Raw genomic sequence first — 230,686 nt, forward strand, 5'->3', positions numbered from 1 at the left:
CCACCTGCACTCCGCGATCGGCTTCGCCCTCGGCTTCGGTACGCGCTTCGGGATCAAAGTCGTCCGTTGATCACGCCACCTCACCCCACCACGCTCTCCCGCCACGCCCGATGCAGATCCGCGAAGGACCCGGTGCCGTCGATGAGTTCGGCCGGGGTGCCGTCCTCCACGACGCGGCCCCGCTCCATCACCAGCACCCGGTCGGCGATCTCCACCGTGGAGAGGCGGTGGGCGATCACCACCGCTGTGCGGCCGCGCAGCACCGTGTGCATGGCGCGCTGCACGGCCCGCTCGCCTGGGATGTCCAGGGAGCTGGTCGCCTCGTCGAGGATCAGCACCGCCGGGTCGGCGAGCAGCGCACGCGCGAAGGCCACCAACTGCCGCTGGCCCGCCGAGATCCGGCCGCCGCGCTTGCGGACGTCCGTGTCGTAGCCGTCGGGGAGCGCCGTGATGAAGTCATGCGCGCCGATGGCCTTGGCGGCGTGCTCGATCTCCTCACGGGTGGCGTCGGGGCGGCCGATCGCGATGTTCTCGGCGACGGTGCCGGAGAACAGGAACGCCTCCTGCGTCACCATGACCACCCCGCGCCGCAGCTCCGTGACGGGCAGGTCCCGCAGGTCGACGCCGTCCAGGAGGACGCGGCCTTCCGTCGGGTCGTAGAAGCGGGCGAGCAGCTTCGCCAGCGTCGACTTGCCCGCGCCGGTCGAGCCGACCACGGCGACGGTCTGCCCGGCGGGCAGCGTCAGGTCGAAGCGGGGCAGCACCTCGCCGCCCGTGCGGTAGGCGAACCGCACGCCGTCGAAGCGCACCTCGCGGCCCGGGTGCTCGGACTGTGAAGCGGGCAGCTCACGCGCGGCGGAGGCGTCCGGCTCCGGCACGGTCGGGGTCTGGGCGAGCAGGCCCGCGACCTTCTCCAGGGAGGCCGCCGCCGACTGGTAGGAGTTGAGGAACATGCCGAGCCGGTCGATGGGGTCGTACAGCCGCCGCAGGTACAGCACGGCGGCGGCGAGCACACCGAGGGCCAGCCCGCCGTCCGCGACGCGGTGCGCGCCCCACAGGACGATCCCGGCGACGGCGATGTTGGCGACCAGGCGGGAGCCGACGACGTAGCGGGCCATCTCCAGGATGGCGTCGCCGTTGCTGCGCTCGTGGCGGCGGTTGAGCACGGCGAACTCCGCGTCGTTGACCCGCTCCCTGCGGAAGGCCCGCACCGGCCGGATGCCGTTCATGGTCTCCGCGAACTTCACGATGACGGCGGCGATCGCGGTCGACCGGTTGCGGTACATCACCCCGGCGCGCCGCTGGTAGAGGCGTACGAGGAGGTAGAGCGGCACGAAGGACGCCACCGCGAGCGCGCCCAGGCCCAGGTCGAGCCAGAGCAGCATCACCGAGATGTAGACGAAGGAGAGCAGGACGGTGATGAGTTCCTGGAGGCCTTCGCTGAGCAGTTCGCGCAGCGACTCCACGTCGGTCGTCGAGCGGGAGATCAGCCGCCCCGAGGTGTACCGCTCGTGGAAGTCGACGCTGAGCGCCTGCGCGTGCCGGAAGATGCGGCCCCGCAGGTCGAGCAGGACGTCCTGGTTGACGCGCGCGGAGGCGACGATGAAGGCGTACTGGAGGGCGCCCGACGCGCCCGCGCACAGCAGATAGCCCACGGCGACCGCGGTCAGCGGGCCGTAGTCGTCGGCGCGCACGGCCGGCACGCCCCGGTCGATGGCGTACGCGACCAGCAGCGGCCCGGCCTGCACGACGGCCTGCTGCACGAGCAGCAGGACCGCGGCGAGGACGACGCGCCCGCGCAGCGGCGACAGCAGCGAGCGCAGAAGCGCGCGGGTGGCGCCGGGCGGTGCGGGCAGGTCGTCCTTGTCGAAGGGGTCCTCGTGCACGGCCGCGGCCTCCACCGGGGCCGGGTCGGCCGTGGGTAGCGGCCGCCTCGGCTCCGCGGTCCGTGACGTGGACGTCGACGACGTGGTCATCGGGTGGCCTCCTCGGCGGCGGCGTCAGTGGTCTCGGTGGCCTCGGCGCCAGACATCAGCCAGGCGTACTCCGCGTTCTCCCGCAGCAGTTCCTGGTGGGTGCCGACGGCGGCGACGCGACCGCCGGACAGCAGGGCGACCCGGTCGGCGAGCTGCACCGTGGAGGGGCGGTGCGCGACGACCAGCGCGGTCGTGTCCGCGAGGACCCGCCGCAGCGCCGCCTCCACCAGCGCCTCCGTGTGGACGTCGAGCGCGGAGAGCGGGTCGTCCAGGACGAGGAAGCGGGGGCGGCCCACCACCGCGCGCGCCAGGGCCAGCCGCTGGCGCTGACCACCGGACAGGCTCAGGCCCTGCTCACCGACCTGGGTGTCGGTGCCCTGCGGCAGGGCGTGCACGAAGTCGGCCTGTGCCACGTCGAGCGCCCGCGCCAACTCGGCCTCCCCGGCGCCGTCCTCGGCGCCCATCAGGACGTTCTCGCCGACCGTCGCGGAGAACAGCGTGGGCTCCTCGAAGGCGACGGCCACCAGCGCGCGCAGCCGCTCGCGCTCCATCGCCGTGATGTCCTCGCCGTCCAGGGTGATGCGCCCACCGCTCACCTCGTGCAGGCGCGGCACCAACGCGGTGAGAGTCGTCTTGCCACTGCCGGTCGCACCGACCAGGGCCATCGTCTCGCCGGGGCGGATGTGCAGGTCGACGTGGCTGAGGACGGGCGGCGCGTCCGGCGGGGCGTCGGGGTACCTGAACTCCACGCCGTGGAAGCGCAGTCCGCCGACTTCCGAGGGGGCGGCACCACCGGGGGCCGCACTGGTGCCGTCGGCGAGGCCGAGGGCGGGTTTGGTCTGGTCGGCGGTCGGTGCCTCGTCCTGGGGTGCGACGGCGGCCTTGGTCCCGCCGACGGCCTCCGCCCCGCCTCCAGGCGTGACGGCGGCGCTGGTCTCGCCAGCGGTCGGCGCCCCCGTGGCCTCGGCCCCTCCGACGGCAGGCGCCCCGCCCCCAGGCACCCCCGCGGCTTCGGTCCCTCCGGCGGCCTCCGCCCCGCCCCCAGGCGCGACGGCGGCCTTGGTCCCCCCGGCGCCCGGAACCCCCGCAGCCTCGGTCCCTCCGACGGCCGGCGCCCCGCCCCCAGGGGCGACGGCGGCCTTGGTCCCCCCGGCGCCCGGGACCCCCGCAGCCTCGGCCCCTCCGACGGCAGGCGCCCCGCCCCCAGGCACCCCCGCAGCCTTGGCCCCGCCAACAACCGACGCCCCGCCCTCCGGCTCCGCGTCCATCACCTCGAAATACCTCTCCGTGGCCGTCGCCGACTCCTGTGTCATCGCGAGGAGGAAGCCGATCGACTCCACCGGCCAGCGCAGCGCCAGCGCCGTCGACAGGAAGGCGACCAGCGTGCCCGCCGACAGGCCGCCGTCGGCGACCCGCACCGTGCCGAGCACGAGCGCCGCGCCGATCGCGGCCTCCGGCAGCGACATGATCACCGCGTAGATCGCCGCGAGGATGCGCGCCTTGGCCAGTTCCGTGCCGCGCAGCGTGTGCGACAGCTCGCGGAAGGCCCGCGCCTGGCTGCGGTGGCGGCCGAAGCCCTTGATGATGCGGATGCCGAGCACGCTCTCCTCGACGACCGTCGTCAGATCGCCGACCTGGTCCTGCGCGCGCCGCGCCACCGCGGTGTAACGCCCCTCGTAGTACGCGCAGACGATCACCATCGGGGCCACGGGCGCGAGCAGCACCAGGCCGAGCATGAAGTCCTGGCCCAGCAGGATGATCACGCCGACCACGATCGTCGCGCCGTTGACCAGGAGGAACGTCAGCGGGAAGGCGAGGAACATGCGCAGCAGCATCAGATCCGTCGTGCCGCGCGAGAGCAACTGCCCCGACGCCCACCGGTCGTGGAAGGCCACCGGCAGCCGCTGGAGGTGGCGGAAGAGGTCCGCCCGCATGGCGGCCTCCACGCTCGCCAGCGGCCGGGCGACGAGCCACCGCCGCAGCCCGAAGAGCAACGCCTCCGTCACGCCGAGCAGAAGCAGCAGGAGCGCCCCGAGCCACACGCCCGCCTCGTCCCCGTCGGCCACCGGGCCGTCCACCATCCACTTCAGTACGAGGGGGAAGAGCAGCCCCGTACAGGAGGCGATGACGGCGACAACGGCCGCGGCGATCAGGCGAGTTCTGACCGGCCGCACGTACGGCCACAGGCGCAGCAGCGACCGGACGGTGGACCGCCCTTTGGCGGGCACCTCTGAAGCGGCAGCTTCCGAAGCGGGCACCTCTGAAGCGGGCGTCTCCGAAGCGGCGGCGTCTGAAGGAGCGGCATCTGATTTCGGCATCATGAGCGAGCCTACGGATCGCCACTGACAGCGCCCACCGAGTTTTGGCCCGGGCGGGGTACTCCGCAGGTCCTAGGTCCGGGCGACCGCCAGGCGCCACGGCCCCCGTGGTCGTACGCCCCCATCGACCGATCGGCCGATGCCTCTTCGAACGCGATGGGCGATACCCGCACACCCGCCCCGACGCCACGTTCCCGTCGCCGCCCGTCGCCTCCCGGCTCGTCGCACGCGTGCGTGCCCCCGGTGACGAGCCGCTGAGCACCCGTGAGAGGGAGGTGCTCGCGCTCGTCGCCAAGGGCACGTCGAACCGCGCCATCGCGGCGGAGCTGTTCATCAGTGAGGCCACGGTCAAGACGCATCTGAGCCACATCTACGGCAAGTTGCGCGTCAAGGACCGGGCCGCCGCGGTGGCCACGGCGTACAGCAGGGGCATCCTCGGCCGAGCGGCCGGGCGGCGGCCGGTCAGGCGGCTTCCCACAGCGCGGGGGTGCTCGGCGGCTCCCAGCCCTGCTGCGCCTGATGCGGCTGCAGGCACCGGTACGTGGCGCCGCCGTACGTCACCGAGTCGCCCGCCGCGTACACCTTGCCGGCAGCCCACGTGCCGCCCGGCTCGGGCTGGCCGGGGCCGGGTCCGGGGTCGCCGCCCCCCGTGGTCCGCAGCGTCAGCCCGAACTGCTGGAGCAGCGGGTTGATCGGCTGGTGGAAGGTCGTGCCGCCGCTGCGGCAGTTGCCCGAGCCGCCCGAGGTGACGCCCTGCGCCTGGCTGCCGGAGATGTACGAGCCGCCCGAGTCACCGGGCTCGGCGCAGACCGTCGTCCTGGTCACGCCGCTGATGGTGCCCTCGGGGTAGGTGACGCTGGTGTTGTGCTGCGAGATCGTGCCGCAGTGCCACCCCGTAGTGGAGCCGGACCGGCAGATCGACGCACCCACCGGGGACTGCGTGGAGCCCCCGACGCCGACCCGCTGGCCCCCCGGGCCCTTCACGTACGGGGTGGCGGTCCACTGCGCGTTCGTGGCGACCCAGGCCATGTCCCTGCCGGGGAATATGGACCCCTGGAAGGTGCCCTGCGCCACGCGGTTGTAGCCGGTGGTCGCCGTGCCCACGCGTCCGCAGTGCCCCGCCGTGGCGAAGCCCTGCTGGGCGCCCTTGGTGACGGAGAAGCCGACGGAGCAGCGCCCGCCCCCCATGTAGTACGGGTCGCCGCCCACCAGGTCGTACAGCGGACGCGGCCGCTCCGCGGTCTCCTCCACGCGTACGAGGCCGGGGTCGACCCCCGCGGCGGAGACGAGGGAGGTGGCGGCGGCGGCCCTGACGGCGCGCACCACGACCGCGTTGGAGCGCACGTCGACGTACCAGACAGGCGCGTCGCGCGTCGCCGTCTTCCGCGCCGCCCGGTCGAGACGGGCTTTCGCGGCGTCGAGGCGTGCCACGGAGTGCCGCACGACCTCGGCGGTCGCGCCGCGCGCCTCGATGGCGGGCACCTCGGCGGCGTCGGTGGTGGCCACGGTGAGCTTCTGGGAGGTGGCGCCGTGCACCCAGGCGCCCGCGAAGGAGCGGCCGAGCGCGTTGCGCAGAGCTCCCGCGTCGGCGCCGGCCTCGGCCTCGTTGACCAGACGAGCCCTGGCCTGCGCCGGCGTCAGGCCGAGGTCGCGCTGCATCGCCTTCAGGACCCCGGGGGAGGTCGTGCCGACGGCGGCGCTCTCGGCGGGGGAGGGCGAGGGGGAGGCGGCGGCCGGGTCGCTCTGGGCGGAGGCGCTGCCGGGCAGCCCAGCGAGGACCAGAGCACTGGCCGCGGCGAACGCGGCACACGCCGCCGTGAGGCGTCTGTGAGCGGTGGGGAGCATGCGGGGGTCTCCTCGGTTCGCGAGGGGGAGGGGGGAATGAGCGGGGAACGAGCGGAAAACTCGCGTGGATCGCCCCACACCGTAGAAGCCTCAACTGCCGCCCAGAAGCTGTCAGTCGACCCCCGTCCCCGGCGTTATGGAAGGCGCCGCGAGCCACGCCGTGTAGCTCTCGCTGCGGGCCGCGGCCTCGGCGTGCGCCGCGCGGGCCTGCGCGAAGACCGCGGCCGCGGTGTCGTGGGCGGGGGCCGCCGGATGCCAGCCGAGCACGTGCCGCCAGTACAGCGGCGTCCCCGCGAGCGCCCGCGTCACCAGGCCCGGCGTCGGCGGGAACGTCGCCCGGCACAGCCCCACCGCCCGCCCCACCTGCACCAGATGGACGCAGGACGCCACATCCGTCTCGTACACCCGCGCGGGGGTGAACCCGGCGCGCGCGCACGCAGCGGTGAAGCAGTCCGCGAAACAGCCGTCGCCCGGCACGTCCGTCCACGCCTCCTCTGCGAGCCACCCCAGCTCGATCTCCTGGTGCCCGGCGAGCGGATGGCCGGTCGGCAGCATGACGAAGACGGGGTCGCGGCCCACCTCCCGCCACACCAGCACCTCGCTCTCCGGCGGCGCGCTCGCCCCGCACGTGCCCACCAGCGCGAAGTCGAGGCTCCCGGCCGCGGTGAGCGCCGCGATCTCCCGCTCCGACCAGGAGGTGTGCGTCGACACCGGCACCCCCGGGTGCGCGGTGGCGAGCCGGTCCACCAGGGCGCCGAGCAGCGGCCCGTGCGTCCCGCCGAGCCGGAACCCGCCGCCGCCCTCCCAGGCCCGCGCGAACCGCCGCGCCTCCTCCCGCAGCCCGTTCACCGCGGGCAGCACGACCCGCGCCCGCGCCAGGACGAACTCGCCGAGCGCGGTGGCCCGCACCCCGTGCCGCCCCCGCTCGAACAGCTCCCCGCCGAGGGCGCGCTCGATCCGCTTCAGCTGCGCGCTCAGCGCGGGCTGCGCCAGCCCGAGCACGGTGGCGGCCTTGGTCAGGCTGCCCGCGTCGGCGATCGCCCGAATCGTCCTCAGGTGCCGCAACTCGAGGTCCATGGGCCGAGCTTGGCGCCCGTCGGGGGGTGCGGCAATACTCCGGTCTGGACCAAGTCCCGGAGGGCAAGCGGAGCGGTGGCTTCCGAAGGTAGGGATCGCATAAGGTCACCGTCGCGAACCAGCCATGATCCACGCGAGGCATGGCCACCGCGGATCGCATCCGGAACCAGAACCAGGGGGATCACATGCGTCGACTCGTACAGGGACTGATGGTGGCGGGCGCGGCCACGGCGGCCGCGCTCTTCGCGGCGGGCCCGGCCACCGCCGCGCCCATCTGGCAGTCCTTCACGCCCAACGCGAACTGGGTCGACTGCTCGACCTCGGTCAACCACCGCGTCTCGGCCAACATCGCCATGCAGACCTGCCTCGTCCGCACGCCGGACCGCACCAAGCAGCAGGCCGTGCTCGTGCTCGCGAACCGGGGCACCAAGGGTGCGAACGTCACCCGCAACAACATCCTGACCTCGTTCGGCGGGAACGCCTCCTGCAACGAGACCCGCCTCGACCCCGGCGAGCAGATCGGCTGCTTCGGCCCGACGGTGGGCACCAAGTGCGACAACAGCAACTCCGCCGAGGCCCTCGTCACCATCAACGGCCTGGAGGACCGCACCAACAGCGCCTCCGCCTACGTCAGGTGTGGCTGACCCGCAGCAGCAGCACCGTCCGCCCCGGCACCGTCACCGCGCCCCCCGCCCGGTGCACGGTGCCCGGCGCCGCCGCCTGCTCCTCCAGCGCCGTGTCCACGACGACCTCGTAGGACCGCGCCCACGGCGGCCCCGGCAGCACGAACTCCAGCGGCCGGTCCGCCGCGTGCAGGACCGCCAGGAAACTGTCGTCGACCACCGGCGCCCCCCGCGCGTCCCGGCCCGGTATGTCCCGCCCGGAGAGATACATCCCGAGCGTCGCGGCGGGCGCGTACCAGTCGGCCTCCGTCATCTCCGTGCCCCGCGGCGTGAACCACGCCAGGTCCCGCAGCCCGTCCGCCGAGTGCGCCCGCCCGGAGAAGAACGCCCGGCGCCGCAGCACCGGATGCCGGTGCCGCAGCTCCATCAGGCGGGCTGTCAGCGCGAACAGCTCACGCCAGCCCGGCTCCTCCCGCAGACTCCAGTCGACCCAGCTGACCTCGTTGTCCTGGCAGTACGCGTTGTTCGAGCCACGCTGCGTACGCCCCATCTCGTCGCCCGCCACGAACATCGGCACGCCGGTGGAGAGCAGCAGCGTCGTCATGAGGTTCCGCAGCTGCCGCCGCCGCAGCGCCGTGACGCCCTCGTCGTCGGTCTCGCCCTCCGCGCCGCAGTTCCAGGAGCGGTTGTCGTCGGAGCCGTCCCGGTTCCCCTCCCCGTTGGCCTCGTTGTGCTTGCGCTCGTAGGTCACCAGGTCCCGCAGGGTGAAGCCGTCGTGCGCGGTCACGAAGTTCACCGACGCGTACGGTCTGCGCCCGCCCCACGCGTACAGGTCGCTCGACCCCGACAGCCGGTACCCCAGATCCCGTACGTCCGGCAGCGCGCCCCGCCAGAAGTCCCGCACCGCCCCCCGGTAGCGGTCGTTCCACTCCGTCCACAGCGGCGGGAAGGCGCCCACCTGGTAGCCCCCCGACCCCACGTCCCACGGCTCGGCGATCAGCTTCACCCGCCGCAGGACCGGGTCCTGCGCGATCACCGCGAGGAACGGCGAGAGCATGTCGACGTCGTGGAAGGACCGCGCCAGCGCCGCCGCCAGATCGAAGCGGAAGCCGTCCACCCCCATCTCCGTCACCCAGTACCGCAGCGAGTCCGTGATCAGGCGCAGTACGTGCGGCTGGACGACCTGGAGCGTGTTGCCGCAGCCCGTGTAGTCCGCGTACCGCCGCGCGTCGTTCGGCTGGAGCCGGTAGTAGCCGCGGTTGTCGATGCCCTTGAGCGACAGCATCGGGCCCAGCTCACCCGCCTCCGCCGTGTGGTTGTAGACCACGTCGAGGATGACCTCGATCCCCGCCTCGTGCAGCGCGCGCACCATCCGTTTGAACTCGCCGACCTGCTGCCCCGCCGTCCCCGACGCCGCGTACGCCGCGTGCGGCGCGAAGTAGCCGATGGAGTTGTACCCCCAGTAGTTCCTCAGCCCCCGCCGCAGCAGATGGTCCTCGTGCGCGAACTGGTGCACCGGCAGCAGCTCGACCGCCGTCACCCCCAGGCGTACGAGATGCTCCAGCGCCGCCGGATGCGCAAGCCCCGCGTACGTGCCCCGCAGCTTCTCGGGCACCCCCGGGTGCAGCTTGGTGAAGCCGCGCACATGCAGTTCGTAGATGACCGAGTCCGCCCACGGCGTCTTCGGCCGCCGGTCGTCGGCCCACTCGTCGTCCGGCGCGTCGTCGTGCACGACCACGCCCTTGGGGACGTACGGCGCCGAGTCCCGGTCGTCGCGCACGGTGTCCGCCACGTGCTGCTGCGGCCAGTCGCGGACATGCCCGTACACCTCCGCCGGCAGCGTGAAGTCACCGTCCACCGCACGCGCGTACGGATCGAGCAGCAGCTTCGCCGGGTTCCAGCGGGCGCCCGTCCACGGGTCCCACCGGCCGTGCACGCGGTAGCCGTACCGCTGCCCGGGGCGCACGCCCGGCACGAAGCCGTGCCAGATCTCGTGCGTCAGCTCGGTCAGCGGACAGCGCGTCTCACCGCCCTCCGAGTCGAACAGGCACAGCTCCACCGATTCCGCCCCGCCCGCCCACAGCGCGAAGTTGGTCCCCGCCACCCCGTCGGGCCCCACCCGGAAGCGCGCCCCGAGCGGCGTCGGCGCCCCCGGCCACACCGGCCGCGTCGGCACCACGCGCCCCGCGGGCCGCCTGCTCCCGTTCACCGCGGGGGCCGGCACCTCGGGCGCGGCGCGCCCCTTCGCCCGTGCCTCCCGCACTGTCCCTTGCTCGGATGCGCTCGACACCTGTCAGCCTCCCGCGGCTCTGTCGGCCGACGCGCGAAGAAGGGCATACGGCGTCCCGGCCGCGGCTCCCCCTACGTCGTCCTCCCCACTGTTCTGCCCAGCGCGCGCGTCGCACTCACGTTTCCCCGGGGGACGACGGTCGTTGGGTCCCACGTGAGACAGGTTGCGAGGCGCGCACGGCGCGCAGGAACCGCGCTGGCCGCGGTGGTGGCATGGGCAGGCCTGCTGGCGGGGGCGGCGGGCTGTACCGCTGGTGGACTGGACACGGTCCTCGGCAAATCGCGCTCGCCCGCGGACACGATCCGGGTGTCGCCCGACGACGGGAGCAAGGGGGTCAAGCCGGACCAACGGCTGACGGTGAAGGTCCCGGGCGGCCGGCTTGAGTCCGTCAGGGTGGTCCGGACGCAGGACGCGCAGAAGTTCGAGGTGCCCGGCCGCATCAGCGTGGACGGCATGAGCTGGCGGCCGGTGGACAAGGGCCCGCTCGCGGTCGCCGCCACGTACGCCGTCGACGCCGTCGCCCTGGACAGCCACGGCCGCCGCTCGGCCCGGCACACCACCTTCCGCACCGCCGTCCCCGACGAGCGCTTCGTCGCCTACGTGGCGCCCGAGAACCGCGCCACGGTCGGCACCGGAATGATCGTCTCCCTGGAGTTCAACGAGGAGGTCCGCGACCGCGAGGCCGTCCAGCGCGCCATCAAGGTGAGCGCGCGCCCCGCCGTCGACATCCGCCCCCACTGGTTCGGCCGCACCCGGGTGGACTTCCGCCCCGAGAAGTACTGGAAGCCCGGCACCGAGGTCACCGTCGCCCTGCGCCTGCGGGACGTCGAGGCCGCCCCCGGCATCTACGGCCTCCAGGACAAGACCTTCGCCTTCACCATCGGCCGCCACCAGGAATCCCTGGTCGACGCCGCCGAGCACACCATGAAGGTACGCCGCGACGGCGAGCTGATCTCCACCGTGCCGATCACCGCGGGCGCCTCCAAGACCCCCACGTACAACGGGAAGATGGTGGTGACGGAGATGCTGGAGGTGACCCGCATGAACAGCCGCACCGTCGGCTTCGGCGGCGAGTACGACATCCCCGACGTGCCGCACGCCATCCGCCTGACGACCTCCGGCACCTTCCTGCACGGCAACTACTGGGCGCCCGACGCCCCCGGAGAGACCAATGTCAGCCACGGCTGCGTCGGCCTGCGCGACGTGAAGGGCGGCAGCCCGAAGACGCCCGCGGGCTGGTTCTTCGACCGGACCCTCATCGGCGACATCGTCGAAGTGGTGAACAGCAAGGACAAGAAAGTCGCTCCCGACAACGGCCTCGGCGGCTGGAACATGGAGTGGAAGGACTGGGTGAAGTCGGGGTGACGGGCGGCTGACCAAGATCCATCCGCACCCCACGGGCAGTTGGAACGGAACGGTGACATTGGCGGGGAGTCGGTGCCCGGGTCCGTGTGGTTATCTAGCGCTGGCGCGTGGCTGAAACGCGCAGGTGCACTGGGGTGCGGGCCTGGATTCAGGCCGTGCGAGGGGAGACACATCGTGAACGGGCGACCTATATCGGGGGCTTCGGTGGACGCGCGCGGGCGCGTGCGGCGAAGGGGCGCCAGAGGGCTGACGGCGGTACTGTCGGGAGCGGCATTGCTGGCGGTCGCGGCATGCGGCGGCGGCTCGGACGCGGGCGACGGCGGCAAGGACGAGGCGGACAAGAACGCCCCCTCGGTGGCCGTCGTGACGATAGCCCCCAAGGACGGGGCCAAGTCGGTGGCCACCAGCGGCGCCCTGAAGATATCCGCCGACAAGGGCAAGCTCGCCGAGGTCGAGGTCGAGGACAGCAAGGGCAACCCGGTCCCCGGCAAGATAACCGCCGGCGGCACCGGCTGGGCCCCCGCGCACCACCTCGCGGCGGCCACCACGTACAAGGTCCACGCGGTCGCCAAGGACTCCGAGGGCCGCGCGTCCGCCAAGGACACCACCTTCACCACCCTGACCCCGCAGAACACCTTCATCGGCCAGTTCACCCCGGAGGACGGCTCGAAGGTCGGCGTCGGGATGCCGTTCTCGGTGCGCTTCACCCGGGGCATCACCGACCCGGAGGCCGTCGAGAAGGCCATCCGGATCAAGACCGAACCGTCGGTGCCCGTCGAGGGCCACTGGTTCGGCAACGACCGCCTCGACTTCCGCCCGGAGAAGTACTGGAAGGCCGGCACCAAGGTCACCGTCAAGCTCAACCTCGACGGCGTCGAGGGCCGCCCCGGCGTCTACGGCAAGCAGTCCAAGACCCTGAAGTTCACCATCGGTCGCAGCCAGGTCTCCACCGTCGACGCCAAGACCCACCAGATGACGGTCGTCCGCGACGGCAAGCAGATCAAGAAGATCCCGATCACCGCGGGCGCGCCCGGCACGACCACCTACAACGGCCAGATGGTCATCAGCGAGAAGCTGCAGGTGACCCGGATGAACGGCGAGACCGTCGGCTTCGGCGGCGAGTACGACATCAAGGACGTCCCGCACGCCATGCGCCTGTCGACCTCCGGCACGTTCATCCACGGCAACTACTGGTCGGGCGGCGCCTTCGGCAACACCAACGCCAGCCACGGCTGCATAGGCCTGAGCGACGTGCGCGGCGGCTACAGCAAGAAGACGCCCGGCGGATGGTTCTTCAACAACTCGATGATCGGTGACGTCGTCGTGGTGAAGAACTCCGCGGACAAGAACATCCAGCCCGACAACGGCTTCAACGGCTGGAACATGCCGTGGGAGAAGTGGAAGGCCTGACGCCTGCCCGCGAGTGCTCCTCGCGGTGGAGTGACCCGGGGCCCGGCGCACTGTGGACCAGTGTGCCGGGCCCCTCTCCTCTTCCGCGTTAGCCCCCGTTAACCTGCTGCGCATGACTGCAACCCTCGAAGTCGCCGAAGGCGTCGGCACGATCCGCCTCGACCGCCCCCCGATGAACGCCCTGGACATCGCCACCCAGGACCGCCTCAAGGAACTCGCCGCCGAGGCCACGCGCCGCGACGACGTGCGCGCCGTCGTCCTCCACGGCGGCGAGAAGGTGTTCGCGGCCGGAGCGGACATCAAGGAGATGCAGGCCATGGACCACGCGGCCATGATCGCGCGCTCCGGGGCCCTCCAGGAGTCCTTCACCGCCGTGGCCCGCATCCCCAAGCCCGTCGTCGCCGCCGTCAACGGCTACGCCCTCGGCGGCGGCTGCGAGCTGGCGCTCTGCGCGGACTTCCGCATCGCCGCGGAGAACGCCAAGCTCGGCCAGCCCGAGATCCTGCTCGGCCTCATCCCCGGCGCGGGCGGCACCCAGCGCCTGGCCCGCCTGGTCGGCCCGGCCAAGGCCAAGGACCTCATCTTCACCGGGCGCCAGGTGAAGGCCCCCGAGGCGCTCGCCATCGGCCTGGTGGACCGCGTCGTGCCCGCCGCCGAGGTGTACGAGCAGGCGCACGCCTGGGCCGCACGCCTCGCGCGGGGCCCGGCCATCGCGCTGCGCGCCGCCAAGGAGTCCATCGACGCGGGCCTGGAGGCGGACCTCGACACGGGGCTGGCCATCGAGCGCACCTGGTTCGCAAGTCTGTTCGCCACCGAGGACCGGGAGCGGGGCATGCGCAGCTTCGTCGAGGAGGGCCCGGGCAAGGCGAAGTTCCTCTGAACTCCCGCCGTCCGTCCTCCAGTTGGGAGCCGTCAGCCGGGCCCGTCCCCCGAAGGGGCGGTTTACGGCAGGCTTAACGCAAGCTTAAGCGTGCTCCGCGCCTTCTGCCCTGCAAACGTCTGAGCGCGGAAGGAATCCGCAGGTCAGAAGCGTTTTTTCGGCGCTGATCTGCCCTTGGCATATGCCGGTGCCACCCCCCGGAATGGTTGGTTCCGGGGGGCTCATTCCGTCGGAACGGCCCCGGAGGGCCTTCCGGGCGGCCATGATGGGGGGCATGGCGGGGCTGGAGGGTTACGAACGCCCGCGGCGGCACGCGAGTGCGACCGCGGCACGCTGGTCGCCGGCGGTAGAGGACGAACACGCGCTGAAAGCGCTGGAGTTGTTCGGCAATCCGACGGAGGGGGAGGTGCCGCTGCCGTCGCGCCCGGAGTCCGCCGCCATCGCGCGCCGCCTCGCCCAGGTCGTCGTCCTGCGCACCTGGCGGCTCTCCCCGAAGCTCACCGAGGACGTGGTCCTGCTCGTCTCCGAGCTGGTCGGGAACGCCGTACGGCACACCGGCGCCCGCGTCTTCGGGCTGCGCATGGAGAGGCGGCGCGGCTGGATTCGCATCGAGGTCCGCGACCCCTCGCGGGGCCTGCCGTGTCTGATGCCGGTCCATGAGCTGGACCTGAGCGGCCGCGGCCTCTTCCTCGTCGACAAGCTCTCCGACCGGTGGGGCGTGGACCTGCTGCCGCGCGGCAAGACGACCTGGTTCGAGATGCGGGCCTGCGACCGCTGAGACGGGGGCGGGGGCGGGTACACGAAAGCCCCCGGCGGCCGCGGTCGGGCTCGGTGGGGGCTTTCGGGAAGCGCCGTGGACGTATGGGGTGTGTTCCACGGTGCCGTGACGACCTGGGCCCGGGTCAATGGGGGTCGTGTCCCCGACTATGGCAGACGGGCGTCATCGATCCAAAACTGCCTATCGGGTGATAGCGGGACAAACCATGACAGTTTAGAGGTGAATCCTTGGTGAGATGGGACACCTGCCTGGTAAACGCTGGTTAAGCGCACCCTGTGGCAGGCGATACGCAAGCGACCAGGAGCAGGGTCCGTCCCTCCGGCCCTCGACCCGCAAGGAGACTGAAGCGGGCAATCAGCATCTTTTCCCCGCTTACCCCATTAAATGGTCGCGTGATCGAGACCGACCGCCGCAGAGCCCTGCGCGCGGGCGCCGGCCTAGTCGCCGCGAGCGCGCTCACCGCCGGGTGCACCGCGACCGGCGGTGCCCCCGCCCGCGACCACCCGCCCGCGTCCGGGACGGCTCCCGGCCCGTCCACGGCCAAAGCCCCCCGCCCGGCCCCGGCGGCCGCCCCCGCCCCCCGCCGCTTCCCCGGCCGGCCCGTCCAGATCGCCCACGGCCCCCGCACCCGGCCCGAGGTCGCGCTCACCTTCCACGGCCACGGCGACCCCGCCATCGCGAAGGCCCTGCTCACCGAGGCGGAGCGAGCGGGCGCCCGCGTCACCGTGCTCGCCGTCGGCAGCTGGCTCGACGAACACCCCGCCCTCGCCCGCCGCGTCCTCGACGGCGGCCACGACCTCGGCAACCACACCCAGCGCCACCTCGACATCAACCACATGTCCGAGGCCGACGCCCACGCCGAGATCACCGGCTGCGCGGACCGGCTGCGCCGCCTCACCGGCTCCATCGGCACCTGGTTCCGCCCCTCGCGCACCCGCACGGCGACCCCCCTCGTCGAACGCCTCGCCCGCCGCGCCGGCTACCCGCACGTCCTCTCGTACGACGTCGACTCCCTCGACCACACCTCGCCGGGCGCCCCGGCCATCACCCGCACGATCGCCGCCGAGGTCCGGGCGGGATCGGTGGTGAGCCTGCACTTCGGGTACGCGGACACGGTCGCCGCGCTCCCCGACGTCCTGCAAGAACTGGAACGCCGCGGCCTGCACGCGGTGACGACCACGGAGCTGCTGACCTGATGCCCCCCACCAGACTCGACCTGACCACCCGCACCGCCGCGCTGCTCGCCGCGGGCGCGGTACTCGCCGCCCTCGCCGGCTGCGGCACCGACCAACGGGCCGACGAAGCCCTCGGCACCCGGGGCGCCCGCGAACCCGCCAAGCCCAAGACGGTTCCCGGCCTGCCCGGCATGCCGCCGGTCCTCGACCCCAAGGACGCCTACGCCGCCGACCGGCCGAACGCCCTGGCACCCGTGGCGAAGAAGTTCCTGTCGCGCGTCTACGTCCCCAACACCGAGTCCGACACCATCTCCGTCATCGACCCCAAGAAGTTCAAGGTGGTCAAGACCATCAAGGTCGGCGACCAGCCGCAGCACGTCGTCCCCTCCTGGGACATGAAGACCCTCTGGGTCAACAACGACCTCGGCGACACCCTCACCGCCATCAACCCGGTGACCGGCAAGACCGGCCGCACCGTCGAGGTCTCCGACCCGTACAACCTCTACTTCACGCCGAACGGCAAGTACGCCGTCGTCATGGCCTCCATGGACCGCGAACTCGTCTTCCGCGACCCCAAGACCATGAACCGCGTCAAGACGGTCCCCGTCAGCTGCGCCGGCGTCAACCACGCCGACTTCTCCATGGACGGCCGCTACTTCATCGTCTCCTGCGAGTTCTCCGGCGAACTCCTCAAGGTCGACACGGAGAAGATGCGCGTCGTCGGCCAGCAGAAGCTTCCCCTCAAGGGCGCCATGCCGCAGGACGTGAAGATGTCCCCCGACGGCAGGAAGTTCTACGTCGCCGACATGATGGCCCACGGCATGTGGGTCCTCGACGGGAAGAAGTTCACGAAGCCGAAGCTGCTGCGCACCGGCAAGGGCTGCCACGGCCTGTACGTCAGCCGCGACTCCAAGGAGATGTACATCTCCAACCGCGGCGAGGGCTCCATCTCCGTCTTCGACTTCCCGAAGAACAGGCTCACGAAGAAGTGGAAGCTCCCGCAGGGCGGCAGCCCCGACATGGGCGGCGTCTCGGCGGACGGCAACACGCTCTGGCTGTCCGGCCGTTACGACGACGAGGTGTACGCCGTCGACACCCGCACCGGCGTCCAGCTCGCCCGCATCCCCGTGGGCAGCGGCCCGCACGGCCTGGCCGTCTACCCGCAGCCCGGCCGGTACTCACTCGGACACACCGGCATCTTCCGTTGACGGAGTGACAGGTTGACGGATTGACGGTTGTAGGTTCGGTTGATGGTTCATCGATGCCAACACCGGGCACCAAATGGGCAGTTCGTAAACCCCCCCACGGTACTGCCCCTCCCGGAGGACGCCCATGCTGCGTGGCATCGATGTCAGTTCCTACCAGTCGACGTTCGACACCGACGGCCTTGCCTTCGTCATCATCAAGGCGACGGAGGGGCGTTCGTACGTCAACCCGAGACTCTCCGCCCAGACGAAGCTGGCCCGCGACGGCGGCTGCGTCGTCGGCTACTACCACTTCCTGTGGCCGGGGAACATCGCGGACCAGGCCAAGTACTTCGTGAGCAAGGCCCCCGAGAGGGCGGGGGACTTGCTCGCGGTGGACTGGGAGTGGACGGGGGATCACACGCGGGCGACCAACGGCGAGAAGGACCGCTTCATCCGCGAGGTGAAGCGGCTCCGTCCCGCTCACCGGGTGCTGCTCTATTGCAACCGCGACTTCTGGCTGACCCACGACTCGACCTCCTACGCGGGCGACGGCCTGTGGATCGCCGACTACGTGAGCGCGGGCAAGCCCCGCATCAAGGCGAAGTGGACGTTCCACCAGTACACGTCGACGCCACTGGACAAGAACGTCGCCCGCTTCGAGAGCGAGGCCGCGCTGCGGGAGTGGGCGGCGCCCTAGCCGGCCGTGTCAGGGGTCGGTGTCAGGCGCGCCACTCGGCCGTGCGTTCCGGGGAGGCCGCTTCGAGGGCCTTGCGGATCTCCTCGACGCCGCCCCGGTTGCCGTACACGGGTGTTCCGGGCTGCTGGCGCCAGGAGTTGTCCTGGCCGCCGTTGTCGACGGTGTCAAAGCCGAGTTCGTCGAGGAGTTCGCGTACGACCTTCTTGGCGGCCTCGTCGTCGCCGGACACCGGCAGGGCGACGCGGTCCGGGGCGCCCTTGGGGCGGGGCTTGTCGAGGATGTCATCGGCGTATGTGCCGTTGAAGGCCTTGATGACGGGGTGGCCGATCTGCCGTTCCGTCCAGCGGCTCTCGGGCAGGCCCTCCTCGATCTCGGCGATCCTGCCGTCGCGCTGCTGCGGGTAGTAGTTGCCGGTGTCGATGACGGCGACGTTCTCCGCCGCGCCGTCGAGGAAGCCGGCCGGCAGCGCGGGCACGGCCTTGAGCGGGATCGTCACGACGACGACCTGCGCGCCGCGCGCGGCCTCCTCGACGCGGACGGGCGTCGCGCCGGTCTCCTCGGCGAGGGCGGTCAGAGTGTGCGGGCCGCGCGAGTTGGCGACGGAGACGTCGTGGCCGAGGGCGGTGAGGCGACGGGTGAGGTTGCCGCCGATGTTGCCCGCGCCGATGATGCCGATCTTCATGACTGCTCCTCCGGTGGACCGCTGTGGTAACGGAGGTAACCTCCGGATTCGGCGGGCTATTCCGTGGCGGCGGCACGGCATCCGGAACAGCGCGCCGCTCGGCCCCCGCGCGCGCCGCTCAGTCCTCCTGCGCGAGCAGCAGCCGCAACGTCGCCTGCAGTTCGGCCTGCGCCACCCGCGCCGCCCCTTCCGCGTCCATCGACTCCACGGCACGCACCAGGTCCGCGTGCGCGGCGTCGCCGTGGTCCGCCTCCTCGCGGCGTACGTCGATGAGTTCGAGCAGGTCGATGAGGCCTTGCCGCAGCGCGGGCATGAACTCCGCGAACAGGTCGGTCAGCACGGGGTTGCGCGCCGCCGCCACGACCGCCGCGTGCAGGGCGATGTCGGCGTCGACGAACGCCGCGTCGCCCCCGGCCGCCGCGGCCCTGCGACCGTCCAGCGCGGCCCGCATCGCCGTGATGTCCTCGTCGGTGCGCCGCAGCGCCGCGAGCCGGGCCGCCTGCACCTCCACCAGCATCCGCACCTCGTACACGTCGGTGACCGCCGCCCGCCGCAGCCGGGCCGGCCAGTCCGCGACGGGTTCCGTGGCGACGACGAAGACGCCGGCGCCCTGCCGCGCCCGCACCAGCCCGGCCCCGGCGAGCGCGCGCAGGGCCTCCCGCAGGGTGGAGCGGCCCACGCCGAGCTCCTTGGCGAGCGTCGTCTCACCCGGCAGCTTCGTGCCGACGGGCCAGTGGCCGCCGGTGATCTGCTCGCGCAGCCGGGCGGCGGCCTGCTCGACGAGGGGGCTGGGGCGTACGGAGTCGAGGGGCATGGAGGGACCTTTTCCGGCGGGAGGAGTTGAGGGAGGGGGGAGTGGTTGTCGGAGGAGTAGTTGTCCGACGAGTACTTGTCCGACGAGTACTTGTCCGACGAGTACTTGTCTGAGGACCTGAGGTGTCGCTACTCTAGCGCCATGATCTTCCGCGGTCACCTCCTTCTCGGCTGCCGCGGCGGGGCCTGAAGCGACCGGCACCCCGCCGCGGGGTGCCGTGCTGCCGGTCAACCCGACCGAGCCCAGCCAGGAGCAGACCTCCCGTGATCCGGCCTCCCGCGCCCACACCGCCCACCACCGCGCCCACCTACGACTGGAACCCGCAGCGCCCCGGCCCCATGCCGTACCACCGCTACCGCCCCTACCAGGAGCGGGTGCACGTCCCCGTACCCGCCGATCAGCGGCGGAGTTGGCCGGAGGCGCGCATCGAGCGCGCGCCCCTGTGGGTGCCCGTCGATCTGCGCGACGGCAACCAGGCGCTCGCCGAGCCGATGGACACAGGCCGCAAGCGGCGGTTCTTCGATCTGCTCGTCTCGATGGGGTTCAAGGAGATCGAGGTCGGCTATCCGTCGGCCAGCAGGACCGACTTCGACTTCGTCCGCCACCTCGCACGGCACGCTGGCGGAAGCGGTGGCGGCGCCCTGCCCGACGACGTGACCGTCGTCGTCTTCACACCCGCCAAGCCCGAGCTGATCGACCGTACCTTCGAGTCGATCGAGGGGCTGCCGCGCGCCGTCGTCCACCTCTACATCCCCACCTCGCCCGTCTGGCGTGACGTGGTCCTCGGGCGGTCGCGCGCCGAGGTGTACGAGGTCGTGAAGGAGGCCGCGGCCCACATGGCGCGGCTCGCCGACGCACGGCCGGGCGCCGACATCCGCTTCCAGTTCGCGCCGGAGACCTTCAACCTCACCGAGCCCGACTTCGTCCTCGAAGTCTGCGACGGCCTGACCGAACTGTGGGACGCGAGCCCCGACCGGCCCGTGACGCACAACCTGCCGGCGACCGTCGAGATCGCCACCCCGAACGTGTACGCGGACCAGATCGAGTACATGCACCGCAATCTCGCCCGGCGCGACTCCGTCATCCTCTCCGTCCACCCGCACAACGACCGCGGCACCGGCGTCGCCTGCGCCGAACTCGCCGTCCTCGCCGGGGCCCAGCGCGTCGAGGGCTGCCTCTTCGGCAACGGCGAGCGCACCGGCAACGTCGACCTGGTCACCCTCGCCCTCAACCTCTACGCCCAGGGCGTCGACCCGATGATCGACTTCTCCGACATCGACTCCGTGCGCGAGGTCGTCGAGCACTGCAACCGCCTGCCCGTGCACCCCCGCCACCCCTACGCCGGTGACCTCGTCCACACCGCGTTCTCCGGCACCCACCAGGACGCCATCGGCAAGGGCTTCGCCCAGCACGCCCGGCGCGCGGCGGAGCTGGGGGTGCCGGAGCGCGAGGCGCCGTGGGACGTCCCGTATCTGCCCGTCGACCCCGCCGACATCGGCCGCACCTACGAGGCGGTCATCCGCGTCAACTCCCAGTCGGGCAAGGGCGGCATGGCGTACCTGCTCCGGACCCGGCACGGCCTCGACCTGCCGCAGGGCATGCGCCCGGACTTCTCGCGCGTGGTGCAGGAGGCCACCGACGACAGCGGTCAGGAGGCGACGGCGAAGGAGTTGTACGAGCTGTTCCGCGCGACGTACGTCGCGCCCGGGCAGGACGGCGAGGTCGCCCTCTGCGCCTGGACCACCGACCGCGCCCCGGACGGCGCGCACCGCTTCGTCTGCACCCTGCGCGTGGGGGAGCGGACCGGTGACTTCGAGGGGGCGGGCAACGGCCCGCTCTCCGCCTTCGCCGACGCGCTCGCCGCCGCGGGGATCGGCGTCGACATCCTCGACTACGCCGAGCACGCGGTGGGGGAGGGCGGCGGCAGCGAGGCCGCCGCGTACGCGCGGTGCCGGGTCGGCGACGTCGTCCGCTGGGGCGCGGGCCTGGACACCTCCGTGCTGACCGCGTCCGTACAGGCCGTCCTCGCCGCCGTGAACCGGGCGGGGGCGGCAGGATGACCCGCCGGACCCCGCCGGCCGCCGGGGCCGCGGAGGCGGGCCCGCCCGTCCTGCACGCCGACGCCGTCACCGTCGTCCGCGACGGCCGCACCATCCTCGACGACGTCACCCTCACCGTCCGCCCCGGAGAGCACTGGGCGCTGCTCGGCCCCAACGGCGCGGGCAAGTCGACCCTGCTCGGCCTCTGCGGCGCCGTCGCCCACCCCACGCGCGGCACGGTCGAGGTGCTCGGCCGCCGCCTGGGCAGCGTCGACCTGCGCGACCTGCGGGCGTACGTCGGTCATGTGAACCCGCGCCATCCGCTGCGCTCCCCGCTGCCGGTCCGTGACGTCGTCCTCACCGGGGTGACCAACAGCGTCGAACCGGTGCCCCGTTGGCGCCCGACGCCCGAGCAGGAGGAGCGGGCCGGCCGGCTGATCGCCCTGCTCGGCCTCGCGCACCGCGCCGACGCGCGCTGGCCGACGCTCTCCCAGGGCGAACGCGGCCGCACCCTGATCGCGCGTTCCCTGATGCCGAGCCCGCGCCTCGTCCTGCTCGACGAACCCGCCACCGGCCTGGACCTCGCCGGACGCGAACGCCTGCTCGACAGCCTGGACGCCCTGCGCGCGACCCACCCGGAGCTGGCCACGGTCCTGGTCACGCACCACCTGGAGGAACTGCCCGCCGGCACCACCCACGCCCTGCTCCTGCGCGACGGCGCCACGCTCGCCTCCGGCGCCGTGGACGACGTACTCACCGGCGACTGGATCAGCAAGTGCTTCGACCACCCCGTGCGCCTGGAGCGCACGGAGGGGCGCTGGAGCGTGCGTACGCACCGCTGAGCGGCAGAACGGAGGGGCCCGGCGCGATCCACGCGCCGGGTCCCTCCGCCACCCGTGAACGACTACTTGTTCAGGCTCGCCCAGAACTCGTCGAACGACAGCCGCTTGTCCGCGTCGCTGTCCTTCGTGCCGATGACGGCCTCGGCCACCGTCTCCGTCATGTAGAAGTCGCCCATCTTGGCCATGGCGCTCTTCCACTCGGCCGCCGTGATGAAGCCGTCGCCGTCCGCGTCGAACTGGTCGAACGTCTTGCGCGCTTCCTCGATGTCCGCCACCGGATCATCCACCCCTTCTTGGTGCACTACTGACGGGGGTCAGGGTATCCGCCGCCCCCCGCTGGGATCACAAGGAGTACACCCATGGCCATGGCCATGGCCTCTGCCGCAGGCGGAGTGATCCGCCGCGGCTCACGGCGCCGGCGCCCTCAGCACTCGATGATGTTCACCGCGAGGCCGCCCCGCGCCGTCTCCTTGTACTTGACGCTCATGTCGGCGCCCGTCTCCTTCATGGTCTTGATGACCTTGTCGAGGGAGACCTTGTGGGAGCCGTCGCCCCGCATCGCCATCTTCGCGGCGGTCACGGCCTTCACGGCCGCCATGCCGTTGCGCTCGATGCACGGGATCTGGACGAGGCCGCCGACCGGGTCGCAGGTCAGGCCGAGGTTGTGCTCCATGCCGATCTCCGCGGCGTTCTCGACCTGCTCCGGGGAGCCGCCGAGGACCTCGGCGAGCGCGCCCGCCGCCATCGAGCAGGCGGAGCCGACCTCGCCCTGGCAGCCGACCTCGGCGCCGGAGATCGAGGCGTTCTCCTTGAAGAGCATGCCGATGGCGCCCGCGGCGAGCAGGAAGCGGACCACGGCGTCGTCCTTCTCCTCCTGGGAGGCGCCGCCGGGCACGAAGTTCATGTAGTAGTGCAGGACGGCCGGGATGATGCCCGCGGCGCCGTTGGTCGGGGCGGTCACGACGCGGCCGCCCGCGGCGTTCTCCTCGTTCACGGCCATGGCGTAGAGGGTGATCCACTCCATGGCGCGGGCCTGCGGGTCGCCCTCGGCGCGCAGCTGGCGGGCCGAGTTCGCGGCGCGGCGGCGGACCTTGAGGCCGCCCGGCAGGATGCCCTCGCGGGACATGCCGCGCGCGACGCAGGCCTGCATGACGCGCCAGATGTCGAGGAGGCCCTCACGGATCTCCTCCTCCGTGCGCCAGGCCTTCTCGTTCTCCAGCATCAGCGCGGAGATGGACAGGCCGGTCTCCTGGGCGAGGCGCAGCAGCTCGTCACCGGTGCGGAAGGGGTACTTCAGCACGGTGTCGTCGGGCACGATCGGGTTCTCGCCCTCCGCGCCCTCCTGCTCCAGCACGGTCTCGTCGACGACGAAGCCGCCGCCCACCGAGTAGTACGTCTTCTCCAGGAGGAGGGCGCCCTCATGGTCGTACGCGAAGATCGTCATGCCGTTGGCGTGGTACGGCAGGGCCTTGCGGCGGTGCAGGATCAGGTCCGCGTCGAAGTCGAAGCCGATCTCGTGCATGCCGAGGAGGCTGAGGCGGCCGCTGCTCTTGATCGCCTCGACCCGGGCGTCGGCACTCTCCACGTTCACCGTGCGCGGCGACTCGCCCTCCAGGCCGAGCAGCACGGCCTTCGGGGTGCCGTGGCCGTGGCCGGTGGCGCCGAGCGAGCCGAACAGCTCGGCCCGTATGGCGGTGGTGTGGGCCATGAGGCCCTCGTTCTTGAGGCGGCTCGCGAACATGCGGGCCGCGCGCATCGGACCGACCGTGTGGGAGCTGGACGGGCCGATGCCGATCGAGAACAGGTCGAAGACCGAGATGGCCACGGGGAGACTCCAAAGACGAAAAGATCAAGAGGCGGACGTGGTGCGGGGCACCCTGCTCACTGTCCAGTGTGCGGGGTGCCCCGACCTTTCGTACGTACGAACAAAAGCGTACGAAACTGCTCCGGCCTGAAGTGTACGAAAAAGCGTACGAAACTACTTCAGGCCGGGGTACAACGGGTGCTTGTCGGCCAGGGCCGTCACGCGGGCCTTGAGGGCGTCCGCGTCGAAGCCCGGCTTGAGGGCCTCGGCGATGACGTCGGCGACCTCGCGGAAGTCCTCCGCCTGGAAGCCGCGCGTGGCGAGCGCCGGGGTGCCGATCCGCAGGCCCGAGGTGACCATCGGGGGGCGCGGGTCGTTCGGGATCGCGTTGCGGTTGACCGTGATGCCGACCTCGTGGAGGCGGTCCTCGGCCTGCTGCCCGTCCAGCTCGGAGTTGCGCAGGTCCACCAGGACCAGGTGCACGTCCGTGCCGCCGGACAGGACGTCGACGCCGACGGCCTTCGCGTCGTTCTGGACGAGGCGCTCGGCCAGGATGCGGGCGCCGTCCAGGGTGCGCTGCTGGCGCTCCTTGAACTCCTCGCTCGCCGCGACCTTGAAGGAGACGGCCTTGGCCGCGATCACGTGCTCCAGCGGGCCGCCCTGGAAGCCGGGGAAGACCGCGGAGTTCAGCTTCTTCGCGAACTCCTTGCTGCGGGCCAGGATGACACCGCCGCGCGGGCCGCCCAGAGTCTTGTGCGTGGTGGAGGTCACCACGTCCGCGTACGGCACCGGGTTCGGGTGCAGACCGGCGGCGACCAGACCGGCGAAGTGCGCCATGTCGACCCACAGGTACGCGCCGACCTCGTCGGCGATGCGGCGGAACTCGGCGAAGTCCAGGTGGCGCGGGTAGGCGGACCAGCCCGCGATGATCACCTTCGGGCTGTTCTCCTTCGCCAGGCGCTCGACCTCGGCCATGTCGACCAGGCCGGCGTCGTCCACGTGGTAGGGGACCACGTTGAACTGCTTGCCGGAGAAGTTCAGGCGCATGCCGTGGGTGAGGTGACCGCCGTGCGCCAGGTCCAGGCCGAGGATCGTGTCGCCGGGCTGGGCGATCGCGAAGAGGGCGGCCTGGTTGGCGGAGGCGCCGGAGTGCGGCTGGACGTTGGCGTACTCGGCGCCGAACAGCTCCTTGATCCGGTCGATGGCGATCTGCTCGGCGACGTCGACGTGCTCGCAGCCGCCGTAGTAGCGGCGGCCGGGGTAGCCCTCCGCGTACTTGTTGGTGAGGACCGTGCCCTGGGCCTCCATGACGGCGACCGGAGCGAAGTTCTCCGAGGCGATCATTTCCAGGGTGGACTGCTGACGGTGGAGCTCGGCGTCGACGGCGGCGGCGACCTCCGGGTCCAGCTCGTGCAGAGGGGTGTTCAGAAGCGACATCGGGAGATCCTTAGCTGCCGGAGAACTCGGTGTACTCGTCCGCGGAGAGCAGGTCCTTCGGCTCCTCCGTGGTCCGGACCTTGAAGAGCCAACCGCCCTCGAACGGCGCGGAGTTCACCAGCGACGGGTCGTCCACGACGTCCTGGTTGGCCTCGACGACCTCGCCGGTCACCGGGGAGTACAGATCGCTGACGGACTTGGTCGACTCCAGCTCGCCGCAGGTCTCGCCCGCGGTCACCGTGTCGCCGACCTCCGGAAGCTGCACGAAGACGACGTCACCGAGCGCGTTGGCCGCGTGCTCCGTGATGCCGACCGTCGAGACGCCCTCCTGGGCGTCCGACAGCCACTCGTGCTCCTTGCTGTAACGCAGCTGCTGGGGGTTGCTCATGACCTGAATTCTCCTGTACGCGGGTGGGTGCTGCGGAACGGGAAAGATGTGCGGGGGATCACGTCCGCCGTGCGGGAGACGAGCGCCGCCGGGGGTGTCACTTCTGGCGCTTGTAGAAGGGCAGCGCCACGACCTCGTACGGCTCGTGCGTACCACGGATGTCCACGCCCACACCCGGCGTGCCCGGGGCGGCGTGCTCCGCGTCGACGTACGCCATCGCGATCGGCTTGCCCAGCGTCGGGGAGGGGGCGCCGGAGGTGACCTCGCCGATGACCTTGCCGTCGGCGACCACGGAGAAGCCCGCGCGCGGGACGCGGCGGCCCTCGGCGATCAGGCCGACGAGCTTGCGCGGCGGGGCGGACTCGGCGCGCTCGGCGGCGGCCGCGAGCGCCTCGCGCCCCACGAAGGAGTCCGCCCGCGACGTCTTCTCGAACTTCACGACCCGGCCGAGCCCGGCGTCGAACGGTGTCAGCTCGGCGGTCAGCTCGTGCCCGTACAGCGGCATGCCCGCCTCCAGGCGCAGCGTGTCGCGGCAGGAGAGGCCGGCCGGGACCATGCCGACGGGGGTGCCGGCCTCCATCAGCGCGTTCCACAGCTTCTCGGCGTCGCCGGGGGAGACGAACAGCTCGAAGCCGTCCTCGCCGGTGTAGCCCGTCCGGGCGATCAGCGCGGGGACGCCCGCGACGGTGCCGGGCAGACCCGCGTAGTACTTCAGGTTGTCCAGATCGGCGTCCGTGAGGGACTTCAGGATGCCGGGGGACTCGGGGCCCTGGACGGCGAGCAGCGCGTAGGCGTCGCGGTCGTCGCGGACCTCGGCGTCGAAGCCCTCGGCGCGGGCGGTGAGGGTGTCCAGGACGACCTGCGCGTTGGAGGCGTTGGCGACGACCATGTACTCGGGGGCCTCGGCCTCCCCGAGCCGGTAGACGATCAGGTCGTCCAGGATGCCGCCGTCCTCGGCGACGATCATCGTGTAGCGGGCGCGGCCGACCCCGATGGAGCCGATGTTGCCGACCAGCGAGAAGTTCAGGAAGTCGACGGCCTCGGGGCCGGTGACGGTGATCTCGCCCATGTGGGAGAGGTCGAAGAGGCCGGCCTTGGTGCGCACGGCGTTGTGCTCGTCGCGCTCACTGCCGTACCGCAGCGGCATGTCCCAGCCCGCGAAGTCGGTCATGGTCGCGCCGAGCGCACGATGCACGGCTTGAAGAGGGCTGTGGCGCGCAGCGCCTTCGCTTGGGGTGGTGGTGGGAGACGGGTGGGAGGTCAGACGGGGGGCAGTGCTCATGAAGAAAACTCCCAGGGCATGACGGGCGAGGTCGATCCTCCCCATCTGTCATCGGAACCTGAGAGGTTCGCCGCGAGCGTCCCGGCATGCGGGACACGCGGCTTGCACCTTGGGTGGGGCCGACGGCTGCCGGCCCGCTTTTCAGATGTGCCTCGCCCGCGCGGTACGGGGCCTGAGAGATTCAAGGGAGGGACTTGCTCCTTCGGCGCCCCGGACCCATACGTGCTGGTCCGGGAACTCTCCCGCGCGGATTCAAACGGCCGGTATGGAGTTGGCGCGCACATCATTGCACGCGGCCCCGGCCGAGGGGACCTGTGGTCGCGTAATCCTCTTGTGCCGCATTACCTTCTCTTTACACTTGCCGGGGAAAGCAGTACGTGACAGCTATGGGGAGGCCGATCACGGTGCGCAGCAGGACGAGTGTCTACGCCACTACCACGGGGGTGGCGCTGCCGAAGCAGGCCGCCGCCCCGCTCCGGGAGGACTGCGGCCGACTCCCCGTGGCCGTCGTCCGTGACCTGCGCCGGCGCGCCGGGCACAGCCCGCACCGCCTCACCTTCGCCGAAGGCGACCTGGTCGTCGTCTCCGGCCTGCCCGGCGGCGGAAAGTCGACGCTCATGCGGCAGGCCGTCAGCGGCCCCCGCATCGACTCCCAGGACACCCGCGACCGCTGGGCGGCCCGCATGCCGGGATGGCTGCCGTACGCGGTCTACCGCCCCGTGGTCCGCCTCGCGCACTACGCGGGCCTGCGCCGCGCCCTGCGGTCGGGGACGAGCGTCGTCGTGCACGACTGCGGCACCCAGGCGTGGGTGCGCCGCTGGCTCGCCCGGGAGGCCGCGCGGCGCGGCAGGACGCTGCACCTGCTCCTCCTCGACGTCCCGGCGGACACCGCGCTCCAGGGCCAGCGCGAGCGCGGCCGCGGCGTCTCGCGGTACGCCTTCGCCCGGCACCGCGGAATGATCGCGCGGCTCGTGGCCGCCGCCGAGCGGGGCGACCTGCCGCGCGGCTGCGGCTCCGCGGTGCTGCTGGACCGCGCGGCGGCGCAGGTCCTGCGGGGGATCGCCTTCGACCGCTGAGGACCGGCGGCGTTAGGGTGCGAGCCGCAGGCAGAGCGGTCGCGAGCAGGGGTTGGGACAGATGGACTTTCCGGCGCAGGCACACGCCCATCCGTACATGGGATGGCCGGGCAACGAACTGGAGGAGGTCCTCGCGGCCTCCCTCGGCGCCCCCTCCTCGGCGGGTGCCCGCATCGTCGAGGTGCTGGGCCGCAGCCGCGTCTGGGTCCCGCTGCCCAACGGCGGCGGCCCCGACAGCGGCACCCTCGACCTGCCCACCCTGGAGATCGACGGACAGGCGTACGTCCCCGTCTTCACCTCCGAGCAGCAGTTCCGCCAGGCCCTCGGCGACGCGGCGGACCGCATGGGGTGCACGGTGGCGCCCGCCGTCGAGTTCGCCCGCGGCCTCCCGCCGCAGCTGGGCATCGCGCTGAACCCCGACGGCACCGTCGGCGTCCCGCTGCCGCCGCCCGCCGTGGCCGAACTGTGCCGGGCCGGCCGCACCCCGCTGGACGGGCCGGCCACCGGCGGCCGGGTCCGCCTCTTCGAGCCGGACTGGCAGGAGGACCCGGTGGACTTCCTGGCCGCCGCGGGCCGGGAGTTCGAGGCGGCGGGCGTCGTGCTCACCGCGCGCCGCTGCCTGGCCGCCATCGAGACGGACGACCCGACGCTCTTCGTCGGCGTCGAACTGACCACCTGGGAGGGCGACGCCCGCGACCTCCCCATGCAGGCCCTCTCCCGCGCCCTCACCCACACCCCGGTGCCCTGGCCGGTCAACCTGGTCCTGCTGGACGTGGCCCAGGACCCGGTGGGCGAATGGCTGCGGGCGAAGGTGCGGCCGTTCTACCTGCGCGGAGCCTGAGGAGCCGCCCCCCTGCCCCCGGCGGCGGAGGCGGCGCGTCCGCGCGGATCGACGTGACATACGTCAAGTCCGGGCCGGGATCGACGCTTAAGCTGGTTCCATGACCCGGCCGGGGCACCGCCATGCCGTCCGGTGGGGTCACGGGTTCATCGAGTCGTCGGGTTCGGCGTGAAGGGGCGGTTACGGGTGAGTGCGTCGGGCACGGCCGCGGGCGATGGAGTCTCCGCCGGTCGAGCGCAGCCGAGACCTGGGGGACAGGTCGAGCAGCTGCTGCGCCAAGTGACGCCGGGGCGTTACGACGCGTACGAGGCACTGCTGCGCGCGCTCGCCGCCGACCAGCTGTGGATGCTGCTCTGGCACGGCCAGGCCGGCTCCCCCGACGCCCAGTACGGGAACATGGAGGTCGACGGCCTCGGCTACGCCCCCTGCGTGACCTCCGCCCAGGAGCTCTCCGCCAGCGGCTGGAACCGCAGCTACGAAGTCGTGCGCGGCATCGACGTCGCCCGCACCCTGTACCCCGACCACTACGGCCTGTGGCTCAATCCGCACGCTCCCGGCGGCGGCGTCGGCATCCCCTGGCCGGACCTGCGACGGATCGCCGCCGGCCTCGACCTGCTGCCCGCGGGACCGCTCAGGCTGACCGAGCCGAGCATCGAAATCCCCCAGTTCTACGCCCTGTTGACGCAGAACGCGCACCGCACCCCCGCCGTGCGCTCGCTGCGCCGCGCCTGGGTGCAGCCCGCGCTCGGGGCGCCCTATCTGGCCATCGGCCTCGACGTGTACGACACCTCGCCGCCGTCGGTCGGCTCGGTGCGCACGATGATGCAGCAGTCCATCTCCGCCGTCCCGGACGGCCTGCCCGTGTCGACGGTCGCGATGGCCGACGACCACGACCCGGTCGCGATGTGGCTGCGTGCCAACGCCCGGCCGTTCTACGACCGCGAGGCCCAGGCCGCCCCCGCCCCGGCGGGCGGGTACGGCTACCCGGCGCAGTACTGAGCGGCGATGAGCAGGCAGAACGGACACGATGTCCGTTCTGATGGGGGTGGGGCCCTATGGGCTCCGGTGGCGTCTTGCGCCCCAACTGCCCCGTGTTCGGCCCTCGTTCAGCCACGTCCGCATAACGGAACACCTCGATCAGCATCACGGTTGCGCATCCTTTCCCAGCCAAGTCTGGTAACAGATCGCAACGTGGATGAAGACTCCCGCACCAGGGGTCTTCGCCCCTGCGTACGACGGACTGATCACGTCGCTACAGCGGCAAGTGCGGGCCGGTCACCACCGGTTGAGAGGGGTCCCTGCCACGATGACGGCACCATTGCATGACACACCTGCGGACGCGGACCCGACCGAGGACGTCGCTCCCGCAGTTGATGCAGGGGTGAAGAAGGTCGAGGGGCGGTCCCTCAAGCAGATCGCCTGGAATCGCCTGAAGCGGGACAAGGTCGCCCTAGCGGGCGGCATCACGGTGGTCCTCCTGATCCTGGTCGCGGTCTTCGCGCCCCTGATCGTGAGCCTTCTTGGCCACCCACCCAACGACTTCCACCAGGAGGAGCTCGACGAGCTGACCAACCTCCCCAAGGGGGCGCTCGGCGGTGTGAGCAGTGACTTCCTCTTCGGGGTCGAGCCCAACAAGGGCCGTGACGTCTTCAGCCGCATCGTCTACGGCGCGCGGATCTCACTCCTGGTGGCGTTCCTCGCCGCGGTCGTCGCCGTGGTGCTCGGCACGCTCTTCGGGATCATCGCCGGTTACTTCGGCGGCTGGGTCGACGCGCTGATCAGCCGGGTGATGGACGTGCTGCTCTCCTTCCCGCAGCTGCTCTTCATCATCTCCCTCGTCTCCGTGCTCCCCGACGACCTGCTCGGCCTGACCGGCTCCAGCGTGCGCGTAGCGATCCTCGTCCTGGTCATCGGCTTCTTCGGCTGGCCCTACGTCGGACGCATCGTCAGAGGCCAGACACTCTCGCTCCGCGAGCGCGAGTACGTGGAAGCGGCCCGCAGCCTCGGCGGCGGCAAGCGCCACATCCTCTTCCGGGAGCTGCTGCCCAACCTGGTCGCCCCGATCACCGTCTACGCGACGCTGATGATCCCGACCAACATCCTCACGGAGGCGGCCCTCAGCTTCCTCGGCGCCGGTGTCCGGCCGCCGACGGCCTCCTGGGGCGGCATGCTGCGCGACGCGCTGGCGACGTACGAGCACGACCCGATGTTCATGGTCTTCCCCGGGGTGACGATCTTCATCACGGTCATGGCCTTCAACCTCTTCGGTGACGGGCTGCGCGACGCGCTCGATCCGAAGGGGACGCGCTAGCAGCCCGCAACTGACTTGCCCCTGCCGCATGTCAGGCGGCTCCCACCATGGTTCTCCGGCACTCAAGGCCAAGGACCGCGAATCTCGGAGGTTACGAGAAAATGCCCACAGTTTCCTCGAAACGACGGCTCACCGCTGGTGCCGCCCTCGTGGTCGCGGCGCTGGTGACCACCACGGCGTGCGGCGGCGGTGACGGCGACGGCGACGAGTCGAAGGGTGCCGGCTACAACGCGGCGCTCAACAAGGTCGCCAACCCGTCGAAGAAGAAGGGGGGCACGCTGAGGATGGTCGGCAAGCAGGACCTCGACTCGGCCGACCCCCAGCGCACCTACTACGGCATGTCGTGGGACTTCGTGCGCTTCTACACCCGCCAGCTCGTGTCCTATGACACCAAGCCGGGGAAGGCGGGCACGAAGCTGGTCCCGGACCTCGCCACCTCCACGGCGAAGATCTCCGACGACGGCAAGACCTACACGTACAAGCTGCGCTCCGGCCTCACCTGGGAGGACGGCTCCAAGCTGACCTCCAAGGACATCAAGTACGGCATCGAGCGCTCCTGGGCGACGGACACCATCACCGGTGGTCCGGGGTACCTCCGCCACGCCCTCGACCCCGACTCGAAGTACAAGGGCCCCTACAAGGACGAGGGTGGCCTGAAGGCGATCCAGACGCCCGACGACCAGACCATCGTCTTCAAACTGCCCAAGCGCAACGGTGACTTCGAGCAGTTCCTCGCCATGCCCACCGGTTCGCCGGTGAAGAAGTCCAAGGACACCAAGGCGAAGTACACGACGCGTCCGTTCTCCTCGGGACCGTACAAGTTCCAGTCGTACAAGCCCGGCAAGAAGATCGTGCTGGTCCGCAACACGGCCTGGAAGAAGTCCTCGGACCCGATCCGTGCGGCACTGCCCGACAAGATCGACGTGACGATCTCCGCCAACCTGGAGGAGAACGACAAGAAGCTGATGGCGGGCGACTACGACGTCGACCTCAACGGCACGGGCATGACCCAGTCCGGCCGCGTCACCGCCATACAGAAGCACCGCGAGAGCGTCGACAACATGCACACGTCCTTCGTGCGCTACGTCGCCCTGGTCCACACCGCCAAGCCTTTCAACAACGTGCACTGCCGCAAGGCCGTCTTCTACGGCACGGACTTCGAGGGCCTCCAGCGGACCCGCGGCGGCAAGATCGCGGCCGGTGACATCGCCAACAGCACGTTCCCCGTGGCGATCCCCGGCCACAGCGACTATGACCCGTACGGCGTCCTGAAGCGCAAGGGCAAGCCGGACGCAGCCAAGGCCAAGGAAGAACTGAAGAAGTGCGGCAAGCCGAACGGCTTCTCGGCCAAGCTGAGCGCCCGCAGCAACAACCCGGGTGAGGTCGACGCCGCCGAGGCGCTCCAGGCCCAGCTCAAGAAGGTCGGCATCAGCGTCGAGGTCGAGTCCCTCGACGGCGCCGACAACGCCAGCATCACCGGCTCGCCGTCCGTCGTGAAGAAGCGCGGCTACAGCATGCAGATGGCCGGCTGGGGCCCCGACTTCCCGTCCGGCCAGGGCTACGCGCAGCCGCTGTTCGACAGCCGCTTCCTGATCGACAACGGCAATTACAACGAGTCGCAGATCAAGGACAAGAAGATCGACGCGCTCTTCGACAAGGCGATCGCGGAGACCGACCCGGTCAAGGCCGGCGAGATCTACAAGCAGCTCGACAAGCGGATCCTCGACAACGCCGACTGGATGCCCTTCCTCTACGAGAAGAACATCACCTGGCGCGGGCCGCGGCTGACCAACGCCTACATGTCCGACGCCTACAACGGCCGTTACGACTACGTCTCGCTCGGCGTCGTCAAGTAACCACGCCCACCGACCCGTAGTCGACCCACCGTCACTCCGCCGCCGCATTCCGCCAGTCCGAAGGGCAGGTGATGGCCCCGGGCGGCGACCGGGACTCCTCACAAGGGGGTCCCGGCCGCCGCCGGGCCGCGCACAGTGCTTGCTTATCTCATCCGGCGCCTGATCGCCGTAGTCATCATGGTGCTGGTCGTACTGCTCGCGACCTTCACCGTCTTCTTCATGCTGCCCAAGTGGGCGGGCCAGGACATCGCCGTCCTCTTCGCCGGAAAGCAGGCCGGAGCCGAGCAGCTCGCGGGCATCCGGACCAAGCTGGGCCTCGACGACCCGCTGATCGTCCAGTTCTGGGACTTCATCAAGGGCATCCCGATGGGCCGTGACTACGTCAACGGAAGCGACGTCACGCACTGCCCGGCCCCCTGCTTCGGCTACTCCTTCCGCACCGAGGCCCCGGTCTGGGAGACCCTGAAGGACGCCCTGCCCGTCACCGGCGCGCTCGCCGCGGGCGCCTGTGTGCTCTGGCTGGCCGGTGGCGTCATCACCGGCGTGATCTCCGCTCTGCGCCGGGGCACCGTCTGGGACCGCGCCGCGATGACCACCGCCCTTGCCGGTGTCTCCCTGCCCGTCTTCTTCACCGGCATGATCGCGATGGGCATCTTCGTCCACCAGCTGGGCTGGGTGAAGATCGCGGACAGCCTCAGCACCGACGACTCGGCCGGCGTCTGGCTCCAGACGCTGATCCTGCCGTGGATCGTGCTCGCCTTCCTCAACGCCGCGATGTACGCCAGGCTGACCCGCGCCACCATGCTGGAAGTACTCGGCGAGGACTACATCCGCACCGCCCGCGCCAAGGGCCTCGCCGAGTCCGCCGTCATCCGCAAGCACGCCCTGCGTTCCGCGATGACGCCGATCCTCACCGTCTTCGGCCTCGACCTCGGTGTCCTGATGGGCGGCGCCGTGCTCACCGAGTCCACGTTCAACCTGCCGGGCCTCGGCCTGGAGGCGGTCAGGGCCATCAGCAGCAAGGACCTGCCCGTCATCCTCGGCGTGACCCTGTGCGCCGCGCTCGCGATCGCCCTGGCCAACCTCGTCGTCGACCTTCTGTACGCCGTCATCGACCCGCGAGTGAGGCTGGGATGACCGAACTGTCCAAGACCGGGGCCGCGGTGGGCGAGCCCGTCGCCGGCTCCCCGGCTCCCTCCGCCTTCCTGGAGGTGCGCGACCTCAAGGTGCACTTCCCGACCGACGACGGCCTGGTCAAGTCCGTCGACGGGCTCAGCTTCTCGCTGGAGAAGGGCAAGACCCTCGGCATCGTGGGCGAGTCCGGCTCCGGCAAGTCGGTCACCTCGCTCGGCATCCTCGGCCTGCACACCGCCGGCCAGTACGGCGCCCGCAGGGCGCGGATCTCCGGCGAGATCTGGCTGGGCGGCAAGGAACTGCTGGGCGCCGACCCCACCGACGTACGCAAGATGCGCGGCCGGGAGATGGCGATGATCTTCCAGGACCCGCTCTCCGCGCTGCACCCGTACTACTCCATCGGCAAGCAGATCACCGAGGCGTACCGGGTCCACAACGACGTCGACAAGAAGACCGCCCGCAAGCGCGCGATCGAGATGCTCGACCGGGTCGGCATCCCGCAGCCCGACAAGCGCGTGGACAGCTACCCGCACGAGTTCTCCGGCGGCATGCGCCAGCGCGCGATGATCGCCATGGCGCTGGTGAACAACCCCGAGCTGCTCATCGCGGACGAGCCGACCACCGCCCTGGACGTCACCGTCCAGGCGCAGATCCTCGACCTGATCCGGGACCTGCAGAAGGAGTTCGGCTCCGCCGTCATCATGATCACGCACGACCTCGGCGTGGTCGCCGAGATGGCGGACGAACTCCTCGTCATGTACGGCGGCCGGTGCGTGGAGCGCGGCACCGCCGAGAAGGTCTTCTACGAGCCCCAGCACCCCTACACCTGGGGCCTGCTCGGTTCGATGCCCCGCATCGACCGCGAGGAGACCGAGCGGCTCATCCCGGTCAAGGGCTCACCGCCCAGCCTGATCAACCTGCCGAGCGGCTGCGCCTTCAACCCGCGCTGCCCCTACGCGGACATCCCCAAGGATCAGATCACCCGCCGCGAACGCCCCGAGCTGCGCCTTGTGGCCGACGGGCACTACTCGGCCTGCCACATGGCGCAGGACGAGCGCACCCGGATCTGGACCGAAGAGATTGCGCCGAAGCTGTGAACGATGACGTGAAGGGCCAGGAGATGACGACCCCGGCGCAGACCCCGGCCCAGACGAAGGGCGCGTCCGAGCCGCTGCTCAAGGTCGAGGGCCTGGTGAAGCACTTCCCCATCAAGAAGGGGCTGCTCCAGCGCCAGGTGGCGGCCGTCCAGGCGGTCGACGGGCTGACCTTGGACGTCCGTCCCGGGGAGACGCTCGGCGTGGTCGGCGAGTCCGGCTGCGGCAAGTCGACGATGGGCCGCCTCATCACCCGGCTCCTCGAACCGACCGGCGGCCGCATCGAGTTCGAGGGCACGGACATCACGCACCTGAACACCGGCAGGATGCGGCCGCTCCGCCGCGACGTGCAGATGATCTTCCAGGACCCGTACTCGTCGCTGAACCCGCGGCACACCATCGGCACGATCGTCGGCGCGCCCTTCAAGCTCCAGGGCGTCAAGCCCGAGGGCGGCGTGAAGAAGACCGTGCAGGAGATGCTGGAGCGCGTCGGGCTCAGCCCCGAGCACTACAACCGCTACCCGCACGAGTTCTCCGGCGGCCAGCGCCAGCGCATCGGCATCGCGCGGGCTCTCGCCCTGCGCCCCAAACTGGTCGTGGCGGACGAGCCGGTGTCGGCCCTGGACGTCTCGATCCAGGCCCAGGTGGTCAACCTCCTGGACGACCTCCAGGACGAGCTCGGTCTGACGTACGTGATCATCGCGCACGACCTGTCGGTCATCCGGCACGTCTCGGACCGCATCGCGGTGATGTACCTCGGCAAGATCGTCGAGCTGGCGGACCGCAAGGACCTCTACTCCACGCCGATGCACCCGTACACCAAGGCGCTGCTCTCCGCCGTGCCGGTGCCCGACCCCAAGCGGCGCGGCGTCAAGAGCGAGCGCATCCTGCTCCGCGGCGACGTGCCCTCGCCGATCGACCCGCCCGCCGGCTGCCGCTTCCACACGCGGTGCTGGAAGGCGACACAGATCTGCACGACGAAGGAGCCGCCGCTGATCCCGCTCGCCACGGGGCATCAGGTGGCGTGCCACCACCCGGAGAACGCGGCGGACCAGGCGCCCGAGGACACCACGCTGCTCTCGGCCGCCAAGGAGGCGGTCGAGGTGGTGACGCTGGTCGCCAAGGCGGAGGAGAAGCCGGCTCCGGAGCCGCCTGCGAAGCCGGTGGAGAAGTAACTCCGCGGCAGGACCGCCGACGACGGGAGGGTGCGAGGACATCGCACCCTCCCGTCGCGCGTCCGCGTCACCGCTCCACGACGCTCCAGCGGCCCACTTCCCGGTACGCCGAGTCGTGGACGGCCTCACCGTCACCGGGCGTCAGGGCGTAATGGCGGAGGTTGCCGCCCCAGTACCGCAGGATGCGGCCCAGTTCCTCCGCGGCCTTCCCCTCGAAGGCGTCCTCGCCCATGTCGACCTCCAGCAGGAACTTCATGGCTGCGGTGCTCCTCTCGTCGCTCTTACCGCTTTCGTCGCCTCGCGGCCCGGTGCTTCAACTTTCTCATTGAAGTCCTTTGTGAGACTTTTCGGACGCAGATTGCGGCGTGGACTGGGCTCCTGGTCCCGAAACCCTCAAATCAGGGTGAGGCCCGCGCGGAGGCCGGGCCGGGCGCGGGTAAGAATGGCGCGTGCTCCAGGACCTGTTCACCCCCTCCGTCCAGCATGCGCTGGACATCGTGGGGATCTTCGTCTTCGCGATCTCCGGCGCGCTGCTCGCCGTGCGCAAGAACTTCGACGTCTTCGGCATCGCCGTCCTCGCCGAGGTCACCGCGCTGGGCGGAGGCCTCTTCCGCGACCTGGTCATCGGGGCGGTCCCGCCGGCCGCCTTCACCGACCTCGGGTACTTCATCACCCCCCTCTTCGCGGCGGCGCTGGTCTTCTTCCTGCACCCGGAGGTGGAGCGCACCCAGCTCGCGGTGAACGTCTTCGACGCCGCCGGGCTCGGCCTCTTCTGCGTGGCGGGCACGACCAAGGCGTACGACTACGGCCTCGGCCTCACCGCGTCGGCCGCCCTCGGCCTGATGACCGCGGTGGGCGGCGGCGTGCTGCGGGACATCGTCGCCAACGAAGTGCCCTCGCTGGTCCGCTGGGACCGCGACCTGTACGCCGTGCCCGCCATCGTGGGCGCGACGATGGTCGCCCTGTGCATCCGCTACGAAGCGCTGACGGCGTTCACCAGCGGTCTCGCCGTCGTGACGACGTTCGTCCTGCGGCTGCTGGCGCTGCGCTACCACTGGCGGGCACCGCGCGCCTGGAACCGGCGCTCCACGGCCGTGGAGGCGGAGGCCCAGGAGACGCCGTAACCCGAAAAGCTACCGCTCAGTAATTGGATGTTGTACGTTGCTGCCATGGCAACGGCAGCATCGGCACCCTCACCCTCGGCGGCGTCACTCCCGGCATCGGCGCCCGCGCGCATCGGCGACAGCGAGTTCGACCGCGACACCGCGGTCACCCGCCGCGAGCCCGGCGTCTACGACACCGAGCTGTCCGCCGGGTGGACGATCATCAACGCCGTCAACGGCGGCTACCTCCTGGCCGTCCTCGGCCGCGCCCTCGCCGACGCCCTGCCGCACGCCGACCCCTTCACCATCTCCGCGCACTACCTCACCGCCTCCGCGCCCGGCCCCGCCGTGATCCGCACCGACGTGGTGCGCGCCGGCCGGACCCTCTCCACCGGGCAGGCCTCGCTCTTCCAGTACGACGAGGAGGGGCGCGAGGTCGAGCGCATCCGCGTCCTCGCCTCGTACGGAGACCTCGACGCGCTCCCCGACGACGTCCGCACCACCGCCGAGCCGCCCGCGATCCCGCCGCTCGACCAGTGCTTCGGCGCGCAGGACGCTCCCGACCACCGCCCGGTGCCCGGCAGTTCCGCCATCGCCGACCGCCTCTTCCTGAAGCTCGACCCCGCCACGCTCGGCTGGGCGCTCGGACAGCCCTCCGGCAAGGGCGAGATGCGCGCCTGGTTCGGCCTCGCCGACGGCCGCGACGCCGACCCGCTGTCGCTGCTGCTCGCGGTGGACGCGCTGCCGCCGACCGCCTTCGAGATGGGGCTGACCGGCTGGGTGCCCACAGTTGAACTCACGGTGCACGTCCGCCACCGCCCCGCCCCCGGCCCGCTGCGCGTCGCGATCACCACGCGGAACCTCGCGGGCGGCTTCCTGGAGGAGGACGCGGAGGTCTGGGACAGCGAGGACCGCCTGGTGGCCCAGTCCCGCCAGCTCGCGCGGGCCCGGCTGAGCTAGTCCCGCGCCGGCCCGGCTGAGCTGGTCCCGCCCGGCCTCCGGGGGGCCGTATCCGTACGCGATCCTGGTCCGCGTGAAATCCGACCGGCTGCTCTCGATCCTGCTCCTGCTCCAAACGCGCGGCCGGGTGCCCGCGCACGAGCTGGCGGCCCGGCTCGACGTCTCCGTCCGCACCATCTACCGGGACATCGAGGCCCTGTCCGCCTCCGGTGTCCCGGTGTACGCCGAGCGCGGGCGGCACGGCGGCATCGAACTGCTCGCCGGGTTCCGCACCGACGTGACGGGGCTGACCGCCGATGAGTCGCGGGCCTTGTTCGTCCTCGCCGCGCAGGGCGCGCACACCGCGCTCGGCCTGGACCAAGCGCTCGGCAGCGCGCTGCGCAAGGTCATGGCCGCGCTGCCCGAACCGCACCGCCCGGGCGCGGAGTTGGCGAGCCGCCGCATCCTCGTGGACGCCTCCCGCTGGATGAAGGGACCCCTCCCTGTCGACCTGGAGGTGCTCCAGGACGCGGTCTTCGCCGACCGCCGGCTGCGGCTGCGCTACCGGCACAGCGGCGCCGCGCAGGCGCGTACGTACACCGTCGACCCGTACGGCCTGGTGTGCAAGGCCGGCATCTGGTACCTCGTCGCCGACCGGCGCGGCACGCCGCGCCTCTTCCGGGCCGACCGTATCCGCTCGGCGGCCGTCACCGACGCCCCGGTGCGACGGCGCCCGGGCGTCGAACTGGCGGACGTGTGGGCGGTGTTGAAGCACGCGGTGGAGAACCGGCCGGGCGGCCTCAAGGTGACGGTCCGGGTGCGGCGCGCCCGCTACGACCTGTTCCTGCGCGTCATCGGCAAGTCGGTCACCCGTCTGCCGGAGGACCACGACGGCGAGAGCGAGTGGCTCACGGTCCGCCTCGCCTTCGAAGCCGTGGGCGAGGCGCGGACCCTGCTGCCGTTCGCCGACGAGGTCGAGGTGGTCTCACCGCCCGAGGTGCGCGCCGAACTCGCCCGTGCGGCCGCCGCCGTCACCCGGCTGTACGCAGGAAACGAGCCAGCTCCGCGGTGAGTTCGGCGGGCGCGTCCTCCTGTACGAGGTGGCCCGCGCCCTCGATCAGGCGCAGCTCGGCGCCGGGGATCGCCGCGGCCAGTTCATGGCCGCGCTCCACCGGAATCCAGGTGTCGTCGGTGCCCCAGCAGATCAGCACCGGAAGGTCCAACTCCCCGTACCTGCCCTGGATCTCGTCGGTGTACCGCTGGTCGTTCTGCTCGATCTGCCGGTAGAAGGCGGGCTGCCCCTCGGCCGTGCACCAGGGTGCCACCAGCCGGTCGAGCACCGCGGGGTGCAGCCCGCGCTGGCTCGCCGAGCCGACGTACTCGCGTACGAGCGCCTCGTGCAGGTTGGCCGGCAGCTGTCCGAAGACCTCGGCGTGCGCGCCGAGGAGCCGGTAGGCGGGGGAGCCCCAGGGGGCGAGGGCCACGGGGTCGACGAGGGCGAGGCGCGCGTAGCGGGCGCCGTGCAGCAGGTGCGCGCGCAGGGCGACGCAGCCGCCGAAGTCGTGGGCGAGGACGGCGGGCCGCTCGAGCCCCCAGTGGCCGAGCAGCTCGGTGAGGACCCGGCCCTGCGCGGCGAGCGAGACGTCCTGCCCCTGCCGCATCTCGGAGGCGCCGTATCCGGCCAGGTCCCAGACATGCACGCGGTGTTCGCGCGCGAGGGCACGGGCGACGCCGCGCCAGACGTACGACGAGAAGGGGGTGCCGTGGACCAGGACGACGGGCGGGGCGTCGGCGGGGCCGAGCGCGGCCCAGCGGACGGTGCCCGAGGAGCTGGGGAAGGTGTGGTCGAGGGCCCACGGGTCGGGGTTCGGGGTCTCCTGTGCGGTGGCCATGACCGAAGAGGCTAGTTGCCCCTTACGTAGGAGTCGAGGGCCCGCAGCGGATCAGGGTGGGGTGGATTCAGTGTTCGTCCAGCCAGTGGCGGCGGCCGAGGCTGATCAGGCGCAGCTGCCGGCGCGCTCTGGACGCCACCCGTTCCGCCGCCCCGGGACCGGCGCCCGCCTCGCCCGCTTCCAGGAGTGCCGACGCGGTCATCACCATGTGGTCGACGTACATCCCGGCGAGCATCAGCAGATCGTCCTCGGCCCAGCCCGCCGCCTCCGGCTCGCGCGCGAACTGGTCCTTCACCTCCTGGGCGAACAGGGCGAGTTGGCCGCCTATCGCGGCGCGCACCGCCTGCACACCGCCGTGCTGCTCGCGGGCGATGAACCGGACGTGGGCGGGATGGGTGCGGACGTACGCGGCGATCAGCTCGACGGTGGCCGCGATGCGCTCCTCCCCGTCGTCCTCGCCCGCGCGGTCGCCGGTCGCCGAGAGCAGGGCGGTGAGGGCCGTGTGCAGGCTGCCGAGCGCCTCCTCGACGAGCGCCACGCCCAGGTCGGCCATGTCGCGGAAGTGCCGGTAGAAGGCCGTGGGGGCGACCCCCGCGGCGCGGGTGACCTCGCGCAGGCCCAGGCTGCTCAGGCTCTGCTCCTCCAGCAGCCGGAGTGCCGCGTCGAGGAGTGCCTGCCGGGTCTTCTGCTTCTGGGCCTGCCGGACGCCGAGGGTGTGACTCATGCCATGCAGTTAACAACTGTTCTCCGAGTTTTGAAAGCGCGGAGACGGCTACTCTGCAAGTCAGTGAACAGTTGTTACCACAAGCGTTCACCGAACGGTTCCCGGCCGCCCGGGCCCGTTCACCGATTGGAGAGGGATCTCATGCTCTTCCTTGTCGCCGCCCTGCTCCTGCTGGGTGTCGCCATGGGTTCCGTGGCCCACCTCCCGCCGCCGGTCACGCTGGCCGCCGCCGTGGTCATCGGCGTCTGGCTCGCGGTCTTCGCGATCCGTGAGCGCCACACGCGTCACCACCACTGACCGACCGAGCCGGAAGGAGCCCGACCATGACACTCACCGCCGAACGCACTGCCGGAAGTACTGCTGACCGCACCGCTCAACGCGCGGGTGAGCGCACCGCCGAGCGCGGCACGGGCCGTGTCCCGGAGCGCCCCACCGGCCGCCGTGACACCGACGGCATGGCTGTCGCCTCCTTCGTCTGCGGCCTGCTCGGCCTGCTCGTCCTGAACGTCTTCCTCGGCCCCGTCGCGATCGTCCTCGCGGGCCTCGCCCTGTGGCGCGGTACCGCCCGAAGGGGCCGTGCGCTGCTCGGACTCGGGCTCGGCGTGGCCGACCTCGTCGTCCTCGGTGTGCTCGTCTCGATGGACAACACCGTGTCCTGGGGTCTCGCGGGCTGATACCGCGGGGTCGTACGGCGCCGTGCGACTCGTAGAATCGTGCGCACCATGGCCTACCTCGATCACGCAGCGACCACACCGATGCTCCCGGAGGCGATCGCGGCGATGACCGCGCAGATCGCCGTCACCGGCAACGCCTCCTCGCTGCACGCGGCGGGCCGCCGGGCGCGCCGCACCGTCGAGGAGGCCCGCGAGACCCTCGCCGAGTCGCTCGGCGCCCGCCCCAGCGAGGTCGTCTTCACCTCGGGGGGCACCGAGGCCGACAACCTCGCGGTGAAGGGCCTGTACTGGGCCCGCCGCGACGCGGACCCGGCCCGCACCCGCGTCCTCGCCAGCCCCGTCGAACACCACGCCGTCCTCGACGCCGTCCACTGGCTCGGGGAGCACGAGGGCGCCACCGTCGAGTACCTCCCCGTCGATACCCACGGCCGCGTCCACCCCGAAGCGCTGCGCGAGGCGATCGCACGCGACCCCGCCGACGTCGCCCTGGCCACCGTCATGTGGGCCAACAACGAGATCGGCACGATCCAGCCGGTCCGCGAACTGGCCGACGTCGCCGCGGAGTTCGACGTCCCGCTGCACGCCGACGCCGTGCAGGCCTACGGCCAGCTCCCCGTCGACTTCGGCGCCTCCGGGCTCGCCGCGATGACCGTCTCCGGCCACAAGATCGGCGGGCCGTACGGCATCGGGGCGCTCCTGCTCGGCCGTGAGTACAGCCCCGTGCCCGTGCTGCACGGCGGCGGCCAGGAGCGGCATGTGCGCTCCGGGACGCTCGACGTGCCCGCCGTCGCGGCCTTCGCCGTCGCGGGGGAGTACGCCGCCGAGCACCGCGAGCGCTTCGCCGCCGAGATCGGCGCTCTCCGCGACGACCTGGTGGCCGTGGTCCGCGCGGCGGTCCCCGAGGCGGTCCTCGGCGGCGACCCGTCCCCGGCCGGCCGCCTGCCCGCCAACGCGCACTTCTCCTTCCCCGGCTGCGAGGGCGACTCCCTGCTGCTGCTGCTCGACGCGCAGGGCATCGCGTGCTCCACCGGATCGGCGTGCACGGCGGGCGTCGCCCAGCCCAGCCACGTCGTGCTCGCCACGGGCACCGACCCCGACCTGGCACGCGGCACGCTCCGCTTCTCCCTCGGCCACACGTCGACGAAGGCGGACGTGGACGCGGTGGCCGCGGCGATCGGCCCGGCGGTGGAGCGGGCGCGCACGGCGGGCCTGAGCTAGGCCTTCTCTGCCCTCTCCGCTTTCTTCGCCGGTCCGTCGCGCGCGGTGCGCACCAGGCGTATGTACCGGTCCCAGTCCCAGTGCGGGCCCGGGTCCGTGTGGTCCGTGCCCGGCACCTCCACGTGACCGATGATGTGCTCCCGGTCGACCGGGATGTCGTACCGCTCGCAGATCCCGGCCGTCAGCCGCGCCGAGGAGGCGTACATCGCGTCCGTGAACGACGACTTGTCGTCGACGAAGCCCTCGTGCTCGATGCCGACGCTGCGTTCGTTGTAACGCCTGTTGCCCGCGTGGAACGCCACGTCCAGCTCGCGGATCATCTGGGCGACGTGGCCGTCCTTGCGGACCACGTAGTGCGTGGCGGCGCCGTGGCTCGGGTCCTTGAAGACGCGCAGCGCCGTGGCGTAACCACCCTGGACGACGTGGATGATGACGCGGTCGATGCCGTAGTCGTCGGGGCGGTCCGCTCGGCGCCAGTTGTAGTCCGAGGCGGCGGTCCACTGCGCGCCCTTGGCGTCGACCTCGCCCTCCTTGCGCCTCTTGACGACACCGGGCATGCGCCACCACAGCCGCCCCAGGTCGTCCCGGGCGAGCACGGCCGTGCCGGCGGCGGCGACGCCACCGCCGATCAGCAGGGCGCGCCGGCTGACTCCGCGGCTCCCCGGCTTCTGCCCCTCTGATTCCCCCATGTGATCGTCAACGCTTGGTCACGGGCTCACGGTTCCCGCGTGCCCGTACTCTGTTAGAGCTATGACTTTGACCGAGACCCCGCAGCCCGCCCAGCGCCCCCTCCGTGTCCTGGCCGCCATGTCCGGCGGTGTGGACTCCGCCGTCGCCGCCGCCCGCGCCGCCGAAGCCGGACACGACGTGACGGGAGTGCACCTCGCGCTCTCCGCGAACCCGCAGTCGTTCCGCACGGGCGCGCGGGGCTGCTGCACCATCGAGGACTCGCGCGACGCCCGCCGCGCCGCGGACGTCATCGGCATCCCGTTCTACGTGTGGGACCTCGCCGAGCGGTTCCGCGAGGACGTGGTCGAGGACTTCGTCGCCGAGTACGAGGCGGGGCGTACCCCCAACCCGTGCCTGCGCTGCAACGAGAAGATCAAGTTCGCCGCGCTGCTCGACAAGGCCCTCGCCCTCGGCTTCGACGCGGTCGTCACCGGCCACTACGCCCAGGTGATCGTCCGCGAGGACGGCACGCGCGAGCTGCACCGCGCCTCGGACATGGCCAAGGACCAGAGCTACGTCCTCGGGGTCCTGGACGACCGTCAGCTCGCCCACGCGATGTTCCCCCTCGGTGACACGGTCACCACCAAGGAGGAGATCCGCGCGGAGGCCGAGCGCCGTGGCCTCGCCGTGGCGAAGAAGCCCGACAGCCACGACATCTGCTTCATCGCCGACGGCGACACCCAGGGCTTTCTCGCGGCCCGCCTCGGCAAGGCGGAGGGTGACATCGTCGACGAGTCCGGGACGGTCCTCGGCACCCACGAAGGGGCGTACGGCTACACCATCGGCCAGCGCAAGGGCCTGCGGATCGGCACCCCGGCCCCCGACGGCAAGCCGCGCTACGTCCTGGACATCTCCCCGGTGAACAACACCGTGACGGTCGGCCCGGCCGCCGCCCTGGACGTGACCGGCCTGACCGCCGTCAAGCCCCGCTGGTGCGGCGCGGCCCCCACCGGGCCCGGCACGTACACGGCGCAGCTGCGGGCCCACGGCGGCGAGACGGAGGTCACCGCCGAACTCGTCGACGGCACCCTGAACGTCTCCTTCACCGAGCCGGTCCGAGGCGTGGCCCCCGGCCAGGCGATCGTGCTGTACGACGGCACGCGCGTGGTGGGCTCGGCGACGATCGCGACCACGGAGCGGGCGACGGCGGGCGTCCAGAGCCGCGTCTCCGCCTAGGGCCTGTCTGACAATTCCCGTCTGCCTCGCGACGCCATGCACGCACTCTCGCCGCACCGGGCGCAGAGCCAAGTACATCCAGTACGAGGCCCTACGCCCGGCACGCCGAGAGCACGCACCTGACGCCGCGAGGCCGCCCTCCGGGCGACGACGGGAATTGTCAGACAGGCCCTAGTCCGCGACCCGGAGCACGATCTTGCCCCGCGTACGGCCCCGCTCGCCGTACGCATGCGCCTTCGCCGCCTCCTCCAGGGGCAGCACCGTGTCGACCTCGACGCGCAGCTTGCCGCCGCCCACCAGGTGCGCGATCTCCAGCAGGCCCGCGCGGTCCGGCTCGACCACGGTCCAGCCCGTGTGGATGCCGCGCTCCCGCGCGCGGGCGGGGTCCGGGAGGCCGCCGGGGTCGGGGAGGGTGACCAGGTGGCCGCCGGGGCGCAGGACCTCCACGGACCGTGTGCCGTACGCGCCGCCCACCCCGTCGAGGACGATGTCCACGTCGTCGATCGCCTCGGTGAAGTCCACGCGCGCGTAGTCGACGAGTTCGTCCGCGCCGAGGGCGCGCAGGAAGTCGTGCTTCTCGGTGCGGGCGGTCCCGATGACGTACGCCCCGTGCGCCTTGGCGATCTGTACGGCCAGGTGCCCCACGCCGCCGGCGGCCGCGTGGATCAGCACCCGCTGCCCGGCCCGCAGTCCGGCCGTCTCGACCAGCCCCTGCCAGGCGGTGAGCGCCGCGAGGGGCAGGGCGGCGGCCTCGACATGGCTGATGCCCGCGGGCTTGGGCGCGAAGCGCCGGGCGGGCGCGGCGAGGTACTCCGCGTAGCCGCCCGCCTGCTCCGGGAAGCGCGGCATGCCGAAGACCTCGTCGCCGGGGGCGTACAGCGTCACTCCGGGGCCCACTTCCTCGACGACGCCCGACACGTCGTAGCCGAGGATCGGGGTGTCGCCCCAGGTGCCGAAGGCGCCCTCCGCGCGGGTCTTCCAGTCGACGGGGTTGACGCCCGCCGCGTGCACCCGGACCAGGACCTCGGTGAGGCCGGGCTCGGGGCGGTCCACCTCCACGGGGACGAGGTTCTCCGGGGCGCCCCACGCGCGGGGGCTGATGGCACGCATCTTCATGGTCATCCTCTTGCATCCTCGTTCGAAAACGGTCCGAGACCCCAGAGTGCGGCGGGACCGCCGGTCACAGTGCTGGCAGTTTGGCCATGATGTGACAGGATTCGGCCATGGCTTCGAACGATGGACGACACCGGGTGGCGGTCCTCGCGCTGGACGGTGTGTACGCCTTCGAGCTGGGCATCCCACCGCGCATCTTCGGAGCCGCCGAGGACGCAGAGGGGCGTCCGCTCTACGACATCGTCGTCTGCACGGTGGACGGCGGACCGGTGCGGACCGACGCCGGATTCCGGATGACGGTCGAGCACGGTCCCGAGGCGCTCGCGGAGGCGGACACCGTGGTGGTCCCGCCGACGGAGCGGCTGTGCGGCGGCACGGAGGACGGCGTCCTGCCGCAACCGCTCGCCGCCGCGCTCGCCCGGGTGCGGCCCGGCACGCGCTGGGTGTCGTTCTGCACCGCCTCGTACGTCCTCGCCGCCGCGGGGCTGCTCGACGGGCGCCCCGCGACCACGCACTGGAAGGAGGCCGCCCACTTCCGGCGCACCTTCCCCCGGGTCGCGGTCGACGAGGACGTCCTCTTCGTGGACGACGGGGACGTCCTGACGGCGGCCGGCGTCGGCGCCGGCGTCGACCTCTGCCTGCACCTGCTGCGCCGCGACCACGGCAGCGCCGTCGCCCACCGCGTCGCCCGCTTCTGCGTGGTCCCGCCCTGGCGCGAGGGCGGGCAGGCGCAGTACATCGAGCGGCCCGTCCCCGAGCCCACGCTCGCCACGACGGCCGCCACGCGCGCGTGGGCGCTGGAAAGGCTCCACGAGCCGCTGCCGCTGGGCGAGCTGGCCGCCCACGCCCGCATGAGCCTGCGGACCTTCACACGCCGCTTCCAGGAAGAGGTCGGCATGCCTCCCGGCCGCTGGCTGACCGCCCAGCGCATCGAGCTGGCCCGCGGGCTCCTGGAGTCGAGCGACCTGCCCATCGACGTGGTCGCCCACCGGGCCGGGTTCGGCACCGGCAACTCCCTGCGCCAGCACATGCGTTCCGTGCTCGGCGTCTCACCGGCCGCCTACCGGAGGACGTTCGCCTCCGCCGCCCGGTGACTATCCCTGCTCTGCGGTGACCTCCGCGTCGTAGAAGCAGTAGTGGTCCTTGACGGCCGCCACCTCCGGCTTCGGCTCCCGGTAGGCCCACACCGCGTCCCGCGCGCCCGGCAGCGACCAGTAGGAGGCCGTGCCCTTGAAGGGGCAGCGCGTGGTGGTCTCGGACGGGGTCAGCAGGTCCGTGCGCACGTCCTCCGGGGGGAGGTAGTAGCGCACCGGGTAGCCCGTCTCGCGCAGCAGCAGCGGGCGGCTGCTCTCCGCCACCACCTGCCCCTCGTGCACCACCCGCACGTGGTCCGTGCCCCGCTCGACGGTGATCCGGTGTCCCTTTGTCATGACGTGCCCTCCTCGCCAGGTGCTGTCAGTGTCGGACCGTACCGTGGGCGCATGAACATCTGCGTCTTCCTCTCCGCCGCCGACCTAGACGACCGCTACACCCGCCCCGCACGGGAATTCGCCGAACTGCTCGGCAAAGGAGGGCACACCCTGGTGTGGGGCGGCTCCGAGAGCGGCCTGATGAAGGTCGTGGCGGACGGTGTGCACGAGGCGGGCGGGCGGCTCGTCGGGGTCTCCGTGGACTTCCTCGCCGCCAAGGCGAGGGTGGTCGCCGAGCCGCACGAAATGGTGATCGCCCGCGACCTCGCCGAGCGCAAGGCGCTGCTCCTGGAGAAGGCCGACGCGATCGTGATCATGGTCGGCGGCACCGGCACCCTTGACGAGGCCACCGAGATCCTGGAGCTGAAGAAGCACGGCAAGCACACCAAGCCGGTGGTCCTGCTGAACTCCGCGGGGTTCTACGACGGCCTCAAGGAGCAGTTCCGCCGCATGGAGGACGAGGGCTTCCTGCCCCTGCCCCTCACCGACCTGGTCTTCTTCGCCGAGGAGCCCGTCGGTGCACTGGCCTACCTGGAGGAATCACTGGGCACCCAGTGATGCGAGCATGGCGGGTATGGCAACACATGTGATCACCGGGGCCGGCTCCGGCATCGGAGCGGCCGTCGCCCGCCGCCTGCACGCACGCGGCGACGAACTCGTCCTCCACGCGCGCGACGCGGGCCGCGCCAAGGAGCTGGCCGCCCAGTTCCCCGGCGCGAGCACGCTCGTCGGCGACCTGTCCGACCCCGACAAGCTCTCCTGGGCCTTCGGGCACCAGTCGCTGCCCTCGCGCGTGGACTCGCTCCTGCACATCGCGGGCGTCGTCGACCTCGGACCGGTCGGCGAACTGACCCCCAAGTCCTGGCGCCACCAGCTCAACGTCAACCTCATCGCCCCCGCCGAGCTGACCCGCCACTTCCTGCCGCAACTGCGCCTCGCCGAGGGGCACGTGGTCTTCGTCAACTCGGGCGCCGGTCTGAACGCCCACGCCGACTGGTCCGCGTACGCCGCCTCCAAGCACGGCCTGAAGGCTCTCGCCGACTCCCTGCGCCAGGAGGAGCACGGCAACGGCGTACGGGTCACCTCGGTCTACCCCGGCCGCACGGCGAGCGCCATGCAGCTCAAGGTCCACCAGCAGGAGGGCAAGGAGTACGACCCCTCCCGCTTCATCGACCCCGAGTCGGTCGCCACGACGATCGTGATGGCCCTGGACCTGCCGCGCGACGCGGAGGTCAACGACCTGACGGTGCGGCCGGGCCGATGAGCGACACCTTCACCTGGGGCGCGGCGACCGGCGTCGGGTCCATGCCCGGCGGCGACGCCCGCGAGGCCGCGAAAACCGTCACCGGCAGCTTCGACGGACCGCAGGAGGGCATGCCCTACCTCGCCGAACTGCCCGCGCGCGGACCCGGCGCCGACATGATCGGCCGCACCGCCGGCCTCCTCGTCGACGTGTACGCGCGCGTGGAGCCCAGCGGCTGGCGCGTCGGCGACCGCCCCGGACGCGACACCAAGCGGGCCAGGGCCTGGCTCGGCGAGGACCTCGACGCCCTGGAGGAGTTCACCCAGGGGTACCAGGGCCCGCTGAAGGTCCAGGCCGTCGGCCCCTGGACGCTCGCCGCCGCCCTGGAGCTGCGCAACGGCGAGGCGGCGCTCTCCGACCCCGGCGCCTGCCGCGACCTCGCCGGATCGCTCGCCGAGGGCCTGCGCGAGCACCTCGCCGACGTGCGCCGCAGGGTGCCGGGCGCTCAGGTGGTGCTGCAACTCGACGAGCCCTCGCTCATCGCCGTGCTGCGCGGGCAGGTCAAGACGGCGAGCGAGTACCGCACCCACCGGGCCGTGGACCGCCAGGTCGTGGAGGACACCCTGCGGGCCGTCCTCGCCGTCCAGGGCGAGGGCCCGACGGTCGTCCACTCCTGCGCGCCGGACGTGCCCTTCGCGCTGCTGCGCCGCGCCGGCGCCCACGCGATCTCGTTCGACGCCTCACTCCTCACCGAGCGTGACGACGAGACGCTCGGCGAGGCAGTCGAGGGCGGCACGCAGCTCTTCGCCGGTGTCGTGCCGGGCGTGGACGGACGATTGTCGGACCCTGCCGGTAGCGTCATGGGTGTCAGGACGTTGTGGCGCAGGCTGGGGCTGAATCCGGGCTCGCTCGCGGAGTCGGTCGTGGTCACTCCGTCGTGCGGTCTCGCGGGGGCTTCTCCCGCGTACGCCCGCGCGGTGCTCGCCCACTGCGTCAAGGCGGCGAGATCGCTCGCAGACAACCCTGAGTAATTGGGTATGACGTAAACGGGAGGACTTTACGGTGGCTGTCGAACAGCAAGGCTCTGTGCCCGCCGAGGCACGGGATCACCATGCCCAGCTGGCCGAACAGATCGAGGAGCACCGCTTCCGGTACTACGTGAAGGACCAGCCCGTCGTCAGCGACGCCGAGTTCGACAAGCTCCTGCGTTCCCTCGAAGCCCTGGAGGAGGAGTATCCGGAGCTGCGGACGCCGGACTCGCCCACCCAGAAGGTCTCCGGTTCGTACGAGACGGAGTTCACGGCGGTCGAGCACCGCGAGCGCATGCTCTCGCTGGACAACGCCTTCGACGACGCCGAGCTGGCCGCCTGGGCCGACCGCGTGGCCAAGGACGTCGGTTCGCCGGGGTATCACTTCCTGTGCGAGCTGAAGGTCGACGGCCTCGCGGTCAACCTCACCTACGAGCACGGCAGGCTGACCCGCGCCGCCACCCGGGGCGACGGCCGCACCGGCGAGGACATCACGCCGAACGTCCGCACGATCGCCGAAATCCCGCAGCGCCTCAAGGGCGAGCGGGTCCCCGCCCTCGTGGAGATCCGCGGCGAGGTCTTCTTCCCGATGGAGAAGTTCGAGGAGCTGAACGCCCGCCTGGTCGAGGCGGGCGACAAGCCCTTCGCCAACCCGCGCAACGCGGCGGCGGGATCGCTGCGCCAGAAGGACCCGCGCGTCACCGCGACCCGCCCGCTGCACATGGTCGTGCACGGCATCGGCGCCCGCGAGGGCTTCGACATCGACTGCCTCAGCCACGCCTATGAACTGCTGCGCGCATGGGGCCTGCCCACCGCCAAGCACAACAAGGTCGTCGACGGCATCGAAGGCGTGCGGGACTTCATCGCGTACTTCGGCGAGAACCGCCACTCCGTGGAGCACGAGATCGACGGCGTCGTCGTCAAGCTCGACGAGATCCCGCTCCAGGGCCGCCTCGGCTCCACCTCGCGCGCCCCCCGCTGGGCGATCGCCTGGAAGTACGCGCCCGAGGAGGTCAACACCAAGCTCATCAATATCCGCGTGGGCGTCGGCCGCACCGGCCGCGTCACGCCGTACGCCCAGGTGGAGCCCGTCACCGTCGCCGGTTCCGAGGTCGAGTTCGCGACCCTGCACAACCAGGACGTGGTGAAGAAGAAGGGCGTCCTGATCGGCGACACCGTCGTCATCCGCAAGGCCGGTGACGTCATCCCGGAGATCCTCGGCCCCGTCGTCGACCTGCGGGACGGCACCGAGCGGGAGTTCGTGATGCCCGCCGAGTGCCCCGAGTGCGGCACGGGGCTGCGGCCCATGAAGGAGGGCGACATCGACCTCCGCTGCCCCAACGCCCAGACGTGCCCGGCCCAGTTGCGTGAACGTCTCTTCTACCTCGCCGGCCGCCGGTCCCTGGACATCGAGAACTTCGGCTATGTGGCGGCCGCCGCGCTGACCAGACCCCTGGAGCCCGCCGAGCCGCCCATCCTCGACGAGGGCGACATCTTCGACCTCAAGGTCGAGGAACTGCTCCCCATCAAGTCCTATGTCCTCGACCAGGATTCCGGCCTGCCCAAGCGCGACCCCAAGACCGGCGAGGAGAAGGTGGTCACCTTCTTCGCCAACCAGAAGGGCGAGGCGAAGAAGAACACCCTCGCCATGCTGGAGAACATCGCGGCGGCCAAGGAGCGCCCGCTCGCCCGCGTCCTGACCGGCCTCTCGATCCGGCACGTCGGCCCGGTGGCCGCAGAGGCGCTGGCCCGCGAGTTCCGCTCCATCGACCGCATCGATCAGGCCACCGAGGTGGAGCTGGCCACGACGGAGGGAGTGGGCCCGGTCATCGCGGCCTCCCTCAAACAGTGGTTCGCCGAGGAGTGGCACCGCGAGATCCTCCGCAAGTGGCGGGCGGCCGGGGTGCGCATGGAGGAGGAGTCGAGCGGCGAGGACGAGGGCCCGCGCCCCCTGGAGGGGCTCACGGTCGTCGTGACCGGAACACTGGAGCACTACACCCGGGATGGCGCGAAAGAGGCGCTCCAGACCCGGGGCGCGAAGGTGACCGGTTCCGTTTCGAAGAAGACGTCTTTCGTCGTCGTGGGGGACAACCCCGGTTCGAAGTACGACAAGGCGATGCAGGTGAAGGTTCCGGTTCTCAACGAGGAAGGCTTCGTCGTGCTGCTGGAACAAGGACCGGACGCGGCGCGGGAAGTCGCGCTTCCGACCGAGGAGTAGCGGTTGAAGGCCACCCGTTCAGCGCATACCAGATGCATACGGGTGGCCGGGTCGCATTCGGGCAACCGTGGTCGACCGCTGCCCGTGGAAGCCTTCTGCGGCCTACTGTTGAGGTGTGCGCCTGCCGTGCCCCGCTGCGAGTGGGGCATCTCCTGCTCACCAAGAGCCTGGAAGGGAGCATCCCCCACTCGGCACGAGTTCGGGAGCAGAGCATCCCCCTCGCTCATGGAGAGCGAGGGAACGGATTTTCGGGCGCGGCCGATTCCGGGCCGAGTCCGTAGGGCGTGGGCACCGCCGGCTGTGAGAGGGACGGGAATGGAACCGACCGAGAGCGCCGCCCCGGACTCACCGCTGCGCGCGCGCCGGTGGCACGCGCCGGGCACCTGGCTGCGCGGCCGCCGGACCGGACAGGCCGCCGATCAGGCCGCCCCCGGCGGGACTTCGGCCGGGGCGCTGAGCACGGCCATCGAACCCCGCGAGCGGGCCTGGACCGCCCCCGCCTCGGGGCGCGGCACGGAGAGCGCCGTGGCGATGGTGGGCGGCCCCGTCGAGCAGGACCCCCGCGACCCCTGGCCGCTGCTGCCCCTCGTGGTCGTCACGGCGGCCGCGATCCTGCTGGGCACCGGCTTCTTCCAGGCGTTCACGGGCCGGCACGCGCTGTTCCCCACCGGTGCCGCCGGCTGGTCCTTCGCCGTCCTCACCGGGCTCATCGTCAGTCACCTCGTCGCCCTCGGCCGGGACCGCTGGTGGGGCGGCACGGGCTCCGGCGGGGCGCTCACCGTCGCCGTCCTGCTGCTGTACGGCTGGGTGCCCGCCGGCATGGTCAGCCTCACCGTCGTCGTCCTGGTCGGCGCCGCGCGCCGACACCGCTGGCGCCAGGGCGTGCTGCACGGCGCGGTCGACATCCTCGGCATCGGCGCGGGCGCGCTCACCCTGGCCGCGTTCGGCACCGCGCCGACCGCCGAGTCGCCCTGGCTGCCCGAGACCTGGGACCTGTACACCGCCCCCAAGGTCGCCCTGGTCGCCGTCGCCTACCTCGTCGTCACCCGCGTCCTGCTCTGGTACGTCCACGCGCCGCGCACCGGAGCCCTGCCCACCGTCACCCGAACGGCCCTGGTGCGCCAGGGCCTCCTCGGCATCGCGCTGCTCGGCATCGCCCCGCTGATCTGCGTGGTGGCGATCTCCCTGCCGATCCTGCTGCCGCTCTTCGCGATCCCGCTGGTGGCGCTCGACTCCACTCTGTGGATCGCCCGCGCCCGCGCCGAGGAGCAGCTGAGGGACCCGCTCACCGGACTGCCCAACCGGCAGTGGCTGCTGGAGCGGACCTGGACGGCTCTGGACGACGCCGAGCGGATCGGGGCGCGTTCGGCCCTGATGCTGATCGACATGGACCGTTTCCGCTCGGTGAACGACACCCTCGGGCATCTCGCCGGTGACCGGCTGCTGCTGCAGATAGCGGACCGGCTGCGGCTCGCGCTGCCGCGCGGCGCGGAGGCGGCCCGGCTCGGCGGCGACGAGTTCGCCGTACTGCTCCCCATCGCCGACTCCACGACCTCCGCCACGCGCGTGGCCCGCCAGCTGGTCGCGGCCCTCGGCTCACCGCTCGACCTCGACGGCCTCACGCTGGTCCTGGAGGCCAGCGCGGGCCTCGCCGTCTTCCCCGACCACGCGCTCGACGCCGAAGGGCTGCTGCGGCGGGCGGACGTGGCGATGTACCAGGCCAAGCGGGACCGCACGGGCGTCGAGGTGTACGAGTCCAAGCGGGACTCCAACACCCCGGACCGCCTCGGCCTCCTGGGTGACCTGCGGCGGGCGCTGGACGCGGGCGACGTCGAACTGCACTACCAGCCCAAGGTCCGCTTCGACGGCAAGGTGGCCGGCCTCGAGGCCCTGGTGCGGTGGGTGCACCCCGAGCGCGGGAAGGTCCCGCCGGACGAGTTCATCGCCATCGCCGAGTCCTCCGGCCTCATGCCGCACCTCACGGAGTACGTCCTGGAGTCGGCCCTCGGCCAGGTGGCCAAGTGGCAAGCACAGGGCCTGAAGGTCCCCGTCGCCGTGAACGTCTCGCCGCGCGACGTCCACACCCCCGGCTTCGCGGGCTCGGTCGCGGCCCGCCTCGCCCGCCACGGGGTCCCGGCCGGGGCGCTGCAACTGGAGATAACCGAACACGTGCTCCTGGAGGACCCGCAGCGCGCCGCGGACACCCTCGCCGGGCTCACCGGCCACGGCGTCAAGATGTCCCTGGACGACTTCGGCACGGGCTACTCGTCCCTGGTCCACCTGCGGCGGCTGCCCGTCAGCGAGCTGAAGATCGACCGCTCCTTCGTGGCACGGCTCGCGGTGGACAACGAGGACGCGGAGATCGTCCGCTGCACCGTCGACCTCGCGCACTCCCTCGGCCTGCTCGTCGTCGCCGAGGGCGTCGAGGACGACGAGACGTGGGAGCGGCTGCGGGACCTCGGGTGCGACGCGGTGCAGGGGTGGCTGGTCGCCGCGGCGATGCCGCCCGAGGAGACGACGGCGTGGTTGCGGGCCCGGGGCTCGCGCGGCTGGCGCAGGCCCGCGGACGTCGCGGCCGAGGCCGAGGCGGCGGCGCTGGCCGAGGGCTCCGAGGTGGGGGAGTCGTCGGGCCACGTGGTGAAGTGACCGCCCGGCTCCGGCCCTGGCGACGCGGGACGCCGTGCGACGGAAGCGGTCCCTGGGCACGCGTGGCCCGGGCCGCCGGGCCCCCGCGGGGAAACCGTTTAACGGCCACACCACGCCGACCCATAGGATTGGGGTCACAACCCGCACACTCACCCCTGAGGATCGCCGCATGCCTGGCATCACGCGCGAGGAGGTCGCCCACCTCGCCCGCCTTGCACGTCTGGAGCTGAAGGCCGAGGAGCTCGACCACTTCGCCGGACAGCTCGACGACATCATCGGCGCGGTCGCCCGCGTCTCGGAGGTCGCCGACCAAGACGTACCGCCGACCTCGCACCCGCTGCCGCTGACGAACGTCATGCGCGCGGACGAGGTCCGTCCGTCGCTCACCCCCGAGCAGGCGCTCTCTGGCGCCCCGGCCCAGGAGCAGCAGCGTTTCAAGGTGCCGCAGATCCTGGGGGAGGACTAAGAACATGACGGACATCATCAAGCTCACCGCCGCCGAGATCGCGTCGAAGATCGCCTCCGGCGAGCTGACGGCCGTCGAGGTCACCGAGGCCCACCTGGCCCGCATCGACGCCGTCGACGAGAAGGTGAACGCCTTCCTGTACGTCGACCGCGAGGGCGCCCTCGCGCAGGCCCGCGCCGTCGACGAGAAGCGCGCCCGGGGCGAGAAGCTCGGCCCGCTGGCCGGCGTCCCCGTCGCGCTCAAGGACATCTTCACCACCGAGGGCATCCCGACCACGGTCGGCTCCAAGATCCTCGAGGGCTGGATTCCGCCGTACGACGCGACGGTCACCAAGAAGCTCAAGGCCGCCGACGTCGTCATCCTCGGCAAGACCAACATGGACGAGTTCGCCATGGGGTCCTCCACCGAGAACAGCGCCTACGGCCCGACCGGCAACCCCTGGGACCTCACCCGCATCCCCGGCGGCTCCGGTGGCGGTTCCGCCGCCGCCCTCGCCGCCTACGAGGCCCCCCTCACCCTCGGCACGGACACCGGCGGCTCCATCCGCCAGCCCGCTGCCGTCACCGGCACGGTCGGCGTCAAGCCCACCTACGGCGGCGTCTCCCGCTACGGCATGGTGGCCTTCTCCAGCTCCCTGGACCAGGGCGGCCCCTGCGCCCGCACCGTCCTCGACGCGGCGCTGCTGCACGAGGCCATCGCCGGCCACGACGAGCTGGACTCGACGTCCATCGACGCCCCGGTCCCGCCGGTCGTCGAGGCCGCGCGCAACGGCTCGGTCCAGGGCATGCGCGTCGGCGTCGTCAAGCAGTTCCGCGGCGAGGGCTACCAGGCCGGTGTCGTCCAGCGCTTCGACGAGTCCGTCGAGCTGCTGAAGTCGCTCGGCGCCGAGATCGTCGAGCTGGACTGCCCGACGTTCGACCTGGCGCTCTCCGCGTACTACCTGATCGCGCCCTCCGAGTGCTCCTCGAACCTCGCCCGGTTCGACGCCATGCGCTACGGCCTGCGCGTCGGCGACGACGGCACGAAGTCCGCCGAGGACGTCACCGCGCTCACCCGCGAGGCCGGCTTCGGCGACGAGGTCAAGCGCCGCATCATCCTCGGCACGTACGCGCTCAGCTCCGGCTACTACGACGCGTACTACGGCAGCGCCCAGAAGGTCCGCACGCTCATCACCCGTGAGTTCGAGGCGGCCTTCGAGCAGGTCGACGTGATCGTCTCCCCGACGACGCCGACCACCGCCTTCCCGATCGGCGAGCGCGCCGACGACCCGATGGCGATGTACCTGGCCGACCTGTGCACCATCCCGACCAACCTGGCGGGCAACTCCGCCATGTCGCTGCCCTGCGGTCTCGCACCGGAGGACGGCCTGCCCGTCGGACTTCAGATCATCGCCCCCGCCATGAAGGACGACCGCCTGTACAAGGTGGGAGCCGCCGTCGAGGCCGCCTTCGTGGAAAAGTGGGGGCACCCGCTGCTGGAGGAGGCACCGTCGCTGTGAGCGCTCTGAACAAGGCCAAGGGCTTCAAGAAGTCCAAGACCGGTACGTATCTGTCGATCGGCACCACCGCGTTCGGCGCGGTCTCCGTGCTCAAGCAGGCCAAGCTGGCCCGCCGCGAGAACGACACGCTCCGCCTCGTGGACGCCGTCGTCTCCGCTGCCGCCATCGCCACCGGCGTCGCGCTGCTCCTGCGGGAGCTCAAGCGCCTCGGCGACGACGACGTCCTGCTGGGCTGAGAGGGAAAGTTTCACCGTGACTGTCACTACCGACCTGGTGTCGTACGAGGAAGCCCTCGCGACGTACGACCCCGTCATGGGCCTTGAGGTCCATGTCGAGCTGGGCACCAAGACCAAGATGTTCTGCGGCTGCTCGACCGCCCTCAAGCAGGATGCGAACAGCCAGACCTGCCCGACCTGCCTCGGCCTGCCCGGCGCGCTGCCGGTCGTCAACGAAATCGGCGTCGAGTCCGCCATCAAGATCGGCCTCGCGCTGAACTGCGAGATCGCCGAGTGGTGCCGCTTCGCCCGGAAGAACTACTTCTATCCGGACATGCCGAAGAACTTCCAGACCTCCCAGTACGACGAGCCGATCGCCTTCAACGGCTATCTGGACGTCCAGCTGGAGGACGGCGAGGTCTTCCGCGTGGAGATCGAGCGCGCCCACATGGAGGAGGACACCGGCAAGTCCACCCACGTGGGCGGTGCGACGGGCCGCATCCACGGCGCCTCGCACTCGCTCCTGGACTACAACCGCGCCGGCATCCCGCTGATCGAGATCGTCACCAAGCCGATCGAGGGCGCGGGCGAGCGCGCCCCCGAGGTCGCCAAGGCGTACGTCGCCGAGCTGCGCGAGCTGATCAAGGCGCTCGACGTCTCCGAGGCCCGCATGGACAAGGGCCAGATGCGCTGCGACGTCAACCTCTCGCTGCGCCCCAAGGGGCAGCAGGAGTTCGGCACCCGCAGCGAGACGAAGAACGTCAACTCGCTGCGCTCCGTGGAGCGCGCCGCGCGCTACGAGATCCGGCGCCACGCCGCGGTGCTCTCCTCGGGCGGCACGATCATCCAGGAGACCCGTCACTTCCACGAGGACGACGGCTCCACGACCTCCGGCCGCATCAAGGACAACGCCGAGGACTACCGGTACTTCCCGGAGCCCGACCTCGTCCCCGTCGCCCCGTCCCGTGAGTGGGTCGAGGAGCTGCGCGCCGGCCTTCCGGAGCTGCCGCGGCTGCGCCGCAACCGGCTCCGCGAGGAGTGGGGCATCTCCGAGCACGACATGCAGTCGATCCTCAACGCCGACGCCATCGGCCCGATCGTCGCCACGATCAACGCGGGCGCGGACGCCGCGTCGGCCCGCAAGTGGTGGATGGGCGAGCTGGCCCGGCACGCCAACGAGCAGGGTGTGGACCTCGGCTCGCTGGCGATCACGCCGGAGCACGTCGCCCGCGTCGCCGAGCTGGTCGCCAAGGGTGACCTGAACGACAAGCTGGCGCGCCAGGTCATCGAGGGCGTCCTGAAGGGCGAGGGCACCCCGGACGAGGTCGTCGAGAAGCGCGGCCTGAAGGTCGTCTCGGACGAGGGCGCGCTCACCGCCGCCGTCGACGAGGCCATCGCCGGCAACGCCGCCATCGCCGAGAAGATCCGCGGCGGCAAGGTCGCCGCGGCCGGCGCCCTGGTCGGCGCGGTCATGAAGGCCACCCGTGGCCAGGCCGACGCGGCCCGGGTGAAGGAACTGATCCTGGAGAAGCTGGGCGTCAGCGAAGGCTGAGCCCCCTGCGGCCAGGCGAGGGGCGGCGCACCCGAAGGGGGGCGCCGCCCCTTTCGCGTACCGCCAGGAACCGCTACGGCACGTTCGCGTACCGCCAGGACCCTTACGGCACGTCGGGCCGCGGCGGGCCGAACGGCTCGAAGAACATCTCCTCCAGCGGGTCCTGGTCCTTGCGCAGGCCGTAGAAGGCGGAGTTGCCGGGGCCGCCGCGCAGCCAGTTCAGCAGCGTCTCGGTGAAGTCGCCCTCCAGGGGCGGGCCCTGGTCCGCGTGCCGGGGGTTGACGGCCACGCGCCACTGCTCGGGCTCTCCCTCGACGCACCAGCCGATCTGGTCCCCGTCGATCGTGGAGACGGCAGGCAGGAAACCTCCCGGCTCGGGCCAGGCGGGCAGGGGGTAGAACTGCGGATGCGCCTCGCGCAGGCTGCGGTACCCCTCCAGCATCTCCTCCACCCCGGCCGCCAGACCGAGCCGGTGGCCGAGGTCGAGCGGGGCCGGCATGTCGAGCCACCAGCTCCAGTTCCCCGCGCCGTACCGCTCGCTCAGCGCCATGAAGTCCGGGGGCAGCCGGGTGCCGAGCCGCTCGAAGAGCTGCTCCCACGTGCCCTCGCCCACGTAGGGATCGAGGGGCGGGGGTATCAGCGCGGTGATCGCCTCCAGGCCCTCGCCCTCGGTGAGCGCGGCGTGCTGGCGGGCGTCCACATAGGTGCCGCGGGGCGGCGGTGCCCAGGGCGTGGCGCCGGCGAGGGGCGGCCAGGTGCGCACGGCGGGCGGCAGGGGGCCCAGGAGCCCGCCGGGCTCGCCGGGGTTCGGGACGCCGTCGCGGACGGCCGTGAACAGCCACTCCAGGAGCGGGAGTTCGTACGCCACCCAGGGCTTGGCGCCGCCGACCGCCACGGACGTGGTCAGCAGCACCACCGGCCACTCGTCCGGGTCCTTCGACGCGGAGGTGTCCCAGAAGAGGTGGTTCCCGCCCGAGGTGGTGGCGAAGGCGAGGAGACCGCCCTCATCGGGCAGGAAGCGGCGCTGCTCCTTGGTGAACATGTGCGGCCTGATCGCGGAGTGGCGGTGGGTCTCCAGGACCCACGCGGCGAAGTCGTAGCGGCCGTCGGCGCTGACACAGGGGGTGTGCAGCCGGACGGACGGGGCGTCGGGGCGGCCCGGTCCGCCTATCTCCGCCGGGCCGTAGGCCGACACCAGCGCCTTGTAGTCGGCCGGGAGCGGCACCTCCAGCCAGGCCTCCACCACCGCCCAGTCCACGGCGGGCACAGGGTCGGGCGGCGGCCCGACCAGGTCCGTGAAGGCGGCGATGCGTGCGGTGATCTCCATGCGTCCGAGGATGGCACCCGCCACTGACAACGCCCCGCGCCGACCACCGCCGACGCTCCCGCCGACGGCCATCCGGGTGGGCCGGGCCAGTCTTCGCGTCCGGGACCTTTTGGACGTTCACCCCGACTTCGTACAGCGGCCTTCACAACGAAACCGGACGTCACTAGCGTCCCCGCCGTACAGGGCAATGGATCAGCAGAGAACCATTGGTCGGCGGCCAGGGCCGGCCGGCCACAGGGCCAGGACTACTGGGAGGTCGTACGTGACTCCGGAGATTTCGCGCAGACGCCTGATGGCGATCGGCGGCGGTGCGCTCGGCGCGGCCGCCGCCGGTTCCTTCCTGCCGCCGTCGCTGCGGGAGGCGCTCGCGCACGAGCCGCCGCGCGGAGGCGGTCTCGACTCGATCGAGCACGTCGTGATCCTGATGCAGGAGAACCGTTCCTTCGATCACTACTTCGGGTCCCTGCGGGGCGTGCGCGGCTTCGGCGACCGCAACGCCATCCGGCTGCCGAGCGGCAAGCCGGTCTTCGAACAGCCCGACGGCCTGCGCACCGTCCTGCCCTTCCCCGTCCGGGAGGCGGCGAAGACGCAGAAGAAGGACCTCCAGTACATCGGCGACCTCGACCACTCCTGGGGCGGCGGCGCCAAGGCCTGGCACGACGGCTGGATGGACGGCTGGATCACCGCCAAGACCGCGGCGACCATGGCGTACTACACGCGCGAGGACATCCCGCTGCACTACGAACTCGCCGACACCTTCACCGTCTGCGACGCCTACCACTCCTCCATCCACACCTCCACCAGCCCCAACCGCAACCACCTGTGGAGCGGGAAGACGGGCCACGAGGCGAACGGCAAGCGGGCCGTCGGCAACGACGCGTACGCCGAGGGCACCCACCCCGGCTACGGCTGGGGGACCTACGCCGAGCGCCTGGAGAAGGCGGGCGTGAGCTGGCGCACGTACACGGAGTGGGAGAACTTCACCGACAACCAGATCGAGTTCTTCACCACCTTCAAGGCCATCGCCCGCAAGGCCCTGGCCAAGACCGGCCTCACCTTCATGGAGGCCTTCTACGCCAAGGTGCGCGACACCAAGGACGAGGCCGAGCGCGCCAAGCTGCTCGCCGCCCTGGAGGAGGGCGTCGCCACGCTGAGCAAGCACGAGCGCTCGCTGTTCGAGCGCGGTCTGCGGCGCGTGCCGACCGGCAGGCTCGCCGAGGAGTTCGCCAAGGACGTCGCGGGCGGCAAGCTCGCGAAGGTCACCTATCTGGTGCCCTCCGCCGTCGACTCCGAGCACCCCGGCGTCTCGTCGCCGATCCACAGCGCGACGATCGTCTACAAGATCCTCGACGCCCTCGCCTCGCGTCCCGACGTGTGGCGCCGCACCGCCGTCTTCATCAACTACGACGAGAACGACGGCTTCTTCGACCACGTCCCGCCGCCCGTGCCCGGCGGCGACTCGGCCGAGGAGAAGGAGGAGCGCTGGGAGGGCAGGCCGACCGGGCTCGGCATGCGCGTGCCGATGCTCGTCGTCTCCCCGTGGACCGTCGGCGGCTACGTCTGCTCCGAGGTCTTCGACCACACCTCCGTCGTGCGCTTCCTGGAGAAGTGGACCGGCGTCGAGGAACCGAACATCAGCGCCTGGCGCCGCAAGGTCACCGGCGACCTCACCGGCGCCTTCGACTTCCGGCGCGCCCACCGGCAGCCGGACGTCGAACAGCCGGGCCCCATCCCGGCGTTCAGCGGCCGCTGGCGGCCGCAGCCGCCCCTGCAGCAGGCCATGCCGGTGCAGGAGCCGGGCGTGCGGCGCGCCCGCCCGCTGCCGTACCAGCCGGACGCGGACGTGCGGCCCGCCGAGGACGGCACGCTCACGGTGCGGCTGCGCAACGGCGGCAGCTCCAGCGCGCACTTCGCGCTCTACCCCTACGCCGGTGAGTACACCGTCCCGCAGCATCAGGACGTCGTCCGCAAGGGCTCCTGGAGTGTGCCGGTCCGGGGCGACGCGTACGACTTCACCGTCACCGGCCCGAACGGCTTCCGACGGGAGTTCGAGGGCGGCGCACCAGCCAAGGACGGCAAGGGCGGCAAGGACGGCGGCGCGCGGCTCGCCTCGGCGATCACCCGCCGCGAGATCCACCTCACCCTCGCCAGCCGGGGCCGCGGCGAGCTGGTCTTCACGGTCAAGCCGCTCGGATACGTGGACGAGGACGACGTCAGGCGCCGCACGCGCACCGTCCGCGTCAAGGCGGGCAGCAGCCGCACCGTCGCCTGGCGGACCGACGACGAGCACGGCTGGTACGACATAGAGGTCACGACGGACCGTGACACCGCGTTCCGCCGCCGCCTCATGGGCCACATCGAGAACGGCCGCGCCAGCGTCTCGGGCTGACGCCCGGCGCGCTCGGTCACGTCATGTGGTCCCTGGTGCGCGGAGGGTGCCCCCGGGTGCCTCCGCGCACACCTCGCCCGGCTGTGAGGATGGCCACGAAAGGGACCAACGATCTCCAAGGGCTGTCAAGGTGACTGAGGCGCTCATGTCGCCTCACATGCGTTCTTTACGGGCTGTCCAGTCGTGTCACTGCTGTTCCCGATGAAGATCCACAGATCACCCAGGGAGCCAGTACGTGGCAGCACTCGCACGATGGTGTGTCAGGCACCGCCTTCTCGCCGTCCTGCTCTGGCTCCTCGCCCTCGGCGGCGCCACGACCGCCGCCGCCGTCGCCGGGTCCGCGTACTCGAACGACTACGAGGTCCCCGGCACCGAGTCCGGCCGCGCCACCCAGCTCTTGGACAAGGGCTTCCACGGCCTCGGCGGCGACAGCGACACCGTCGTCTGGCACACCGCGGGCCCCGGCGGCTCCGTCCGCGCGGCCGACGTCGAGCGGACCATGACCGGCGCCCTGGACAAGATCGCCGACCTGCCCGCCGTGGCCTCCGTGACGAGCCCCTACGACAGCCAGGGCGCGAGCCAGGTGAGCCGGGACGGCCGCACCGCCTACGCCACCGTCACCTTCCGCGAGCAGGCCGACGACATCGACAGGGCCGACGCCCAGCGGGTCGTCGACACCGCCAAGGCCGCCGAGTCCGACGGCCTGGAGGTCGAACTCGGCGGCACCGCCATCGGCCTCACCGAGTCCAAGAGCGCCCAGGTCGCCGAGATCGTCGGGATCGCCGTCGCGGCCGTCGTGCTCTTCCTCGCCTTCGGCTCCCTCGCCGCGTCCGCCCTGCCCATAGCGACCGCGCTGGTCTCCGTCGGCACCGCGTACGCGGGCATCGTGCTGCTCGGGCAGGTGATGACCGTCGCCGACTTCGCCCCGATGCTGGGCACGCTGATCGGTCTCGGCGTCGGCATCGACTACGCCCTGTTCATCGTGACCAGGCACCGCAAGGGCCTCAAACGGGGCCTGCCCGTGGCCGAGGCCGCCGAGCGTGCCGTGGCCACCACCGGGCGCGCCGTCGTCTTCGCGGGCGCCACCGTCTGCATCGCCCTGCTCGGCATGCTCATCCTGCGGCTCAGCTTCCTCAACGGCGTCGCGATCGCCGCCTCGCTGACCGTCGTCCTCACCGTCGCGGCCTCCGTCACGCTGCTGCCCGCCCTGCTCTCCTGGATCGGGCCGCGCGCCCTGAGCCGCCGCGAACGCCGCAGGCTCGCCGAGCACGGGCCCGCGCCGGAGCTGCCGACCGGGCTCGCCGCCCGCTGGGCCGCCTTCGTCGAACGCCACCCCAAACTCCTCGGCGCCGCCGCCGTCCTGGTCATGGCCGTGCTCGCGCTGCCCACCTTCGCCCTCCACCTCGGCACCTCCGACCAGGGCAACAAACCCGCCTCCGCCACCACCCGGCAGGCCTACGACCTGCTCGCCGACGGCTTCGGACCCGGCGTGAACGGCCCCCTGACCCTGGTCGGCGAGGTCTACGGCGCGGGCGACCGCAACGCCCTGAACGACCTGGGCACGACGCTGAGGTCGACCGAGGGCGTCGCCTCCGTGAGCCCGGCGACGTACGCCGAGAGCGGCCGCACCGCCTTCCTCACCGTCGTCCCCGACTCGCCCCCGCAGTCGAAGGAGACCAGCGACCTCGTCGACCGGCTGCGCGACGACGTCCTGCCCGCGGCCGAGACGGACAGCTCCCTCAACGTGGCGGTCGGCGGCGTCACCGCGAGCTACGACGACTTCGCGGAGATCATCGTCGCGAAGCTGCCGCTCTTCGTGGGCGTCGTCATCGGGCTCGGCTGTGTCCTGCTCCTGCTCGCCTTCCGCTCGGTCGGCATCCCGCTCAAGGCCGCCGTGATGAACGTCGCCGCCGTCGCCTCCGCGTTCGGGGTCGTCGTCGCGATCTTCCAGTGGGGCTGGGGGAGCGAACTGCTCGGGCTCGGCGCGGCCGGGCCGATAGAACCCTTCCTGCCGGTGATCATGGTCTCCGTCCTCTTCGGACTCTCCATGGACTACCAGGTGTTCCTGGTCAGCCGGATGTACGAGGAGTGGCTGGAGACCGGTGACAACCGGCGGGCGGTCCGCGTCGGCCTCGCCGAGACGAGCCGCGTGATCAACTCCGCGGCCGTCATCATGATCTCCGTCTTCCTGGCCTTCGTCCTCAGCGGCGACCGCGTCATCGCGATGTTCGGCATCGCCCTCGCGGCGGCCGTGGCCCTCGACGCCTTCGTCCTGCGGACCCTGCTCGTCCCCGCCCTCATGCACATGCTCGGCGGCGCCAACTGGTGGCTGCCGCGGCGCCTGGACCGTCTCCTGCCGCGCATCAGCATCGAGCCGCCCGAAAGTCGTTCGGATGCGGGCGGCGCGCGTGCGACGATCCCCCGGCGGCGTGCGAACCCGGCGCCGCATGAGGACGTCAGTGGACCTGAGGAGCAGGAGCGGGATGTTCGCGATATCGCTGGGCGAGGGCGCTGAGCTGCGGCCGATCGAGCCGTGGCAGGCACAGGAATTTCTCGGACACATCGAGCGCGCACGGGAGTACGCGGGGGCGTGGGTGCCCTTCACCGTGACGGTGAAGGACCTGGAGACGGCGAAGAGTTTCCTCCAGACGTACGCCGACAAGCAGGCCGCCGACACCGGGCGCCTCTACGGCATCTGGCTGGAGGGCACGCTCGTCGGCGGTGTCCTCTTCCGGATCTTCGACACCGGTTCCGACAGCTGCGAGATCGGCGTGTGGCTGGAGCCGTCGGCCGCCGGGCGCGGGCTGGTGAACAAGGCCTCGCGCGTCCTCATCGACTGGGCGGTCGACCAGCGCGGCATGCACCGCGTGGAGTGGCTGGTGTCGTCCCGCAACGACCGCAGCAAGGCCGCCGCCGCGCGGCTCGGCTTCGTCAAGGACGGCGTCCTGCGGGAGAGCTTCCCCTGGCAGGGGGTGCGGCACGACATGGAGGTGTGGTCCGTACTCGCCCCGGAGTGGCGTGCGGCGCGGGAGACGGCGCACGGCGGCCGTTAAGACGCCTCTCAGACTCCGTCCGTACGGTGCGGCGCATGGGTACTGAGACAGAGGACGCGGCCGGGGCCAAGGATGCCACCGGGATCAAGGATGCAGACGGGACCAAGGATGCCGAGGCGGCCGGGGAAGTGACCGTCGGGGCCAAGGAGTCGGCGCCGGGGGCGGAGGCGGGCACGGTCGACGTCACGAAGTCGGGGGACAGCGCCGACGACGTGGACGGGACGGAGGAGGCGGACGAGGCGGACGAGGGCGCGGCGGACGAGGCCCTGGCCGTGGCCGCCGCCCGGCCCGCCAAGGCCGCCGGGGTCGGTCAGGGCGCCGCCGCCGTGGTCTCCGCCGCGCTCGGTGTGATCGGTCTCTCCGGTGGCTGGCTCGGCACGGTCGCCGCCGCGCGTTCGAACATCATGGGGCAGCTGGAGACCGCCCGGTCCGCGAGCGTCGGCCGGCAGATCCAGTCCCTGTACGGCGACTCCTGGAAGGTCACCGCGCTGATCGCGGGCCTCTTCGCGCTCACCGCCCTGGTCACCGGCTTCGTGGTCCTGGTCAGGCCCGCGTTCGGCGCCCCCGGCCAGGAACAGGCGCCGTGGATCAAGTCCGTGGCCTGGGCGGGCGTCGTACTCGGCGTGATCGGACTGATCCTCGCCGTCCTCAAGTACTCCGACCTGCTGCTCGGCCTTCCCTCGACACCTTCCTGAGCCCTGCGTAAGCCCACGTAAGGCAGGGGCGGGCCCGGGGCTAAGACCCCCGGCCCGCCCTTCGCCGTACCTAAGGCCCCCGGCCTCCCGGAGATGCGGCACTCGCCCGATGTGGGACACGCCCCTGGGAGACGAGAGTGGTGCCATCGCAGAGAGCGATGGCACCACCAACCGCCCAAGGGGTACGAGATGTTCGAGTACGAGATGCACCAGATGCGCGCCGCCGAGCTGGCCCGCGAGGCCGACCGCCGCCGCCTGATCCGCGAGGTCCGCAGGAACCGCCGCGCCGAGACCGCGGCCCGCCGCTCGACCGGCGACGAAGCGGAGGGGCGGGTGAACATGCCCCTGTGGAAGTCCCGCTTCACACCGGCCGCCTGAGGTGACCGGGGCGGCGTCGGCGACGGGACAGGCGCGCGGGACGTCCCGGCAGCTCCGCGCGGCACCGGAGGTGACCGGTTCGCGGACAGCGGGTGCCGTACCGTCCACGCACTGTGCGATGCTCGCGGGCGTGGAGACCAGGTCCGTCAGCCCGGTGTTCGTCGGCCGCGCCGACGAGTTGGGCGTACTGAACGAAGCGCTCGCCCGCGCCACGGGGACCCCGCTCGAAGGAGCCGGGGGCCCCGGCACGGGCGAGCCGCAGGCACTGCTGCTCGGCGGTGAGGCGGGCGTCGGCAAGACGCGCCTCATCGAGGAGTTCACCGAGGCCGCCCGGCAGCGGGGCGCCGTCGTCGCGCTCGGCGGCTGCGTGGAGATCGGAGCCGACGGCCTGCCGTTCGCCCCCTTCTCCAGCGCCCTGCGCGCCCTGCGCCGACAGCTTCCGGACGAACTGGCCGCCGCCGCCGAGGGCCAGGAGGAGGAACTCGCCCGGCTCCTGCCCGAACTCGCCGGCGCCGCCACCACGGGAAACGGCCACGGATACGGCGCCGCCAGCAGATCCGACGAACAGGACGTCGCCCGCCTCTTCGAGCTGACCGCCCGCCTCCTGGAGCGCCTCTCCCGCGACCGCGCGGTCGTCGTCGTCCTGGAGGACCTGCACTGGGCCGACGCCTCGACCCGCCACCTCCTCGCCTATCTCTTCCGCACCCTGCGCGGCGGCCGCCTCGTCCTGATCGCCACCTACCGCGCCGACGACATCCACCGCCGCCACCCGCTGCGCCCCCTCCTCGCCGAACTGGACCGCCTGCGCACGGTGCGCCGCATCGAACTCGGCCGCTTCAGCAAGGACGAGGTCGCCCGCCAGATGGCCGGGATACTCGCGGCCGAACCCGAACAGCCCCTGGTCGACGACATATTCGACCGCTCCGACGGCAACGCCTTCTTCGTCGAGGAACTCGCCGTCGCCTCCCACGGCGGCAGCTGCGCGAGCCTGACGGACTCCCTGCGCGACCTCCTCCTGGTCCGCGTCGAGGAACTCCCGGAGGACACCCAGCGGGTGGCCCGGATCGTCGCCGAGGGCGGCTCCACCGTGGAGTACGAACTGCTCGCCGAGGTCGCCGGGCTCGGCGAGGACGACCTCATCGAAGCCCTGCGGGCCGCCGTCGGCGCGAACATCCTGCTCGCCTCGCCCGAAGGCGACGGCTACCGCTTCCGGCACTCCCTGGTTCGCGAGGCGGTCAGCGACGACCTGCTGCCCGGCGAACGCTCCCGCATCAACCGCCGCTTCGCCGAGGCCCTGGAGGCCGACCCCTCGCTCGTCGCCGCCGACCAGCGCGCCGCCCGCCTCGCCACCTACTGGTACTACGCGCACGACGCCGCCAAGGCCCTGCCCGCCGTCCTGCGCGCCTCCGTCGAGGCCCGCCGCCGGCACGCCTACGCCGAGCAACTGCGGCTCCTGGAGCGGGCCATGGAACTGTGGGACGACGCCCCCGACGCCGTACGCGAACGACTCCGTCCCGCCGACTACGTCGAGGGCCACCCCGCCGGTGCCTGCGACCCCGCCACCACCCCGCTGCACTTCCTGGACCTGATGGCCGAGGCCGCGGTCGCCGGACGCCTCTGCGGCGAACGCGAACGCGCCCTGAAGATCACCAAGCGCGCCCTGCGCCTCCTGGAGGGCGAGAACGACCCCTTGCGCTCCGCCTGGTTCTGGGTCTCGCGCTCCCGCCTCGTCTCCACCCTCGGCCGCGGCGACGGCTGGGACGAGATCGCGCGGGCCCAGGAGCTGATGCGCGGCCTGCCGCCCTCCGAGGTGCACGCCGACGTCCTCGTCCACCGCGCCTCCTGGGGCATGCTGCACGACCCGGGCCCGGAGACCATGGCCGCCGCCGAACGTGCCGTCGAGTACGCCCGCATGGTCAAGTCCGACACCATCGAGCTCAACGCCCGCCTCACCCGCGGCAACCTCCTCATCGAAGCGGGCGACCCGGAGACCGGCCTCGCCGAGATGTACGAGGTCAGGGACCGCGTCATCGAGGAGGGTCTGGTCACCGACCTCAGCCGCGCCCACATCAACCTCCCCTCCGCCCTCGAAGGCGTCGGCCGCTCCGCCGAGTCCGTGAAGGTCGCGATGGAGGGCATCGAGTTCTGCCGGAAGTACGGCCTGATGGACACCGAGGGCTGGGTGTGGGCCAACGCCGCCGAGTCCCTGCTGTCCCTCGGCCGCTGGGACGAGGCCGCCGAGGCCGTCGCCCAGACCCACCGCTGCGTCCAGAGCTCCAAGCCGCGGGGCACCGCCGCCCAGTGCTCCGCGCGCATGGCGCTCTTCCGCGGCGACCACGCCGCCGCCGTCCGCCACCTCCAGGCCGCCTACCACCACTACGGCAGCCACGACCCGCAGCCGCAGTACATCCTGCCGCTGGCCCGCATCGCCCTCGGGGTCGCCGCGGCCGAGGGCCGCATCCTCGACGGCCGCGCCGAGGTCGAACGCGGCCTGGCCTCCGGACTTCCGTTCGGCACCTACAAGTACGGCTGGCCGCTGCTCCTCTCCGCCGCCGCGATGGAGGCCGACGCCCGTGGCCTGCCCGCCGCCGAGCAGGGCCGCCCCGCCGCCATCGAACGCATCCGCCGCATCACCCAGTCCCTCGCCACCCCCATCCCGCTCTGGCGGGCCTACGCCGAGTGGACCCGTGCCGAACTGCTGCGCGCCGAGGGCCGCGACGGCTCCGCCGACTGGGCCGCCGTGGTCACCGCCGTCGAACCGCTGGAGCGGCCCTACGACCTCGCCCACGTCCGCCTGCGCCTCGCCGAGGCCCTCCTCGGCCCGGACGGCACCGACCGCGACGGCGCCGCCCGGCTGCTGCGGCAGGCCGGCGAGGTGGCCGAACGGCTCGGCGCACGGCCCCTCGCCGAGTCGATCACCGGACTCGCCCAGCGCGCCCGCCTCACCCTGCACCCCACGGAGGCGGTGCGCGCCCCCGCCGTCCCGGCCGACCCCGCCGAGGCGCTCGGCCTGACCAGCCGGGAGCGGGACGTGCTGCGCCTGGTCGCGGTGGGCCGCAGCAACCGCCAGATCGCCGAGGAACTCTTCATCTCCCCGAAGACGGCCAGCGTCCACGTCTCCAACATCCTCGCCAAGCTGTCCGTCACCGGCCGCGGCGAGGCCGCCGCCCTCGCCCACCGGCTGCGGCTGTTCCCGACGGGCGACGCGACGACCGCGGGTCAGGAGACGGGCACCTAGACGCCCCCCCACACCTCTGTGACCTGCGTCTTTACGGCCCCGGCCGATTACATGCCGGCTCGCTTACGCTTGACGACAGAGACTCGGCTCCAGGGAGGCGCAGTGTTCAACGCGATCGAGGCGCTCTTCGCGCCGGGGCGCAAGCACACCGACGACGAACAGAAGCGTCTGGAGATGACCCGCGTCGACCTCGCCGACGGCGACCCCGGCCGCGGACCGATCGACCTGTCCTCGGGCAAGGTGGTCGTCCGCCCGCCCGTCCCGGCGCCCCGCGCGGACGAGACACCGCACCCGGGCGGGACACCACACCCGGGCGAGGCGCCGGACTCCGCCGAGCAGACGGTCACGGTCTCTGACGAGACACCGGGCCCCGCCGAGCAGACGGTCTCAGGTGAGCAGGTCGGTCCCGGCGAGCGAATACCCCCCTCCGCCGCCGGCGAGCCGAAGGGCTGACCTACTTCACCTCCACCTCCAAGATCTTGTCGTCCCCCTTCTGCGGCGTGCCCCGCGAGTCCGTCTCGTTCGTCACCAGCCACAACTTGTCGCCGCCCGCCGCGAGGACCGTGCGCAACCGGCCGTGCTCGCCCTTGAGGAAGGACTGCGGGTTCGGCGCGCCCTCCACACCTCTCACCGGGATGCGCCACAACCGCTCACCCCGCAGCCCCGCCATCCAGACCGAGCCCTCGGCGTAGGCGATGCCGCTCGGTGAGGCCTCGGAGGTCTTCCACTGGGCGAGCGGATCGCGGAAGCCCTCCTTGCCGGCCTTGCCCTCGGCCTCGGGCCAGCCGTAATTCTCCCCGGCCTTGATCTCGTTCAGCTCGTCCCACGTGTCCTGGCCGAACTCGGAGGCCCACAGCCGCTTCTGCTCGTCCCAGGCGAGGCCCTGGACATTGCGGTGGCCCAGTGAATAGACGGGGGAGTCGGCGAAGGGGTTGCCGGGAGCAGGCTCGCCGTCCGGGGTCAGACGCAGGATCTTGCCGCCGAGGGACTCCTTGTCCTGCGCCAGCTCCGTGTCACCCGTCTCACCCGCGCCCGCGTAGAGCATCTTGTCCGGGCCGAAGGCGATCCGGCCGCCGTTGTGGATCATGCCCTTCGGGATGCCCTTGAAGATCGTGTCGGGCGCGCCCAACTGCTCGCCTGCGGGCTTCTTCTCGTCGTACAGCATGCGGGCGATGCGGTTGTCGGACTCCGTCGTGAAGTAGGCGTACACCATGTGGTCAGAGGCGTACGAGGGCGAGAGCGCGAGGCCCATCAGGCCGCCCTCGCCACCGGGGGCGACGCCGGGCACCGAGCCCAGCTCCGTCTTCTTCCCCGTCGTGCCGTCCACCCGGGTGATGGTGCCTTCGTCGCGCGAGGAGACCAGGAGGTCCCCGCCGGGCAGGGCGGCGAGACCCCACGGCGAGTCGAGGTCCGTGGCGAGGGTGCGGGTGACCTTCGCCGAGCCCTTCTCAGGTGGGGGCTGGGCCCCCGGCTTTCCACCGGGGGACTTGCTCGGCGCCTCACGTTGCGAGGGACTTTTCCGGTGGGCCGGCGTGTCCTTGTCCCCCGACGAGCACCCGACCGCGAGGACGAGGGCGGCGGCGGTCAACACGGCCGTAACAGCAGGTCGTTGCATGATCAGGTCCCTTCGGCGCGGCGTTCCTACTGTTCATACACCGCTCACGCCCCGCAGGTTCCCATTCCGCCCCCACGAGACCCCGGAGATCACAGGCGCCGCCCACGCCCCCCCACGCCGTCGCGCGCCCCCTCAGCCCTCTCAGCCCGCTCGGCCCCCGTCGCCCCCGCCCCTCCGCGCCCCTCAGTCCCACGACCCCAGCGCCGCCGGCAGCGCCGCGATCTCCGCCAGGTCCGTCCCGGTCAGCCGCAGCGCCGCCGCCCCGGCGTTCTCCACCGCCCAGCGCGCCCGCTTGGCCCCGGGGATCGGCACCACATGGCGGCCCTGCGCGAGCACCCACGCCAGCGCGACCTGCGCCGGTGTCGCCCCGTGCCGCTCCGCCACCCGGCGCAACCCCACCACCAGCGGCTGGTTGGCGGCCATCATCTCGGCGGTGAAGCGCGGGTGCCGGGCCCGCAGGTCGTCCGGCTCGAAGCCCTGGCCGGGCGTCAGCGTCCCGGTGAGGAAACCATTCCCCAGCGGCATCGCCGCGAGGAACCCCACCCCGCGGGCCACGCACCACGGCAGCAGCGCCTCCAGCGCCTCGGGCGACCACACCGACAGCTCGGCCTCCACCGCGCTCACCGGAAAGACCTGCTGCACGCGCTCCAACTGGCGGATCGTCAGATCGTGCAACCCTGACCCGGGCCGCCCCGGCGCCATACGCCGGTGCGCGGCGCGCGCCCCCACCGCGCACAGCCCCAGGGCCCGCACCTTCCCCGCGGCGACCAGCTCGGCCATCGCGCCCCACGTCTCCTCGATGGGCACCTCGGGGTCCGCGCGGTGCAGCTGGTACAGGTCGATGGTCTCCGTCTGGAGCCGCCGCAGCGACGCGTCGCAGGCCCGTTTCACATAGCCGGGGCGGCCGTTGGCGACGATGTGCTGCTCACCGACGAGCAGCCCGCACTTCGTCGAGACGAACGCCTCCGCACGCCGCTCCCTCAGCACCCGGCCGAGCAGCAGCTCATTGGTGAAGGGCCCGTACATGTCGGCGGTGTCCAGCAGCGTCACCCCCGGGCCGGCGGCGCCCGTGGCGTCCAGTGCGGCGTGCACGGTGCGCAGCGACGCGTCGCCGCGCTGCCGTGAGCCGGTATACGCCCAGCTCATCGGCATGCAGCCGAGTCCGACGGCGCCCACTTCGAGCGCCCCCGCGCCGATCGTCCTGCGCTCCACCTGGCCGTACCCTCCCACTCCTGGTCCGGAGATCACCCCAACCTAACCGCTGCTCTCCCGGGCCCGAGCGCGGCCTCCCCGCGGGCGGTGCCCGGGGCGGGCGCATTAGCCTCCTGGCCATGGCGAAAGATGTATGGCTTCCCTACGAAGCGCACGAGATCCCCGGGTTGCCCGAGGCGTCGGAGGCGGGCCTCGACTACCGCTGCTGGGACGGCGGCCCGGAGTTCCCCGCGGACCCGGCCGACTGCGTGTTCTACGTGGTGCCCTATATGAAGCCCGACGAGATCGCCGTGCGCCCCCTGCCCGCGATGACGTCCGTACGCGTCGTGCAGACGCTGACCGCCGGGATCGACCATGTCCAGCCGGGCCTCGGGTTCCTCGCCCCCGGAGTGCGGCTGTGCAACGCCCGTGGGGTGCACGAGGCCAGCACCGCCGAGCTGGCCCTCGGCCTGATCCTCGCGTCGCTGTGGGGCATCCCGCGCTTCGTGGAGGGGCAGCGCCAGGAGGAGTGGCGGTCCGGCTTCTACCCGGCGCTCGCCGACAAGTCCGTCCTCATCGTGGGCTACGGGTCGATCGGTTCCGCCATCGAGGACCGGCTCACCCCCTTCGAGTGCGCGCGGGTGGCGCGCGTCGCGCGCTCTTCCCGTGCCACGGAGCGCGGCCCCGTGCACCCGCTGGCCGAACTGCCGTCGCTGCTGCCCCAGGCCGACGTCGTGGTGGTCTCCACGCCGCTCACCGAGGACACCCGAGGACTGGTGGACGCCGCTTTCCTGGCCCGCATGAAGGACGGCGCGCTGCTCGTGAACGTCGCCCGCGGACCCGTGGTCGACACATCGGCACTCGTCGCCGAACTGGAGTCCGGCCGCCTCACCGCCGCCCTCGACGTGACCGACCCGGAACCCCTGCCCGCAGGTCACCGCCTGTGGCACGCTCCTGGAGTGCTCATCAGCCCGCACGTGGGCGGTTCCACGTCGGCGTTCCTGCCCCGCGCCCAGCGCCTGATGGCCGCCCAGGTGACGAAGTTCGCCGCGGGCGAGCCCCTTGACAACGTCGTACGGACCATAGGCCGTTGATCGCCTGAGGGCGCATTGTGCACGCTACGCGCTCGTATGCGTGCGCCCCGTGTTCAGTTCGGCGTTGATCGTCACGCAGCGTAGAGGGGCTATGTCCCTGCGTGACGATGCTGGTGTATCGTCCCGACAGGGGATGCGCCGTGGACCTTTCGGCGCGGGGATGAGACGTACGACTGCGAGGGGGGCGACAGGCGATGTATGGCCTATGGGCGGACGATCCGACGCGGCGGGAAAGCCGTCGCCGACTCTCGCGCACACCGGTGCGAAGGCTCCGGCGCGGCGCGAGCCGCACGAGCGAGCGGCCCCGCACCCCGCAGCGCCCGGACCGCCACGGCGGACGCGCGCGGCGGACGGACACGCGGGCGACGCGGATCAGGGCGATCCAGTGACCGCCCCGCCGACCACGAGCGTCCTCGCGGCGGGCCCCTGCTCGGCCCCGCCGCCCCCGAGGGCGCCCCAGATCCGTCACCCCCAGCAGGGTGGCCGCGGCGTCGTCTCGCAGGTGGTGCTGCTGCTCATCTGCGGTGTGTACGCGTTGGGCTCCGCGCTCGGCTGGGGCTCGGAGCGACTCGCCCTGATCATGGGGGACTTCGGCCTCAGCGTCGCCGCCGCGACCGCCGCCGTATCCTGCTTCCGCTACTCCCGGACCCGGCGCAGCCGGTTTCGACCCGCATGGCTGCTCTTCTCGGTCTCCTCCGCGATGGCGGCCCTCGGCAACGGCGTCTGGGGCTGGTACGAAGTCGTGCTCCGGCAGGAGGTGCCGAGCCCCGGCCTGGCCGACCTCTTCTTCCTCTGCTTCGCCCCGCCCGCCATCATCGGCCTCCTCGTGCTCGCCAAGCGGCCGGTGACCAAGGCGGGTTGGGGCTGCCTCGCCCTCGACTCGTGGCTGATCGGGGGCTCGCTCCTCACGATCTCCTGGAGCCTCGCCCTCGCCCACACCGCACAGTTCCAGGGGCGCGACGTCGCGCACGCCGCGCTCTCGCTCGCCTACCCGCTCCTCGACATCGCGCTCGTCAGCATGGTCCTGGCGCTGCACTTCAGACGATCCTCGGCCAACCGCACCGCGGTGAACACCGCGATCGCCGCGCTCGCCCTGACCGTCATGTGCGACGCGCTGTTCACCTCGCCCCTGCTGCACGCGAGTTACCGCTCGGGCCAGCTGCTTGACGCCGGCTGGTTCGCGGGCTCCCTGCTCCTCGCCTACGCCCCCTGGGCCGCGCCCTGGCCCCAACGCGCGGAAGCCGGGACGGAGCACGCGCGCGTGCCGGACGAGATCCCCGAGGACGCGCGGACCACCACCCGGCCGATCGCCGGATCGCTGGCCGCCCTCACGCCGTATCTCGCCGCCGCCGTCTGCACCCTGGGAATCCTCTACAACGTGCTGAGCGGGCGGAGCGTCGACCGGGTCGTGCTCTTCACGGCGGGCACCGTCGTCCTCGCCCTCGTCGCCCGCCAGGGCATCATGCTGCTGGACAACATCACCCTCACCCAGGAGCTGGCCCAGAAGGAGAACCACTTCCGCTCCCTGGTCCAGGGCTCCAGCGACGTCATCATGATCGCCGCCCCGAACGGCATCCTGCGGTACGTGAGCCCGGCCGCCGCCGGGGTCTACGGCCGCGACGCCGAAGAGCTCGTGGGCTCCGAGCTGGCCTCGCTGATACACCCCGAGGACCTCGGCCGGGTCGTCCACGAGGTGCGCAGGTTCCTCGCCGCCAGCCCCGTCGAGGAGCCCACCACCCGCATCGAGTGCCGCTTCCGGTCGGGCAACGGCGACTGGCTGAACGTGGAATCCACCGTCAACCGCCACCACGGCGGCCTCATCTTCAACAGCAGGGACGTCACCGAACGGGTCCGCCTCCAGGCGCAGTTGCAGCACAACGCCGAGCACGACCCGCTCACCGACCTGCCCAACCGCGCGCTGTTCACCCGGAGCGTCAGCCAGGCCCTGACCGGCCGCAGGGTGACCGACCGCGGCACGGCCGTGCTCTTCATCGACCTCGACGGCTTCAAGGCCGTCAACGACACCATCGGCCACCAGGCGGGCGACGAACTGCTCATCCAGGCGGCGCGCAGACTCCAGGAGGCGGTGCGCGCGGGCGACACCGCCTCCCGGCTCGGCGGCGACGAGTTCGCGGCTCTCATCGTCGGCGACGGGACCAGGGACCAGGCCGCCAGGGAGCAGCACATCTACGAACTGGCCGACCGGCTGCGGATCACCCTCTCCCAGCCCTACACCATCGACGGCAACGACGTGCGTGTCGCGGCCTCCATCGGCGTCGCGTTCGCCGAACCGGGCATCGGCGCGGGCGAGTTGCTGCGCAACGCCGACCTCGCGATGTACCGCGCCAAGGCGGCGGGCAAGGGGCGCGTCGAGCTGTACGCCCCGCAGATGCAGGCCGACGTCGTCCGCAAGGCGCAGCTCGCCACCCGGCTGCGCTCCGCCCTGCACGACGGCGAGTTCGCCCTGCTCCACCAGCCGGTGGTCTCCCTCGACGACGGCCGGATCACCGCGGTCGCCGCGCAGGCCCGCTGGCGCTCGGCCCAGGGCATCCTCTTCACGCCCGCCGAGTTCCTGCGCGTGTCCGAGGCCGGGCACGGCAGAGACGCCGGTAACGGCAAGGAGAGCGACCGCGCGGCCGAGCTGGGCCGCTGGATGCTCGAAGAGGCCGTCAAGCAGGCCGCCGAGCGCGGGCGCTCCGGGCACGCGGTCCCGGTGGCCGTCCGCATGAGCGCGCGCCGCCTGCTGGACCGCTCCATGCCCCTCGGCTCCATCGAGGCGCTCCTGACGCGGCACGGCCTGCCCTCCGGGGCGCTCATCATCGAGCTGGCCGACAGCGACCCCCGGGTCTCGCTGGACGACCTGGAGCGCCGGCTCACCGCCCTGCGCAGGCTCGGCGTCCGTATCGCCCTGGACGGCTTCGGCAGCGGCTATGCCGCGATCACCGCGCTGCGCCGGCTCCCCGTGGACGTACTGAAGCTGGACCGCAGCCTGATCGAGGGCGTCGTCGAGTCCGCGCGGCTGCACAAGATCACCGCCGGTCTGCTGCGCATCGCCAACGACCTCGGCCTGCTCTCCGTGGCCGAGGGCGTGGACCTGCCCGAGCAGGTGGTCGCCCTGCGCGCCATGGGCTGCACGCACGGGCAGGGCGTGGCCTTCTCCGGGCCGCTCGACGAGTACCGGCTGCGCCGGGCGCTCTCCCTCGGCGAGTACCCGGTGCCGCGCGGCCCGGCCGAGCCGGTGCTGGCGGGCGGCCCCGCGGGCACGGCCCCGGCCCTGGCAGGCGGTTCCGCGAGCACGACGTACGTGGGCGGGCCGTCCGGCGTCTTCGTCGGCGGGGCCCCCGGCTCCTACGCCGGCGGGCCGCAGGGAGCCTTCGCGGGCGGGGCGGCGGGGGCGTTCGCGGGCGGCTCCCCGGCGACGTACGCGACCGGCCTCTCGCCCTACGCCCGTTCACATAATGAGACCCCCATCCCACCTACTTGACAGGCACTGCGTGCCGGGGGGAGGGTCAATGCCATGCGCACCCGAATTCTCGTACTTGGAAAGCGCGTCGGCTGAAGCTGGGACCGACCGGTCCGAACACCGGACCCCAGCGACCGCACCCGGCGCGCTCCCCTCGCTTGCCTCACGGCACGAGGGGTTTTTTGTTGCACCGGCACCCGCCAAAACCCCGCAAAACCCCCGCAAAAACCCTCAGCTTCGAGAAGAGAATGCCGATGACCGAGCAGGCCACCGGGGCCCACCATCCGCAGCCGCGGCCCCGATCCTCTGGACAGCACTCCACCTCCGTCGAGCACGTCACGGGTGCGCAGTCCCTCATTCGTTCTCTCGAGGAAGTCGGGGCCGACACGGTGTTCGGCATCCCCGGCGGCGCCATCCTGCCGGCGTACGACCCGATGATGGACTCCACCCGGGTCCGGCACGTCCTGGTCCGCCACGAGCAGGGCGCGGGCCACGCCGCCACCGGGTACGCCCAGGCCACCGGCAAGGTCGGCGTCTGCATGGCGACGAGCGGCCCCGGCGCCACCAACCTGGTCACCCCGATCGCCGACGCCCACATGGACTCCGTCCCGATGGTCGCGATCACCGGCCAGGTGGCCTCCAAGGCCATCGGCACGGACGCCTTCCAGGAGGCGGACATCGTCGGCATCACCATGCCGATCACCAAGCACAACTTCCTGGTCACCAAGGCCGAGGACATCCCGCGGACCATCGCCGAGGCCTTCCACATCGCCTCCACCGGCCGCCCCGGCCCGGTCCTCGTGGACATCGCCAAGGACGCCCTCCAGGCCCGGACCACGTTCTCCTGGCCGCCGCAGATGGACCTGCCCGGCTACCGCCCGGTCACCAAGCCGCACGCCAAGCAGATCCGCGAGGCCGCCAAGCTCATCACCGCGGCCAAGCGCCCGGTCCTGTACGTCGGCGGCGGCGTCCTGAAGGCCCGGGCCACCGCCGAGCTGAAGGTCCTCGCCGAACTGACCGGAGCGCCCGTCACCACCACCCTGATGGCGCTCGGCGCGTTCCCCGACAGCCACCCGCTGCACGTGGGAATGCCGGGCATGCACGGTGCGGTCACCGCCGTCACCGCGCTGCAGAAGGCCGACCTGATCGTCGCCCTCGGAGCCCGCTTCGACGACCGCGTCACCGGCAAGCTGGACAGCTTCGCGCCCTTCGCGAAGATCGTCCACGCCGACATCGACCCGGCCGAGATCGGCAAGAACCGCGCCGCCGACGTGCCGATCGTCGGTGACGCCCGCGAGGTCATCGCCGACCTCGTCCAAGCCGTCCAGGCCGAGCACACCGAGGGCCACACGGGCGACTACTCCGCCTGGTGGAACGACCTCAACCGCTGGCGCGACACCTACCCGCTCGGCTACACCCAGCCCGAGGACGGCTCGCTCTCCCCGCAGCAGGTCATCGAGCGGATCGGACAGCTCGCCCCCGACGACACGATCTTCGCGGCGGGCGTCGGCCAGCACCAGATGTGGGCCGCGCACTTCATCCAGTACGAGAAGCCCGCGACGTGGCTCAACTCCGGCGGCGCCGGGACCATGGGCTACGCGGTCCCGGCCGCGATGGGCGCGAAGGCCGGTGAGCCCGGCCGCACGGTGTGGGCGATCGACGGCGACGGCTGCTTCCAGATGACCAATCAGGAACTGACCACCTGCGCCCTGAACAACATCCCCATCAAGGTCGCCGTCATCAACAACGGCGCCCTCGGGATGGTCCGCCAGTGGCAGACGCTCTTCTACAACCAGCGGTACTCCAACACCGTCCTGCACAGCGGCCCCGAGGACATCGGCCCCAACAAGGGCACGCGCGTCCCGGACTTCGTGAAGCTGTCGGAGGCCATGGGCTGCGTGGCGATGCGCTGCGAGCGCCCCGAGGACCTCGACAAGGTCATCGCCGAGGCCAACGCCATCAACGACCGCCCGGTCGTCGTGGACTTCATCGTCCACGAGGACGCCCAGGTCTGGCCGATGGTCGCCGCCGGCACCTCGAACGACGAGGTCATGGCCGCCCGCGGGGTCCGCCCCGACTTCGGCGACAACGAAGACGACTGAGACCGAGAGCGAAAGAGAGACCACGAGCCATGTCCACCAAGCACACGCTCTCCGTCCTGGTCGAGAACAAGCCCGGCGTCCTCGCCCGGATCACCGCCCTGTTCTCGCGCCGCGGCTTCAACATCGACTCCCTCGCCGTGGGCGTCACCGAGCACGCCGACATCTCCCGCATCACCATCGTGGTGAACGTCGAGGACCTGCCGCTCGAACAGGTCACCAAGCAGCTCAACAAGCTCGTCAACGTCCTGAAGATCGTCGAGCTGGAGCCGGGCGCCGCCGTGGCGCGCGAACTGGTCCTCGCCAAGGTCCGCGCCGACAACGAGACCCGCTCCCAGATCGTCGAGATCGTCCAGCTGTTCCGCGCCAAGACCGTGGACGTCTCCCCGGAGGCCGTCACCATCGAGGCCACCGGCAGCAGCAACAAGCTGGAGGCCATGCTCAAGATGCTGGAGCCCTTCGGCATCAAGGAGCTGGTCCAGTCCGGCACCATCGCGATCGGCCGGGGCTCCCGCTCCATCACGGACCGCAGCCTGCGGGCGCTCGACCGCAGCGCCTGACCCGGGTCCGGCGGCATTCCTCTCGGATGCCGAGACCCGTGAACTTCCCTCACCGAACCCGCCGTACGGTGGGACGCAACACCAGCACACATAGGAGATTCCCAGTGGCCGAGCTGTTCTACGACGACGACGCCGACCTGTCCATCATCCAGGGCCGCAAGGTCGCGGTCATCGGCTACGGCAGCCAGGGCCACGCCCACGCGCTGTCGCTGCGCGACTCGGGTGTCGACGTCCGCGTCGGTCTGCACGAGGGCTCCAAGTCCAAGGCCAAGGCCGAGGAGCAGGGCCTGCGCGTGGTCACCCCCTCCGAGGCGGCGGCCGAGGCCGACGTCATCATGATCCTGGTGCCGGACCCGATCCAGGCCCAGGTCTACGAGGAGTCCATCAAGGACAACCTCAAGGACGGGGACGCGCTGTTCTTCGGCCACGGCCTGAACATCCGCTTCGGCTTCATCAAGGCCCCCGAGGGCGTCGACGTCTGCATGGTCGCCCCCAAGGGCCCGGGCCACCTCGTCCGCCGTCAGTACGAGGAGGGCCGCGGCGTTCCGTGCATCGCGGCCGTCGAGCAGGACGCGACCGGCAACGGCTTCCCGCTGGCGCTCTCGTACGCCAAGGGCATCGGCGGCACGCGTGCGGGCGTCATCAAGACGACCTTCACCGAGGAGACCGAGACCGACCTCTTCGGCGAGCAGGCCGTGCTCTGCGGCGGCACCGCCGCGCTGGTCAAGGCGGGCTTCGAGACGCTGACCGAGGCCGGGTACCAGCCGGAGATCGCCTACTTCGAGTGCCTCCACGAGCTGAAGCTGATCGTCGACCTCATGTACGAGGGCGGCCTGGAGAAGATGCGCTGGTCGGTCTCCGAGACCGCCGAGTGGGGCGACTACATCACCGGCCCGCGGATCATCACCGACGCCACCAAGGCCGAGATGAAGAAGGTCCTCGCGGAGATCCAGGACGGCACGTTCGCCAAGCAGTGGATGGACGAGTACCACGGCGGCCTGAAGAAGTACAACGAGTACAAGACCCAGGACGAGAACCACCTCCTGGAGACCACCGGCAAGGAGCTGCGCAAGCTCATGAGCTGGGTCAACGACGACGACGCGTAAGTCGTACGACACAGGGCCGGGGCGCAAGCCCCGGCCCTTGTCCACCCCGTCCAGCCACGGACGGGTGATCCTTCCGCAGAGGCGCATGCTGATCGGTTCGGCGCCACTATGCTTCTGTTCAACATTCGCGTCGGGCCCACAGCGTCGTGCGTCTTCCACGCGGCTAAGCGACTCCGCCTGCGGCCGTCGGGACGGCCGTCCGCAAGGGACTTGTGAGGACTCACGTGAGCACTGCTGCCACCGGCAAACCCGTCGTACTCATCGCCGAGGAGCTGTCGCCGGCCACTGTCGACGCCCTGGGCCCGGACTTCGAGATCCGGCAGTGCAACGGCGCGGACCGCGCCGAGCTGCTGCCCGCCATCGCCGACGTCGACGCGATCCTGGTCCGCTCCGCGACCAAGGTCGACGCCGAGGCCATCGCCGCCGCCAAGAAGCTGAAGGTCGTCGCCCGCGCGGGCGTCGGCCTGGACAACGTCGACGTGTCCGCCGCCACCAAGGCCGGCGTCATGGTCGTGAACGCCCCGACGTCGAACATCGTGACGGCCGCCGAGCTGGCCTGCGGCCTGCTCCTGGCCACCGCGCGCAACATCCCCCAGGCCAACTCCGCCCTGAAGAACGGCGAGTGGAAGCGGTCCAAGTACACCGGCGTCGAGCTGGCCGAGAAGACCCTCGGTGTCGTGGGCCTCGGCCGCATCGGTGCCCTCGTCGCCCAGCGCATGAGTGCCTTCGGCATGAAGGTCGTCGCCTACGACCCGTACGTGCAGCCTGCCCGCGCCGCCCAGATGGGCGTGAAGGTGCTGTCCCTGGACGAGCTGCTCGAGGTCTCCGACTTCATCACCGTGCACCTCCCCAAGACCCCCGAGACCCTCGGTCTCATCGGCGACGAGGCGCTGCACAAGGTCAAGCCGACCGTCCGCATCGTCAACGCCGCGCGCGGCGGGATCGTCGACGAGCAGGCGCTGTACTCCGCCCTCAAGGAGGGCCGCGTCGCGGGGGCCGGCCTGGACGTGTACGCGAAGGAGCCCTGCACGGACTCCCCGCTCTTCCAGTTCGACCAGGTCGTCTGCACCCCGCACCTCGGCGCCTCCACGGACGAGGCGCAGGAGAAGGCGGGCATCGCCGTCGCCAAGTCGGTGCGCCTGGCCCTCGCCGGCGAGCTGGTGCCCGACGCGGTGAACGTCCAGGGTGGCGTCATCGCCGAGGACGTCCGTCCCGGCCTGCCGCTCGCCGAGAAGCTCGGCCGCATCTTCACCGCCCTCGCGAGCGAGGTGGCGGCCCGCCTCGATGTCGAGGTGTACGGCGAGATCACCCAGCACGACGTCAAGGTGCTCGAACTCTCCGCGCTGAAGGGCGTCTTCGAGGACGTCGTCGACGAGACCGTCTCCTACGTGAACGCGCCGCTGTTCGCCCAGGAGCGCGGCGTCGAGGTCCGCCTCACCACCAGCTCCGAGTCGCCCGACCACCGCAACGTGGTCACGGTGCGCGGCACGCTCGCCGACGGCGAGGAGATCGCTGTCTCCGGCACGCTGGCCGGGCCGAAGCACCTCCAGAAGATCGTCGCCATCGGTGAGTACGACGTCGACCTGGCGCTCGCCGAGCACATGGTCGTCCTGCGGTACGCCGACCGCCCCGGCGTCGTCGGCACCGTCGGCCGCGTCCTCGGCGAGGCGGGCATCAACATCGCCGGCATGCAGGTCGCGCGCGCCGATGTGGGCGGCGAGGCCCTCGCGGTCCTCACCGTCGACGACACGGTCCCGCAGTCGGTCCTGACCGAGCTGGCCGCCGAGATCGGCGCGGAGTCCGCGCGCGCGGTGAACCTCACGGACTAGGGGTTACGGGCCCTGGAGCTTCGGGCCCCGCCATCACTGGCTTCGCCGAGTCCGTCCTCAAACGCCGGACGGGCTGGAAGTGCCGGACGAGCTGGGGGATATCTCCCCGGCTCGTCCGGCTTTTTCCGTACGCAGCGCCCCCGCGGCCAGGGCCGCCGCCGCCAGCAGGATCACCGCGCCGGTCAGTGCCGCGGCGTGCATGCCGCTGGTGAACGCCTCGCGCGGGGAGCCGGCTGAGGAGCGGCCGCGGGTGCGCGCGAGGGGAGTGCGGTGCGTGTCGTGCGGGTGCTACCAGTCCATGCAGGTGGCCGGGACGTAACCCCTGATGTTGGAGTCGTTCGGCATGACGTACAGCCACTTGTTGCTGCTCTTGCCGCAGAGGCGGTACGTCTGGCCGGTGAAGGCGTGGCCGTCGTTGCAGACGAACGCCTTGCGGCCCTTGTTCACCTGGCCCACGGCGTAGCCGTTCACCTTCGCGGTGGTGCGGACCTTCACCGCCTCCTTGGCGGGGACGTTGGTGAGGCCGCGGGAGCAGTCCGGCCCCGCGGCGGCCGCGGTGCCCGTGGTGACGACGGTGCCGGTGAGCGCGATGGCGGAGACGGCGACGGCGGAGGCCAACAGCCTGAGCTTCATGAGGTGTTCGTTCTCCCGAGTGGAGGATGCGTGTTCGGACGGGGAAGACCGTACTCCGCCAAGATCACCGCGGCGGCGGTTCGTTACCCGCCCCTTACAGTCGTGACGACTTCAGGACCATGTGCAGCAGCAGCCGGTCCTCGCCCTCGTCCAGGTCGAGGCCCGTGAGCTGCTCCACGCGCGAGAGGCGGTAGTAGAGCGTCTGCCGGTGGATGCCCAACTCCGCCGCCGTGCGGCCCGCCTGGCCCGCGCAGTCGAGGAACACCTCGGCGGTGCGGGCCAGTTCGCGGTGGGCGGGGGTCAGCAGGCGGCGGACCGCCGGGTCGTGCGCGGCCTCCGGGGGCAGCGCCGTCAGCAGCCGGTAGGGACCCACGTCCGACCACTGCGCCACCGGCCCGAAGCGACGCTCGGCGAGCGCCGCGCGCGCCGCCCCGGACGCCTCCCACCAGGCGGCGCCCAGATCCTCCAGGCCGTGCCGGGCCCCCGCGATCCCGGCGGCGCTGCCGGCCGCGGCGCCCCCCGCCGTCGCCAGGAGGCGCGCGGCCGCGGTGTGCGCGGGGGAGAGCACGTCGGCCGAGCGCAGCCGGACCAGCGCCGCCAGACACTGGCCCGTCGTCCCCCACGGCACCGTGCAGATCGCCGCGGCCGACGGCACCGTACGGGCGGCGGGGGCGTTCTCCGGGTCGGCGGAGGGCCAGGGGGCCACGCAGACCACCGCGTGCAGCCGCTCGGCGCCGGAGCCCAGGGCGGTGCGCAGGGACGCCACCGCCATGTCCCGCTGCCAGCCCCGCTCGGCGGTCAGCACCGCGCGGAACTCCCGGGTCAGATCGGCGCCGGCCTGCGCCTCGTCGGCCAGCAGCGCGCCGATCCTGGCCGTCACCTCCATGGCGGCGCCCAGCTGCCGCTCGGTCGGGCCCGGCTCGTCGTCGAGCAGCCATACGTACCCCAGGGCGAAGCCCCGATGGCGTACGGGCAGGCAGATCCGGCCGCGCAGGACGCCCGCCTCCGGGGTGGGCGGGATGCGGACCGGGCCCGTGGCGCGGGTGATGCCGAAGCCCTCGAACCAGGCGCGGACCTCGGCCGTGGAGCGGCGCGTCAGGATCGAACGGGTGCGGACCGGGTCCAGGGCGGTCGCGTCGAAGCCGCTGTCCCCGTCCCCTCCGCCGTCGTGCGCGCCGAAGGCGATCAGCTCGAAATCCCGGTTCTCCAGGGTGGCGGGAGCGCCGAGCAGCGCCGAGATCTCATCGACCAGTTCTTGGTAGTCGCCCTTCACACCCCCCATTCTCGCGCAGCCTCCCGCCTTCTTCAGACAGGTGTATGAGATCCAGGGCACGGATGCGTGACAGGTGTCGATGGCTCGGGGCAGGGGTGATCCTTAGATTTCACGGTGGTTCTCCGTGCCGTACCGCCATGTCACCCACCCGTAGGACTATGTCGGTAGGGCACTCGTTCTCGTACACCCGTGGAGGTGCCCCGTGCTGGGTCCCGTGATCCTCGCCGCGTCACGCAGCGACAAGATGCGCCGTTTCGTCTCGGCGGCCCCCGGCACCAAGCAGGTCGTGGACCGGTTCATCGCCGGTGAGAGCGTCGACCAGGTCGTGCCGATCATCGTGGACACCGCGGACAAGGGCCTTGAGCTGACCCTCGACGTGGTGGGCGAGGACATCACCACCGTCGAGCAGTCCCACGCGGCCCGCGACGCCTACCTGGAGCTGATCGACCGCCTGAAGGATCTCGGCCTCGGCACCAAGGCGGAGATGTCCGTGAAGCTGTCGATGTTCGGCCAGGCGCTGGAAGGCGGCCACGAGCTGGCCCTCGCCAACGTCCGGCCGGTCGTCGAGGCCGCCGCCGCGATCGGCACCACGGTCACCCTGGACGCCGAGGACCACACCACCCTCGACTCGATGTTCGCCATCCACGACGCGCTGCGCGAGGATTTCCCGCAGACCGGCTGCGTCATCCAGGCCTACCTCTTCCGCACCGAGGCCGACGCCCGCCGCCTCGCCGCGAACGGCAGCCGCGTGCGTATCGTGAAGGGGGCCTACAAAGAGCCCGCCGAGGTCGCGTACCAGAACAAGGCCGAGATCGACAAGGCGTACGTCCGCATCCTGCGCATCCTGATGGAGGGCGACGGGTACCCCATGATCGGGTCCCACGACCCGCGCCTGATCTCCATCGCACAGGAGCTCGCGCGGCGCGCGGGGCGCAAACTGGATGAGTACGAATTCCAGATGCTGTACGGCATCCGCAGCGACGAGCACCTGCGGCTGGCCGCCGAAGGCCACCGGATGCGCGTCTACACGGCGTACGGCACCGACTGGTACGGCTACTTCATGCGCCGTCTCGCGGAGAAGCCGGCGAACCTGCTCTTCTTCGCCCGCTCCATCCTCACCAAGGACTGAACCAAGGGCTGAGCTCCCACCCCCTCGACCCTCTTAAGGAGACACGGAACTCATGGACGCTGTCACTCAGGTCCCCGCCCCGGTCAACGAGCCGGTGCACGGCTACGCCCCCGGTTCCCCGGAGCGCGCCCGTCTCGAGACCAAGCTCAAGGAGCTGGCCGAGAACCCCATCGAGCTGCCGATGACCATCGGCGGCGTCAAGCGCCTCGGCGGCGGCGAGCCCTTCCAGGTCGTGCAGCCGCACAACCACAAGTCCGTCATCGGCACCGGCCGCCACGCCACCCAGCAGGACGCCCAGGACGCGATCGACGCCGCCCTGGCCGCCGCCCCGGCGTGGCGCGCGATGTCCTTCGACGACCGCGCCGCGATCATCCTGCGCGCCGCCGAGCTGCTGTCCGGCCCCTGGCGCGAGACGCTGGCCGCCTCCACGATGCTCGGCCAGTCGAAGACCGCCCAGCAGGCGGAGATCGACACGCCCTGCGAGCTGGTCGACTTCTGGCGCTTCAACGTCAAGTACGCCCGTGACCTGCTCGCCGAGCAGCCGCCGGCGAACGCTCCCGGCGTGTGGAACCGTCTGGACCACCGCCCGCTCGAAGGCTTCGTCTACGCGATCACGCCGTTCAACTTCACGGCCATCGCGGGCAACCTCCCGACCGCCCCGGCCCTGATGGGCAACGTGGTCGTGTGGAAGCCGTCCCCGACGCAGACCCACGCCGCCGTGCTGCTCATGCAGCTCCTGGAGGAGGCCGGGCTGCCCAAGGGCGTCATCAACCTCGTCACCGGTGACGGCATCGCCGTCTCCGAGGTCGCCCTGCACCACCGCGACCTGGCCGGCATCCACTTCACCGGCTCGACCCCGACCTTCCAGCACCTGTGGAAGACGGTCGGCGAGAACATCGCGAAGTACCGCACCTACCCGCGTCTGGTCGGCGAGACCGGCGGCAAGGACTTCGTCGTCGCGCACCCGAGCGCCGACCGCGCCATCCTGAAGACCGCGCTGACCCGTGGCGCCTTCGAGTTCCAGGGCCAGAAGTGCTCCGCGACCTCGCGCGCGTACATCCCGGCCTCGATCTGGAACTCCGGCTTCAAGGAGGAGTTCGCGGCGGAGGTCGACGGCATCAAGATGGGTGACGTCACCGACCTGACGAACTTCATCGGCGCCGTCATCGACGAGCGCGCGTTCGCCAAGAACAAGGCGGCCATCGACCGCGCCAAGGCGGACGACACCTGCACGATCGTCGCGGGCGGCACCTACGACGACTCGGTCGGCTACTTCGTGCGCCCGACCGTCGTGGAGTGCACGGACCCGGCCAACGAGGTCTTCACGACCGAGTACTTCGGCCCGTTCCTCGCCGTCCACGTCTACGAGGACGAGAAGTACGACGAGATGCTGGCCCAGATGGAGTCGGTCTCGGACTACGCGCTCACCGGCTCGGTCATCGCGAGCGACCGCGCGGCGGCCGCGTACACGATGGACAAGCTCCGCTACGCCGCGGGCAACTTCTACATCAACGACAAGTCGACCGGCGCCGTCGTCGGCCAGCAGCCCTTCGGCGGCGGCCGTGGCTCCGGCACCAACGACAAGGCGGGCGCCCCGCAGAACCTCCAGCGGTGGACGCTGACGCGCGCCATCAAGGAGACGCTGGTCCCGCCGACCGAGTACGGCTACCCGCACATGGGCTGACGCCCCTGCCGGGTCCCTGCGGCCCGCCCCTGAACCCCGCCTCCGATCCGGGCCCCACCCCGATCGGAGGCGGTGTGTTTTTCCGGCCCCGTCAGCTCAGGGCGTCGACGGCGATGCGGGTCATGTCGGCGGCGATGCGGTCCTCGCCGGGGGTGTCCGGGTCCAGGCGCGTGGTGTACACGGAGATGACGAGGGGCGCGCCGCCACCCTTCGGGGGCCAGGCCACGGCGACGTCGTTGACGCCGCCGTACGCGGGCGAGCCGGTCTTGTCGCCGACCCGCCAGCCCTCGGGCAGCCCGGCCCTGATCCGCGCGTCGCCGGTGGTGTTCTCGACGAGCCAGCGGGTGAGCTGGCCGCGGTCGAGCGGGTGCAGGGCGTCGCCGAGGACGAGCTTGCGCAGGTTCGCGGTCATGGCGGCCGGGGTCGTCGTGTCGCGCCGGTCGCCGGGGAGGTTGGTGTTGAGGTCGGTCTCCCACCGGTCGAGACGGGTGTGGGGGTCACCGAGCGAGCGGGCGAACTCGGTGATGCCGGCCGGCCCGCCGATGCGCCGCATCAGCAGGTTGCCGGCCGCGTTGTCGCTGTACGTGATGGTCGCGTCGCACAACTCCCGTACGGTCATGCCGGTTTCGAGGTGCATCTCGCACCGCGGCGAGTACGTGACCAGGTCCTTGCGCCCGTACCGGATCAGTACGTCGAGCAGCCCGGGCTCCTGCTCGCGCGCCCGGCGCAGGATCGCGGCGGCGGCCAGAACCTTGAACGTCGAGGCGATGGCGAAGCGTTCGTCCGCGCGGTGGCCGAGGGTGGCGCCGGTACCGGTGTTCAGGGCGTGCAGACCGATGCGGCCCGGATACCCCTTCTCCAGCTCGCGCAGCTGCCGCCGGGCGTCGGCAAAGGGCATCGCGGCGTGCGCGGCGTGCGCGGTGCCGGGCACGGACAGGAGGACGGGGGTGATGGCGGCGGCGCCAAGGAGCGTTCTGCGGGAGGGAGTTGCGTTCATGATCCAGACGGTACCTGGGTGGTGCGCGGGCCGGCTTGGAAGCCGTACAGCAGGAGGGGGCGGGGCATCGGGAACGCCGGCGACGCCGGGTGTCCGTGTTGTAGCCTGGCCTCGCGCCGGTAGGCAGGCGTGCTCCACACTCCGAGGACCCGGCACCTTGGAGGGAGTGAAGGGCTCTGACGAACCCACCTACGAGCACGGGCAGTGTGTGTCAGGGATATACGCATCACCTCAGTGGTCGCGCCGGGCGACAGAACCACAGGGGGACGTATGTCCAAGCAGAGCAATCGCCGGCGTGCGGCCGACATGTGCGACAAGGCGACCGGTGTCGGCTACCAGCGGAGCCTGAACTGGGCCGAGGAGAACCGGATCTCGCGCCTGCGGCCCGTACCGGACGCGGCCACTTCCGGTCAGCGGCGCTTCGAGGCCCTCCTCGCGCACAGCCTGACCGAACCGCTGCGAGACCGCCAACTCGACGGTGCCGTGCTCGGGTTGCAGGGCGTCGACCCGTGTCCCGAGCAGCCTGTTCTCCGCCTGCATCCGGTCATGGCGAGCCGAGTGGTGGCCGAACTGATGCCGCGCTTCGACGCCTTCTTCGGCGGCATGCGCGGGGTCCCCGGGCTGCGCCTCACACGCTCGGACGGGCACTGGCTCCTGGTGGACGTGGGTGGCTCGGCCTCCGTGCGTCTGGCCCACGAGGACCCCGACTGGACCCCGCGGCTCCCGGGGCGGGAACGGGGCATGACCGACATCTGGCGAGACGCGCCGACCCGGCTCTCGCGTGTCGAGCGCCAGGAGATCGCCGATTGGGCAGGGGGATATGGCCATGCGTTCAGTGGCGAGGCCCGTGACCTGCTGTTCAGCCGGGTGTTGCGGCGTCCGTGCCTGATCAACGTCGCGGCGAGCGCGCACGGCTGGGCCAATACCTACAACCACCACACAGAGGACATCGTCATCGAGTGGTGCTGTGGCGTGCCCGCCAAGGAGGTCGCCGTCGACCTGCTGCGCAGTGGAATCACCGCAGCCACCGATGGTGTGGACTGCCAACCGAGGTTCAGCCGTGATCCGCACCCGGAGCGCATCGACCTCGGTGACGCCGCCCTCGTGCTGCGCTGCCTCAACGCCAACTGGTGCAAGGAAGACGGGGTCGAGCGCATCGCCGCCGCGAACCGCAAGAGGTACCGGTGAAGGCCGTGGAAGCCGTCGTCCTGGCGGTGCTCCTCCTCGGAATCGTGCTCGGGCTGCTCCAGGCAGTGGTGAGGGCCCACCGGGACACACAGATCCTGCGCATGCTGCGCGGGGCCCTCGCCGACTGCTCACCCGACGAACGGACACGCCTCTGCCTCGAACTGGTCCAGGTGCTGCGGAGCACCGCGGTGCTGCCCCTGGGCGGGCCGCAGCCGCCGGAGGGGCAGGGCTGATCGCAGTACGCCCGGTGGCCGCGTGCAGGGGCCGCGCTGCGCCGGCTCGTGTCCGCTCAGGCCTCCATGAGGATCTGTCAGACCTCCACGAGGACCTGATCGAGGGACTTGCGCACCAGGTCGGGGACCTGGCAGTCCGGTGCCGGGTATCCGACGGAGATCACCGCGAACGCCTTCTCGTTCTCGGGGCGGCCGAGCACCTGGGAGAGGAACCGCATCGGGCTCGGCGTGTGGATCAGCGCGGCGAGGCCCGACAGGTGCAGGGCGGACAGCAGCATTCCGACCGCGATGCCGACCGACTCGTCGACGTAGTAGTGCTTGTGCTTGGTGCCGTCCTCGCCCAGCCAGTACCGCTGCTGGAAGACGACGATCAGCGCGGGCGCGTCCGTCAGGTGCGGCTTCACCTCGTCCGTGCCGAGGGGGCGCAAGGCCGCCAGCCACTCCTCGCCGAGCCGCCCGTCGTACGAGATCTGCTCCTCGTGCTCGGCGGCCTCGCGGATGCGGCGGCGGATCTCCGGGTCCTGGACGAGGACGAACGTCCACGGCTGCTGGTGCGCGCCGGACGGTGCCGTCGCCGCGCACGCGATGGCGTCCCGCACCACCTGCGCGGGCACCGGGTCCGGGGCGAACTGCCGCACCGTGCGCCGCTCCCGCATCCGCGCCCGCAGTTCGGCGGCCCGCGCCAGGGACTGGTCCTCGGGCATGCGCTCGGGCCGGTACGGCACGGAGCGGTAGGGCTTGCCATGGATGGGGGTCCACTGTTGTTCCTGCTCGGTCTCAGGCATGCCTCCGATTCTGCTGCGGGCAACGCCTCCGCGCCATGGTGCAGACCAATCGGAACGGGCTGGGTAGGTGGCTCGATGGTGGGCACCGGCCACGGCATGGCGATCATCCCCGCCCTCTCGCTGACCGGAGCGCCCGACTCCGTGGAGATCACCGACCTGGGAGTGGACCGCCCGACGCGCTCCGTCGGCTACGTCACCACCCCTGAACTGGCCTCTTCCCTTGCCGTACGGGCGCTGATCCGCGAGCTGCGGGCGGCACGCGCGGGAAGCCCGTCTCAGATAGTAGGAAGTCCGAGTAATTGTGGAGACAGACGCTCCGCCCTGCCTTAGCGTTGGAGGAGCCGAACGTCTCGCTCGATCAAGCGAATGGCGGTCGTGAGCCGGAGCCCCGCGCAGGCGAACCCTGCCGCTCCGCAGCTCCCCGTCGCTTGGGGGTCCCCTCACGCCCATTAGGCAGTGGGGGAGTCTCGACAATCACCCTTTCCTTTGCTTCAAGGAGTGGATCTCCCATGGCCGAGACGACCGTCCGCCGCGTCCGTCACACCTCCCGCAAGAGCGACTCCGAGCGCACCGAGCGCAAGAACGCCGCCCTGGCCCTCCAGCGAGCCCTGGACCGCAGGGACAACGGCGGGGAGACGGGTCACTGAGACCCGCGCACCCCGCGTGCTCCGCGCACGACCTCGAAGTGGTCGACGCGCTCGCCGTTCTCGGCGAGCGCGGAGACCGACAGCTTCGGGTGCGCGCCCGGCGTCACCTCCACCGCGAGGAACGAGAAACCGGTGTAGCGCACCCGTGACCACGCGACCTTCTCGGGGTCGGACCGCCGTGCCTTCGTCCAGTGGAAGGTCGCGATCTCGTCGCGGTCGTGGACGTGGCCCTCGTAGCTGTCCCGCACCCCGGGGCCGAATTCGTAGAGGTCCTTGCCCGCGCCGCCCGCGGTGACGTACACGATGCCGTCGCGCGTCGGATCGGTCGACGCGCCGACCGGCACGGGCCTGCCGACCTCGCCACCCTTGATGGCGTCGGTGCGTTCGTAGACGTGGTTGTGGCCGTTGACGACCAGGTCCACCTGGTGCTTGGTGAACAGCGGCAGCCACGCGTCGCGCACCCCGCCGTCGGAGGCGTGCCGCGAGGTCGAGTAGGCGCAGTGGTGGAAGAAGACGACGACGAAGTCCACGTCCTCGTCCGTCCGCAGCTCGCCCAGCCGCCGGTCCAGCCAGGCGGTCTGCTCCCCTTCGGTGTAGCCCCGGTTGGCGGGGATCTCGTACGAGACGTCGTTGGCGTCCAGCGCGACGACGCCGACATTGCCGTACGTGAAGGAGTAGACGCCCGGCGCGTGGCGCGGGTCGAAGCCGTTCTCCGGGAGCGACCAGCGCGCGGACTGCCCGCCGTAGCCGTTCGGCGAGTACCACGCCTCCATGTCGTGGTTGCCGGTCGTCACCATCCACGGCACCGACTTCGCGACGGACTCGGTCTGCGCGAGGAAGGTGTCCCACACCCGCGCGTCATACGTGTCCGAGTCCTCGCCGTGCCCGGTGGTGTCCGCGTAGCAGAGGTCGCCCGCGTGGAGGTGGAAGGACGGGTTCTGGCCCAGGATCAGCTGGTCGTTGGCGAGGGCGTGATAGCTGACGCCCTGGTCGCCGAAGGCCGTGAAGACGAATTTCTCCGCCCGCGCGGGCGCCGTCCTGAACGAGCCGAGCGTCGCCATCCGTTCGGGCGATGCCGGGTCGAAGCCGTCGTGGCCGACGCCGTAGTAGTACGTCGTGCCGGGCTCCAGGCCGTCGAGCGCCGCGTGCAGGTAGTACTGCTCCACGGCCGGCAGCTTCTTCGAGAGGGACGGCGTGCGCAGGTCGCGCACCTCCGCCTCGATCTTCCGGCTCAGCTCCCACGGCTTCGGCCCCACCCGCAGGTAGGGGGCCTTGACCGGCAGCGGCACCTGCCAGGAGATCCGCATCTGGGACCTCGGGTCGGCCCCGAACGCCAGATGCCGGCCGAAGGGTGCGACCAGCCCGCCGTCGACCCGCACCGGGGCGGCCGGGGTGCTCGACGTGTGCGCGGCCGGCACGCCCCCGCCGTACGCGGTGCTCGAACTGCCCGTGAGCAGGCCGGCGCCGGCCACCGTCCCCGCGGCCGCGAACGAACGGGCGAGCACCTTGCGCCGGGAGAGCTTCGCGCGCAGGTACTCGTGCTGCTCCGGCATGCTCATCCGGGCCGCGAGCCGCTCCGGAACGCCGAGGTTCGGAATGCCGAGGTTGGGTGTGTCCATGGCAGGGAACTTCCCAGCGCTGCCCAACTCCCGTCACACGTCAGGGTGAACAGAACCTGTCTGCCGGGCAGATGTCCGCATGCCGGACAGCGTATGTCATCCCCTGGGACGAAGAGTAGGCTGCCCGCATGTCGGACAGCTCTCGCATCCTCAATCTCGCAGTGATCCCCGGTGACGGCATCGGCCCGGAGGTCGTGGCCCAGGGGCTCAAGGTCCTCGGTGCCGTCCTCCCGCCGGATGTGAAGCTGGAGACCACGGAGTACGACTTCGGCGCCCAGCGGTACCACGCCACCGGTGAGACCCTCACCGACGCCGACGTCGAAGCCCTCAAGCGGCACGACGCGATCCTCCTCGGCGCGATCGGCGACCCCTCGGTCCCGTCCGGCGTCCTGGAGCGCGGCTTCCTGCTGAAGCTCCGCTTCCTCTTCGACCACCATGTGAACCTGCGGCCCTCGAAGCTGCTCCCGGGCGTCGCGACGCCGCTCAAGGGCCAGCCCGAGATCGACTTCATCGTCGTACGCGAGGGCACCGAGGGCCCCTACACCGGCAACGGCGGGTCGATCCGCACCGGGACGCCGCACGAGGTCGCCACCGAGGTCTCCGTCAACACCGCCTTCGGTGTCGAGCGCGTGGTCCGCGACGCCTTCGCCCGCGCGCAGGCCCGCCCGCGCAAGAAGCTGACGCTGGTCCACAAGAACAACGTCCTCGCCTACGCCGGTCACCTCTGGACGAACGTCTTCAACAAGGTGGCCAAGGAGTTCCCCGAGGTCACCACCGACTACATCCACGTCGACGCCGCGACGATCTACCTCGTCACCGACCCCGGCCGCTTCGACGTGATCGTCACCGACAACCTCTTCGGCGACATCATCACCGACCTCGCCGCGGCCGTCTCCGGCGGCATCGGCGTCGCGGCCTCCGGCAACATCAACCCGGGCCGCGAGTTCCCGTCCATGTTCGAGCCCGTGCACGGCTCGGCGCCGGACATCGCCGGCCAGGGCAAGGCCGACCCCACGGCCACCGTCCTCTCCGTCGCCCTCCTGCTGCGCCACCTCGGGTACGAGCCCGAGGCCGCCCGCATCGAGGCCGCCGTCTCCGCCGACCTCGCGGAGCGCGGGGAGAGCGTGCGCACCACCGAGCAGATCGGCGACGCGCTCGCCGTACGAGTAGCGGGCTGACCCGGCGGCTCGAAGACCTCACAGAAGCCGCCGGGCCCCACAGGGCACCCGGCGGCTTCTCGTATGCGGCCCCGGGTGTCACCATCGATCCCCGGGCCGCACCCATGCCGTTTCCTCCTCGGGACCCCGCGAGCGATAATCGAACGCGGGGCCGTGAAGACAGGAAGCTCGGACGTCGCAGTACCGGTGGAAGTACCCCTCGGTACGGGCGGCGTGAGCGCGGTCCGTCACCATCACACCGTGAAGGACGAAGCACTCATGACGACGCCGACGACGCCGACCATCGAGCTCAAGCCCTCCTCGTCGCCGCTGGCCGCGGCGGAGCGCGAGGCGATCATGGCCAACCCCGGGTTCGGCCGCCACTTCACCGACCACATGGTGACGATCAAGTGGACGGAAGGCCGCGGCTGGCACGACGGACAGCTCGTCCCCTACGGCCCGCTGGCGCTCGACCCGGCGACGAACGTCCTGCACTACGCCCAGGAGATCTTCGAGGGCCTCAAGGCCTACCGGCAGCCCGACGGCTCGGTGGCCACCTTCCGCCCCGACGCCAACGCCCGCCGCTTCCAGGCCTCGGCGCGGCGCCTCGCCATGCCGGAGCTGCCCGTCGAGACGTTCATCGAGGCGTGCGACGTGCTGGTCAAGCAGGACAAGGCGTGGGTTCCGGCGCACGGCGGCGAGGAGTCCCTCTACCTGCGCCCGTTCATGATCGCGACCGAGGTGGGCCTCGGCGTGAAGCCCGCGAACGAGTACCTGTTCGTCGTCATCGCCTCGCCGGCGGGCGCCTACTTCCCCGGTGGCGTCAAGCCCGTCTCCATCTGGCTCTCCGAGGACCGCGTGCGCGCGGTGCCGGGCGGCATGGGTGACGCGAAGACCGGCGGCAACTACGCCGCGTCGCTGCTCGCGCAGGCCGAGGCCGCGGCGAAGGGCTGCGACCAGGTCGCCTACCTCGACGCGGTCGAGCACAAGTGGGTCGAGGAACTGGGCGGCATGAACCTGTACTTCGTGTACGGGAACAAGATCGTCACGCCGACCCTGACCGGCTCCCTGCTCGCCGGCATCACCCGTGACTCGCTCCTCACCGTCGCGCGTGACCTCGGTTACGAGTCGGAGGAGGCCCGCGTCTCCATCGACCAGTGGAAGAACGACTCCGAGAACGGCACGCTCACGGAGGTCTTCGCCTGCGGCACCGCGGCCGTCATCACGCCCGTCGGCACGGTCAAGTGCAACGCGGGGGAGTGGCAGCAGAGCGGTGGCGAGCCGGGTGAGGTCACGATGAAGCTGAGGGAGGCTCTGCTGGACATCCAGCGGGGTACGGCGCAGGACGTGCACGGCTGGATGCACGGGCTGGGCTGAGGCTTTTTATTAGGGGCGCGTGACTGCGCGGGGTGGGGGGCTTCTCGCATTTCGCTGCGGGCGCGTCGTGGCTGAGCGCGCAGTTCCCCGCGCCCCTAGGAGTGCTCCCTGGCCGGGGGCGGCGCGTGAAGCCCCCTTAGGGGCGCGGGGAACTGCGCGCCCGGCCCAAGCCGACCCGCAGACGAACGAACGACAGAAACCGCCCCGCCCCTCGCAACGCCCCGCCATAACGCGCCCCCCCGCTAACGCACCGCGAGGACAAGGCTGCCCGGCGCCGCCCGGCACGCGTCCGCCAGCCCCGCCGCCAGGCGATCCCGCGTCGGATCGGGGTCCTCGATCCACCCCTCCACCGCCCGGTGGAACGCCGCCACCAGCACATCGATCGCCAGCCGCGCCCGCAGCTCCTCCCCGCCCGGCAGGGCGAACCGCCGCCGGGCCACGGCCAGCGCCGCCCGGCTCGTGCGGTCGCAGAAGGCGAGCCCGTGCGCGTCCATGGACGGAGCGTGCGCCGCCAATCGGCGGCTGAGCAGCACCCGATGGGCCCAGCCCTGCGCCGGCATGCGGCCGAGCGCGGCCAGCAGCGCGTCCCGGAGCACATCGAACAGCGGCTGCCCCGGCGCCGGTTCGCAGCTCTCCAGCTCCTCCAGGAACACCTCCCACAGATCCTGGGTCGGTGCCATCGCCACGTCTTCCTTGCTGCTGAACGTACGGAAGAACGTCCGCTTGCTGACCTCCACCGCGTCGCACAGCGCGTCGAGCGTCACGCCGTCGAAGCCGCGCTCCGTGAACAGCTCCAGAGCCGTGTCGACGAGCGCCTGCCGCGTCCGCAGCTTCTTGCGCTCCCGCAGGGGCAGCCGTTCGAGGTCCATCGCGTCCATGCCGGAAGTCTAGCCCGCGACAGCCCTGCGGCGGCGAATGCCACTTGAAGGCTTATGCCACTCAGTGGCACTATCGGCGGCGGCCGGTCCCGACCGCGGCGACCGCGGCCCTCTGTGGCGTCCACCGAAAGGCAACTCCCATGCGCGCACTGCTCGTCGACCACTCCGCCCCCGGCGGCCTCCGCCTCGGCGAGGCCCCCGCCCCCGAGCCCGCCCCGCACCAGGCCCTGATCCGCGTACGGGCCACCTCCCTGAACCACGGCGAGGTGCGGTGGGGCATCGAGGGCGCGCCCGAAGGCGCGGTGCTCGGCTGGGACGCGGCCGGCGTGGTCGAGCGGGCCGCCGCCGACGGCTCGGGTCCCGCGGCCGGCACCCCCGTGGTGACCCTTGCCCCCGACGGCGGGTGGGCCGAGTACCGCGTCGCCGACACGGACCGGACCGGCGTCGTGCCCGAGGGCGCGGATCTGGGCGCCATCAGCACCGTGCCGGTCGCGGGCGCCACCGCCCTGCGCGCCCTGGACCGGATCGGCCCGATCCTCGGCAGGCGGGTGCTGGTCACGGGTGCCACAGGCGGCGTCGGGCGGTACGCGGTGCAGCTCGCCCGGCGGGGCGGCGCGCACGTCATCGCGGTGACCGGCGACCCCGAGGGGCGGGGCGACATGCTCCGGGCCCTCGGCGCGCACGAGGTGGTCGCCGCGCCCGAGGAGGCCGGAGCCCCGGTGGACGGTGTGGTGGACGTCATCGGCGGGCGCCAACTGGTCGCCGCGTACGAGATGTTGGGGCCGCACGGCACCCTGGTCTCCGTCGGGCAGGCAAGCGGCGAGTCGGAGCACTTCCCGCTCAGGGCCCTCTACGGGGAGGAGGGCCGCCACAACCGTTCTCTCGTCAATTTCCAGCTGCTCGGCGCCTCGGGACTCTTCCGGGACCTGACCTGGCTCGCCGAGCAGGTGGCGGCCGGCGCACTCGACCCCGGCGCGTCCTGGCGGGGCGCCTGGGACAGGGCCCCGGAGGCGATCGACACGCTGCTCACCCGCCGCCTCCAGGGCAAGGCCATCCTGGACATCGGCTGAACGGGGCGCAGGGAACCGCGGCACCGCTCAGCCCGCCACCGTCTCCTCCCCCGCCAGGGGAAGCGGCCCCGCGGCCACCGCACGCCGGGTCAGCACCGCGTACGTCACCCCGCCCACCACCCCCGAGAGCAGGAAACTGCAGTCGACCCCCCGGGTCAGGGCAAGCAGCGGCCCCTCGTACGAAGGGAGCGCGACCGACAACAGCCCGACCGCCGCACCAAGCGCCCACGCCACGGTCGCCTGGACGTTCCAGCCGGAGCGGTACCAGTAGACGCCACCCTTGGCGCGGCGGTTGAAGACCTGAAGGGCCTCCGCGTCGTACTCGCCGCGACAGCGGGCGAAGCCGATCAGGGTGATGACGGCCCAGGGCGTGCCGATCGCGGTCAGGAGCAGCACGAACGACGTCATCGCGTCCTGTGCCTCCCACGCGTAGTGGCCGACGAAGACGCAGGCCGTGGCGACGACGGCGACGGTGTACGTGGCGCGGGCGCGCGAGGCGCGGGGCAGGATGGCGTCCAGGTCGAGGCCCATCGAGTACAGCATCAGGCCCGCGTTGCCCACCGACCCGGCGGAGGCGGCGAGCAGCAGCGGTACGAGGTACCAGGTGGGGGAGGCGTCGACGAGCCCGCCCGCGTACTCCAGGGCGGCGCGCGCCGCGTACGCCGTGAAGGTGCCGAAGAGCTGCGGGATCAGCAGCCCCGCGAGGAGCCCCGCCCAGGCCGCGCCGAGCACCGCGCGCGAGCTGTGGCGGGCCGGGGAGACGTAGCGGGTGTAGTCGCCGAGCAGCGTGATGAAGGCGATGGGGCCCGACAGGCCCGCCGCCACCAGGGCGAGCAGCCAGGTCGGCCAGAAGGAGCCGAGGAGGTAACCGCCCGCGCCCGGCAGCGCCGAGGTCGTGAAGTCGGGGGCGTACGCGATGACGCCGAGGATCAGCAGCGCCGTCATCCCGAAGGCGAGGACCCGGGAGAGCCGCAGCAGCACGCGGTAGCCGAAGACCGCGCCGATCACGGTGGCGGCGGCGAGCAGGGCGTAGACGAGGCCGTACGAGAGGGCGCCGGCCGGCAGGCCGATCAGGCGGTGCAAGGTGCCCACCATCACGTCGCCGCCGATCCAGATGGTCAGCGCGGTGTAGCCGAGCGAGAGCAGCAGGCCGACGACCGAGCCGACGAGCCGGCCGCGCACGCCGAACTGGGCGCCGGACGAGGTGGAGAGGTTCGTCCCGGTGCGCAGGGACACCAGGGCGAGGGGCGCGGTGAGCGCGGTGCCGAGCATCGTGCCCGCCACCACCGCGCTCACCGACTCCCACCAGCCGAGGCCGAACGACACCGGCAGCCAGCCGAAGACGATCACTCCCAGGCAGAGGTTGGAGCCGATCAGGATCGACACGAGGTCTCTGGGTCCGCTGGTGCGCTCCCCGTCCGGGATGGTGTCGACTCCGCGCTGTTCTATCGGCATGAGGGTGCCCCTGACGCTCGGCTGATCTCGATGACGCTCACAAGTTTTGAGCAGCGCTCAATGTGACCCGTGCCAAGGTCTCGCGTCAATGCTTCCGGCGTGCGGATTTCGTGGTTAGAGTGTCGTTCTAAATTGTGATCAGGGAGGTGTGCGGCGTGCGACTGACGCCCACCGAACGCGACCGGCTGCTGCTCTTCGGGGCCGCCGAGCTCGCCCGGGCCCGCAAGGCGCGCGGCCTCAGACTCAACGTCCCCGAGGCGACCGCGCTGATCGCCGACACGGTGTGCGAGGCCGCCCGTGACGGCGCCCGCCTCGCCGAGGCCGTCGAGCGCGCCCGTGCCGTGCTCGGCCCGGACGACGTCCTGCCGGGCGTCGCCGACGTGGTGACCGAGGTGCACGTGGAGGCCGTCTTCGACGACGGGTCCCGCCTCGCGGTGGTCTCCGACCCGATCGGCGGCGGTCTCGACGGCCTCACCTGTGACGGCGTTGACGGCGGCAGCGGCAGTCTCGGCAGCGAGGCCCCCGGCGCGCTGCTGCCCGGCCCCGCGCACGACGACCCCGCGCCCGCCGTCACGCTGACCGTGCGCAACACCGCAGGCGTGCCCGTCTCCGTGACCTCGCACTTCCACTTCTTCGAGGCCAACCCCCGGCTCGACTTCGACCGCGCCGCCGCGTACGGCATGCGCCTCGCCGTGCCCGCCGGGTCCTCCGTCCGCTTCGGCCCCGGCGAGAGCGGCGAGGTCGGACTGCTGCCGATCGGCGGCGAGCGGATCGCCATCGGCTTCGCGGGCCTGGTGGACGGCCCCCTGGACGCCCCGGGCGCCCGCGAAGAGGCGCTGCGCCGCGCCGCCGCCTGCGGCTACCTCGGCGTACCGGACACCACCGAGCAGGAGGACGAGCGATGAGCCGCCCCGGAGGCCACCCCGCCGAACCCCGCCGCCTCACCCCCTACGAGTACGCCGCCACGCACGGCCCCCGCGCCGGCGACCACGTCCGGCTCGGCGACTCCGGGCTGACGATCCGCGTGGAGTCCGACTCCCAGGCGTACGGCGACGAGTTCCTCGCCGGATTCGGCAAGACCGCCCGCGACGGACTGCACCTGAAGGCCGCCGCCGTCCGCGACACCTGCGACGTCGTCATCAGCAACGTCGTCGTCATCGACGCCGTGCAGGGCATCCGCAAGGTGTCCATCGGCATCAGGGAAGGCCGCATCCACGCCATCGGGCGCGCCGGCAACCCCGACACCCTCGACGGCGTCGACGTCGTCGTCGGCACCGGCACGTCCATCGTGTCGGGGGAGGGGCTGATCGCCACCGCCGGCTCCGTGGACACCCACGTCCACCTGCTCTCGCCGCGCATCATGGAGGCCTCCCTCGCCTCCGGTGTCACCACGATCATCGGCCAGGAGTTCGGGCCGGTGTGGGGCGTCGGCGTCAACTCGCCCTGGGCGCTGCGGCACGCGTTCAACGCCTTCGACGCCTGGCCGGTCAACATCGGCTTCCTCGGCCGCGGTTCGTCCTCGCACGACGCCCCGCTGACCGAGGCGCTCGCCGAGGGCGGCGCGTCCGGCTTCAAGGTCCACGAGGACATGGGCGCGCACACCCGCGCGCTGGACACCGCGCTGCGCGTCGCCGAGGAGCACGACGTACAAGTCGCCCTGCACAGCGACGGGTTGAACGAGTGCCTCTCCGTGGAGGACACCCTGAAGGTCCTCGAAGGCCGGACCATCCACGCCTTCCACATCGAGGGGTGCGGCGGCGGCCACGTGCCGAACGTCCTGAAGATGGCGGGCGTCCCGAACGTCATCGGCTCCTCCACCAACCCCACCCTGCCCTTCGGCCGGGACGCCGTCGCCGAGCACTACGGCATGATCGTCTCCGTCCACGACCTCAAGACCGACCTGCCGGGCGACGCCGCCATGGCCCGCGACCGCATCCGGGCCGGGACGATGGGCGCCGAGGACGTCCTGCACGACCTGGGCGCCATCGGCATCACCTCGTCCGACGCGCAGGGCATGGGCCGCGCCGGTGAGACCGTACGCCGCACCTTCGCGATGGCCGGGAAGATGAAGGCCGAGCTGGGCCCCATGGAGGGCGACGGCCCGCACGACGACAACGCGCGCGTCCTGCGCTACATCGCCAAGCTGACCATCAACCCCGCCCTCGCGCACGGCCTCGCCCACGAGGTGGGCTCCCTGGAGGTCGGCAAGCTGGCCGACATCGTGCTGTGGCGGCCCCAGTACTTCGGCGCCAAGCCGCAGATGGTCCTGAAGTCCGGCTTCCCCGCCTACGGCGTCACCGGCGACCCGAACGCCGCCACCGACACCTGCGAACCCCTCGTCCTCGGCCCGCTGTTCGGGGCGCACGGCGCCGTGCCCGCCGACATCTCCGTGGCGTTCGTCGCGCAGGCCGCCGTCGACCAGGGCAACGACACGATGCCCACCCGCCGCCGCAGGGTCGCGGTACGCGGCACGCGCGGCATCGGCCCGGCCGACCTGCGCCTCAACTCCCGTACCGGAGCCGTCGACGTCAACCAGAAGACCGGCCTCGTCACCCTCGACGGCGACCCGATCCGCTCGGAGCCGGCCGACTCGGTCCCCCTGAACCGCCTCTACTTCCTCTGACTCCGACTCTCCGTCCCCTCTCCCTCTCTCTCCCTCTCTCTTACGAAGGTGTACGCCATGTCTGCTGCCGCCGACGGCTTCCGCATGCCCGCAGAGTGGGCCCCGCACGAACGCACCTGGATGGCGTGGCCGTGCCCCAACCCCACCTTCGACGACCCCGCGGGCCTCGACGAGTCCCGCCTCGCCTGGGCGAACGTCGCCCGCGCCGTACGCCGCTTCGAGCCCGTCACCGTGGTCTGCGGCCCCGCCCAGTCCGCGTACGCGAGCGAACTGCTCGGCCCGGACATCGAGGTGGTGGAACGGGAGCTGGACGACGCCTGGATGCGGGACATAGGCCCCACCTTCCTCACCGACGGCAAGGGGCGACTGGCCGCCGTGGACTGGACGTTCAACGGTTGGGGCGCCCAGGAGTGGGCCCGCTGGGAGCACGACTCCAAGATCGGCGCGTACGTCGCCGACCTGGCCGGAGCACGGACGTACGCCTCGAAGCTGGTCAACGAGGGCGGCGGCATCCACGTCGACGGCGAGGGCACCGTCCTGCTCACCGAGACCGTCCAGCTCGGCCCCGAGCGCAACCCCGGCCTGACCAAGGAGGAGGTCGAGGCGGAGATCCACGCCCACCTCGGCACCACCAAGGCGATCTGGCTGCCGCGCGGCCTCACCGCCGACTACCCCGGCCACGGCTACGGCACCCTCGGCCACGTCGACATCGTCGCCGCCTTCGCCGCGCCCGGCGTCGTCCTCGTCCACTCCCAGCGCGACCCCGCCCACCCCGACTTCGAGGTCAGCAAGGAGATCATCGCGACCCTCAAGGGCCAGACGGACGCGCGCGGCCGCACCCTGCGGATCGTCGAGGTACCCGCCCCAACCGTCATCAAGGACGACGAGGGCTGGGTCGACTACTCCTACATCAACCACTACCTCTGCAACGGCGGCGTCGTCCTGTGCGCCTTCGGCGACCCGAACGACGAACTCGCCGCGGGCATCTTCCGCGGCCTCTTCCCCGACCGTACGGTGACGCTCGTGGACGCCCGTACGATCTTCGCCGGGGGTGGCGGCATCCACTGCATCACCCAGCAGCAGCCTGCCACCGCTGGTCGGTGAGCTGACCTGGGACGGTCCGCTGAAAGGCTTAGCCTTATCTAGCTTTACTCAGACATCTACCCGCCCTGGATGCGGCGGGAGTCGGTGGGTGCCGCCTGCTGGGCGGCGAGCAAGGCGCGCAGGCGGTGTCCCCTGATGTAGATGCGGCCCGTGGCCTTGCACCTGGCGCAGTGGTAGGTGTGCTTGACTACGGCTGCGCTGGCCGCCACGGGGCCTGCTTCCGGGGTGCCGACCTGGGCGGTCACTGCTCTGTCTCCTGGCTGGCGCTGACCGCGTGGCTGATGAGGGACTCCACCGCGCGGGGCGCACACAGGTCGCCTTCGAACCGGGGGAGCACCGTCCAATAGGTGCCGGGCGGCTTCCTGCGGTCGAGCCTCGGGACGCCGAGGTACGTACCGATCCCGAGCCGCGGCGCGATGTCCTGGTGCTTCCAGGGGCTGCCGACGCGGGGTCGCATGAGGGCGTAGTAGGTGCCGCCCATCGCCCGGCCGTCGAAGATGACGGGACCGTTGAGGAGCCGGGTCAGACACGCAGCAAGTTCCTGCGGCTGGGCGGTGTCCACAGCAGCGTGGACGAGACCCTCAGCCAGGCGAACAGCAACAAAACGGCTGCCGAGCGGCAGCAGGGCGACACCGGTCTCCTTCCACTCCCGCTGGGCCTGCTCGGGGGCTTGCTGGGCGTGTGCGAGCCAGTCCGCGATCGCCGAGTACATCCTCTGCGTGAGCACTGTCCACCCCTGCCGTCATCTGTCGATCAGCTGTGAGACAAGAGTGCTGACCTGCAGGGGCGGTAACTGTCACTTCTCAGTGACAGTCGGTGTCACAAACCTAGCCATGCGGACATGTAACCCAAGGCGTCCGGAGTCTTACGCTGCTGATGCACCAGCCCCTCGATCGTCGCGCGTGCGCCCGGGTGATAGCGGGTCTGCTGCGGAGCCAACCTTCGGGCTTCGGCGATCGAGGTGAGAGCCGCCTCGGTACGGCCCGTCTCCATTTCACAGCGGCCCCGGTCAATCCACACGTGCGCTCGGCGAGAGGTGGGCCACGAGTTGGGCATGCGGAGCTTCTTCGCCTTCTCCACGGCCTTTCCGTACAGTCCCAGCTCCGTTAGCGCCGACAGCTCGTGGGCAGCCCAGTTCGTTGGCCCGAAGCTGAGCCAGTGGACGTGCTCGACGTCCCCGGCCCGCTTGGCGATCTGCTTCGCCTCCCTTAGATGAGTCTTCACCGCAGCCTCGTCACGAGCACGCGCGGCGATGACCGTGGCGCCGAGATGCAGCTGCCCGGCCACGGCCAGCGATTCTGGAGTGTCCTCGGCCTGAGCGAGGACGTGGTGACCGGCGTTCACGAGACGGAGGCCGATGGTTTGCTCGCCTTCGCGGTGGTAGACGAGGCCGCGCATGTACTGGCGTACGGCTGAGAGCACCGGGTCAGAGGCCCGTTGGGCGGCCCAGTCCATGCGGTCGAGGGCAATGGTGGACAGGTCGTAGAAGCCGAGTTTGACCGTCACGTCGTGGGCAGTGCGGTAGGCGGAGCCGAGAGCGGCCCACAGTTCCGTGGACGGGTTGCGGTAGGCCGCGGTCGTCAGTTCGGCGATCAGCCGAGGCAGTGTCTGCGCGGCCTTGTTGAGTTGCGTGGCTCTGACCTGTTGGCACAGGGTGTCTGCCGCTGCCACCAGTTGAGGTGCCTCGCGCGTGGCGACGTCAGGGTGGGCTCCCAGGTCGTACAGGTCGAGTGATTCGCGGATGGGGCGGATCAGCTCGGCGAGGCGGTCCTGTTGCAGCTCGGTCATGTACGGCTGTCCTGTCAGGGCGGTGACGTCAACGTGCAGCACCCGGGCGCAGGCCGCCATGAAGTCGGTACTCGCCGCTTTGTGACCGCGTTCTACCTGGTGAACGAGGCTGTACGAGTAGTCGATCTGCAGGGCCAGGCCGCGTTGCGTGTACCCGGCCAACTTTCGGTACTTCGCGATCCGGGCCCCGGGGTGGTCGTCTCTGGGCATACTGGAACTCCGTTCCTGGCTCACCACTTGGAACGGTACTCGCGCTCAATGGCGCTGGACCGGTTTCTGCCCTCGCTCCGCATGGATCGGGGGCAGTTGCATGTGGTCAACGGCGCGGGGTGGGATGAGGCTATGACCTCGATTTCACGAACCTTGTACTTGTTCGGCTCGGCGGCTCCGCCCATCTTCGACGTGGCCAAGGTGATTGAGGACGCACAGGCCGACGGTTGGGACGTCTGCCTCGGCTTGACCCCAACCGCAGCCCGCTGGCTCGACGAAAGCCTCGACGGCCTGGCCGCGCTCACCGGACACCCGGTCCGCAGCGAGTACAAGATGCCCGGCCAGCCCGACGTCTGGCCGAAGGCGGACGTGATCCTCTTCGCCCCGGCGACGTTCAACAGTCTCAACTCCTGGGCGTTGGGCATCACGTCGACATTCGTGGTCGGTGTTGTCGCCGAGGGAATCGGCAAGGGCATTCCCACCGTGACGATGCCTTGCGTGAACGCCGCCTATGCCACACATCGCCAGCTGGACCGCAGCATCACGGAGCTGCGCGAGCAGGGCGTCACGGTCCTGTACGGCGACGGTGGCTTCGTGCCCAACCCGCCTGGGTCAGGGAAACCGAGGGCGTACCCGTGGCACGTCGCTCTCGACTCCGTGAGGAAACTCGCCGACCGGCCATGACGAAAGGGGCCCTCTCCGCCCGAAGGCGGAAGAGGGCCTGTGTCATGGGTACTGGCGGCGGGCCGGATCGAGCGCGGCCTGAGGCGCCGGTGGGTCTTCCGGCTCCGGATCGGGGGCGCCGTCGCGGCGGCACACCAGTGCGTCCGGGCCGCGCTGTACAGCCGGTCATCCGTACCGATCCCGATCAACAGCGCGGCGAACGGGCTGACGGTGCCGTAGTCCAGGCCCACACACATCCACCGGGCGATCTCCGGGACCAGGTCGACGACGTGTCTCGTCTCGTCGAAGCTGTCGTAGATGACGCCCTCGACCAGGCACCACTCGCCGAGGATGTACCGCCGGAGGAGGTGGGGTTGTCGTCGAGCGTGAAGCTGAACCGGTGCAGGTCGAGGGTGTCCGGGTCCTGTGTCTCCACCAGGGTCCCGTCGCGGTGCGGGCGGGCAGAGGCGGGCCTCCAGCATGTGGAAGAACGTTTCAGGGTACATCGTCAGCTCATCGCAGTACGCGCCTGCGAGGGTAAGGCCCTTGATCTTGTCGACGGCCTTCTCGTCGTTCGCCCCGGCTACGTAGATGGTGCGGCCGAAAATGACGACCTCGCCGGCGCCCGCGCGGTGGACGCAGCGCTTTTTGCCGACCATCTGCTCGATGACGTCGATAATGTTCCGCTTAAGGGGCCGCTCGGTCTTGCCGACCAAGAGCAATGCACCGCGCGGGTCGGTGCGGATGTACCGCAGCCACACCATGTTCGAGCCGATCGTCTTGCCCGAGCGGACCGCGCCCTCCCAGAAGTTTCCACGCGCGGCCGCGAGGTGACGGCCCGCAGAGACTTCCCGGCCAGGGCCTTGAACATCAGCGACTTCTACTCGCCGCCGATCATTCCCCTCAGCCACTGGTCGACGGCGGCCAGACCCTCGGTGTCCTCACGCTCGGGCGGAACGAGCTTCAGGCTCTTCGCGATGGCGATACCCGCCGCGCCCATCAGGTCCTTCTTTGCGTCGGCGGGCAGCTCGTCGACCTGGCACTTCGTATAGAAGTTGGAAGACCCACCGATGCGGTACACCCTGGCGGGTGCCCGCAGTTGGGCGGTGAGGCGTTCGGCGTCGTCCTGGAGGGCCTCGGCCAGCATGGCGCGGCGGTCGGCGAGTTGGGCGGCGCGGTGGCGGGTGGCTTCTTCGGTCATGGTGACGTCGAAGACGAGGCCCTCGTCGCTGCACACGATGCTGGCCGTGGGTTGGGCGCGGCCGATGAGGCGGGCGATCTCGTTTCGGCCCTTGCCCTCGCCGTGCAGGCGGATGATCTCGGCGAGCTCGGCGTCGGTGACCTTGCGCATGTCCTTGCGTATGGCCACGAGGTCACCTCCGGTGGACGTGTGAAGGCCCGGCCACGCACGGGTGCGGCCGGGCCGGTTCTGCGGTGGTTTCAGCGGCGACGGAAGAGGCAGATCAGGGCGCTGCGTTCACCCGAGATCGCTTTCCCTTCGGCTGCGGCCATGTTGTAGAGGGTCCAGCCCTCGGCTTCGATGGCTTCGATCTGATCGCCGACGCCGGTCATGATGCCGGTGGAGCGGTGACTCATCTGCGCTTCGATGATCTTGCAGACGATGGTGTTCTGCCCCCGCGCGTACGCGTCCCGCGCCTGCGTGGTCGCGGCGTCGGCTTTGGCCTTGTTGATCCACCCCATGTGTACCCCCCTGGTACTGGTGATGAGTGGGGCTAAGGGTGACAGTGTGGCGCGGCTGGTGGCGTGGCTATCACTGATCCGTGACATGACGCAGGCCCGCACGGGGCGGGCCTGTTGTTTCCGGGCATGCCGGATCTGCGGATCAGTGTGGGGGCAAACAACGTCTGGGCGCAACTACACCTGGCGTGTCCGTCCTGATTGAGGTTGCAGTGAGGGTCTTAAGAGTCGGAGACCGGCGACAGGTTCGGGCTCATCCAGGCATGCGGAGCGCTTGGCTTCGGACCATCGGCAAGTTGGGTGGATGCTGTAACGGCAGGGCACGGCTGTGTATCGGTGCGGCCTCGATGGGGGCCTGCGAGGAGCAGAGTGAGCGTAGCGCCGACCGGAGGGCAGGGCGGTTCGCGCACTCGGGGCCACCTGGTGGCGCTCGTGTGGCACTCAATGTCAAGTGTGGGCCGAAGGAACTGCAGGTGGGGCCCGGGCTGGCACTCTCCTGGTAACTCTGCTGCCGATATCACCACTTGGGTGTAGCGCGTGTCAGTGTCCTCGATAGGGTTGAAGTGTTCCGTAGTCCTCCCTCACGGGCGTCGTAACCACAGCCTCGGATTTTTCTCAGGGCTGGCGGGTGCGGCTCGCCCTGGCAGCCCGTCAGGGCGTCACCGGGAGGATCAGGAGGAACAGTGGTGGAACCGAGCGAGTGGAAGCCGCGTAGGCACTGGACCAGCCCCGAGAGGTGGCAGGTGGGACTGGCCTTCGCGGGTCTGCTGGTGGCGGTCATCGCCGCAGTGGGTCAGTTCGTGCAGTAGCGAGGCCCACACATGAGCGCGGGAGCGGGCGGGTGCAGATATGCATCGAGCCCGGCCTCTAGCTGGGCGACCGGGCTCATGCACTACTGCGTCGAGGGCCTAACTCTGCCAGGAGCTGGGCCTTTCGGCGTGCGCCTGTGTCCGAATGTCAACCAGGCCATCCCAGCGTACGCGAATGGCGTGTTTCGTAAAACCGTACAGTGCGAGTGCCCGCTGTCGGGCAGCGTGTTCACGAGGGATAGCCGACAGCGTTCGCCTCTTCGACGTGCCGGGGCACGGACTTGCAACGAACTCATCCAGCCATCCTGAGAGCTGCGGTAGCCGGTGCCGCGCCTGTTGTTTCCGGGCGTGCCGGATCTGCGGGTCAGTATGGAGCACGGCCACGCACGACGCAGATACGTGCACGCCTCTGCTGTCGCGCGACGGGTGTTAGTCGTCGGGGGTGCGGGTAGACCGGCGTCCCGCACATGACGCCATGCTCAGATCGCGCTCAAGTACCTAGCTTCCTGATCAAGGACGTGTTGTGATCATGCCCGTTGACGCAGGGACATGACATAGAGGGGGACACATGCGCGGAGTCAGGACCAGACTCGTGGCCGGAATCACCGGCCTTCTGCTTGCTGGTGGGGTGGCCTCGGCCAGCGCCGTTGAGGGGGCGAACCCGAATATCGATCCGCCCACTGTTAGCGAGGACGCTGCGGTGGAACCGGATTCGGCGCCGGGCTTTGCGCCTGGGGAAGTCGTCACCGGTACGGACAGTGAAGCGCCGCTAGAGGAAGACCTGGCGTTGCCGGGCGCGACGGACGGACCGGAACTTGGGGACCAGGACAACCAGGTGGTGGATTATTGCACTCCGACCACTCTGGTCAAGATCACGAAAAACCTGAAGAATACGATGTCGGTCAAGTACTCGACATTCGTCACGAATAACAAGTCTTACCCGGTGACCTTCAGGTTCTCCAGCAAGCGTTCGGGTACGACGTCGTACGGTGCCTCCGTCAGCCTGAGCACTGAGTTCAAGTTGATGTGGTTGGGCAAGGTCGAAGCCACGGTCACTGGTGATGTGCAAAAGAGCTGGACGTCGGAACTCGGCGTGGACACCAGCGGCAAGGTGAAGGCGCATTCCACGGTCAAGGGCAATTACGGCATCAAGAAGGAAAACGTCTACGGTTACATCGGGACGCGCTACAGCAACTGCGAAATCGGTAACAAGCGGTACATGAAGTTCTGGGCCCCGTACCGCGAGGGCTGGGTGCTCAACTAAGTCCCGTGATCCCCGTCCGACGCTTAGGTCAGTTTCGGGCGGGATTACTACGTTAAGGAGGGCACGATGGGCCGCTACGCTACTGCGACAGCTGCTGTGCTTACGGTGGTTGTTGCTGCGGGCTGTTCAGCCGGGGGCGGGGACTCCAGTGACGCCAAGCACCCCCAACCTTCCGGCACCGCGTCGGCCGGGCCCAACAAGAAGATCACGGTTTCTGAAGCTTTGCGGTTGCCAAAACATCCGAAGTTTTTGGTGAAGATCCGCGAAGGTGTCGGGTCTCAGGCGCTACCGGACTTCACGCCGAGGAAAGATGTGTACACGGTGCACATTAAATGCTCGGGAAGCAAGAAGCTGAAGATTGTCTTCAGGGATAATCCGAAGAACAAGCCGACTGCCGTTCGATGTGACGTGCCGGTGACTGTCGGTCAGATATACACGGACCCCGGCAAAGAGAAGCTGGACATTTCAGCCAGTGACCGAGTTCGCTGGACCTTGGCCATTGTGGACGGCAAGTACGCCCTGTGAAGTCCGGTTGGGAGTGTGGACCGCGGTGGCGGGCCCAGATTCCCAGCGCGGTGGCGGCCGAGCGGGCTCTTTACAGGGCCACCCGGCCGTCTCTGGTTTGGGGCTCACCGTCTCGTAGGCCGGCGATCTGGAGCTAGAACCGCTCGCGGTGCCAGGGCGGCGGTGAGCAGCTGCGCGGTGGCGTGCATCTCCCAGGCGTTCTGGGGAAGACCCGGATCGTAGCGTCGCGCGGTGTCGAGGCGTACTGGAATGGTGAGGCCCCGCCGCGTCGGGGGCGGCGGGGCCTCTTTCACAGTGTCACCGCTTCGCGGCGCCAGGGACCGACTTGGCGGTGTCCTTCACCCCATCCGCCTTGCGAGCCGCAGTAGTCGGAAGTGTGCCGGTCGGCGTCGGGGACGCGCTCGGGGGTTCCGGTCGGGCCGGGCAGGATGGTGCTCTCGTGACTCGTGAGATCGGTATGGGGACCGGGGCAGGCCGCGCTCTACTTGGCGGGTGGGAGCGGCCTGTTCCGGGGCTTGTCGGGTCAGACGGTCGGTGGTTTTTCGACCTGGCGGGGCATCGCAGCCCTGAGGTCGGCCGCGGCCGCGACGGCCAGGTCGGTTGCGTTCTGCGACGGTGCCGGGCTGCGGGGCGTGGCTTGGCGTGGTCCCGGTTGCGCCGATTCCGCGACCGAGGTGTACGCGGCCAGAGCTATGACCGCCGCGCCGCCGATTTCTTTGAGGAGGCTGGGCAGCCAGGCGAGGGCGCCGGCCACGCCTGCGGTGAGCAGCAGGACGGAGCCGACGTACGCCCCGCCGAGAATCCTCTCCTTGTCCTTCTTCCCGGCGGCTCTGTAGGAGAGGCAGACGAGGAAGACAACCAGCACGACGATGGCTGCCCCGGCGGCGCCGAGGCCGACGAGCCGGCCGCTGGTGATCCCGGAGGCGGAGTTGGTGCCGGTGGTCGCAACACCTGTGCGCTCGCCTGCGTTGTTGGCGACGGTGCCGGATCGCGAGTGCGCCCAGCCGAGGAGTCCGCGGGGGCAGGCGGCGGCACAGGCCGCGGCCGCGAAGCCTTTCCCGAAAGGGGCGAGCATTTTCGTCTCGCGGCTGCCGGTCCACCACGGGTGGAGGTTGACGATTGGGATGATGAGGGCGGCGAGGAGACCGCAGACGGCGAGGGTGGTGGTGCCGGTCGTCGGGGGCTCCGGTGAACGGCCCGGCGAGGGTAGCGCTCGTGGTGATGGAGTCGGTGGTGAAAAGCCTCGCAACCGTCTACGCGGACCGGCCGGGTTACCGCGAGGAGTGGCTGCCGTAGCCGCACCGCCAACGAAGCCCCTGCCTCGCGGGTCGAGGCGGGGGCTGTCTGCTGCCCGTGCAACATCCGATCATGGCTGACCTCACCGACGGCTTGATCGGGCTGGAACGATCCGCCGAGGCAGCGCGCGCGGGGCTCGCAGGCCTTGACGGCGAGGGGCAGCGTGCGCGGTGGCGCCACTGGAACGACGCCTCCGTCGATTCCAGGCGGCTGTCATGGCGCACGCCGAGGTAACCAGGCACCCGCGGATCGAGATCGAGCAGGCGGCGAAGAAGGCTGTCCGACATTCAGAGCGTAGGGCGCCGGCTGCCCCTACGCCGGCTCAGGGTCACGTACTGCTCTGGTTTACCGCAATACCGCAGAAGTTGACACGGAAGCACTCCTGTAGTTGGACGTCTCAGTGTCAGCGTCACCTCTAGGGTCTCCTTTGTCCGCTTGACCAGCGGGTATGGATGCGACACTACGGAGGGGCTCCATGAGGAAGAGTTTCGCAATTGGAATAGCCGCGGTCGCATTGGCCGGTTCGGCGCTCGCGGCGCCCACCGCCGGGGCAAGCGCGCCGACGGCCAAGGCATCGGCCGCTCCGGCCGATTGTCCTCTGGGCTACTTCTGCGGGTACAAGAAGGCGAATTTCAAGGACCTGGCATTCCGGTTCAAGGATTGCTATGTCCAGGAAATCCCTGACGGCCTGAACAGCGGCGGCTCCTGGTACAACAACCAGACCCGGGGCACCAAGGCCCGGATGCTCGGCAAGAACAAGGAGCTGGTCTACGAGACTCCGGGCGCCCCCTCCAAGGATGCGTCGGGAAACTGGGCTCCGATCTGGTACATCGACGCCTGCTGACCGTTTGATTGCGGCAGCTATGTGATTGCCCTGTGGCCCCGGCTCCGAACGGTGGAGTCGGGGCCGTGTCCCGACCGGGCGCCGCATGGTTGGTGTGCTGGTGTAGCTCCGGCCGGATGATCCGGCAGGAGTACCTGAATCAGCGCCATAGAAGCGAACGTGTGAACGATCGCACTCCCCTTACCCGCCTCGACCTGCTCCGCTTCCTGGAACGCGACCAGCTCGGCGACCTGGAGCGCACCCGCCGATGGATCGCTGACGAAGAGCGGCGCCAGGCCGAGCAAGCCGAGGGCAAACATCGCCCCCCGCCCCCGGACTGGCTGCTCGAACAGGGAATCAACGGACGCACCCCGGTCTACGTCCACGTCGGGGACTGCTGGAGCGCCAAGAAGCGCTCGCGGCCCATCACACAGGACGAGGCGCGCCGCGTGCTCGCGGATGGTGTCGTCCCGTGCCCGCAGTGCCGACCGGACACAGCTCTCGGCATGCTGGAGTAGCCCAACGCGCGCCGCCGCGCCCAGCCCCTCACGCTGGCCACTTGGCCTCCACCGTGCCCGTAGTGATCTACCCGCCCGATGGCGACGGCGGCCGCCGCGTCCGTGTCGACGGCACGATCATCGGCCTCGCCTCCGTGAAGGACGGGATCGAATTCCTGCGCCGTGCCGGGCTGCCGGACGGGCACACGACTACGAGGCAGCCCGAACCTTCTGTGGTGCTGTGCCGCGACGGAACGCGGGTAACCGACCAGCAGGGGCCGCGGCGGACGGAGCGTGGCTCGCCGCCAACGGAGGAGGCCAGGCTGTGGAGCACCTGTACTTAACCGCCGACGACCCCATGCCGTTCTGGCCCACGGGGGCAATCATGCTCGTCGTCATCACGCTCATCTCCGGATCGATCGGAGTCTGGCGGACCCGCAGGATGAAGAAGGGCAAGAGGTACTGATCGCGAGGAGGCGCTGCCGGACGCTGCGGCAGCCCGAGTCTGCATGAGGAAGTCCTCGCGCTCATCGTCTCCGTGGCCGACGCCCCTGGCACGAGGCCAGGGCCGGCCGTGGTGTTCGGGGCGTCGAGGTGGGGCTCATGGGGAGGGGAGGGGCAGCGTCGTCGAGGTGCTCGATGGTGGCGAGCACCGTCCGTACTCCCGCCGAAAGTGCCGACCGTGGTGATCTCGTCGTCCGCGACCGTGATTTGGGGCCTTCGAGGCGAATGGAAGCGTCGATCACCGCGAATCCGGAGGGCTCGGTCACTTCGTTCGCTGCCGGGCCGGGCGGTTCGTCAATGCCGGATAGAGGGCCCATGGGCTTCTTGCGGCGCGGCTCGTGGGCGTAGGCGCGTCGCGCTCGATGCTGGCCTCGGCGTCCTCTCGTCCAGCGGGGTTCGGCCGGTCATGCCGCGCCTCTCAGCGGGCATGGGGAGATGCACTGAGCCGTCGACCCGAGAGGACTGCGATGAATTCTCAGTTTCTGGCCGCTCCCGGCGGAGGCCCCGACGGGCCCGTGTGGGGAGAGGTCCTCTTCGTGACGATCTGGTTGGTCCTCGCTGTCTTCATCGTCGGCGGCCTGGTCCGGCGCCGTCGTCGGCAGCGCTGAGGGGGGCGCCGATCGGTCATGTCGCGCACGTCATGAGGCGGACTCACGGATGGCCCGGGCGACGGCGCGGTCCTGAGGGCTGGGGTCGGTGGTGGTGAGGATTTCTGCGGCGGCGGCTACGAAGTCGGCGGGGCCGGCACTCATCGCTGGGTCTCCTGGCGGTAGTCGGGACGGGATCATGATCGGCCGCCGCAGACTCGGGCCGCAATGGCCGACGCTCTCGTCAGACGTGGCCTGACTCGATGGCCGCCGGCCCGGCGCGCGCCTCGGCGACGGTTGCACGGTTGTCCGCGAGGTCGTGGATCAGGCCGGCGGCGTGGCACTCGCCGCTGCCGGTGGCGTCGCGGAGACGGCTGGCGATGTCGGGGATGAGGGAATACTTCGCGGTTCGAGCCCCCGTCCTCCGGCTCCATTCCCTCGCCGGCGAGTGCTCGGTCGAGCACCCGGACGATGGGGCGGTCATCGGCGTCAAGGGTGATCTCGTCAGCGAAGCGGTGGAGGGCTCCAGGCGGTCGGCGCCGGTGTCGCAGCCCACTCGGACAGGTGGGCCGCGTCCACGGCTGGGGCGCACGCCAGCACCACGTACGCCGCCATGCTCGACGAGCGTCACGTACGTCGCCATGCTCAACGCTCGTAGCAAGAGCACACACCCCCCGACCGCGGCGGACTCACCTCGGGCCGAGGCGGCGTACCGGAAGGCGACGCCTAAGATGGAGCGCCAGATCGTGAGCGTGCTGCGGGCGCGGTTCGAGGCGGATGCGACAGCGCATCGACGTGAGGGCGGGACCGACGCCCGGTGGCAACCACCGCATCAGCCGGCAGCAGCGAAGACGTAAGCCAAGGAGCAGTGACATGGTCGGTCAGGTCCGCGCGCGGAAGAACGCCCCCCCGCGTGAGGACGTGCTGACCACGGCCATGGAGATGATCGCCGAGCGCGGCCTGGAGAAGCTGACCATGGCCGCGCTCGGCCGAGAGGTGGGCATGAGTTCCGGGCACCTCCTCTACTACTTCCGCACCAAGGACGAACTGCTGCTGCGCACCCTGGAGTGGAGCGAGGGCCGGCTCGGCATCGAGCGCGGCCGCCTCCTCGCCCGCCCCGGCACGGCCCGCGCGCGCCTGGACGCCTACGTCGAGCTGTACGTCCCCGACGGCCCCGGCGACCCCCACTGGACGCTCTGGCTGGAGGTCTGGAACCGTTCCCTCAACGCCGACGAGGAAGGCCGTGACCGGCAGGCCGCGATCGAGGGCGCCTGGCACCGCGACCTCGTGGCGCTGCTCGCCGAGGGCGTCTCGCGCGGCGAGTTCGGGCCGGTCGACCCCGACCGCTTCGCCGCCCGGCTGCGGGCGCTCCTCGACGGGTTCTCCATCCACGTGGCGATCGGGCTGCGCGGCACCGGCCGCGAGCAAGTCCTCGCCCACGTACGGGAGTTCTTGGACGGCGCGCTCGCCTCGGGCGCGTAGGGACGCCCGGCGGCCCGTCTGGGTGCCGTCGACCCCAGGGCCACCGCAGCGACATCGCGGCGCGCCACCCCTCCGCCAACGAGAACGCCACGGTCGTCGCCTTCGAGTCGCCGTCACCCGGTTCAGTGTGCCGGGGGATGTCAACGAATGGAGCGGACGGTCCCGTGACCTGACCGGGAGGGGGGAGACCGAGCGCCTCGCGTCGGCAGGCCCGCCAGGCCATCGGCCCGGCCCTGATCCGCAGCGCGGACGAGGCGTCCGGCACGCCGACCGCATCGTGAGACGCGGCCGCGCGGCGGGCCGCGGCTGTGGCAGGCTGCGTCCGTGCTCTCGTTCGCCATGATTATTGGCAGCAGGCGCGCCGGTCCGCAGTGACCGTCTCGTACCCATCACGTACGGGCGGACACCGTCGTCCTCGACCCGCGCGCAGACCTCTCGCACCCGCGAGGGGTTTTTTCGTTTCCCGGCCCAACTTCAGCCGGACGCGGAGCGCGCGGGATCATTGTGGGCGGTGGAGCCGGTCCTTCCGGTAGACCGAGATCCGACACAGGAGCCAGATCAGCATGACGGAAACCAGCACCCCCGACGATGCCTTCCACGTCTTCGACACGACGCTGCGCGACGGCGCCCAGCGCGAAGGCATCAACCTGACCGTCGCGGACAAGCTGACCATCGCCCGGCATCTGGACGACTTCGGCGTGGGCTTCATCGAGGGCGGCTGGCCCGGCGCCAACCCGCGCGACACCGAGTTCTTCGCGCGGGCCCAGCAGGAGATCGCCTTCCGGCACGCCCAGCTCGTCGCCTTCGGCGCCACCCGCCGCGCGGGCGCCAGGGCGGCCGACGACCCGCAGGTCAACGCCCTGCTGCACTCCGGTGCCCCCGTCATCACCCTGGTCGCCAAGTCCCACGACCGGCACGTCGAACTCGCCCTGCGCACCACCCTGGACGAGAACCTGGAGATGGTCCGCGACACCGTCTCCTACCTGCGCGAGCAGGGCCGCCGCGTCTTCGTCGACTGCGAGCACTTCTTCGACGGCTACCGCGCCAACCCCGAGTACGCGAAGTCCGTCGTACGGGCCGCCGCCGAGGCGGGCGCCGACGTCGTCGTCCTGTGCGACACCAACGGCGGCATGCTCCCCGCCCAGGTCCAGGCCGTCGTGGCCACCGTCGCCGCCGACACCGGCGCCCGCCTCGGCATCCACGCCCAGGACGACACCGGCTGCGCGGTCGCCAACACCCTCGCCGCCGTCGACGCCGGCGCCACCCACGTGCAGTGCACGGCCAACGGCTACGGCGAGCGCGTCGGCAACGCCAACCTCTTCCCCGTCGTCGCCGCCCTGGAACTGAAGTACGGCAAGCGGGTCCTGCCCGAGGGCTCGCTGCGCGAGATGACCCGCGTCTCCCACGCCATCGCCGAGGTCGTCAACCTCACGCCCTCCACGCATCAGCCGTACGTGGGTGTCTCCGCGTTCGCGCACAAGGCGGGCCTGCACGCCTCCGCGATCAAGGTCGACCCGGACCTCTACCAGCACATCGACCCGGACCTGGTCGGCAACCGCATCCGCATGCTCGTCTCCGACATGGCGGGCCGCGCCTCCATCGAGCTGAAGGGCAAGGAGCTGGGCGTCGACCTCGGCGACGACCGCGCGCTGGTCGGCCGGGTCGTGGAGCGCGTCAAAGAGCGCGAACTCCAGGGCTACACGTACGAGGCCGCCGACGCCTCCTTCGAGCTGCTGCTGAGGGAGGAGGCCGAGGGCCGGGCCCGCCGCTACTTCCGCGTGGAGTCCTGGCGGGCGATCGTCGAGGACCGCCCCGACGGCACGCACGCCAACGAGGCGACCGTGAAACTGTGGGCCAAGGGCGAGCGCATCGTCGCCACGGCGGAGGGAAACGGCCCGGTCAACGCCCTCGACCGGGCGCTGCGGGTCGGCCTGGAGCGGATCTACCCGCAGCTCGCGAAGCTGGAGCTGGTGGACTACAAGGTCCGCATCCTGGAGGGCAAGCACGGCACGTCGTCCACCACGCGCGTGCTGATCTCGACGTCGGACGGCGTGGGGGAGTGGTCGACCGTGGGCGTCGCGGAGAACGTCATCGCCGCGTCGTGGGGCGCGCTGGAGGACGCCTACACGTACGGCCTGCTGCGCGCCGGCGTCGAACCGTCCGAGTAACTCCTCGCCTCCGGGATACCCCTACCTCCGGGAAGCCCTGCCCCGGGCAACCCCCCCCGCCCCGGGTACCCCCCGAACCTCCGCGGGCGGCCCCCCTGGGTTACGTTCGAAGTATGAGGAATCGGACGAAGCGGTTCAGTATGGGGCTTTCCGGGCTGATGCTCGCCCTGGGCGCCGCGTCCTTCACGGCGGCTCCCGGGGCGTCGGCCGTCTCCAGCACCTCGGAGGTGGCCGAGGCGTGGCAGAAAGATCCGGTGTACGTCGATCCCGCGGCGTCGGACCAGCTGTCCGACTCCCAGGCCGACGCCCTCGCCCAGAAGATCGAGGACGCGGACAAGCCGGTGTTCGTGGCCGTCCTGCCGCAGGACTTCCCGCGCCAGGACATCTTCCAGAAGCTGCGGACCGAGACGGGCGTGACGGGCGTGTACGCGGTCCGGCTCGGCGACGGCTTCGACGCCAGGGCCGACCGGTCGGTGCTGACGGGCAACGCCGTCACCAACCTCGTCTCGCTGGTCCGGGGCCAGGACGCGAACACGCAGCTCAACGAATTCGTCGACGAGGCGATCGCGCAGGCCAGGGGCGACGCCCCGCGGTCCTGGAGCGGCGGCCCCGTGGGCGAAGGCGTCTCGGTGGGCACCCTGGCCGGGGTCGGCGTGGTCATCGTGGCCGGCGGCGTGGGCGCGTACGCCGTGATCCGGCGCAAGAAGCGGCGCCACGAGGAGGCACAGCGCGAGGCGCTGCGCAAACTGTCCGTCGTCGTCGACGAGGACATCACCGCGTTCGGCGAGGAACTGGACCGGCTCGACTTCCACCCCGCCGAGCCCGGGGCGGACGACGCGATGCGCGCCGACTACGAACACGCGCTCGACGCGTACGAGAAGGCGAAGTCGTACATGGCGGCCGCGGCGCGCCCCGAGGACGTGCGAGGGGTGACCCAGGCCCTGGAGGACGGACGCTTCTCCCTGGCGCTGCTCGCCGCGCGGCGCGAGGGCCGCCCGCTGCCGGAGCGCCGGGCCCCCTGCTTCTTCGACCCCCGGCACGGCCCCTCGGTCCAGGACGCGACGTGGGCCCCGCCCGGCGGCGCGCGGCGCGAGGTCCCGGTCTGCGCGGCCGACGCGGCACGCCTGGCGGACGGACAGGACCCGATGGTGCGCACCGTGGACACGGACGCGGGCGAGCGGCGCCCCTACTGGGAGGCCGGTCCGGCCTACGGCCCGTGGGCGGGTGGCTACTTCGGCGGAGGCATCCTGCCGGGCCTGCTCATCGGCACGATGCTCGGCGGGATGATGGCGGGCCCCGCGTACGCGGCGGACTACGGCTACGGATACGGCGACGCCGGCGGCGGCTACGAGGGCGGCGACCAGTCCGGCGCGGACTTCGATCCCGGTGACTTCGGCGGCGGCTTCGGCGGAGGCGGTGACTTCGGGGGCGGCGGTGACTTCGGTGGAGGCGGCGGCTTCGGCGGAGGCAACTTCTGACCTTGAATGACGGCCGACGCCGGCACTTGACCCCCGTATGTTCGAGACGATACGGTCCGTCTCGTAAAGTGGCCGCCTGGAAATCGAGGTGCGGTCCTGTCGTACGGGAGGGTGGCTCATGAAGCACGCCGACGAGCGGGTGCGGGAGCAGTACGTCGAGGTCGCACCGGGAGTGCGGCTGTGGACCGAGCGGCGCGGGCCGGCCGACGCCCCGGCGCTGCTCCTGGTCATGGGGGCCCAGGCCTCGGCGATCGGCTGGCCGGAGCCGCTGGTGGACGCGCTCGCCGAGCACCACCACGTCATCCGCTACGACCACCGCGACACGGGTAGGTCGAGCCACTCGTTCGAGGAGCAGCCGTACCGCGTGACGGACCTGGCGCAGGATGTCATCGCGGTCCTGGACGGCCTCGGGGTCGAGCGGGCGCGCCTCGTCGGACTGTCGCTGGGCGGCATGCTCACCCAGTTGGTGCTGGCCGACCACCCCGAACGGGTGCTGAGCGCCACTTTGTTGGGCACGTGCGCACTGAGCGAGACGCCCTACGTGCGGCCGGACGGTACGCGCGTACCCGTCGCGGAGCTGCCCGGCATCACGCCGGAGGTGCTGGAGCTGTGGGCGCGCCCGGTCGAGGACCACGGCCCGGCGGCCGAACTGGACCGGCGGGTGGAGCACTGGCGTGTGCTGGGCGGCGGCCAACTCCCCTTCGACGAGGCGTACTTCAGGGAGCTGGAGCGACGTGTCATCGAGCACGCCGGTACCTACGCGGTCTCGACCGCGCACGGCCGCGCCGACGACTCCGGCATGCTGCGCACCGCCGAACTGGCCCGTAACGCGGTCCCGACCCTCGTCGTCTCGGCCCCTGCCGAGCCGGTCTTCCCGCCCCCGCACCCCCAGCACCTGGCCCAAGTCATCGCGGGCGCCCGGCTGGTGGAGATACCGGGCATGGGACACGCCCTGCCCCCGGCCGTGCTCGGACCGCTCGCGGAGGCGATCCTGGGGCACACGGCCGGCGGGCGGCGGGAGGGGTGACGCTCAGGAGGCGGCCTTGATCGCCGAGATGTCGAAGTTCAGCTTGATCTTGTCGGAGACGAGCACGCCGCCGGTCTCCAGCGCGGCGTTCCAGGTCAGACCCCACTGCGAACGCAGGATCTCGGCCTTGCCCTCGAAGCCGACGCGCTCGTTGCCGAACGGGTCCTTGGCCGAGCCGTTGAACTCCAGGTCGACGGAGAGCGGCCTCGTCGTGCCGAGGATCGTCAGGTCGCCGGTGACGCGGTAGTCGTCGCCCCCGAGGGCCTCCGCCTTGGTGGTGCGGAAGGTCATCTCCGGGAACTCCTCGGTCTTGAAGAAGTCCGCGCTCTTCAGGTGACCGTCACGGTCGGCGTTGCCGGTGTCGATGCTGTCCATCCGTACGTCGATGGAGGCCGTCGAGCGGGACGGGTCGGTGCCGTCCAGGTGCAGCGTGCCCGAGACGTCGCGGAAGGACCCCTTGACGTTCGTGACCATGGCGTGGCGGGCGACGAAGCCGATCGTCGAGTGGGCGGGGTCGATCGTGTAGTCACCGGTCAGCGCGGCGAGCGCTGGGTCGGTCGCGGCGGGCGCGGGGGCGGTGACGGTGGTGGTGTCGTTCTTGCGGCCGAAGAGACCCATGACGTGCTCCTTGGGGGACGAGCTTCACTGGAAAGCTTCTGTTGAAGGTTCAACGAAATTCAAGGTAGCGCGATTCGGTTCAGCTTTCAACTTTCCCTGGCTCTGGAGACCCGCGCGGCGCCGCCTGGCATCTCGTGGCGCCTCATGGCACCTCATGGCACCTGGTGGCACCCTGTGGTGTGACTGGCACTTGCGATGGCACCACGATGGTGCCATTATGGCGTCATGAACCTCACGCAGTACGTCGACCAGCTCCGGCAGGAGCTCGCGGTGGCCGCCGAGGCCGGGGGCGAAGAGGCCCGGGCCCTGGCCGAGCGCCTCACCGCTCCGCTCGAATCGGCGGCACGGCTCACCCTGCTGAACGCCCTGTCCGCCGCCGCCGAAGAGATCACCAGCGATCTCGCGCCGGGCTCGGTGGACGTGCGACTGCGCGGTCTCGACCCCGAGTTCGTGGTGACGCCCCCGCCGTCCGCGGAGCCGTTCGACGCCGAGGCGGAGTACGCGGCGCTGATGGCCGTGAAGCCGCCCGCGCCCCCCGCTTCCGAGGCCCCGGACGACGGCGGCACCGCCCGCATCAATCTGCGCCTCCCGGCCCACGTGAAGACCCGCGTGGAGGAGGCCGCGAGCCGTGACGGCCTCTCGGTCAACGCCTGGCTGGTCCGCGCCGTCTCCGCGGCCCTGGACCAGCCGGGCGGCGGACCGGGCGCGACCGGCCGCCGCGAGGCCCGCGGCTTCGGCGGCGGCTTCACGGGCTGGGTGCGCTGACCGGCCGGCCCCGCCCGGGGCCGCCGGCGCCACGACCTCAGCGCTGCTTCACCACACCGACACCGAGCCCCCTGGGGCTCGTCGAGCCACCAGGACGGGACAGCCATGCCTTCTTTCGACACCCCCGAGCCCATCACCGCCACCCTCTCCATCGAGTCCGGCACCTTCCGCGTCACCGCGGGGGACGGCGCCTCCACCGTCGTCGACGTACGTCCCAACAGTGCGGACCGGGAGGCGGACGTGCGGGCCGCCGAGCGCACCCGCGTCGAGTTCGCGAACGGAAAACTGCTGGTCAAGGGGGTCAAGGAGCGGTCCCCGTTCGCCAAGGGCTCCTCGGTCGACGTGGAGATCACGCTGCCGGCCGGCTCCGAGGTACGGGCCACCGCCGCGATGGCGCACTTCTCCGCCAAGGGCCGCCTCGGCGACTGCGAGGTCAAGACGTCCGCCGGTGACATCCAGCTGGAGCAGGCGGGGACCCTGCGGCTGACCACGGGCTACGGCGACATTTCCGTGGGCCGCGCGAACGGCGAGGCGCACGCCACCACGGGCTCCGGGGAGATCCGGCTCGCGGAGGTCGAGGGTGCCGCGACGGTCAAGAACTCCAACGGCGTCACCGACCTCGGCGAGATCGAGGGTGAGCTGTCGGTCAAGGCGGCCAACGGCTCCGTCACCGTCGAGCGCGCGGCGGCCGACGTGACGGTGAAGACCGCCAACGGTGCCATCCGCGTCGGCGAGTTGGCGTGCGGCACGGCTGTCCTGGAGACGGCCGTGGGCCAGGTCGAGTTCGGCGTACGCGAGGGCACGGCTGCCTGGCTCGACGTGCGGACGCGCGCGGGAGTGGTGCGCAACGCCCTGGAGGAGTCCGAGCCGCCGACCGAGCCCGCGGACACACTCAAGGTGCGGGCCCGCACCGGGATGGGCGACATCGCCATCCACCGGGCCTGAGCTCCCGGACGAACCAATACCGCACCGCTGCCGGACGACACCGGACCAGTACGCCCCTCATTTCGAACTGGTGTCCGGTAATGGGTGCTGCCCGAAAGCCCGCCCCCCCGACCGAAAGGGACCCGCCATGCCCGTCTCCCACCAGCCCCCGCCGCCCACCCCCGCGATCACCGCCACCGGGCTGCGCAAGTCCTTCGGCGAGAAGACCGTGCTCGACGGCATCGACCTGCACATCCCCAAGGGGTCGGTCTTCTCCCTGCTCGGCCCGAACGGCGCCGGCAAGACGACCGCCGTACAGATCCTCTCCACCCTGGTCACGCCGGACGCGGGCGAAGTGCGCGTCGCGGGCCACGACCTGGTCCGCGAACCCGAGGCGGTCCGCGCCGCGATCGGCGTCACCGGCCAGTTCTCGGCCGTCGACAACCTGCTGACCGGCGAGGAGAACCTGCTCCTGATGGCGGAGCTGTACGGGTACCGCCGCCGCCGGGCGAGGAGCCTCGCCGCCGGCCTCGTCGAGCGGTTCGACCTCGTGGAGGCGGCGAGGAGGCCCGCCTCGACGTACTCCGGCGGCATGCGCCGCCGCCTCGACATCGCGATGACCCTGGTCGGCGGCCCGGACGTCATCTTCCTCGACGAGCCGACCACCGGCCTCGATCCGCGCAGCCGCCACGGCATGTGGGAGATCGTCCGCGAACTCGTCGGCGACGGCGTCACCGTCTTCCTGACCACGCAGTACCTGGAAGAGGCCGACCAGCTCGCCGACCGCATCGCGGTGCTGAACGGCGGCAAGCTCGTCGCCGAGGGCACTCCCGCCGAACTCAAGCGCCTCGTCCCGGGCGGCCACGTCGTCCTGCGGTTCGCCGACGCGTCCGGTCTGGACCGCGCCGCCCGCGCCCTCGGCATCGGCACCGCCGACAGCGAGGCCCTCACCCTCCAGGTCCCCGGCGACGGCAGCGTGCGGTCCGTGAAGGCCCTGCTCGACTGGGTCGAGGCCGCGGAGGTCGAGGTGGAGGGCCTCGCCATCGACACCCCCGACCTGGACGACGTCTTCTTCGCCGTGACCGGCCGCCCCGACAACGAGAAAGTGACGACCCGATGAGCGCCTCCACCGCCCCCACGTCCACCACGCCCCCGGCGGCCGTCACCCGCTCACGCCCGGCCGCCCCGTCCGCACCGCGCACCTCGCTGACCATGCTGCGCCGCAACCTCCGGCACGCCCGCCGCTACCCGGCCATGACGATCAGCCTGGTGAGCATGCCCATCGCCATGCTGCTGCTCTTCAACTACGTCTTCGGCGGCACGATGTCGGCCGGCATGGGCGGCCAGGGCTCCGGCGACTACATCAAGTACCTCGTCCCCGGCATCCTGCTGATGGCCGTCGGCTCGGGCGTCCTGCCCACCACGGTCGGCGTCTGCACCGACATGACCGAGGGCATCGTGACCCGCTTCCGGACGATGCCGATCAACGGCTCCTCGATCCTCACCGGACGCGCCGTCGGCGCCGTCATCCAGACGCTGCTCAGCATCGTCCTCGTGATGGGCGTCGCCTTCCTCGTCGGCTTCCGCTCCGGCGCCGAGCCCCTTGAGTGGCTCGCCGCGGCCGGTCTGCTCGCCCTCATGTGCACGGCCCTCACCTGGCTCGCCGTCGCGCTCGGCCAGCTGGTCAAGGCACCCGAGGCGGCCAGCAGCGTCGCCCTGCCCTTCTCCTTCCTGCTGCCGTTCCTCAGCAGCGCCTTCGTGCCGCTCGACTCCATGCCGGACTGGCTGCGCCACTTCGCCGAGTGGCAGCCCTACACCGCCTTCATCGAGACCCTGCGCGGCCTGCTCCTCGGCGACGAGATCGGCCGGTACGGGCCGCTGGCGGTCGGCTGGGGCGTGCTGATCGCCGTGGGCGGGTTCGTCTGGGCGCGGTCCCTGTTCCGCCGCGACGCCACCCGCTGACCCCACGCGGCTTGTCGGCCCCCGCCAACTCGGCCTCCCGCTGGGCCGCGCGGCGGGCCGACCGCTACGGTGCGGGAACGGCGTGCGCCCGCGGCCACTGTGAGCCGTCTCTCAGCGGACCGGAACGCCTCGGCGACAGCCGGACGGGCCGTGTTTATGGAAACCCCACAAAGGGGGAGGCCGTGAACAGTCACTTATTCAGCAACCTCTCTCCCTTCTGTCCGGGGGTGCCAGGAAAACGGCCCGGAGACTGTACGGAGTCGACGGTTCGTTTAACCGTGGGCGCTCCGTAAGGTCGCTACATGACCGTTTTGGACGAGACCGCCTCCTCCGGGGGCGAGCCCACCGACGCGCGTGGGCGCGTGGCCGAACTGCACGACATCCGTGCCGAGGCGCTGCGCGGACCCAGCGAGAAGGCGACCGAGGCGCAGCACGCCAAGGGCAAGCTGACCGCACGGGAGCGGATCGAGCTGCTCCTCGACCCGGGCTCGTTCAACGAGGTCGAGCAGTTGCGCAGGCACCGCGCCACGGGCTTCGGCCTGGAGGCCAAGAAGCCGTACACCGACGGTGTCATCACCGGCTGGGGCACGGTCGAGGGCCGGACGGTCTTCGTCTACGCGCACGACTTCCGCATCTTCGGCGGCGCGCTGGGCGAGGCGCACGCCACGAAGATCCACAAGATCATGGACATGGCCATCGCGGCCGGTGCCCCGCTGGTCTCGCTGAACGACGGCGCGGGCGCCCGTATCCAGGAGGGCGTCAGCGCGCTCGCCGGGTACGGCGGCATCTTCCAGCGCAACACCAAGGCGTCCGGTGTCATCCCGCAGATCAGCGTGATGCTCGGCCCGTGCGCGGGCGGCGCCGCCTACTCGCCGGCCCTGACGGACTTCGTCTTCATGGTCCGCGAGACCTCGCAGATGTTCATCACCGGGCCCGACGTGGTCCGCGCGGTGACCGGCGAGGAGATCACGCAGAACGGCCTGGGCGGCGCGGACGTGCACGCCGAGACCTCCGGCGTGTGCCACTTCGCGTACGACGACGAGGAGACCTGCCTCGCCGAGGTCCGCTACCTCATCTCGATGCTCCCCTCGAACAACCGGGAGAACCCCCCGGCGCACGAGTCGGAGGACCCGGCCGAGCGCCGCTCGGACGTGCTGCTCGACCTGGTTCCGGCGGACGGCAACCGTCCGTACGACATGGCCAAGGTCATCGAGGAGCTCGTCGACGACGGCGACTACCTGGAGGTCCACGAGCGCTGGGCGCGGAACATCATCTGTGCCCTGGCCCGGCTGGACGGCAAGGTGGTGGGCATCGTCGCCAACCAGCCGCAGGCCCTGGCGGGCGTCCTGGACATCGAGGCCTCCGAGAAGGCGGCACGCTTCGTCCAGATGTGCGACGCTTTCAATATCCCGATCGTGACGCTGCTGGACGTCCCGGGCTTCCTCCCGGGCGTGGACCAGGAGCACGGCGGCATCATCCGCCACGGGGCGAAGCTGCTGTACGCGTACTGCAACGCGACCGTGCCGCGCATCTCCCTGATCCTGCGCAAGGCGTACGGCGGGGCGTACATCGTCATGGACTCGCAGTCGATCGGCGCGGACCTGACGTACGCCTGGCCGACGAACGAGATCGCGGTGATGGGTGCCGAGGGCGCCGCCAACGTGATCTTCCGCCGGCAGATCGCCGCGGCCGAGGATCCGGAGGCCATGCGCACCCGCATGGTCAAGGAATACAAGGCCGAACTGATGCACCCGTACTACGCCGCCGAACGCGGTCTGGTGGACGACGTCATCGACCCCGTACACACGCGCGAGGTGCTCATCAAGTCCCTCGCGATGCTCGCCAACAAGCACGCCGATCTGCCCTCGCGCAAGCACGGCAACCCCCCGCAGTAGCCCACAAGGAGAACGCTGCAGATGACACCTCCCGACATCCGCGTCGAGAAGGGCCACGCCGAGCCCGAGGAAGTCGCGGCCATCACCGCGATCCTGCTGGCCCGCGCCGCCGCCCGGCCCGCCGCCGCCCCGTCCCACCGCGGCCGCGACAAGGCCGGCTGGCGCCGCCTGGAACGCACCCCGGGCTTCCGCGCCCCCCACAGCTGGCAGGGCTGACACCCCCGCGACACAAGGCCCCGCACTCCACAAGGAGAGCGGGGCCTTACGCAAGCCCCCAAAGGGGCACGAGGAACTGCGCGCCCAGCCACATCCAGCCCGTCCCCGAACACCGGTCGGCCGCCCCGGAGGGTCACCGAGGCCCACGCCTTCCTCTCCGGCCTCCTCGGCCCGCTCGCCCGCGGCGGCGTGGCCCTGCACGAGCTGCACCCCGAGAGCTACGGCTACCAGGGCATCACGCAGTTCGACCACTACCGCCGCACCTGAGCACCGCGGGAACCGACAGGGGCCCGCACGCCGTCAGCGTGCGGGCCCTCATCCGCGTACCGGCAAGAAACGACGGACCGCTAACGGAGCCGCGCCATCAGCGCGTGCTCGACCAGCGTGATCAGCGCGCTCTTCGCGTCCGCGCGGTGCCGCGCGTCCGTCGTGATGATCGGCGTGTCCGGGCCGATCTGAAGGGCCTCGCGGACCTCGTCGGGCGTGTACGGCTGGTGGCCGTCGAAGCCGTTGAGGGCGATGACGAAGGGGAGGCCGCTGTTCTCGAAGTAGTCGACGGCGGGGAAGCAGTCGGCGAGCCGCCTCGTGTCGACCAGGACGACCGCGCCGATGGCGCCACGGACCAGGTCGTCCCACATGAACCAGAAGCGGTCCTGACCGGGCGTACCGAAGAGGTACAGGATCAGGTCCTGGTCCAGGGTGATGCGGCCGAAGTCCATGGCCACCGTCGTGGTGGTCTTGTCCCCGGTGTGGGTGAGGTCGTCGATGCCCGCGGACGCGGACGTCATGACGGCCTCGGTGCGCAGCGGGTTGATCTCAGAGACCGCCCCGACGAACGTGGTCTTGCCCACGCCGAAGCCGCCCGCCACCACGATTTTCGCGCTGGTGGTGGAGCGGGCTGTTGCTCCGCCGCTAGAGCTTGCGAAGTCCACTGAGCACCCTTTCGAGCAGTGTCACATCTGGCTGGCCGCCGGCGGACTCGTCGCCGCCGGGCTGGTGGATGGCGACAAGTCCGGCCTCCGCCAGGTCGGCTACGAGGATTCGGGCGACGCCGAGGGGAATGGAGAGCAGTGCCGAGATCTCAGCGACTGACTTGATCTCGCGGCACAGATTGCAGATCCGCTGGTGTTCGGGCAACTGGCCCTGCAACTGGTGCGGTTGCGCCGTGGTGTGCACCAGCGCCTCGATGGCGAGCTGGTAGCGCGGCCTGGTGCGGCCGCCCGTCATGGCGTACGGCCGCACCAGCGGGTTGTGCGCCGACCCGGCGGGCGCCGGTGCGGGGGCGCGCCGCTGGGGCTGCACGGGCTGGATACGGGGCGCGTGCGCCGGTGTGTCCTGGTCGTACGGACGCGGGCCCGGCTGCTGGGGCTGCGCGTACGGCTGGCGACGGTGGCTCGGCGCGGAGGGGAAGTTGTACCGGTTCGGCCCGCCGTCGTGCTGACCACCCTGGCCATGGCCAGGGGACCAATTCGCCGATGACGAACCGTCTGGGGGTGTTGCCACGTTGCTTCCTCCTCCAACTGTGCCGGGCACCATCACTGTGGAGCCGCGTCCCGAAACCTTACGGGCACGGGACGCGAAATCGCACCGTCTGTCTGTTAGTTGAGAAGGCTCCCCTGGAGCTCCGCGCGCAGGTCCGGCGTGAGGACGGTGCCCGCGCGATCGACAAGAAGTGCCATTTCGTACCCAACGAGACCGATGTCCGCATCCGGGTGGGCGAGAACGGCGAGCGAGGAACCGTCGGAAATGGACATGATGAAGAGAAATCCTCGCTCCATCTCCACAACGGTCTGGGTCACGGCACCGCCCTCGAAGATCCGGGAGGCCCCGGCCGTGAGGGAGGTCAGACCCGAGGCGACGGCCGCGAGCTGGTCGGCACGGTCGCGGGGGAAGCCTTCGGACATCGCCAGAAGGAGTCCGTCGGCGGAGACCACCACCGTGTGGGACACCCCTGGGGTGTTGTCCACGAAGTTGGTGATCAACCAGTTCAGGTTCTGCGCCGCCTGGCTCATCGGGCTCACACTAACGCTCCTGGTTGTAGGTGCTATCAGGGCTGAAGCCCTGGCCATTCGTGTCACTGCCTGAGTTGCGTCCCCGCTGGACGCCCCGGCGCAGGTTGCTCAGCCTGCCCCGTACGTCCTCGGGGTCGCGGGAGACCGAGGGGCCGCCCTGTGGGGTCTGTTCCGCGGTGCCCTCGACCAGGTTGGCCTTGGGCACCCGCCGCGGGAGCCCGGACGAGGTGACCCCGCCCGCCTTCGGCTCCTTCAGGCGCTCGGCCCGCTGCCAGCGCTCGTCGTTGGACGAACGCCAGTCGGAGCCGTCCTGACCGCCCTGGCTCTCGCCCCCGGCGGGGGCCGCGCCGTTCCCGTTCGGCGACGAGGAGCCCCGGCGGGGGAGGCCCGCGTCGGTCATCTCGTGGACCACGGAAGGAGTCGGTCCCGGCCGGTCGAAGCCTACGCGCTCGGAGTCGGCCGCGGGGGCCGCCCGACCGGATTCCGCTTCCTGCCCGTACTCGGGCTGGTAGCCGTCACCGCTGGGCCAGTCGTCCTGACCGGAGCGCTCCGGATAGGAGATCTGCGGGTCCTGGTAGCCACCCTGGGCAGGCGCTGCGGCCGCGGCGGCCGCGTCGGGGTAGTACTGCTCGTCGTACGCGGGCGCCTGCTGCTCGGTGCCGTAACCGCCCTCGGCGTACTGCGCGTTGGCGTACTGGTCACCGGCGTACGGATCGGCGGCGTACTGCTCACCGGCGTACTGCTCGTTGCCGTACGCGTGCTGGCCCTGGTCGTAGGAACCCCGCTGCTGCTCGTCGTACGCCGGTGCCTGCTGCTGCTCGTACGCGCCCTGCTGCGGCTGCTGCGGCTCGACCTCGTCGCGGAAGAGCGGGCGGTTGCCGCCCGGCTGGTGGGCCTGTGCCTCCAGGGCGGCCCGGCGCTCCTCACGCATCAGCGAGCGGCCGACGGGGTCGAGCGCGGGGCCCTCGGAGCCGTCGCCGTGGTAGCGGCTGTCGTCGAAGCCCAGCTCCGCGGCGCTGCGCAGCGGCTCGGCCTCCCGGACCTGCTGCTCCGGGATGATCGAGGAGACGGTGAACTCGGGGTCCTGGGCGTGCTGTTCGCCACCGCCACCGTGCGTGATGCCGTCCGGCAACATGACCAGCGAGGTCGTGCCGGCCTGCTCGCCAGAGGGGCGCAGCTGGACGCGGATGCCGTGCCGGTCGGCCAGCCGGCCGACCACGAACAGACCCATGCGCTGCGAGATCGCGGCGTCCACGGTCGGCGGGTTGGCCAGCTTGTGGTTGATGTCGGCGAAGTCCTCGGCGGTGAGGCCGATGCCCTTGTCGTGGATCTCGACCATGATGCGGCCGTCGGGCAGCCGGGTCGCGGTGACGCGGACCTTGGTCTGCGGGGAGGAGAACGTGGTGGCGTTCTCAAGCAGCTCGGCGAGCAGGTGCACGAGGTCGGTCACGGCCAGGCCGTGGATCTCGGCCTCCGGGACGCCCGACAGCTCGATGCGCTCGTACTGCTCCACCTCGGAGGAGGCGGCGCGCAGGACGTCGACCAGCGGAACCGGCTGGTCCCAGCGGCGGCCCGGCTCCTCGCCGGAGAGGACGAGGAGGTTCTCGCCGTTGCGGCGCATACGGGTCGCCAGGTGGTCCAGGCGGAAGAGGTTCTCCAGCTGGTCCGGGTCGGCCTCGTTGTTCTCCAGGTCGGTGATGAGGGTCAGCTGGCCCTCGATCAGCGACTGGTTGCGGCGCGAGAGGTTGGTGAAGATCGCGTTGATGTTGCCGCGGAGCAGCGCCTGCTCGGCGGCGAGCCGCACGGCCTCGCGGTGCACCTGGTCGAAGGCGCGGGCGACCTCGCCGATCTCGTCCGTGGAGGTGATCGGGATGGGCTCCACGCGGGTGTCCACGCGGCCCGGGTCGGTACGGGAGAGCTGGTCGACCAGCATCGGCAGCCGCTGCTCGGCGATGCCGAAGGCGGCGGTGCGCAGCCGGCGCATCGCGGTGGACATCTGGCGGGCCATCATCCCGGCCAGGATGAACGCGGCGAGCAGCGCGAGCACCACGATGGCGCCCGTGATGTACGCGTTGCGCTGCGCGGTGGCGGCGATGTCGGACGCCTCGTCCACGGCCTTGTCGGCGAGGTCCGACTCGATGGTGCGGTAGGCGTCGAACTTGGCGGTGGTCGTGGCCCACCAGGCCTCGCGGGTGATGCCCTTGCTCGCCAGCGCGACACGCGCGCTCGGCTGCGTGCTCTCCATGGTGGCGAGCGCCGCGACCATCTGCTCCTGCGTGGGCGCCGGCTTGGCCTGCTTGTCGGCGGCGGCCTTCAGGTCCCTCTTCGCCTGCTCCAGCTTGGCGACGTCCTCGGGGGTGCCACCGCCGGTGTACTCCTCGATGGCGATGCGCTCCAGGTAGGCGTACGAGGAGAGCGAGGTGCGCTGGAGTGTCAGCGAGCCGGTGCCGGGGCCCGGCTTGACCAGCAGGTGCGTGCCGAGGGACCGCTGCAGCGAGAGCGCGGCCTTGGAGAGCGATATCGCGTAGACGGTGCGGCCGTAGCTCGTGATGTTGCCGGTGCCCAGACCGAGTTCGTTGGCGAACTCCATCAGGGGGTGCTGGATGGCGACGTAGCCCTCTTCGGTCTTCGCGCCGCTCAGCTTGGTGGTGTACGCGGCCTGGCGCAGCGGGGCCAGCTTCGGCTCCACCTTGTGGAAGGCGTCGAGACGACGGTTGAGGCCCTCCTTGTCCGGCATGCCCTCCGTGGCCTCCTTGAAGACGGCGGCCGCCTCGTCGGTGGCCTTGCGCGCCTTGCGGACGGCCGGGTCGTCGCGCTTGCCGTTCAGCAGCGGGGCGGCGGAGACGTCGCGCTCTTCGATGAGGCGGTTGCCGTAGTCGAGGGAGGCCCGCACCAGGCGGGCCGTCTTCTCGGCGTCCTGGGCCTCGCTCCAGGTGTCGATGGAGCCCTTCACCTGGAAGCCGCCCATGACCAGACCGACGAGCACGGGTATGAGCAGGATCGCGTTCAGCCTGGTCGGTACGCGCCAGTTGCGGGGGGACATCCGTCCGCCGGAGGGAGCCGGGGGCTCGTTGCCGGGAGCGGCGCTCACGTCAACCGGGGACGCCGCTGTGCGCGGCGGCGGGGTGAAGTTGCCCCGCGCGTCCCCGGTGGGGGGTGCCGCGGGGCTCGTCTTGCTTCGCCTCACTCGACCAACAACCTCTCGGCGGCGGCACTCACTCTCGTGCCGCTGTCGTCTCCAAGGCCCGTGCTACTGGGCAGTTCAGCGCATTCCAGCACGTCAGGCACTGCTCTTCCAAACAGTGGAAAGGGGAAGTTCCCCGTGGTGCAAGCCTCAGATAAATCGGTCATAAAGAGCGAGCCCCGCCAAAAGGCGGGGCTCCCGTGCGCACAGCGGCACCAGGCGACCGCGACGCGTGGCGGTCACCGGGGCAATTCTCTGTCGAAACGTTATGAACACGGAGGGCGGCCGTGTCCAAAGACACAGGCCGCTCCGTGAGAGCTACGACAACTGCCGTATACACCTGCCTACTTGAGTCGTGCCATAAGTGCGTGTTCAACCAGTGTGATCAAGCCACTCTTTGCGTCTGCACGGTGCCGCGCGTCGGTGGTGATGATCGGCGTACCCGGACCGATTTGGAGCGCTTCGCGGACCTCGTCGGGGGTGTACGGCTGGTGGCCGTCGAAGCCGTTGAGGGCGATGACGAAGGGGAGGCCGCTGTTCTCGAAGTAGTCGACGGCGGGGAAGCAGTCGGCGAGCCGCCTCGTGTCGACCAGGACGACCGCGCCGATGGCGCCACGGACCAGGTCGTCCCACATGAACCAGAAGCGGTCCTGGCCGGGCGTACCGAAGAGGTACAGGATCAGGTCCTGGTCCAGGGTGATGCGGCCGAAGTCCATGGCCACCGTCGTGGTGGTCTTGTCCCCGGTGTGGGTGAGGTCGTCGATGCCCGCGGACGCGGACGTCATGACGGCCTCGGTGCGCAGCGGGTTGATCTCGGAGACCGCCCCGACGAACGTGGTCTTGCCCACGCCGAAGCCGCCCGCCACCACGATCTTGGCGGAGGTGGTGGAACGGCCCGAGCCGGAGCCCGAGCCGCCCGAGCCATTAGAGCTTGCGAAGTCCACTGAGCACCCTTTCGAGCAGTGTCACGTCGGGCTGGCCGCCGGCGGACTCGTCGCCGCCCGGCTGGTGGATGGCGACGAGCCCGGCCTCGGCCAGGTCCGCCACGAGAATCCGTGCCACGCCGAGCGGCATCGACAGCAGGGCCGAGACCTCGGCCACCGACTTGACCTCACGGCACAGGTGGCAGATCCGCTGGTGCTCGGGGAGCAGCCCCATCAGCTGGGCCGGGTCGGCCGTGGTGCTCACCAGCGCCTCTATCGCGAGCTGGTAGCGGGGCCGGGTCCGGCCGCCGGTCATCGCATAGGGACGCACCAGCGGCTGGTCGCCCTCCATTCCGTACGAGGGATCGCCGTACGGGTTGTGAGAGGCGGTGGGCGGGGTCATGGGTCCTCCGGGCGGGACAGCAGGTCATCTGCGTGTGCCGTCTGACAGAGCCGGTGGGGGCGTGTGGCGGCCGGACGGTTGGTCAGTACGTTCGGTCGGTGGGGCGGCCGAAGGGCGAGAAGCTCCTGCGGAGCCGACTCTGGGTTCAGTGGAGCAGGCTGCCCTGCAACTCGGCGCGCAGGTCCGGGGTGAGGACCGCCCCCGCGCGGTCGACGAGCAGCGCCATCTCGTACCCGACGAGGCCGATGTCGCACTCGGGGTGCGCCAGCACGGCCAGGGACGAACCGTCGGAGACCGACATGATGAAGAGGAACCCCCGCTCCATCTCCACCACGGTCTGCGTGACGGTGCCGCCCTCGAAGATCCGGGAGGCCCCGGCGGTGAGGGAGGTGAGCCCGGAGGCCACCGCGGCGAGCTGGTCGGCTCGATCGCGCGGGAAGCCCTCGGACATGGCCAGAAGGAGGCCGTCGGCGGAGACCACGACCGTGTGGGACACCCCTGGGGTGTTGTCCACGAAGTTGGTGATCAACCAGTTCAGATTCTGTGCCGCCTGGCTCATCGGACTCAACTAACGCTCCTGCTGGTGAGTGGGGCGAGGGAAACTGCCGGTCTGGCCGGTACCGGCCTGGCGACCCTGCTGAATGCCCCGACGGAGATTCGTCAGCCGGCCGCGTACGTCATCGGGCGCACGCGAGACCTGCGGACCTGTGCTGCTGTCCTGCTGCTGCTGAGCCGTGCCCGCGACCAGGTTGGCCCTCGGGACGCGACGCGGCAGTCCGGATGTGGTGACGCCGCCCGCGGTGGGCTGGCGGACGCGCTCGGCCTGGCGGCCCAGCTCGTCGTTGGGCGAGGACCGCCAAGTGGTGGCGGCGCCGTTGACGTTGCCGTCGGCCGGAGCGGGCGTGCCCTGGCGCTGGGGCCGCGACGGCAGCGGACGCTGCTGGTCGGGGCCCTGGGGCGCCTGCTGCTGTTCCTGCTGGCGGCTCTGCTGCTCGGCCTGGGCCCGCTGGTTCTGCTGCTGCTGGAACCAGTTGGTCTCCAGCGTGTCGTACAGCGGCGTACGCCCGTCACCGGGACCGGCGGCGGGCAGCAGGTCGTCGGGCTGCGCGGGCAGCGCGTGCTGTCCGGTGGCCTGCGGCTGCTGCGCGGAGACCTGGGGCAGCTGGCCCGTCGGCTGCGGCTGCTGCGGAAGGCCCTGGTAGGGGTCGCCCTGGCCGCGGCGCGGGGCCGGCGGACGCGGCACGGTGTAGTCGGGCATGTCCCGACCGCCCTGCTGCGCCGAACCGCCCGCCTGGTCCTGCTGCTGACCCGGCTGGCCCGGCTGGCCGTGCTGCTGGCCCGCCTGGCCGTGCTGCTGGCCCGCCTGGCCGTGCGGCTGGTTCGGCTGGCCCTGCTGGTTCGGCCGGCCAGGCTGACCCGGCTGGTTCTGCTGCCGTCCCCGCCGGCCCTGCTGACGGTTCTGCTGCGCGTCGCCCTGGGCGCCGAAGACGTCCGAGCGGACGAACTGGCCCGTGCCCTGGTCCTGCGGCGCGGCGGTGCCGGGCGACGGCGCGTTGAAGTCGGGGCGGGGGAACTCCGCGGTGGAGCCGGGGCCCTGCCGGTCGTCGGGCGCCGCCGCGGGCTGCGCGAACTGGCCCGTGGAGTCGTGCTCCTCATGACCGCGCGGGGCGTCGAAGGGCTCACGCGAGACCTGCGGCTGCGCGTTCTCGTCGCTCCAGCTGGGCACGCGCGGCTGCGGGTTGCCCCCGGGCAGCTCGGCGCGCGGTCCGCCGCGGGCCGGCAGCTGCGGCCGGCGCCCCTGGTCCCCGGCGTCGGCCGACGGGTTCATGGCGTTCGTACGCTGCTGCGGAACCGGCGGCTGCTGCGCACCGGCACCGCGCCCACCCTGGGGCGCCTGCGGCTGCTGTCCCTGCGGCTGGCGGCCCTGGGGAGCGGGCTGCTGGCGCTGCTGTCCACCGTCACGGGCGGGCAGCGCGGCCCGCGGCCCCGAACCGGCGACCTGCTGGCGCTGCGCACCGGCACCCGGCCGACCCGCGCCGCCGGGACCACCGGCGCCACCGGGCCCACCGGCGGCGGGACCGCCGCGGCCGGGACCACCGGTCAGACCGGGGCCGCTGCCGAGCGCGGGACCACTGTTGCCCGCACCGACCCCGCGGCGCGCGGCCGCGGCACCCGCTGCGGCCTGAGCCGCGGCGGGGCCACCGCTCACACCGGGGGCACCGGGCTTGCCGGGCACCTTCTTGCCGCCCTGGGCGACATCGACGGGCAGCATGACCAGCGCGGTCGTACCACCGGAGTCGGAGGGGCGCAGCTGGATGCGGATGCCGTGGCGCTGCGAGAGGCGGCCGACCACGAACAGACCCATGCGGCGGGAGACGGAGACGTCCACGGTGGGCGGCGACGCGAGCCGCTCGTTGATCGCGGCGAGGTCCTCGGGGGAGAGGCCGATGCCGGTGTCGTGGATCTCGATGAGCACGCGGCCGTCCGGCAGCGCGTGACCGGTGACCTTCACCTTGGTCTGCGGCGAGGAGAACGAGGTGGCGTTCTCCAGCAGCTCGGCGAGGAGGTGCACGAGGTCGTTGACCACGCGGCCCGCGACCTCGGTGGCGGGCACCGCGGAGAGTTCGATGCGCTCGTACTGCTCCACCTCGGACGCGGCGGCACGCAGCACGTCGACGAGGGGCACGGGCCGCGTCCAGCGGCGCCCGGGCTCCTCACCGGCGAGGACGAGGAGGTTCTCGCCGTTACGGCGCATGCGGGTCGCGAGGTGGTCGAGCTTGAAGAGCGAGGAGAGCTGGTCCGGGTCGGCCTCGCGGGACTCCAGCTCGGAGATGAGTGAGAGCTGGCGCTGGATGAGGCCCTGGGAGCGGCGCGAGAGGTTGGTGAACATCGCGTTGACGTTGCCCCGCAGGAGGGCCTGCTCGGCGGCGAGGCGGACGGCCTCGCGGTGCACGTCGTCGAAGGCCGCGGCCACCTTGCCGATCTCGTCCCGGGAGTGCACACCGACGGACTCGACGGAGGTGTCGACGTCCTGCGGGTCGGACTCGGAGAGCTGCTTGACCAGCTCGGGCAGGCGGTCCTGGGCGACCTTGGTCGCGGTGTCCTGGAGCCGGCGCAGCGAGCGGATCATGGACCGGGCCACGACGAACGCGCCGACGAGCGAGACGCCGAGCACGAGCAGGATCAGCGCACCGTTGAGGATGGCCGACTGCTCCGACTCGTTGCGCAGCTCGCGCGCCTTCTGCTCCATCTCGCCGAGCAGCGTCAGCTCGATCTTCGCCATCGCGTCGATCTTGGTGGTGTCGTCGTCGATCCAGTCCTTGTAGGACCGCTTGTCCTGGAGCTTGAGGCCGCCTTCCTGCTCGAGGACGCGCTTGGCGTACTCGTTGGCGGCCTTGATCTGGTCGTTGCCCCCGTCGATCGGCTTGGTCAGCTCGTCCGGGTTGCCCGCGTAGATCTTGCTGAACGTCTGGAGCTGCGAGCGCTCCTTCTCGTTGGCGCTGAGACCGAAGGTGCGGTCGGTCTCGGTGATCTTGCCGTACTCGCTGTCGTTGGCGGGCAGGGCGGCGGCGATGATCGCCCGCTGCACGGACGCGTACTCCTTGGCCGAGGAGAAGGCGGCCAGGGCGCGCGTGCGCTGGATCATGTCCGGGTTGCTGGTCGCCTGCGCCATGTCCTGGGACAGGGCGAGCAGCTGCTCGACGAGCTGGCTGTAGGCCTCGACGGTCTGCGAGGTGGAGGCATCGTCGCTGTAGGCATCCTTGCGGACCTTGTTGATGCCCTGGAGCTGCTGGGTGATCTGGACCGCGCTGTGCCGGACACCGAGAAGACCCTTCTCGCCGTCGGTGTCGTTCAGCTCCTGGGTGCCCTGGAGGAAGTTGCGGTAGACCCGGTCGGTCTTCTCGCGGGCGCCCTTGACCGTGTAGTCCGTGGCCTTCGCGCCGTGCGCGAGGGGGCCGGCCGACTTGTCGCGCTCCTCCTGGAGCGCCGCGGCCAGCGCGGTGGCCCGCTTGGTCATGTCGGTGAGCAGCTTCATGTTGTCGAGCTGCTGGATCTCGTCCATGGACGAGTTGATGCGGAGCGCGCCGAGCGAGGTCGCGGTGATCACGGGGAGCGCGAGCAGCGAGACCAGGCGGGTGGAGATGCGCCAGTTGCGCAGAGCTATTCGCGAGCCGGTGCCGGTGGGCGCCTTGGACTCGGACGCACCCTTGCCCTTGTTCTTGCCCTTGGCCGGGGCGGTCGTCGGGCCGCCGCCCGGCATGCCCTGGCGCGCGGCGCCGGGACCGTCACCGGGCTTGCCCGGGCCGGGGTTCTGGGCGTGCTGGGGCGAGGAGCCGCGGTCGCCGCCGCGCTCCGGTTCCGCCGCGGCAGCATCCCCTCGGCCGCGACCGGCCTGGGGAGACCCCTTGCCATCCCTCTTGAAACGTCCCTGCACTAGCGTCGCAACCTCTGGACCAGGCGTCCTGCCGCATGACGGCGGGACGGTGTCGGCGTCGTGGGGCGTCAGGCGCCCCATGGGTGGTCGTTGAGTGACCGGCGCTGCTCCCCCTTCCCGCCGCGGCTCGGCGCTGCGTTGCGCCTCTGCGCGCCGGTTCGATCCCGCGGCGGTCCCGGGAATTCCAGCACAGTGCAGGATCTCCAACAAGGCCCGTGTGTCGCACCGCGAGCCAGGTGACACGGCGTGAGTGCGGGGTCACGAGATGTAGAAAGTGATCCAGGGGAAAACGGACGAAAAGCCGCGAAGTCTCTACGTGGGGTGGGTGTCCCAGTCTTCATGATCAGGAGCGGAATGGTGCCTTCAGTGGTGCAATGTCCGTTTCCAAGTGGTGGGCCGAGGGCCTGTTTTGACCTTTTTGCCCGGCCACTCGTGAGCAAACTCACACGAAGATCATGGCCTCTTCCTGACTTTGGCCGGGAATTGGATGTTTAGCCTGACGCTTTACAGGGATGGCGAATCCGACCAAGCCGCGTCCATCAGATATCCCTCAGATGGCGCCCCAACCCACGAGGTCCGAACAGCAGATGAAGACTGTCCAGTCGACGATGTTCCGCAACATAGCCAACCCGCGCCGCACCACCCTCGCGCATCTGAAGGACGCCGACGACGTCCAGCGCGCGGCCGAACAGCCGGAGCACGCCGTCACCCTGCCGACGCAGACCGCCAACCCCCGGCGCACGGTCCTCATGGAGGCCCCCGAGGCGTTCAGCCCGTCCGGCGTCTGAGGTCGAACCGCCCGGCGGCGATCGACGTTAGCCTGGAGTGTCAGACCCCACCCACCTCAAGAGGCTAAGGCTCACGTGCGCATCGCCAGGTTCTCCATCGACGGCAATGTCGGTTACGGCGCGGTCGAGGGCGAGGGCGCCCCCGGCACCGAGGGCGAACTCGTCCTCGACATCATCAAGGGCATCCCGTACGCCGACTTCGAGCTGTCCGGCACCAAGGTGCCGCTGAGCAAGGTCCGCCTGCTGCCGCCGGTGCTCCCCAACAAGATCGTGGCCTTCGGCCGCAACTACGCGGAGCACGCGGCGGAGCTGGGCAACGAAACGCCGGACGTCCCGTTCGCCTTCCTCAAGCCCTCCACCTCGCTGGTCGGCTCCGGGGACGCCATCACGTACCCCTCGTTCTCCGAGGAGCTGCACCACGAGGCCGAGCTGGCCGTGGTCATCGGCCGCATGTGCCGCGAGGTCCCGCGCGAGCGCGTCAAGGACGTGATCTTCGGCTACACCTGCGCGAACGACGTCACCGCCCGCGACGTGCAGCGCCGCGAGAAGCAGTGGGCCCGCGCCAAGGGCTTCGACAGCGCCTGCCCGCTCGGCCCCTGGGTCGAGACGGGACTCGACCTGGCGGCCGCGAACGACCTCACCATCCAGTGCACGGTCAACGGCCGGCAGCGCCAGCTCGGGCGCACCAGCGAGATGGTCCACTCCATCGAGGACCTGATCGTCAACATCTCCGAGGCCATGACGCTGCTCCCCGGCGACGTCATCCTCACGGGCACCCCGGCAGGCGTCGGGCCCCTCAACGTCGGCGACGAGGTCGCCGTCACCATCGAAGGCATCGGCACTCTCACCAACAAGGTGATCAAGCGTGGCTAACGCGACCAACGTCCGCGTACGTTTCTGTCCCTCCCCGACCGGCAACCCCCACGTGGGCCTGGTCCGCACCGCCCTGTTCAACTGGGCCTACGCCCGGCACAACGGCGGCACCCTGGTCTTCCGCATCGAGGACACCGACGCGGCGCGCGACTCCGAGGAGTCGTACCAGCAGCTGCTCGACTCGATGCGCTGGCTGGGCTTCGACTGGGACGAGGGCCCCGAGATCGGCGGCCCCCACGCGCCGTACCGCCAGTCGCAGCGCATGGACGTCTACAAGGACGTCGCCCAGAAGCTGCTCGACGCGGGCTACGCCTACCCCTGCTACTGCACCACCGAGGAGCTGGACGCCCGCCGCGAGGCCGCCCGCGCCGCCGGCAAGCCGTCCGGCTACGACGGCCTGTGCCGCGCGCTGACCGCCGAGCAGATCCAGGCGTACGAGGCCGAGGGCCGCAAGCACATCGTGCGCTTCCGGATGCCCGACGAGGCGACCACCTTCACCGACCTGGTCCGCGGCGAGATCACCGTCCAGCCGGAGAACGTCACCGACTACGGCATCGTGCGTGCCAACGGCGCCCCGCTGTACACGCTGGTCAACCCGGTCGACGACGCCCTGATGGAGATCACCCACGTCCTGCGCGGCGAGGACCTGCTCTCCTCCACGCCCCGCCAGATCGCCCTCTACAAGGCGCTCATCGAGCTGGGCATCGCGAAGACGATCCCCGAGTTCGGCCACCTGCCGTACGTCATGGGCGAGGGCAACAAGAAGCTCTCCAAGCGCGACCCGCAGGCGTCCCTGAACATCTACCGCGAGCGCGGCTTCCTCCCCGAGGGCCTGCTGAACTACCTCTCCCTCCTGGGCTGGTCGTTCTCCGCGGATCAGGACGTCTTCTCGATGTCGGACATGGTCGCGAAGTTCGACGTGGCGGACGTCAACCCGAACCCCGCCCGCTTCGACCTGAAGAAGGCCGAGGCGATCAACGCCGACCACATCCGCATGCTGGACGTGAAGGCCTTCGCCGAGGCCTGCGAGCCGTGGCTGAGGGCCCCGCACGCCAACTGGGCGCCCGAGGACTTCGACGAGGCCGCCTGGCAGGCCATCGCGCCGCACGCGCAGACCCGCGTGAAGGTCCTCTCCGAGATCACCGACAACGTCGACTTCCTGTTCCTCCCGGAGCCGGTCTTCGACGAGCCCTCCTGGACCAAGGCCATGAAGGAGGGCTCCGACGCCCTCCTGCGCACGGCCCGCGCCAAGCTGGAGGCGGCCGACTGGACCTCTCCGGAGTCCCTCAAGGAGGCCGTCCTGGCCGCCGGCGAGGAGCACGGCCTCAAGCTCGGCAAGGCCCAGGCCCCGGTCCGCGTCGCCGTCACCGGCCGCACGATCGGCCTGCCCCTCTTCGAGTCCCTGGAGATCCTGGGCAAGGAGAAGGCCCTGACCCGCATCGACGCGGCCCTGGCGAAGCTCACCGCCTGATCCCCGCGGTACGCCGACGAAGGGCCCGGAAGCCGAGACGGCTCCCGGGCCCTTCGCATACGGTCGAGCCATGCCCGCCGACGCCATGCCCATCAAAGCCGTGGTCTGGGACATCGACGACACGATCTTCGACTACGCGCGCGCCGACACCACCGGCATGCACGCGCACCTGACCGCCGAGGGCCTCCTGGAGCGGTACGAGTCCGCCGAGCGGGCCCTGGAGCGCTGGCGGACGCTCACCGAGCACCACTGGGCCCGCTTCGGCGCGGGCGGGGTCACCTTCGAGGCGCAGCGCCGCGACCGCGTGCGCGACTTCCTGGACGCCCCGGAGCTGACCGACGCCGACGCGGACGCCTGGTTCAGCCGTTACGTCGCTCACTACGAATCGGCCTGGTCCCTCTTCCCCGACACCCTGCCCACCCTGGACGCCCTCGCCGACGGCTACCGCCACGCCGTCCTCTCCAACTCCGCCCTGCTCGTCCAGGACCGCAAGCTGCGCGTCCTCGGCGTGCGCGACCGCTTCGAGGCCGTCCTGTGCGCCGCCGACCTCGGCGTCTCCAAACCCGCCGCCGAGGCCTTCCACGCGGTCTGTGCGACGCTGGGGCTGGCCCCCGCCGAGGTCGCCTACGTGGGGGACCAGCCGGAGATCGACGCCCGCGGCGCCCGGGACGCGGGCCTCGTCGGGATCTGGCTCGACCGCAACGGCTCGGTGGGCGAGGCCCCCGAGGGCGTACACCGCATCAGGCGCCTCCGTGAGCTGCCCGCGCTGCTGCGCTCCGATACCCGTTTTGGAGCGCAGTCCACCTTCGGGTAATGTTCTTTCTGCGCCGCCCGAGAGGGCCGAAAGGTCCGGCCGGGAAGCGCAAATCAAACAAAACCCCCACTCGGGGTTGCGGTTTGATGGCCTATGGTGTAATTGGCAGCACGACGGTTTCTGGTTCCGTTAGTCTAGGTTCGAGTCCTGGTAGGCCAGCTCGCAGAGCTCATCTGCAACCGCGGATCTCATCCGCAAAGCCCCCGTTGTGTAGCGGCCTAGCACGCTGCCCTCTCAAGGCAGTAGCGCCGGTTCGAATCCGGTCGGGGGTACAGATCCTTCCCACGGGGACAGATCGGGTCGCACCCACTGTCCCTGATGCAGGATCGCTAGGGCCCCCGTTGTGTAGCGGCCTAGCACGCCGCCCTCTCAAGGCGGTAGCGCCGGTTCGAATCCGGTCGGGGGTACTGTGGTCTGGTCTAGACCACCAGTGGGCTATGGTGTAATTGGCAACACGAAGGTTTCTGGTTCCTTTGTTCTAGGTTCGAGTCCTGGTAGCCCAGCGCAGTACAGCAGCACCAGCTAGCCCCCGTTGTGTAGCGGCCTAGCACGCCGCCCTCTCAAGGCGGTAGCGCCGGTTCGAATCCGGTCGGGGGTACAGAAACGGCAAGGGGCCTTCCCAGTGGGAGGGCCCCTTCGTCATTCCTCCGTACTCCGCTGCCCGTAGCGGCGGTGGGACTCCTGGGCCTGTGCGATGCGGCGCAGCGCGAGCAGCACCGGTTCGTACAGCACCGTGAGCGCGACGGCCGCCTCCAGCTGCTCGTCGGCGGAGTCGTACCGCTCGATCAAGTCCAGGTCGGTGACGGCCAGTTGGTGCCCGGCGCGGGCATAGGGCGTCAAGTCCTCGACGGTGCACGGATATCCGAGCCGGGCCAGGGCGGCGACGGCGGTCACCAGCATCCGGTGGGCCGGTGACTCGGTCGCGTACTCCTGGGCGGAGTCCCATCCGAGCCGCGCGAGCAGCGCGTCCACCGTGTGGCCCGCCCGCTCCTGGAAGACCTCGTCCCCGGACGGCTCCGGACCGTGCGGCAAAGCCCATACCGCCGTGCCCAGACGGGAGTTGTGGTCCAGGGAGTCGTCCTCCAGGGCGGTCAGGACCTCACGCGCCGAGGCGACCGGCACCCCGCCCACCTGGATCAGCGCCCGGACGAGCCGCAGCCGCTGGAGGTGGGCGTCGTCGTACTCGGCCTGGGTCGCCGTCACGCGCCGGCCAGGCGGCAGCAGACCCTCGCGCAGGTAGTACTTGATCGTGGCCGTGGGGATTCCGCTGCGCCGGCTCAGCTCCGCCAGTCTCATCGCTCGCGTCTCCTGTCGCGTTCCTCTTGCGGCTCCTATTGGAGAGTGGCACTATCCAAACATGGATAGCGGCACTATCCAATGTTCGGCCGGGCTCCACGAAGGGGGAACCGTCATGAGCGACAAGCCGATCGAAGGGCGCATGACCGCCGAGGCGACGGGCGACGTCGTCGTCTTCCACATCGGGATGCGCATCAACAACTTCCTTGCCGTACGCAGCTGGTGGCCCGTCTTCCAGGCGATGCCGCGCATGCTCAAGGAGCTGTCGAAGGACCCGGCGAGCGGGATGCTGGGGTACCGGCTGTTGTTCGGCGGACCGCGCCTGGTCTATGTCGTCCAGTACTGGGAGTCGCGGGAGAAGCTGCTGGCCTACTCGGTGGCGCGGGACAAGGCGCACCGCCCCGCCTGGACGGCCTTCAACCAGCGGCTGCGGGAAGGCAGGGGGAAGGTCGGCTTCTGGCACGAGACGTATCTCGTGCCGGCCGGCGCCCATGAGGCGGTGTACGTCAACATGCCGGCGTTCGGCCTGGGCAAGGCCACCGGCGTGGTGCCCGTGGGCCGTCGCGGGGACCGGGCGGCCGATCGCCTCACGGCGGCCTGAGGGGCGCCCCGCCAGCGCCCAGGAGGGGGCCGCCGCGGCGTCGAGGCGGCCCCCTCCTGGCGTTCGCGTACGTCAGCCGGAGCGGCGCAGGGCCTCGGAGAGGCGCCCGGCGGCGTCGATGACCGCCTGCGCGTGCATGCGGCCCGGGTGGCGGGTCAGCCGCTCGATGGGTCCGGAGACCGAGACGGCGGCGACCACGCGGTTGGAGGGGCCGCGCACCGGCGCGGAGACGGACGCGACGCCCGGCTCCCGCTCGCCGATCGACTGGGCCCAGCCCCGGCGCCGTACACCCGAAAGGGCCGTCGCCGTGAAGCGGGCGCCCTGGAGGCCGCGGTGCAGGCGCTCCGGCTCCTCCCAGGCCATCAGGATCTGGGCCGAGGAGCCCGCCTTCATGGTGAGCGTCGAGCCGACCGGGACGGTGTCCCGCAGGCCAGAGAGGCGCTCCGCCGCGGCCACGCAGATGCGCATGTCGCCCTGGCGGCGGTAGAGCTGCGCGCTCTCGCCCGTGACGTCACGCAGATGTGTGAGGACCGGGCCCGCCGTGGCGAGCAGGCGGTCCTCGCCGGCCGCCGCCGCGAGTTCCGCGAGGCGCGGGCCGAGAATGAAACGGCCCTGCATGTCCCGCGCCACCATCCGGTGGTGTTCCAGTGCCACGGCCAGTCGGTGGGCCGTGGGTCGTGCGAGCCCGGTGGCCGCGACCAACCCCGCGAGGGTGGCCGGACCGGACTCCAGGGCGCTCAGGACGAGAGCCGCCTTGTCGAGAACGCCGACGCCGCTAGAGTTGTCCATGCGTCGATACTCACGTCTCACTCTGTGAAACGCAAGTTCAATTTTCCGTGGAACCCGCCACTCTGTAGGAGCGATCCGCGGACCAACGGATTTCGCGGCCGACGCGCGGCACGAGGGGTACGCGCGTCGGCGAACAGATTCTCTAGTGAGGCCGGCACGAGCGGCCGGTCGGAGGGAAAGCGATGGGTAGGACACTCGCGGAGAAGGTCTGGGACGACCACGTCGTCCGGCGCGCCGAGGGCGAGCCCGACCTCCTCTACATCGATCTGCACCTGCTGCACGAGGTGACCAGCCCGCAGGCCTTCGACGGCCTCCGGCAGGCCGGCCGCCAGGTGCGGCGGCTCGACCTCACCATCGCGACCGAGGATCACAACACCCCGACCCTCGACATCGACAAGCCCATCGCCGACCCGGTCTCGCGCGCCCAGCTGGAGACGCTGCGCAAGAACTGCGCCGACTTCGGCGTGCGTCTGCACCCGCTGGGCGACGTCGAGCAGGGCGTCGTCCACGTGGTGGGACCGCAGCTGGGCCTGACGCAGCCGGGCGCCACCGTGGTCTGCGGCGACTCCCACACCTCGACGCACGGCGCCTTCGGCGCGCTCGCCTTCGGAATCGGTACCTCTCAGGTCGAGCACGTGCTGGCCACCCAGACGCTGCCGATGGCCCGCCCCAAGACCATGGCCATCACCGTCGACGGCGAACTGCCCGAGGACGTCACGGCCAAGGACCTGATCCTCGCCATCATCGCGAAGATCGGCACCGGCGGCGGCCAGGGCTACGTCCTGGAGTACCGCGGTCCGGCCATCGAGAAGCTCTCGATGGAGGCCCGCATGACCATCTGCAACATGTCCATCGAGGCGGGCGCCCGCGCCGGCATGATCGCCCCGGACCAGACCACCTTCGACTACCTCCAGGACCGCGTCCACGCCCCGCAGGGCGAGGACTGGGACGCCGCGGTGGCGTACTGGAAGACCCTGAAGACGGACGAGGACGCAGTCTTCGACGCCGAGGTCCGCATCGACGCCGCCTCGCTCGCGCCGTTCGTCACCTGGGGCACCAACCCCGGCCAGGGCGCCCCGCTGTCGGCCGCCGTCCCCGATCCCGCTTCGTACGAAGACGCCTCGGAGCGCCACGCCGCCGAAAAGGCCCTGGAGTACATGGGGTTGACCGCCGGGCAGCCGCTGCGCGACATCAAGGTCGACACCGTCTTCGTAGGTTCCTGCACCAACGGCCGTATCGAGGACCTGCGCGCGGCCGCCTCCATCGTCGAGGGGCGCAAAGTCGCCGACGGCGTACGGATGCTGGTCGTCCCCGGCTCGGTCCGGGTCGCCCTCCAGGCCGTCGAGGAGGGGCTGGACAAGGTCTTCGTCGCCGCCGGCGCCGAATGGCGGCACGCGGGCTGCTCGATGTGCCTGGGCATGAACCCCGACCAACTGGCCCCCGGCGAGCGCTCGGCGTCCACGTCCAACCGCAACTTCGAGGGCAGGCAGGGCAAGGGCGGCCGCACCCACCTGGTCTCCCCGCAGGTGGCCGCCGCGACCGCGGTCACCGGCCACCTGGCCTCGCCCGCCGACCTGTCCGACGCCCCCGTGACCGCCGGAGTCTGAGAACCATGGAAGCATTCACCACGCACACCGGCCGGGCCGTCCCGCTGCGCCGCAGCAACGTCGACACCGACCAGATCATCCCCGCCCACTGGCTGAAGAAGGTCACCAGGGACGGCTTCGAGGACGGCCTCTTCGAGGCCTGGCGCAAGGACGAGGACTTCGTCCTCAACAGGCCCGAGCGGCGCGGCGCCACCGTCCTGGTCGCCGGACCCGACTTCGGCACCGGTTCCTCCCGCGAGCACGCCGTGTGGGCCCTGCAGAACTACGGCTTCAAGGCCGTCGTCTCCTCGCGCTTCGCCGACATCTTCCGCGGCAACTCGCTGAAGAACGGCCTGCTCACCGTCGTGCTCGACCAGAAGGTCGTGGACGCGCTGTGGGAGCTGACGGAGAAAGACCCGCAGGCCGAGGTCACCGTCGACCTCCAGGACCGCCAGGTCCGCGCGGAGGGCATCACCGCCGACTTCGAACTCGACGAGAACGCCCGCTGGCGGCTCCTGAACGGCCTGGACGACATCAGCATCACGCTCCAGAACGAGCCGGACATCGCCGCGTACGAGTCCAAGCGCCCCTCGTACAAGCCGCGGACCGTGCAGGTCTGACGTCGCGCAACACCCCGCAATGCCTGATGTACCCCCAATCGTGGACGGTTGGGGGTACATCTGTGTGTGGCTCCCGGAAGGTGCCCGATGGCCTGAACGGGTGGACTCAACTCCCTTGATTTCGCCGGAAGAAGAGGCCGGAAATACCCTTGTACTCGACTGGACCGGGTACCCTCATGAGGGCGGCGAACGGCGGTAGTTACCCCCTGCGGAGGCGACAACTCGCCCCAGATGGCACAATCGGTGCATGGGACGCGACAGCCAACTCGAGCTCTACCGGCTCGTCGCGGACCAACTGAAGGAAGCGCACTCCAGAGTGCGCGCACTGCAAGTCCCGGAGGGCGTACGGATGGCGCTGACCCGGAAGCTGCTGGTCATTACGGCCGCGGCCAAACACGATCTCGCCGATGCGGCAAGGCGTCTGGAGCGTTTGATGGCCTCCCTCGACGAAGCTGACGAGGGCCGATTCCCCGAAGACACCTGAGTCGCAAGCCTCAACGGGCCTTCGAGGAACTCCGAGATGGGCCAGTCCGTTGCGGCACAAGGGTGATTAGCCCGTTTCGTGTTTGATTTGCGGTATATATCTGCCTAACGTGCGAAAAAGCCGGAGTATATCGCTCCCGGCAATGTCTCCGAAGGGGAAGACGTGAACAAGGCGCAGCTCGTAGAAGCGATTGCCGACAAGGTGGGGGGCCGCCAGCAGGCCGCCGACGCCGTCGACGCGGTCCTGGACGCCATCGTCCGTGCCGTGGTCGGCGGGGACCGCGTTTCGGTCACCGGCTTCGGCTCGTTCGAGAAGGTCGACCGCCCGGCCCGTTACGCCCGCAACCCGCAGACCGGGGAGCGCGTGCGCGTCAAGAAGACCTCGGTTCCGCGCTTCCGTGCGGGACAGGGCTTCAAGGACCTGGTCAGCGGCTCGAAGAAGCTCCCGAAGAACGACGTGGCGGTCAAGAAGGCGCCCAAGGGCAGCCTGACCGGCGGCGCTTCCGCGACGGTCAAGAAGGCGGCGGCCAAGAAGGCCACCACCGCCAAGAAGGCCACGGCCAAGAAGGCCACCCCCGCCAAGAAGGCCACGCCGGCGAAGAAGGCCACCACGGCGACGGCGAAGAAGACGACGGCGAAGAAGACCACCGCCAAGAAGGCGACGGCGACGCCGACGACCAAGAAGGCGGCCGCCAAGAAGGCCACCACCGCCAAGAAGGCCACTCCCGCCGCCGCGAAGAAGACCACGGCGAAGAAGACCGCGCCCGCCGCCAAGAAGGCCACCGCGAAGAAGACCGCGCCCGCCAAGAAGGCCACGACGCGCAAGACGACCGCCAAGAAGGCCACCGCCCGCAAGAAGTAAGGGCACAAGGCACTCACGCGCCGGGCCGGGCTCCCCAGGGAGCCCGGCCCGCGTCGTGTGCCCGCAACCGTGGCGCAGCCGCCCCCGGGCCCCGGTGCCTCAGAACGTCTGGAGCGTCACCAAGGTGATGCGGCGCGCCTCGCCCTCGCCGTCCACCTCGATCCGTACCCGCTGCCCCGGCCGCAGCAGCCGCAGCCCGCCCGCGTCGAACGCGGGGCCCTCGAAGGGCACCGGAGTGCCGTCGTCGAGCAGCACACTGCCGCTGCGGGTCTCGGGGTCGTACGTGTACGCGGTCGCCTGCATGGGAGCAGCGTACTGAATGGCGGCCGCGCACTCGGTCGGCGCAGTCGGCGCAATCGGTTCAGTCGGTTCAGCCGATGGTTCAGTGGTTGGTTCAGGCGTTGGTTCAGTCGGTTATGAGCAGCCGGGCGGCGGCCTTCGCGGTGTACGCGCCGACGCCCAGCGCGAGGGCGGCCCGCAGATCCTCTCCCGTGTCCACGTCCTGGCGTACGGAATCGACGCCGTCGATTGCGAGTTCCACCGCGCCGGACGCCGTGTGCCGGGCGCGGGAATCCGTGCCGAACGCGGGGCTCAATTCCGAGCCGCCCGCCGCGGCGAGCAATGTCGTCCCCATTCCGGCGGCGTCCGCCAGAAAAGCCCGGGGAAATGCGGCGGCGCCATCGAGAACCCGGGCCAATTCCAGCGGGCGCAGCGCCGGCAGATCCGCGTTCAGGGCGGCGACGCACGCTCCGGGCCGCTTCGCGCGGACGGTCGCCGTGCCGTGGCGCAGTGCGGCGTTCAGGCCGGCCCCCGGTTCGTCCGGCACGATGCGCGCGCCCAGCGCCGCCAGCTCGCGACGCGCCAGGGCGTCGTCCGTGACAACTGCCACATCCCGCACCGCGGGGCACGCGATCGCGGCGGCCACGGTGTCCTGCGCGAACGCCAGGGCGAGGCCCGGGCGCAGGCCGTCACCGGCGGTCGGGGCGAGCCTGCTCTTGGCACGCTCCAGCGGCTTCAGCGGTATGACCAGGGTCCACTGCACGGGCGCTCCGTCCTTTTCGTCGCGCCCATTGTGACCTGCTGGGGGGCCTTGATACCCGGGCGGGCGTACGGTGTTCTCGACAGACCGGCAGCCTGGGGCGACACTTGTGCGGCCGACCAGGCTCATGGAGGAAGGTGTCCGCGTGTCCCGCCGCAGAATCGGCTTCTGGTACCGCCTGGCGGCGGTCATCGCAAAACCGCCGCTGGTGGTTCTGTTCAAGCGGGACTGGCGTGGAATGGAACACATTCCGGCCGACGGCGGATTCATCACGGCGGTGAATCACAACTCGCATATCGACCCGTTGTCGTACGCACACTTCCAGTACAACACCGGTCGGCTGCCGCGATTCCTGGCAAAGGACGGCCTTTTCAAGGACGGCTTCGTCGGCAGGGTCATGAAGGGCACGGGCCAGATCCCGGTCTACCGCGAGACCACCAACGCGCTCGACGCCTTCCGGGCCGCGGTCGCCGCCATCGAGCGCGGCGAGTGCGTCGCGTTCTACCCCGAGGGCACCCTCACCCGGGACCCCGACATGTGGCCGATGATCGCCAAGTCCGGCGCCGCACGGGTCGCCCTGGAGACCAAGTGCCCGGTCATCCCCGTCGCCCAGTGGGGTGCCAACCTCGCCCTGCCGCCGTACAGCAAGAAGCCCCGCCTCTTCCCGCGCAAGACCCTTCAGGTGAAGGCCGGGGCCCCCGTCGACCTGTCGCGCTTCTACGACAAGGAGCCGACGCCCGAGGTGCTCCGCGAGGCGACCGAGGCCATCATGGCCGCGATCACCGAACTGCTGGAGGAGATCCGGGGCGAGAAGGCCCCCGACCGGCCGTACGACCCGCGCAGGGCGCGGCTGGAGCAACGACGCAAGGCAGCGGGCCGCCAGACGCGGCGCGGCACCACCCACAGCACCCCGGAGGACAGCAAGTGACGAACCCCGTGAACCCCGTGGACCCGGCACGGCCTGTGAAGGCCGCCGTCTTCGGAACGGGCTCCTGGGGTACGGCCTTCGGCATGGTGCTCGCCGACGCCGGGTGCGACGTCACCCTGTGGGGCCGGCGCGCCGAACTCGCCGACGCGGTCAACTCCACGCGGACCAACCCGGACTACCTCCCCGGCGTCGAACTCCCCGAGAACCTCCGGGCGACCACCGACCCGGCCGAGGCCGCCGCGGACGCCGACTTCACCGTCCTCGCCGTGCCCTCCCAGACGCTGCGCGGCAACCTCGCCGCGTGGGCGCCGCTGCTGGCCCCCGGCACCGTCCTCGTCTCCCTGATGAAGGGCGTCGAGCTGGGCTCCGCCATGCGCATGAGCGAGGTCATCGAGGACGTCACGAAGGTCCCCTCCGACCGCATCGCCGTCGTCACCGGGCCCAACCTCGCCCGGGAGATCGCCGCCCGGCAGCCCGCCGCCGCCGTGGTCGCCTGCGAGGACGAAGCGGTCGCCCAGCGCCTCCAGAAGGCCTGCCACACGCCGTACTTCCGCCCGTACACCAACACCGACGTCGTCGGCTGCGAACTGGGCGGCGCCGTCAAGAACGTCATCGGTCTCGCCGTCGGCATCGCGGACGGCATGGGCCTCGGCGACAACGCCAAGGGCTCGCTGATCACGCGCGGCCTCGCGGAGACCACCCGCCTCGGGCTCGCCATGGGCGCCGACCCGCTGACGTTCTCCGGGCTCGCGGGCCTCGGCGACCTGGTGGCGACCTGCTCCTCGCCGCTCTCGCGCAACCACACCTTCGGCACCAACCTCGGCAAGGGCATGACGCTTCAGGAGACCATCGCGGTCACCAAGCAGACCGCCGAGGGCGTCAAGTCCTGTGAGTCCGTGCTCGATCTGGCCCGCAGGCACGGCGTCGACATGCCCATCACGGAGACCGTCGTCGGCATCGTCCACGACGGCACGCCCCCCGTGGTGGCCCTGAAGGAACTCATGTCGCGCAGCGCCAAGCCCGAGCGTCGCTGACTGTTTTTCGGTCAGCAGGTACGCTCAACGCGATATGAGCAGCGAGAACCTCCCCCTGAGCCCTGAAGCGAGCCCCGAGTCGAGCTCCGGGCAGCAGCTCCGCAAGCCGCGTGTCGCCGTCGTGTTCGGCGGCCGCAGCTCCGAGCACGGCATCTCCGTCGTGACGGCCGGCGCCATCCTGAGCGCCATCGACCGCACCAAGTACGACGTCCTGCCCATCGGCATCACCACCGACGGCCGTTGGGCGCTGACGGCGGACGAGCCGGAGCGGATGGCCATCTCCGACCGCAGGATGCCGAGCGTCGCCGACATCGCGGAGTCCGTGGACGGTGGCGTGCTCCTGCCGCTCGACCCGGGGAACCGCGAGGTCGTCTACAGCGAGCCCGGCTCCGTGCCGAAGGTGCTCGGTGACGTCGACGTCGTCTTCCCGATGCTGCACGGCCCCTACGGAGAGGACGGCACCATCCAGGGGCTGCTCGAACTCTCCGGAGTGCCCTACGTCGGCTCCGGAGTCCTCTCCTCGGCCGTCGGCCAGGACAAGGACTACATGAAGCGGGTGTTCGCCTCCTTCGGGCTGAACGTCGGCCCCTACCTGGTGATCCGCCCGCGCGAGTGGCGCCAGGACGAGGCGGGCGCCCGGCAGCGCATCGCGGAGTTCGCGGGGGAGCACGGCTGGCCGCTGTTCATCAAGCCCGCGCGCGCCGGCTCCTCGATCGGCATCACGAAGGTCGACTCCTTCGAGGGCCTCGACGAGGCGATCGCCGAGGCGCAGCGCCACGACCCCAAGATCCTCGTCGAAGCGCTGCTGCGCGGCCGTGAGATCGAGTGCGGCGTCCTGGAGTTCGAGGACGGCCCGCGGGCCAGCGTCCCCGCCGAGATCCCGCCGGTGCAGACGCACGACTACTACGACTTCGAGGCGAAGTACATCGACTCGACGCCCGGCATCGTGCCCGCGCCGCTGACGCCCGAGCAGACCGCGGAGATCCAGCGGCTCGCGGTCGAGGCGTTCGAGGCGGCGTCCTGCGAGGGCCTGGTGCGCGCGGACTTCTTCCTCACCGAGGACGGACAGTTCGTGATCAACGAGATCAACACGATGCCCGGCTTCACGCCCATCTCGATGTACCCGCAGATGTGGGAGAAGAGCGGCGTCGGCTACGCGGAGCTGGTGGACCGCCTCATCCAGGCGGCGCTGAACCGTTCCACCGACCTGCGCTAGCGGCCGGGCACCGAGGGCGTCAGGCGATGCCCTCGGGGATCGCCTTCTTGATGGGGGCGGCGACGTCCGTGAGCGGGCTAAGACCGTCCCCCGCCCGCTCCTCGGGCAGCGTCACCTCGACGTAGGCCAGGCGCGCCCCCGTGGTGAAGGTGTACGACCCGTCGTCGTGCTTCTGGAGCAGCCAGGCGACGCCGTTCACCCGCACCCCGTTCTTCCCGGCGTACTCGGGATCGATCATCTCGGGGGGCCGCTCCACCCCGCAGCGCAGTATGATCGCCGGGTCTCCCCACCCGGCGGTCAACTCGGACTTCGGCCCGGGGTCGCTGCGCTCCAGCCCGTCGACCTTCCGCGGGAGCTGTGCGTGCAGGTCCCGGCAGAGCGCCGCGGCCTTCGCCTCCGGAGAAGGAACCACCACCGACGCCCGGTCGTCCGTAGCTGAGCAGGCCGCTGTCGTGATCGACAGGAGGAGAGCGGACGTTCCTGCGAGCCAGTGGCGCCGGAGACGAGGGATGTTCACCGGGCCAGGGTAGACGGGGGCTACAAATGCACGACCGGGCAGGTCAGGGTTCGGGTGATGCCGTCCACTTGCTGGACCCTGGCGACCACCATGCGGCCGAGCTCGTCCACCGTGTCCGCCTGCGCGCGCACGATGACGTCGTAGGGACCGGTCACGTCCTCGGCCTGGAGCACGCCGGGGATCTTGCCGATCAGCTCGGCGACGGTCGAGGCCTTGCCGACCTCTGTTTGGATCAGGATGTACGCCTGTACCACGGAACCTCCAGGGCGGCCACGAGGATCATGTGGGGAGAAGGGACGCCACGGTACCGCGTCGCCGCGCACCGAGGGGAGACCCGCGGAGCCTGTGGCGCACACATCGTGGCGCACGGACAGCAGAAGTCGACGCTCCCGTCGACCGTACCGATGACGAAGACGGCTCGCGACCGCAGGCCGAGCAGCGTGAAAGGGCATGGTGAGACTCGGTGAAGGGAACCGTGGGCGAGTTGGGGGAGTTCGGGCTCATCAGAGAGCTCACCTCGCGGCTCACCTCCACTCCGGCCGTACGGCTCGGCCCCGGCGACGACGCCGCGGTCGTGTCCGCCCCGGACCGCAGGGTCGTGGCGAGCACCGACATCCTTCTGGAGGGGCGGCACTTCCGCCGCGACTGGTCCACCGCCTACGACGTGGGGCGCAAGGCCGCCGCGCAGAACCTCGCCGACATCGCGGCCATGGGCGCCGTGCCGACCGCGCTCCTGCTCGGCCTGGTGGTCCCCGCCGAACTGCCCGCCAGCTGGCCCACCGAGCTGATGGACGGCCTCAGGGACGAGTGCCAGGTGGCCGGCGCCGCCGTGGTGGGCGGCGACGTCGTCCGCGGCGACACCATCACCGTCGCCATCACCGCCCTCGGCGACCTGCGCAACCACGAGCCGGTCACGCGCGCGGGCGCCCAGCCCGGCGACGTCGTCGCCGTCACCGGCTGGCTCGGCTGGTCCGCCGCCGGGCACGCGGTGCTCTCCCGCGGTTTCCGCTCGCCGCGCGCCTTCGTGGAGGCCCACCGCAGGCCCGAGCCGCCCTACCACGCGGGCCCCGCGGCCGCCGGGCTCGGCGCGACCTCCATGACGGACGTGAGCGACGGCCTCATCGCGGACCTCGGTCACATCGCCGAGTCGAGCAAGGTACGCATCGACATCCGCTCCGCGGACGTCGACGTGCCCACGCAGATGAACGACATCGGCCAGGCCGTCGGCGTCGACCCGCTCCAGTGGGTGCTCAACGGCGGCGAGGACCACGCGATCGTGGCGACGTTCCCGCAGGACGTGAAGCTGCCCGCCCGCTGGAAGGTCATCGGCGAGGTCCTCAACCCCTCGGCACTGCCCCAGGTGACCGTGGACGGCGCGCCCTGGACCAGCAAGGGCTGGGACCACTTCGGGGACAACGGAGACGCCGAGTGAGCGCGCCGCCCCGGGTGCTCACCGTCGCCGGCTCCGACTCCGGGGGCGGCGCGGGCATCCAGGCCGACCTGAAGACGATGCTCGCCCTCGGCACCCACGGCATGAGCGTCGTCACGGCCGTCACCGCGCAGAACTCCCTGGGCGTCCAGGGCTTCTGGGAGCTTCCGGCGGACGCCGTGCGGGCCCAGTACCGCAGTGTCGTCGACGACATCGGCGTACAGGCCGTGAAGACCGGCATGCTCGCCTCGGCCGAACTCGTCGAGACCGTCGCGGAGTTGATCATGGGCACGGACGCGCCCGCCGTCGTCGACCCGGTCGGCGTCTCCAAGCACGGCGACTCGCTGCTCGCCGCGTCCGCGCTGGACTCGGTCCGCACCAAACTGCTGCCGGTGGCCACGGTCGCCACGCCCAACCTCGACGAGGTCGCCCAGCTCACCGGCGTCGAGGTGACCTCCCAGGACGACATGCGGCGCGCGGCCGCCGCCGTCCTCGCGTATGGCCCGAAGTGGGTGCTCATCAAGGGCGGCCATCTCCAGGGCGACGCCGTGGACCTGCTCACCGACGGCTCCCAGGAACACGTGCTGCGCGCCCCGCGCCACGACAACCGCCACACGCACGGCACCGGCTGCACCCTCGCCAGTGCCATCGCGGCGCAGCTGGCCAAGGGGCAGGACGTCCCGACGGCCGTGGCGGCGGCCAAGGAGTACGTGACCGGGGCGATCGCGGCCGGGTTCGCGCTCGGCGGCGGGATCGGGCCGGTGGATCACGGCTGGCGGTTCCGGGAGCGGTAGGCGTACGAGGGCTGCGTCAGGTGGCCCTCACACGCCCGGTGCGCGGGGCATACGAAAAAGCCGGCCCCCCGAAGGGAGCCGGCAGTTTCAGCAACCAGCAGGGTGCCGCGCTGACGTCAGCGCGAGACCTTGCCGGCCTTGATGCACGAGGTGCAGGCGTTGAGGCGCTTCGGCGTCCCGCTCACCACGGCACGCACACGCTGGATGTTCGGGTTCCAGCGACGGGGCGTACGGCGGTGCGAGTGCGAGATGTTGTTGCCGAAGCCCGGCCCCTTGCCGCAGACGTCGCAGTTGGCAGCCACGGGTCACTCCAAAGACTTCAGATGCACTTACGGTTAATCCCGGCATGCCGAGATCAGTGCAATGATCGAAGTGGCGTTGCCAGGAGGAATGTCCCGATGGGTATCGGGCAACCGGAGCAGCATACAACGACTGCTTCGGTACAACGAAACTACCACGGCTCGCCCGGCCCCCGCCCCGGGCCCCGTGTTCACCCTCGGTCTACGCTGCGTCCATTCCGGATGGTCAAGGAGGCGAAACAGGTGCCGCACAACCTCGACGCGGTCGCGGTGCGCGCCTGGTGCCGACTGGCTCTGGACGCCCTCGGCAGGGCCCGCGAGGAGATCGACTCCATCAACGTCTATCCGGTCGCGGACGGGGACACCGGCACGAACCTCTACCTGACGGTGGAGTCGGCCTCCCAGGCGGTCGACGCGGCCTTCACCGGCCACGACCCGGCCCTGCCCTCGCTGGCGGAGACCGTGCGCGCGATGGCCCACGGCGCCCTCATCGGTGCCCGCGGGAACTCGGGCACCATCCTGTCGCAGCTGCTCAGGGGCATGGCCCAGATCCTCGGCGGCCCCGACGGCGGCGAAGCGGGGGAGACGCGTGAGGCGGATCACCCCGACGGAGCCGACGGACACATCCTGGAGCTGGCCCTGCGCCGGGCCGCCGAGTCCGCGTACGAGGCCGTCGCACACCCGGTCGAAGGCACCGTCCTGACGGTGGCGACCGCGGCGGCCGAGGCGGCGGGCGCGGCCGGGAGCACCGACTGCGGGACAGTGGCCAGAGCGGCCTACGACGGCGCCTGCGCGGCGCTGGACAAGACGCCGGGGCAGCTGGCCGTCCTGGGGCGCGCGGGCGTCGTGGACGCGGGCGGGCGCGGTCTCGTCGCGGTGCTCGGCGCTCTCGTGCGGGCCCTGTCCGGCGAGACGGTGTCACGCAAGGGCGCCGACAGTCGCCACGCGCGCGTGGCGGCCGCCGAGTGCGACGAGGTCGCCGAGTGCGATGAGCCGCCGGCCGACGCGGGCGGGCCCGCGTTCGAGGTGATCTACCTCCTGGAGGCCGACGACAGCGCCGTCGCACGGCTGCGCACCCGGCTCGACCGGCTAGGCGACTCGCTCGTGGTGGTCGGCGGCGACGGCCTGTGGAACGTCCACGTCCACGTCGACGACGCGGGCGCGGCCGTCGAGGCGGGCGTGGAGGCGGGGCGCCCGCACCGCATCCGGATCACCCACTTCGGGGCGGGCGACGCGCACACCACCGCCCGGCCGCCCCAGGAACGGACCCAGCGGGCCATCGTCGCCGTCGTGCCCGGTGAAGGGCTCGCCGGGCTCTACGCCGAGGCCGGGGCCACCACCGTGCCCACGCGCGTGGGGGAGCCGCCCGCGAGCGGCGAGCTGGTCGACGCCATCCGGCGGGCGCACGCGCGCGAAGTGGTGCTCCTGCCCAACGACGCCGAGCTGCGCCACACCGCGGCCGCCGCGGCGGCACAGGCGAGGACCGAAGGCGTACGCGTCGCCCTGATCCCCACCCGCTCCGCGGTCCAGGGCATCGCGGCCCTCGCCGTGCACGCGCCCGACCGCCGCTTCGACGAGGACGTCGTCGCCATGACCTCGGCGGCCGGCGCGACCCGCTACGGCGAACTGGCCGTCGCCGAGCGGCAGTCCTGGACCATGGCGGGCATCTGCCAGGCCGGCGACGTCCTCGGCCTGATCGACGGCGACGTCGCGGTGATCGGCGCGGAGGTCGCCCCCACCGCCACGTCGGTCCTGGACCGCATGCTGTCGGCGGGCGGCGAGATGGTCACGCTCGTGCTCGGCGAATCCGTGCCCGACGCGGTCGCCGAGCGGCTGGAGAAGCACGTGCGCGACACGTACCTGGCCGTCGACACGGTCGTCTACCGCGGCGGCCGCCAGTCCGCGCTGATGCTCATCGGCGTCGAGTAGGCCCCGGCCGGCCGGCGGTTCCGCGGGACCTGCGACGGATTGTCAGTGGCGTGGTGTGCAATGGATCTCGTGCCCGCGCTCGATGAACCCCTGAAGAAAGTGGTCGGACCCGCCACCGCGAAGGTGATGGCCGACCACCTCGACCTGCACACGGTCGGCGACCTCCTGCACCACTACCCGCGGCGGTATGCCGAGCGCGGTGAGCTGACCCGCCTCGCCGACCTCCCGCTGGACGAGCACGCCACGGTGGTCGCCCGGGTGGAGAGCGCACGCATCCTGAAGTTCAACGGCGGCCGCGGCCAGCGCCTCGAAGTCACCATCACCGACGGCAGCGGCCGGCTCCAGCTCGTCTTCTTCGGCCGCGGCATCCACAAGCCCCACAAGGACCTGCTCCCCGGCACCCGCGCGATGTTCGCGGGCAAGGTCTCGGTCTTCAACCGCAAGATGCAGCTGGCCCATCCCGCGTACGAACTGCTGCGGGCCGACGGCGACGAGGGCGTCGGCGAGGCCGTCGGCAACTGGGCGGGTGCCCTCCTGCCGATCTACCCCGCCACCGCCAAGCTGGAGTCCTGGAAGATCGCCAAGTCGGTCGACATGGTCCTGCCCAGCGCCCAGGAGGCCCTGGACCCGCTGCCGCCCGCCCTGCGCGACGGCCGCGCCCTCATCCCGCTGCCCGAAGCGCTCCTGAAGATCCACCGCCCGCACTCCAAGGCGGACATCGCCGCCGCCCGCGACCGCCTGAAGTGGGACGAGGCCTTCGTCCTCCAAGTCGCCCTCGCCAGGCGGCGCTTCGCGGACGCCCAACTGCCCGCCGTGGCCCGCAGGCCCAAGGCGGGCGGCCTCCTCGACGCCTTCGACGCCAAACTGCCCTTCACCCTCACCGAGGGCCAGGAGAAGGTCTCCAAGGAGATCTTCGACGACCTCGCCACGGAGCACCCGATGCACCGCCTTCTCCAGGGAGAGGTCGGTTCCGGCAAGACGATGGTCGCCCTGCGCGCCATGCTCGCCGTTGTGGACGCGGGCGGACAGGCCGCCATGCTCGCGCCCACCGAAGTCCTCGCCCAGCAGCACCACCGCTCCATCGTCGAGATGATGGGCGAGCTGGCCGAGGGCGGCATGCTCGGCGGCGCCGACCAGGCCACCAAGGTCACGCTGCTCACCGGCTCCATGGGCACCGCGGCCCGCCGCCAGGCCCTGCTCGACCTCGTCACCGGCGAGGCCGGCATCGTCATCGGCACCCACGCCCTGATCGAGGACAAGGTGCAGTTCCACGACCTCGGCCTGGTCGTGGTGGACGAACAGCACCGCTTCGGCGTGGAGCAGCGCGACGCCCTGCGCGGCAAGGGCAAGCAGCCCCCGCACCTGCTGGTCATGACGGCCACGCCCATTCCGCGCACGGTCGCGATGACGGTCTTCGGCGACCTGGAGACCTCCGTCCTGGACCAGCTCCCGGCCGGCCGCTCGCCGATCGCCAGCCATGTCGTGCCCGCCCAGGACAAGCCGCACTTCCTCGCCCGCGCGTGGGAGCGCGTGCGCGAAGAGGTGGAGAAGGGGCACCAGGCGTACGTGGTCTGCCCCCGCATCGGTGACGACGTCGACGAACCGGCCGGCCCCAAGAAGGGCGGCAAGAAGTCCGCCGAGGAGAAGGCGGAGGAAGCGGCCACCGCCGAGAAGCGGCCCCCGCTCGCCGTGCTCGAGGTCGCCGAGCAGCTGGCGCGCGGCCCTCTCCAAGGGCTGAGCGTCGAGGTGCTGCACGGCCGGATGCAGCCCGACGACAAGGACGCGGTGATGCGCCGCTTCGCCGCCGGCCAGACGCAGGTCCTGGTCGCGACGACGGTCATCGAGGTCGGGGTCAACGTCCCGAACGCCACCGCCATGGTGATCATGGACGCGGACCGCTTCGGCGTCTCCCAGCTGCACCAGCTCCGCGGCCGCGTCGGCCGCGGCTCGGCCCCGGGCCTGTGCCTCCTGGTCACCGACATGCCCGAGGCCAGCCCCGCCCGCGCCCGCCTCGGCGCCGTCGCCTCCACGCTCGACGGCTTCGAGCTCTCCCGCATCGACCTGGAGCAGCGCCGCGAGGGCGACGTGCTCGGCCAGGCCCAGTCCGGCGTCCGCTCCTCCCTGCGCATGCTCACGGTCATCGACGACGAGGAGATCATCGCCGCCGCCCGCGAGGAAGCGGTCCAGGTCGTCGCCGCCGACCCCGGCCTGGAGCGTCTGCCGGAGCTGCGCACCGCCCTGGGCGCCCTGCTCGACGCCGAGCGCGAGCAGTACCTCGACAAGGGGTGAGGCCCGTGCACGCCATATCGTGGAGGCAGCCCACCTCTCAGCCAGAAGGATTCAGATGACCCGCGTGATCGCAGGCACGGCCGGCGGACGCCGCCTGGCCGTCCCGCCGGGCAACGGCACCCGCCCCACGTCCGACCGCGCGCGCGAGGGCCTCTTCTCCACCTGGCAGGCCCTCCAGGGCACGCTGGACGGCACACACGTGCTCGACCTGTACGCGGGCTCCGGCGCCGTCGGCCTGGAGGCCCTCTCCCGTGGCGCGGCGCACGCCCTGCTCGTCGAGGCCGACGCCCGAGCGGCCCGCACCATCAGGGAGAACGTGCGGGCGGTCGGCCTGCCCGGCGCCGAGGTGAGAGCGGGCAAAGCCGCCCAGATCGTCCGGCAGGGGGCGCCCGCCACCCCGTACGACCTGGTCTTCCTCGATCCGCCCTATGCCGTCACCGATGACGATCTTCGGGAGATACTGCTCACACTCCGCTCGGAGGGCTGGCTCACGGAGGCAGCGCTCGTCACCGTTGAACGCAGTACAAGAGGCGGAGAATTCGGCTGGCCGGAGGGTTTCGAGCCCCTCAGGTCCCGTCGCTACGGCGAAGGGACGTTTTGGTACGGTCGCGCCGCCTCTACGTGCGACGACTCAGTGATCGCGCCATGACCGGACCGGAGAGCGAGGGACTCACGTTGCGCCGCGCCGTCTGTCCGGGGTCTTTCGACCCCATCACCAATGGACACCTCGACATCATCGCCCGCGCCTCCAAGCTGTACGACGTGGTGCACGTCGCGGTGATGATCAACCAGTCGAAGAAGGGCCTGTTCGAGATCGACGAGCGGATAGAGCTGATCCGCCAGGTCACCGCCGAGTTCGGCAACGTCGAGGTCGAGTCCTTCCACGGCCTCCTCGTCGACTTCTGCAAGCAGCGCGACATCCCGGCCATCGTGAAGGGCCTGCGCGCGGTCAGCGACTTCGACTACGAACTCCAGATGGCCCAGATGAACAACGGCCTCTCGGGCGTCGAGACCCTCTTCGTGCCGACGAACCCCACCTACAGCTTCCTCTCCTCCTCGCTGGTCAAGGAGGTCGCCGCCTGGGGCGGCGACGTGGCGCACCTGCTGCCGCCGGTGGTCCACGACGCCCTGGTCGAACGCCTGGGCAAGAAGTGACCCCTCGCCCGGCCCGGTGACGCTGTGTCAGCCGGTGTCGGACAGGTGCCCGTCGGCCTTACAGTCGTCCCGTCCGTCTCCCAACCAGCTGTAGAGAGTGGCGAGCACACGGTGGACGTGCAGAAGAAGATCGACGAGATCGTCCAGGCGGTCGGCAGCGCCCGGTCCATGCCCATGTCGGCTTCGTGCGTGGTCAACCGCGCCGACCTGCTCTCGATGCTCGAAGAGGTGCGCCAAGCCCTGCCCGGCTCTCTCGCCCAGGCCCAGGAGCTGATCGGCGGCCGCGAGCAGCTGGTCGAGCAGGCCCGCCAGGAGGCGGAGCGGATCATCGAGAGCGCGCACGCCGAGCGCGGCTCCCTGATCTCCGACACCGAGGTCGCCCGCCGCTCGCAGGGCGAGGCCGACCGCATCCTCGCCGAGGCCCGCCAGGCCGCCGAGGAGGTCCGCGCCGAGGCCGACGACTACGTGGACAGCAAGCTCGCCAACTTCGAGGTCGTCCTCACCAAGACCCTCGGCTCGGTCGGCCGCGGCCGCGAGAAGCTCCTCGGCACCGGCCCGGGCCTCGACGAGAACGGCTACGACGACGAGGACGCCCCCGAGCGCAGCCACGACCCCGAGACCCTGCGCCGCAACGCCGACGCGTACGTCGACGCCAAGCTCGCCGCCTTCGAGGCGGTCCTCGCCAAGACCCTGGAGGCGGTCGGCCGCGGCCGCCAGACGCTGCACGGCCGGGCCCCCGCCGACGAGCTGGGCAGCCTCGGCGAGGGCCTCACCACCCAGGGGCACACCACCGACGCCGAGTACCTCGCGGACCTCGCCGCGCCCGCCCCGGCCCCGGCCCGGCAGCAGCCTCCCCAGGCCCCGCCGATCCCGGCCCAGCAGCCGTACACCGCCCCGGAGCCCCAGCAGCCCGACCCGTACGGGTACCAGCAGCAGGACCCCTACGCCTACCAGCAGCCGTACGGCCAGCAGGACCCCTACGCGTACCAGGACCAGGGCGGGCACCAGGACCAGCAGCACCAGTACGGATACGCGCAGCAGGGCTACGACCAGCAGCCCCACCAGCCCCCGTACGAGGCGCCCCCGGCCCTGGAGGAGACCAGCCTCTTCGACACGACCATGATCAGCGCCGAGCAGCTGCGCCAGTACGAGCAGGGGCGTCAGTAGCGGCGTCAGCGCAGGTGTCAGCCTGGCGCCGGGCCGGATTGGGCCGTGGGCGAAAGGTCAAGTATCCTGGCTCTTCGGTCGCGCATACGTCCGCGACTTCGGCTGCCCGCCCGCGTGGCACATGTGCCGCATCGGTGCGGCGGCCCTTCCTTTGGACTTCCAGGATTCGAAAGCAGGAACAGCCCTGAGCACGCGCCTCGATCACCGAAACCCCCTCGTGTTCGACACACACGAGCTGGGTCGGCGTCCTGGTGCCATGCAGCGGCTGACCCGCGAGATCGAGGCGCCCGGCTCGCCGGCCCTCGGGATCGAAGGGGTCATCGGAGTGCCGCAGGGCGCCCCCGTCCAGCTGGAGATCCGTCTGGAGTCGGTCATGGAAGGGGTGCTTGTCACAGGCACCGCCCGTGCATCGGCCGAGGGGGAGTGCGTAAGGTGTCTGGAGCCGCTTGAGCTGGAGCTCGAAGCGGACTTCCAGGAGATGTTCTCGTACCCTGACGCCGACGACCGGGGCCGCGCAGCGGAACCGGCCGACGACGCCGAGGACGATGAGGACAGGCTCTTTCTCGAGGACGGCATGTTCGACCTCGAGCCTGTGCTGCGTGATGCGGTGGTGCTCGCACTGCCGATGCAGCCGGTGTGCCAGGACGACTGTCCGGGCCTGTGCTCCCAGTGCGGAGTGCGGCTCGCGGACGACCCGGACCACCACCATGACGCCGTCGACATCCGTTGGGCGGCACTGCAGGGACTCGCTGGCACCATCCAGGACGGCGAGAAGGACGAGATGAGCGGCGCCGAAGCGGAAGCGGGCGTCGACGAGAAGCAGGAGAAGTAGCCGTGGCTGTTCCGAAGCGGAAGATGTCGCGCAGCAACACGCGCCACCGCCGGTCGCAGTGGAAGGCTGCGGTCCCCACCCTGGTTTCGTGTGAGCGTTGCCAGGAGCCCAAGCAGCAGCACATCGCGTGCCCGAGCTGCGGCACCTACAACAAGCGCCAGGTCCTCGAGGTCTGAGCGGCTGGTGAGAGGCACCGTGTCTAGCCCCAAGAAGGCGGAAGACGCCAAGAAACTGGCGGAGACAACGGCCTCGTCCCACACGCTTCTGGAAGGGCGGCTCGGGTACAAGCTCGAGTCCGCCCTTCTGGTGCGTGCGCTGACCCACCGTTCGTACGCGTACGAGAACGGCGGCCTGCCGACGAACGAGCGTCTGGAGTTCCTCGGTGACTCCGTGCTCGGCCTCGTCGTCACGGACACGCTGTACCGCACCCACCCCGACCTGCCCGAAGGCCAGCTGGCCAAGTTGCGGGCCGCGGTGGTCAATTCGCGTGCGCTGGCGGAGGTCAGCCGCGGCCTCGAACTCGGCTCCTTCATCCGGCTCGGCCGGGGCGAAGAGGGCACGGGAGGCCGGGACAAGGCATCCATCCTCGCCGACACCCTGGAAGCGGTGATCGGCGCGGTCTATCTGGACCAGGGTCTGGACGCGGCGGGCGAGCTGGTGCACCGGCTCTTCGACCCGCTGATCGAAAAGTCCTCGAACCTGGGCGCGGGCCTGGACTGGAAGACCAGTCTCCAGGAGCTGACCGCGACCGAGGGCCTCGGCGTACCCGAGTACCTCGTCACGGAGAGCGGCCCCGACCACGAGAAGACCTTTACTGCTGCCGCCCGCGTCGGAGGCGTCTCGTACGGCACCGGCACCGGCCGCAGCAAGAAGGAAGCGGAGCAGCAGGCCGCTGAGTCCGCGTGGCGCGCGATCCGCGCGGCCGCGGACGAGCGGATCAAGGCGGCGGAGGCGGCAGCCACGGCCGAGGGGATCGCCGACACCCCCTCGACCTCGGACGCCGCACCGGCCTGACGTTTCATTCCTTGCGACCCCCGTGGGACCTCGGTCCCGCGGGGGTCGCGTCGTATGCGGCCGAGGCCGCCACCTGAGGCCGGGCGGTCCGGCGCCGCGCGATAACCTCCAAGGACCCCACCCCGTCCCCTGACGCGAGGAGCGCCGTGCCCGAGCTGCCCGAAGTCGAAGTCGTCCGGCGCGGTCTCGAGCGGTGGGTCAGCGGGCGGGTCGTCGCCGATGCGCAGGTGCTGCATCCGCGTGCCGTACGGCGGCATCTCGCGGGCGGCGAGGACTTCGGGGCCCGGCTGAAGGGGCACCGGATCGGGCCCGCCCAGCGGCGCGGCAAGTACCTCTGGCTGCCGCTCGCCGACTCCGGACAGGCGGTCCTCGCCCACCTCGGGATGAGCGGCCAGCTCCTGGTGCAGCCGCACGACGCCCCGGACGAGAAGCATCTTCGGGTCCGGGTGCGCTTCGACGACGTGCAGAGCACCGAGCTGCGCTTCGTGGACCAGCGGACCTTCGGCGGGCTCTCGCTGCACGACACCGCCCCGGACGGGCTTCCGGACGTCATCGCGCACATCGCGCGCGACCCGCTCGACGACGCCTTCGACGACGAGGCCTTCCACCTCGCGCTGCGCCGGCGCCGTACGACGATCAAGCGGGCGCTGCTCGACCAGTCGCTGATCAGCGGCGTCGGCAACATCTACGCGGACGAGGCGCTGTGGCGCGCGCGGCTGCACTACGAACGGCCCACCGCCACCTTCACGCGCCCGCGCACGGCCGAACTCCTCGGCCACGTACGGGATGTGATGAACGCGGCCCTCGCCGTCGGCGGCACCAGCTTCGACAGCCTCTACGTCAACGTGAACGGCGAATCGGGCTACTTCGACCGGTCGTTGGACGCCTACGGCCGCGAGGGCGAGCCCTGCCGCCGCTGCGGCGCGGCGATCCGCCGCCGTCCGTGGATGAACCGGTCCAGCTACTTCTGCCCGGTCTGTCAGCGGGCGCCGCGCGTCGCGTCGTAGCGCTCCTGGGCCCGGAGGACCTCGTCCTGCCGGCCCTCCACGAAGCGGATCAGGGTCAGCAGCCGCTCGGCGATCTCCCGTCCCAGCGGGGTGAGTTCGTAGTCCACGCGCGGCGGGTTGGTCGGCTGCGCGTCCCGGCGCACCAGGCCGTCGCGCTCCAGCGCGTGCAGGGTCTGGGAGAGCATCTTCTCGCTCACGCCGTCGACGCGGCGGCGCAGTTCGTTGAAGCGGAACGTGCCGTCGTGGAGCGCGCCGAGGGTGAGCGCGCCCCAGCGTCCGGTGACGTGCTCCAGCGTGCCGCGCGAGGGGCACTGCCGGGAGAACACGTCGTACGCCATGTCCGTGGAGTCCATGGAGACACCGTACTCCTCCACAGCGCTTACTCACGGGTCGCGCCAACCAGGGGTTAGTCCGGCGGCCCGGGTTCTCCACAGGCGGCCCGACCCGGCCCGGCCCCGCGGCTCAGAAGCCGAAGTCCTGCGTCCACCACGGGCCACCGGGCGCGAAGTGCGCGCCGACGCCCATGGTCTTGTAGTCGCAGTTGAGGATGTTGGCGCGGTGGCCGGGGCTGCTCATCCAGGCCGCCATGACCGCCCGTGCGTCGGCCTGGCCGCGGGCGATGTTCTCGCCGCCCAGGTCGGCTATGCCGGCCTTCTCGGCGCGGTCCCACGGCGTCGCGCCGTCCGGGTCGGTGTGGGCGAAGAAGTCCCGCTCGGCCATGTCCGCGCTGAACCGGCCCGCCAGCGCGGCGAGCCCGCTGTCGGCGGTCACCGGACGGCAGCCGACCACGGCCCGCTCGGCGTTGACCAGCGTGAGCACCGCGGCCTCCGCAGCGCTCACGCCCGACGGCGTCCGCGCGCTCGCCGCGGGGGCCTCGGGCTTCTCCACCGGCGTACGAGAGGGGCTCGGCGTCGACTTCCTCGGGGCGTCGGGCTTGGACGCCTGAGGCGACGGCTTCTGGGACGGTTTCCCGGACGGCGTCTTCGACGGGGTCCGGGAGGGCTTCGGGGCCGCCTCGGTCCGGGAGGGAGCGGGCTTCGGGGCCGTGGAACGGCCGGTGCCCCGGCTCGGGGACGGCTCGGCGCGGTTGGTCTCGCCCCCCGCGCCGCCCTGGGCGTCGACCGTGATGGGCGCGCTCGCGGAGCGCACCTCGCCGTGCTCGCCACCACCGTCCAGCCGGAACCCGTCACCGCCGGGCAGCACACCCGTGGCGACCGCGACGGCACCCATCGCGACGGCCGCGGAGACACCGAGCAGACCCGTGCGCACCGGGGCGGAGGACCGGCCCCCGCGGCGGTGCGACACCGCGGCCGACCGGACCCCGGCCGGGTGGTTCTCAGGGGTGGCGGCGGCCCGTCCAGCGCCGGAGCGTCGGTGGCGTCCCATCTCCTGGCCCTTTCGTTCTTCGCGGTGTCGTTCTTTTACGATCAAATCTTTATGATCAACGTGACTCACCCATACGAGTGAGGCTTGGCGATTCGCGACTGTACGCGATGACGTATGGGGGCGAAGTGCTCCCAGAGCCATTGGCCGGTTAGCGTGCCTCCATGGACGAAGACGTACGACTCACCGCCTGGGTGCGCGGACGCGTGCAAGCCGTGGGTTTCCGCTGGTTCACGCGGGCCAAGGCGCTGGAGATCGGCGGCCTGAGTGGTTTTGCTCTCAATCTGGAGGACGGCCGCGTGCAAGTCGTCGCCGAGGGCCCCCGGGCCGGCTGTCAGGCACTGCTCGACTGGCTTCGCGAGGGCGACACACCCGGCAGGGTCGACGGCGTGACCGAGATCTGGGACACACCGCGCGGCATATACGACGGCTTCGCCATCCGCTGACCGTGACCCGGGCGTACGTCACGGGACGGGTTTCGCCGGGCCCCGTCCGGGTGCTCCGGGCAACTGCCCGGGGCAGGAAAGACCTGGTGGTTGCCAAGAACGGCTTGCCGTGGCAGGCTCCCCGGGTAAGGATGATCTCCACGCCCCCCAGGGCCCCGAAGGAGTCGCCGCGCCGCCCGCTGTGAGGCCGCGCGCCCCCGGGTCGCCCGCCAATACGGGGCGTGATCGTGTTGACCGTCAAACTTTTTGGTGAGACTCTGGAAGCCCCGCGCACCTTAGCTGTTTGGCATGTGAGAACGGCCAGCAGGACCAGCAAAACAACGAGTGCCAGACACCGCGGGTGCGATTCCCTCACGACCTACACCGCACCGCTTCGGTCGGTCACTCATTGTGGAGGACCATCCATCATGGCAAAGGCGCTTCTCGGTTACGTCGGCGGCAGCGACCCGCGACTCCTCGCCGAGATGCGACGGCTCCAGCAGCGCGTCCAGGACCTGGAATCCGAGCTGGTTCGGATTCAGCAGGAGAACGACGCGCTCGCGGCTGCCGCTTCTCACGAATCGCTCATGGAGAGCATCGACGTACCCCAGGCGGAGCCTGCGCTCACCTGACCACCATTGATGACGTACGCACCAGGGCCTTCCTCCCGTGAAGGCGCCTCGCACTAAGCACGTGGTCAGGCTGCCCTGTCAGCCGCTGTCTCCAGATCTGCAAGGGACGCCGCTCCGGCGTCCCTTCTTTCTTGGCCCGGGCTCTCACCGGCGTACGCTGCTTTCTTTACCGTCTGATGTGCCCTGCACCTTCATCGGTGAAACGGCCATTGAAAGGTAGAGTCCGACGGCGTGCACCTCAAGGCCCTGACCCTGCGCGGATTCAAGTCCTTCGCGTCGGCCACGACGCTGAAGTTCGAACCGGGCATCACCTGCGTCGTCGGACCGAACGGTTCCGGCAAGTCCAATGTCGTGGACGCGCTCAGCTGGGTCATGGGGGAGCAGGGGGCCAAGTCGCTGCGCGGCGGCAAGATGGAGGACGTCATCTTCGCCGGCACCACCGGGCGGCCCCCGCTCGGCCGCGCCGAGGTCTCCCTCACCATCGACAACTCCGACGGCGCGCTCCCCATCGAGTACGCCGAGGTCACCATCACGCGGATCATGTTCCGCAACGGCGGCAGCGAGTACCAGATCAACGGCGACACCTGCCGCCTCCTCGACATCCAGGAACTCCTCTCCGACTCCGGCATCGGCCGCGAGATGCACGTCATCGTCGGCCAGGGCCAGCTCGACGGCGTGCTGCACGCCGACCCGATGGGACGCCGCGCCTTCATCGAGGAGGCCGCAGGCGTCCTCAAGCACCGCAAGCGCAAAGAGAAGGCGCTGCGCAAGCTCGACGCCATGCGGGCCAACCTCGCCCGCGTCCAGGACCTGACCGACGAGCTGCGGCGCCAGCTCAAACCGCTCGGCCGGCAGGCCGCCGTGGCCCGCCGCGCCGCCGTCATCCAGGCCGACCTGCGCGACGCCCGCCTGCGCCTGCTCGCGGACGACCTCGTCCGGCTGCGCGAGGCGCTCGACGCCGAGGTCGCCGACGAAGCCGCCCTCAAGGAACGCAAGGAGCACGCCGAGGCCGAGTTGAAGGCCGCCCTCCACCGCGAGGCCCAGCTCGAAGAAGAGGTGCGCCGCCTCACCCCGCGCCTCCAGCGCGCCCAGCAGACCTGGTACGAGCTGTCGCAGCTCGCCGAGCGGGTGCGCGGCACCGTCTCGCTGGCCGACGCCCGGGTCAAGAGCGCCACCGCCGCGCCGCCCGAGGAGCGGCGCGGCCGTGACCCCGAGGACATGGAGCGCGAAGCCGCACGGGTGAGGGAGCAGGAGGCCGAGCTGGCAGCCGCCCTCGAAGCCGCCGAACGCGCGCTGGAGGACACGGTGGCCCACCGGGCCGAGCTGGAGCGGCAGCTGGCGGTCGAGGAGCGGCGGCTGAAGGACGCGGCCCGGGCCATCGCCGACCGCCGCGAAGGGCTCGCGCGGCTCGGCGGGCAGGTCAACGCGGCCCGTTCGCGCGCCGCCTCCGCCCAGGCCGAGATCGACCGGCTGGCCCTCGCGCGGGACGAGGCCGCCGAGCGCGCGGTCGCCGCACAGGAGGAGTACGAGCAGCTCAAGGCCGAGGTCGACGGGCTCGACGCGGACGACGCGGAGCTGGGCGAGCGGCACGACGCGGCCAGGCGGGAGCTCGCCGAGGCCGAGGCCGCGCTCACCGCGGCGCGCGAGGAGGCGACCGCCGCCGAGCGCGAGCGGGCCGCGGTCGCCGCCCGCCGCGAGGCCCTCGCGCTCGGCCTGCGGCGCAAGGACGGCACCGGCGCGCTGCTCGCCGCCACGGACCAGCTGGCGGGGCTCCTCGGACCGGCCGCCGAGCTGCTCACCGTCGCCCCCGGGTACGAGGTGGCGGTCGCCGCCGCGCTCGGTGCCGGGGCCGACGCGATCGCGGTCAGCGGTCCGGGCGCGGCCGCCGAGGCCATCCGGCTGCTGCGCAAGCAGGACGCGGGGCGCGCGGCGCTGCTGCTCGGCGGCGCCCCCGAGGACGTGCGGCCGGAGTGTTCCGGCGGGCCGCCGTACGTCGCCGATCTCGTGCGCGGGCCCGAGGAGTTGATGCCCGCGGTGCGGCGGCTGCTGCGCGGGTTCGTCGCCGTCGGGACGCTGGAGGACGCCGAGGACTTCGTCTACGCCCACCCGGAGCTGACCGCCGTCACCGCGGAGGGCGATCTGCTCGGGGCGCACTTCGCGCAGGGCGGGTCCGCCGGGGCGCCGAGCCTGCTGGAGGTGCAGGCGTCCGTGGACGAGGCCTCGGCGGAACTCGCCGAACTCGCCGTACGGTGCGAGGAGTTGGCGGCACGGCAGGGCCGGGCCGAGGGGCGGCGCAAGGAATGTGCCGCCCTCGTCGAGGAGTTGGGGGAGCGGCGCAGGGCCGCCGACCGGGAGAAGTCCACTGTCGCCCAGCAGTTGGGGCGGCTCGCCGGGCAGGCGCGGGGCGCGTCGGGCGAGGCCGAGCGGTCCGCCACCGCGGCGGCCAAGGCGCAGGAAGCGCTGGAGCGGGCGGTCGAGGAGGCCGAGGAGCTGGCGGAGCGGCTCGCGGTCGCCGAGGAGATGCCGGCGGAGGAGGAACCGGACACCTCCGTGCGCGACCGCCTCGCCGCCGACGGGGCCAACGCCCGCCAGACCGAGATGGAGGCGCGGCTCCAGGCCCGTACGCACGAGGAGCGGGTGAAGGCCCTCGCGGGGCGGGCCGACTCGCTCGACCGGGCGGCGCGCGCCGAACGCGAGGCACGCGCGCGTGCCGAACGGCGCAAGGCACGGCTGCGCCACGAGGCCGCCGTCGCCGGGGCCGTCGCCTCCGGTGGGCGGCAGCTGCTCGCCCACGTCGAGGTCTCCCTCGTACGCGCCGACGAGGAGCGCGCCCTGGCCGAGCGCGCCAAGGAGGCGCGGGAGCGGGAGCTGGTGGCCCAGCGCGCCCGGGGACGCGAGCTGAAGGAAGAACTGGACAAACTGCGGGATTCAGTCCACCGCGGCGAGGTACTAGGTGCCGAGAAGCGGCTGCGCATCGAGCAGCTGGAGGCCAAGGCACTGGAGGAACTCGGTGTGGAACCAGCGGGGCTCGTGGCCGAGTACGGTCCCGATCAGCCCGTGCCGCCCTCGCCCCCCGCCGACGGCGAGGAGCTGCCGCAGGACCCGGAGCATCCGCGCAACAAGCCGGTGCCGTTCGTCCGCGGGGAGCAGGAGAAGCGGCTCAAGTCAGCCGAACGGGCGTACCAGCAGCTCGGGAAAGTGAACCCGCTGGCCCTTGAGGAGTTCGCGGCACTGGAGGAACGCCACAAGTTCCTCAGCGAGCAGCTCGAAGACCTGAAGAAGACCAGGGCCGACCTCCTCCAAGTGGTGAAGGAGGTCGACGAACGCGTCGAACAGGTCTTCACCGAGGCCTACCGGGACACGGCCCGCGAGTTCGAGGGCGTCTTCTCGCGGCTGTTCCCCGGCGGCGAGGGGCGGCTCGTCCTGACCGACCCCGGCAACATGCTCGCCACGGGTGTGGACGTCGAGGCCCGGCCCCCCGGCAAGAAGGTCAAGCGGCTCTCCCTGCTCTCGGGCGGTGAGCGCTCGCTCACGGCCGTGGCGCTGCTCGTCTCGATCTTCAAGGCGCGGCCCAGCCCGTTCTACGTGATGGACGAGGTCGAGGCCGCCCTCGACGACACGAACCTCCAGCGGCTGATCCGGATCATGCAGGAGCTGCAGGAGGCCTCGCAGCTCATCGTGATCACGCACCAGAAACGCACGATGGAGGTCGCCGACGCGCTGTACGGCGTGTCCATGCAGGGCGACGGCGTCTCGAAGGTGATCAGCCAGCGGCTGCGCTAGCCGATCGCGTCGCCCGCGTGACTTCAAGACTTGAACATGAGCAGTCGCACGGTGCCTAAAAATTCACAGCTGAACAACTATTGACTTCGAAACTTGAAGGCATAGTCTCTGCAACGTTGCTTTTACCTTCAGGTGGTGGGCGGCACGAAGTTGTGCGCCACTTGAAGAACTCGCCCCCACCCCCGGCAGCGCAGCCGGTGGCCCGAGGAGTACACGTGACCAGCACATCGCAGGCGCCGCAGTCCGGAGCCAGAGAGGCCCATCCGGACCATCTCGGCCATGTCATCTTCATTACGGCGGCCGCCGCGATGGGTGGCTTCCTCTTCGGCTACGACAGTTCGGTGATCAACGGCGCCACCGTCGCCATCCAGCACCGCTTCGACGTCGACGCCGACACGCTCGGCTGGATCATCGCGACCGCGCTGCTCGGCTGCGCCGTCGGCGCCGCCGTCGCCGGACGCATCGCCGACCGCATCGGCCGTATCCGCTGCATGCAGATCGCCGCGGTGCTCTTCGCGGCCAGCGCCGTCGGCTCGGCCCTGCCCTTCGCGGCCTGGGACCTGACCATGTGGCGCCTGATCGGCGGCATCGGCATCGGCATGGCCTCGGTGATCGGCCCGGCGTACATCGCCGAGGTCGCGCCGCCCGCCTACCGCGGGCGCCTCGCCTCCTTCCAGCAGGCCGCCATCGTCATCGGCATCGCCGTCTCCCAGCTGGTCAACTGGGGCATCCTGAACATGGCCGACGGCGACCAGCGCGGCAAGCTGGCGGGCCTGGAGGCCTGGCAGTGGATGCTCGGTGTCATGGTCGTCCCGGCCCTGCTCTACGGCCTGCTGTCCTTCATCATCCCCGAGTCGCCCCGTTTCCTCGTCTCGGCCGGCCGGCACGCCGAGGCCAAGAAGGTGCTCGGCGAGGTCGAGGGCCACGCCATCGACCTGGACGCCCGCGTCGCCGAGATCGAGCACGGTCTGCACAGGGAGCACAAGCCGTCCTTCAAGGACCTGCTCGGCAAGGTCGGCTTCCTGCCGATCGTCTGGATCGGCATCGGGCTCTCGGTCTTCCAGCAGCTCGTCGGCATCAACGTGATCTTCTACTACTCGAACCAGCTGTGGCAGTCGATCGGCAAGGACCCGTCCAGCTCGTTCCTGTACTCGTTCGAGACGTCGATCGTCAACATCGTCGGCACGGTCATCGCCATGATCTTCGTCGACCGCATCGGCCGCAAGCCGCTGGCGATCATCGGTTCGACGGGCATGGCGGCCGCGCTGTTCACCATGGCCTGGGCGTTCTCGTACCGGACCGGCTCCGGTGACAACGTCTCGCTGCCCAACGCGCAGGGCCTGACCGCGATCATCGCCGCCAACGTCTTCGTGCTCTTCTTCGCCCTGTCCTGGGGTGTGGTCGTCTGGGTGCTGCTCGGCGAGATCTTCCCGAACCGGCTGCGCGCCGCCGCGCTCGGTGTGGCCGCCTCCGCCCAGTGGCTCGCCAACTTCGCGATCACCAAGACCTTCCCGAGCATGTCCGAGTGGTCGCTGACCGGCTCGTACATCGTCTACGGCGCCTTCGCCGCGCTCTCGATCCCCTTCGTCATGAAGTTCGTCAAGGAGACGAAGGGCAAGGCCCTGGAGGAGATGGGCTAAAACCCCGCTGCCCCTCCTCTTCAGGAAGCTGCCCCGGCCCAAGGACTCGTGCTCACTGCCTGTCCTTGAGCCGGGGCAGTACGTTTTCGCAGAAGTGGTGCAGGCTGCGCCATCCCTCGTCGACGGGCATCCCGCCGACCAGCGGGTGCAGGATCAGGCTGCCGATGTCGCCCTTCGCGTACGTCACACACTCCTCCGGCGTCAGGACGCGGTAGACGCCCTCCGCGCGCAGCTCCGCCACCGTGGTGGCCGCCGACTTCACCGCCGAGCGGATGGCCCCGTCCGCCTGCCAGGAGGCGTACGTACGGGCCTCGTGCAGGAAGTGCTCGCCGTGCTCGGCCCAGGTGCGGTCGGGGTCGTCGGCGATGTGCAGCAGCGGGGTCTCGGCGGCGGGCATCATCGTCCAGCCCTCGGTGCCGTGTGCCGCGAGCTGCTCGGTGTAGTACGCCGCCAGCTCGGGCAGGTGCGCGCTCGGGAAGAACGGCAGGCCGAACCGGGCCGCGCGCCGGGCCGCCGCCTTCGACGAGCCGCCGACAAGCAGCAGCCGATGCGGCTGGGTGAGAGGGCGCGGGGTGACGCGCACCGTGCGGCCGCGGAAGGTGAAGGGCTCGCCCGTCCACGCCTGGAGGAGCGTCTCCACCAGCTCGTCCTGGAGCCTGCCGCGCCGCGTGAAGTCGACACCCGCCCGCTCGTACTCCTCGGGCCGGTAGCCGATCCCCGCCACGGTGACCAGCCGGCCGCCGCTGAGCAGGTCGAGTACGGCGATGTCCTCCGCGGCCCGCAGCGGATCGTGCAGCGGGCCGATGATCGCGGAGACCGTCACCGTGATCCGCCGCGTCGCGCCGAAGACCGCGCCGGCGAAGGCGAAGGGGGACGGCAGCCAGTTGTTCGCGGCGCCGTGGTGTTCCTCGGTCTGCACGGTGGAGATGCCGCGGTCGTCCGCGTACGTGGCCATCTCCAGGGCGGCCCGGTAGCGCTCGCTCAGCGAGGCGGGCGTGGCCGCGGGATCGACGAGGTTGAACCGTACGACTGTGGTGGGCATGGGAACGTCCCCCTTCACCGAGCGTGGGCGGCGAAGGGGGACGTTAGTTGGCGCACCGTCAGATGGGTAGCCCGTGGCGGAAGTTGGCGGTTTCGCGGCCTCCGTGAGCCTCCGTGGGCGCTCGGTCAGGCGGAGACCAGTTCCGTCCCGCCCTGGCCGGCCGCGTCCTTCTCGACGAGCGGGGTCTTCGGCAGCACCGCGTACAGCACGGCGGCGACGAGGATCGTGGCCAGCCAGCCGAGGCCGTGGCGGCCGATCCAGGACGTGGCGAGCGGGCCGCTGAACCAGTCGACCTTGGTGAAGAGCAGGCCCACCAGCAGGGCGATGGCCCAGGCGGTCATGGCCTGCCAGGCGAAACCGGCCTTGTACCAGTAGGCGCTGGTGCGCTTGGTGTCCATCAGGGCCTCGCCGTCGTACGTCTTGCGGCGCAGCATGTCGATGCCGAAGACGCCGATCCAGGCGGAGAAGGCGACCGCGAGCAGGGTCAGGAAGGAGATGAACGAGCCCATGAAGCTCGTCGCCACGTTCATCAGGATGTAGCCGAAGATCAGGCTGATGATGGCGTTCACGCTGACCGCCCACGCGCGCGGGACCTTGATGCCGAGCGTCATCGCGGTGAAGCCCGCGGAGTACATCGACATCGAGTTGATCAGCAGCATGCCGACCAGGGCCATGATCAGGTACGGCACGGCGATCCACGTCGGGAGCAGCGAACCGAGGAAGGAGACCGGGTCCTGCGCGGTGGAGAGCTTCGGCGCGGAGACCGCCATGACGGCGCCCATCAGGACCATCGGGACGACGACGATGGCGGCGCCGCCGACCGCGTGGCCGACCAGCGGCTTGTTCGAGGCGTTCCGCGGGAGGTAGCGGGTGAAGTCCGGGCCCGTGGGCACCCAGCTGATGCCGCCGGCGGCGATCGTGCCGACGCCCGCGACCATCATCGCGGTGGAGCCCGCGGGCTGGTCGAAGACGGCGGACCAGTCGGCCTCGGCGATGAGGTAGATCAGCACGAGGACGCTGAAGGCGCCGAAGGCGTACGTCGACCAGGTGCTGCAGATGTGCAGGATCTTGCGGCCCAGGCCGCTGATCAGGAACGTACAGGCGACGAAGGCGACGAGCGTGACGACGGTCAGCCAGGTGCTCGACTCCACGCCGAAGCAGATGTCCAGGACCGTGATGATGGCGTAGGCGCCCGTGACGGCGTTGATCGTCTCCCAGCCCCAGCGGGCGACCCAGATCAGCGCGCCCGGGAAGAGGTTGCCGCGCTGGCCGAAGACCGCGCGCGAGAGCGTCATGCCCGGCGAACCGCCGCGCTTGCCGGAGATGGAGATCAGGCCGACCATGCCGTAGCTCAGCAGGGGCGAGACGAGGGCGACGACCAGGACCTGCCAGAAGTTCAGGCCGTTGGAGACGATCAGGCCCGCGCCCATGGTGAGCAGCAGGACGCTGATGTTGGCCGCCACCCACGTGGGGAACAGCTCACGGGTCCTGCCCGTGCGCTCGGCGTCCGGGACGGGCTCCAGGCCACGTGTTTCGAGGGCGCCTTCGGTTTCGGCGGTGGTGCTGCTCATGGGGGTGGGTCCGTGCCTCTCGCTCGGCTCGCAACGTCGCGATCCGTCGGTGGGGGTGATCGCGATGGACTCTACGCGCGTTGATGCGGGGACCTCCATCGTACTTTAATCCGAGTAGTGCCTTCTAGTGGCATATGTTCTTTGGAGGAAGACACAATCTGGGCCTCCGGAAGGGCCATGCCGGATACTGGGTGGGTTATGGAAATCGTCATCCTTGCTGTAGTCATCGCCGTGGTCGTGATCGGCGCGCTCGGCGGGCTCGTGATCGGCAGCCGCAAGAAGAAGCAGCTGCCCCCGCAGGCCCCGTCCAGCACGCCCACCATCACCGCCCCTCCCGCCGAACCGACGGTCGGCGAGGAGGCCGAGACGCCGCGCGACGAACCGCGCCGCACGATCGAGGAGGTGGACCTCCCGCTCGCCGAGCCCTCGGCGACCGCCCCCGTGGTGGTCGAGGAACCGGCCGCCCCGGAGATCGAGACCCCCGAGCCCACCGCCGGCCGCCTGGTCCGGCTGCGCGCCCGGCTCTCCCGCTCGCAGAACGCGCTCGGCAAGGGGCTGCTCACGCTGCTGTCCCGCGAGCACCTCGACGAGGACACCTGGGAGGAGATCGAGGACACGCTGCTCACCGCGGACGTCGGCGTCGCCCCCACCCAGGAGCTGGTCGAGCGGCTGCGTGAGCGCGTACGCGTGCTCGGCACCCGGACGCCGGACGAGCTGCGCACGCTGCTGCGCGAGGAGCTGATCGCGCTCCTCGGCACGGGCGCCGGCACGGACTTCGACCGCACCGTGAAGACCGAGTCGGGCCTGGAGACCCCGGGCATCGTGATGGTCGTCGGTGTCAACGGCACCGGCAAGACCACCACCACCGGCAAGCTCGCGCGCGTCCTCGTCGCCGACGGCCGCTCGGTCGTCCTCGGCGCCGCCGACACCTTCCGCGCCGCCGCCGCCGACCAGTTGCAGACCTGGGGCGAGCGCGTCGGCGCCCGTACGGTCCGCGGCCCCGAGGGCGGCGACCCCGCCTCGATCGCCTACGACGCCGTCAAGGAGGGCATCGCCGAGGGCGCGGACGTCGTGCTCATCGACACCGCGGGCCGCCTGCACACCAAGACCGGCCTGATGGACGAGCTGGGCAAGGTCAAGCGCGTCGTCGAGAAGCACGCCCCGCTCGACGAGGTGCTGCTCGTCCTGGACGCCACGACCGGGCAGAACGGCCTGGTGCAGGCCCGGGTCTTCGCCGAGGTCGTCGACATCACGGGCATCGTCCTCACCAAGCTCGACGGCACCGCCAAGGGCGGCATCGTCGTCGCCGTCCAGCGCGAACTGGGCGTGCCGGTCAAGCTCATCGGTCTCGGCGAGGGCGCGGACGACCTGGCGCCGTTCGAGCCGGAGGCGTTCGTGGACGCGCTGATCGGCGAGTAGGCCCGCCGGGAGTCAGGCGCGTCGGCTGTGGCCGGCCTGACGGATCTTTCTCCGCGGGTGCGTCGTGGCTGGTCGCGCCGTTCCCCGCGCCCCTTCGGGGCGCAACATCAGGGCCTCCTCGCATGGCGCAGGTGCGAGGGGGCCCTTTTGGTGTCTACGCCGGGGAGCGGTGTGCCACGTACGCCAAGGTTCCGAGCAGGAGCCGGGCCTGTGGTGGGTCCGTCGCCGAGTCGAAGGCGGGGGGGCGGAGCCAGCGCACCGGGCCGAGGCCGCCGCGGTCGGACGGGGGCGCCGTGATGTGGTCGCCCGGGCCGAGGCCGTGCAGGTCGAGGGCGGCGTCGTCCCAGCCCATGCGGTAGAGCAGCCGGGGGAGTTCGGCGGCGGCGCCCGGGGCGACGAAGAACTGCGCGCGGCCGTCGGGCGTGACCGCCACCGGCCCCAGGGGGAGGCCCATCCGCTCCAGCCGGACCAGGGCGCGCCGCCCCGCCGTCTCCGCCACCTCGATCACGTCGAAGGCGCGCCCCACCGGCAGCAGCACGGCCGCTCCGGGGAACTCGGCCCAAGCGTCCGCCACTTCGTCGAGCGTGGCGCCGGCCGGGGTCACGGGGGCGAAGCCCAGGGGGTGCGCGCCGGGGGCCGGGCAGTCGGCGACGCCGCACGAGCAGGTGCCGTCCAGGGCGCGGGCGCCGGGCACCGCGTCCCAGCCCCACAGCCCGGTGTACTCCGCCACCGTCGTACAGTCCGACGGGCGGCCGCGCCGCCTTGCTGCGGCCCGGAGCTTGTCGGTTCCCCGGGTACCGCCGATCGTGAAGCCCATGCCCCCTCCAACGGGTCGAGCGTGCCGCGGTTACGTGAGGGAATCGGAACGTGACCCTCTGCTCTTGAGACGGCGCTTGGAGGTTCCAGGGGTGGTGCACCCGGCGACATGCGCCCCGGCGCACTCCTGTCCACCGCTTTCCGTCGTTCTGTCAAGTCAATCGCGTTGCGCGGAGCGGGAGTTCATTCGAAGGGGTGGCGAATGGTGGCGTTTCCGGGAACGGCCTCGCGGGAGCGGTGATCGTAGGATTACTTTGAGTACACGACCCCGGGATGTCGAGTTCCCGCGGTTATGCCGGAGGCAAGTCGGTTTCCTGTTCGATGGGTGACGTTCTCCGGACGGACGGCCGCGGCAGGCGGCATTCTGTTAGGGCTTGGCGTAGAGAGCGCACGGCGTGACGGCGCGCAGGTGTCTTGAAGGATGGGGGCGTTCCAGTGGGCGGCAGTGGCGGAAGCGGTGCGAACGCTGAGAAGCGCCCGAACGAGATGCTCACCTCCTGGTTCGTGCGCAGCGGCTGGTCCAAGGGTGAGCTGGCCCGCCAAGTCAACCGCAGGGCACGCCAGTTGGGCGCCCACCACATCTCCACCGACACCTCCCGGGTGCGCCGCTGGCTGGACGGCGAGAACCCCCGCGAGCCGATCCCGCGCATCCTCTCCGAACTGTTCTCCGAGCGGTTCGGCTGCGTCGTCGCCGTCGAGGACCTCGGCCTGCGCGCCGCGCACCGCTCACCTGCCTCCTCCGGGGTCGACCTGCCCTGGACCGGACCGCAGACCGTCGCCCTCATCAGCGAGTTCTCGCGCAGCGACCTGATGCTCGCCCGCCGCGGCTTCCTCGGCACCTCCCTCGCGCTCTCCGCGGGCCCCGCCCTCATCGAGCCCATGCAGCGCTGGCTGGTGCCCTCGCCGGCCACGCCCCGCGAGGAGCCGGACCCCGCCGCGCTGCGCCGCCCGGCGCGCCTGTCCAAGCCGGAGCTGGACCTCCTGGAGTCCACGACGGTGATGTTCCGCCAGTGGGACGCCCAGTGCGGGGGCGGGCTGCGGCGCAAGGCCGTCGTCGGCCAGCTCCACGAGGTGACGGACCTGCTCCAGGAGCCCCAGCCCGAAGCCACCGCCAAGCGCCTCTTCAAGGTCGCGGGCGAGCTGGCCGAACTGGCCGGCTGGATGAGCTATGACGTGGGTCTGCAGCCCACCGCCCAGAAGTACTTCGTCCTCGCCCTGCACGCCGCGAAGGAAGCGGGCGAGAAGCCCCTCGGGTCGTACATCCTCTCCAGCATGAGCCGCCAGATGATCCACCTCGGTCGGCCCGACGACGCGCTCGAACTGATCCACCTCGCGCAGTACGGCAGCCGGGACTGCGCCGGCCCCCGCACCCAGGCCATGCTGTATGCGATGGAGGCCCGCGCGTACGCCAGCATGGGCCAGCCCGGCAAGTGCAAGCGGGCCGTGCGGATGGCCGAGGACACCTTCGCCGACGCCGAGGAGTTCGACGAGCCCGAGCCCGACTGGATTCGCTTCTTCTCCGAGGCCGAGCTGAACGGCGAGAACGCCCACTCCTACCGCGACCTGGCCTACGTGGCCGGGCGCAGCCCCACCTACGCCTCGCTCGCCGAGCCCGTCATGGACCGCGCCGTGGAACTCTTCGAGGCCGACTCCGAGCACCAGCGTTCGTACGCCCTGAACCTCATCGGCAAGGCCACCGTCCACCTGCTGCAACGCGAGCCCGAGCAGAGCACGGTGCTGGCCGGGCAGGCCCTCGACATCGCCAAGAAGGTCCGCTCCGAGCGGGTCAACACGCGCCTGCGCAAGACCGTCGACACCGCCGTGCGGGACTTCGGGGACGTCGCCGAGGTCGTGGAACTCACCGAGCGGCTCGCCATCGAGATGCCGGAGACCGCGGAGGCGGTCTGAAGCCCGGCACGCCCGGCCCCGGCCGCGGCGGACCATCCCGGACAGCCCGACTCGGCTCCCCCTACGCCAGTCAGCCGGATGGCCGCCGCGGCCGGTTCGTGCGCCGCGGGCAGGGTAGGAAAACGCACCCCCCGCGACCCGGCAGTTCATGGACGCGTAACACGCACGACCTCTTCGTCACCGCGGTGAAACACCGAGGGGCGCCCGTCGAAACCGCGCTGCGCCAATCTCGTGGCGCATAACCGGCCCACCGCCCCCGCCTCCCCAGGAGCACGGGCCCCCTCGGTACCGCACAGGCTTCGCCCGCACGGGCCGCATACGACGACGAGGAGACGCCGATGCCCCCAGGCATCACGATCGCCGCAGACGCCCCCGAGCTGTCTGCCGCCAACACCGGGTTCATGCTCATCTGTTCCGCCCTGGTGATGCTCATGACGCCGGGACTCGCCTTCTTCTACGGAGGCATGGTCCGCGTCAAGAGCACCCTGAACATGCTGATGATGAGCTTCATCAGCCTGGGGATCGTCACCATCCTCTGGGTGCTGTACGGCTTCTCCGTCGCGTTCGGCACCGACCACGGCAGCCTCTTCGGGTGGGAGGGCGACTACGTCGGGCTCAGCGGCCTCGGCATCAACCAGCTCTGGGACGGCTACACCATCCCGGTCTACGTCTTCGCCGTCTTCCAGCTGATGTTCGCCGTCATCACGCCCGCCCTGATCAGCGGCGCCCTCGCGGACCGCGTGAAGTTCACCGCCTGGGCGCTCTTCGTCGCCCTGTGGGCCACGGTCGTGTACTTCCCCGTCGCCCACTGGGTCTGGGGCACCGGGGGCTGGGCCTTCGAGCTGGGCGTCATCGACTTCGCGGGCGGCACGGCCGTCCACATCAACGCCGGTGCCGCGGCGCTCGGCGTCATCCTCGTCATCGGCAAGCGCGTCGGCTTCAAGAAGGACCCGATGCGGCCCCACTCGCTGCCGCTCGTGATGCTCGGCGCGGCCCTGCTGTGGTTCGGCTGGTTCGGCTTCAACGCCGGATCGTGGCTCGGCAACGACGACGGCGTCGGCGCGCTCATGTTCGTCAACACGCAGGTCGCCACCGCCGCGGCCATGCTCGCCTGGCTCATCTACGAGAAGATCCGCCACGGCGCCTTCACCACCCTGGGCGCGGCCTCCGGCGCCGTCGCGGGCCTCGTCGCCATCACCCCGGCCGGCGGCTCCTGTTCGCCGCTCGGTGCCATCGCCATCGGCGCGATCGCGGGCCTGCTGTGCGCCATGGCCGTGGGCCTGAAGTTCCGGTTCGGCTTCGACGACTCCCTCGACGTGGTCGGCGTCCACCTCGTCGGCGGCATCGCGGGATCGGTCCTCGTCGGCTTCTTCGCCACCGGGGGCGGTCAGTCGAAGGCCCAGGGCCTCTTCTACGGCGGCGGCCTGGAACAGCTGTGGAAGCAGCTCGCCGGTGTCGGCGCCGTCCTCGCGTACTCCCTGGTCGCCTCCGCGCTCCTCGCCCTGCTGATCGACAGGACGATCGGGATGCGGGTCGGCGAGGATGACGAGGTCGCCGGCATCGACCAGGTCGAACACGCCGAGACGGCCTACGACTTCAGCGGCGCGGGGGGCGGTACGGCACCGCGTACGGCGGCCGTGCCCGGCCCGGTCGTGACAGGCACTCAGGTACAGCGGAACAAGAAGGTGGACGCATGAAGCTCATCACCGCGGTCGTCAAGCCGCACCGGCTCGACGAGATCAAGGAGGCGCTCCAGGCCTTCGGTGTCCAGGGCCTGACGGTCACCGAGGCCAGCGGATACGGCCGCCAGCGCGGGCACACCGAGGTCTACCGGGGCGCCGAGTACACGGTGGACCTCGTGCCGAAGATCCGTATCGAGGTCCTCGTCGAGGACGACGACGCCGAGCAGGTCGTCGAGGTCGTGGTGAAGGCCGCCCGCACCGGCAAGATCGGCGACGGCAAGGTCTGGAGCGTCCCGGTCGACACGGCGGTGCGGGTGCGTACGGGGGAGCGCGGGCCCGACGCGTTGTGAACAAGGGGTCGGCTGAGCGGGCGTCAACGGTACTGAACGGGAGCTGCTGGGTGGCGAGTGTGGACGTACGAACCGAAGCGGAAGCGGAAGACACCGGACCCAGCGGCTACGCGGCGGCCCGGCTGCGGCTCCTCCAGGAGGAGTCGCGGTCCGGGCCGCCGCGCCGTTCCGCCCTCTCCGGACTGACGGACGACTGGCTGGCCGGGCTCTTCCAGGCGGGCTCCGAGAAGATGCCGCGGGGCGTCGCGCTCGTCGCGGTGGGCGGGTACGGCCGCGGCGAGCTGTCGCCGCGCAGCGACCTCGACCTGCTGCTGCTGCACGACGGGAGCGTGGACACCGCGGAGATCGCGGCCCTCGCCGACCGCCTCTGGTACCCGGTCTGGGACCTCGGGCTCGCCCTCGACCACTCCGTGCGGACGCCCGGCGAGGCGCGCAAGACCGCCGCGGAGGACCTCAAGGCGCACCTCGGGCTGCTCGACGCGCGGCACGTCGCCGGGGACCTCGGGCTGACCGCGGGGCTGCGCACCGCCGTCCTCGCCGACTGGCGGAACCAGGCCCCCAAGCGGCTGCCGGAGCTGCGCGAGCTGTGCGAGGAACGGGCGGTGCGGCACGGCGAATTGGGCCACCTCCTCGAACCCGACCTGAAGGAGGCCAGGGGCGGGCTGCGCGACGTCACGGCGCTGCGGGCCGTCGCCGCGTCCTGGCTCGCGGACGCGCCGCGCGAGGGCCTCGCCGACGCCCGGCGGCGGCTGCTCGACGTCCGCGACGCGCTGCACCTCACCACCGGGCGGGCCACCGACCGGCTCGCCCTCCAGGAACAGGACCAGGTCGCGGCCGCGCTCGGCCTGCTGGACGCCGACACGCTGCTCCGACAGGTGTACGAAGCGGCGCGCGTCGTCTCGTATGCCAGTGACGTCACCTGGCGCGAGGTCGGACGCGTCCTGCGGGCCCGCTCCGTGCGGCCCCGGCTGCGGGCCATGCTCGGCGGGCGGGGGGCGGCGCCCGAGCGGACGCCGCTGGCGGAGGGGGTGGTGGAGCAGGACGGGGAGGTCGTGCTCGCCCGTGCCGCCCGGCCCGAACGCGACCCCGTCCTGCCGCTGCGGGCCGCCGCGGCCGCCGCGCAGGCCGGGCTTCCGCTCTCCCCGCACGCCGTGCGGCGGCTGGCCGCGGTGGGGCGGCCGCTGCCCGCTCCGTGGCCCGCCGAGGCCCGCGAGCAGCTCGTGACGCTGCTCGGCGCGGGGCCGCCGACCGTCCAGGTGTGGGAGGCGCTGGAGGCCGAGGGACTCATCACCCGGCTGCTGCCGGACTGGGAGCGGGTGCGGTGCCGGCCGCAGCGCAACGCCGTCCACACGTGGACGGTCGACCGGCACCTGGTGGAGACGGCGGTACGGGCCGCCGCGCTGACCCGGCGGGTGGGCCGGCCCGACCTGCTGCTCGTGGCCGCGCTGCTGCACGACATCGGCAAGGGGTGGCCCGGGGACCACTCCGTGGCCGGGGAGATCATCGCGCGGGACGTCGCGGCGCGGGTGGGCTTCGACGCGGGTGACGTGGCCGTCGTCGCCTGCCTCGTACGGCATCACCTGCTGCTGGTGGAGACGGCGACGCGGCGTGATCTCGACGATCCGGCGACGGTACGGGGGGTCGCCGAGGCCGTCGGGACCGTGGGGACGCTGGAGTTGCTGCACGCGCTGACGGAGGCGGATGCCCTGGCGACCGGGCCCGCGGCGTGGTCGTCGTGGCGGGGGGCGCTGGTGGGTGACCTGGTGAAGCGGGTGGCGGCGGTGCTGTCGGGGGACGAGCCGGACGCCGGTTCGTCGGCCGAGGGGGCGGCGCCCACGGCCGAGCAGGAGCGGTTGGCGGTGGAGGCGTTCCGGACGGGTGGTCCGGTGGTGGCGTTGCGGGCGGAGGAGCCTGCGGGGGAGCCGGAGCCGCTCGGGGTGGAACTCCTCGTGGCCGTGCCGGAGCGGGCGGGGGTGCTGCCCGCCGTGGCCGGGGTGCTGGCGCTGCATCGGCTCACCGTGCGGACGGCGGAGCTGCGGCAGGTGGCGCTGCCGTCCGGGATCGAAGGCGCGGTGGGCCCGGGCTCGGTCCTGCTGCTGGACTGGCGGGTCGCGGCGGAGTACGGGGCGTTGCCGCAGGCGGCGCGGCTGCGGGCCGATCTGGTGCGGGCGCTGGACGGGTCGCTGGACATCGCGGGGCGGCTGGTCGAGCGGGACGCCGCGTATCCCCGACGGCGGGGGACGGTGGCGCCGCCGCCCCGCGTGACGGTGGCCTCGGCGGGCTCACGGCTCGCGACGGTCATCGAGGTACGGGCCCAGGACGCGCCGGGGCTGCTGCATCGGATCGGGCGGGCGTTGGAGGCGGCGGGGGTGGTGGTGCGGAGTGCGCATGTGTCGACGTTGGGGGCCAATGCGGTGGATGCGTTTTATGTGACGGGCGTTGATGGGGGGCCGTTGGCGGGGGAGCGGGCGGTGGGGGTGGCTCGGGAGGTGGAGGGGGTGCTTGGGGGGTAGGGGGTGGGGCTGGGGTGGCTTGGGTGGCTTGGGTGTGTTTTCTGCGTGCGTGGGTGGTTGCGGCGTCCGCCTTGGGTGCGTTTGTGGGGCGGGGCCGCGGGGGTATGTCCGTGCTCGCCATCTTGGTGCGGGGGCTCTGCTGCTTCGGGGACGTTATGACCACCACTGTGCTCCGCGCGCACATACCCCCACGTCCCCTCGGGTGCGTACGCGGCTGCGGGCCGGGTTCGGCTCGTGGAACACGTGGGTGGTGGTCGCTCGCTGTGCTGCCCGACGTCCGGCCCTGAGTCATGAGCAGCCCCGACGCTGGTTGATGGGCGGGTGGGGGATACCGCCGGGTACCCACTCCCGGCAAGGCAAGGCAAGGCAAGGCAAGGCAAGGCCCTCCGGGTCCGGAGAAGCGACCGGCGCCCCGGGCACTGGCCCGCGGCAGATACTCTGGAAGGCGACCTGTCAGCCCGCCCCCAGACCTGAGGATTCGCGACCGCCGTGTTCGATACTCTCTCCGACCGCCTCGCAGCGACATTCAAGAACCTCCGGGGCAAGGGCCGCCTGTCCGAGGCGGACATCGACGCCACGGCGCGCGAGATCCGCATCGCCCTGCTCGAGGCGGACGTGGCCCTGCCCGTCGTACGCGCCTTCATCAAGCAGATCAAGGAGCGCGCGGCCGGCGCCGAGGTCTCCCAGGCGCTCAACCCCGCCCAGCAGGTCATCAAGATCGTCAACGAGGAGCTCATCGGCATCCTGGGTGGCGAGACCCGGCGCCTGCGCTTCGCGAAGACCGGCCCGACCGTCATCATGCTGGCGGGTCTCCAGGGCGCCGGTAAGACGACCCTCGCCGGAAAGCTCGGCCTGTGGCTGAAGGGGCAGGGCCATGCCCCCCTCCTGGTGGCCTGTGACCTCCAGCGCCCCAACGCCGTCAACCAGCTGAGCGTCGTCGCCGAGCGCGCCGGCGTCGGCGTCTACGCCCCCCAGCCGGGCAACGGCGTCGGCGACCCGGTGCAGGTCGCCAAGGACTCCATCGAGTTCGCGAAGACCAAGCAGTACGACGTGGTCATCGTCGACACCGCCGGCCGCCTCGGCATCGACCAGGAACTCATGCAGCAGGCCGCGGACATCCGCGACGCGGTCAGCCCGGACGAGGTCCTGTTCGTCGTCGACGCCATGATCGGTCAGGACGCCGTCAACACGGCCGAGGCCTTCCGGGACGGCGTCGGCTTCGACGGTGTCGTGCTCTCCAAGCTCGACGGTGACGCCCGCGGTGGTGCCGCGCTCTCGATCGCGCAGGTCACCGGCCGCCAGATCATGTTCGCCTCGAACGGCGAGAAGCTGGACGACTTCGACGCGTTCCACCCGGACCGCATGGCGTCCCGCATCCTCGGCATGGGCGACATGCTCACGCTCATCGAGAAGGCCGAGCAGACCTTCTCCCAGCAAGAGGCCGAGAAGATGGCCTCCAAGCTGGCGAGCAGCAAGGGCAAGGACTTCACGCTCGATGACTTCCTGGCCCAGATGGAGCAGGTCAGGAAGATGGGCAGCATCAGCAAGCTGCTCGGGATGATGCCCGGCATGGGCCAGATCAAGGACCAGATCAACAACATCGACGAGCGGGACGTCGACCGCACCGCCGCCATCATCAAGTCCATGACGCCCGCCGAGCGCCAGGACCCGACGATCATCAACGGCTCCCGCCGCGCCCGTATCGCCAAGGGCTCCGGCGTCGAGGTCAGCGCGGTCAAGAGCCTCGTCGAGCGGTTCTTCGACGCCCGCAAGATGATGTCCCGCATGGCCCAGGGCGGCGGCATGCCGGGTATGCCCGGGATGCCGGGCATGGGCGGCGGCGCCGGCAAGCAGAAGAAGAAGCAGAAGCAGGCCAAGGGCAAGCGGCGTTCCGGCAACCCGATGAAGCGCAAGCAGGAGGAGCTGGAGGCGGCCACGCGCCGCGAGCAGGCCGGCCAGGAAGGCGGCGCCTTCGGCCTCCCGGGCGGGCAGGCCGCGCAGAACTTCGAGCTGCCGGACGAGTTCAAGAAGTTCATGGGCTGAGTCCCGCCGCTGGGCACGGACCAGCGACTCGTACGACCGCTTGGGGCGCCCCTCCGCGGAGGGGCGCCCCAGGCGTCTTCCGGGAGGACCGGAGCGGGTGCCGCGGTGTGTTTTGTGACGTAACGTCCGCATATGAGCAACCCTGTGCCGCCGCGCCGGGCGCCCGATCAGCCGTGGCGCTCCGAGGGCGCGCCCTCACCCGCTCCGACACCGCCGCCGAAGAAGAAGATGCCGGGCGGCTGGGGCGGGCTGGTCCTGACGGCTCTGATCGTCTACCTCATCGCCAACCTCGTGCTGTCCTTCTTCGACGACGGCGACGAGCCGACCATCTCGTACACCGAGTTCAGCAAGCAGGTCGACGCCGGGAACGTCTCGAAGATCTACTCCAAGGGCGACGCGATCCAGGGACAGCTCAAGAAGGAGCGGGAGAAGCCGGGTGACGAGAAGGGGAACTACACCAAGTTCCTCACCCAGCGGCCCGCCTTCGCCGACGACAAGCTCTGGGACGACCTGACCAAGCATGGCGTCACCGTCACCGCCGAGCCCGTGGTGCAGGAGCGGAGTTTCCTCTCCAACCTGCTCATCTCGCTCGCCCCGATGCTGCTTCTCGTGGTGCTGTGGATCTTCATCGCCCGCCGGATGAGCGCGGGCATGGGCGGCGGCATGCTCGGGCGCAAGACGCCGCCCAAGCCGGTCGAACTGGAGCCCGGCGTGAAGCGGACCACCTTCGAGGACGTGGCCGGGATCGACGAGGTCGAAGGCGAGCTGAACGACGTCGTCGACTTCCTCAAGAACCCTGACGCGTACCGCTCCATGGGTGCCAAGATGCCGCGCGGCGTGCTGCTCGCCGGACCGCCCGGCACCGGCAAGACCCTCCTCGCGCGCGCCGTCGCGGGCGAGGCCGGCGTGCCCTTCTTCTCGGCCTCCGCCTCGGAGTTCATCGAGATGATCGTGGGCGTGGGCGCCTCGCGCGTACGGGAACTCTTCGCCGAGGCCCGCAAGGTCGCCCCGTCGATCATCTTCATCGACGAGATCGACACCATCGGCCGCGCCCGGGGCGGTGGCAGCGGCATGGGCGGTCACGACGAACGCGAGCAGACCCTGAACCAGATCCTCACCGAGATGGACGGCTTCTCGGGAGCGGAAGGCGTCATCGTGCTCGCCGCCACCAACCGCGCCGACGTCCTCGACCCCGCCCTCACCCGGCCCGGCCGCTTCGACCGCGTCGTCAACGTCTCGCCCCCGGACCGCGGCGGACGCGAGGCCATCCTCCGCATCCACACGCGGACCATCCCGCTGGCCGAGGACGTCGACCTCGCGCAGGTCGCCCGTACGACACCGGGCATGACCGGCGCCGAACTCGCCAACCTCGCCAACGAAGCCGCCCTGATCGCCGTCAAGCGCAAAAAGAAGACGGTCACGCAATCCGACCTCTCCGAAGCCATGGAGAAGGTCCAGCTCGGCGCCGAACGGCCGCTGGTCATGCCGGAGGAGGAGCGTCGGCGTACCGCGTACCACGAGAGCGGCCACGCGCTGCTCGGCATGCTCCAGCCCGGCGCCGACCCCGTCCGCAAGATCACCATCGTGCCGCGCGGCCGCGCCCTGGGCGTCACGCTGTCGACCCCCGACTCCGACAAGTACGCGTACACGGAGGAGTACCTCCGCGGCCGCATCATCGGCGCCCTGGGCGGCATGGCCGCCGAACACGTCGTCTACGGAGTCGTCACCACCGGCGCCGAGAACGACCTGGAGCAGGTCACCAGCATCGCCCGCGGCATGGTCGGCCGCTGGGGCATGAGCGAACTCGTGGGGCGCCTGTCCGCCCTGCCGAGTGACGCGCAGCAGGCGTACGGACTGTCGGCCGCCCCGCAGACGCTGGATGTGATCGACGGCGAGATGCGGCGGATCGTCGACGAGTGCTACGAGAGCGCCTGCCGCCAGCTGCGCGACCACCGGGACCAACTGGACGCCCTCGCCGCGGCGCTGCTGGCGAACGAGACCCTGGAGGAGGCCGAGGCCTACCGGGTCGCCGGGGTCGTACGGAAGGCCGCGGGGTCCCACTGATCCGGCCGGGCCTGCGGGTTCAGCGGGGCACCGGGGGATCAGGGCCCGCTGTGAGCCGTGCTGCGGCGACCGGGTGAACGGTCCCCTCCCGCGCAACTTCCGCCCGCGCGCGCCGGTTGAACCCCGCGCGCCCGCCGGTCCTGAGCGGCGCCCCGAACCGACGCGTGCCTGAACCCCCGCCGTGCCGGGCGCGACAGACGTTCCTCTCCCCGGGAGGTTGTGCATGGACGACATCGAGGCGACGCCAGCGGGGCGGGCCATCGCCGTGGTCGGGGCGGCATGTCGCCTGCCGGGCGGCATCCATGACCTGGATCAGCTCTGGGACGCGCTGCGACAGGGCCGCGACGTGGTCGGCGAGATCCCGGAAGACCGGTTCGAGTCGTCCCGGTTCGTCGACACCGCGATGCCGCGCCCCGGCAAGAGCTACACCGCCGCGGGCGCCTTCCTCGACGACGTCACCGGCTTCGACGCCGCCTACTTCGGCATCGCCCCGAAAGAGGCGAGCCGGATGGACCCCCAGCACCGTCTGCTGCTGGAGCTGGCCGCGGAAGCGCTGGACGACGCGGGCATCGCCCCCGAGCGCCTGGCGGGCACCGACGCGGCGGTCTACGTAGGGGTGTCGGACACCTCGTACGGCGGCCTCCAGATGATGACGCCGGAGACGATCAACGCCTACACCATGTCCGGCGGCGCCTCCTCGATCGCCGCCAACCGGCTCTCCCACCACTTCGACCTGCACGGGCCGAGCATGGCGGTGGACACCGCCTGCTCCTCGTCCCTGGTGGCGCTGGACCGGGCCTGCCGCACCCTGCTCGACGGCAGCAGCCGCGTGGCGCTCTCCGCGGGCGTGAACGTGCTGCTCAGCCCCTACCACTACGTGGGCTTCTCCCAGGCGGCCATGTTGTCGCCGAGCGGCAGGTGCGCCTCCTTCTCGGCGGCGGCCGACGGCTTCGTACGGGCGGAGGGCGGCGGGCTCGTCGTCCTGAAGAAGCTGGCGGACGCCATGGCGGACGGCGACCGGATTCACGGGGTCGTCCTCGCCAGCGCCTCCAACAGCGACGGCAGGACGATGGGGCTCGCGCTGCCCAACGCGCGGGCGCAGGAGGACCTGCTGAACGCGGTGTACGCGCAGGCGGGCGTCCGCCCCGATGAACTGGTCTACCTGGAGGCGCACGGCACGGGCACGCTGGTCGGCGATCCCTTGGAGTGCCGGGCCATCGGGGGCGCCCTGGGGCGCCGCCGCACCACCGGGGTGCTGCCGATCGGGTCGGTCAAGACCAACATCGGGCATCTGGAGCCGGCTTCCGGGATCGCGGGCCTGCTGAAGGCCCTGCTCGTCCTCCGCCACCGGACGATCCCGCCGTCGCTGCACGCCTCCCCGCCCAACCCCGACATCGACTTCGCGGGGCTGAACCTGGTGACCGCCGACCGCACGGTGCCGCTCGGCGCCGTCGAACGTCCCGTCGTCGGCGTCAACTCCTTCGGCTTCGGCGGCTCCAACGCCCACGTCGTCCTCACCACCGCGCCCACCATGCCGCCGCCGCGCCGCGAGGCCAGCGGCCCGCGCGAGGCCGCGGCGGACGTGCGGCCGCTCCCGGTGGTGGTGTCCGCGCGCACCCCCAAGGCGCTGGCCGAGGCAGCCGCGCGCATGGCGGACCGGCTCGACACGGCCACCGCACACGAGTTCTACGACATCGCCTACACGGCCTGCCTCCGGCGCGGCGCCCACCCGCACCGCGCGGTCGTCCTGGCCGGACCGCGGGCCGCCGCGCGGCAGCTGCGGGCCCTCGCCGGCCCCACGCCTTCCGCGGAGCCCCACGCGGGCGAACCCGGCCGCCCGTCACCGTTCATGCCCGCGCCGCGTGAGGAGAGCGGGGAGAGCCATGCCGTCGCCACCGCCTCCCAGGCGGTGGCCCGGGGGAGAATCGCGTTCGTCTTCTCCGGCAACGGCTCACAGTGGCCGGGCATGGCGGCCGACCTCCTGACCGAGAGCGCCGCCTTCCGCGCCGCCGTCGAGGAAGTGGACGCGGCGCTGGCCCCCCGGCTCGGCTGGTCGGTGACCGACGAGCTGTCGGCGCCGGCCGAGCGGTCGCGTCTCGCGCTGACCGAGGTGGCCCAGCCCCTGCTGTTCGCCGTGCAGGTCGGTCTCGTACGCATGTTGCGGGACCAGGGCGTCGTGCCGCACGGCGTGTTCGGCCACAGCGTGGGGGAGGTCGCCGCCGCCTTTGTGGCCGGCGCGCTGGACCTGGACCAGGCGGCACAGGTGATCGTCGCGCGCAGCCGCACCCAGGCGGCCACCGCCGGAACGGGCCGGATGGCCGCCGTGGCGCTAGCCGTGGACGAGGCGGCCAAGGAAGCAGCCGTGTTCCCCGGCGTCGAGGTGGCGGCGGTGAACAGCGGACAGGACGTGACCGTGGCGGGCCCCACGCACGTCCTGCGGGCGTTCCTCGCCGAGCTGACCCGCAAGGGAGTCGCCTGCAAAGAGCTGGACCTCGACTACGCCTTCCACAGCGCGGCGATGGACCCGATCGAGCGACCGCTGCGGCAGGAGCTGTCCGAACTGCGGCCCGGCACGGCCCGGTTGCCGCTGTACTCGGCCGTGACCGGTGACCGGATCGAGGGCCCCGCCCTGGACGCTTCCTACTGGTGGCGCAACGTACGGGAGCCCGTGCTCTTCGCCGGGGCGACGGAGAAGGCACTGGAGGACGGCGCCGACATCCTCGTGGAGATCGGCCCGCACCCCGTCCTCCGCGCCTACCTGCACCGCGTCGCCCGCTCCCGCACCCGGGACACCGTCGCGGTGACGCCGACCCTGCGCCGTGACGCGAGCGGACCCGAGGCCGTGGACCACACCGTGACCACCCTCATGGCGCAGGGCGCCGGGGTGGAATGGAGCGTGCACTTCCCGCGGCAGGGGCGGGTGGCGGACCTTCCGGCCTACCCCTGGCAACGCGAACGCCACTGGAACGGCACCCCGCAGACCTGGCTGCGCACCAGCGGCTCCGGCCACCTGGACCACCCGCTGCTCGGCGAGCGGCTCCCCTCGCCCGTCCCCACCTGGCAGGGCGCCATCGAACCGGCGCTCACCCCGTGGCTCGCCGACCACCGGCTCGCGGGCTCGGTCGTGGTGCCGGCCACCGCCTACGTGGAGATGGCACTGGCCGCCGGGCGCCTCACCCTCGACGGTCCGGCGGAAGTCGACTGCCTGGAGATCACCCGCCCGCTGGTCGTGCCCTGGGCGGACGCCGGCAGCGTACGCGTCCAGCTGGCCGTCACACCGGACGACGGCGTGGTGAGCATCACCAGCACCGACGCGCGTACCGCCCGGCCGCGCGCGCATGTCCGGGCCAGGGTGCGCGCCCTGCTCGGCCGCGCCCCCTCGGACATCGACCTCGCCGCCGTCCGCGCACGCTGCCCGCGCGTCGTGGACGGCGCCGAGCACTACGACGCGGTGGACCGCGCCGGCCTCCAGTACGGTCCCGCCTTCCAGGTGCTGCGCGAACTGCGCGTGGGGGACGGGGAGGTGGTGGCAACCTACCGGCACGAGGCCCCGAGCGAGGAGTACGAGGCCCACCCCGCCCTGCTGGACGGCGCCCTCCAGGCCGGAGCACCCCTGATCCGTGCGGCCGTGGCGGACGGCACGGTCTACTTGCCCGCCGCCGTGGGCTCCGCCCGCGTGTGGCGCACCCCCGCCTCCCGCGGGTCGGTCCACGTCCGCCGGCGGTCCTTCACGACGGCCGAGACCTGCTGGGACATCGTGGTGACCGACGAGGAGGGGCGGGTCTGCGTCGAGCTGCTCCGCTGCCGGCTGCGCAGACTGGCCGGCGCCCACCGGACCGCCCTGACCGTGCACCACACCACCATGCGGGCCGCGCCGGGTGCGCTGCCCTGGCCCGGCGACGGGCCGCCGGTCACTCCTCGGGACATCCTCGCGGCCGCCGCCGACCGCATCGCCGCCTGCCGCGCCGACTGGCACGACGCCGGCTACGAGCGCTTCATCGTCACCTTCAGGAAAGCCGCCGCCCACCGGTACGCCACCGCCGTCGCCGCCCTCGTACCCGACCACCGCGTCGCGTTCGGCACCGACGACCTCGTCACCGCCGGGATGGACCCACGGCGCGCGCCGTTCGCCGAGATGATGGGCCCGGAGATGATCCGCCACGGCCTGGCCGAGGAAGCCGGGGGCGGACGGCTGCGGCTGACCCGGCCCGGGTTCGAGGACAGGGAACTCCTGCGCGAGCTGACCCTGGAGTTCCCCCGGTACTCCACCGAGAGCCGACTGGTCATCAGCCGTACGCGGGGCCTCCTGGCCCCCGACGGAGACGACCTCACGGACCCCATGGCGGGCGACTCGAGCCTCGCGGACATCGAGCAGCTCTATGACACCGCGGTCGTCAAACGCTTCCACAACCGTCTCGCACAGGCACTCCTTCAGGAGACCGTACGGGCCTGGCCACAGGACCGGCCCCTGCGCGTGCTGGAGGTGGGGGCGGGCACGGGCGGCATGTCGGCCGCCCTGCTCCCCCTCCTGCCCGCCGAGCGCACCCACTACGTCTACAGCGATGTCTCACCCGGGTTCCTCACCCGCGCCGAACGGCGCTTCGCCGCCTACGACTTCGTCACCTACCGCACCTTCGACCTGGACGCCGACCCGGCCGGCCAGGGGCTGCCCGAGGCGGGCTTCGACGTGGTGATCGCCGCCAACGCCCTGCACACCGCCAAGGACCTCGCAGCAGCGGTGCGCCGCGTCGCCACCCTCCTGACCCCCGGCGGCCTGCTCCTGGCGGTCGAGAGCCATGAGACGGCCCTCCTCGCCCCCTACTTCGGCACCCTGGACTCCTTCTGGGACCGTACCGACCACGCCGAGCGCCCCACCTCACCGCTGCTGCCCGCGGACCGCTGGCCGGAACTGCTCGACCGGTGCGGCTTCACCGATGTCGTACGCACCGGCGACGACGCCACCGAATGCCGGGACCACTTCTCCGTGCTGCTCGCCGCGACTCCTCGCGGCACCGTCGCCCCACCGGCGCCGCCGGTGACCACGAGCGGCCGCCCTCGGGTGATCGCCGCTGAGAGCGCCGGGGAACTGGCCCTGGCCCGGGCTGTCGCCGAGCTCCTGCCGCCCGACGGGGACGGTGCGCCGGCAGCGGTGTACGTGACGGACGAGGAGACCGTCGACTGGGAGCGGGTCCTCGGGACGGAAGGCGCGGACGTATGCGTCATCCTCGGCGACGCGTCCGGCGATCCCGGTGACGCGCCCGCCGACGGCCCTGCCGGAACCGTGGCGCTCACCACCCGGCGCGCGGCACTCCTGCGTGCCGTCAGCCGCGCCTGCTCGGCCCTCGACGGCACCGCACGGGCCGCGCTCACCCTGGTGACCCGGCCCAGCGGCGCGCTCCCGCACCCGGAACGGGCCGACGTGACCGACGACGCGGCGGTGTGGGGCATCGCCCGCACCCTCGCCAACGAAGAACCGCGGCTGTCGCTCCGCGCCATCTCGCTGGACCGCTCGGGCCGGACCGCCACCGACGCCTGCCGCCTGGCCCGCGAACTGCTCACGGACGACGCCGAGACGGAAGTGGCGATCACCGCGGGCGGCGGACGCTTCGTGCCTCGGGAGCGGGAACTGCCCGCCGCCCATACGGAGGTGACGGCCGGGGGAGAGGCGCCCTTCGGGCTGGAGGTGCGCTCCCCGGGACTCTCCTACCGCCTGGCATGGGTCGAGAACACCGCTGCGCCCGCGGGGCCGGGCCAGGTGGCCGTGGCCGTACGGGCCGCCGCGCTGAACTACCGCGACATGATGCAGGCGGTCGGTCTGCTGCCGGCCGAGGCGATCGAAGGGACGTACACCGAGGTCGGGCTCGGCCTGGAGTGCGCCGGAGTGGTAACCGCCGTCGGACCCGACGTGACCGCGTTCCGTCCCGGCGACCGGGTGTTCGGCCTCGCGCCGGCGTCCCTGGCCTCCCACACCCTGACCGCCGCCCAGGCGCTCGGACACATGCCCCGGGGCATGAGCTTCACCGAGGCCGCGACCCTGCCCGTCGTCTTCTCCACCGTCCACTACAGTCTCGGTCACCTGGCCCGGCTCAGGGCCGGTGAGACGGTCCTGGTGCACGGCGGCGCGGGCGGCATCGGCCTCGCCGTCCTCCAGTACGCCCACCTGTGCGGCGCCCGCGTGATCGCCACCGCGGGCACCCCCGCCAAGCGGGAACTGCTGCGCACCCTGGGCGTCGAGCACGTCCTGGACTCCCGCAGCCTCGACTTCGCCGCCCGGGTCACGGAGGTCACCGACGGGCGCGGGGTCGACGTCGTCGTCAACTCCCTGGCCGGAGAGGCGATCACCCGCAGCCTGGAACTGCTGCGCCCCGGCGGCCGGTTCATCGAACTCGGCAAGCGCGACATCTACGAGAACAAGCCCCTGCTGCTGCGCCCCTTCCGCAACAACATCAGCTTCTTCGGAGTCGACCTCACCACGCTGGCCTTCGACCCCGACCAAGGAGCGAAGCTCTTCGCGGACGTCACCGAGCGCGTACGGAACGGGTCCTACCGCCCGCTGCCGCACAGCGTCTACCCCGCGGCCCGCGTGAGCGAGGCGTTCCAGCTCATGCAGCACTCCCGCCACGTCGGCAAGGTCGTGGTGGCGATGGACCCGCTGGACGAGCCGGTGCCCGTGGAACGGCGGGCGCAGGCGCCTTCCCTGGACCCCGCGGGCACCTACCTGGTGACGGGGGGCCTGAGCGGGTTCGGTGCCGCGAGCGCCGCGTGGCTGGCCGACCGGGGCGCACGGCACCTGGCACTGATGAGCCGGCGCGGCGACGCCTCCCCCGAGGCGGAGACGGTCCTGGGCGGACTCACCGCACGCGGCGTGCGGGCCACCGCGTACGCGGCCGACGTCACCGACGCGTCCGCCGTACGGGAAGTCATCGCACGCATCGACGCCGGAGGGCACCCGCTGCGCGGAGTCGTCCACTGCGCGATGAACCTGGAGGACGACACGCTGGGCGAACTCACCGACGAACGGTTCGCCGCCGCCCTGGCCCCGAAGACGGCCGGCGCCGCCGTGCTGGACCAGCTCCTGGCCGACCGGGAACTGGACCTCTTCCTGCTGTACTCCTCCGGCACGACCTTCCTCGGCAACATCCGGCAGGCCAACTACGTGGCGGCCAACCTCTGGCTGGAGGCGCTCGCGCGGCGCCGCCGCCGGTCGGGCGCCGCCGGACAGGCCATCGCCTGGGGAGCCATCGGGGAGACGGGATACGTCGCCCGCAACGGACTGACCGGGGCACTCACCTCGGTGGGCATCGAACCCGTCTCGCCGCGTGAGGCCTTCGCGGCCGCCGAGCCGCTCGTCGCGCAGGGCACCGAGGTGGCCGGCATCGGGCGGTACAACTGGGCCCGGCTGCGCAATCTCCTGCCGTCCCTCGCGGCGCCCCGCTGCTCGACACTGCTCCCCGAACACATGGACGAGGCAAGCCACTCCCGCGAGGAGATCATGGCGGCACTGGCCGCGATGAGCCCGGAGGAGGCCCTGCGCGCCGTCGCCGGGACGCTCGCGCACCTGCTGGCCGGTGTACTGCACATGGACGAAGAGGACCTCGACCACGACCGCCGGCTCGACGAGTACGGACTGGACTCGCTCATGCTCGCCGAACTGCTGGTGTCCCTGCGCACCCGCTTCGACGTCGAGATCCCGCCGCTGGAGCTGCTGCGCAGCGGCGGCACCATCACCGACGTGTCGCATCTGGTGCTGCTCCGCCTCGGCCTGCCGGGCAGCAGCCCGTCACCGGCGGCCGAAGTGACGTGCGGCTAAGGCGTACGCGCGATCAAGTACCGGAAGACGTTCGGCATCCACACCGTCCCGTCGTGCCGCCGGTGCGGATGCAGCGCCTCCGTCAGCTCCTTGTCGACCTGCGCCTTGTCCGTCGCGCCCACCGCCGCGTCGAACAGGCCCGTCGACAGCAGCCCCCGCACCGCGCTCTCCACGTCCGCGTACCCGAACGGGCACGCGACGCGGCCGGAGCCGTCCGGCTTGAGCCCCGCCCGCTGGGCGACCTCCTCCAGATCGTCCCGCAGCGCCGGGCGCCAACTGCCCGCACTGCGCATCGGATCGGCGAGCCTGGTCGCCACCCTCATGACCGTGGACGTGGCGCACCGCTCCGGAGGGCCCCATCCGGCGAGCACCACCGGAGTCCCCCGGTCGGTGAGCGGAGCCGCCGCCTCCAGGAGACCGGAGAGCCCCTCGGCGTCGCCCGCCATACAGCCGATCGGCTGAAACGCGGTGACGAGGTTGTACGCGTGCACGTCCGGCCCCGCCGCGTCCGCGGGCCCGCCTTCGACGAGCCGCGCCCCGCCGGCCCCCGCCTCCGGAGCGGCGTCCGGCAGCAGCCGTCTGCGTGCCAGCGCCAGCCGCTCGGGCGCCGAGGGGTCGACACCGGTCACCGTCGCGCCCCGGGAAGCCGCCATCAGCAGGGCGAGCCCGGAGCCGCAGCCCAGGCCGAGCAGCCGGGTGCCGTCGCCCACGTCGAGTCGTTCGTACACCGCTTCATAGAGCGGGACCAGCATCCGTTCCTGGATCTCCGCCCAGTCACGCGCGCGTGCACCGAGGTTCACGCGGGGCGCGGTGCCCGCGTGAGGGAGGTGCGACTGCACGAGTGTTGGTGTCATCGAAAGCGCCCCAATCCGCCGAGAGTAAATGCCGTGCCGTCGTCCAACGGTTCGTCCGCCCCCGTGCAGTGCGCTCGCACTCCCCCCGTACGCCAGAGAACTCCGCATCCGTCGTGGCGTCCAGAGGTTGTGGGCCAATGCTTGCGTGCCACCGTCGTGCACCCCCCGGACGAAAACCATGCACACTCCCCTCGGCCCCGCCCCTACCATGCGCGCCATGGCCAAGACCCCCGTGCTCACGCCTCAGGCGGACGACTTTCCGCGCTGGTACCAGGACTTGATCCACAAGGCCGAACTGGCCGACAACGGCCCGGTGCGCGGCACCATGGTGATCCGACCGTATGGCTACGGCCTGTGGGAGCGGATGCAGCAGGACATGGACGCCCGCATCAAGGCGACGGGTACGCAGAACGCGTACTTCCCCCTCCTCATCCCGCAGTCGTACCTGACCAGGGAGGCCGAGCACGTCGAAGGCTTCGCGCCGGAGCCACCGTGACCCGCTCCTCCTGATCAGACAGTGGGCCAACGTGGTCCGCTGGGAGATGCGCCCCCGGCTCTTCCTGCGCACCTCGGAGTTCCTCTGGCAGGAGGGCCACACCGCCCACGCGACGTACGAGGAGGCCCGCGACTTCGCCGCCCACATCCACCGGCACGTCTACGGAGACTTCATGCGTGACGTCCTCGCCATGGACTTCGTGCTCGGCCGCAAGACCGCCAAGGAGCGCTTCGCGGGCGCCATCAACACCCTGACCCTCGAAGGCATGATGGGCGACGGCAAGGCCCTCCAACTCGGCACCAGCCACGAACTCGGGCAGAACTTCGCCAAGGCCTTCCAGACCCGGTACCTGTCCAAGGAGGGCAGGCAGGAGCTGGTCTGGCAGACATCATGGGGCAGTACGACCCGGATGATCGGCGCCCTGGTGATGATGCACGGCGACGACCACGGCATGCGTGTGCCGCCCCGCCTCGCGCCCGTCCAGGCCGTCGTCCTCGCCATCAAGGGCGACGACGCGGTGCTCGCCGAGGTGCGCGCGATCGGCGCCGCCCTGGAGGCCGCCGGCGTACGCGTCCACGTCGACGACCGCACCGACCTCCCCTTCGGCCGGCGCGCGGTGGACTGGGAGCTGAAGGGCGTGCCCGTCCGCGTCGAGGTCGGCCCGCGCGACCTGGAGAGCGGCACCGCGATGCTCGTACGCCGTATCGCGGGCGGCAAGGAGCCCGTCGCGATCGGCGCCCTGGCGGCCCTGGTGCCCGCCGTTCTCGACGAGGACCAGAGCCTGCTCCTGGCCCAGGCACGTGCGCGCCGCGCGTCCCGCACCGCGGACGTGGCCACGGTGGAGGAGGCCGTGGAGGCCACCGCCGCCGGCGGCTGGGCGCGGGTCCCGTGGGCCTCGCTCGGCCAAGAAGGCGAGACCAGGCTGGCCGAGCACGCCGTCACCGTACGGTGTCTGGTCGCAGAGGACGGGGCGGTGCCGGACGCGGATGAGACCCCGGGTAACGTCGCCGTGGTGGCCCGCTCCTACTGAGGGGCGCGGTTCCGGCGGCGGGCGCCCGTTTTCGTCTCGTACGCGGTAGAGGCAACACAAGCCCCGGCGTGCATGCTTTCTCTACGCGCCGGGGCGTACGCGCCGCTACGTACCGCCTTGATGCGAGCTGCGAGGCTTCTCCGCAGATCAGCGCACCCGCCCTCGTCCGGACGCATCAACGGCAACTGACGGGTACGTGCAAATTATTTGGGATGCCCCGGAATGGAACCCCCGGGGCATCAGGCTCGTTGTCACGACGTGAGCACGACACCACCTGTTCTCGCCGCAGAGCTGGCACAGGCGTGGGCCGACATTCAGCGGCACCACCCCGAGCTGCCCGACCTTGCCGCGCCCGAATCCCTGATCGGAGAGTCGTCGTCCGCGTGTGGCGCCGAGCTCTCCTTCGAGCGACTGCTTCACGAGGCAGTCCATGGCATCGCCGCCTCCCGCGGCGTACGCGACACCTCACGCGCAGGCCGGTACCACAACCGTAGATTCCTCGCGATCGCCGAGGAGCTGGGCCTCGACCACCCCGAGGAGCCACATCCGAGCAGCGGCTTCTCCCTGGTCACGCTCAACCCCGAGGCCAAGCGGCGGTACCGCCCGACGATCGAACGGCTCCAGCGCGCCCTGAAGGCGCACACCGCGGCGACCACGGCGGACACCGCCCGCACCTTCCGGGGCCCGGCCGCCCGGCACGGCTCCTCCGGAGGCGGCGTGCGCGTGAAGGCCGTCTGCGACTGCGGGCGCAACGTCCGCGTCGTGCCGTCCGTGCTCGCCCAGGCGCCCATCATGTGCGGCGGCTGCGGCAAGCCCTTCCGCATCCCCGAGGCGGTCGGCGCGGGCGTGGGCTGAGCGGCACCGGGGCGCCCGAACCGGGGTGCGGGTGCCCCGGCGTCGTATGGCACAATGGCTAGCTGTACTCGACAGTCGCACAGGACCCCTCTCTCCTCCGGCTGACGCGTCCATCGGGCACTCGAGTACCGCAACCCCACGCGGCATCTTCTTGTGCCCACCCACGTCAAGACCAGGAGACACCACTTCCGTGGCAGTCAAGATCAAGCTGAAGCGTCTGGGCAAGATCCGTTCGCCTCACTACCGCATCGTCGTCGCCGACTCCCGTACCCGCCGTGACGGCCGGGCCATCGAGGAGATCGGCCTGTACCACCCGGTGCAGAACCCCTCGCGCATCGAGGTCAACTCGGAGCGTGCCCAGTACTGGCTGTCCGTCGGCGCCCAGCCGACCGAGCCGGTCATGGCGATCCTCAAGCTCACCGGCGACTGGCAGAAGCACAAGGGCCTGCCGGCCCCGGCGCCGCTGAAGGTCGCGGAGCCCAAGGACAAGCGCGCCGCGTTCGAGGCCTTCACCAAGGGTCTCGAGGGCGACGACGCCAAGGGTGAGGCCATCACTCAGAAGGCCAAGAAGGCTGACAAGAAGGCGGACGAGGCTGCTGACGCGGCCGCGTCCACCGAGTCCACCGAGGCCTGAGCATGCTCGAGGAGGCTCTCGAGCACCTCGTGAAGGGCATCGTCGACAACCCCGACGACGTGCAGGTCGCCTCGCGCAACCTGCGCCGCGGGCGCGTCCTCGAGGTCCGGGTTCACCCGGACGATCTCGGCAAGGTGATCGGTCGCAACGGCCGCACCGCGCGCGCTCTGCGCACCGTCGTGGGCGCCATCGGCGGCCGCGGTGTCCGCGTCGACCTCGTCGACGTGGACCAGGTTCGCTGAACCGGGTTCGCAGAACCACAGCAGCACCGGCTCGGGCCGGGGAGGGCTTCAGGGCCCTCCCCGGCCCGTAGTCGTCTGCGGAGCACTTCCGCGGGCGCGCAGAGCCGTAGGCACACGACAGGAGAGAACGCAGTGCAGTTGGTAGTCGCTCGGATCGGCCGCGCCCACGGCATCAAGGGCGAGGTCACCGTGGAGGTACGGACCGACGAGCCCGAGCTGCGGCTCGGCCCCGGCGCCGTGCTCGCCACCGACCCCGCCTCGGTGGGGCCGCTGACCATCGAGACCGGCCGCGTGCACAGCGGCCGCCTCCTGCTGCGCTTCGAGGGTGTGCGCGACCGCACCGGCGCCGAGGCGCTGCGCAACACCCTGCTGATCGCGGAGGTCGACCCCGAGGAGCTCCCGGAGGACCCCGACGAGTACTACGACCACCAGCTGATGGATCTCGACGTGGTCACCAAGGACGGCACCGAGATCGGCCGCATCACGGAGATCTCGCACCTGCCCTCGCAGGACCTGTTCATCGTGGAGCGGCCCGACGGCAGCGAGGTCATGATCCCCTTCGTCGAGGAGATCGTCACCGAGATCGACCTGGAGGAACAGCGCGCGGTCATCGACCCGCCGCCGGGCCTGATCGACGACCGCGCGGAGATCGCCTCCGCCCGGGACGCCGAGCCGGCCGCGGAGGGCGAGCCGGCCCCGGAGGGCGCTTCGGCACCGGAGGGCGCTTCGGCACCGCAGGACCCGGCGCCGGAGGGCAAGGCGTAATGCGGCTCGACGTCGTCACGATCTTCCCCGAGTACCTGGAACCGCTGAACGTCTCCCTCGTCGGCAAGGCACGCGCGCGTGGGCAGCTCGACGTGAACATCCACGACCTCAGGGAATGGACGTACGACCGCCACAACACGGTCGACGACACCCCCTACGGCGGCGGCCCCGGCATGGTCATGAAGACCGAGCCCTGGGGTGCGGCCCTCGACGACGTACTCGCCGAGGGGTATGAGTCCGGTGCCCACGGACCCGCCCTGGTCGTCCCGACGCCCAGCGGCCGCCCCTTCACCCAGGAACTCGCCGTCGAGCTCTCCGAGCGCCCCTGGCTGGTCTTCACCCCCGCGCGCTACGAGGGCATCGACCGCCGCGTCACGGACGAGTACGCCACCCGCGTGCCCGTCTACGAGATCTCCATCGGCGACTACGTCCTCGCGGGCGGGGAAGCGGCCGTCCTCGTCATCACCGAGGCGGTGGCCCGGCTGCTCCCCGGCGTCCTCGGCAACGCCGCGTCCCACCAGGACGACTCCTTCGCGCCCGGCGCCATGGCCAACCTCCTCGAAGGCCCCGTCTACACCAAGCCGCCCGAGTGGCGCGGTCACGGCATCCCGGACGTCCTGCTCAGCGGCCACCACGGCAAGATCGCCCGCTGGCGGCGGGACGAGGCGCTGCGCCGCACCACCCGCAACAGGCCCGACCTCATCGAGCGGTGCGACCCCAAGTCCTTCGACAAGAAGGACCGCGAGATGCTCTCGATCCTGGGGTGGCGGCCGGGGCCCGACGGCCGATTTGGGCGAGACCCCCAAGCCGTGGAAGAATAGGCCGCTGCTGTACGTCCAGCGTGCGCCCCTGCCACAGGGGGATCGACCGAAGCTCTCCGCATTTGCGGGTGCTGGTCCAGACGCCCGCCCGACGCGATCAGCTACCGAATCCTCATCACCACATTCCGCTGATGACCTGTGGCATCAGTGAAGAAAGCAGACGATCATGGCTAACCTGCTCGACTCCGTCGACAGCGCGTCGCTGCGCAGCGACATCCCGGCCTTCCGCCCGGGTGACACCGTCAACGTCCACGTCCGCGTCATCGAGGGCAACCGCTCCCGTGTGCAGCAGTTCAAGGGCGTAGTCATCCGTCGCCAGGGTGCCGGCGTGCGCGAGACCTTCACGGTCCGCAAGGTCTCCTTCTCCGTCGGCGTCGAGCGCACCTTCCCGGTGCACACCCCGATCGTCGAGAAGATCGAGCTCGTCACCCGCGGTGACGTGCGTCGCGCGAAGCTGTACTACCTCCGTGACCTGCGCGGCAAGGCCGCGAAGATCAAGGAGAAGCGCGAGAGCTGAGCTCCCGCGCGGGTCCACAGCGGGGCCGGATAGCATCTGGCCCCGATGGACACCGAAGCACAGCACACGGAGCGCGACCGCTCCTCCCCACCCTCCGGCCCCGGAGACGTCCCGCACGTCGCCGAAGCAGCGGAGGAGCCGGAGGAGCGGTCGCGCTCCGTTTTCATGTCGCTCGTCTCCCGGCTGCCGGGCGGCGGGTTCACGCTGACCTTCCTGGCGTGCGCGGCGGCACTGCTCCTCGTCGGCACCTTCGTGGTGCAGCCCTTCCAGATCCCGAGCAGCTCCATGGAGCCCGCGTTCCGCGTCGGGGACCGGGTGCTCGTCAACAAGTTGGCGTACCGTTTCGGTTCCGAGCCGCAGCGGGGTGACGCGGTCGTCTTTGACGGCAGCGGTTACTTCGGGGATGCCGACTACATCAAGCGGGTCGTGGGCACCGGGGGAGACCGGGTGGTCTGCTGTGAGCGGGGGAGGATCAAGGTGAACGGCGTACCCGTCAAGGAGCCGTACCTGTTTCCGGGGGACAGCCCCTCACAGGTGCCCTTCGATGTCGTCGTCCCCGAAGGCAGCCTCTTCCTGCTCGGCGACCACCGCAGCGACTCCCGGGACTCCCGCGATCACCTGGGTGAGCCCGGCGGCGGCATGATTCCCGTCGACGAGGTCATCGGCCGGGCCGACTGGATCGCCTGGCCGGTCGGCCACTGGACTTCCCTGGAGCGCCCCGACAGCTACGCGCGCGTGCCCGCACCGGGTGGCGCGCATGGGTAACCGCGGGCGGACACACGCCGCGGCGCACGGGGCCGGCACCCAGCTGCCCACGGGCTCCCGGCCGACCAGCGGTCCCGCCCGGCCGGGCCGGGCCGACCGGCGCAAGCTCGCGAAGAAGGTGAAGCGGCGCAGGCGGCGTTCGGCGATCAAGGAGATACCCCTTCTCATAGGCGTGGCCCTGCTGATCGCCCTCGTACTGAAGACCTTCCTCGTCCAGGCCTTCGTGATCCCCACGGGCTCCATGGAGCAGACGATCCGGATCGGGGACCGGGTCCTGGTCGACAAGCTCACCCCCTGGTTCGGGTCGAAGCCGGAGCGCGGCGACGTCGTCGTCTTCAAGGACCCCGGCAACTGGCTCGAAGAGGAACAGGGCAAGAAGAAGAACGACCCGGTGGTCGTCAAGCAGATCAAGGAGGGGCTGACCCAGATCGGTCTGCTGCCCTCCGACAGCGAGCGGGACCTGATCAAGCGTGTCGTCGGTGTCGGCGGCGACACCGTGAAGTGCTGCGACAAGAACGACAAGGTCACCGTCAACGGCGTACCGCTCGACGAGCCCTACATCCACCCCGGCGACAAGCCCTCGGCGTTCGAGTTCGAGGTGAAGGTCCCCAAGGGACGCCTCTTCATGATGGGCGACCACCGCAGCAACTCGGCCGACTCCCGCTTCCACCGCACGGAGAAGTTCGCCGGGACCATCGCCGAGGACGAGGTCGTCGGAAGGGCCCTTGTCATCGCCTGGCCCTTCGGCCACTGGCGCAAACTGGAGGAGCCCGCGACATATGCGTCCGTACCCGACGCGCGTGCGGGATCGGACAACGCCACAGGCGTGTCGCATAGGGTGGCACACGGCGATCGATATGGATTGATCCGACTCCCGACCCCTGCGGAACTCCCGCTCGTTATGGGAGTGGTGGGCCTGCATCGCATCTGGGGCAGGCGGCGGCACGGACTGAGGAGTGGATGTGGGGGATTTGGCGGTCGGCGCACGATCCGGACACGAGGGGCCCGAGGAGCGGCCGGGACGATCCGACGCGCCGGGCGTCGAGGCCGCCGCGGGCGGTACGAACCCCGGGAGTGACGCCGCGGGCGGCGACGAGACGCAGAGCGGCCGGGACGGCAAGGACAGCGGGGCCGGCGCGGGCGGCAAGGACAGCAAGGGGCCGAAGAAGCAACGGTCCTTCTGGAAGGAACTGCCGCTCCTCATCGGCATCGCGCTGGTCCTGGCGCTGGTGATCAAGTCCTTCCTGGTGCAGGCGTTCTCCATCCCGTCGGACTCGATGCAGAACACGCTGCAGCAGGGCGACCGCGTCCTCGTCGACAAGCTGACGCCGTGGTTCGGTTCCGAGCCCGAGCGCGGTGAGGTCGTCGTCTTCAAGGACCCGGGCCACTGGCTGGACGGCGAGCCCACCCCCGACCCGAACGCCGTCCAGAGGGTCCTCGGCTGGATCGGCCTGATGCCGTCCGCCGACGAGAAGGACCTGATCAAGCGCGTCATCGCCGTGGGCGGCGACACCGTGGAGTGCAAGGGCGACGGCCCGGTGAAGGTCAACGGCAAGGCGCTGAACGAGCCGTACGTCTTCGCCGGGAACACCCCCTGCACGGTCGATGACCAGGGCGGCCAGTTCAAGGTCACCGTGCCCAAGGGTAAGATCTGGGTCATGGGTGACCACCGGCAGAACTCGCTGGACTCCCGCTACCACCAGAACCAGCCCGGCGGCGGCGCCGTCCCCGTGGACAACGTCGTGGGCCGCGCCATCGTGGTCGCCTGGCCGCCCACCCGCTGGGCGACGCTGCCCAAGCCGGACACCTTCGACCAGCCGGGCATCAACGCCCTGTCGAGCGCCGCCCCGGGCGTCCTCGGCCTCGCGGGCGCGGTGCCGCTGGTGCTGTGGCGCAGGCGGCGGCTGACGGTCGCCGCGGCCCGGAGCACAAGGGTTTCTGGCGGCAGTACCGCCGGGTAGGGTGCCGTCCCAGATCGCCGATCTTCCGCCGTCCGTGCCCACGGGCGGCGAGGTCGTCTCCGAGACGGGGGAGCACCGGGATGAGCAGGACACGTCGTACGGACGAGGGCCATGGCCGGCTCGGCAGCGTGCTGTCGGGCATCGCCGTGGCCCTCGGCTGTGTGCTCTTCCTCGGCGGCTTCGTCTGGGGCGCCGTCCTGTACCAGCCGTACGCCGTGCCCACGGGCTCGATGGCCCCGACGATCGACGCGGGCGACCGGGTGCTCGCGCAGCGGATCGGGGGCGACGAGGTGCGCCGCGGTGACGTCGTCGTCTTCGAGCAGTCGACGTGGGGCGACCTGCCGATGGTCAAGCGCGTGGTCGGCGTGGGCGGCGACAAGGTCGCCTGCTGCCAGGACGGCAAGCTGACCGTCAACGGCAAGGCCGTCGCAGAACCGTATCTGCCCGAGGGCAAGGACGCCGCGGTCACCGGCATCCGCTCCACGACGGTCCCCAAGGGCCGCCTGTTCCTGCTCGGCGACGAGCGAAGCGGCTCCCTGGACTCCAGCACGCACCTGGGGGACGCGGACCAAGGGACGGTGCCACGGGACGCGGTGCGGGCGCGGGTCGACGCGGTGGCGTGGCCGATGGGCAAGTCCGGCATGCTGGAGCGGCCCGAGGGCTTCGCGGACCTGCCGGGCGGCCTCTCCGAGCCGGGGCCGCTGCGGCTGGTGGTGAGCGCGATCGTGGCGGGCATGGTGCTGGTCCTCGGCGGCGCCGCGTACGGTCCGGTGGCCAAGCGGCTGGGCCGTGGCCGTGGGCGCAGCCGTACGGGGGAGGCCGTCGGTGTCGGCTGAGGAGACCGCGCGGGCCGGGGCGTCGCCGTTGGGAGAGACCGGTCAGGCGGCGTCGTCGCCGGTGGGGGACGTGGGCCAGGCAGGGCCGACGCCGGTGGGGGAGAGCGCCCCGGCGGAGGCGCCGTCGACGCCGACGGGCAGGCCGCTGCGCAAGGTCGCGCGCGTGGTGCTGCTGGACCCGAGCGAGCGCATCCTGTTGCTGCACGGCCACGAACCGGGTGACCCCGCGGACGACTGGTGGTTCACGCCGGGTGGTGGCGTGGAGGGCGACGAGACGCGGGAACAGGCCGCCCTGCGCGAACTGCGCGAGGAGACGGGCATCACGGAGGTCCAGCTCGGTCCGGTGCTGTGGCGGCGCGTGTGCTCCTTCCCCTTCGCCGGGCGCCGCTGGGACCAGGACGAGTGGTACTACCTGGCGCGTACGACGCAGACGGCGACGGCGGCCGAGGGCCTGACGGAGCTGGAACGCCGCAGTGTGGCCGGAGCGCGTTGGTGGACGTGCCGGGAACTGACCGGGGCTCATGAGACGGTGTACCCGACCAGACTCGCCGAGCTGCTGCGCAGACTGCTGGACGAGGGGCCCCCGGACCGGCCCGAGATCCTCGACACGGAAATCGTGTAGGGGCTCGCGGGGCTGACGCACAATAGGGGGACGCACGGCTGAAGGGGAACATGCCATGAGCGCCGAGGACCTCGAGAAGTACGAGACCGAGATGGAGCTGAAGCTCTACCGGGAGTACCGCGATGTCGTCGGTCTGTTCAAATACGTGATCGAGACCGAGCGGCGCTTCTACCTCACCAATGACTACGAGATGCAGGTGCACTCGGTCCAGGGCGAGGTGTTCTTCGAGGTGTCGATGGCGGACGCCTGGGTGTGGGACATGTACCGGCCGGCGCGGTTCGTGAAGCAGGTGCGCGTCCTCACGTTCAAGGACGTGAACATCGAGGAGCTGAACAAGAGCGACCTGGAGCTGCCGGGCGGCTGAGATTCACTCGCCGGGGTGACGGAGTTGTCCACAACCGGCGAGTAGTGCACCAAGATCCAATAGGTGCGGGGGAACCCGTGAGTGTGGGTGCCGGAGGTGGTGCCGACATGAACGCACGGGGAGCACTCGGCAAGTACGGCGAGGACCTGGCCGCGCGGCGGCTGGTCGAGGCGGGGATGAGGGTCCTGGCGCGCAACTGGCGCGCGGGCAGGGCCGGTGAGATCGACATCGTGGCCATGGACGGCGAGGCCCTCGTCGTCTGCGAGGTGAAGACCCGTAGAGCGCCGGGCCTGGCCGGTTCGGCGCTGTTCGAACATCCGATGGCGTCCGTGGACCGGACCAAGGCGGAGCGGTTGCGGCGCCTGGCCGAGCGGTGGATCGAGGAGCGCGGCGGCCCACCGCCCGGAGGCGTCCGGATCGACCTGGTCGGCGTCCTCCTCCCGCGGCGCGGCGCTCCCGTGGTCGAGCACGCGCGGGGGGTGGCCTGATGGGATTCGCGCGCACGTGCTCGGTGGCGCTGGTCGGCGTCGAAGGCGTGGTCGTCGAGGTGCAGGCCGATCTGGAGCCCGGCGTCGCGGCCTTCACGCTGGTGGGGCTGCCGGACAAGAGCCTGACGGAGAGCCGGGACCGGGTCAGGGCCGCCGTGGTCAACTCGGGTGCGGAGTGGCCCCAGAAGAAGCTCACGGTGGGGCTGAGCCCCGCGTCGGTCCCCAAGGGCGGCAGCGGCTTCGACCTCGCTGTCGCGTGCGCCGTCCTCGGGGCCGCCGAGCGGATCGACCCACGGGTGCTCACCGACATCGTGATGATCGGCGAACTGGGGCTCGATGGGCGGGTGCGCCCTGTCCGGGGCGTGCTGCCGGCGGTCCTGGCGGCGGCCGACGCGGGGTACGAGCAGGTGGTGGTCCCGGAGTGCACGGCCGCGGAGGCCTCACTGGTGCCGGGCGTCTCGGTTCTCGGCGTGCGCAGCCTGCGGCAGCTCATCGCGGTGCTCACCGACGAGCCGGTGCCGCTGGAGGAGCCGGACGAGACGGGGCGGCCCGACCCGATGCTGGCCGGGCTCTGCGTGCCGGGCACCGGCGTGGGCACGGGCCTCGGTGTCGGTGGCGCCCTGGACGACGCCCACACGCTGGACCTGTCGGACGTCGTCGGGCAGATGTCGGCGCGGACCGCCGTGGAGGTGGCCGCTGCGGGGGCGCACCACCTCTTCCTCCAAGGGCCGCCGGGCGCGGGCAAGACCATGCTGGCGGAGCGGCTGCCGGCGATCCTGCCCCGGCTGTCCCGCGAGGACTCCTTGGAGGTGACGGCGGTCCACTCGGTGGCGGGCATGCTCCCTCCGGGCAAGCCACTGGTGGACGTCGCGCCGTACTGCGCGCCGCACCACTCCGCCACGATGCAGTCGCTCGTGGGCGGCGGCCAGGGCCTGGCCCGGCCGGGAGCGGTCTCGCTGGCTCACCGCGGGGTGCTTTTTCTGGACGAGGCGCCGGAGTTCAGCAGCCAGGCACTGGACTCGTTGCGTCAGCCCCTCGAATCGGGCCATGTGGTGATCGCGCGCAGCGCCGGGGTGGTACGGCTGCCGGCGAAGTTCCTGATGGTGCTGGCGGCCAACCCCTGTCCTTGCGGGCGGCACACGCTGCTCGGTGACGGCTGTGAATGCCCTTCGTCCGTCGTCCGCCGCTATCAGGCCCGGCTCTCGGGTCCCCTGCTCGACCGGGTCGACCTCAAAGTCGAGGTGGAGGCCGTCACCCGGTCGGAACTGGCCGGGTTCGGCACGCGCGGAGAGTCCACCCGCACCGTCGCCGACCGCGTCCGCGCCGCCCGGGAGAGAGCGGCGGCCAGGCTCTCCGGCACCGGCTGGCGGACCAACAGCGAAGTTCCCGGCCATACGCTGCGCACCCGCTGGCCCGCCGCCCCCGGTGCGCTGGACGCGGCCGAGCTGGACTTGGAGCGCGGCTTTTTGACCGCCCGCGGCCTCGACCGCGTCCTGCGGGTGGCGTGGACCGTCGCGGACCTGGCGGGGCACGACCGGCCCTCCGCGCAGGACGTCGCCCTGGCCCTGCAACTGCGCACCGGGATCTCGCGTGGCGTGCCCATGGTGATCGAGCCGATCGGGGTCCCGAGGTGAGCGCGGGGCTTCCGACGGACGAGGACCGCCTGGCCCGGGTCGCCCTGACCCGCGTGCTCGAACCCGGGGACGAGGTCGGCGGCCGGTGGCTCCGGGAGGCCGGGGCGGTCGAGGTCCTGCGCAGACTCGGCAGCGAGGAGAAGCGGCTGTCGGGGGTGACCGTGCGGCGGTGGGAGGGGCTGCGGGCGCGGGCCGCCAGAGCCTGCCCGGAGGGGGATTTGGAGGCGGCGGCGAGCGTCGGGGCGCGGTTCGTGTGCCCGGGGGACGCGGAGTGGCCGCTGTCGCTGGACGACCTCGGGGACGCCCGGCCCGTCGGGCTCTGGGTGCGGGGGCGGCCCTCGCTGCGGATGTGGGCGGTGCGGTCGGTGGCCGTCGTCGGAGCCAGGGCCTGCACGCAGTACGGCGCCCACATGGCGGCCGACCTCGGCGCGGGCCTGGCGGAGCGCGGCTGGGTGGTGGTCTCCGGCGGGGCATACGGCGTGGACGGCGCCGCGCACCGCGGAGCGCTCGGGGCGGGTGGGGCCACCGTGGCCGTGCTGGCCTGTGGGGTGGACCGGGCCTACCCCCGCGGGCACGCCGAGCTGATCGCGAGGATCGCGGAACAGGGCCTGCTGGTCGGGGAGTTGCCGCCGGGCGACCACCCGACGCCGAGCCGCTTCATCCTCCGGAACAGAGTGATCGCGGCGCTCACCAGGGGGACGGTCGTGGTGGAGGCGGCGTACCGCAGCGGGGCGCTTGCCACGGCTCGTGGCGCCCAGGAGTTGGGACGCTTCACCATGGGAGTGCCGGGGCCCGCCACCAGCGGACTCTCCGCCGGAGTGCATGAACTGCTGCGGGGTGACGGCGTCCTGGTGACCGATGCCGCGGAAGTGGTCGAGCTCGTCGGCGACATGGGCGACCTGGCTCCGGAGCGGCGAGGCCCCGTCGTACCCCGCGATCTGCTCGCCCCGGGGGCGGCCCACGTCCTGGCCGCGCTGCCCGCCCGGGGGCATGCGTCGGCTCAGGACGTCGCCGTCGGCGCGGGCACGAGCGTGGATGACGCGGTAGGGCGCCTGTACGAACTTCAGTCGTTGGGGTTCGTCGAACGACACGGCGAGGTCTGGCAGTTGACACGCCAGGCGATTCCCTCGGTCTTCGCCACTGGAGGTGAATCGTGACCGAGAGTGTTGAGCCGGACGGATGAACCCCCGACGACCTTGGGAAATCGCGCAGTTGACGTGCCGACATCGTCACTCACCGCGACAAGTGTGCCTCCGAGGGCCCCCCAGCGGAACGTATCTGCGGACGCGCGATCCCCTAGTCTTCGCTCACTGCGACGCTGTAGTCACGCTACGCTCACAAGGATTCCGACGCGGACAGGCGATCAGACGGACAACCTCATTCATTTGACGCAAACACACCCCCACATGAGCGCGGGCGGTCCCGGTGGATTCGCCGCCTCGCGCGACGGCACCGACCCACGCGACCTCACCGGTTCACGGCAGAACGGCTCAAGGCGACGAATGCCCCAGCACACCTCAGGGTCCGACCGGGCGGCGGGCCCTCCCGCCGCCCGTAGCGGCGAGCAGGAGCGGCCTCCCGCTCCCTCGTCGCTGGACGAGTTGTGGCGGTCGTACAAGGCGACCGGGGACGGGCGGCTGCGGGAGCAGCTGATCCTGCACTACTCACCGCTGGTGAAGTACGTCGCGGGCCGGGTGAGCGTGGGGCTGCCGCCCAACGTGGAGCAGGCGGACTTCGTCTCGTCCGGGGTGTTCGGGCTGATCGACGCGATCGAGAAGTTCGACATCGAGCGGTCGATCAAGTTCGAGACCTACGCGATCACCCGCATCCGCGGGGCGATGATCGACGAGCTGCGGGCGCTCGACTGGATTCCGCGATCGGTGCGCCAGAAGGCCCGCAACGTCGAGCGTGCCTACGCCACCTTGGAGGCGCAGCTGCGGCGCACCCCCTCGGAGAGCGAGGTCGCCGCCGAGATGGGCATCGCGCTGGAGGAACTGCACGCGGTTTTCAGCCAGTTGTCCCTGGCGAACGTGGTGGCGCTCGAAGAGCTGCTGCACGTCGGTGGTGACGGCGGCGACCGGCTCAGCCTGATGGACACCCTCGAGGACCACGCGGCCGACAACCCCGTGGAGGTCGCCGAGGACCGGGAGCTGCGCAGGCTGCTCGCGCGGGCGATCAACACGCTGCCCGAGCGCGAGAAGACCGTCGTGACGCTCTACTACTACGAAGGACTCACGCTCGCCGAGATCGGCAACGTCCTCGGGGTGACCGAGAGCCGGGTGAGCCAGATCCACACGAAATCGGTGCTGCAGCTGCGCGCGAAGCTGGCCAGTTTCGGGCGCTGATGCGGTACGTCGAGTGAGCTGAATCGTCCCTGCCCGCCGGTCGCGCGCCCCGCCGCGACTCCCGCGCGGCGCGTCCCGTCCGTAAAGTGGAGCCGTGCCAAGGATTCGAGCGGCCTCTGTGGCCGAGCACCGGTCGATGCAGCGCGGGGCCCTGCTGGACGCCGCGCGGTCCCTGTTGTCCGAAGGCGGGACGGAGGCGTTGACCTTCCCCGCCCTCGCCGAGCGCACCGGGCTCGCCCGGTCGTCCGTCTACGAGTACTTCCGGTCACGGGCGGCCGTGGTCGAAGAGCTGTGCGAGGTGGACTTTCCCGTCTGGGCGGCCGAGGTGTCGGCGGCCATGGAGAAGGCGGAGTCGGCCGAGGGCAAGGTCGAGGCCTATGTGCGACGGCAGCTGGCCCTGGTGGGGGACCGACGGCACCGCGCCGTCGTCGCCATCTCCGCGAGTGAGCTGGACGCCGGGGCCCGGGAGAAGATCCGGGCCGCGCACGGCGGGCTCATCGCGATGATCGTCGAGGCGCTCGAAGAACTCGGGCATGAGCAGCCCCGGATGGCGGCGATGCTGCTCCAGGGCATCGTGGACGCGGCCGTGCGGCGGATCGAGCTGGGCGTGGCCGAGCAGCCCGAAGCCATCACCGAGGCCGCCGTGGCCATGGCCCTGCGGGGCGTGCGGGGCTGAGCCGTGGCTCTGCGGGGTGTGCGGGGCTGAGCCGCGGCCCTGCGGGGAGTGCGGGGCTGAGCCATGGCCCTGCGCGTGCGGGGTCGAGGCCATGGCCTGGCGCGTCGGTCAGCGGCAGCAGCCGGGACGGCCCCCGGCGCAGCAGCCATGGCGGAAGCAGGCTCAAGGGATTGAGGTAGGTCTCTCCCCTGAGCAGCCCCCAGTGCAGACAGCCTTCGGGGCAGTGGCCGGTCGGCGGTTCCAGGGTGCCCAGCTCCTCGCCCGCGGCGACCTCGGCGCCCTTCTTCACGGTGGGCCGCACCGGCTCGTACGTCATGCGCAGCGGCGGATCTCCGGTGCCGTCCAGCTCCACCGAGACGACGCCCCGGCCCGCCACCCTGCCCGCGAACGACACCCGGCCGGGTGCCACCGCCCGTACCGCCGTGCCGGGCGGCGCGGCGAGATCGACGCCCCGGTGGCCCGCGCCGTACGTGGTCGAGGGCGGGTCCCAGGCGCGCAGGACCGGAGGACGGGTGCCCACCGGCCAGTTCCTCGCCACGGGCGGCGGAGGTGAGGCCGGGGCCGGGGCGGGCGCGGGGGCCGGGTCGGGGGTCGGGGTCAGGGCGGTCGCCAGCAGCGCGGCCAGCGTCGTCAGGAGCAGTTCCAGGCGCATGCGAGAACAGTCCCGCGTCCCGGCGATCCGTAGGGATCATGGTCCGGATCTGGGGAGTACCGGCCGGTTGTGGATACCTCCGTCACCCGTGTGAGGGACAGGGCGGCTCGATCCCATGGCGGCTTGGAAACGCCGCGGACGGCTCCGGCGCCAGGTCACGGGCAGCGGCGTCACCTGGCGCCCCGCGGGTCCCGTACACTTCTTGTGGCGATCCGGGTCACCGGGTCGACTTCGCACGCCCCGACATCAGGCCCTCACAAGCCGGTGTCAGCGCCCCTCGGTCCTTCGTGGCAAGGCGCACAGCGGGCGTCAGGCGCGAGTGCCGTCCGGCACACGCGGCACAACCGAGAATCTCAAGGAGAACGGCCATGGCCGTCGTCACGATGCGGGAGCTGCTGGAAAGCGGCGTCCACTTCGGTCACCAGACCCGTCGCTGGAACCCGAAGATGAAGCGCTTCATCTTCACCGAGCGCAACGGCATCTACATCATCGACCTGCTCCAGTCGCTGTCGTACATCGACCGCGCCTACGAGTTCGTCAAGGAGACCGTCGCCCACGGCGGCACGGTCATGTTCGTCGGCACGAAGAAGCAGGCGCAGGAGGCCATCGCCGAGCAGGCCACCCGCGTCGGCATGCCCTACGTCAACCAGCGCTGGCTGGGCGGCATGCTCACCAACTTCTCGACCGTCTACAAGCGTCTGCAGCGCCTCAAGGAGCTTGAGCAGATCGACTTCGAGGACGTCGCCGCCTCCGGTCTCACCAAGAAGGAGCTTCTCGTGCTCTCGCGCGAGAAGGCCAAGCTGGAGAAGACCCTCGGTGGTATCCGCGAGATGTCCAAGGTGCCCAGCGCCGTCTGGATCGTGGACACCAAGAAGGAGCACATCGCGGTCGGTGAGGCCCGGAAGCTCAACATCCCGGTCGTCGCCATCCTCGACACCAACTGCGACCCCGACGAGGTCGACTACAAGATCCCCGGCAACGACGACGCGATCCGCTCCGTCACGCTGCTCACCCGCGTGATCGCCGACGCCGTCGCCGAGGGCCTCATCGCCCGTTCCGGTGCCGCCACCGGTGACTCGAAGCCGGGCGAGAAGGCCGCCGGCGAGCCGCTCGCCGAGTGGGAGCGTGACCTGCTCGAGGGCGAGAAGAAGGCCGACGACGCCGAGGCTCCCGAGGCCCCCAAGGCTGACGAGAAGCCGGCCGAGGACGCCGCCGAGGCTCCGGCCGCCGAGGCGCCCGCCGCCGAGGCCCCGGCCGCGGACGCCGAGCAGGCCTGACCTCACAGGTTCGGTGGTTGACGGCGGGGGCCCGATCGGCCCCCGCCGTTCACCCGTAGACCTCCGTAGATCTTTCAAGACTTCGAGAGAGAATTTCGATCATGGCGAACTACACCGCCGCTGACGTCAAGAAGCTCCGTGAGCTCACGGGCGCCGGCATGATGGACTGCAAGAAGGCGCTCGACGAGGCCGAGGGCAACGTCGACAAGGCCGTCGAGGCGCTCCGCATCAAGGGCCAGAAGGGCGTCGCCAAGCGCGAGGGCCGCTCCGCCGAGAACGGCGCCGTGGTCTCCCTCATCGCCGACGACAACACCTCCGGTGTCATCGTCGAGCTGAAGTGCGAGACGGACTTCGTCGCCAAGGGCGAGAAGTTCCAGGCCGTGGCGAACAACCTCGCCGCCCACATCGCCAAGACGTCCCCGGCCGACCTCGAGGCGCTGCTCGCCTCCGAGATCGAGGCCGGCAAGACCGTCCAGGCGTACGTGGACGAGGCCAACGCCAACCTCGGCGAGAAGATCGTCCTGGACCGCTTCGCGCAGTTCTCCGGCGCCTACGTCACCGCGTACATGCACCGCACGATGCCCGACCTGCCCCCGCAGATCGGTGTCCTCGTCGAGCTGGACAAGGCCGACGCCGACCTCGCCAAGGGTGTCGCGCAGCACATCGCCGCCTTCGCGCCGAAGTACCTCTCCAAGGAGGACGTGCCGGCCGAGGTCGTCGAGTCCGAGCGTCGCGTCGCCGAGGAGACCACCCGCGCCGAGGGCAAGCCCGAGGCCGCCCTCCCGAAGATCGTCGAGGGTCGCGTCAACGGCTTCTTCAAGGAGGCCACCCTCCTCGGCCAGCCGTACGCGCTGGACAACAAGAAGTCGGTCGAGAAGGTTCTCGCCGAGGCCGGTGTCACCCTGAAGCGCTTCTCGCGCATCAAGGTCGGCATCTGAGTCCGTACCGCGATCGACGGTAGACCCCTATAGGGTCGACAGCGGTCGCCCGCGTGGGGAGCCCCGTAAAGGGCACTCGTACGCGATGTACGACCGCAGGATCTGACGAGGAGGCCACTGCCGAGCATGGGATGCGAACGACACCCCACCGGCAGTGGCCTTCTTCGTATGTGTGTCAAGTAAGAGAAGCGAGAACACCATGACCACCAAGGCCGACTCGAAGAGTGACGACGGCAAAGTTGCCGGACGCTTCCTGCTGAAGCTCTCCGGTGAGGCGTTCGCCGGTGGAGGCGGCCTCGGGGTCGACCCCGACGTGGTGCACGCCATCGCCCGGGAGATCGCGGCCGTGGTCCGCGACGGGGCCCAGATCGCCGTCGTCATCGGCGGCGGCAACTTCTTCCGCGGCGCCGAGCTCCAGCAGCGCGGCATGGACCGTGCCCGCTCGGACTACATGGGCATGCTCGGCACGGTCATGAACTGCCTCGCCCTCCAGGACTTCCTGGAGAAGGAGGGCATCGACTGCCGCGTCCAGACCGCCATCACCATGGGGCAGGTCGCGGAGCCGTACATCCCGCTGCGCGCCGTGCGCCACCTGGAGAAGGGGCGTGTGGTCATCTTCGGCGCCGGTATGGGCATGCCGTACTTCTCCACCGACACCACCGCCGCCCAGCGCGCCCTGGAGATCGACGCCGAGGCGCTGCTCATGGGGAAGAACGGCGTGGACGGCGTCTATGACTCCGACCCGAAGACCAACCCCGACGCGGTGAAGTTCGACGCCCTCGGCTACGGCGAGGTCATCACCCGTGACCTCAAGGTCGCCGACATGACCGCGATCACGCTGTGCCGGGACAACAAGCTGCCCATCCTCGTCTTCGAGCTGCTCTCCGAAGGCAATATCGCCCGGGCCGTCAAGGGTGAGAAGATCGGCACTCTCGTGGGCGACCAGGGAAGCCGGGACTGACCTCAGGGCCTCGGGGCCTCAGGGCTCCAGCCTCAGAGACCTGAGCCCGACTCAAGGGACGTACGCGAGACGCCCCTTGAGGGGATGGACAAAGCCCTGCCGGTCGGACACCGTGCAGGAAAGACACGCGACGCAGCCGGCCGCCCTGTGCTAGCCGGGCCTACTCAAGACACGCAGGAGCAAGTGGTGATCGAAGAGACCCTCCTCGAGGCCGAGGAGAAGATGGAGAAGGCCGTCGTGGTCGCCAAGGAGGACTTCGCCGCGATCCGCACCGGCCGTGCGCACCCGGCGATGTTCAACAAGATCGTGGCGGACTACTACGGCGCGCTGACGCCGATCAACCAGCTGGCCTCGTTCTCGGTTCCCGAGCCGAGGATGGCCGTGGTGACCCCGTTCGACAAGAGCGCGCTGCGCAACATCGAGCAGGCCATCCGCGACTCCGACCTCGGCGTCAACCCGAGCAACGACGGCAACATCATCCGGGTGACCTTCCCCGAGCTGACGCAGGACCGCCGCAAGGAGTTCATCAAGGTCGCCAAGACCAAGGCCGAGGACTCCAAGATCTCGATCCGCTCCATCCGCCGCAAGGCCAAGGAACTCATCGACAAGGCCGTCAAGGACGGCGACATCGGTGAGGACGAGGGCCGTCGCGCGGAGAAGGAGCTCGACGACACCACCGCGAAGTACGTCACCCAGGTGGACGAGCTGCTCAAGCACAAGGAAACCGAGCTGCTCGAAGTCTGAGACCCGGTCCGAGGAATCAGGAAACCGATCCGTGAACGACTCTTCCTGGGGGGCGCGGCCCACAGCCGGGTACTGGGTGCCGCCCGACCAGGGGTCTGGTCGGGGGGCGCCCCCGGCAGGTCCCGCGTACGATGCGCAGGACGCGCTGCTGCCGTCCGCGACGCAGCCGATGCCCATCGTGCCCGACACCCCCGCGCCCCCGCAGGAGCCCATGCCCAGCGCACCCCAGCCCGCCCCGGCAGCGCCGCAGCCAGCGCCGAAGAAGAGCGCGGGCCGTGATCTCGGTGCGGCCATAGGAGTCGGTGTGGGCCTCGGCGCGGTGATCATCGCGTCGCTGTTCATCGTCAAGGCCGTCTTCGTCGGCGTGATAGCGGTCGCCGTCGTCGTCGGCCTCTGGGAGCTGACCTCCCGCCTGGAGGAGCGCAAGGCCATCAAGGCGCCGCTGGTGCCGCTCGCGGTGGGCGGCGCGGCGATGGTCGTCGCCGGTTACGTCCGGGGTCCGGAGGGAGCCTGGGTGGCGATGGCTCTCACCGCGCTCGCCGTCCTGGTGTGGCGCATGACGGAGCCTCCCGAGGGCTACCTGAAGGACGTCACGGCGGGGGTCTTCGCGGCCTTCTACGTCCCCTTCCTCGCGACGTTCGTGGCGCTGATGCTCACGGCGGACGACGGGGCGTGGCGGGTGCTGACGTTCCTGCTCCTGACCGTGGTCAGCGACACCGGGGCGTACGCGGTCGGCTGGCGCTTCGGCAAGCGCAAGCTGGCGCCGCGCATCAGCCCCGGCAAGACCCGCGAGGGCCTGCTCGGGGCGATCACGTTCGCGATGGCGGCGGGCGCGCTGTGCATGGAGTTCCTGATCGACGGCGGAACGTGGTGGCAGGGGCTGCTCATCGGCCTCGCGGTCGCGGCGAGCGCCACGCTCGGCGACCTCGGCGAGTCGATGATCAAGCGGGACCTCGGCATCAAGGACATGGGCACGCTGCTGCCGGGGCACGGCGGCATCATGGACCGCCTGGACTCCCTGCTGCCGACGGCACCGGTGGTCTGGCTCCTGCTGGTGATCTTCGTGGGGTCCGGCTGACGGTCCGCTTCATGGCCTGACCTGCATGGATGTGGGTGAGGGGCTCGTTGTCCACAGGGCGGCGGGCCCCTTGTCGTATGTCTGCGACACTGGATGGACCATGCCTGTACCCGGAGAACTCACCTTCGTCGCGCCCCGCGGAGCTAAGAAGCCCCCGCGGCACCTCGCCGACCTCACGCCCGCCGAGCGCAAGGAGGCCGTCGCCGCCATCGGCGAGAAGCCGTTCCGCGCCAAGCAGCTCTCGCAGCACTACTTCGCGCGGTACGCCCACGACCCGGCCGAGTGGACCGACATCCCCGCCGGCGCGCGCGACAAGCTCCGGGAAGCGCTGCTGCCCGACCTGATGTCCGTGGTGCGGCACATCAGCTGTGACGACGACACCACCCGCAAGACGCTCTGGCGGCTCTTCGACGGGACGCTGGTGGAGTCGGTGCTCATGCGCTATCCCGACCGGGTGACGATGTGCATCAGCTCCCAGGCCGGGTGCGGCATGAACTGCCCGTTCTGCGCCACCGGCCAGGCCGGTCTCGACCGGAACCTGTCGACGGCCGAGATCGTGCACCAGATCGTCGACGGCATGCGCGCGCTGCGGGACGGTGAGATCCCGGGCGGGCCCGCCCGCCTGTCCAACATCGTCTTCATGGGCATGGGCGAGCCGCTGGCCAACTACAACCGCGTGACCGGCGCCATTCGCCGCCTCACCGACCCCGAGCCGGACGGCCTCGGGCTCTCGCAGCGCGGCATCACGGTGTCGACGGTGGGGCTCGTGCCCGCCATCCACCGGTTCTCCGACGAGGGCTTCAAGTGCCGCCTCGCGATCTCGCTGCACGCCCCGGACGACGACCTGCGCGACACCCTCGTGCCGGTCAACACCAAGTGGAAGGTGCGGGAGGTGCTCGACGCCGGCTGGGAGTACGCCGCCAAGTCGGGACGCCGCCTCTCCATCGAGTACGCGCTGATCCGCGACATCAACGACCACGCGTGGCGCGGTGACCGCCTCGGCCGGCTGCTCAAGGGCAAGCCGGTGCACGTGAACCTGATCCCGCTGAACCCCACGCCGGGCTCGAAGTGGACGGCCTCGCGGCCCGAGGACGAGAAGGCGTTCGTGGAGGCCATCGCCGCCCATGGCGTACCGGTCACGATCCGCGACACCCGGGGCCAGGAGATCGACGGGGCGTGCGGTCAGCTCGCCGCGGCCGAGAGGTAGTCTGGCCGTCGTACACACATCTGCATATTCCGACAGGGGAGCGCCACAGCGCTGAGAGTGCGGCACCTTGGACAGGTGGGCCGCAGACCCTCTGAACCTCGCCCAGGTCATTCTGGGTAGGAAGTTCGGGCACCACTCAAGCTGTTGCGCCCTGCCCGCGGCCACCCGGCCGGCGGGCAGGGCCGCGTCTCTTCCTGGACACCCAGGAGGACAACTCAGTGAGCACCAAGAAGATCACGTCCGTCGCCCTCGCGGTCGGCCTCGGGCTGGTCGCCGTCTCGGCGTGCGGCTCCGGCGACGACGCCTCGAAGGCGGACTCCAAGACCGTCACGCTCGTCAGCCACGACTCCTTCAACGTCTCCAAGGACGTGCTGAAGGCCTTCGAGAGGCGTTCCGGCTACAAGGTCGAGGTCCTGAAGGACGGCGACGCGGGCGCCGCCGTGAACAAGGCGATCCTCTCCAAGGACAACCCGCAGGGCGACGTCTTCTTCGGCGTCGACAACACGCTGCTGTCGCGGGCGCTCGACCACGGCCTCTTCCAGTCGTACGAGGCCAGTGGCTCCGAGAAGATCAAGCCGGAGTACCGCGTCGACCAGGGCAAGCACCGGGTGACGCCGGTCGACAGCGGTGACGTCTGCGTCAACTACGACAAGAAGTACTTCGCCGACAAGAAGCTGGCGCCGCCGAAGTCCTTCGAGGACCTCACCAAGCCCGCCTACAAGAACCTGCTGGTCACCGAGAACGCCTCGACGTCCTCGCCCGGCCTCGGCTTCCTGCTCGGCACCGCGGCGAAGTACGGCGACAAGGGCTGGGAGAGCTACTGGAAGAAGCTCCGGGCCAACGGCGTGAAGGTGGTCGACGGCTGGGAGCAGGCGTACAACGAGGAGTTCTCCGGGTCGGCCGGCGGCAAGAAGGCCAAGGGCGACCGGCCGCTCGTCGTCTCCTACGCCTCCTCGCCGCCCGTCGAGGTGCTCTACGGCAAGCCGCGGCCCAAGCAGGCGCCGACCGGCGTCGCGACCGGCACCTGCTTCCGCCAGGTCGAGTACGCGGGCCTGCTCGGCAACGCCAAGAACGCGAAGGGCGGCAAGGCGCTCCTGGACTTCCTGGCGAGCAAGGAGTTCCAGGCGGACATGCCGCTGAACATGTTCGTCAACCCGGTGCGTGAGGGCGTCGAGCTGCCCGCGCTGTTCACCGAGCACGGTGTGACGGTCGACAAGCCGCAGACCATGGACCCGAAGAAGATCGCCGACAACCGCGAGCCCTGGATCAAGTCGTGGACCTCGCTCGTCCTGAAGTGAAGCGCGGGACGAAACCTCGCCTCCGGGCGGGTTTCGGCCGCGGGAGCGCGGTGCGGCTCGGTCTGATGGCCGTGCCCGTCGCGTTCTTCGCGCTCTTCTTCGCCTACCCGGTCACGGCGATCGTGGCGCGCGGGCTGCACGTGGACGGCGGCTGGCGGTTCGGGCGCATCGCGGACGTGCTCGGGCAGTCCGACATCCGGCACGTGCTCTGGTTCACCACCTGGCAGGCGCTCGCGTCGACCGCGCTCACGCTGCTGATCGCGCTCCCCGGCGCGTATGTCTTCGCGCGCTTCGACTTCCGGGGCAAGCAGGTGCTGCGGGCCGTCGTCACCGTGCCGTTCGTGCTGCCGACGGTTGTCGTGGGAACGGCGTTCCTGGCGCTGATCGGGCGGGGCGGGCTCTTCGACGAGCTGTGGGGAGTGCGGCTCGACACCACCGTGTGGGCGATCCTGCTCGCGCACGTTTTCTTCAACTACGCGGTCGTGGTGCGCACGGTCGGCGGGCTGTGGGCGCAGCTCGATCCGCGCCAGGAGGAGGCCGCGCGGATGCTCGGCGCCTCGCGCTGGACGGCCTGGCGGACGGTGACGCTGCCCGCCCTCGGGCCGGCGGTCGCGGCCGCCGCCCTCATGGTGTTCCTCTTCACCTTCACCTCCTTCGGCATCGTGCAGATCCTCGGCGGACCCGCGTACTCGACGCTCGAAGTGGAGATCTACCGGCAGACCGCGCAACTGCTCGACCTGCCCACGGCCGCCGTCCTGACCCTCGTGCAGTTCGCGGCGGTCGGGCTCATCCTCGCGATCCACGCCTGGACCGTGCGGCGGCGCGAGAGCGCGCTGAAGCTGGTCGACGCGGCGGGCGCGGTGCGGCGCCCGCGCGGCGCCGGGCAGTGGGCGCTGCTCGGCCTGGTCGTGGCCACGGTCGCCGTGCTGATCCTGCTGCCGCTCGGGGTACTGGTCCAGCGGTCCTTCGCGGGCCCCGACGGCTTCGGAGCGACGTACTACAGGGAGCTGACCTCGGCGGAGGGCGGTGCCTTCCTCGTACCGCCGATCGAGGCGGTCGGGAATTCGCTCCAGTACGCGGTGGTGGCCACCGGCATCGCGGTCGTCATCGGCGGGCTCGCGGCCGCCGCGCTGACGCGGAGAGCCGGCCGCCTCGTACGCGGGTTCGACGCGCTGTTGATGCTGCCGCTCGGCGTTTCGGCGGTGACCGTCGGGTTCGGCTTCCTGATCGCGCTGGACGAGCCGCCGCTCGATCTGCGGGCCTCCTGGATTCTGGTGCCGCTCGCCCAGGCCCTGGTCGGCGTGCCCTTCGTCGTCCGTACCATGCTGCCCGTCCTGCGCGCGGTGGACGGACGGCTCCGGGAGGCGGCGGCCGTGCTCGGGGCGTCGCCGCTGCGGGCCTGGCGGGAGGTGGACCTGCCGATGGTGCGGCGGGCGCTGCTGATCGCCGCCGGGTTCGCCTTCGCGGTGTCGCTCGGCGAGTTCGGGGCGACCGTCTTCATCGCGCGGCCCGACAACCCGACCCTGCCGGTGGCCGTGGCGCGGCTGCTGGGGCGGGCCGGTGACCTCAACTACGGGCAGGCGATGGCCCTTTCGACGATCCTCATGGTGGTGTGCGCGGTGTCCCTGCTGCTCCTGGAACGCATCCGGACCGAGCGCACCGCGGGGGAGTTCTGATGGCCTCGTTGCTGAGTCTGCGGGAGGCGACGGTGCGGTTCGGGGCGCGGGCCGTGCTCGACGCCGTGGACCTGGAGGTCGCCGAGCACGAGATCGTCTGTGTGCTCGGGCCGAGCGGCAGCGGCAAGTCGACGCTGCTGCGGGCGGTCGCCGGGCTCCAGTCGCTCGACGCGGGGCGGGTCGAGCTGGACGGACGCGACCAGCGGGGCGTGCCCGCGCACAAGCGGGGCGTCGGCCTGATGTTCCAGGACCACCAGCTCTTCCCGCAGCGCGACGTGGGCGGCAACGTCGCCTTCGGGCTGCGGATGCACGGCGCGTCGCGCGGCGAACAGGTCGACCGCGTGGCCGAGTTGCTGGAACTCGTCGGGCTGCCGAAGGCGCAGCGCCGGGCGGTCGCCTCGCTGTCCGGCGGCGAGCAGCAGCGGGTCGCCCTGGCGCGCGCCCTCGCGCCCCGCCCCCGGCTGCTGATGCTGGACGAGCCGCTGGGCCAGCTCGACCGCTCCCTGCGCGAACGCCTCGTCGTCGAACTGCGCGAACTCTTCGACGAGTTGGGCACGACCGTGCTCGCCGTCACCCACGACCAGGGCGAGGCCTTCGCGCTCGCCGACCGGGTCGTCGTGATGCGGGAGGGGCGGATCGCCCAGGCGGGTACGCCGCTCGAGGTGTGGCAGCGCCCGGCGGACGAGTTCGTCGCGCGGTTCCTCGGCTTCGAGAACGTCGTCCCGGCGACGGTCACCGGCGAGCGGGCCGACACGGCGTGGGGCAAGATCCCGGTGCCGCACGACGCCCCCACCGGGCGGTGCGCGCTCCTGGTGCGGCCGGCCGGGGTACGGCTCGTCCCCGTCGAGCAGGGGTTGCCCTGCACGGTGACGGCCCGCACCTTCCGCGGCACCCATGTCGCGGTGCGCCTCCAGCCGGCCGAGGGCCCCCGCCTGGAGGCGGCGTGCGCGCTGCGGCAGGCCCCCGAGGTCGGCGAGCGGGTCGGGGTCGCCTTCGACGCGGGGGACGTGGTGGTCCTCGGGAGCGCCGAGGCCGCGCCGGAAGCGCGGGCGTCCGCGGTGCGTCAGGTGCGTGACTCGGTGCGCAAGTCCGTGCGGTAATCGGTGCGCAAGTCGGTGTCGGGCGCGCGTCCTTGGCCAGGCCGGACGCGTCCCCGGCACCACCGGCAGCGGCAGCGCCCTGGGGTACACCGAAAACACGGTGCCCCCGGGACGCGCGTCGATCTAACGTTCACGCCATGACGACACTGAGCCACGACCGGTACTGCGACGAAGTCGCCCGGCAGATCGACCTTCTGAGGGCCACGCTGACCGGAGCGGACCTCTCCGTCACCGTGCCGACCTGCCCCGACTGGACGCTGTCACAGCTCGTGCGGCACACGGGCGGAGCGTTGCGGTGGAGCGAGCGGCTGGTCGCCACGCGCGCCGAGCAGAACATCCCGGACGAGGACGTACCGGACGCGGCGGGCCCCGAGGGCGACGATCCGGCGGCCCTCGACGCCTGGCTGGCCTCGACCGGCGCGCTCGCCGAGAAGACCCTCCGCGCCGCGGGCGCCGACGCGTCGGCCTGGTCGTGGAGCGGCGACCACACCGCGGGGTTCTGGGCGCGGCGCATGACGCACGAGGTGGCGGTCCACCGCGCGGACGCGGCGATCGCCGTCGGCGTCGACTACGAGATCGCGCCGGACATCGCGGCCGACGCGATCGACGAGTGGCTGGACATCGTGCTGCTCCTGCGGCGCCTCGACCCCGGCAGCGGCGCCGCGGAACTCAGGGGCGCCGGGCGCAGCATCCACCTGCACGCGACCGACGCGCCGCCCGGCCTGGACGCCGAGTGGCTCATCGAGTTCGGCGAGGACGGCTTCACCTGGCGGCGCGGCCACGCCAAGGCGACGGTCGCGCTGCGCGGCCCGCTCACCGAGGTGCTGCTCGCCTTCTACCGGCGGCGCCCCCTGGACAGCGGGCGCGTGGAGGTCCTCGGGGAGCGGGAGCTGCTCGACTTCTGGCTGGAGCGGGCGACCTTCGGCTGACCGGGCCCGGTTCAGCCCCGCGCCGACGCGGCCCTGACCAGTCCCCGTTCGTACGCGAGGATCACCGCCTGCGCCCGGTCGCGCAGCCCCATCTTCGCGAAGAGGCGGTTGATGTGGGTCTTCACGGTGTGGTCGGTGATCGTGAGGCGGCCGGCGATCTCCGCGTTCGACAGGCCCTGCGCGATGAGGACGAGCACCTCCACCTCACGGGCCGTCAGCCCTTCGATGCCGCCCGCGGGGGCCGGGGGCACGGCGGCCCGCTGGCGCGTGAACTCGGCGACCAGGCGCTTGGTGATCTCGGGCGACAGCAGGGCGTTGCCCGCCGCCACGACCCGTACGGCGTGCAGGAGTTCGGGGAACGTGGCGTCCTTGAGCAGGAACCCGGAGGCCCCGGCCGCCAGCGCTTCGTACACGTACTCGTCGAGGCCGAAGGTGGTCAGCATCAGCGCCTTCGTTGCGCCGTCGGAGGCCGCGAGGATCTCGCGGGCCGCGTCGATGCCGTTCATGTGCGGCATACGGATGTCGAGCAGGACCAGGTCGGGGCGGTGCTCGGCGGCGAGGCGGACGGCCTGGGCGCCGTCCTCGGCCTCGGCGACGACCTGGATGTCGTCCTGGGTGCCCAGGAGGTTCACGAAACCGGTGCGCACGATGGCCTGATCGTCCGCGACGAGGGTTCTGATCACTGCGGGTCCGTTCCTCCTCGGGCTCGGTGCCTGGATGCCGTACGTCACCACGGCAGTTCCGCCTCCACGCGGAAGCCGCCGTCGTCCGCCGCGCCCGCGGTGAGGCTGCCGCCGACCAGGGCGGCGCGCTCCCGCATGCCGGTCAGCCCGTGGCCGCTCGCGCCGCCGCCGCGTGGCGGGCCGGGGCCGTCGTCGGTGACGCGGATGGCCAACCGGTCCTCGCGGTAGTCGAGTTCGACGACCGCGCGGGCGCCGGGGGCGTGCTTGCGGGCGTTCGTCAGGGACTCCTGCACGATGCGGTACGCGGACAGCTCCCAGGCGGCGGCCAGCGGCACCCGCTCCCCGTTGATCCGCAGCTCCGCGCTGCCGCCCACCGCGCGGTGCTGGTCGACGAGTTCGCCGAGGCGGTCGAGGGTCGGCTGCGGGGCGGTCGCGGCGGCCTCGTCGTGGCGCGGGGCGGTCCGCAGGACGCCGAGGAGCCGACGCAGCTCGGCCAGGGACGCGCGGGCCGTCCCCGCGATCTGCTGGAAGCCGTCCCGGGCCTGCGGGCTCAGCCCCGGCGTCGTGTACGTCGCGCTCTCCGCCTGCACCGCGATCATCGACACCGAGTGCGAGACGATGTCGTGCAGCTCCCGGGCGATGGCCGCGCGCTCCGCCTCGGCCGCCTGCCGCCGCTCCACGGCGATCAACTGCGCCTGGGCGTGCGCGCGTTCCTGCCGCGTCTCCTCGCGGGAGCGCACCGCGTCGCCCATGCAGACGGCGCCGAGGATCACCGCGGAGAGTCCGAACGCCTCGGCGAACAGGCCGAGGTTCCCGGCATTGCCGAGCGGCGGCCCGTAGGGCAGGTGCTCGGCGCGGGTCCAGCGCAGTACATGCCACAGGTTCACGGCGAAGGCCCCGAACGCGCCACCCGCGATCAGCAGCGCCGGGTGCAGCACGCGGTGCCGGCCAAGGACGTAACAGGCGACGAGACCGCTGATCATCACCGCGATCGACAGCGACGAGTCGGCACCGAAGCTCAGCAGCCCGGCGGCCACACTCACCAGGGCGACCGGCGGAAAGGCGCGGCGCCACATGAGGGAGGCCGTCGAGATCAGGATGGCGGTGGCGTTGGTCAGCGACCCCGGGAACACGGTCAGTTCGGCGACCGCCCCCACGGTCAGGGCCGCGCCCGTGCACCACGGATAGGCGGGGGCGGCGGCCAGGGCACGCAGGCGCCCGCGCACCGGGGCGGTCCGCCTCGGGATGGTCCGCCGCAAGAGGGTCCGCCTCGGGATGGTCGTGCTCATGCCCCGATTCTCGCGGCCCGGGCGGGCGGCCGCGTCGGCGCCGGGGTGGAGACCGGCGCCGGATGTCATGCCACGGGTTGAGCCACGGCCCCGGAGCCTCGGGCGACGCGCCGCGCACCCCCGCGTTCCTACCGTCGGGGCATGCCTCGCACGCTCATCGTCACCAACGACTTCCCGCCCCGGCAGGGCGGCATCGAGACCTTCGTCGACACCCTCGCCCGGCGCTTCCCGCCCGGCACCGCCGTCGTGTACACCGCGGCCGAGCCGGGCGACACGGCGTACAACCGCACGTTCCCCCACCCCGTCGTACGTGACCGGGCCCGCACCCTGCTGCCGACCCGGCGCACGGGGGAGCGGGCCGTGGCCCTCGCCCGGCGGTACGGCTGCGACCGCGTCTGGTTCGGCGCCGCCGCCCCGCTCGGGCTGCTCGCCGGGCGGCTGCGGCGGGAGGCGGGCGTGCGCAGGATCGTCGCCACGACCCACGGCCACGAGGTGTGGTGGGCCCGCACCCCCGGTGCGCGGACGCTGCTGCGCCGCATCGGGGCGGGCGCCGATTGCATCACGTATCTCGGGCCGAGCACCCGGGAGCCCGTCCGCCTGGCCATGGACCCGGGGGTGCGGTTCGCCCGCCTCGTGCCCGGCGTCGACGCCGAGGTGTTCGGTCCCGGCGTCGACGGCCACCCGGTGCGCGAGCGGTACGGGCTGGCGGACGGCAGGCCCGTCGTCCTGTGCGCGGCGCGCCTCGTGCCGCGCAAGGGGCAGGACACCCTGATCGAGGCGTGGCCGATGGTGCGCAGGGCGGTCGCCGGCGCCACGCTGCTGCTGGTGGGCGCCGGACCGTACGAGGCGCGGCTGCGTCAACTCGCCGAGGAGCGGGGCGTGCTGGACGGCGTCGTCTTCGCGGGCGGCCACCCGCACCACACGATGCCGCCGTTCTACGCCGCCGCCGACGCCTTCGCCATGCCGTGCCGCACCCGCCGGGGCGGCCTGGAGGTGGAGGGGCTCGGCATCGTCTTCCTGGAGGCGGCCGCCGCCGGGCTCCCGGTCGTGGCCGGGAACTCCGGGGGCGCGCCGGACGCCGTACGGGACGGCGAGAGCGGCTACGTGGTCGACGGCCGCTCCCCGGCGGCCGTCGCCGACCGCCTCGTACGCCTGCTGCGGGACCGCGGACTCGCCCGCTCCCTGGGGGAGAAGGGGCGGGCGTGGGTGCGGGAGGAGTGGGACTGGGGGCGGTCCTACGAGGTGCTCGCCGGGCTGCTGGAGCGGCCCCGCTAGGGCCTGTCTGACAATTCCCGTCGTCGCCCGGAGGGCGGCCTCGCGGCGTCAGGTGCGTGCTCTCGGCGTGCCGGGCGTAGGGCCTCGTACTGGATGTACTTGGCTCTGCGCCCGGTGCGGCGAGAGTGCGTGCATGGCGTCGCGAGGCAGACGGGAATTGTCAGACAGGCCCTAGGGGTGGCCCGGAGTGGGGCCCGGGGTGTGCGTGGGAGCGGGGTCCGGGGCGTACCCCCGGGCCGTCAGGAGGGAGTCCAGCTTGGCCGGGGCGTCCTCGATCCGGTCCACCAGGGCGATCCGCGACTCCATGGGCCTGTCACGGGCCAGCGACTGGAGCAGGGGCCAGACGGGGAGGTGCTCCGTCCAGTGCGCGCGGTCGACCAGGACCATCGGGGTGGGCTCACCGCGCGACTCGTAGTAATTGGGGGTGGCGTTGTCGAAGACCTCCTGGACCGTGCCCGCGGCGCCCGGCAGGAAGACGACTCCCGCGTTCGAACGGGCCAGCAGGCCGTCCTCGCGGGTCGCGTTGGCGAAGTACTTGGCCAGGTGGGAGGCGAAGGCGTTCGGCGGCTCATGGCCGTAGAACCAGGTGGGGATGCCGACCGAGGCGCCGCCGGAGGGCCAGCGCTCGCGGACCGCGAAGGCCGCCCGCGCCCACTCGGTGACCGACGGCGTGAACGAGGGCGCCTTGGCGAGGATCTCGAGGGCCTCGTCCAGCATGCCGTCGGCGAAGACGGCGGCGTACGCCCCGAGGTTCGCCGCCTCCATCGCGCCGGGCCCGCCGCCCGTCGCGACCGTGAAACCGGCGCGGGCCAGCGCGCGGCCGAGCCGTGCCGCGCCCGCGTACGCCTCCGTGCCGCGGGCCATCGCGTGCCCGCCCATGACGCCCACGACCCCGGCGCCGGCGAGCAGCTCGTCCAGGGCGTCGGAGATCGAGTCGTCATGTATGGCGCGCAGCATCGAGGAGAAGACGTCGCCGTCGGCCTTGGTCCGCTGGAACCAGTCGTACGCGTGGGCGTCCGGGGTCGCGTCGTACCCGCCCCCGGCGAGGCCGGAGAACAGGTCGTCGGGGGTGTAGAGCAGCCCCCGGTAGGGGTTGAACGGCAGCCCCGGGACCGGCGGGAAGACCAGCGCGCCCCCGGCCCGCACCCGCGCCGCCGCGTCCTCGCTCATGGGGCAGCCGAGGAAGACGGCACCCGCGACGTGGGCGGCCTTGAGGGCGGCGGTGCGCTCCGTCAGGTCGACGGCCTGGACGCGGCAGCCGGCGAGCGCACCGCGTCCCGAGACCTCGTCGAACTCGGCGAGCGTCTCGATCTCACGACCCTCGCCGGTCGATTGCCGGGCGGATACGGGTTCGGGCTCGTCGGTGGGGCGCATCCGCCCATAATAAGATCCTGCGTTCGGGCCGGTCCTACACGGATTGTCGGTTTCCCGGCACCGCGGAGCACGCGTTCTTCTCGTCTCGGTTCACCAGCCGTACGCGGACTGACGAGCACGTCACACGAGGATGGGGGCATGAATGGTGCCCCCGGGTGCAGGGATGAGGAGATCTACTGCGTACTTTTGTGCAGCTGTAATCATCTGGTGAAGTTCTTGTAAGTCGGTTTTACGGCCCCGGCAGGCGCGCGTGCGCGGCCCGTCCCGGCGGCCTTTCGTCGTGTTATCTGAGCGAAACGAGGTCGGTCATGGCAGAGGCGGCGGTCGAGAAGGAGCCGACGGCCCCACGACCGCGGTCCTCTCACGGGGGCGGCTCTCGCGGGGGCCGCTCACGCGGGGACAGCGGAGTGGGCGAGCGCGAGCTGAGGCAGCTCCTGGCGGGACTCACCGCCGTACGGGACGGCGATTTCGGCACGAGGCTGCCGGACGAGGGCGACGGGCTGATCGGGGAGATCGCCGCCGTCTTCAACGGCATGGTCGACCAGCTGTCGCTGTTCACCTCCGAGGTGACCCGTGTGGCCCGTGAGGTCGGCACCGAGGGCACCCTCGGCGGGCAGGCCGTCGTCCCCGGTGTCTCCGGGACCTGGGCGGACCTGACCGACAACGTGAACGCCATGGCGGGCAACCTGACGACCCAGGTCCGCGACATCGCCCAGGTGGCGACCGCCGTGGCCAAGGGCGACCTGTCGCAGAAGATCGACGTGGACGCGCGTGGCGAGATCCTGGAGCTGAAGGAGACCGTCAACACGATGGTCGACCAGCTCTCCGCCTTCGCCGACGAGGTCACCCGCGTCGCCCGCGAGGTCGGCAGCGAAGGGCAGCTGGGCGGGCAGGCCCAGGTGCCGGGCGTCGGCGGCGTCTGGCGGGACCTGACCGACTCGGTGAACCTGATGGCCGGCAACCTCACCGACCAGGTCCGCAACATCGCCCAGGTCACGACCGCCGTGGCCAAGGGCGACCTGTCGCAGAAGATCACGGTCAACGCGCGCGGCGAGATCCTGGAGCTGAAGGACACCATCAACACGATGGTCGACCAGCTCTCGTCCTTCGCCGACGAGGTCACCCGCATGGCGCGGGACGTGGGCACCGAGGGCATCCTGGGCGGCCAGGCCGACGTCAAGGGCGTCTCGGGCACCTGGCGGGACCTGACCGACTCGGTGAACAGCATGGCGGGCAACCTCACGGACCAGGTGCGCTCGATCGCCCAGGTCGCCACCGCCGTGGCCGGGGGAGACCTGTCGCAGAAGATCACGGTCAACGCGCGTGGCGAGATCCTGGAGCTGAAGGAGACCATCAACACGATGGTCGACCAGCTCTCGGCCTTCGCCGACGAGGTCACCCGCGTCGCCCGCGAGGTCGGCACCGAGGGCAACCTCGGCGGCCAGGCGACGGTCCGCGGCGTCTCCGGCACCTGGAAGGACCTCACCGACAACGTCAACGTCATGGCCTCCAACCTGACGGGCCAGGTGCGCTCCATCGCCCAGGTGGCCACGGCGGTGGCGCGCGGCGACCTCTCGCAGAAGATCACCGTCGAGGCCAAGGGCGAGGTCGCCGCGCTCGCGGGCGGGATCAACACCATGGTCGACACGCTCTCGGCGTTCGCCGACGAGGTCACGCGCGTGGCGCGCGAGGTCGGCACCGAGGGCCAGCTCGGCGGCCAGGCACGCGTCCCCAACGTCGCCGGGACGTGGAAGGACCTCACCGACAACGTCAACTCGATGGCGACCAACCTCACCAACCAGGTGCGCAACATCGCCCAGGTCACCACCGCGGTGGCCAACGGCGACCTGTCGAAGAAGATCGACGTGGACGCCCGGGGCGAGATCCTGGAGCTGAAGACGACCATCAACACGATGGTCGACCAGCTCTCCGCGTTCGCCGCCGAGGTGACGCGCGTGGCGCGCGAGGTCGGCAGCGAGGGGCGGCTGGGCGGTCAGGCCGAGGTCGAGGGCGTGTCGGGCACCTGGAAGCGCCTGACCGAGAACGTGAACGAACTGGCCGGCAACCTCACCCGGCAGGTCCGCGCCATCGCCGAGGTGGCGAGCGCGGTGGCCGAGGGCGACCTGACCCGCTCCATCACCGTCGACGCCTCCGGCGAGGTCGCCGAACTCAAGGACAACATCAACACCATGGTCGAGTCGCTGCGCGAGACGACCCTGGCCAATCAGGAGCAGGACTGGCTCAAGTCCAACATCGCGCGCATCTCCGGTCTGATGCAGGGCCACCGCGACCTCGCCGTGGTCGCGGAACTCGTGATGGACGAGCTGGCCCCCCTGGTGTCCGCGCAGTTCGGAGCCTTCTACCTCGTCGAGGAGACGGACGGGTCCACCGCACTCGCCCTGGTCGGCTCCTACGGCCGCCCCGTCGACAGCGTCGACCGCAGGCGCTTCCAGCTCGGGGAGTCCCTGGTGGGGCAGGCGGCGCGCAGCAGACGGCCCATCGCCGTCAACCAGATCCCGGCGGAGTACTTCACCATCTCCTCCGGGCTCGGACAGGCCGCGCCGGGCAGCTTGATGGTCGTACCGATCCTCGTCGAGGAGCAGGTCCTCGGCGTCATCGAGCTGGCGTCGTTCGAGCAGTTCACCCCCGTGCACCGGGACTTCCTCGAACAGCTGATGGAGACGCTGGGGGTGAACGTCAACACCATCGTCGCCAACGCCCGCACCGACGAGCTGCTGGAGGAGTCCCAGCGGCTGACGGCCGAACTCCAGGCCCGTTCCGCGGAGTTGCAGGTCCAGCAGGACGAACTGCAGCGCTCCAACGCCGAACTGGAGGAGAAGGCGGCCCTGCTGGCCACCCAGAACCGCGACATCGAGACGAAGAACCTGGAGATCGAGCAGGCCCGGCAGGAACTGGAGGCGAGAGCGCAGCAGTTGTCCCTCACCTCCAAGTACAAGTCGGAGTTCCTGGCCAACATGAGCCACGAGCTGCGCACCCCGCTGAACAGCCTGCTCATCCTCGCCCAGCTCCTCGCGCAGAACCCGACCCGCAACCTCACCGCGAAGCAGGTCGAGTACGCGGGCATCATCCACTCGGCGGGCTCCGACCTGCTCCAGCTCATCAACGACATCCTCGACCTGTCCAAGGTCGAGGCCGGCAAGATGGACATCAACCCCGAGCCGGTGCCGCTGCGCAAGCTGCTGGACTACGTCGAGGCGACCTTCCGCCCGATGACCACCCAGAAGAACCTCGACTTCACCATCAGCACGGCGCCCGACGTGCCGTCCGAGCTGCGCACCGACGACTCCAGGCTGCGCCAGGTCTTGCGCAACCTGCTCTCCAACGCGGTCAAGTTCACCGAACGCGGCAGCGTCGAACTGCGCATCGAACGGGCCGGGGACAGCGAGGTCCCGGCGTCCGTGCGGCGCGGCGAGTCGATGCTGGCCTTCCGGGTGAAGGACACCGGAATCGGCATCGCCGAGCACCAGCTCGAAGCCATCTTCGGCGCGTTCCAGCAGGCCGACGGCACCACCAGCCGCAAGTACGGTGGCACCGGCCTCGGCCTGTCCATCAGCCGGGAGATCGCCCACCTGCTGGGCGGCGTGGTCGTCGCCGCGAGCACGCAGGGGCAGGGCAGTACGTTCACCCTCTACCTGCCCACGACCCGCGCCGAATGGGAGACCGGGCCCGAGGCCCTGTCGGCCGCGCGCGTCGCACCGGCCCTCGCGGCCGGAGCCGGGGACGGGGACGGGGACGGGCAGGGCGCCCATGGCCAGGCCGCCCATGGTCAGGACACCCACGGGCAGGGCGCCCACGGGGCCCCGGCGCCCCACCGGAAACGCCGGCTGCTCGTGGTCGAGGGCCGGTCGCGGGGCCTGCTGGCCCTCGTCGCGGAGAGCGCCGTCACCGACCTGTCCGGCAGCGCCGAACTCTCCGCGAAGCCGGCGGAGGCGGGCTTCGAGGTCATCACCGCGGTCGGTGCCGTGGAGGCCGCCGAGAGCCTGGCCGCCGGCCCGTGCCACTGCGTCGTCCTGGAACTGGAC

At 71.3% G+C, this 230,686-nt stretch carries 204 protein-coding genes, 5 tRNA genes, 4 pseudogenes and 2 riboswitches (2 of these 215 cut by a window edge); of the genes and pseudogenes, 152 read left to right on the forward strand and 61 right to left on the reverse strand.

Features of this window, described 5'->3' with window-relative positions; genetic code table 11:
- Positions 1-70 carry the final stretch of an NADPH-dependent F420 reductase gene (locus tag J2N69_RS25915; protein ID WP_230902871.1) on the forward strand. The gene continues 641 nt to the left of window position 1, outside the view, so the window shows 70 of its 711 coding nt (coding positions 642-711); the start codon falls outside the window, past its left edge; it ends in the stop codon at positions 68-70.
- Positions 71-80: 10 nt separating this feature from the next.
- Here the strand turns inward: J2N69_RS25915 and J2N69_RS25920 are convergent, their stop codons facing one another.
- Positions 81-1,976 (reverse strand): ABC transporter ATP-binding protein, encoded by a 1,896-nt coding sequence (locus J2N69_RS25920; RefSeq protein ID WP_230902872.1) that lies wholly within the window; start codon positions 1,974-1,976, stop codon positions 81-83.
- Positions 1,973-4,294, reverse strand: coding sequence for an ABC transporter ATP-binding protein (locus J2N69_RS25925; RefSeq protein ID WP_230902873.1), 2,322 nt, complete (start codon positions 4,292-4,294; stop codon positions 1,973-1,975). Before J2N69_RS25925 ends, J2N69_RS25920 begins: the two co-directional genes overlap by 4 nt.
- Positions 4,295-4,482: 188 nt before the next feature.
- Between J2N69_RS25925 and J2N69_RS25930 the strand changes: the two are divergent.
- Positions 4,483-4,734 (forward strand): annotated as a pseudogene (locus J2N69_RS25930) (response regulator transcription factor); the annotation flags it as partial.
- Positions 4,735-4,756: 22 nt separating this feature from the next.
- Here the strand turns inward: J2N69_RS25930 and J2N69_RS25935 are convergent.
- Both J2N69_RS25935 and J2N69_RS25940 read right to left on the reverse strand, forming a co-directional pair.
- The gene (locus J2N69_RS25935; protein ID WP_230902874.1) at positions 4,757-6,139 is read right to left on the reverse strand and encodes a carbohydrate-binding protein; all 1,383 of its coding nucleotides are present in this window, start codon (positions 6,137-6,139) and stop codon (positions 4,757-4,759) included.
- A gap of 111 nt (positions 6,140-6,250) precedes the next feature.
- On the reverse strand, positions 6,251-7,216 hold the full coding sequence (locus J2N69_RS25940; RefSeq protein ID WP_230902875.1) for a LysR family transcriptional regulator: 966 nt from the start codon (positions 7,214-7,216) through the stop codon (positions 6,251-6,253).
- A gap of 185 nt (positions 7,217-7,401) precedes the next feature.
- Here J2N69_RS25940 and J2N69_RS25945 point away from each other — a divergent pair, with 185 nt between their 5' ends.
- The gene (locus tag J2N69_RS25945; RefSeq protein ID WP_230902876.1) at positions 7,402-7,860 is read left to right on the forward strand and encodes a hypothetical protein; all 459 of its coding nucleotides are present in this window, start codon (positions 7,402-7,404) and stop codon (positions 7,858-7,860) included.
- On the opposite strand, the gene glgX is transcribed toward J2N69_RS25945, so the two are convergent.
- A complete protein-coding gene (gene glgX / locus J2N69_RS25950) occupies positions 7,847-10,129 on the reverse strand; it encodes a glycogen debranching protein GlgX (RefSeq protein ID WP_230902877.1) in 2,283 nt (760 codons plus the stop codon). The genes J2N69_RS25945 and glgX overlap by 14 nt on opposite strands.
- A 207-nt stretch (positions 10,130-10,336) precedes the next feature.
- Between glgX and J2N69_RS25955 the strand changes: the two genes are divergently transcribed.
- From J2N69_RS25955 to J2N69_RS25985, 7 genes are all read left to right on the forward strand, one after another.
- Positions 10,337-11,494 carry a L,D-transpeptidase gene (locus J2N69_RS25955; protein WP_230904872.1) on the forward strand — a complete coding sequence of 386 codons (1,158 nt, stop codon included), beginning with the start codon at positions 10,337-10,339 and terminating at the stop codon, positions 11,492-11,494.
- A 174-nt stretch (positions 11,495-11,668) separates the two neighbouring features.
- A complete protein-coding gene (locus J2N69_RS25960) occupies positions 11,669-12,904 on the forward strand; it encodes a L,D-transpeptidase (protein ID WP_230902878.1) in 1,236 nt (411 codons plus the stop codon).
- Positions 12,905-13,016: 112 nt separating this feature from the next.
- Positions 13,017-13,784, forward strand: a complete 768-nt coding sequence (locus tag J2N69_RS25965; protein WP_230902879.1) for an enoyl-CoA hydratase/isomerase family protein — start codon at positions 13,017-13,019, stop codon at positions 13,782-13,784.
- 274 nt (positions 13,785-14,058) lie between these two features.
- Positions 14,059-14,562, forward strand: coding sequence for an ATP-binding protein (locus tag J2N69_RS25970; RefSeq protein WP_230902880.1), 504 nt, complete (start codon positions 14,059-14,061; stop codon positions 14,560-14,562).
- Positions 14,563-14,954: 392 nt separating this feature from the next.
- A complete protein-coding gene (locus J2N69_RS25975; protein ID WP_230902881.1) occupies positions 14,955-15,758 on the forward strand; it encodes a polysaccharide deacetylase family protein in 804 nt (267 codons plus the stop codon).
- Positions 15,758-16,945 (forward strand): YncE family protein, encoded by a 1,188-nt coding sequence (locus J2N69_RS25980; RefSeq protein ID WP_230902882.1) that lies wholly within the window; start codon positions 15,758-15,760, stop codon positions 16,943-16,945. Before J2N69_RS25975 ends, J2N69_RS25980 begins: the two co-directional genes overlap by 1 nt.
- A 124-nt stretch (positions 16,946-17,069) precedes the next feature.
- Entirely contained in the window at positions 17,070-17,621 is a 552-nt protein-coding gene (locus J2N69_RS25985; RefSeq protein ID WP_230902883.1) for a glycoside hydrolase family 25 protein, read from the forward strand.
- Between the two features lie 22 nt (positions 17,622-17,643).
- Here J2N69_RS25985 and J2N69_RS25990 read toward each other — a convergent pair whose 3' ends face one another.
- Positions 17,644-18,303 (reverse strand): NADPH-dependent F420 reductase, encoded by a 660-nt coding sequence (locus J2N69_RS25990; protein ID WP_230902884.1) that lies wholly within the window; start codon positions 18,301-18,303, stop codon positions 17,644-17,646.
- 118 nt (positions 18,304-18,421) lie between these two features.
- Entirely contained in the window at positions 18,422-19,117 is a 696-nt protein-coding gene (locus tag J2N69_RS25995; protein ID WP_230902885.1) for a FadR/GntR family transcriptional regulator, read from the reverse strand.
- Between the two features lie 338 nt (positions 19,118-19,455).
- Here J2N69_RS25995 and leuA point away from each other — a divergent pair, with 338 nt between their 5' ends.
- Positions 19,456-21,177, forward strand: a complete 1,722-nt coding sequence (gene leuA / locus J2N69_RS26000) for a 2-isopropylmalate synthase (protein WP_230904873.1) — start codon at positions 19,456-19,458, stop codon at positions 21,175-21,177.
- Positions 21,174-21,998, forward strand: coding sequence for an ABC transporter ATP-binding protein (locus J2N69_RS26005; RefSeq protein ID WP_230902886.1), 825 nt, complete (start codon positions 21,174-21,176; stop codon positions 21,996-21,998). The genes leuA and J2N69_RS26005 overlap by 4 nt, the downstream gene beginning before the upstream one ends.
- 62 nt (positions 21,999-22,060) lie before the next feature.
- On the opposite strand, the gene J2N69_RS26010 is transcribed toward J2N69_RS26005, so the two are convergent.
- From J2N69_RS26010 to gcvT, 5 genes are all read right to left on the reverse strand, one after another.
- Complete coding sequence (locus tag J2N69_RS26010; protein ID WP_127909582.1) at positions 22,061-22,273, reverse strand: EF-hand domain-containing protein; 213 nt, start codon at positions 22,271-22,273, stop codon at positions 22,061-22,063.
- Between the two features lie 149 nt (positions 22,274-22,422).
- The gene (locus J2N69_RS26015) at positions 22,423-23,823 is read right to left on the reverse strand and encodes an L-serine ammonia-lyase (protein ID WP_230902887.1); all 1,401 of its coding nucleotides are present in this window, start codon (positions 23,821-23,823) and stop codon (positions 22,423-22,425) included.
- A gap of 153 nt (positions 23,824-23,976) precedes the next feature.
- Positions 23,977-25,239, reverse strand: coding sequence for a serine hydroxymethyltransferase (gene glyA / locus J2N69_RS26020; protein ID WP_230902888.1), 1,263 nt, complete (start codon positions 25,237-25,239; stop codon positions 23,977-23,979).
- A gap of 10 nt (positions 25,240-25,249) precedes the next feature.
- Positions 25,250-25,627 (reverse strand): glycine cleavage system protein GcvH, encoded by a 378-nt coding sequence (gene gcvH / locus J2N69_RS26025; protein WP_127909572.1) that lies wholly within the window; start codon positions 25,625-25,627, stop codon positions 25,250-25,252.
- Between the two features lie 97 nt (positions 25,628-25,724).
- The gene (gene gcvT / locus J2N69_RS26030) at positions 25,725-26,909 is read right to left on the reverse strand and encodes a glycine cleavage system aminomethyltransferase GcvT (protein WP_269075633.1); all 1,185 of its coding nucleotides are present in this window, start codon (positions 26,907-26,909) and stop codon (positions 25,725-25,727) included.
- A 35-nt stretch (positions 26,910-26,944) separates the two neighbouring features.
- A riboswitch (glycine riboswitch) is annotated at positions 26,945-27,060 on the reverse strand.
- Positions 27,061-27,164, reverse strand: a riboswitch (glycine riboswitch). It lies immediately after the preceding riboswitch.
- A gap of 131 nt (positions 27,165-27,295) precedes the next feature.
- Between gcvT and J2N69_RS26035 the strand changes: the two genes are divergently transcribed.
- The 8 genes from J2N69_RS26035 to J2N69_RS26070 all read left to right on the forward strand — a co-directional run bounded on the left by J2N69_RS26035 (position 27,296) and on the right by J2N69_RS26070 (position 36,396).
- Positions 27,296-27,985, forward strand: a complete 690-nt coding sequence (locus J2N69_RS26035) for an AAA family ATPase (protein WP_408056916.1) — start codon at positions 27,296-27,298, stop codon at positions 27,983-27,985.
- A gap of 61 nt (positions 27,986-28,046) precedes the next feature.
- Positions 28,047-28,826 carry an enhanced serine sensitivity protein SseB gene (locus J2N69_RS26040; RefSeq protein ID WP_230902889.1) on the forward strand — a complete coding sequence of 260 codons (780 nt, stop codon included), beginning with the start codon at positions 28,047-28,049 and terminating at the stop codon, positions 28,824-28,826.
- 186 nt (positions 28,827-29,012) lie between these two features.
- Positions 29,013-29,825: an enhanced serine sensitivity protein SseB C-terminal domain-containing protein gene (locus J2N69_RS26045; RefSeq protein WP_408056799.1), complete on the forward strand. Its 813-nt coding sequence runs from the start codon at positions 29,013-29,015 to the stop codon at positions 29,823-29,825.
- 307 nt (positions 29,826-30,132) lie between these two features.
- Positions 30,133-31,137 (forward strand): ABC transporter permease, encoded by a 1,005-nt coding sequence (locus tag J2N69_RS26050; RefSeq protein WP_230902890.1) that lies wholly within the window; start codon positions 30,133-30,135, stop codon positions 31,135-31,137.
- 101 nt (positions 31,138-31,238) lie between these two features.
- Positions 31,239-32,993: an ABC transporter substrate-binding protein gene (locus J2N69_RS26055; protein WP_230902891.1), complete on the forward strand. Its 1,755-nt coding sequence runs from the start codon at positions 31,239-31,241 to the stop codon at positions 32,991-32,993.
- Between the two features lie 135 nt (positions 32,994-33,128).
- Complete coding sequence (locus J2N69_RS26060; protein WP_230902892.1) at positions 33,129-34,130, forward strand: ABC transporter permease; 1,002 nt, start codon at positions 33,129-33,131, stop codon at positions 34,128-34,130.
- Positions 34,127-35,224 carry an ABC transporter ATP-binding protein gene (locus J2N69_RS26065; RefSeq protein ID WP_230902893.1) on the forward strand — a complete coding sequence of 366 codons (1,098 nt, stop codon included), beginning with the start codon at positions 34,127-34,129 and terminating at the stop codon, positions 35,222-35,224. Before J2N69_RS26060 ends, J2N69_RS26065 begins: the two co-directional genes overlap by 4 nt.
- A gap of 23 nt (positions 35,225-35,247) precedes the next feature.
- Positions 35,248-36,396 (forward strand): ABC transporter ATP-binding protein, encoded by a 1,149-nt coding sequence (locus tag J2N69_RS26070; RefSeq protein WP_230904877.1) that lies wholly within the window; start codon positions 35,248-35,250, stop codon positions 36,394-36,396.
- Between the two features lie 67 nt (positions 36,397-36,463).
- Here J2N69_RS26070 and J2N69_RS26075 read toward each other — a convergent pair whose 3' ends face one another.
- Complete coding sequence (locus J2N69_RS26075) at positions 36,464-36,652, reverse strand: hypothetical protein (RefSeq protein ID WP_127909565.1); 189 nt, start codon at positions 36,650-36,652, stop codon at positions 36,464-36,466.
- 193 nt (positions 36,653-36,845) lie between these two features.
- Here J2N69_RS26075 and J2N69_RS26080 point away from each other — a divergent pair, with 193 nt between their 5' ends.
- The 3 genes from J2N69_RS26080 (at position 36,846) to J2N69_RS26090 (ending at position 39,510) form a co-directional block, all read left to right on the forward strand.
- Entirely contained in the window at positions 36,846-37,520 is a 675-nt protein-coding gene (locus tag J2N69_RS26080) for a trimeric intracellular cation channel family protein (protein WP_230902894.1), read from the forward strand.
- A gap of 45 nt (positions 37,521-37,565) precedes the next feature.
- Positions 37,566-38,459, forward strand: coding sequence for a thioesterase family protein (locus tag J2N69_RS26085; RefSeq protein ID WP_230902895.1), 894 nt, complete (start codon positions 37,566-37,568; stop codon positions 38,457-38,459).
- Between the two features lie 73 nt (positions 38,460-38,532).
- On the forward strand, positions 38,533-39,510 hold the full coding sequence (locus J2N69_RS26090; protein ID WP_230902896.1) for a helix-turn-helix transcriptional regulator: 978 nt from the start codon (positions 38,533-38,535) through the stop codon (positions 39,508-39,510).
- Here the strand turns inward: J2N69_RS26090 and J2N69_RS26095 are convergent.
- Positions 39,470-40,330 (reverse strand): alpha/beta fold hydrolase, encoded by an 861-nt coding sequence (locus J2N69_RS26095; protein WP_230902897.1) that lies wholly within the window; start codon positions 40,328-40,330, stop codon positions 39,470-39,472. The genes J2N69_RS26090 and J2N69_RS26095 overlap by 41 nt on opposite strands.
- A gap of 67 nt (positions 40,331-40,397) precedes the next feature.
- Positions 40,398-41,054, reverse strand: a complete 657-nt coding sequence (locus J2N69_RS26100) for a TetR family transcriptional regulator (RefSeq protein ID WP_230902898.1) — start codon at positions 41,052-41,054, stop codon at positions 40,398-40,400.
- 141 nt (positions 41,055-41,195) lie between these two features.
- Here J2N69_RS26100 and J2N69_RS26105 point away from each other — a divergent pair, with 141 nt between their 5' ends.
- The 3 genes from J2N69_RS26105 (at position 41,196) to J2N69_RS26115 (ending at position 42,946) form a co-directional block, all read left to right on the forward strand.
- Complete coding sequence (locus tag J2N69_RS26105) at positions 41,196-41,351, forward strand: hypothetical protein (RefSeq protein ID WP_167515828.1); 156 nt, start codon at positions 41,196-41,198, stop codon at positions 41,349-41,351.
- A gap of 158 nt (positions 41,352-41,509) precedes the next feature.
- Positions 41,510-41,728 carry a DUF4190 domain-containing protein gene (locus J2N69_RS26110; RefSeq protein ID WP_230904878.1) on the forward strand — a complete coding sequence of 73 codons (219 nt, stop codon included), beginning with the start codon at positions 41,510-41,512 and terminating at the stop codon, positions 41,726-41,728.
- Positions 41,729-41,776: 48 nt separating this feature from the next.
- Entirely contained in the window at positions 41,777-42,946 is a 1,170-nt protein-coding gene (locus J2N69_RS26115) for a cysteine desulfurase family protein (protein WP_230902899.1), read from the forward strand.
- Here J2N69_RS26115 and J2N69_RS26120 read toward each other — a convergent pair.
- Positions 42,943-43,635 carry an N-acetylmuramoyl-L-alanine amidase gene (locus J2N69_RS26120; RefSeq protein ID WP_230902900.1) on the reverse strand — a complete coding sequence of 231 codons (693 nt, stop codon included), beginning with the start codon at positions 43,633-43,635 and terminating at the stop codon, positions 42,943-42,945. The two genes, J2N69_RS26115 and J2N69_RS26120, sit on opposite strands and share 4 nt — an antisense overlap.
- A gap of 67 nt (positions 43,636-43,702) precedes the next feature.
- On the opposite strand from J2N69_RS26120, the gene mnmA reads away from it, so the two are divergent.
- Positions 43,703-44,851, forward strand: coding sequence for a tRNA 2-thiouridine(34) synthase MnmA (gene mnmA, locus J2N69_RS26125; RefSeq protein WP_230904879.1), 1,149 nt, complete (start codon positions 43,703-43,705; stop codon positions 44,849-44,851).
- Between the two features lie 171 nt (positions 44,852-45,022).
- Here the strand turns inward: mnmA and J2N69_RS26130 are convergent, their stop codons facing one another.
- On the reverse strand, positions 45,023-45,967 hold the full coding sequence (locus tag J2N69_RS26130) for an NADP-dependent oxidoreductase (protein WP_230904880.1): 945 nt from the start codon (positions 45,965-45,967) through the stop codon (positions 45,023-45,025).
- 107 nt (positions 45,968-46,074) lie between these two features.
- Between J2N69_RS26130 and J2N69_RS26135 the strand changes: the two genes are divergently transcribed.
- Positions 46,075-47,058, forward strand: coding sequence for a GlxA family transcriptional regulator (locus J2N69_RS26135; protein ID WP_230902901.1), 984 nt, complete (start codon positions 46,075-46,077; stop codon positions 47,056-47,058).
- Here J2N69_RS26135 and J2N69_RS26140 read toward each other — a convergent pair whose 3' ends face one another.
- Positions 47,059-47,394: a DUF427 domain-containing protein gene (locus J2N69_RS26140; RefSeq protein ID WP_230902902.1), complete on the reverse strand. Its 336-nt coding sequence runs from the start codon at positions 47,392-47,394 to the stop codon at positions 47,059-47,061.
- Between the two features lie 51 nt (positions 47,395-47,445).
- Between J2N69_RS26140 and J2N69_RS26145 the strand changes: the two genes are divergently transcribed.
- The 9 genes from J2N69_RS26145 to gatB all read left to right on the forward strand — a co-directional run bounded on the left by J2N69_RS26145 (position 47,446) and on the right by gatB (position 58,299).
- Entirely contained in the window at positions 47,446-47,991 is a 546-nt protein-coding gene (locus tag J2N69_RS26145; RefSeq protein ID WP_230902903.1) for an LOG family protein, read from the forward strand.
- Between the two features lie 7 nt (positions 47,992-47,998).
- On the forward strand, positions 47,999-48,697 hold the full coding sequence (locus J2N69_RS26150) for an SDR family oxidoreductase (protein ID WP_230902904.1): 699 nt from the start codon (positions 47,999-48,001) through the stop codon (positions 48,695-48,697).
- Positions 48,694-49,707: a methionine synthase gene (locus tag J2N69_RS26155; RefSeq protein WP_230902905.1), complete on the forward strand. Its 1,014-nt coding sequence runs from the start codon at positions 48,694-48,696 to the stop codon at positions 49,705-49,707. Before J2N69_RS26150 ends, J2N69_RS26155 begins: the two co-directional genes overlap by 4 nt.
- A gap of 31 nt (positions 49,708-49,738) precedes the next feature.
- Positions 49,739-51,922 carry an NAD-dependent DNA ligase LigA gene (gene ligA, locus J2N69_RS26160; RefSeq protein ID WP_230902906.1) on the forward strand — a complete coding sequence of 728 codons (2,184 nt, stop codon included), beginning with the start codon at positions 49,739-49,741 and terminating at the stop codon, positions 51,920-51,922.
- A gap of 531 nt (positions 51,923-52,453) precedes the next feature.
- Positions 52,454-54,568 carry a putative bifunctional diguanylate cyclase/phosphodiesterase gene (locus J2N69_RS26165; protein ID WP_408056917.1) on the forward strand — a complete coding sequence of 705 codons (2,115 nt, stop codon included), beginning with the start codon at positions 52,454-52,456 and terminating at the stop codon, positions 54,566-54,568.
- A gap of 169 nt (positions 54,569-54,737) precedes the next feature.
- On the forward strand, positions 54,738-55,034 hold the full coding sequence (gene gatC, locus J2N69_RS26170) for an Asp-tRNA(Asn)/Glu-tRNA(Gln) amidotransferase subunit GatC (protein WP_010984178.1): 297 nt from the start codon (positions 54,738-54,740) through the stop codon (positions 55,032-55,034).
- Positions 55,035-55,038: 4 nt separating this feature from the next.
- Positions 55,039-56,532, forward strand: a complete 1,494-nt coding sequence (gatA, locus tag J2N69_RS26175; RefSeq protein ID WP_230902908.1) for an Asp-tRNA(Asn)/Glu-tRNA(Gln) amidotransferase subunit GatA — start codon at positions 55,039-55,041, stop codon at positions 56,530-56,532.
- Positions 56,529-56,768 (forward strand): hypothetical protein, encoded by a 240-nt coding sequence (locus J2N69_RS26180; RefSeq protein WP_127909556.1) that lies wholly within the window; start codon positions 56,529-56,531, stop codon positions 56,766-56,768. Before gatA ends, J2N69_RS26180 begins: the two co-directional genes overlap by 4 nt.
- A gap of 16 nt (positions 56,769-56,784) precedes the next feature.
- Complete coding sequence (gene gatB, locus J2N69_RS26185; RefSeq protein WP_230902909.1) at positions 56,785-58,299, forward strand: Asp-tRNA(Asn)/Glu-tRNA(Gln) amidotransferase subunit GatB; 1,515 nt, start codon at positions 56,785-56,787, stop codon at positions 58,297-58,299.
- Between the two features lie 103 nt (positions 58,300-58,402).
- On the opposite strand, the gene J2N69_RS26190 is transcribed toward gatB, so the two are convergent.
- The gene (locus J2N69_RS26190) at positions 58,403-59,626 is read right to left on the reverse strand and encodes an SMI1/KNR4 family protein (RefSeq protein ID WP_230902910.1); all 1,224 of its coding nucleotides are present in this window, start codon (positions 59,624-59,626) and stop codon (positions 58,403-58,405) included.
- Between the two features lie 262 nt (positions 59,627-59,888).
- Here J2N69_RS26190 and J2N69_RS26195 point away from each other — a divergent pair, with 262 nt between their 5' ends.
- The 7 genes from J2N69_RS26195 (at position 59,889) to J2N69_RS26225 (ending at position 69,832) form a co-directional block, all read left to right on the forward strand.
- Positions 59,889-62,015 carry a phosphocholine-specific phospholipase C gene (locus J2N69_RS26195; RefSeq protein ID WP_230902911.1) on the forward strand — a complete coding sequence of 709 codons (2,127 nt, stop codon included), beginning with the start codon at positions 59,889-59,891 and terminating at the stop codon, positions 62,013-62,015.
- A gap of 235 nt (positions 62,016-62,250) precedes the next feature.
- Entirely contained in the window at positions 62,251-64,530 is a 2,280-nt protein-coding gene (locus tag J2N69_RS26200) for an MMPL family transporter (protein ID WP_230902912.1), read from the forward strand.
- The gene (locus tag J2N69_RS26205; RefSeq protein WP_230902913.1) at positions 64,499-65,068 is read left to right on the forward strand and encodes a GNAT family N-acetyltransferase; all 570 of its coding nucleotides are present in this window, start codon (positions 64,499-64,501) and stop codon (positions 65,066-65,068) included. Before J2N69_RS26200 ends, J2N69_RS26205 begins: the two co-directional genes overlap by 32 nt.
- A gap of 35 nt (positions 65,069-65,103) precedes the next feature.
- Positions 65,104-65,763, forward strand: coding sequence for a hypothetical protein (locus J2N69_RS26210; RefSeq protein ID WP_230902914.1), 660 nt, complete (start codon positions 65,104-65,106; stop codon positions 65,761-65,763).
- A gap of 189 nt (positions 65,764-65,952) precedes the next feature.
- On the forward strand, positions 65,953-66,141 hold the full coding sequence (locus tag J2N69_RS26215) for a hypothetical protein (RefSeq protein WP_230902915.1): 189 nt from the start codon (positions 65,953-65,955) through the stop codon (positions 66,139-66,141).
- Between the two features lie 118 nt (positions 66,142-66,259).
- Complete coding sequence (locus J2N69_RS26220; protein WP_230902916.1) at positions 66,260-69,379, forward strand: helix-turn-helix transcriptional regulator; 3,120 nt, start codon at positions 66,260-66,262, stop codon at positions 69,377-69,379.
- 102 nt (positions 69,380-69,481) lie between these two features.
- Complete coding sequence (locus J2N69_RS26225; protein ID WP_230902917.1) at positions 69,482-69,832, forward strand: DUF6191 domain-containing protein; 351 nt, start codon at positions 69,482-69,484, stop codon at positions 69,830-69,832.
- Between the two features lies 1 nt (position 69,833).
- On the opposite strand, the gene J2N69_RS26230 is transcribed toward J2N69_RS26225, so the two are convergent.
- Together J2N69_RS26230 and J2N69_RS26235 are read right to left on the reverse strand one after the other, a co-directional pair.
- Positions 69,834-70,994, reverse strand: a complete 1,161-nt coding sequence (locus tag J2N69_RS26230; RefSeq protein WP_230902918.1) for a PQQ-dependent sugar dehydrogenase — start codon at positions 70,992-70,994, stop codon at positions 69,834-69,836.
- Between the two features lie 183 nt (positions 70,995-71,177).
- A complete protein-coding gene (locus J2N69_RS26235) occupies positions 71,178-72,206 on the reverse strand; it encodes an aldo/keto reductase (protein ID WP_230902919.1) in 1,029 nt (342 codons plus the stop codon).
- A 119-nt stretch (positions 72,207-72,325) separates the two neighbouring features.
- Here J2N69_RS26235 and J2N69_RS26240 point away from each other — a divergent pair, with 119 nt between their 5' ends.
- From J2N69_RS26240 to serA, 6 genes are all read left to right on the forward strand, one after another.
- The gene (locus J2N69_RS26240) at positions 72,326-73,279 is read left to right on the forward strand and encodes a 2-hydroxyacid dehydrogenase (RefSeq protein ID WP_230902920.1); all 954 of its coding nucleotides are present in this window, start codon (positions 72,326-72,328) and stop codon (positions 73,277-73,279) included.
- 385 nt (positions 73,280-73,664) lie between these two features.
- Positions 73,665-76,763 carry a putative bifunctional diguanylate cyclase/phosphodiesterase gene (locus J2N69_RS26245; RefSeq protein ID WP_408056801.1) on the forward strand — a complete coding sequence of 1,033 codons (3,099 nt, stop codon included), beginning with the start codon at positions 73,665-73,667 and terminating at the stop codon, positions 76,761-76,763.
- A 233-nt stretch (positions 76,764-76,996) separates the two neighbouring features.
- Positions 76,997-78,844, forward strand: a complete 1,848-nt coding sequence (locus J2N69_RS26250; protein WP_230902922.1) for an acetolactate synthase large subunit — start codon at positions 76,997-76,999, stop codon at positions 78,842-78,844.
- Positions 78,845-78,873: 29 nt separating this feature from the next.
- Positions 78,874-79,401: an acetolactate synthase small subunit gene (gene ilvN, locus J2N69_RS26255; protein WP_230902923.1), complete on the forward strand. Its 528-nt coding sequence runs from the start codon at positions 78,874-78,876 to the stop codon at positions 79,399-79,401.
- Between the two features lie 104 nt (positions 79,402-79,505).
- Complete coding sequence (ilvC, locus tag J2N69_RS26260; protein ID WP_127909881.1) at positions 79,506-80,507, forward strand: ketol-acid reductoisomerase; 1,002 nt, start codon at positions 79,506-79,508, stop codon at positions 80,505-80,507.
- A gap of 224 nt (positions 80,508-80,731) precedes the next feature.
- A complete protein-coding gene (gene serA, locus J2N69_RS26265) occupies positions 80,732-82,336 on the forward strand; it encodes a phosphoglycerate dehydrogenase (RefSeq protein WP_230902924.1) in 1,605 nt (534 codons plus the stop codon).
- A gap of 57 nt (positions 82,337-82,393) precedes the next feature.
- On the opposite strand, the gene J2N69_RS26270 is transcribed toward serA, so the two are convergent.
- From J2N69_RS26270 to J2N69_RS26280, 3 genes are all read right to left on the reverse strand, one after another.
- On the reverse strand, positions 82,394-82,537 hold the full coding sequence (locus J2N69_RS26270) for a hypothetical protein (RefSeq protein ID WP_269075634.1): 144 nt from the start codon (positions 82,535-82,537) through the stop codon (positions 82,394-82,396).
- 87 nt (positions 82,538-82,624) lie between these two features.
- Positions 82,625-82,969, reverse strand: coding sequence for a hypothetical protein (locus J2N69_RS26275; protein ID WP_230902925.1), 345 nt, complete (start codon positions 82,967-82,969; stop codon positions 82,625-82,627).
- Positions 82,970-83,063: 94 nt separating this feature from the next.
- Entirely contained in the window at positions 83,064-84,251 is a 1,188-nt protein-coding gene (locus J2N69_RS26280) for a PucR family transcriptional regulator (protein ID WP_230902926.1), read from the reverse strand.
- Positions 84,252-84,444: 193 nt separating this feature from the next.
- Here J2N69_RS26280 and J2N69_RS26285 point away from each other — a divergent pair, with 193 nt between their 5' ends.
- Together J2N69_RS26285 and pruA are read left to right on the forward strand one after the other, a co-directional pair.
- Complete coding sequence (locus tag J2N69_RS26285; protein ID WP_230902927.1) at positions 84,445-85,371, forward strand: proline dehydrogenase family protein; 927 nt, start codon at positions 84,445-84,447, stop codon at positions 85,369-85,371.
- Between the two features lie 52 nt (positions 85,372-85,423).
- Positions 85,424-87,055: an L-glutamate gamma-semialdehyde dehydrogenase gene (gene pruA / locus J2N69_RS26290; RefSeq protein ID WP_230902928.1), complete on the forward strand. Its 1,632-nt coding sequence runs from the start codon at positions 85,424-85,426 to the stop codon at positions 87,053-87,055.
- Between the two features lie 91 nt (positions 87,056-87,146).
- On the opposite strand, the gene bla is transcribed toward pruA, so the two are convergent.
- A complete protein-coding gene (gene bla / locus J2N69_RS26295; RefSeq protein WP_230902929.1) occupies positions 87,147-88,052 on the reverse strand; it encodes a class A beta-lactamase in 906 nt (301 codons plus the stop codon).
- A gap of 270 nt (positions 88,053-88,322) precedes the next feature.
- On the opposite strand from bla, the gene J2N69_RS26300 reads away from it, so the two are divergent.
- Together J2N69_RS26300 and J2N69_RS26305 are read left to right on the forward strand one after the other, a co-directional pair.
- On the forward strand, positions 88,323-89,240 hold the full coding sequence (locus J2N69_RS26300; RefSeq protein WP_230902930.1) for a hypothetical protein: 918 nt from the start codon (positions 88,323-88,325) through the stop codon (positions 89,238-89,240).
- Entirely contained in the window at positions 89,237-89,473 is a 237-nt protein-coding gene (locus tag J2N69_RS26305; RefSeq protein ID WP_230902931.1) for a hypothetical protein, read from the forward strand. The genes J2N69_RS26300 and J2N69_RS26305 overlap by 4 nt, the downstream gene beginning before the upstream one ends.
- 77 nt (positions 89,474-89,550) lie before the next feature.
- Here J2N69_RS26305 and J2N69_RS26310 read toward each other — a convergent pair whose 3' ends face one another.
- Positions 89,551-90,258, reverse strand: a complete 708-nt coding sequence (locus J2N69_RS26310; protein WP_230902932.1) for a nitroreductase family protein — start codon at positions 90,256-90,258, stop codon at positions 89,551-89,553.
- A gap of 72 nt (positions 90,259-90,330) precedes the next feature.
- Here J2N69_RS26310 and J2N69_RS26315 point away from each other — a divergent pair.
- Both J2N69_RS26315 and J2N69_RS26320 read left to right on the forward strand, forming a co-directional pair.
- A pseudogene (locus J2N69_RS26315) lies at positions 90,331-90,588 on the forward strand (LysR family transcriptional regulator); the annotation flags it as partial.
- Between the two features lie 179 nt (positions 90,589-90,767).
- Complete coding sequence (locus J2N69_RS26320) at positions 90,768-90,905, forward strand: hypothetical protein (RefSeq protein ID WP_167515840.1); 138 nt, start codon at positions 90,768-90,770, stop codon at positions 90,903-90,905.
- Here the strand turns inward: J2N69_RS26320 and J2N69_RS26325 are convergent.
- Positions 90,899-92,524, reverse strand: coding sequence for a purple acid phosphatase family protein (locus J2N69_RS26325; RefSeq protein WP_230902933.1), 1,626 nt, complete (start codon positions 92,522-92,524; stop codon positions 90,899-90,901). The genes J2N69_RS26320 and J2N69_RS26325 overlap by 7 nt on opposite strands.
- A 128-nt stretch (positions 92,525-92,652) precedes the next feature.
- Here J2N69_RS26325 and J2N69_RS26330 point away from each other — a divergent pair, with 128 nt between their 5' ends.
- Both J2N69_RS26330 and J2N69_RS26335 read left to right on the forward strand, forming a co-directional pair.
- A complete protein-coding gene (locus tag J2N69_RS26330; RefSeq protein ID WP_230902934.1) occupies positions 92,653-93,702 on the forward strand; it encodes a 3-isopropylmalate dehydrogenase in 1,050 nt (349 codons plus the stop codon).
- A 258-nt stretch (positions 93,703-93,960) separates the two neighbouring features.
- Positions 93,961-95,058: a branched-chain amino acid aminotransferase gene (locus tag J2N69_RS26335; protein ID WP_127909905.1), complete on the forward strand. Its 1,098-nt coding sequence runs from the start codon at positions 93,961-93,963 to the stop codon at positions 95,056-95,058.
- A 242-nt stretch (positions 95,059-95,300) separates the two neighbouring features.
- Here the strand turns inward: J2N69_RS26335 and J2N69_RS26340 are convergent, their stop codons facing one another.
- Positions 95,301-95,936, reverse strand: coding sequence for a TetR/AcrR family transcriptional regulator (locus J2N69_RS26340; protein WP_230902935.1), 636 nt, complete (start codon positions 95,934-95,936; stop codon positions 95,301-95,303).
- A 140-nt stretch (positions 95,937-96,076) separates the two neighbouring features.
- Here J2N69_RS26340 and J2N69_RS26345 point away from each other — a divergent pair, with 140 nt between their 5' ends.
- Positions 96,077-97,006, forward strand: coding sequence for a zinc-binding dehydrogenase (locus J2N69_RS26345; RefSeq protein WP_230902936.1), 930 nt, complete (start codon positions 96,077-96,079; stop codon positions 97,004-97,006).
- Between the two features lie 27 nt (positions 97,007-97,033).
- Here J2N69_RS26345 and J2N69_RS26350 read toward each other — a convergent pair whose 3' ends face one another.
- On the reverse strand, positions 97,034-98,461 hold the full coding sequence (locus J2N69_RS26350) for a cytosine permease (RefSeq protein ID WP_230902937.1): 1,428 nt from the start codon (positions 98,459-98,461) through the stop codon (positions 97,034-97,036).
- A gap of 155 nt (positions 98,462-98,616) precedes the next feature.
- On the opposite strand from J2N69_RS26350, the gene ureA reads away from it, so the two are divergent.
- The 3 genes from ureA to J2N69_RS26365 are packed head-to-tail and all read left to right on the forward strand — an operon-like array spanning position 98,617 to position 102,188.
- Positions 98,617-99,366, forward strand: a complete 750-nt coding sequence (gene ureA / locus J2N69_RS26355) for an urease subunit gamma (RefSeq protein ID WP_230902938.1) — start codon at positions 98,617-98,619, stop codon at positions 99,364-99,366.
- On the forward strand, positions 99,363-101,084 hold the full coding sequence (locus J2N69_RS26360; protein WP_230902939.1) for an urease subunit alpha: 1,722 nt from the start codon (positions 99,363-99,365) through the stop codon (positions 101,082-101,084). Before ureA ends, J2N69_RS26360 begins: the two co-directional genes overlap by 4 nt.
- Positions 101,085-101,141: 57 nt before the next feature.
- Complete coding sequence (locus J2N69_RS26365) at positions 101,142-102,188, forward strand: agmatine deiminase family protein (RefSeq protein WP_230902940.1); 1,047 nt, start codon at positions 101,142-101,144, stop codon at positions 102,186-102,188.
- Between the two features lie 56 nt (positions 102,189-102,244).
- On the opposite strand, the gene J2N69_RS26370 is transcribed toward J2N69_RS26365, so the two are convergent.
- The 3 genes from J2N69_RS26370 to J2N69_RS26380 all read right to left on the reverse strand — a co-directional run bounded on the left by J2N69_RS26370 (position 102,245) and on the right by J2N69_RS26380 (position 104,186).
- Positions 102,245-102,433: a hypothetical protein gene (locus J2N69_RS26370; RefSeq protein WP_230902941.1), complete on the reverse strand. Its 189-nt coding sequence runs from the start codon at positions 102,431-102,433 to the stop codon at positions 102,245-102,247.
- On the reverse strand, positions 102,430-102,915 hold the full coding sequence (locus tag J2N69_RS26375) for a hypothetical protein (RefSeq protein ID WP_230902942.1): 486 nt from the start codon (positions 102,913-102,915) through the stop codon (positions 102,430-102,432). Before J2N69_RS26375 ends, J2N69_RS26370 begins: the two co-directional genes overlap by 4 nt.
- Before the next feature lie 92 nt (positions 102,916-103,007).
- On the reverse strand, positions 103,008-104,186 hold the full coding sequence (locus tag J2N69_RS26380) for a helix-turn-helix domain-containing protein (RefSeq protein WP_230902943.1): 1,179 nt from the start codon (positions 104,184-104,186) through the stop codon (positions 103,008-103,010).
- Positions 104,187-104,318: 132 nt separating this feature from the next.
- On the opposite strand from J2N69_RS26380, the gene J2N69_RS26385 reads away from it, so the two are divergent.
- Both J2N69_RS26385 and J2N69_RS26390 read left to right on the forward strand, forming a co-directional pair.
- Positions 104,319-104,870 carry a flavoprotein gene (locus tag J2N69_RS26385; RefSeq protein WP_230904881.1) on the forward strand — a complete coding sequence of 184 codons (552 nt, stop codon included), beginning with the start codon at positions 104,319-104,321 and terminating at the stop codon, positions 104,868-104,870.
- Between the two features lie 39 nt (positions 104,871-104,909).
- A complete protein-coding gene (locus J2N69_RS26390; RefSeq protein ID WP_230902944.1) occupies positions 104,910-105,089 on the forward strand; it encodes a hypothetical protein in 180 nt (59 codons plus the stop codon).
- Positions 105,090-105,729: 640 nt separating this feature from the next.
- On the opposite strand, the gene J2N69_RS26395 is transcribed toward J2N69_RS26390, so the two are convergent.
- Positions 105,730-106,218: a helix-turn-helix domain-containing protein gene (locus tag J2N69_RS26395; protein WP_230902945.1), complete on the reverse strand. Its 489-nt coding sequence runs from the start codon at positions 106,216-106,218 to the stop codon at positions 105,730-105,732.
- Between the two features lie 71 nt (positions 106,219-106,289).
- Positions 106,290-106,550: a hypothetical protein gene (locus tag J2N69_RS26400; RefSeq protein ID WP_230902946.1), complete on the reverse strand. Its 261-nt coding sequence runs from the start codon at positions 106,548-106,550 to the stop codon at positions 106,290-106,292.
- A gap of 680 nt (positions 106,551-107,230) precedes the next feature.
- On the opposite strand from J2N69_RS26400, the gene J2N69_RS36425 reads away from it, so the two are divergent.
- The 3 genes from J2N69_RS36425 to J2N69_RS26410 all read left to right on the forward strand — a co-directional run bounded on the left by J2N69_RS36425 (position 107,231) and on the right by J2N69_RS26410 (position 109,145).
- Entirely contained in the window at positions 107,231-107,356 is a 126-nt protein-coding gene (locus J2N69_RS36425; RefSeq protein ID WP_269075635.1) for a hypothetical protein, read from the forward strand.
- Positions 107,357-107,948: 592 nt separating this feature from the next.
- Complete coding sequence (locus tag J2N69_RS26405; RefSeq protein ID WP_230902947.1) at positions 107,949-108,620, forward strand: hypothetical protein; 672 nt, start codon at positions 107,949-107,951, stop codon at positions 108,618-108,620.
- 66 nt (positions 108,621-108,686) lie between these two features.
- Positions 108,687-109,145, forward strand: a complete 459-nt coding sequence (locus J2N69_RS26410) for a hypothetical protein (RefSeq protein ID WP_230902948.1) — start codon at positions 108,687-108,689, stop codon at positions 109,143-109,145.
- A 523-nt stretch (positions 109,146-109,668) separates the two neighbouring features.
- On the opposite strand, the gene J2N69_RS26415 is transcribed toward J2N69_RS26410, so the two are convergent.
- Complete coding sequence (locus tag J2N69_RS26415) at positions 109,669-110,220, reverse strand: hypothetical protein (RefSeq protein WP_230902949.1); 552 nt, start codon at positions 110,218-110,220, stop codon at positions 109,669-109,671.
- A gap of 113 nt (positions 110,221-110,333) precedes the next feature.
- Between J2N69_RS26415 and J2N69_RS36695 the strand changes: the two genes are divergently transcribed.
- From J2N69_RS36695 to J2N69_RS26455, 9 genes are all read left to right on the forward strand, one after another.
- A complete protein-coding gene (locus J2N69_RS36695; protein WP_408056802.1) occupies positions 110,334-110,441 on the forward strand; it encodes a DUF6221 family protein in 108 nt (35 codons plus the stop codon).
- Positions 110,442-110,916: 475 nt separating this feature from the next.
- Positions 110,917-111,285: a peptidase inhibitor family I36 protein gene (locus J2N69_RS26420; protein ID WP_230902950.1), complete on the forward strand. Its 369-nt coding sequence runs from the start codon at positions 110,917-110,919 to the stop codon at positions 111,283-111,285.
- A 161-nt stretch (positions 111,286-111,446) separates the two neighbouring features.
- Entirely contained in the window at positions 111,447-111,782 is a 336-nt protein-coding gene (locus tag J2N69_RS26425) for a DUF6233 domain-containing protein (RefSeq protein ID WP_230902951.1), read from the forward strand.
- A 304-nt stretch (positions 111,783-112,086) separates the two neighbouring features.
- Entirely contained in the window at positions 112,087-112,227 is a 141-nt protein-coding gene (locus J2N69_RS26430) for a hypothetical protein (protein ID WP_230902952.1), read from the forward strand.
- 505 nt (positions 112,228-112,732) lie between these two features.
- Complete coding sequence (locus J2N69_RS26435; protein ID WP_230902953.1) at positions 112,733-112,873, forward strand: hypothetical protein; 141 nt, start codon at positions 112,733-112,735, stop codon at positions 112,871-112,873.
- Positions 112,874-113,725: 852 nt separating this feature from the next.
- Positions 113,726-114,334: a TetR/AcrR family transcriptional regulator gene (locus J2N69_RS26440; protein WP_230902954.1), complete on the forward strand. Its 609-nt coding sequence runs from the start codon at positions 113,726-113,728 to the stop codon at positions 114,332-114,334.
- Positions 114,335-114,897: 563 nt separating this feature from the next.
- Entirely contained in the window at positions 114,898-116,502 is a 1,605-nt protein-coding gene (gene cimA, locus J2N69_RS26445) for a citramalate synthase (protein ID WP_230902955.1), read from the forward strand.
- 113 nt (positions 116,503-116,615) lie between these two features.
- The gene (locus tag J2N69_RS26450; RefSeq protein ID WP_408056804.1) at positions 116,616-117,980 is read left to right on the forward strand and encodes a hypothetical protein; all 1,365 of its coding nucleotides are present in this window, start codon (positions 116,616-116,618) and stop codon (positions 117,978-117,980) included.
- A 118-nt stretch (positions 117,981-118,098) separates the two neighbouring features.
- The gene (locus J2N69_RS26455) at positions 118,099-119,007 is read left to right on the forward strand and encodes an alpha/beta fold hydrolase (RefSeq protein ID WP_230902956.1); all 909 of its coding nucleotides are present in this window, start codon (positions 118,099-118,101) and stop codon (positions 119,005-119,007) included.
- Between the two features lie 3 nt (positions 119,008-119,010).
- Here the strand turns inward: J2N69_RS26455 and J2N69_RS26460 are convergent, their stop codons facing one another.
- Positions 119,011-119,625, reverse strand: coding sequence for a YceI family protein (locus J2N69_RS26460; RefSeq protein WP_230902957.1), 615 nt, complete (start codon positions 119,623-119,625; stop codon positions 119,011-119,013).
- 225 nt (positions 119,626-119,850) lie between these two features.
- Between J2N69_RS26460 and J2N69_RS26465 the strand changes: the two genes are divergently transcribed.
- From J2N69_RS26465 to J2N69_RS26490, 6 genes are all read left to right on the forward strand, one after another.
- Positions 119,851-120,390, forward strand: a complete 540-nt coding sequence (locus J2N69_RS26465) for an Arc family DNA-binding protein (protein ID WP_230902958.1) — start codon at positions 119,851-119,853, stop codon at positions 120,388-120,390.
- A gap of 105 nt (positions 120,391-120,495) precedes the next feature.
- On the forward strand, positions 120,496-121,335 hold the full coding sequence (locus J2N69_RS26470; protein WP_230902959.1) for a DUF4097 family beta strand repeat-containing protein: 840 nt from the start codon (positions 120,496-120,498) through the stop codon (positions 121,333-121,335).
- 127 nt (positions 121,336-121,462) lie between these two features.
- On the forward strand, positions 121,463-122,434 hold the full coding sequence (locus J2N69_RS26475; RefSeq protein WP_230902960.1) for an ATP-binding cassette domain-containing protein: 972 nt from the start codon (positions 121,463-121,465) through the stop codon (positions 122,432-122,434).
- Entirely contained in the window at positions 122,431-123,276 is an 846-nt protein-coding gene (locus J2N69_RS26480; RefSeq protein WP_230902961.1) for an ABC transporter permease, read from the forward strand. Before J2N69_RS26475 ends, J2N69_RS26480 begins: the two co-directional genes overlap by 4 nt.
- 302 nt (positions 123,277-123,578) lie before the next feature.
- A complete protein-coding gene (locus J2N69_RS26485) occupies positions 123,579-125,171 on the forward strand; it encodes an acyl-CoA carboxylase subunit beta (protein ID WP_230902962.1) in 1,593 nt (530 codons plus the stop codon).
- 21 nt (positions 125,172-125,192) lie between these two features.
- Complete coding sequence (locus J2N69_RS26490) at positions 125,193-125,387, forward strand: acyl-CoA carboxylase subunit epsilon (RefSeq protein WP_230902963.1); 195 nt, start codon at positions 125,193-125,195, stop codon at positions 125,385-125,387.
- A 347-nt stretch (positions 125,388-125,734) separates the two neighbouring features.
- On the opposite strand, the gene J2N69_RS26495 is transcribed toward J2N69_RS26490, so the two are convergent.
- The 8 genes from J2N69_RS26495 to J2N69_RS26530 form a co-directional block, all read right to left on the reverse strand.
- Positions 125,735-126,319 carry a GTP-binding protein gene (locus tag J2N69_RS26495; protein ID WP_030361923.1) on the reverse strand — a complete coding sequence of 195 codons (585 nt, stop codon included), beginning with the start codon at positions 126,317-126,319 and terminating at the stop codon, positions 125,735-125,737.
- Positions 126,300-126,890, reverse strand: a complete 591-nt coding sequence (locus J2N69_RS26500) for a DUF742 domain-containing protein (RefSeq protein ID WP_127913212.1) — start codon at positions 126,888-126,890, stop codon at positions 126,300-126,302. Before J2N69_RS26500 ends, J2N69_RS26495 begins: the two co-directional genes overlap by 20 nt.
- A 95-nt stretch (positions 126,891-126,985) precedes the next feature.
- Positions 126,986-127,399: a roadblock/LC7 domain-containing protein gene (locus tag J2N69_RS26505; protein ID WP_062779227.1), complete on the reverse strand. Its 414-nt coding sequence runs from the start codon at positions 127,397-127,399 to the stop codon at positions 126,986-126,988.
- A gap of 10 nt (positions 127,400-127,409) precedes the next feature.
- Complete coding sequence (locus J2N69_RS26510; protein ID WP_408056806.1) at positions 127,410-130,586, reverse strand: sensor histidine kinase; 3,177 nt, start codon at positions 130,584-130,586, stop codon at positions 127,410-127,412.
- 341 nt (positions 130,587-130,927) lie between these two features.
- Positions 130,928-131,527, reverse strand: coding sequence for a GTP-binding protein (locus J2N69_RS26515; protein WP_125515316.1), 600 nt, complete (start codon positions 131,525-131,527; stop codon positions 130,928-130,930).
- Positions 131,508-131,909, reverse strand: coding sequence for a DUF742 domain-containing protein (locus J2N69_RS26520; protein WP_030787427.1), 402 nt, complete (start codon positions 131,907-131,909; stop codon positions 131,508-131,510). The genes J2N69_RS26515 and J2N69_RS26520 overlap by 20 nt, the downstream gene beginning before the upstream one ends.
- 145 nt (positions 131,910-132,054) lie before the next feature.
- Positions 132,055-132,468: a roadblock/LC7 domain-containing protein gene (locus J2N69_RS26525; protein ID WP_030787430.1), complete on the reverse strand. Its 414-nt coding sequence runs from the start codon at positions 132,466-132,468 to the stop codon at positions 132,055-132,057.
- Positions 132,469-132,477: 9 nt separating this feature from the next.
- The gene (locus J2N69_RS26530) at positions 132,478-136,344 is read right to left on the reverse strand and encodes a nitrate- and nitrite sensing domain-containing protein (RefSeq protein ID WP_408056807.1); all 3,867 of its coding nucleotides are present in this window, start codon (positions 136,342-136,344) and stop codon (positions 132,478-132,480) included.
- Positions 136,345-136,931: 587 nt separating this feature from the next.
- Between J2N69_RS26530 and J2N69_RS26535 the strand changes: the two genes are divergently transcribed.
- From J2N69_RS26535 to J2N69_RS26575, 9 genes are all read left to right on the forward strand, one after another.
- The gene (locus tag J2N69_RS26535; RefSeq protein ID WP_167516024.1) at positions 136,932-137,132 is read left to right on the forward strand and encodes a hypothetical protein; all 201 of its coding nucleotides are present in this window, start codon (positions 136,932-136,934) and stop codon (positions 137,130-137,132) included.
- 75 nt (positions 137,133-137,207) lie between these two features.
- Complete coding sequence (locus J2N69_RS26540; protein WP_127913124.1) at positions 137,208-138,005, forward strand: fumarylacetoacetate hydrolase family protein; 798 nt, start codon at positions 137,208-137,210, stop codon at positions 138,003-138,005.
- Complete coding sequence (gene gltX, locus J2N69_RS26545) at positions 137,998-139,476, forward strand: glutamate--tRNA ligase (RefSeq protein WP_127913123.1); 1,479 nt, start codon at positions 137,998-138,000, stop codon at positions 139,474-139,476. Before J2N69_RS26540 ends, gltX begins: the two co-directional genes overlap by 8 nt.
- Before the next feature lie 85 nt (positions 139,477-139,561).
- Entirely contained in the window at positions 139,562-140,290 is a 729-nt protein-coding gene (locus J2N69_RS26550) for an HAD family hydrolase (protein WP_230904885.1), read from the forward strand.
- Positions 140,291-140,377: 87 nt separating this feature from the next.
- Positions 140,378-140,449: transfer RNA gene (locus J2N69_RS26555), tRNA-Gln, on the forward strand.
- A 40-nt stretch (positions 140,450-140,489) separates the two neighbouring features.
- A tRNA-Glu gene (locus J2N69_RS26560) sits at positions 140,490-140,562 on the forward strand.
- A gap of 62 nt (positions 140,563-140,624) precedes the next feature.
- Positions 140,625-140,697, forward strand: a tRNA-Glu gene (locus tag J2N69_RS26565).
- Positions 140,698-140,721: 24 nt separating this feature from the next.
- Positions 140,722-140,793 (forward strand) — tRNA-Gln (locus J2N69_RS26570).
- Between the two features lie 22 nt (positions 140,794-140,815).
- Positions 140,816-140,888: transfer RNA gene (locus J2N69_RS26575), tRNA-Glu, on the forward strand.
- Between the two features lie 41 nt (positions 140,889-140,929).
- Here the strand turns inward: J2N69_RS26575 and J2N69_RS26580 are convergent.
- Positions 140,930-141,586 (reverse strand): MerR family transcriptional regulator, encoded by a 657-nt coding sequence (locus J2N69_RS26580; RefSeq protein WP_230902964.1) that lies wholly within the window; start codon positions 141,584-141,586, stop codon positions 140,930-140,932.
- 115 nt (positions 141,587-141,701) lie between these two features.
- Here J2N69_RS26580 and J2N69_RS26585 point away from each other — a divergent pair, with 115 nt between their 5' ends.
- Positions 141,702-142,187: a DUF4188 domain-containing protein gene (locus J2N69_RS26585; protein WP_230902965.1), complete on the forward strand. Its 486-nt coding sequence runs from the start codon at positions 141,702-141,704 to the stop codon at positions 142,185-142,187.
- Positions 142,188-142,259: 72 nt separating this feature from the next.
- Here J2N69_RS26585 and ndgR read toward each other — a convergent pair whose 3' ends face one another.
- Positions 142,260-142,976, reverse strand: a complete 717-nt coding sequence (ndgR, locus tag J2N69_RS26590) for an IclR family transcriptional regulator NdgR (protein WP_058942291.1) — start codon at positions 142,974-142,976, stop codon at positions 142,260-142,262.
- A gap of 182 nt (positions 142,977-143,158) precedes the next feature.
- On the opposite strand from ndgR, the gene leuC reads away from it, so the two are divergent.
- The 4 genes from leuC to J2N69_RS26610 all read left to right on the forward strand — a co-directional run bounded on the left by leuC (position 143,159) and on the right by J2N69_RS26610 (position 146,527).
- Complete coding sequence (leuC, locus tag J2N69_RS26595; protein ID WP_230902966.1) at positions 143,159-144,583, forward strand: 3-isopropylmalate dehydratase large subunit; 1,425 nt, start codon at positions 143,159-143,161, stop codon at positions 144,581-144,583.
- A gap of 5 nt (positions 144,584-144,588) precedes the next feature.
- Positions 144,589-145,182 (forward strand): 3-isopropylmalate dehydratase small subunit, encoded by a 594-nt coding sequence (leuD, locus tag J2N69_RS26600; protein WP_127913239.1) that lies wholly within the window; start codon positions 144,589-144,591, stop codon positions 145,180-145,182.
- A gap of 247 nt (positions 145,183-145,429) precedes the next feature.
- Positions 145,430-145,666 (forward strand): SCO5555 family protein, encoded by a 237-nt coding sequence (locus J2N69_RS26605; protein WP_223776996.1) that lies wholly within the window; start codon positions 145,430-145,432, stop codon positions 145,664-145,666.
- A 162-nt stretch (positions 145,667-145,828) separates the two neighbouring features.
- Positions 145,829-146,527, forward strand: a complete 699-nt coding sequence (locus tag J2N69_RS26610) for an HU family DNA-binding protein (protein ID WP_230902967.1) — start codon at positions 145,829-145,831, stop codon at positions 146,525-146,527.
- A gap of 99 nt (positions 146,528-146,626) precedes the next feature.
- Here J2N69_RS26610 and J2N69_RS26615 read toward each other — a convergent pair whose 3' ends face one another.
- Positions 146,627-146,830, reverse strand: a complete 204-nt coding sequence (locus tag J2N69_RS26615) for a hypothetical protein (protein ID WP_127912069.1) — start codon at positions 146,828-146,830, stop codon at positions 146,627-146,629.
- A gap of 103 nt (positions 146,831-146,933) precedes the next feature.
- Positions 146,934-147,569, reverse strand: a complete 636-nt coding sequence (gene cofC / locus J2N69_RS26620) for a 2-phospho-L-lactate guanylyltransferase (protein ID WP_230902968.1) — start codon at positions 147,567-147,569, stop codon at positions 146,934-146,936.
- 142 nt (positions 147,570-147,711) lie between these two features.
- Here cofC and J2N69_RS26625 point away from each other — a divergent pair, with 142 nt between their 5' ends.
- The 3 genes from J2N69_RS26625 to J2N69_RS26635 are packed head-to-tail and all read left to right on the forward strand — an operon-like array spanning position 147,712 to position 150,744.
- Positions 147,712-148,494: a lysophospholipid acyltransferase family protein gene (locus J2N69_RS26625; RefSeq protein WP_230902969.1), complete on the forward strand. Its 783-nt coding sequence runs from the start codon at positions 147,712-147,714 to the stop codon at positions 148,492-148,494.
- 17 nt (positions 148,495-148,511) lie between these two features.
- Positions 148,512-149,528 carry an NAD(P)H-dependent glycerol-3-phosphate dehydrogenase gene (locus tag J2N69_RS26630; protein ID WP_269075675.1) on the forward strand — a complete coding sequence of 339 codons (1,017 nt, stop codon included), beginning with the start codon at positions 148,512-148,514 and terminating at the stop codon, positions 149,526-149,528.
- Between the two features lie 34 nt (positions 149,529-149,562).
- Positions 149,563-150,744, forward strand: coding sequence for a D-alanine--D-alanine ligase family protein (locus J2N69_RS26635; protein ID WP_230902970.1), 1,182 nt, complete (start codon positions 149,563-149,565; stop codon positions 150,742-150,744).
- 19 nt (positions 150,745-150,763) lie between these two features.
- Here J2N69_RS26635 and J2N69_RS26640 read toward each other — a convergent pair whose 3' ends face one another.
- Both J2N69_RS26640 and J2N69_RS26645 read right to left on the reverse strand, forming a co-directional pair.
- A complete protein-coding gene (locus J2N69_RS26640) occupies positions 150,764-151,261 on the reverse strand; it encodes a DUF3515 domain-containing protein (RefSeq protein ID WP_230902971.1) in 498 nt (165 codons plus the stop codon).
- Positions 151,262-151,281: 20 nt separating this feature from the next.
- Positions 151,282-151,515 (reverse strand): Lrp/AsnC family transcriptional regulator, encoded by a 234-nt coding sequence (locus J2N69_RS26645; RefSeq protein WP_127912072.1) that lies wholly within the window; start codon positions 151,513-151,515, stop codon positions 151,282-151,284.
- 209 nt (positions 151,516-151,724) lie between these two features.
- Here J2N69_RS26645 and J2N69_RS26650 point away from each other — a divergent pair, with 209 nt between their 5' ends.
- Both J2N69_RS26650 and thiD read left to right on the forward strand, forming a co-directional pair.
- A complete protein-coding gene (locus J2N69_RS26650; RefSeq protein ID WP_230902972.1) occupies positions 151,725-152,693 on the forward strand; it encodes a thiamine-phosphate kinase in 969 nt (322 codons plus the stop codon).
- Positions 152,690-153,484, forward strand: coding sequence for a bifunctional hydroxymethylpyrimidine kinase/phosphomethylpyrimidine kinase (thiD, locus tag J2N69_RS26655; protein WP_230902973.1), 795 nt, complete (start codon positions 152,690-152,692; stop codon positions 153,482-153,484). The genes J2N69_RS26650 and thiD overlap by 4 nt, the downstream gene beginning before the upstream one ends.
- Before the next feature lie 116 nt (positions 153,485-153,600).
- Here the strand turns inward: thiD and rpmB are convergent, their stop codons facing one another.
- A complete protein-coding gene (rpmB, locus tag J2N69_RS26660) occupies positions 153,601-153,786 on the reverse strand; it encodes a 50S ribosomal protein L28 (RefSeq protein ID WP_016642993.1) in 186 nt (61 codons plus the stop codon).
- Between the two features lie 219 nt (positions 153,787-154,005).
- Here rpmB and J2N69_RS26665 point away from each other — a divergent pair, with 219 nt between their 5' ends.
- From J2N69_RS26665 to mutM, 9 genes are all read left to right on the forward strand, one after another.
- Positions 154,006-155,712: a DAK2 domain-containing protein gene (locus J2N69_RS26665; RefSeq protein ID WP_230902974.1), complete on the forward strand. Its 1,707-nt coding sequence runs from the start codon at positions 154,006-154,008 to the stop codon at positions 155,710-155,712.
- A gap of 60 nt (positions 155,713-155,772) precedes the next feature.
- Positions 155,773-158,001, forward strand: coding sequence for an ATP-dependent DNA helicase RecG (gene recG / locus J2N69_RS26670; protein ID WP_230902975.1), 2,229 nt, complete (start codon positions 155,773-155,775; stop codon positions 157,999-158,001).
- Between the two features lie 49 nt (positions 158,002-158,050).
- Complete coding sequence (gene rsmD, locus J2N69_RS26675; RefSeq protein ID WP_269075676.1) at positions 158,051-158,650, forward strand: 16S rRNA (guanine(966)-N(2))-methyltransferase RsmD; 600 nt, start codon at positions 158,051-158,053, stop codon at positions 158,648-158,650.
- Between the two features lie 26 nt (positions 158,651-158,676).
- Positions 158,677-159,156: a pantetheine-phosphate adenylyltransferase gene (gene coaD / locus J2N69_RS26680; RefSeq protein ID WP_230904887.1), complete on the forward strand. Its 480-nt coding sequence runs from the start codon at positions 158,677-158,679 to the stop codon at positions 159,154-159,156.
- A gap of 111 nt (positions 159,157-159,267) precedes the next feature.
- On the forward strand, positions 159,268-160,323 hold the full coding sequence (locus J2N69_RS26685; protein ID WP_230902977.1) for a cell division initiation protein: 1,056 nt from the start codon (positions 159,268-159,270) through the stop codon (positions 160,321-160,323).
- Positions 160,324-160,444: 121 nt separating this feature from the next.
- Positions 160,445-161,155, forward strand: coding sequence for a YceD family protein (locus tag J2N69_RS26690; protein WP_127912078.1), 711 nt, complete (start codon positions 160,445-160,447; stop codon positions 161,153-161,155).
- Positions 161,156-161,157: 2 nt separating this feature from the next.
- On the forward strand, positions 161,158-161,331 hold the full coding sequence (gene rpmF / locus J2N69_RS26695; RefSeq protein ID WP_026165248.1) for a 50S ribosomal protein L32: 174 nt from the start codon (positions 161,158-161,160) through the stop codon (positions 161,329-161,331).
- Between the two features lie 7 nt (positions 161,332-161,338).
- A complete protein-coding gene (gene rnc, locus J2N69_RS26700; protein ID WP_167515960.1) occupies positions 161,339-162,169 on the forward strand; it encodes a ribonuclease III in 831 nt (276 codons plus the stop codon).
- 146 nt (positions 162,170-162,315) lie between these two features.
- On the forward strand, positions 162,316-163,176 hold the full coding sequence (gene mutM / locus J2N69_RS26705) for a bifunctional DNA-formamidopyrimidine glycosylase/DNA-(apurinic or apyrimidinic site) lyase (RefSeq protein ID WP_230902978.1): 861 nt from the start codon (positions 162,316-162,318) through the stop codon (positions 163,174-163,176).
- On the opposite strand, the gene J2N69_RS26710 is transcribed toward mutM, so the two are convergent.
- Both J2N69_RS26710 and J2N69_RS26715 read right to left on the reverse strand, forming a co-directional pair.
- Entirely contained in the window at positions 163,149-163,529 is a 381-nt protein-coding gene (locus J2N69_RS26710) for a winged helix-turn-helix transcriptional regulator (RefSeq protein WP_230902979.1), read from the reverse strand. The genes mutM and J2N69_RS26710 overlap by 28 nt on opposite strands.
- Before the next feature lie 109 nt (positions 163,530-163,638).
- Complete coding sequence (locus J2N69_RS26715; protein ID WP_230902980.1) at positions 163,639-164,562, reverse strand: CAP domain-containing protein; 924 nt, start codon at positions 164,560-164,562, stop codon at positions 163,639-163,641.
- Between the two features lie 161 nt (positions 164,563-164,723).
- Here J2N69_RS26715 and J2N69_RS26720 point away from each other — a divergent pair, with 161 nt between their 5' ends.
- From J2N69_RS26720 to J2N69_RS26735, 4 genes are all read left to right on the forward strand, one after another.
- Entirely contained in the window at positions 164,724-165,005 is a 282-nt protein-coding gene (locus tag J2N69_RS26720) for an acylphosphatase (protein ID WP_127912081.1), read from the forward strand.
- A 407-nt stretch (positions 165,006-165,412) separates the two neighbouring features.
- Complete coding sequence (locus tag J2N69_RS26725) at positions 165,413-165,616, forward strand: hypothetical protein (protein ID WP_030787543.1); 204 nt, start codon at positions 165,413-165,415, stop codon at positions 165,614-165,616.
- Between the two features lie 231 nt (positions 165,617-165,847).
- Positions 165,848-169,399 carry a chromosome segregation protein SMC gene (gene smc, locus J2N69_RS26730; RefSeq protein ID WP_230902981.1) on the forward strand — a complete coding sequence of 1,184 codons (3,552 nt, stop codon included), beginning with the start codon at positions 165,848-165,850 and terminating at the stop codon, positions 169,397-169,399.
- Positions 169,400-169,614: 215 nt separating this feature from the next.
- Positions 169,615-171,039, forward strand: a complete 1,425-nt coding sequence (locus tag J2N69_RS26735; RefSeq protein WP_230902982.1) for a sugar porter family MFS transporter — start codon at positions 169,615-169,617, stop codon at positions 171,037-171,039.
- A gap of 52 nt (positions 171,040-171,091) precedes the next feature.
- On the opposite strand, the gene J2N69_RS26740 is transcribed toward J2N69_RS26735, so the two are convergent.
- Positions 171,092-172,081, reverse strand: a complete 990-nt coding sequence (locus J2N69_RS26740) for an LLM class flavin-dependent oxidoreductase (protein WP_230902983.1) — start codon at positions 172,079-172,081, stop codon at positions 171,092-171,094.
- 125 nt (positions 172,082-172,206) lie between these two features.
- Positions 172,207-173,652 (reverse strand): purine-cytosine permease family protein, encoded by a 1,446-nt coding sequence (locus J2N69_RS26745; protein ID WP_230902984.1) that lies wholly within the window; start codon positions 173,650-173,652, stop codon positions 172,207-172,209.
- 198 nt (positions 173,653-173,850) lie between these two features.
- Here J2N69_RS26745 and ftsY point away from each other — a divergent pair, with 198 nt between their 5' ends.
- Positions 173,851-175,071 (forward strand): signal recognition particle-docking protein FtsY, encoded by a 1,221-nt coding sequence (gene ftsY / locus J2N69_RS26750; RefSeq protein ID WP_205034894.1) that lies wholly within the window; start codon positions 173,851-173,853, stop codon positions 175,069-175,071.
- A gap of 154 nt (positions 175,072-175,225) precedes the next feature.
- Here the strand turns inward: ftsY and J2N69_RS26755 are convergent, their stop codons facing one another.
- Positions 175,226-175,888, reverse strand: a complete 663-nt coding sequence (locus tag J2N69_RS26755) for a bifunctional DNA primase/polymerase (protein ID WP_230902985.1) — start codon at positions 175,886-175,888, stop codon at positions 175,226-175,228.
- A gap of 434 nt (positions 175,889-176,322) precedes the next feature.
- On the opposite strand from J2N69_RS26755, the gene nsdA reads away from it, so the two are divergent.
- The 7 genes from nsdA to J2N69_RS26790 all read left to right on the forward strand — a co-directional run bounded on the left by nsdA (position 176,323) and on the right by J2N69_RS26790 (position 194,257).
- Positions 176,323-177,795: a transcriptional repressor NsdA gene (gene nsdA / locus J2N69_RS26760; protein WP_230902986.1), complete on the forward strand. Its 1,473-nt coding sequence runs from the start codon at positions 176,323-176,325 to the stop codon at positions 177,793-177,795.
- A 338-nt stretch (positions 177,796-178,133) separates the two neighbouring features.
- Positions 178,134-179,492 carry an ammonium transporter gene (locus J2N69_RS26765; protein WP_230902987.1) on the forward strand — a complete coding sequence of 453 codons (1,359 nt, stop codon included), beginning with the start codon at positions 178,134-178,136 and terminating at the stop codon, positions 179,490-179,492.
- Positions 179,489-179,827 carry a P-II family nitrogen regulator gene (locus J2N69_RS26770; protein ID WP_127912634.1) on the forward strand — a complete coding sequence of 113 codons (339 nt, stop codon included), beginning with the start codon at positions 179,489-179,491 and terminating at the stop codon, positions 179,825-179,827. Before J2N69_RS26765 ends, J2N69_RS26770 begins: the two co-directional genes overlap by 4 nt.
- Before the next feature lie 50 nt (positions 179,828-179,877).
- The gene (locus tag J2N69_RS26775; RefSeq protein ID WP_230902988.1) at positions 179,878-182,340 is read left to right on the forward strand and encodes a [protein-PII] uridylyltransferase; all 2,463 of its coding nucleotides are present in this window, start codon (positions 179,878-179,880) and stop codon (positions 182,338-182,340) included.
- Between the two features lie 489 nt (positions 182,341-182,829).
- On the forward strand, positions 182,830-184,383 hold the full coding sequence (gene ffh, locus J2N69_RS26780; protein WP_230902989.1) for a signal recognition particle protein: 1,554 nt from the start codon (positions 182,830-182,832) through the stop codon (positions 184,381-184,383).
- Between the two features lie 132 nt (positions 184,384-184,515).
- Complete coding sequence (gene ftsH / locus J2N69_RS26785) at positions 184,516-186,447, forward strand: ATP-dependent zinc metalloprotease FtsH (RefSeq protein ID WP_230902990.1); 1,932 nt, start codon at positions 184,516-184,518, stop codon at positions 186,445-186,447.
- 223 nt (positions 186,448-186,670) lie between these two features.
- On the forward strand, positions 186,671-194,257 hold the full coding sequence (locus J2N69_RS26790; RefSeq protein ID WP_230902991.1) for a type I polyketide synthase: 7,587 nt from the start codon (positions 186,671-186,673) through the stop codon (positions 194,255-194,257).
- On the opposite strand, the gene J2N69_RS26795 is transcribed toward J2N69_RS26790, so the two are convergent.
- The gene (locus tag J2N69_RS26795) at positions 194,254-195,111 is read right to left on the reverse strand and encodes an SAM-dependent methyltransferase (protein ID WP_230902992.1); all 858 of its coding nucleotides are present in this window, start codon (positions 195,109-195,111) and stop codon (positions 194,254-194,256) included. The genes J2N69_RS26790 and J2N69_RS26795 overlap by 4 nt on opposite strands.
- Before the next feature lie 217 nt (positions 195,112-195,328).
- Between J2N69_RS26795 and J2N69_RS26800 the strand changes: the two are divergent.
- The 18 genes and pseudogenes from J2N69_RS26800 (at position 195,329) to J2N69_RS26885 (ending at position 210,162) form a co-directional block, all read left to right on the forward strand.
- Positions 195,329-196,637: pseudogene (locus J2N69_RS26800) on the forward strand (His/Gly/Thr/Pro-type tRNA ligase C-terminal domain-containing protein).
- A gap of 258 nt (positions 196,638-196,895) precedes the next feature.
- A complete protein-coding gene (locus J2N69_RS26805; protein WP_230902993.1) occupies positions 196,896-197,492 on the forward strand; it encodes a hypothetical protein in 597 nt (198 codons plus the stop codon).
- 190 nt (positions 197,493-197,682) lie between these two features.
- Complete coding sequence (gene rpsP, locus J2N69_RS26810) at positions 197,683-198,126, forward strand: 30S ribosomal protein S16 (protein WP_030787581.1); 444 nt, start codon at positions 197,683-197,685, stop codon at positions 198,124-198,126.
- A 2-nt stretch (positions 198,127-198,128) separates the two neighbouring features.
- Complete coding sequence (locus J2N69_RS26815; RefSeq protein WP_014176063.1) at positions 198,129-198,368, forward strand: RNA-binding protein; 240 nt, start codon at positions 198,129-198,131, stop codon at positions 198,366-198,368.
- A 132-nt stretch (positions 198,369-198,500) separates the two neighbouring features.
- Positions 198,501-199,133: a ribosome maturation factor RimM gene (gene rimM / locus J2N69_RS26820; RefSeq protein WP_230902994.1), complete on the forward strand. Its 633-nt coding sequence runs from the start codon at positions 198,501-198,503 to the stop codon at positions 199,131-199,133.
- A complete protein-coding gene (trmD, locus tag J2N69_RS26825) occupies positions 199,133-199,954 on the forward strand; it encodes a tRNA (guanosine(37)-N1)-methyltransferase TrmD (RefSeq protein WP_230902995.1) in 822 nt (273 codons plus the stop codon). The genes rimM and trmD overlap by 1 nt, the downstream gene beginning before the upstream one ends.
- Before the next feature lie 166 nt (positions 199,955-200,120).
- Positions 200,121-200,471, forward strand: a complete 351-nt coding sequence (gene rplS / locus J2N69_RS26830) for a 50S ribosomal protein L19 (protein WP_055569038.1) — start codon at positions 200,121-200,123, stop codon at positions 200,469-200,471.
- Between the two features lie 45 nt (positions 200,472-200,516).
- Positions 200,517-201,236 (forward strand): signal peptidase I, encoded by a 720-nt coding sequence (gene lepB, locus J2N69_RS26835; RefSeq protein WP_230902996.1) that lies wholly within the window; start codon positions 200,517-200,519, stop codon positions 201,234-201,236.
- Positions 201,229-202,314: a signal peptidase I gene (gene lepB / locus J2N69_RS26840; protein WP_230902997.1), complete on the forward strand. Its 1,086-nt coding sequence runs from the start codon at positions 201,229-201,231 to the stop codon at positions 202,312-202,314. The genes lepB (J2N69_RS26835) and lepB (J2N69_RS26840) overlap by 8 nt, the downstream gene beginning before the upstream one ends.
- Positions 202,199-203,197, forward strand: coding sequence for a signal peptidase I (gene lepB / locus J2N69_RS26845; RefSeq protein WP_230902998.1), 999 nt, complete (start codon positions 202,199-202,201; stop codon positions 203,195-203,197). The genes lepB (J2N69_RS26840) and lepB (J2N69_RS26845) overlap by 116 nt, the downstream gene beginning before the upstream one ends.
- An 80-nt stretch (positions 203,198-203,277) precedes the next feature.
- The gene (gene lepB, locus J2N69_RS26850) at positions 203,278-204,033 is read left to right on the forward strand and encodes a signal peptidase I (RefSeq protein ID WP_230902999.1); all 756 of its coding nucleotides are present in this window, start codon (positions 203,278-203,280) and stop codon (positions 204,031-204,033) included.
- A 94-nt stretch (positions 204,034-204,127) separates the two neighbouring features.
- The gene (locus tag J2N69_RS26855; RefSeq protein WP_230904888.1) at positions 204,128-204,655 is read left to right on the forward strand and encodes an NUDIX hydrolase; all 528 of its coding nucleotides are present in this window, start codon (positions 204,128-204,130) and stop codon (positions 204,653-204,655) included.
- A 55-nt stretch (positions 204,656-204,710) separates the two neighbouring features.
- Entirely contained in the window at positions 204,711-205,019 is a 309-nt protein-coding gene (locus J2N69_RS26860) for a DUF2469 domain-containing protein (RefSeq protein ID WP_003965949.1), read from the forward strand.
- Positions 205,020-205,096: 77 nt separating this feature from the next.
- Entirely contained in the window at positions 205,097-205,507 is a 411-nt protein-coding gene (locus tag J2N69_RS26865; protein WP_230903000.1) for a YraN family protein, read from the forward strand.
- Complete coding sequence (locus J2N69_RS26870) at positions 205,507-207,141, forward strand: YifB family Mg chelatase-like AAA ATPase (protein WP_230903001.1); 1,635 nt, start codon at positions 205,507-205,509, stop codon at positions 207,139-207,141. The genes J2N69_RS26865 and J2N69_RS26870 overlap by 1 nt, the downstream gene beginning before the upstream one ends.
- A complete protein-coding gene (dprA, locus tag J2N69_RS26875; protein WP_230903002.1) occupies positions 207,138-208,298 on the forward strand; it encodes a DNA-processing protein DprA in 1,161 nt (386 codons plus the stop codon). Before J2N69_RS26870 ends, dprA begins: the two co-directional genes overlap by 4 nt.
- A 345-nt stretch (positions 208,299-208,643) precedes the next feature.
- Complete coding sequence (gene whiG / locus J2N69_RS26880) at positions 208,644-209,486, forward strand: RNA polymerase sigma factor WhiG (protein ID WP_127909215.1); 843 nt, start codon at positions 208,644-208,646, stop codon at positions 209,484-209,486.
- 118 nt (positions 209,487-209,604) lie between these two features.
- Positions 209,605-210,162, forward strand: coding sequence for a TetR/AcrR family transcriptional regulator (locus tag J2N69_RS26885; RefSeq protein WP_230904889.1), 558 nt, complete (start codon positions 209,605-209,607; stop codon positions 210,160-210,162).
- Positions 210,163-210,259: 97 nt separating this feature from the next.
- On the opposite strand, the pseudogene J2N69_RS26890 reads toward J2N69_RS26885, so the two are convergent.
- Positions 210,260-210,814 (reverse strand): annotated as a pseudogene (locus J2N69_RS26890) (peptidoglycan DD-metalloendopeptidase family protein); the annotation flags it as partial.
- Between the two features lie 368 nt (positions 210,815-211,182).
- Here J2N69_RS26890 and rpsB point away from each other — a divergent pair.
- From rpsB to J2N69_RS26940, 10 genes are all read left to right on the forward strand, one after another.
- On the forward strand, positions 211,183-212,091 hold the full coding sequence (gene rpsB, locus J2N69_RS26895) for a 30S ribosomal protein S2 (protein ID WP_230903004.1): 909 nt from the start codon (positions 211,183-211,185) through the stop codon (positions 212,089-212,091).
- Between the two features lie 101 nt (positions 212,092-212,192).
- Positions 212,193-213,029, forward strand: a complete 837-nt coding sequence (gene tsf, locus J2N69_RS26900; protein ID WP_127911324.1) for a translation elongation factor Ts — start codon at positions 212,193-212,195, stop codon at positions 213,027-213,029.
- A gap of 199 nt (positions 213,030-213,228) precedes the next feature.
- Positions 213,229-213,990: a UMP kinase gene (pyrH, locus tag J2N69_RS26905; RefSeq protein ID WP_127911325.1), complete on the forward strand. Its 762-nt coding sequence runs from the start codon at positions 213,229-213,231 to the stop codon at positions 213,988-213,990.
- A 186-nt stretch (positions 213,991-214,176) separates the two neighbouring features.
- Positions 214,177-214,734, forward strand: a complete 558-nt coding sequence (frr, locus tag J2N69_RS26910; RefSeq protein WP_127911326.1) for a ribosome recycling factor — start codon at positions 214,177-214,179, stop codon at positions 214,732-214,734.
- Between the two features lie 31 nt (positions 214,735-214,765).
- Positions 214,766-215,812, forward strand: a complete 1,047-nt coding sequence (locus J2N69_RS26915; RefSeq protein ID WP_127911327.1) for a phosphatidate cytidylyltransferase — start codon at positions 214,766-214,768, stop codon at positions 215,810-215,812.
- A 100-nt stretch (positions 215,813-215,912) separates the two neighbouring features.
- Positions 215,913-217,019: a dual-specificity RNA methyltransferase RlmN gene (gene rlmN, locus J2N69_RS26920; RefSeq protein ID WP_230903005.1), complete on the forward strand. Its 1,107-nt coding sequence runs from the start codon at positions 215,913-215,915 to the stop codon at positions 217,017-217,019.
- Positions 217,020-217,237: 218 nt separating this feature from the next.
- A complete protein-coding gene (locus J2N69_RS26925) occupies positions 217,238-218,317 on the forward strand; it encodes a thiamine ABC transporter substrate-binding protein (protein WP_230903006.1) in 1,080 nt (359 codons plus the stop codon).
- Positions 218,293-219,993 (forward strand): ABC transporter permease, encoded by a 1,701-nt coding sequence (locus J2N69_RS26930; protein WP_408056810.1) that lies wholly within the window; start codon positions 218,293-218,295, stop codon positions 219,991-219,993. Before J2N69_RS26925 ends, J2N69_RS26930 begins: the two co-directional genes overlap by 25 nt.
- On the forward strand, positions 219,990-221,093 hold the full coding sequence (locus tag J2N69_RS26935; RefSeq protein WP_408056918.1) for an ABC transporter ATP-binding protein: 1,104 nt from the start codon (positions 219,990-219,992) through the stop codon (positions 221,091-221,093). The genes J2N69_RS26930 and J2N69_RS26935 overlap by 4 nt, the downstream gene beginning before the upstream one ends.
- Before the next feature lie 137 nt (positions 221,094-221,230).
- On the forward strand, positions 221,231-222,022 hold the full coding sequence (locus J2N69_RS26940) for a maleylpyruvate isomerase family mycothiol-dependent enzyme (RefSeq protein WP_230903007.1): 792 nt from the start codon (positions 221,231-221,233) through the stop codon (positions 222,020-222,022).
- Positions 222,023-222,033: 11 nt separating this feature from the next.
- Here J2N69_RS26940 and J2N69_RS26945 read toward each other — a convergent pair whose 3' ends face one another.
- Positions 222,034-222,705 carry a response regulator gene (locus J2N69_RS26945; RefSeq protein ID WP_230903008.1) on the reverse strand — a complete coding sequence of 224 codons (672 nt, stop codon included), beginning with the start codon at positions 222,703-222,705 and terminating at the stop codon, positions 222,034-222,036.
- 44 nt (positions 222,706-222,749) lie between these two features.
- Positions 222,750-223,994: a sensor histidine kinase gene (locus tag J2N69_RS26950; protein ID WP_230903009.1), complete on the reverse strand. Its 1,245-nt coding sequence runs from the start codon at positions 223,992-223,994 to the stop codon at positions 222,750-222,752.
- Positions 223,995-224,135: 141 nt separating this feature from the next.
- On the opposite strand from J2N69_RS26950, the gene J2N69_RS26955 reads away from it, so the two are divergent.
- A complete protein-coding gene (locus tag J2N69_RS26955) occupies positions 224,136-225,269 on the forward strand; it encodes a glycosyltransferase family 4 protein (RefSeq protein WP_230903010.1) in 1,134 nt (377 codons plus the stop codon).
- A gap of 171 nt (positions 225,270-225,440) precedes the next feature.
- Here J2N69_RS26955 and J2N69_RS26960 read toward each other — a convergent pair whose 3' ends face one another.
- Positions 225,441-226,643, reverse strand: coding sequence for an LOG family protein (locus tag J2N69_RS26960; protein WP_230903011.1), 1,203 nt, complete (start codon positions 226,641-226,643; stop codon positions 225,441-225,443).
- 308 nt (positions 226,644-226,951) lie between these two features.
- On the opposite strand from J2N69_RS26960, the gene J2N69_RS26965 reads away from it, so the two are divergent.
- Positions 226,952-230,686 carry the 5' portion of a HAMP domain-containing protein gene (locus J2N69_RS26965; RefSeq protein WP_230903012.1) on the forward strand. Its footprint extends 669 nt past the window's final position, so the window shows 3,735 of its 4,404 coding nt (coding positions 1-3,735); it begins with the start codon at positions 226,952-226,954; its stop codon lies off the right edge, out of view.

Origin of the sequence: Streptomyces huasconensis, from assembly GCF_021028635.1 — a bacterium.
Lineage (GTDB): Bacteria > Actinomycetota > Actinomycetes > Streptomycetales > Streptomycetaceae > Streptomyces > Streptomyces huasconensis.

Coding starts and splice junctions, on each gene's coding strand:
- J2N69_RS26860 (WP_003965949.1), top strand. CDS start 204,711: ATGAGCGCCGAGGACCTCGAGAAGTACGAGACCGAGATGGAGCTGAAG.
- recG (WP_230902975.1), top strand. CDS start 155,773: ATGGATCTCGTGCCCGCGCTCGATGAACCCCTGAAGAAAGTGGTCGGA.
- J2N69_RS26320 (WP_167515840.1), top strand. CDS start 90,768: ATGGCCGAGACGACCGTCCGCCGCGTCCGTCACACCTCCCGCAAGAGC.
- J2N69_RS25945 (WP_230902876.1), top strand. CDS start 7,402: ATGCGTCGACTCGTACAGGGACTGATGGTGGCGGGCGCGGCCACGGCG.
- J2N69_RS26615 (WP_127912069.1), bottom strand. CDS start 146,830: ATGCAGGCGACCGCGTACACGTACGACCCCGAGACCCGCAGCGGCAGT.
- J2N69_RS26520 (WP_030787427.1), bottom strand. CDS start 131,909: ATGACCCCGCCCACCGCCTCTCACAACCCGTACGGCGATCCCTCGTAC.
- J2N69_RS26480 (WP_230902961.1), top strand. CDS start 122,431: ATGAGCGCCTCCACCGCCCCCACGTCCACCACGCCCCCGGCGGCCGTC.
- J2N69_RS26740 (WP_230902983.1), bottom strand. CDS start 172,081: ATGCCCACCACAGTCGTACGGTTCAACCTCGTCGATCCCGCGGCCACG.
- cimA (WP_230902955.1), top strand. CDS start 114,898: ATGACGGAAACCAGCACCCCCGACGATGCCTTCCACGTCTTCGACACG.
- J2N69_RS26325 (WP_230902933.1), bottom strand. CDS start 92,524: ATGGACACACCCAACCTCGGCATTCCGAACCTCGGCGTTCCGGAGCGG.
- J2N69_RS26345 (WP_230902936.1), top strand. CDS start 96,077: ATGCGCGCACTGCTCGTCGACCACTCCGCCCCCGGCGGCCTCCGCCTC.
- J2N69_RS26690 (WP_127912078.1), top strand. CDS start 160,445: ATGTGCCGCATCGGTGCGGCGGCCCTTCCTTTGGACTTCCAGGATTCG.
- J2N69_RS26085 (WP_230902895.1), top strand. CDS start 37,566: ATGGCAACGGCAGCATCGGCACCCTCACCCTCGGCGGCGTCACTCCCG.
- J2N69_RS26365 (WP_230902940.1), top strand. CDS start 101,142: ATGTCTGCTGCCGCCGACGGCTTCCGCATGCCCGCAGAGTGGGCCCCG.
- J2N69_RS26725 (WP_030787543.1), top strand. CDS start 165,413: ATGGCAAAGGCGCTTCTCGGTTACGTCGGCGGCAGCGACCCGCGACTC.
- J2N69_RS26300 (WP_230902930.1), top strand. CDS start 88,323: ATGTCCAAGCAGAGCAATCGCCGGCGTGCGGCCGACATGTGCGACAAG.
- J2N69_RS26350 (WP_230902937.1), bottom strand. CDS start 98,461: ATGCCGATAGAACAGCGCGGAGTCGACACCATCCCGGACGGGGAGCGC.
- J2N69_RS26435 (WP_230902953.1), top strand. CDS start 112,733: ATGAATTCTCAGTTTCTGGCCGCTCCCGGCGGAGGCCCCGACGGGCCC.
- J2N69_RS25925 (WP_230902873.1), bottom strand. CDS start 4,294: ATGCCGAAATCAGATGCCGCTCCTTCAGACGCCGCCGCTTCGGAGACG.
- leuC (WP_230902966.1), top strand. CDS start 143,159: ATGGGTAGGACACTCGCGGAGAAGGTCTGGGACGACCACGTCGTCCGG.
- gatA (WP_230902908.1), top strand. CDS start 55,039: ATGACGGACATCATCAAGCTCACCGCCGCCGAGATCGCGTCGAAGATC.
- J2N69_RS26240 (WP_230902920.1), top strand. CDS start 72,326: ATGGCGAAAGATGTATGGCTTCCCTACGAAGCGCACGAGATCCCCGGG.
- J2N69_RS26205 (WP_230902913.1), top strand. CDS start 64,499: ATGTTCGCGATATCGCTGGGCGAGGGCGCTGAGCTGCGGCCGATCGAG.
- pyrH (WP_127911325.1), top strand. CDS start 213,229: ATGACCACCAAGGCCGACTCGAAGAGTGACGACGGCAAAGTTGCCGGA.
- leuA (WP_230904873.1), top strand. CDS start 19,456: ATGCCGTACCACCGCTACCGCCCCTACCAGGAGCGGGTGCACGTCCCC.
- J2N69_RS26155 (WP_230902905.1), top strand. CDS start 48,694: ATGAGCGACACCTTCACCTGGGGCGCGGCGACCGGCGTCGGGTCCATG.
- J2N69_RS26040 (WP_230902889.1), top strand. CDS start 28,047: ATGGACTTTCCGGCGCAGGCACACGCCCATCCGTACATGGGATGGCCG.
- J2N69_RS26115 (WP_230902899.1), top strand. CDS start 41,777: ATGGCCTACCTCGATCACGCAGCGACCACACCGATGCTCCCGGAGGCG.
- J2N69_RS26580 (WP_230902964.1), bottom strand. CDS start 141,586: ATGAGACTGGCGGAGCTGAGCCGGCGCAGCGGAATCCCCACGGCCACG.
- J2N69_RS26120 (WP_230902900.1), bottom strand. CDS start 43,635: ATGGGGGAATCAGAGGGGCAGAAGCCGGGGAGCCGCGGAGTCAGCCGG.
- J2N69_RS26745 (WP_230902984.1), bottom strand. CDS start 173,652: ATGAGCAGCACCACCGCCGAAACCGAAGGCGCCCTCGAAACACGTGGC.
- J2N69_RS26715 (WP_230902980.1), bottom strand. CDS start 164,562: ATGGGACGCCACCGACGCTCCGGCGCTGGACGGGCCGCCGCCACCCCT.
- J2N69_RS26870 (WP_230903001.1), top strand. CDS start 205,507: ATGGGATTCGCGCGCACGTGCTCGGTGGCGCTGGTCGGCGTCGAAGGC.
- bla (WP_230902929.1), bottom strand. CDS start 88,052: ATGAACGCAACTCCCTCCCGCAGAACGCTCCTTGGCGCCGCCGCCATC.
- J2N69_RS26135 (WP_230902901.1), top strand. CDS start 46,075: ATGGCTTCGAACGATGGACGACACCGGGTGGCGGTCCTCGCGCTGGAC.
- J2N69_RS26790 (WP_230902991.1), top strand. CDS start 186,671: ATGGACGACATCGAGGCGACGCCAGCGGGGCGGGCCATCGCCGTGGTC.
- J2N69_RS26055 (WP_230902891.1), top strand. CDS start 31,239: ATGCCCACAGTTTCCTCGAAACGACGGCTCACCGCTGGTGCCGCCCTC.
- J2N69_RS26095 (WP_230902897.1), bottom strand. CDS start 40,330: ATGGCCACCGCACAGGAGACCCCGAACCCCGACCCGTGGGCCCTCGAC.
- J2N69_RS26310 (WP_230902932.1), bottom strand. CDS start 90,258: ATGCCTGAGACCGAGCAGGAACAACAGTGGACCCCCATCCATGGCAAG.
- J2N69_RS26955 (WP_230903010.1), top strand. CDS start 224,136: ATGCCTCGCACGCTCATCGTCACCAACGACTTCCCGCCCCGGCAGGGC.
- J2N69_RS26385 (WP_230904881.1), top strand. CDS start 104,319: ATGACCTCGATTTCACGAACCTTGTACTTGTTCGGCTCGGCGGCTCCG.
- J2N69_RS26535 (WP_167516024.1), top strand. CDS start 136,932: ATGAAGACTGTCCAGTCGACGATGTTCCGCAACATAGCCAACCCGCGC.
- J2N69_RS26460 (WP_230902957.1), bottom strand. CDS start 119,625: ATGGGTCTCTTCGGCCGCAAGAACGACACCACCACCGTCACCGCCCCC.
- J2N69_RS26335 (WP_127909905.1), top strand. CDS start 93,961: ATGACGACGCCGACGACGCCGACCATCGAGCTCAAGCCCTCCTCGTCG.
- J2N69_RS26075 (WP_127909565.1), bottom strand. CDS start 36,652: ATGAAGTTCCTGCTGGAGGTCGACATGGGCGAGGACGCCTTCGAGGGG.
- rlmN (WP_230903005.1), top strand. CDS start 215,913: ATGCCTGTACCCGGAGAACTCACCTTCGTCGCGCCCCGCGGAGCTAAG.
- J2N69_RS26710 (WP_230902979.1), bottom strand. CDS start 163,529: ATGGACTCCACGGACATGGCGTACGACGTGTTCTCCCGGCAGTGCCCC.
- J2N69_RS25985 (WP_230902883.1), top strand. CDS start 17,070: ATGCTGCGTGGCATCGATGTCAGTTCCTACCAGTCGACGTTCGACACC.
- J2N69_RS26585 (WP_230902965.1), top strand. CDS start 141,702: ATGAGCGACAAGCCGATCGAAGGGCGCATGACCGCCGAGGCGACGGGC.
- J2N69_RS26960 (WP_230903011.1), bottom strand. CDS start 226,643: ATGCGCCCCACCGACGAGCCCGAACCCGTATCCGCCCGGCAATCGACC.
- J2N69_RS26475 (WP_230902960.1), top strand. CDS start 121,463: ATGCCCGTCTCCCACCAGCCCCCGCCGCCCACCCCCGCGATCACCGCC.
- J2N69_RS26550 (WP_230904885.1), top strand. CDS start 139,562: ATGCCCATCAAAGCCGTGGTCTGGGACATCGACGACACGATCTTCGAC.
- J2N69_RS25980 (WP_230902882.1), top strand. CDS start 15,758: ATGCCCCCCACCAGACTCGACCTGACCACCCGCACCGCCGCGCTGCTC.
- J2N69_RS26250 (WP_230902922.1), top strand. CDS start 76,997: ATGACCGAGCAGGCCACCGGGGCCCACCATCCGCAGCCGCGGCCCCGA.
- J2N69_RS25990 (WP_230902884.1), bottom strand. CDS start 18,303: ATGAAGATCGGCATCATCGGCGCGGGCAACATCGGCGGCAACCTCACC.
- J2N69_RS26005 (WP_230902886.1), top strand. CDS start 21,174: ATGACCCGCCGGACCCCGCCGGCCGCCGGGGCCGCGGAGGCGGGCCCG.
- J2N69_RS26145 (WP_230902903.1), top strand. CDS start 47,446: ATGAACATCTGCGTCTTCCTCTCCGCCGCCGACCTAGACGACCGCTAC.
- J2N69_RS26150 (WP_230902904.1), top strand. CDS start 47,999: ATGGCGGGTATGGCAACACATGTGATCACCGGGGCCGGCTCCGGCATC.
- J2N69_RS26070 (WP_230904877.1), top strand. CDS start 35,248: ATGACGACCCCGGCGCAGACCCCGGCCCAGACGAAGGGCGCGTCCGAG.
- J2N69_RS26525 (WP_030787430.1), bottom strand. CDS start 132,468: ATGAGCCAGGCGGCACAGAATCTGAACTGGTTGATCACCAACTTCGTG.
- tsf (WP_127911324.1), top strand. CDS start 212,193: ATGGCGAACTACACCGCCGCTGACGTCAAGAAGCTCCGTGAGCTCACG.
- J2N69_RS26450 (WP_408056804.1), top strand. CDS start 116,616: ATGAGGAATCGGACGAAGCGGTTCAGTATGGGGCTTTCCGGGCTGATG.
- J2N69_RS26220 (WP_230902916.1), top strand. CDS start 66,260: ATGCTCGCGGGCGTGGAGACCAGGTCCGTCAGCCCGGTGTTCGTCGGC.
- J2N69_RS26815 (WP_014176063.1), top strand. CDS start 198,129: ATGCTCGAGGAGGCTCTCGAGCACCTCGTGAAGGGCATCGTCGACAAC.
- rplS (WP_055569038.1), top strand. CDS start 200,121: ATGGCTAACCTGCTCGACTCCGTCGACAGCGCGTCGCTGCGCAGCGAC.
- whiG (WP_127909215.1), top strand. CDS start 208,644: ATGCCCCAGCACACCTCAGGGTCCGACCGGGCGGCGGGCCCTCCCGCC.
- J2N69_RS26470 (WP_230902959.1), top strand. CDS start 120,496: ATGCCTTCTTTCGACACCCCCGAGCCCATCACCGCCACCCTCTCCATC.
- J2N69_RS26210 (WP_230902914.1), top strand. CDS start 65,104: ATGGGTACTGAGACAGAGGACGCGGCCGGGGCCAAGGATGCCACCGGG.
- J2N69_RS26065 (WP_230902893.1), top strand. CDS start 34,127: ATGACCGAACTGTCCAAGACCGGGGCCGCGGTGGGCGAGCCCGTCGCC.
- J2N69_RS26950 (WP_230903009.1), bottom strand. CDS start 223,994: ATGAGCACGACCATCCCGAGGCGGACCCTCTTGCGGCGGACCATCCCG.
- J2N69_RS26340 (WP_230902935.1), bottom strand. CDS start 95,936: ATGGACGCGATGGACCTCGAACGGCTGCCCCTGCGGGAGCGCAAGAAG.
- J2N69_RS26100 (WP_230902898.1), bottom strand. CDS start 41,054: ATGAGTCACACCCTCGGCGTCCGGCAGGCCCAGAAGCAGAAGACCCGG.
- J2N69_RS25940 (WP_230902875.1), bottom strand. CDS start 7,216: ATGGACCTCGAGTTGCGGCACCTGAGGACGATTCGGGCGATCGCCGAC.
- J2N69_RS26050 (WP_230902890.1), top strand. CDS start 30,133: ATGACGGCACCATTGCATGACACACCTGCGGACGCGGACCCGACCGAG.
- J2N69_RS26755 (WP_230902985.1), bottom strand. CDS start 175,888: ATGGGCTTCACGATCGGCGGTACCCGGGGAACCGACAAGCTCCGGGCC.
- J2N69_RS26330 (WP_230902934.1), top strand. CDS start 92,653: ATGTCGGACAGCTCTCGCATCCTCAATCTCGCAGTGATCCCCGGTGAC.
- J2N69_RS26280 (WP_230902926.1), bottom strand. CDS start 84,251: ATGGGGGGTGTGAAGGGCGACTACCAAGAACTGGTCGATGAGATCTCG.
- ftsY (WP_205034894.1), top strand. CDS start 173,851: ATGGAAATCGTCATCCTTGCTGTAGTCATCGCCGTGGTCGTGATCGGC.
- J2N69_RS26035 (WP_408056916.1), top strand. CDS start 27,296: ATGGGGAGGCCGATCACGGTGCGCAGCAGGACGAGTGTCTACGCCACT.
- gatC (WP_010984178.1), top strand. CDS start 54,738: ATGCCTGGCATCACGCGCGAGGAGGTCGCCCACCTCGCCCGCCTTGCA.
- J2N69_RS26360 (WP_230902939.1), top strand. CDS start 99,363: ATGAGCCGCCCCGGAGGCCACCCCGCCGAACCCCGCCGCCTCACCCCC.
- J2N69_RS26505 (WP_062779227.1), bottom strand. CDS start 127,399: ATGAGCCAGGCGGCGCAGAACCTGAACTGGTTGATCACCAACTTCGTG.
- J2N69_RS26190 (WP_230902910.1), bottom strand. CDS start 59,626: ATGGAGATCACCGCACGCATCGCCGCCTTCACGGACCTGGTCGGGCCG.
- J2N69_RS26635 (WP_230902970.1), top strand. CDS start 149,563: ATGAGCAGCGAGAACCTCCCCCTGAGCCCTGAAGCGAGCCCCGAGTCG.
- J2N69_RS26465 (WP_230902958.1), top strand. CDS start 119,851: ATGAACCTCACGCAGTACGTCGACCAGCTCCGGCAGGAGCTCGCGGTG.
- ndgR (WP_058942291.1), bottom strand. CDS start 142,976: ATGGACAACTCTAGCGGCGTCGGCGTTCTCGACAAGGCGGCTCTCGTC.
- J2N69_RS26765 (WP_230902987.1), top strand. CDS start 178,134: ATGCCCCCAGGCATCACGATCGCCGCAGACGCCCCCGAGCTGTCTGCC.
- J2N69_RS26140 (WP_230902902.1), bottom strand. CDS start 47,394: ATGACAAAGGGACACCGGATCACCGTCGAGCGGGGCACGGACCACGTG.
- J2N69_RS26605 (WP_223776996.1), top strand. CDS start 145,430: ATGGGACGCGACAGCCAACTCGAGCTCTACCGGCTCGTCGCGGACCAA.
- J2N69_RS26130 (WP_230904880.1), bottom strand. CDS start 45,967: ATGAAGATGCGTGCCATCAGCCCCCGCGCGTGGGGCGCCCCGGAGAAC.
- J2N69_RS26400 (WP_230902946.1), bottom strand. CDS start 106,550: ATGGGGTGGATCAACAAGGCCAAAGCCGACGCCGCGACCACGCAGGCG.
- J2N69_RS25965 (WP_230902879.1), top strand. CDS start 13,017: ATGACTGCAACCCTCGAAGTCGCCGAAGGCGTCGGCACGATCCGCCTC.
- J2N69_RS26230 (WP_230902918.1), bottom strand. CDS start 70,994: ATGCAACGACCTGCTGTTACGGCCGTGTTGACCGCCGCCGCCCTCGTC.
- J2N69_RS25970 (WP_230902880.1), top strand. CDS start 14,059: ATGGCGGGGCTGGAGGGTTACGAACGCCCGCGGCGGCACGCGAGTGCG.
- J2N69_RS26415 (WP_230902949.1), bottom strand. CDS start 110,220: ATGCTCGCCCCTTTCGGGAAAGGCTTCGCGGCCGCGGCCTGTGCCGCC.
- trmD (WP_230902995.1), top strand. CDS start 199,133: ATGCGGCTCGACGTCGTCACGATCTTCCCCGAGTACCTGGAACCGCTG.
- J2N69_RS26940 (WP_230903007.1), top strand. CDS start 221,231: ATGACGACACTGAGCCACGACCGGTACTGCGACGAAGTCGCCCGGCAG.
- leuD (WP_127913239.1), top strand. CDS start 144,589: ATGGAAGCATTCACCACGCACACCGGCCGGGCCGTCCCGCTGCGCCGC.
- J2N69_RS26215 (WP_230902915.1), top strand. CDS start 65,953: ATGTTCGAGTACGAGATGCACCAGATGCGCGCCGCCGAGCTGGCCCGC.
- lepB (WP_230902996.1), top strand. CDS start 200,517: ATGGACACCGAAGCACAGCACACGGAGCGCGACCGCTCCTCCCCACCC.
- J2N69_RS25935 (WP_230902874.1), bottom strand. CDS start 6,139: ATGCTCCCCACCGCTCACAGACGCCTCACGGCGGCGTGTGCCGCGTTC.
- J2N69_RS26110 (WP_230904878.1), top strand. CDS start 41,510: ATGGCTGTCGCCTCCTTCGTCTGCGGCCTGCTCGGCCTGCTCGTCCTG.
- J2N69_RS26270 (WP_269075634.1), bottom strand. CDS start 82,537: ATGCACGCCGCGGCACTGACCGGCGCGGTGATCCTGCTGGCGGCGGCG.
- gcvT (WP_269075633.1), bottom strand. CDS start 26,909: ATGAGCACTGCCCCCCGTCTGACCTCCCACCCGTCTCCCACCACCACC.
- J2N69_RS26165 (WP_408056917.1), top strand. CDS start 52,454: ATGGTGGGCGGCCCCGTCGAGCAGGACCCCCGCGACCCCTGGCCGCTG.
- ftsH (WP_230902990.1), top strand. CDS start 184,516: ATGAGCAACCCTGTGCCGCCGCGCCGGGCGCCCGATCAGCCGTGGCGC.
- J2N69_RS26485 (WP_230902962.1), top strand. CDS start 123,579: ATGACCGTTTTGGACGAGACCGCCTCCTCCGGGGGCGAGCCCACCGAC.
- J2N69_RS25995 (WP_230902885.1), bottom strand. CDS start 19,117: ATGCCCCTCGACTCCGTACGCCCCAGCCCCCTCGTCGAGCAGGCCGCC.
- J2N69_RS26410 (WP_230902948.1), top strand. CDS start 108,687: ATGGGCCGCTACGCTACTGCGACAGCTGCTGTGCTTACGGTGGTTGTT.
- J2N69_RS26105 (WP_167515828.1), top strand. CDS start 41,196: ATGCTCTTCCTTGTCGCCGCCCTGCTCCTGCTGGGTGTCGCCATGGGT.
- J2N69_RS26380 (WP_230902943.1), bottom strand. CDS start 104,186: ATGCCCAGAGACGACCACCCCGGGGCCCGGATCGCGAAGTACCGAAAG.
- J2N69_RS26490 (WP_230902963.1), top strand. CDS start 125,193: ATGACACCTCCCGACATCCGCGTCGAGAAGGGCCACGCCGAGCCCGAG.
- pruA (WP_230902928.1), top strand. CDS start 85,424: ATGGACGCTGTCACTCAGGTCCCCGCCCCGGTCAACGAGCCGGTGCAC.
- glyA (WP_230902888.1), bottom strand. CDS start 25,239: ATGTCGCTTCTGAACACCCCTCTGCACGAGCTGGACCCGGAGGTCGCC.
- gcvH (WP_127909572.1), bottom strand. CDS start 25,627: ATGAGCAACCCCCAGCAGCTGCGTTACAGCAAGGAGCACGAGTGGCTG.
- J2N69_RS26420 (WP_230902950.1), top strand. CDS start 110,917: ATGAGGAAGAGTTTCGCAATTGGAATAGCCGCGGTCGCATTGGCCGGT.
- rpsB (WP_230903004.1), top strand. CDS start 211,183: ATGGCCGTCGTCACGATGCGGGAGCTGCTGGAAAGCGGCGTCCACTTC.
- J2N69_RS26455 (WP_230902956.1), top strand. CDS start 118,099: ATGAAGCACGCCGACGAGCGGGTGCGGGAGCAGTACGTCGAGGTCGCA.
- lepB (WP_230902999.1), top strand. CDS start 203,278: ATGAGCAGGACACGTCGTACGGACGAGGGCCATGGCCGGCTCGGCAGC.
- J2N69_RS26275 (WP_230902925.1), bottom strand. CDS start 82,969: ATGAAGCTCAGGCTGTTGGCCTCCGCCGTCGCCGTCTCCGCCATCGCG.
- J2N69_RS26440 (WP_230902954.1), top strand. CDS start 113,726: ATGGTCGGTCAGGTCCGCGCGCGGAAGAACGCCCCCCCGCGTGAGGAC.
- J2N69_RS26770 (WP_127912634.1), top strand. CDS start 179,489: ATGAAGCTCATCACCGCGGTCGTCAAGCCGCACCGGCTCGACGAGATC.
- J2N69_RS26665 (WP_230902974.1), top strand. CDS start 154,006: ATGGTCAAGGAGGCGAAACAGGTGCCGCACAACCTCGACGCGGTCGCG.
- J2N69_RS25920 (WP_230902872.1), bottom strand. CDS start 1,976: ATGACCACGTCGTCGACGTCCACGTCACGGACCGCGGAGCCGAGGCGG.
- lepB (WP_230902997.1), top strand. CDS start 201,229: ATGGGTAACCGCGGGCGGACACACGCCGCGGCGCACGGGGCCGGCACC.
- J2N69_RS26795 (WP_230902992.1), bottom strand. CDS start 195,111: ATGACACCAACACTCGTGCAGTCGCACCTCCCTCACGCGGGCACCGCG.
- J2N69_RS26720 (WP_127912081.1), top strand. CDS start 164,724: ATGGACGAAGACGTACGACTCACCGCCTGGGTGCGCGGACGCGTGCAA.
- ilvN (WP_230902923.1), top strand. CDS start 78,874: ATGTCCACCAAGCACACGCTCTCCGTCCTGGTCGAGAACAAGCCCGGC.